173 protein-coding genes, 7 tRNA genes and 1 riboswitch are annotated in these 178,379 nt (G+C 67.7%); of the genes, 72 read left to right on the forward strand and 108 right to left on the reverse strand.

Going from position 1 to position 178,379, the window contains the following annotated elements; all coding sequences use genetic code 11:
- Window positions 1–149 precede the first annotated feature (149 nt).
- Together EKG36_RS11985 and EKG36_RS11990 are read right to left on the reverse strand one after the other, a co-directional pair.
- Complete coding sequence (locus EKG36_RS11985) at window positions 150–1,568, reverse strand: aspartate aminotransferase family protein (protein ID WP_126484377.1); 1,419 nt, start codon at window positions 1,566–1,568, stop codon at window positions 150–152.
- 25 nt (window positions 1,569–1,593) lie between these two features.
- Window positions 1,594–2,361: a gamma-glutamyl-gamma-aminobutyrate hydrolase family protein gene (locus tag EKG36_RS11990; RefSeq protein WP_126484379.1), complete on the reverse strand. Its 768-nt coding sequence runs from the start codon at window positions 2,359–2,361 to the stop codon at window positions 1,594–1,596.
- A 257-nt stretch (window positions 2,362–2,618) separates the two neighbouring features.
- Between EKG36_RS11990 and EKG36_RS11995 the strand changes: the two genes are divergently transcribed.
- Window positions 2,619–3,995 carry a glutamine synthetase family protein gene (locus tag EKG36_RS11995; RefSeq protein WP_126484381.1) on the forward strand — a complete coding sequence of 459 codons (1,377 nt, stop codon included), beginning with the start codon at window positions 2,619–2,621 and terminating at the stop codon, window positions 3,993–3,995.
- Window positions 3,996–4,206: 211 nt separating this feature from the next.
- Window positions 4,207–5,691, forward strand: a complete 1,485-nt coding sequence (locus EKG36_RS12000; protein ID WP_126484383.1) for a Na+/H+ antiporter NhaC family protein — start codon at window positions 4,207–4,209, stop codon at window positions 5,689–5,691.
- A gap of 61 nt (window positions 5,692–5,752) precedes the next feature.
- Here EKG36_RS12000 and EKG36_RS12005 read toward each other — a convergent pair whose 3' ends face one another.
- Window positions 5,753–6,814 carry a substrate-binding domain-containing protein gene (locus EKG36_RS12005; protein WP_126484385.1) on the reverse strand — a complete coding sequence of 354 codons (1,062 nt, stop codon included), beginning with the start codon at window positions 6,812–6,814 and terminating at the stop codon, window positions 5,753–5,755.
- Window positions 6,815–6,943: 129 nt separating this feature from the next.
- Between EKG36_RS12005 and EKG36_RS12010 the strand changes: the two genes are divergently transcribed.
- From EKG36_RS12010 to EKG36_RS12030, 5 genes are read left to right on the forward strand one after another with little or no spacing between them, the layout of a single operon-like run.
- A complete protein-coding gene (locus EKG36_RS12010; protein ID WP_126484387.1) occupies window positions 6,944–7,435 on the forward strand; it encodes a formate dehydrogenase subunit gamma in 492 nt (163 codons plus the stop codon).
- Window positions 7,435–8,991 carry a formate dehydrogenase beta subunit gene (locus EKG36_RS12015; protein ID WP_126484389.1) on the forward strand — a complete coding sequence of 519 codons (1,557 nt, stop codon included), beginning with the start codon at window positions 7,435–7,437 and terminating at the stop codon, window positions 8,989–8,991. The genes EKG36_RS12010 and EKG36_RS12015 overlap by 1 nt, the downstream gene beginning before the upstream one ends.
- Complete coding sequence (fdhF, locus tag EKG36_RS12020; RefSeq protein WP_126484391.1) at window positions 8,988–11,876, forward strand: formate dehydrogenase subunit alpha; 2,889 nt, start codon at window positions 8,988–8,990, stop codon at window positions 11,874–11,876. Before EKG36_RS12015 ends, fdhF begins: the two co-directional genes overlap by 4 nt.
- Window positions 11,873–12,718, forward strand: coding sequence for a formate dehydrogenase accessory sulfurtransferase FdhD (gene fdhD, locus EKG36_RS12025; RefSeq protein WP_126484393.1), 846 nt, complete (start codon window positions 11,873–11,875; stop codon window positions 12,716–12,718). The genes fdhF and fdhD overlap by 4 nt, the downstream gene beginning before the upstream one ends.
- A 10-nt stretch (window positions 12,719–12,728) precedes the next feature.
- The gene (locus tag EKG36_RS12030; protein ID WP_126484395.1) at window positions 12,729–12,971 is read left to right on the forward strand and encodes a formate dehydrogenase subunit delta; all 243 of its coding nucleotides are present in this window, start codon (window positions 12,729–12,731) and stop codon (window positions 12,969–12,971) included.
- A gap of 61 nt (window positions 12,972–13,032) precedes the next feature.
- Here EKG36_RS12030 and EKG36_RS12035 read toward each other — a convergent pair whose 3' ends face one another.
- Entirely contained in the window at window positions 13,033–13,581 is a 549-nt protein-coding gene (locus EKG36_RS12035; protein WP_126484397.1) for a glycine zipper 2TM domain-containing protein, read from the reverse strand.
- Window positions 13,582–13,948: 367 nt separating this feature from the next.
- On the opposite strand from EKG36_RS12035, the gene EKG36_RS12040 reads away from it, so the two are divergent.
- Window positions 13,949–16,516, forward strand: a complete 2,568-nt coding sequence (locus EKG36_RS12040; RefSeq protein ID WP_126484399.1) for a GcvT family protein — start codon at window positions 13,949–13,951, stop codon at window positions 16,514–16,516.
- A 54-nt stretch (window positions 16,517–16,570) separates the two neighbouring features.
- On the opposite strand, the gene EKG36_RS12045 is transcribed toward EKG36_RS12040, so the two are convergent.
- The 9 genes from EKG36_RS12045 to tdh all read right to left on the reverse strand — a co-directional run bounded on the left by EKG36_RS12045 (window position 16,571) and on the right by tdh (window position 27,685).
- On the reverse strand, window positions 16,571–17,863 hold the full coding sequence (locus EKG36_RS12045; protein WP_126484401.1) for an NAD(P)/FAD-dependent oxidoreductase: 1,293 nt from the start codon (window positions 17,861–17,863) through the stop codon (window positions 16,571–16,573).
- A gap of 153 nt (window positions 17,864–18,016) precedes the next feature.
- Window positions 18,017–19,384 (reverse strand): glutamine synthetase family protein, encoded by a 1,368-nt coding sequence (locus tag EKG36_RS12050; RefSeq protein WP_126484403.1) that lies wholly within the window; start codon window positions 19,382–19,384, stop codon window positions 18,017–18,019.
- 55 nt (window positions 19,385–19,439) lie between these two features.
- Window positions 19,440–20,504, reverse strand: a complete 1,065-nt coding sequence (locus EKG36_RS12055) for an ABC transporter substrate-binding protein (RefSeq protein ID WP_126484405.1) — start codon at window positions 20,502–20,504, stop codon at window positions 19,440–19,442.
- A 38-nt stretch (window positions 20,505–20,542) separates the two neighbouring features.
- The gene (locus EKG36_RS12060) at window positions 20,543–21,340 is read right to left on the reverse strand and encodes an ABC transporter permease (protein ID WP_126484407.1); all 798 of its coding nucleotides are present in this window, start codon (window positions 21,338–21,340) and stop codon (window positions 20,543–20,545) included.
- Entirely contained in the window at window positions 21,337–22,260 is a 924-nt protein-coding gene (locus EKG36_RS12065) for an ABC transporter permease (protein WP_126484409.1), read from the reverse strand. The genes EKG36_RS12060 and EKG36_RS12065 overlap by 4 nt, the downstream gene beginning before the upstream one ends.
- A 10-nt stretch (window positions 22,261–22,270) precedes the next feature.
- Window positions 22,271–23,401: an ABC transporter ATP-binding protein gene (locus EKG36_RS12070; protein WP_126484411.1), complete on the reverse strand. Its 1,131-nt coding sequence runs from the start codon at window positions 23,399–23,401 to the stop codon at window positions 22,271–22,273.
- Window positions 23,402–23,436: 35 nt separating this feature from the next.
- On the reverse strand, window positions 23,437–24,726 hold the full coding sequence (locus tag EKG36_RS12075) for an NAD(P)/FAD-dependent oxidoreductase (RefSeq protein ID WP_126484413.1): 1,290 nt from the start codon (window positions 24,724–24,726) through the stop codon (window positions 23,437–23,439).
- A 497-nt stretch (window positions 24,727–25,223) separates the two neighbouring features.
- Complete coding sequence (locus EKG36_RS12080) at window positions 25,224–26,426, reverse strand: glycine C-acetyltransferase (protein ID WP_126484415.1); 1,203 nt, start codon at window positions 26,424–26,426, stop codon at window positions 25,224–25,226.
- 233 nt (window positions 26,427–26,659) lie between these two features.
- Window positions 26,660–27,685, reverse strand: a complete 1,026-nt coding sequence (gene tdh / locus EKG36_RS12085) for an L-threonine 3-dehydrogenase (protein WP_126484417.1) — start codon at window positions 27,683–27,685, stop codon at window positions 26,660–26,662.
- Window positions 27,686–27,836: 151 nt separating this feature from the next.
- On the opposite strand from tdh, the gene EKG36_RS12090 reads away from it, so the two are divergent.
- The gene (locus EKG36_RS12090) at window positions 27,837–28,412 is read left to right on the forward strand and encodes a helix-turn-helix domain-containing protein (protein WP_185827547.1); all 576 of its coding nucleotides are present in this window, start codon (window positions 27,837–27,839) and stop codon (window positions 28,410–28,412) included.
- An 81-nt stretch (window positions 28,413–28,493) separates the two neighbouring features.
- On the opposite strand, the gene EKG36_RS12095 is transcribed toward EKG36_RS12090, so the two are convergent.
- The 5 genes from EKG36_RS12095 to hemA all read right to left on the reverse strand — a co-directional run bounded on the left by EKG36_RS12095 (window position 28,494) and on the right by hemA (window position 33,234).
- A complete protein-coding gene (locus EKG36_RS12095) occupies window positions 28,494–29,240 on the reverse strand; it encodes a HesA/MoeB/ThiF family protein (RefSeq protein ID WP_126484419.1) in 747 nt (248 codons plus the stop codon).
- Window positions 29,241–29,245: 5 nt separating this feature from the next.
- Window positions 29,246–29,746 carry an Lrp/AsnC ligand binding domain-containing protein gene (locus tag EKG36_RS12100; protein WP_126484421.1) on the reverse strand — a complete coding sequence of 167 codons (501 nt, stop codon included), beginning with the start codon at window positions 29,744–29,746 and terminating at the stop codon, window positions 29,246–29,248.
- A 180-nt stretch (window positions 29,747–29,926) separates the two neighbouring features.
- Window positions 29,927–30,760 (reverse strand): peptide chain release factor N(5)-glutamine methyltransferase, encoded by an 834-nt coding sequence (gene prmC / locus EKG36_RS12105; RefSeq protein WP_126484423.1) that lies wholly within the window; start codon window positions 30,758–30,760, stop codon window positions 29,927–29,929.
- Window positions 30,760–31,851: a peptide chain release factor 1 gene (gene prfA / locus EKG36_RS12110; RefSeq protein ID WP_126484425.1), complete on the reverse strand. Its 1,092-nt coding sequence runs from the start codon at window positions 31,849–31,851 to the stop codon at window positions 30,760–30,762. Before prfA ends, prmC begins: the two co-directional genes overlap by 1 nt.
- A 114-nt stretch (window positions 31,852–31,965) precedes the next feature.
- Window positions 31,966–33,234 (reverse strand): glutamyl-tRNA reductase, encoded by a 1,269-nt coding sequence (hemA, locus tag EKG36_RS12115; RefSeq protein WP_126484427.1) that lies wholly within the window; start codon window positions 33,232–33,234, stop codon window positions 31,966–31,968.
- Window positions 33,235–33,459: 225 nt separating this feature from the next.
- Between hemA and EKG36_RS12120 the strand changes: the two genes are divergently transcribed.
- From EKG36_RS12120 to EKG36_RS12160, 9 genes are all read left to right on the forward strand, one after another.
- A complete protein-coding gene (locus EKG36_RS12120) occupies window positions 33,460–35,178 on the forward strand; it encodes a tetratricopeptide repeat protein (RefSeq protein ID WP_246007502.1) in 1,719 nt (572 codons plus the stop codon).
- A 24-nt stretch (window positions 35,179–35,202) separates the two neighbouring features.
- Entirely contained in the window at window positions 35,203–35,823 is a 621-nt protein-coding gene (gene lolB, locus EKG36_RS12125; protein WP_126484431.1) for a lipoprotein insertase outer membrane protein LolB, read from the forward strand.
- The gene (gene ispE, locus EKG36_RS12130) at window positions 35,816–36,670 is read left to right on the forward strand and encodes a 4-(cytidine 5'-diphospho)-2-C-methyl-D-erythritol kinase (protein ID WP_126484433.1); all 855 of its coding nucleotides are present in this window, start codon (window positions 35,816–35,818) and stop codon (window positions 36,668–36,670) included. The genes lolB and ispE overlap by 8 nt, the downstream gene beginning before the upstream one ends.
- A gap of 58 nt (window positions 36,671–36,728) precedes the next feature.
- A tRNA-Gln gene (locus EKG36_RS12135) sits at window positions 36,729–36,803 on the forward strand.
- Window positions 36,804–36,866: 63 nt separating this feature from the next.
- Window positions 36,867–37,808 carry a ribose-phosphate pyrophosphokinase gene (locus tag EKG36_RS12140; protein ID WP_183383978.1) on the forward strand — a complete coding sequence of 314 codons (942 nt, stop codon included), beginning with the start codon at window positions 36,867–36,869 and terminating at the stop codon, window positions 37,806–37,808.
- Between the two features lie 111 nt (window positions 37,809–37,919).
- Entirely contained in the window at window positions 37,920–38,615 is a 696-nt protein-coding gene (locus EKG36_RS12145) for a 50S ribosomal protein L25/general stress protein Ctc (RefSeq protein WP_126484435.1), read from the forward strand.
- 114 nt (window positions 38,616–38,729) lie between these two features.
- Complete coding sequence (pth, locus tag EKG36_RS12150) at window positions 38,730–39,314, forward strand: aminoacyl-tRNA hydrolase (RefSeq protein WP_126484437.1); 585 nt, start codon at window positions 38,730–38,732, stop codon at window positions 39,312–39,314.
- Between the two features lie 207 nt (window positions 39,315–39,521).
- A complete protein-coding gene (gene ychF / locus EKG36_RS12155; protein ID WP_126484439.1) occupies window positions 39,522–40,613 on the forward strand; it encodes a redox-regulated ATPase YchF in 1,092 nt (363 codons plus the stop codon).
- A 54-nt stretch (window positions 40,614–40,667) separates the two neighbouring features.
- Window positions 40,668–40,744: transfer RNA gene (locus tag EKG36_RS12160), tRNA-Met, on the forward strand.
- 165 nt (window positions 40,745–40,909) lie between these two features.
- Here the strand turns inward: EKG36_RS12160 and EKG36_RS12165 are convergent.
- Window positions 40,910–42,208 carry a M18 family aminopeptidase gene (locus EKG36_RS12165; RefSeq protein ID WP_126484441.1) on the reverse strand — a complete coding sequence of 433 codons (1,299 nt, stop codon included), beginning with the start codon at window positions 42,206–42,208 and terminating at the stop codon, window positions 40,910–40,912.
- Between the two features lie 142 nt (window positions 42,209–42,350).
- On the opposite strand from EKG36_RS12165, the gene EKG36_RS12170 reads away from it, so the two are divergent.
- On the forward strand, window positions 42,351–44,456 hold the full coding sequence (locus EKG36_RS12170; protein ID WP_126484443.1) for a carboxy terminal-processing peptidase: 2,106 nt from the start codon (window positions 42,351–42,353) through the stop codon (window positions 44,454–44,456).
- 56 nt (window positions 44,457–44,512) lie between these two features.
- Here EKG36_RS12170 and EKG36_RS12175 read toward each other — a convergent pair whose 3' ends face one another.
- A complete protein-coding gene (locus EKG36_RS12175; RefSeq protein ID WP_126484445.1) occupies window positions 44,513–45,925 on the reverse strand; it encodes an aminotransferase-like domain-containing protein in 1,413 nt (470 codons plus the stop codon).
- Between the two features lie 222 nt (window positions 45,926–46,147).
- On the opposite strand from EKG36_RS12175, the gene ccoG reads away from it, so the two are divergent.
- Window positions 46,148–47,569 carry a cytochrome c oxidase accessory protein CcoG gene (gene ccoG, locus EKG36_RS12180; protein WP_126484447.1) on the forward strand — a complete coding sequence of 474 codons (1,422 nt, stop codon included), beginning with the start codon at window positions 46,148–46,150 and terminating at the stop codon, window positions 47,567–47,569.
- Window positions 47,570–47,835: 266 nt separating this feature from the next.
- Here ccoG and EKG36_RS12185 read toward each other — a convergent pair.
- The 5 genes from EKG36_RS12185 to EKG36_RS12205 form a co-directional block, all read right to left on the reverse strand.
- Window positions 47,836–47,911, reverse strand: a tRNA-Asn gene (locus tag EKG36_RS12185).
- A gap of 46 nt (window positions 47,912–47,957) precedes the next feature.
- A tRNA-Asn gene (locus EKG36_RS12190) sits at window positions 47,958–48,033 on the reverse strand.
- A 41-nt stretch (window positions 48,034–48,074) separates the two neighbouring features.
- Window positions 48,075–48,150 (reverse strand) — tRNA-Asn (locus tag EKG36_RS12195).
- Window positions 48,151–48,284: 134 nt separating this feature from the next.
- A tRNA-Met gene (locus EKG36_RS12200) sits at window positions 48,285–48,361 on the reverse strand.
- A gap of 118 nt (window positions 48,362–48,479) precedes the next feature.
- On the reverse strand, window positions 48,480–49,430 hold the full coding sequence (locus EKG36_RS12205) for a choline ABC transporter substrate-binding protein (protein ID WP_126484449.1): 951 nt from the start codon (window positions 49,428–49,430) through the stop codon (window positions 48,480–48,482).
- A 170-nt stretch (window positions 49,431–49,600) separates the two neighbouring features.
- Here EKG36_RS12205 and betI point away from each other — a divergent pair, with 170 nt between their 5' ends.
- The 4 genes from betI (at window position 49,601) to EKG36_RS12225 (ending at window position 56,089) form a co-directional block, all read left to right on the forward strand.
- The gene (gene betI, locus EKG36_RS12210; RefSeq protein ID WP_185827548.1) at window positions 49,601–50,236 is read left to right on the forward strand and encodes a transcriptional regulator BetI; all 636 of its coding nucleotides are present in this window, start codon (window positions 49,601–49,603) and stop codon (window positions 50,234–50,236) included.
- Between the two features lie 11 nt (window positions 50,237–50,247).
- Complete coding sequence (gene betB / locus EKG36_RS12215; RefSeq protein ID WP_126484451.1) at window positions 50,248–51,717, forward strand: betaine-aldehyde dehydrogenase; 1,470 nt, start codon at window positions 50,248–50,250, stop codon at window positions 51,715–51,717.
- 89 nt (window positions 51,718–51,806) lie between these two features.
- Window positions 51,807–53,498 carry a choline dehydrogenase gene (gene betA, locus EKG36_RS12220; RefSeq protein WP_126484453.1) on the forward strand — a complete coding sequence of 564 codons (1,692 nt, stop codon included), beginning with the start codon at window positions 51,807–51,809 and terminating at the stop codon, window positions 53,496–53,498.
- Window positions 53,499–53,641: 143 nt separating this feature from the next.
- Window positions 53,642–56,089, forward strand: coding sequence for an acyl-CoA dehydrogenase (locus EKG36_RS12225; RefSeq protein WP_126484455.1), 2,448 nt, complete (start codon window positions 53,642–53,644; stop codon window positions 56,087–56,089).
- An 89-nt stretch (window positions 56,090–56,178) separates the two neighbouring features.
- On the opposite strand, the gene EKG36_RS12230 is transcribed toward EKG36_RS12225, so the two are convergent.
- The 4 genes from EKG36_RS12230 to EKG36_RS12245 form a co-directional block, all read right to left on the reverse strand.
- Window positions 56,179–58,023, reverse strand: a complete 1,845-nt coding sequence (locus EKG36_RS12230) for an SLC13 family permease (protein WP_126484457.1) — start codon at window positions 58,021–58,023, stop codon at window positions 56,179–56,181.
- A 135-nt stretch (window positions 58,024–58,158) separates the two neighbouring features.
- Complete coding sequence (locus EKG36_RS12235) at window positions 58,159–58,965, reverse strand: enoyl-CoA hydratase-related protein (protein WP_126484459.1); 807 nt, start codon at window positions 58,963–58,965, stop codon at window positions 58,159–58,161.
- Window positions 58,965–61,154, reverse strand: coding sequence for an acetate--CoA ligase family protein (locus tag EKG36_RS12240; RefSeq protein ID WP_126484461.1), 2,190 nt, complete (start codon window positions 61,152–61,154; stop codon window positions 58,965–58,967). The genes EKG36_RS12235 and EKG36_RS12240 overlap by 1 nt, the downstream gene beginning before the upstream one ends.
- 53 nt (window positions 61,155–61,207) lie before the next feature.
- The gene (locus tag EKG36_RS12245) at window positions 61,208–62,014 is read right to left on the reverse strand and encodes an enoyl-CoA hydratase/isomerase family protein (RefSeq protein WP_126484463.1); all 807 of its coding nucleotides are present in this window, start codon (window positions 62,012–62,014) and stop codon (window positions 61,208–61,210) included.
- A 230-nt stretch (window positions 62,015–62,244) separates the two neighbouring features.
- On the opposite strand from EKG36_RS12245, the gene EKG36_RS12250 reads away from it, so the two are divergent.
- A complete protein-coding gene (locus EKG36_RS12250) occupies window positions 62,245–63,162 on the forward strand; it encodes a MurR/RpiR family transcriptional regulator (protein WP_246007503.1) in 918 nt (305 codons plus the stop codon).
- A gap of 90 nt (window positions 63,163–63,252) precedes the next feature.
- Here EKG36_RS12250 and EKG36_RS12255 read toward each other — a convergent pair whose 3' ends face one another.
- Both EKG36_RS12255 and EKG36_RS12260 read right to left on the reverse strand, forming a co-directional pair.
- The gene (locus EKG36_RS12255; protein WP_126484465.1) at window positions 63,253–64,230 is read right to left on the reverse strand and encodes an NADPH:quinone reductase; all 978 of its coding nucleotides are present in this window, start codon (window positions 64,228–64,230) and stop codon (window positions 63,253–63,255) included.
- A 77-nt stretch (window positions 64,231–64,307) separates the two neighbouring features.
- A complete protein-coding gene (locus EKG36_RS12260) occupies window positions 64,308–64,880 on the reverse strand; it encodes a hypothetical protein (RefSeq protein ID WP_126484467.1) in 573 nt (190 codons plus the stop codon).
- Window positions 64,881–65,053: 173 nt separating this feature from the next.
- Here EKG36_RS12260 and EKG36_RS12265 point away from each other — a divergent pair, with 173 nt between their 5' ends.
- Window positions 65,054–65,794: a glycerophosphoryl diester phosphodiesterase gene (locus EKG36_RS12265; RefSeq protein WP_126484469.1), complete on the forward strand. Its 741-nt coding sequence runs from the start codon at window positions 65,054–65,056 to the stop codon at window positions 65,792–65,794.
- Window position 65,795: 1 nt separating this feature from the next.
- On the opposite strand, the gene EKG36_RS12270 is transcribed toward EKG36_RS12265, so the two are convergent.
- The 17 genes from EKG36_RS12270 to cobT form a co-directional block, all read right to left on the reverse strand.
- Window positions 65,796–66,008, reverse strand: a complete 213-nt coding sequence (locus EKG36_RS12270) for a hypothetical protein (RefSeq protein ID WP_126484471.1) — start codon at window positions 66,006–66,008, stop codon at window positions 65,796–65,798.
- Window positions 65,974–66,243, reverse strand: a complete 270-nt coding sequence (locus tag EKG36_RS12275) for an MFS transporter (protein WP_126484473.1) — start codon at window positions 66,241–66,243, stop codon at window positions 65,974–65,976. The genes EKG36_RS12270 and EKG36_RS12275 overlap by 35 nt, the downstream gene beginning before the upstream one ends.
- 208 nt (window positions 66,244–66,451) lie before the next feature.
- Entirely contained in the window at window positions 66,452–67,906 is a 1,455-nt protein-coding gene (locus tag EKG36_RS12280; RefSeq protein WP_126484475.1) for a cobyric acid synthase, read from the reverse strand.
- Between the two features lie 3 nt (window positions 67,907–67,909).
- The gene (gene cobO / locus EKG36_RS12285) at window positions 67,910–68,521 is read right to left on the reverse strand and encodes a cob(I)yrinic acid a,c-diamide adenosyltransferase (RefSeq protein WP_126484477.1); all 612 of its coding nucleotides are present in this window, start codon (window positions 68,519–68,521) and stop codon (window positions 67,910–67,912) included.
- Entirely contained in the window at window positions 68,518–68,820 is a 303-nt protein-coding gene (locus tag EKG36_RS12290) for a hypothetical protein (RefSeq protein ID WP_126484479.1), read from the reverse strand. Before EKG36_RS12290 ends, cobO begins: the two co-directional genes overlap by 4 nt.
- Window position 68,821: 1 nt before the next feature.
- The gene (locus EKG36_RS12295; RefSeq protein WP_126484481.1) at window positions 68,822–69,589 is read right to left on the reverse strand and encodes an ABC transporter ATP-binding protein; all 768 of its coding nucleotides are present in this window, start codon (window positions 69,587–69,589) and stop codon (window positions 68,822–68,824) included.
- Window positions 69,589–70,584, reverse strand: a complete 996-nt coding sequence (locus tag EKG36_RS12300) for a FecCD family ABC transporter permease (RefSeq protein WP_126484483.1) — start codon at window positions 70,582–70,584, stop codon at window positions 69,589–69,591. Before EKG36_RS12300 ends, EKG36_RS12295 begins: the two co-directional genes overlap by 1 nt.
- On the reverse strand, window positions 70,571–71,470 hold the full coding sequence (locus tag EKG36_RS12305; RefSeq protein WP_126484485.1) for a cobalamin-binding protein: 900 nt from the start codon (window positions 71,468–71,470) through the stop codon (window positions 70,571–70,573). Before EKG36_RS12305 ends, EKG36_RS12300 begins: the two co-directional genes overlap by 14 nt.
- A complete protein-coding gene (locus EKG36_RS12310) occupies window positions 71,470–73,296 on the reverse strand; it encodes a TonB-dependent receptor domain-containing protein (protein WP_126484487.1) in 1,827 nt (608 codons plus the stop codon). Before EKG36_RS12310 ends, EKG36_RS12305 begins: the two co-directional genes overlap by 1 nt.
- A 121-nt stretch (window positions 73,297–73,417) precedes the next feature.
- Window positions 73,418–73,637: riboswitch (cobalamin riboswitch) on the reverse strand.
- Window positions 73,638–73,657: 20 nt separating this feature from the next.
- Window positions 73,658–74,113, reverse strand: a complete 456-nt coding sequence (locus EKG36_RS12315; RefSeq protein WP_126484489.1) for a bifunctional adenosylcobinamide kinase/adenosylcobinamide-phosphate guanylyltransferase — start codon at window positions 74,111–74,113, stop codon at window positions 73,658–73,660.
- Window positions 74,065–74,715, reverse strand: coding sequence for a histidine phosphatase family protein (locus EKG36_RS12320; RefSeq protein ID WP_126484491.1), 651 nt, complete (start codon window positions 74,713–74,715; stop codon window positions 74,065–74,067). Before EKG36_RS12320 ends, EKG36_RS12315 begins: the two co-directional genes overlap by 49 nt.
- 19 nt (window positions 74,716–74,734) lie before the next feature.
- Window positions 74,735–75,493, reverse strand: a complete 759-nt coding sequence (gene cobS / locus EKG36_RS12325; RefSeq protein WP_126484493.1) for an adenosylcobinamide-GDP ribazoletransferase — start codon at window positions 75,491–75,493, stop codon at window positions 74,735–74,737.
- Entirely contained in the window at window positions 75,490–76,026 is a 537-nt protein-coding gene (locus EKG36_RS12330; RefSeq protein ID WP_126484495.1) for a bifunctional adenosylcobinamide kinase/adenosylcobinamide-phosphate guanylyltransferase, read from the reverse strand. The genes cobS and EKG36_RS12330 overlap by 4 nt, the downstream gene beginning before the upstream one ends.
- Complete coding sequence (gene cobD, locus EKG36_RS12335) at window positions 76,023–77,117, reverse strand: threonine-phosphate decarboxylase CobD (protein ID WP_126484497.1); 1,095 nt, start codon at window positions 77,115–77,117, stop codon at window positions 76,023–76,025. Before cobD ends, EKG36_RS12330 begins: the two co-directional genes overlap by 4 nt.
- Window positions 77,114–78,109, reverse strand: coding sequence for an adenosylcobinamide-phosphate synthase CbiB (cbiB, locus tag EKG36_RS12340; protein WP_126484499.1), 996 nt, complete (start codon window positions 78,107–78,109; stop codon window positions 77,114–77,116). The genes cobD and cbiB overlap by 4 nt, the downstream gene beginning before the upstream one ends.
- Window positions 78,106–78,846: an adenosylcobinamide amidohydrolase gene (locus tag EKG36_RS12345; protein ID WP_246007504.1), complete on the reverse strand. Its 741-nt coding sequence runs from the start codon at window positions 78,844–78,846 to the stop codon at window positions 78,106–78,108. The genes cbiB and EKG36_RS12345 overlap by 4 nt, the downstream gene beginning before the upstream one ends.
- A complete protein-coding gene (cobT, locus tag EKG36_RS12350; RefSeq protein WP_126484501.1) occupies window positions 78,815–79,864 on the reverse strand; it encodes a nicotinate-nucleotide--dimethylbenzimidazole phosphoribosyltransferase in 1,050 nt (349 codons plus the stop codon). Before cobT ends, EKG36_RS12345 begins: the two co-directional genes overlap by 32 nt.
- A 172-nt stretch (window positions 79,865–80,036) precedes the next feature.
- Between cobT and EKG36_RS12355 the strand changes: the two genes are divergently transcribed.
- From EKG36_RS12355 to EKG36_RS12365, 3 genes are all read left to right on the forward strand, one after another.
- A complete protein-coding gene (locus EKG36_RS12355; RefSeq protein ID WP_126484503.1) occupies window positions 80,037–81,362 on the forward strand; it encodes a sulfite oxidase in 1,326 nt (441 codons plus the stop codon).
- Window positions 81,363–81,370: 8 nt separating this feature from the next.
- Window positions 81,371–81,748: a hypothetical protein gene (locus EKG36_RS12360; RefSeq protein ID WP_126484505.1), complete on the forward strand. Its 378-nt coding sequence runs from the start codon at window positions 81,371–81,373 to the stop codon at window positions 81,746–81,748.
- Between the two features lie 81 nt (window positions 81,749–81,829).
- Window positions 81,830–82,900 (forward strand): PA0069 family radical SAM protein, encoded by a 1,071-nt coding sequence (locus EKG36_RS12365; RefSeq protein WP_126484507.1) that lies wholly within the window; start codon window positions 81,830–81,832, stop codon window positions 82,898–82,900.
- Between the two features lie 6 nt (window positions 82,901–82,906).
- Here the strand turns inward: EKG36_RS12365 and EKG36_RS12370 are convergent, their stop codons facing one another.
- From EKG36_RS12370 to EKG36_RS12405, 8 genes are all read right to left on the reverse strand, one after another.
- Window positions 82,907–83,902 carry a zinc-dependent alcohol dehydrogenase family protein gene (locus EKG36_RS12370; RefSeq protein ID WP_126484509.1) on the reverse strand — a complete coding sequence of 332 codons (996 nt, stop codon included), beginning with the start codon at window positions 83,900–83,902 and terminating at the stop codon, window positions 82,907–82,909.
- A 138-nt stretch (window positions 83,903–84,040) separates the two neighbouring features.
- Complete coding sequence (locus EKG36_RS12375) at window positions 84,041–84,832, reverse strand: DUF2797 domain-containing protein (protein ID WP_126484701.1); 792 nt, start codon at window positions 84,830–84,832, stop codon at window positions 84,041–84,043.
- A 31-nt stretch (window positions 84,833–84,863) separates the two neighbouring features.
- Entirely contained in the window at window positions 84,864–85,148 is a 285-nt protein-coding gene (locus tag EKG36_RS12380; RefSeq protein WP_126484511.1) for a YeaC family protein, read from the reverse strand.
- A gap of 21 nt (window positions 85,149–85,169) precedes the next feature.
- Window positions 85,170–86,021, reverse strand: coding sequence for a rhomboid family intramembrane serine protease (locus tag EKG36_RS12385; RefSeq protein WP_126484513.1), 852 nt, complete (start codon window positions 86,019–86,021; stop codon window positions 85,170–85,172).
- A gap of 165 nt (window positions 86,022–86,186) precedes the next feature.
- Window positions 86,187–87,188 carry a metallophosphoesterase gene (locus EKG36_RS12390; RefSeq protein ID WP_246007505.1) on the reverse strand — a complete coding sequence of 334 codons (1,002 nt, stop codon included), beginning with the start codon at window positions 87,186–87,188 and terminating at the stop codon, window positions 86,187–86,189.
- Window position 87,189: 1 nt separating this feature from the next.
- Window positions 87,190–88,071, reverse strand: a complete 882-nt coding sequence (locus EKG36_RS12395) for an NAD(+) kinase (RefSeq protein WP_126484516.1) — start codon at window positions 88,069–88,071, stop codon at window positions 87,190–87,192.
- Window positions 88,072–88,135: 64 nt separating this feature from the next.
- The gene (locus tag EKG36_RS12400; protein WP_126484518.1) at window positions 88,136–89,005 is read right to left on the reverse strand and encodes a carboxylate/amino acid/amine transporter; all 870 of its coding nucleotides are present in this window, start codon (window positions 89,003–89,005) and stop codon (window positions 88,136–88,138) included.
- Window positions 89,006–89,070: 65 nt separating this feature from the next.
- Window positions 89,071–89,604, reverse strand: coding sequence for a YqaE/Pmp3 family membrane protein (locus EKG36_RS12405; protein WP_126484521.1), 534 nt, complete (start codon window positions 89,602–89,604; stop codon window positions 89,071–89,073).
- Between the two features lie 253 nt (window positions 89,605–89,857).
- Here EKG36_RS12405 and EKG36_RS12410 point away from each other — a divergent pair, with 253 nt between their 5' ends.
- Together EKG36_RS12410 and EKG36_RS12415 are read left to right on the forward strand one after the other, a co-directional pair.
- Entirely contained in the window at window positions 89,858–90,265 is a 408-nt protein-coding gene (locus EKG36_RS12410; RefSeq protein ID WP_126484523.1) for a CBS domain-containing protein, read from the forward strand.
- 300 nt (window positions 90,266–90,565) lie between these two features.
- Window positions 90,566–90,639 (forward strand) — tRNA-Gly (locus EKG36_RS12415).
- Between the two features lie 204 nt (window positions 90,640–90,843).
- Here EKG36_RS12415 and fnr read toward each other — a convergent pair.
- The gene (gene fnr / locus EKG36_RS12420; protein ID WP_246007506.1) at window positions 90,844–91,587 is read right to left on the reverse strand and encodes a fumarate/nitrate reduction transcriptional regulator Fnr; all 744 of its coding nucleotides are present in this window, start codon (window positions 91,585–91,587) and stop codon (window positions 90,844–90,846) included.
- A gap of 388 nt (window positions 91,588–91,975) precedes the next feature.
- Window positions 91,976–92,737 (reverse strand): Crp/Fnr family transcriptional regulator, encoded by a 762-nt coding sequence (locus tag EKG36_RS12425; protein ID WP_185827549.1) that lies wholly within the window; start codon window positions 92,735–92,737, stop codon window positions 91,976–91,978.
- A gap of 463 nt (window positions 92,738–93,200) precedes the next feature.
- Here EKG36_RS12425 and EKG36_RS12430 point away from each other — a divergent pair, with 463 nt between their 5' ends.
- The 6 genes from EKG36_RS12430 to putP all read left to right on the forward strand — a co-directional run bounded on the left by EKG36_RS12430 (window position 93,201) and on the right by putP (window position 100,787).
- Entirely contained in the window at window positions 93,201–93,755 is a 555-nt protein-coding gene (locus tag EKG36_RS12430) for a hypothetical protein (RefSeq protein WP_126484527.1), read from the forward strand.
- A gap of 65 nt (window positions 93,756–93,820) precedes the next feature.
- Entirely contained in the window at window positions 93,821–94,414 is a 594-nt protein-coding gene (locus tag EKG36_RS12435; RefSeq protein WP_126484529.1) for a GGDEF domain-containing protein, read from the forward strand.
- Between the two features lie 228 nt (window positions 94,415–94,642).
- Window positions 94,643–95,014, forward strand: coding sequence for a hypothetical protein (locus EKG36_RS12440; protein WP_126484531.1), 372 nt, complete (start codon window positions 94,643–94,645; stop codon window positions 95,012–95,014).
- Window positions 95,015–95,081: 67 nt separating this feature from the next.
- Window positions 95,082–95,882, forward strand: a complete 801-nt coding sequence (locus EKG36_RS12445) for an AraC family transcriptional regulator (RefSeq protein WP_126484533.1) — start codon at window positions 95,082–95,084, stop codon at window positions 95,880–95,882.
- A gap of 187 nt (window positions 95,883–96,069) precedes the next feature.
- The gene (putA, locus tag EKG36_RS12450) at window positions 96,070–99,261 is read left to right on the forward strand and encodes a bifunctional proline dehydrogenase/L-glutamate gamma-semialdehyde dehydrogenase PutA (protein WP_126484535.1); all 3,192 of its coding nucleotides are present in this window, start codon (window positions 96,070–96,072) and stop codon (window positions 99,259–99,261) included.
- A gap of 47 nt (window positions 99,262–99,308) precedes the next feature.
- Complete coding sequence (putP, locus tag EKG36_RS12455) at window positions 99,309–100,787, forward strand: sodium/proline symporter PutP (protein ID WP_126484538.1); 1,479 nt, start codon at window positions 99,309–99,311, stop codon at window positions 100,785–100,787.
- A 51-nt stretch (window positions 100,788–100,838) separates the two neighbouring features.
- Here the strand turns inward: putP and EKG36_RS12460 are convergent, their stop codons facing one another.
- Window positions 100,839–101,147 (reverse strand): hypothetical protein, encoded by a 309-nt coding sequence (locus EKG36_RS12460; protein ID WP_126484540.1) that lies wholly within the window; start codon window positions 101,145–101,147, stop codon window positions 100,839–100,841.
- 272 nt (window positions 101,148–101,419) lie between these two features.
- Between EKG36_RS12460 and EKG36_RS12465 the strand changes: the two genes are divergently transcribed.
- Window positions 101,420–102,028: an OmpW/AlkL family protein gene (locus EKG36_RS12465; protein WP_126484542.1), complete on the forward strand. Its 609-nt coding sequence runs from the start codon at window positions 101,420–101,422 to the stop codon at window positions 102,026–102,028.
- A 173-nt stretch (window positions 102,029–102,201) separates the two neighbouring features.
- A complete protein-coding gene (locus EKG36_RS12470) occupies window positions 102,202–102,831 on the forward strand; it encodes an OmpW/AlkL family protein (protein WP_126484544.1) in 630 nt (209 codons plus the stop codon).
- A gap of 68 nt (window positions 102,832–102,899) precedes the next feature.
- Here the strand turns inward: EKG36_RS12470 and EKG36_RS12475 are convergent, their stop codons facing one another.
- The 5 genes from EKG36_RS12475 to EKG36_RS12495 all read right to left on the reverse strand — a co-directional run bounded on the left by EKG36_RS12475 (window position 102,900) and on the right by EKG36_RS12495 (window position 106,014).
- Window positions 102,900–103,400, reverse strand: coding sequence for a gamma-glutamylcyclotransferase family protein (locus tag EKG36_RS12475; RefSeq protein WP_126484546.1), 501 nt, complete (start codon window positions 103,398–103,400; stop codon window positions 102,900–102,902).
- 7 nt (window positions 103,401–103,407) lie between these two features.
- Window positions 103,408–103,740 (reverse strand): YqcC family protein, encoded by a 333-nt coding sequence (locus EKG36_RS12480; protein ID WP_126484548.1) that lies wholly within the window; start codon window positions 103,738–103,740, stop codon window positions 103,408–103,410.
- 67 nt (window positions 103,741–103,807) lie between these two features.
- Entirely contained in the window at window positions 103,808–104,566 is a 759-nt protein-coding gene (locus EKG36_RS12485; protein WP_126484550.1) for an amino acid ABC transporter ATP-binding protein, read from the reverse strand.
- Window positions 104,563–105,237 (reverse strand): amino acid ABC transporter permease, encoded by a 675-nt coding sequence (locus EKG36_RS12490; RefSeq protein WP_126484552.1) that lies wholly within the window; start codon window positions 105,235–105,237, stop codon window positions 104,563–104,565. Before EKG36_RS12490 ends, EKG36_RS12485 begins: the two co-directional genes overlap by 4 nt.
- Before the next feature lie 18 nt (window positions 105,238–105,255).
- Window positions 105,256–106,014 carry an amino acid ABC transporter substrate-binding protein gene (locus EKG36_RS12495; RefSeq protein ID WP_126484554.1) on the reverse strand — a complete coding sequence of 253 codons (759 nt, stop codon included), beginning with the start codon at window positions 106,012–106,014 and terminating at the stop codon, window positions 105,256–105,258.
- A gap of 329 nt (window positions 106,015–106,343) precedes the next feature.
- Here EKG36_RS12495 and EKG36_RS12500 point away from each other — a divergent pair, with 329 nt between their 5' ends.
- The 4 genes from EKG36_RS12500 (at window position 106,344) to EKG36_RS12515 (ending at window position 109,308) form a co-directional block, all read left to right on the forward strand.
- On the forward strand, window positions 106,344–107,369 hold the full coding sequence (locus EKG36_RS12500; protein WP_126484556.1) for a DUF3549 family protein: 1,026 nt from the start codon (window positions 106,344–106,346) through the stop codon (window positions 107,367–107,369).
- Window positions 107,370–107,393: 24 nt separating this feature from the next.
- Window positions 107,394–107,831 (forward strand): ATP-dependent zinc protease family protein, encoded by a 438-nt coding sequence (locus EKG36_RS12505; protein ID WP_126484558.1) that lies wholly within the window; start codon window positions 107,394–107,396, stop codon window positions 107,829–107,831.
- Between the two features lie 43 nt (window positions 107,832–107,874).
- Window positions 107,875–108,783 carry a 30S ribosomal protein S6--L-glutamate ligase gene (gene rimK / locus EKG36_RS12510; RefSeq protein WP_126484560.1) on the forward strand — a complete coding sequence of 303 codons (909 nt, stop codon included), beginning with the start codon at window positions 107,875–107,877 and terminating at the stop codon, window positions 108,781–108,783.
- Window positions 108,784–108,861: 78 nt separating this feature from the next.
- Window positions 108,862–109,308, forward strand: a complete 447-nt coding sequence (locus tag EKG36_RS12515) for a hypothetical protein (RefSeq protein ID WP_126484562.1) — start codon at window positions 108,862–108,864, stop codon at window positions 109,306–109,308.
- Here EKG36_RS12515 and EKG36_RS12520 read toward each other — a convergent pair.
- The 7 genes from EKG36_RS12520 to EKG36_RS12550 all read right to left on the reverse strand — a co-directional run bounded on the left by EKG36_RS12520 (window position 109,229) and on the right by EKG36_RS12550 (window position 116,098).
- Window positions 109,229–109,984 (reverse strand): SanA/YdcF family protein, encoded by a 756-nt coding sequence (locus tag EKG36_RS12520; RefSeq protein WP_126484564.1) that lies wholly within the window; start codon window positions 109,982–109,984, stop codon window positions 109,229–109,231. The two genes, EKG36_RS12515 and EKG36_RS12520, sit on opposite strands and share 80 nt — an antisense overlap.
- A gap of 12 nt (window positions 109,985–109,996) precedes the next feature.
- The gene (sufT, locus tag EKG36_RS12525; protein WP_126484566.1) at window positions 109,997–110,569 is read right to left on the reverse strand and encodes a putative Fe-S cluster assembly protein SufT; all 573 of its coding nucleotides are present in this window, start codon (window positions 110,567–110,569) and stop codon (window positions 109,997–109,999) included.
- 18 nt (window positions 110,570–110,587) lie between these two features.
- Window positions 110,588–111,829 (reverse strand): cysteine desulfurase, encoded by a 1,242-nt coding sequence (locus EKG36_RS12530; RefSeq protein WP_126484568.1) that lies wholly within the window; start codon window positions 111,827–111,829, stop codon window positions 110,588–110,590.
- A gap of 4 nt (window positions 111,830–111,833) precedes the next feature.
- Window positions 111,834–113,183: a Fe-S cluster assembly protein SufD gene (gene sufD / locus EKG36_RS12535; protein ID WP_126484570.1), complete on the reverse strand. Its 1,350-nt coding sequence runs from the start codon at window positions 113,181–113,183 to the stop codon at window positions 111,834–111,836.
- Entirely contained in the window at window positions 113,180–113,932 is a 753-nt protein-coding gene (sufC, locus tag EKG36_RS12540; RefSeq protein WP_126484573.1) for a Fe-S cluster assembly ATPase SufC, read from the reverse strand. Before sufC ends, sufD begins: the two co-directional genes overlap by 4 nt.
- Before the next feature lie 193 nt (window positions 113,933–114,125).
- Entirely contained in the window at window positions 114,126–115,568 is a 1,443-nt protein-coding gene (gene sufB, locus EKG36_RS12545) for a Fe-S cluster assembly protein SufB (RefSeq protein WP_126484574.1), read from the reverse strand.
- A 68-nt stretch (window positions 115,569–115,636) separates the two neighbouring features.
- A complete protein-coding gene (locus EKG36_RS12550) occupies window positions 115,637–116,098 on the reverse strand; it encodes an SUF system Fe-S cluster assembly regulator (RefSeq protein WP_126484576.1) in 462 nt (153 codons plus the stop codon).
- Between the two features lie 380 nt (window positions 116,099–116,478).
- Between EKG36_RS12550 and EKG36_RS12555 the strand changes: the two genes are divergently transcribed.
- The 8 genes from EKG36_RS12555 (at window position 116,479) to EKG36_RS12585 (ending at window position 123,186) form a co-directional block, all read left to right on the forward strand.
- Entirely contained in the window at window positions 116,479–117,144 is a 666-nt protein-coding gene (locus EKG36_RS12555) for an ABC transporter permease (protein ID WP_126484578.1), read from the forward strand.
- A gap of 43 nt (window positions 117,145–117,187) precedes the next feature.
- The gene (locus tag EKG36_RS12560) at window positions 117,188–118,351 is read left to right on the forward strand and encodes an ABC transporter ATP-binding protein (RefSeq protein ID WP_126484580.1); all 1,164 of its coding nucleotides are present in this window, start codon (window positions 117,188–117,190) and stop codon (window positions 118,349–118,351) included.
- A gap of 4 nt (window positions 118,352–118,355) precedes the next feature.
- Entirely contained in the window at window positions 118,356–119,087 is a 732-nt protein-coding gene (locus EKG36_RS12565) for an ABC transporter permease (RefSeq protein WP_126484582.1), read from the forward strand.
- 72 nt (window positions 119,088–119,159) lie between these two features.
- Window positions 119,160–120,041: a glycine betaine ABC transporter substrate-binding protein gene (locus EKG36_RS12570; RefSeq protein ID WP_126484583.1), complete on the forward strand. Its 882-nt coding sequence runs from the start codon at window positions 119,160–119,162 to the stop codon at window positions 120,039–120,041.
- 81 nt (window positions 120,042–120,122) lie between these two features.
- The gene (locus EKG36_RS12575) at window positions 120,123–121,436 is read left to right on the forward strand and encodes an MmgE/PrpD family protein (RefSeq protein ID WP_126484585.1); all 1,314 of its coding nucleotides are present in this window, start codon (window positions 120,123–120,125) and stop codon (window positions 121,434–121,436) included.
- Between the two features lie 107 nt (window positions 121,437–121,543).
- On the forward strand, window positions 121,544–121,672 hold the full coding sequence (locus tag EKG36_RS20950; RefSeq protein WP_281274427.1) for a hypothetical protein: 129 nt from the start codon (window positions 121,544–121,546) through the stop codon (window positions 121,670–121,672).
- A gap of 46 nt (window positions 121,673–121,718) precedes the next feature.
- Window positions 121,719–122,561 carry a nitrilase-related carbon-nitrogen hydrolase gene (locus EKG36_RS12580; protein ID WP_126484587.1) on the forward strand — a complete coding sequence of 281 codons (843 nt, stop codon included), beginning with the start codon at window positions 121,719–121,721 and terminating at the stop codon, window positions 122,559–122,561.
- Between the two features lie 112 nt (window positions 122,562–122,673).
- On the forward strand, window positions 122,674–123,186 hold the full coding sequence (locus EKG36_RS12585; protein WP_126484589.1) for a gluconokinase: 513 nt from the start codon (window positions 122,674–122,676) through the stop codon (window positions 123,184–123,186).
- A gap of 250 nt (window positions 123,187–123,436) precedes the next feature.
- Here EKG36_RS12585 and EKG36_RS12590 read toward each other — a convergent pair whose 3' ends face one another.
- The 6 genes from EKG36_RS12590 to EKG36_RS12615 all read right to left on the reverse strand — a co-directional run bounded on the left by EKG36_RS12590 (window position 123,437) and on the right by EKG36_RS12615 (window position 129,301).
- Window positions 123,437–124,738 (reverse strand): TRAP transporter large permease, encoded by a 1,302-nt coding sequence (locus EKG36_RS12590; RefSeq protein ID WP_126484591.1) that lies wholly within the window; start codon window positions 124,736–124,738, stop codon window positions 123,437–123,439.
- Window positions 124,738–125,334 (reverse strand): TRAP transporter small permease subunit, encoded by a 597-nt coding sequence (locus EKG36_RS12595; RefSeq protein WP_126484593.1) that lies wholly within the window; start codon window positions 125,332–125,334, stop codon window positions 124,738–124,740. The genes EKG36_RS12590 and EKG36_RS12595 overlap by 1 nt, the downstream gene beginning before the upstream one ends.
- Window positions 125,335–125,421: 87 nt before the next feature.
- The gene (locus tag EKG36_RS12600; protein ID WP_126484595.1) at window positions 125,422–126,441 is read right to left on the reverse strand and encodes a TRAP transporter substrate-binding protein; all 1,020 of its coding nucleotides are present in this window, start codon (window positions 126,439–126,441) and stop codon (window positions 125,422–125,424) included.
- A complete protein-coding gene (locus EKG36_RS12605) occupies window positions 126,438–127,223 on the reverse strand; it encodes a FadR/GntR family transcriptional regulator (RefSeq protein WP_126484597.1) in 786 nt (261 codons plus the stop codon). Before EKG36_RS12605 ends, EKG36_RS12600 begins: the two co-directional genes overlap by 4 nt.
- A gap of 188 nt (window positions 127,224–127,411) precedes the next feature.
- Window positions 127,412–128,068, reverse strand: a complete 657-nt coding sequence (locus EKG36_RS12610) for a TetR/AcrR family transcriptional regulator (RefSeq protein WP_126484599.1) — start codon at window positions 128,066–128,068, stop codon at window positions 127,412–127,414.
- A gap of 267 nt (window positions 128,069–128,335) precedes the next feature.
- Window positions 128,336–129,301, reverse strand: coding sequence for a DMT family transporter (locus tag EKG36_RS12615; protein WP_185827550.1), 966 nt, complete (start codon window positions 129,299–129,301; stop codon window positions 128,336–128,338).
- A gap of 141 nt (window positions 129,302–129,442) precedes the next feature.
- On the opposite strand from EKG36_RS12615, the gene EKG36_RS12620 reads away from it, so the two are divergent.
- From EKG36_RS12620 to EKG36_RS12630, 3 genes are all read left to right on the forward strand, one after another.
- Window positions 129,443–129,928, forward strand: coding sequence for an Lrp/AsnC family transcriptional regulator (locus EKG36_RS12620; protein ID WP_126484603.1), 486 nt, complete (start codon window positions 129,443–129,445; stop codon window positions 129,926–129,928).
- A gap of 163 nt (window positions 129,929–130,091) precedes the next feature.
- A complete protein-coding gene (locus EKG36_RS12625) occupies window positions 130,092–131,000 on the forward strand; it encodes a complex I NDUFA9 subunit family protein (RefSeq protein WP_126484605.1) in 909 nt (302 codons plus the stop codon).
- A 32-nt stretch (window positions 131,001–131,032) separates the two neighbouring features.
- Window positions 131,033–132,010, forward strand: a complete 978-nt coding sequence (locus EKG36_RS12630; protein WP_126484607.1) for a ribose-phosphate diphosphokinase — start codon at window positions 131,033–131,035, stop codon at window positions 132,008–132,010.
- A gap of 12 nt (window positions 132,011–132,022) precedes the next feature.
- Here EKG36_RS12630 and EKG36_RS12635 read toward each other — a convergent pair whose 3' ends face one another.
- Window positions 132,023–133,075 carry a hypothetical protein gene (locus EKG36_RS12635; RefSeq protein ID WP_221766075.1) on the reverse strand — a complete coding sequence of 351 codons (1,053 nt, stop codon included), beginning with the start codon at window positions 133,073–133,075 and terminating at the stop codon, window positions 132,023–132,025.
- A 28-nt stretch (window positions 133,076–133,103) separates the two neighbouring features.
- Window positions 133,104–133,442 carry a zinc ribbon domain-containing protein YjdM gene (locus EKG36_RS12640; protein WP_126484609.1) on the reverse strand — a complete coding sequence of 113 codons (339 nt, stop codon included), beginning with the start codon at window positions 133,440–133,442 and terminating at the stop codon, window positions 133,104–133,106.
- Window positions 133,443–133,574: 132 nt separating this feature from the next.
- On the opposite strand from EKG36_RS12640, the gene EKG36_RS12645 reads away from it, so the two are divergent.
- A complete protein-coding gene (locus EKG36_RS12645) occupies window positions 133,575–133,778 on the forward strand; it encodes a putative motility protein (RefSeq protein ID WP_126484611.1) in 204 nt (67 codons plus the stop codon).
- 312 nt (window positions 133,779–134,090) lie between these two features.
- A complete protein-coding gene (locus tag EKG36_RS12650; protein WP_126484613.1) occupies window positions 134,091–135,035 on the forward strand; it encodes a 2-dehydropantoate 2-reductase in 945 nt (314 codons plus the stop codon).
- An 85-nt stretch (window positions 135,036–135,120) separates the two neighbouring features.
- On the opposite strand, the gene EKG36_RS12655 is transcribed toward EKG36_RS12650, so the two are convergent.
- Window positions 135,121–136,251: a CapA family protein gene (locus EKG36_RS12655; protein ID WP_126484615.1), complete on the reverse strand. Its 1,131-nt coding sequence runs from the start codon at window positions 136,249–136,251 to the stop codon at window positions 135,121–135,123.
- A gap of 11 nt (window positions 136,252–136,262) precedes the next feature.
- Window positions 136,263–136,700 carry a nucleoside deaminase gene (locus EKG36_RS12660; protein WP_126484617.1) on the reverse strand — a complete coding sequence of 146 codons (438 nt, stop codon included), beginning with the start codon at window positions 136,698–136,700 and terminating at the stop codon, window positions 136,263–136,265.
- Between the two features lie 223 nt (window positions 136,701–136,923).
- Between EKG36_RS12660 and EKG36_RS12665 the strand changes: the two genes are divergently transcribed.
- Entirely contained in the window at window positions 136,924–138,387 is a 1,464-nt protein-coding gene (locus EKG36_RS12665) for an alanine/glycine:cation symporter family protein (protein ID WP_126484619.1), read from the forward strand.
- Between the two features lie 56 nt (window positions 138,388–138,443).
- Here EKG36_RS12665 and EKG36_RS12670 read toward each other — a convergent pair whose 3' ends face one another.
- The 7 genes from EKG36_RS12670 to dkgB all read right to left on the reverse strand — a co-directional run bounded on the left by EKG36_RS12670 (window position 138,444) and on the right by dkgB (window position 143,870).
- Complete coding sequence (locus EKG36_RS12670) at window positions 138,444–139,202, reverse strand: VIT1/CCC1 transporter family protein (RefSeq protein WP_126484621.1); 759 nt, start codon at window positions 139,200–139,202, stop codon at window positions 138,444–138,446.
- Between the two features lie 85 nt (window positions 139,203–139,287).
- On the reverse strand, window positions 139,288–139,515 hold the full coding sequence (locus EKG36_RS12675) for a hypothetical protein (RefSeq protein WP_126484623.1): 228 nt from the start codon (window positions 139,513–139,515) through the stop codon (window positions 139,288–139,290).
- 110 nt (window positions 139,516–139,625) lie between these two features.
- Entirely contained in the window at window positions 139,626–140,054 is a 429-nt protein-coding gene (locus tag EKG36_RS12680) for an MAPEG family protein (RefSeq protein WP_126484625.1), read from the reverse strand.
- Window positions 140,055–140,143: 89 nt separating this feature from the next.
- The gene (locus EKG36_RS12685; RefSeq protein WP_126484627.1) at window positions 140,144–140,512 is read right to left on the reverse strand and encodes a thiol-disulfide oxidoreductase DCC family protein; all 369 of its coding nucleotides are present in this window, start codon (window positions 140,510–140,512) and stop codon (window positions 140,144–140,146) included.
- 121 nt (window positions 140,513–140,633) lie between these two features.
- Window positions 140,634–141,995, reverse strand: coding sequence for a selenium-binding protein SBP56-related protein (locus tag EKG36_RS12690; protein ID WP_126484629.1), 1,362 nt, complete (start codon window positions 141,993–141,995; stop codon window positions 140,634–140,636).
- A gap of 328 nt (window positions 141,996–142,323) precedes the next feature.
- Entirely contained in the window at window positions 142,324–142,923 is a 600-nt protein-coding gene (locus tag EKG36_RS12695; protein WP_126484631.1) for an O-methyltransferase, read from the reverse strand.
- A gap of 128 nt (window positions 142,924–143,051) precedes the next feature.
- Entirely contained in the window at window positions 143,052–143,870 is an 819-nt protein-coding gene (dkgB, locus tag EKG36_RS12700; RefSeq protein ID WP_221766076.1) for a 2,5-didehydrogluconate reductase DkgB, read from the reverse strand.
- 228 nt (window positions 143,871–144,098) lie between these two features.
- On the opposite strand from dkgB, the gene EKG36_RS12705 reads away from it, so the two are divergent.
- Window positions 144,099–145,826, forward strand: a complete 1,728-nt coding sequence (locus EKG36_RS12705) for a M14 family metallopeptidase (protein WP_126484633.1) — start codon at window positions 144,099–144,101, stop codon at window positions 145,824–145,826.
- A gap of 178 nt (window positions 145,827–146,004) precedes the next feature.
- On the opposite strand, the gene rloA3 is transcribed toward EKG36_RS12705, so the two are convergent.
- Complete coding sequence (gene rloA3 / locus EKG36_RS12710) at window positions 146,005–146,571, reverse strand: retropepsin-like aspartic peptidase RloA3 (RefSeq protein WP_126484635.1); 567 nt, start codon at window positions 146,569–146,571, stop codon at window positions 146,005–146,007.
- 105 nt (window positions 146,572–146,676) lie between these two features.
- Window positions 146,677–148,683, reverse strand: coding sequence for a CocE/NonD family hydrolase (locus EKG36_RS12715; RefSeq protein ID WP_185827551.1), 2,007 nt, complete (start codon window positions 148,681–148,683; stop codon window positions 146,677–146,679).
- 508 nt (window positions 148,684–149,191) lie between these two features.
- Between EKG36_RS12715 and EKG36_RS12720 the strand changes: the two genes are divergently transcribed.
- Both EKG36_RS12720 and EKG36_RS12725 read left to right on the forward strand, forming a co-directional pair.
- Entirely contained in the window at window positions 149,192–149,668 is a 477-nt protein-coding gene (locus tag EKG36_RS12720; RefSeq protein WP_126484637.1) for a hypothetical protein, read from the forward strand.
- Between the two features lie 426 nt (window positions 149,669–150,094).
- A complete protein-coding gene (locus EKG36_RS12725; protein ID WP_126484639.1) occupies window positions 150,095–152,128 on the forward strand; it encodes a CocE/NonD family hydrolase in 2,034 nt (677 codons plus the stop codon).
- A gap of 2 nt (window positions 152,129–152,130) precedes the next feature.
- On the opposite strand, the gene EKG36_RS12730 is transcribed toward EKG36_RS12725, so the two are convergent.
- Window positions 152,131–153,156, reverse strand: a complete 1,026-nt coding sequence (locus EKG36_RS12730) for a D-alanine--D-alanine ligase family protein (protein WP_126484641.1) — start codon at window positions 153,154–153,156, stop codon at window positions 152,131–152,133.
- 199 nt (window positions 153,157–153,355) lie between these two features.
- On the opposite strand from EKG36_RS12730, the gene EKG36_RS12735 reads away from it, so the two are divergent.
- Window positions 153,356–154,324, forward strand: coding sequence for a zinc metalloprotease HtpX (locus EKG36_RS12735; RefSeq protein WP_126484643.1), 969 nt, complete (start codon window positions 153,356–153,358; stop codon window positions 154,322–154,324).
- A gap of 40 nt (window positions 154,325–154,364) precedes the next feature.
- On the opposite strand, the gene EKG36_RS12740 is transcribed toward EKG36_RS12735, so the two are convergent.
- The 5 genes from EKG36_RS12740 to EKG36_RS12760 form a co-directional block, all read right to left on the reverse strand.
- Window positions 154,365–154,790 carry a c-type cytochrome gene (locus EKG36_RS12740; RefSeq protein WP_126484645.1) on the reverse strand — a complete coding sequence of 142 codons (426 nt, stop codon included), beginning with the start codon at window positions 154,788–154,790 and terminating at the stop codon, window positions 154,365–154,367.
- A gap of 271 nt (window positions 154,791–155,061) precedes the next feature.
- The gene (locus EKG36_RS12745; RefSeq protein ID WP_126484647.1) at window positions 155,062–155,346 is read right to left on the reverse strand and encodes a YrhK family protein; all 285 of its coding nucleotides are present in this window, start codon (window positions 155,344–155,346) and stop codon (window positions 155,062–155,064) included.
- Window positions 155,347–155,489: 143 nt separating this feature from the next.
- The gene (locus EKG36_RS12750; RefSeq protein ID WP_126484648.1) at window positions 155,490–155,813 is read right to left on the reverse strand and encodes a hypothetical protein; all 324 of its coding nucleotides are present in this window, start codon (window positions 155,811–155,813) and stop codon (window positions 155,490–155,492) included.
- Window positions 155,814–155,997: 184 nt separating this feature from the next.
- The gene (locus EKG36_RS12755; RefSeq protein WP_126484650.1) at window positions 155,998–156,606 is read right to left on the reverse strand and encodes a DUF1294 domain-containing protein; all 609 of its coding nucleotides are present in this window, start codon (window positions 156,604–156,606) and stop codon (window positions 155,998–156,000) included.
- A 97-nt stretch (window positions 156,607–156,703) separates the two neighbouring features.
- Window positions 156,704–157,045 carry an antibiotic biosynthesis monooxygenase family protein gene (locus EKG36_RS12760; protein ID WP_126484652.1) on the reverse strand — a complete coding sequence of 114 codons (342 nt, stop codon included), beginning with the start codon at window positions 157,043–157,045 and terminating at the stop codon, window positions 156,704–156,706.
- An 812-nt stretch (window positions 157,046–157,857) separates the two neighbouring features.
- Here EKG36_RS12760 and EKG36_RS12765 point away from each other — a divergent pair.
- The 4 genes from EKG36_RS12765 to EKG36_RS20955 are packed head-to-tail and all read left to right on the forward strand — an operon-like array spanning window position 157,858 to window position 159,445.
- Window positions 157,858–158,085, forward strand: coding sequence for an SHOCT domain-containing protein (locus EKG36_RS12765; RefSeq protein WP_126484654.1), 228 nt, complete (start codon window positions 157,858–157,860; stop codon window positions 158,083–158,085).
- The gene (locus EKG36_RS12770) at window positions 158,082–158,684 is read left to right on the forward strand and encodes a class I SAM-dependent methyltransferase (protein ID WP_126484656.1); all 603 of its coding nucleotides are present in this window, start codon (window positions 158,082–158,084) and stop codon (window positions 158,682–158,684) included. The genes EKG36_RS12765 and EKG36_RS12770 overlap by 4 nt, the downstream gene beginning before the upstream one ends.
- Window positions 158,685–158,741: 57 nt before the next feature.
- Complete coding sequence (locus EKG36_RS12775; RefSeq protein ID WP_221766077.1) at window positions 158,742–159,236, forward strand: hypothetical protein; 495 nt, start codon at window positions 158,742–158,744, stop codon at window positions 159,234–159,236.
- 20 nt (window positions 159,237–159,256) lie between these two features.
- Window positions 159,257–159,445: a GDCCVxC domain-containing (seleno)protein gene (locus EKG36_RS20955; protein WP_425459587.1), complete on the forward strand. Its 189-nt coding sequence runs from the start codon at window positions 159,257–159,259 to the stop codon at window positions 159,443–159,445.
- Between the two features lie 291 nt (window positions 159,446–159,736).
- Here the strand turns inward: EKG36_RS20955 and EKG36_RS12785 are convergent, their stop codons facing one another.
- From EKG36_RS12785 to EKG36_RS12805, 5 genes are all read right to left on the reverse strand, one after another.
- Window positions 159,737–160,348 (reverse strand): hypothetical protein, encoded by a 612-nt coding sequence (locus tag EKG36_RS12785; protein ID WP_221766078.1) that lies wholly within the window; start codon window positions 160,346–160,348, stop codon window positions 159,737–159,739.
- A gap of 2 nt (window positions 160,349–160,350) precedes the next feature.
- A complete protein-coding gene (locus EKG36_RS12790; RefSeq protein ID WP_126484660.1) occupies window positions 160,351–160,890 on the reverse strand; it encodes a GrpB family protein in 540 nt (179 codons plus the stop codon).
- Window positions 160,891–160,987: 97 nt separating this feature from the next.
- Complete coding sequence (locus EKG36_RS12795) at window positions 160,988–161,323, reverse strand: hypothetical protein (RefSeq protein WP_126484662.1); 336 nt, start codon at window positions 161,321–161,323, stop codon at window positions 160,988–160,990.
- 142 nt (window positions 161,324–161,465) lie between these two features.
- Window positions 161,466–162,002, reverse strand: coding sequence for a DUF6624 domain-containing protein (locus EKG36_RS12800; protein ID WP_126484664.1), 537 nt, complete (start codon window positions 162,000–162,002; stop codon window positions 161,466–161,468).
- A 297-nt stretch (window positions 162,003–162,299) separates the two neighbouring features.
- Window positions 162,300–162,662, reverse strand: coding sequence for a SpoIIAA family protein (locus tag EKG36_RS12805; RefSeq protein WP_126484666.1), 363 nt, complete (start codon window positions 162,660–162,662; stop codon window positions 162,300–162,302).
- A gap of 749 nt (window positions 162,663–163,411) precedes the next feature.
- Between EKG36_RS12805 and EKG36_RS12810 the strand changes: the two genes are divergently transcribed.
- Window positions 163,412–165,199, forward strand: coding sequence for a PHA/PHB synthase family protein (locus EKG36_RS12810; RefSeq protein WP_221766079.1), 1,788 nt, complete (start codon window positions 163,412–163,414; stop codon window positions 165,197–165,199).
- 417 nt (window positions 165,200–165,616) lie between these two features.
- Here the strand turns inward: EKG36_RS12810 and EKG36_RS12815 are convergent, their stop codons facing one another.
- From EKG36_RS12815 to EKG36_RS12835, 5 genes are all read right to left on the reverse strand, one after another.
- Window positions 165,617–166,150 (reverse strand): hypothetical protein, encoded by a 534-nt coding sequence (locus EKG36_RS12815; RefSeq protein WP_126484670.1) that lies wholly within the window; start codon window positions 166,148–166,150, stop codon window positions 165,617–165,619.
- A 285-nt stretch (window positions 166,151–166,435) separates the two neighbouring features.
- On the reverse strand, window positions 166,436–166,843 hold the full coding sequence (locus EKG36_RS12820; protein WP_126484672.1) for a hypothetical protein: 408 nt from the start codon (window positions 166,841–166,843) through the stop codon (window positions 166,436–166,438).
- A gap of 376 nt (window positions 166,844–167,219) precedes the next feature.
- Window positions 167,220–167,837: a hypothetical protein gene (locus EKG36_RS12825; protein ID WP_126484673.1), complete on the reverse strand. Its 618-nt coding sequence runs from the start codon at window positions 167,835–167,837 to the stop codon at window positions 167,220–167,222.
- Window positions 167,838–168,089: 252 nt separating this feature from the next.
- Complete coding sequence (locus tag EKG36_RS12830; RefSeq protein ID WP_126484675.1) at window positions 168,090–168,995, reverse strand: ribose-phosphate diphosphokinase; 906 nt, start codon at window positions 168,993–168,995, stop codon at window positions 168,090–168,092.
- Window positions 168,995–170,578, reverse strand: a complete 1,584-nt coding sequence (locus EKG36_RS12835; RefSeq protein WP_126484677.1) for a thymidine phosphorylase family protein — start codon at window positions 170,576–170,578, stop codon at window positions 168,995–168,997. Before EKG36_RS12835 ends, EKG36_RS12830 begins: the two co-directional genes overlap by 1 nt.
- A 255-nt stretch (window positions 170,579–170,833) precedes the next feature.
- On the opposite strand from EKG36_RS12835, the gene EKG36_RS12840 reads away from it, so the two are divergent.
- The 5 genes from EKG36_RS12840 (at window position 170,834) to EKG36_RS12860 (ending at window position 175,263) form a co-directional block, all read left to right on the forward strand.
- Window positions 170,834–171,499 carry an ABC transporter permease gene (locus EKG36_RS12840; protein ID WP_126484679.1) on the forward strand — a complete coding sequence of 222 codons (666 nt, stop codon included), beginning with the start codon at window positions 170,834–170,836 and terminating at the stop codon, window positions 171,497–171,499.
- A 37-nt stretch (window positions 171,500–171,536) separates the two neighbouring features.
- Window positions 171,537–172,682, forward strand: a complete 1,146-nt coding sequence (locus tag EKG36_RS12845; protein ID WP_126484681.1) for an ABC transporter ATP-binding protein — start codon at window positions 171,537–171,539, stop codon at window positions 172,680–172,682.
- Window positions 172,683–172,685: 3 nt separating this feature from the next.
- Window positions 172,686–173,417, forward strand: a complete 732-nt coding sequence (locus EKG36_RS12850; protein WP_126484683.1) for an ABC transporter permease — start codon at window positions 172,686–172,688, stop codon at window positions 173,415–173,417.
- 42 nt (window positions 173,418–173,459) lie between these two features.
- Window positions 173,460–174,341 carry a glycine betaine ABC transporter substrate-binding protein gene (locus EKG36_RS12855; protein ID WP_126484685.1) on the forward strand — a complete coding sequence of 294 codons (882 nt, stop codon included), beginning with the start codon at window positions 173,460–173,462 and terminating at the stop codon, window positions 174,339–174,341.
- A gap of 79 nt (window positions 174,342–174,420) precedes the next feature.
- Window positions 174,421–175,263: a nitrilase-related carbon-nitrogen hydrolase gene (locus EKG36_RS12860; protein WP_126484687.1), complete on the forward strand. Its 843-nt coding sequence runs from the start codon at window positions 174,421–174,423 to the stop codon at window positions 175,261–175,263.
- Between the two features lie 62 nt (window positions 175,264–175,325).
- Here EKG36_RS12860 and EKG36_RS12865 read toward each other — a convergent pair whose 3' ends face one another.
- Window positions 175,326–176,201, reverse strand: a complete 876-nt coding sequence (locus tag EKG36_RS12865; protein ID WP_246007507.1) for an amidohydrolase family protein — start codon at window positions 176,199–176,201, stop codon at window positions 175,326–175,328.
- 39 nt (window positions 176,202–176,240) lie between these two features.
- Window positions 176,241–177,161 carry an alpha/beta hydrolase gene (locus tag EKG36_RS12870; protein WP_126484689.1) on the reverse strand — a complete coding sequence of 307 codons (921 nt, stop codon included), beginning with the start codon at window positions 177,159–177,161 and terminating at the stop codon, window positions 176,241–176,243.
- A 23-nt stretch (window positions 177,162–177,184) separates the two neighbouring features.
- On the opposite strand from EKG36_RS12870, the gene EKG36_RS12875 reads away from it, so the two are divergent.
- Complete coding sequence (locus EKG36_RS12875; protein ID WP_246007508.1) at window positions 177,185–178,237, forward strand: GlxA family transcriptional regulator; 1,053 nt, start codon at window positions 177,185–177,187, stop codon at window positions 178,235–178,237.
- The last annotated feature ends 142 nt before the right edge of the window (window positions 178,238–178,379 follow it).

Raw genomic sequence — 178,379 nt, forward strand, 5'->3', positions numbered from 1 at the left:
GACCTCGCCGGTGGCCGGGTTGGTGGTGGTCAGGATCGCGCCGCCCTGGGCCTCGACGAAGGCGCCGTCGATATAGGCGCGGGTCTCGACGGACAGCGAGGCGGCCAGCGCCTGCCAGTCGTCGCGGGTCGTGGGATGGCGTGCGAGGCTCATGCGCGAATCTCCTCTGTTTGGGCGGCGGACGCGGCCTGCGGGCGTTGCTCGGCCAGGCGGCGAGCGGTCTCGTCCAGGGCCTGGCGCGCCAGGCGCACCAGTTCGTCGATCTCGTCGCGGGTGATCACCAGCGGCGGGGCGATGATCATGGTATCGCCCACCGAGCGCATCACCAATCCGGTGGCGAAGCAGAGGTCCCGGCACAGGTTGCCGGCCGACAGGGCCTTGTCGAAGCGCTCACCGGTGGCCTTGTCGGCGACCAGTTCCAGCGCACCCATCAGGCCCAGCGAGCGCGCCTCGCCGACCAGGGGATGGTCGCCCAGCGCCGCCCAGCGCTCGGCCAGGTAGGGGCCCAGGTCGTCGCGGACCCGCTCGACGACACCCTCGGCCTCCAGCAGCTCCAGGTTCTTGAGCGCCACGGCCGCGCAGGCCGGATGCCCCGAGTAGGTGAAGCCGTGGAAGAACTCGCCCCCCTCCTCGATCAGCGTGTCGGCCACGCGGTCGCCCACCAGCACGCCGCCGATGGGCAGGTAGCCCGAGGACAGTCCCTTGGCGATCGGCATCAGGTCCGGCTCGAGGCCGAAGTGCTGGCTGCCGAACCACTCGCCGAGGCGGCCGAAGCCACAGATCACCTCGTCGGCCACCAGCAGGATGTCGTACCGCGCCAGCACCGCCTTCACCGCCGGCCAGTAGCTCGCCGGCGGCATGATGGCGCCGCCGGCCCCCTGCACGGGCTCGGCGATAAAGGCGGCGACGTTCTCCTCGCCCAGTTCCAGGATCTTCTCCTCCAGCGCCGCGGCACAGGCGCGCCCGAAGGCCTCCGGCGACGGGTGGCGTCCCTCGCCGAACCGCCCTTCACCGAACCAGTAAGGCTGGCGGACATGAGCGATGCCCGGCACGCAGGGGCCTCCCTGGTCGTGCATGGGCGCCATACCGCCCAGGCTCATGCCGGCCACGGTGGAGCCGTGATAGCCGTTCTCGCGGCCGATGACCCACTGCTTCTCGGGCTTGCCCTTGAGGGCCCAGTAGCGGCGCACCATGCGCAGCACGGTGTCGTTGGCCTCGGACCCGGATCCGGTGAAGAACACATGGTTGATATGCGCCGGCGCCAGGTCGCAGAGCTTCTCGGCCAGGCGGGCCACGGGCGGGTGGGTCGTCTTGAAGAAGGTGTTGTAGTAGGGCAGCTCGGCGAGCTGAGCGCTGGCGGCCTCGACCAGCTCGTGGCGCCCGTAGCCGAGGTTCACGCACCACAGCCCGGCCATGCCGTCGAGGATGCGGTGGCCGTCGCTGTCATGGATATAGACGCCCTGGGCGTGGGTGACGACACGACTGCCCTCCTCGCCTAGCGCCTTGAAGTCGGTGAAGGGATGCAGGTGATGGGCCCGGTCCAGGGCCTGGCACGCTTGGGTCTGCATGATGAGTCTCCGGGGTCGAGGGCCCTCAGGCCGGCAGGGGGGAGGCACTGGCCTGATGCTGCGCGCAGGCCTGGGCGAAGGCGGTGAACAGGACGTCGTACAGCGGATGCTGGCGGGGGCGCCATTCGGGGTGCCACTGCACCGCCAGGGTGAAGGCCGGCGCGTCGGTGACCGAGATGGCCTCGATCAGGCCATCGGGCGCCACCGCCTCGGCGATAAGCCCCTCGCCGAGCCGCTCGATCCCCTGCTGATGCAGGGAGTTCACCCGAGCCTGGCGCTCGGGATAGAGCGCCGCCAGCCGTCCGCCCGGAAGGATCTCCAGGTCATGGCAGGGCGCGTACTGGGCCTCCCGGTCGCCGGCCGGCTCCCGGTGGTCGAGCTTGCCGGGCTGGTTCTGCACCGCCTGGTAGAGGCTGCCGCCGAAGGCCACGTTGAGCTCCTGGAAGCCCCGGCAAATACCCAGCAGCGGCACCCCCAGGTCCAGGGCCACCGGCACCCAGGCCATGGCCGCGGCATCGCGGTCCCGGTCGCCCCGGGTGTTCTCCGGGGCACGCTCGGCCCCGTAGCGCTGTGGCGCCACATTGGTATAGCTGCCGGTCAGTACCAGGCCGTCCAGGCGGGCCAGCAGGGACTGGATGGACGCCCCCTCGACTGGCTCCCAGACGGGCAGCACCACCGGTTCGAGGCCATACTCCCGCAGGGCGCTCAGGTACTTGTCGGTGACCATGTGGGCGGGATGGCCCTCCACCTCTCGGCGGCAGGCGATCACCCCCACCAGGGGTCGGGTCTGCATGGCAGCCTCCTCGATATCGCGTGACAGGGTGCTTGTTATGGTTTGCTCAACATAGCGCGGTTGATTAATCTTGCCAACCCGAGCACCAACCCCGACGGAGCGATAATTCATAAGGCTTTGTTTTTGTACTTTTTTATTTAACAAAGCCTCACCAGCCCCCCTGACAAGCCTGCCAATAACGTAAAAGATTTGACAACAACACCCGCTTGCGCCAAAGATGATCCCAACGACAACATCCCAAGGAAACAGGTGTCATCATGCCGCCCCTCACCGTCGACGAAGCCCGTGACTTCCTGGAACGTCACCCCGACATTGCCAGCATCGACCTGCTGATCAGCGACCTCAACGGCGTGCAGCGCGGCAAGCGCATCCCCCGCGAGAACCTTGAGAAGGCCTGCCGCGACGGCGTCAACCTGCCGGCCTCGGTGTTCGCCCTGGACATCCTCGGCAACACCATCGAGGAGACCGGCCTGGGGCTGTCGAGCGGCGACGGCGACCGGGTCTGCCGCCCCGTGGCGGGCACGCTGATGCCGAGCCCCTGGCTGCGCAACGGCCGCCAGGCCCAGCTGCTGATGTCCATGGTCGAGGTCGACGAGAGCCCCTACTTCGCCGACCCGCGCCAGGTACTGTCCCGAGTGCTGGAGCGCTTCCAGCGAGCGGGCCTGACACCGGTGGTCGCCGTGGAGATGGAGTTCTACCTGGTCGACCGCCAGCGTGACGCCCTGGGCATGATCCAGCCGCCCTGCTCGCCGGCCAGTGGCGAGCGCGCCACCCAAAGCCAGCTGTACTCGATCAGCGAGCTCGACGAGTACGCCGATTTCCTCGAAGACATCCACGCGGCGGCCCGCACCCAGGGCCTGCCGCTGGACACCGCCCTCAAGGAGTGCGCCCCGGGGCAGTTCGAGATCAATCTGATCCACTGCGATGATGCGCTGGCGGCCTGCGACAGCGCCGTGCTGCTCAAGCGACTGATCAAGGGCGTAGCGCTGCAGCACGGCTTCGAGGCCACTTTCATGGCCAAGCCCTACGGTGACGAGGCCGGCAACGGCACCCATGTGCACATCAGTCTGCTCGACGAGACGGGCCGCAATGTCTTCGCGGCCGAGGACCAGGCCCCCCTCGGCACCCCGCGGCTGCAGCATGCCGTGGCCGGCCTGCTGGACCTGATGCCGGCCTCCATGGCGCTGTTCGCACCCAACCTCAACTCCTTCCGCCGCTTCCAGCCGGGGCTCTACGTGCCCATGGCCCCGACCTGGGGCTACGACAACCGCTCGGTGGCGGTACGCATCCCGTCCGGCCCCAATGCGGCCCGACGCATCGAGCACCGGGTCGCCGGCGCCGATGCCAACCCCTACCTGCTGATGGCGGCACTGCTGGCGGCCATCGACCACGGTCTGCAGCGACGGCTCACGCCGCCTTCGGCGATCAGCGGCAACGCCTATGACCAGGTGCCACCCAGCCTGACCAACAGCTGGCACCAGGCGCTGGCCCTGCTGGAGGGTAGCGACATTCTCGCCGAGGCCCTCGGCCGGGACTTCATGAGCGTCTTCCTGGCCAACCGCCGCGCCGAGCGCGACCAGGCCATGCAGGCGGTCAGCAAGCTGGAATACGACTGGTACCTGCGTCAGGTCTGAGCCGACCACGGCGCCAGACCCGCCGGCCCTTCCCGCCCATATCACCGACGCCCCCCGGCATCCCCGCCGGCGGTCGTGCGGGGCGCCCCGTGCCGGCCCGATCACCCCGTTCATCCATCCGCCACCAAGGGACCTCCTCGATGACAACCACAATCCCCCTTGCCCCGGCTCTTCCCCACCGACCCTCCACCGCGGACAACGGAGGTCGCCCATGAGCCAGCCCAGCCACCCCTTCGCCCCCGCCCTGCCGGCCCGGCGCGGCACGGGCCGCACCCTGCTGCTGGTGCTGGCCGTGCTGGGCTCGGTGATCGGCCTGACGCTGGCCCACCGCCCCGGCACGGACTACGGCTGGATCAGCCTGGCGCCGTCGCTGATCGTGCTGGTGGTGGCCATCGCCACCCACCGCACCCTCGAGGCCCTGGCGGTCGGCGTGCTGTCCGGCCTGATCCTGCTCCAGCCCGAGGACTTCGTCGGTGAACTGGCCGATATCTCGCTGTCGGTGATGATGAACGAGACCATCGCCTGGCTGATCCTGGTCTGCGGCTTGATGGGCGGCTTCATCGCCATGCTCGAGAAGTCCGGCTGCACCCTGAGTTTCAGCCACGTCATGACGCGGCTGGTGAAGACCCGCCGCCAGTCGCTGCTCAGTACCGCCGCCCTGGGCGTGCTGATCTTCATCGACGACTACCTGAATGCCCTGGCCACCTCGGCGGCCATGAAGCGACTCACCGACCGCTTCGGCGTCTCCCGGGAGAAGCTGGCCTACATCGTCGACTCCACCGCGGCGCCGATCTGCATCCTGGTGCCGCTGTCCACCTGGGCGGTGTACTTCGCCGAACTGCTGGAAACCAATGCGGCCACCGACGGGCCCGGCATGTGGCTGTACATCCAGTCGATCCCCTTCATGCTCTATGGCTGGGTGGCCATGGGCCTGGTGCTGCTGGTCGCCGTGGGCAAGCTGCCCGACCTGGGGCCGATGCGGGCCGCCGAGGCCCGCGCCCGCGCCGGCCAGCCGATCCCCGACGGTGCCCCGGACCAGCCCCTCGGCGACGACGCCGCCCCGGCCATGCGCCCCTGGCTCGGCGTGGTCAACTTCCTGGCCCCCATGGCCGTGCTGATCGGCGCCAGCGCCTGGTTCGAGATCGACCTGCTCAAGGGCGTGATCGTCGCCACCCTGTTCACCCTGGTGCTCTACCTGATCCAGCGGCTGGCCACCTTCAACACCCTGATGGACGCCATCATGGACGGCTTTCGCACCATGATGCTGCCGCTGGCCATCGTCGCCGTGGGCTTCGTGCTACGCGAGGTCAACGACCAGCTGGGCATGACGGCCTTCATGATCGACGCCTTCTCGCCCTACCTGACGGTCGCCCTGCTGCCGGCCCTGGTCTTCGTCTCCATGGCCGTGGTGGTCTTCGCCACCGGCTCGTCCTGGGGGGTGTTCGTGATCTCGATTCCCATTGTGGTCCCCATGGCCCAGCACATGGACGCCCCGATGCCGCTGGTGGTGGGGGCCCTGCTCTCCGCCTCGAGCTTCGGCAGCCATGCCTGTTTCTTCTCCGACTCCTCGGTGCTGTCCTCCCAGGGCAGCGGCTGTCTGCCGATGCAGCATGGCCTGACCCAGTTCCCCTATGCGCTGCTCGGCGCCCTGCTGACCGCCAGCGGCTTCATGGTGCTGGGCTATGCGATGACCTGAACCGCCCGCTACCCCTTCTCTCGTCCCCCGCTTCGCGGCGTCCTCGGGCGCCGCGCTTTTTTCAGCCGGGCAGCAGTGCCTCGATGCCCGCCACCTCCCCGCAGTGCTCCGGCGTATAGCCCGGCAGCTCGGCCACCGCCGCCTGGAAGGCTGCACTCTCCAGCACCTCGCGCAGGCGCTGCAGCTTGGGCTCGGCCAGGCTGCGGTGATGGCAGACCAGCAGGTAGTCCTCCAGCGCCAGGGGCACGAAGTCGAGGCCGAAGCGCCGCGCCGCCGCCTCTACCCCGAAGCCCACGTCCGCCATGCCGGCGGCGACATAGGCCGCCACCGCCGAGTGGGTGTATTCCTCGAGCTCGTAGCCGGGAATCCGCCCGGGCGACACGCCGGCCTCGTCGAGCAGCCCGTCCAATAGCGCCCGGGTCCCCGAGGCCGCCTGCCGGTTGATAAAGCGGCCGTCTCCTCGCGCCAGGTCCCGGACTCCCGCAATGCCCTGCGGATTGCCCGGCGCCACCATCAGGCCCTGGCAGCGGCTGATGAAGCGCAGCACGCGATGGCTCCTGGGCTTGAGCAGGTCGCGATAGTCGCGGCTCACCCTGGCACCGAGCGGTCCGCGGGGCAGGTGGAAACCGGCCAGCTCACAGGCGCCACGCTGCAGCGCCGCCAGCGCTTCCCGGGGGCTGCAGTACTGGAGGTCCAGGCGCAGGTCGTGGAGATGCTCCGGCAGCAGCTCGACGGCATAGCCATGGCTGGCATGCAGGCGCAGCACCGGCTTCACCCCCTCGAGGGTCTGCTGAATGGCCAGGTTGAGCTCCGAGCCCAGGCTCTCGAGCTGGGGCCCCAGGCGGGCGATCACCCGCTGCTCGGCCCACAGCAGCTTTTCGCCCAGGGCCGACAGCCGCGCGCCCCGCCCCCGCTCGAGCTCGACCAGGGCGATGCCGAAGAACTCCCCCCACTTGTTGAGCAGGTTCCAGGCATGGCGGTAGGAGACGCCCACCGTCTCGGCGGCCCGGGTCAGCTTGCCATGCCGATGCACCGCCTCGAGCAGCGCGAAGAGCTTGGGATCGAGCTGGTTGCCCGCCTCGTCGCTGAAGTACCAGGCGGGAGTGATCCGGATACGTTTCATGTGAACAAAGTTTCATATTTTGCCTTTAACACACCAATGCTAGCGTTATCGGCACCGTGACGCACGTCCCAGCCAAAATATGAACTGGCGTGCATATTAAGCCAGTACCACAACGACTAGGGGGACTCGATGAGCGATTCCCGTGAGTGGACGCCGCAGTCGATCCAGGCCGAGATCGACGCCCTGAAGCACAAGCCCGGCGCACTGCTGCCGATCCTCCATGCTATCCAGGACCGCTTCGGCTTCGTCCCCGAGGGGGCAGTGCCGATCATCGCCGAGTCCCTGGGCCAGACCCGCGCCGAGGTGCATGGGGTGATCAGCTTCTACCATCACTTCCGCACCACGCCGCCCGGCACTCACGTGGTCCAGATCTGCCGCGCCGAGGCCTGCCAGTCGGTGGGTGCCCGGCGGCTCGAGGCCCACGCCCGGGCCCGCCTGGGCGTCGACTTCCACCAGACCACCGCGGATCGCGAGATCACCCTGGAGGCCGTCTACTGCCTGGGCAACTGCGCCTGCGGCCCCTCGATTCGCGTCGATGACCAGATTTGCGGCCGGGTCACGCCCGAGGCCTTCGACGCCCTGGTCGACGAGTTGCGCACCCAGTTGCTGGAGGTAGTCTGATGTCCGTACGCGTCTATGTCCCCCGTGACACCACCGCCCTCTCCCTGGGCGCCGACGCCGTGGCCGACCGCCTCCAGCGCGAGGCCGAAAGCCGCGACCTCGCGCTGACGGTCGTGCGCAACGGCTCCCGCGGCCTGGCCTGGCTCGAGCCCCTGGTCGAGGTCGAGACCCCGGCCGGCCGGGTCGCCTACGGCCCGGTGGCGCCGGGGGACGTGCCGGCGCTGCTCGATGCCGGCCTGCTCGAGGGCCGCGACGGCCATCCCCTGGCCCTGGGGCCGACCGAGGCGATCCCCTACCTGGCGCGCCAGCAGCGCCTGACCTTCGCGCGCATCGGCGTCACCGAGGCGCTGTCGCTCGACGACTACCGGGCCCACGACGGTTTCCGCGGCCTGGAGGCAGCGCTGGCCCTCGAGCCACAGGACATCGTCGAGGAGGTCAAGGCCTCCGGCCTGCGCGGCCGCGGCGGCGCGGCCTTCCCCACCGGCATCAAGTGGCAGACGGTGCTCGACGCCCCGGCCGACCAGAAGTACATCGTCTGCAACGCCGACGAGGGCGATTCCGGCACCTTCGCCGACCGCCTGGTGATGGAGTGCGACCCCTACGTGCTGATCGAGGGCATGGCCATCGCCGGCCTCGCCGTGAACGCCACCCAGGGCTACATCTACCTGCGCTCCGAGTACCCACTGGCCAGGGAGGTCCTCGACGCCGCCATCGCGCGCGCCGAGGCCGCCGGCTATCTGGGCGACGATATCCAGGGCAGCGGCCGCGCCTTCCACCTGGAGGTGCGCCTGGGCGCCGGCGCCTACATCTGTGGCGAGGAGACCTCGCTGCTCGAGAGCCTCGAGGGCAAACGCGGCCTGGTCCGCTTCAAGCCGCCGCTGCCGGCCATCAAGGGGCTGTTCGGACGCCCCACCGTGGTCAACAACGTGCTGTCGCTGGCCGCCGTGCCCTTCATCCTCGCCGAGGGGGCCGAGGCCTACGCCGATCACGGCATGGGCCGCTCCCGCGGCACCCTGGCGCTGCAGCTGGCCGGCAACGTCAAGCGCGGCGGCCTGGTGGAACTGGCCTTCGGCACCACCCTGCGCACCCTGATGGAAGACTTCGGCGGCGGCACCGCCAGCGGACGTCCGCTGCGCGCGGTGCAGGTCGGCGGCCCGCTGTGCGCCTACCTGCCCGAGAGCCAGTGGGACCTGCCGCTGGACTACGAGACCTTCGCCGAGATCGGCGCGGGCGTCGGCCACGGCGGCGTGGTGATGTTCGACGACAGCGTCGACATGGCCGAGCAGGCGCGCTTCTCGATGGAGTTCTGCAAGGTGGAGTCCTGCGGCAAGTGCACCCCCTGCCGCATCGGCTCGACCCGCGGCGTGGAGGTCATTGATCGCATCCGTGAAGGCCGTGACCGCGACGCCAACCTCGCGCTGCTCGGCGAGCTCTGCGAGACCATGGAAGACGGTTCGCTGTGCGCCATGGGCGGCATGACGCCCTTCCCGGTGCAGAGCGCCCTGAAACACTTCCCCGACGACTTCCGGCGTGCGCCGGAAGGAGACCGCTCATGATTCAGCACTTCGACCCCCGCCAGCACGACAGGGATCTCGGCACGCCGGCACCCGCGGCCGACGCGGCCCCGGTGAGCGTCGAGATCGACGGCGTGGCGATCCGCGTGCCCGAGGGCACCTCGGTGCTGCGCGCCGCGGCCCTGGCCGACATCAACATTCCCAAGCTGTGCGCCACCGACAGCCTGGAGGCCTTCGGCTCCTGCCGGCTGTGTGCCGTCCAGGTCGAGGGCCGGCGCGGCACCCCGGCGGCCTGCACCACCCCGGTCGCCGAGGGCATGAAGGTCACCACCCAGAACGAGCGCCTGGCCCGGCTGCGCCGCAACGTCATGGAGCTCTACATCTCCGACCACCCGCTGGACTGCCTGACCTGCCCGGCCAACGGCGACTGCGAGCTGCAGGACATGGCCGGCGCGGTGGGGCTGCGCGAGGTGCGCTACGGCTTCGAGGGCGAGAATCACCTGGCCGCCGAGACCGACCACTCCAACCCCTACTTCAGCTTCGATCCCAGCAAGTGCATCGTCTGCTCGCGCTGCGTGCGCGCCTGCGAGGAAGTCCAGGGGACCTTCGCGCTGACCATCGACGGCCGCGGCTTCGATTCCAAGGTGGCCGCGGGGCAAGCGGAGGCCTTCATGGACTCCGAGTGCGTGTCCTGCGGCGCCTGCGTCCAGGCCTGCCCGACCTCGACGCTGATGGAGAAGAGCGTCATCGACGCCGGCCAGCCCGAGCACAGCGTGATCACCACCTGCGCCTACTGCGGCGTGGGCTGCTCCTTCGAGGCCCAGATGAAGGGCGACCAGCTGGTGCGCATGGTGCCCTACAAGGGCGGCGACGCGAACCACGGCCATTCCTGCGTCAAGGGGCGCTTCGCCTTCGGCTACGCGACCCACCCGGACCGCATCACCACGCCGATGATCCGCGAGTCCATCGACCAGCCCTGGCGCCAGGTCGGCTGGGAGGAGGCCATCGCCTTCGCCGCCGAGCGCCTCACGGCGATCCAGGCCGAGCACGGCCGCGAGAGCATCGGCGGCATCACCTCCTCGCGCTGCACCAACGAGGAGACCTACCTGGTGCAGAAGCTGATCCGTGCGGCCTTCGGCAACAACAACACCGATACCTGCGCCCGGGTCTGCCACTCGCCCACCGGCTACGGCCTGAAGACCACCCTGGGCGAGTCCGCCGGCACCCAGACCTTCGACTCGGTGATGCAGGCCGACGCCATCATCGTGATCGGCGCCAACCCCACCGATGCGCACCCGGTGTTCGGCTCGCTGATGCGCAAGCGGCTGCGTCAGGGCGCGTCGCTGATCGTCGCCGACCCGCGGCGCATCGACCTGCTCAAGACGCCGCACCTCGAGGACGCCCAGCACCTGCCGCTGCGCCCGGGCACCAACGTGGCGCTGGTCAACGCCCTGGCCCACGTGGTGGTCACCGAGGGCCTCGAGGACCACGACTTCATCGCCAGCCGCTGCGACAATGAGGCCTATCGCGCCTGGCGTGACTTCATCGCGGAAGAGCGTCACGCCCCGGAGGCCACCGAGGCGATCACCGGCGTCTCCGCCGAGGCGGTGCGTCATGCCGCGCGCACCTACGCCACCGCCGGCAACGGGGCCATCTACTACGGCCTGGGCGTCACCGAACACAGCCAGGGATCGACCATGGTGATGGGCATCGCCAACCTGGCGCTGGCCACCGGCAACATCGGCCGCGAAGGCGTCGGCGTCAATCCGCTGCGCGGCCAGAACAACGTCCAGGGCTCCTGCGACATGGGTTCCTTCCCCCACGAGCTGCCGGGCTACCAGCACGTCGCCGACGCCACGGCCCGCGGGCGGTTCGAGGCAGCCTGGGGCGTCGAGCTCGACGACGAGCCGGGGCTGCGCATCCCCAACATGTTCGACGCCGCCATCGAGGGCAGCTTCAAGGCACTCTACGTGCAGGGCGAGGACATCGCCCAGTCCGACCCCGACACGCAGCACGTGGAAGCGGCGCTGTCCTCGCTGGACTGCCTGATCGTCCAGGACATCTTCCTCAACGAGACCGCCAAGTACGCCCACGTGCTGCTGCCGGGCTCGAGCTTCCTGGAGAAGGACGGCACCTTCACCAACGCCGAGCGGCGCATCAACCGCGTGCGCAAGGTAATGCCGCCGCTGGCCGGCAAGGCCGACTGGGAGGTCACCATCGAGCTGGCCCGCGCCCTGGGCTACCCCATGGAGTACACGCATCCGTCCGAGATCATGGACGAGATCGCCCGGCTGACCCCGAGCTTTGCCGGCGTCAGCTACGCCCGGCTCGAGGAACGCGGCAGTCTGCAGTGGCCGTGCAATGCCGAGCATCCGCTGGGCACGCCGACCATGCACGAGGTCGACTTCCCGATCGGCAAGGGCCGCTTCGCGATCACCGAGTACGTGGCCACCGAGGAGCGCGCCAGCCGCCGCTTCCCGCTGCTGCTGACCACCGGACGGATCCTCTCCCAGTACAACGTCGGCGCCCAGACACGGCGCACCGACAACCAAGTATGGCACGACGAGGACGTGCTCGAGCTGCATCCCTCCGATGCCGAGGTGCGCGGCATCCGCGACGGCGACTGGCTGGGCATCACCAGCCGTGCCGGACAGACCGTACTGCGCGCAAGGCTCAGCGAGCGCATGCAGCCGGGGGTGGTCTACACCACCTTCCACCACCCGGGCAGCGGCGCCAACGTGATCACCACCGACAGCTCCGACTGGGCCACCAACTGTCCCGAGTACAAGGTCACGGCGGTGCAGGTGGAGAAGGTCAGCCGGCCCTCCGAGTGGCAGCGCCGCTTCGACGAGGTCGACCGGGTGCAGCGCGAGTACCTGGCCACGGCCCGCGATACCACGGCGCCCCACCTGGAAGCGACGCCATGAGCACGCAGTGCAAGGCCGACGCGACGTCCGGGGTGGCACGTCGCCCCGTGGAGGTCCACCGCGGCCCCACGGGCTGGTACGCCGAGGCGCTCGAGGATGCCCTGGCCCGGGAGGTGCCGGTGGCACTGGTCTACAACGGCATCTCCCACGCGGTGATGATGGCCACGCCCGAGGACCTCGAGGACTTCGCCCTGGGCTTCAGCCTCTCCGAGGGGATTCTCGCGCACCCCCACGAGTGCTACGACCTGGAGGTGCAGGAGGCCTCCGGAGGGCTGTCGATGCAGCTGACGATCGCCAGCCGGCGACTGGCGGAACTCAAGGCCCGCCGACGCAACCTGGCCGGGCGCACCGGCTGCGGCCTGTGCGGCACCGAGGCACTGGAACAGGCGATCCGGCCGATCCCGGCGGTTCAGGCACCGGCACTGGCCGACGCGGCCATCCAGCGCGCCCTGGCCGGACTGGCCGATCACCAGGCGCTGCAGGCGGCCTCCGGAGCCGCTCACGGCGCGGCCTGGTGCGACGAACTGGGGCGCATCCGGCTGGTGCGCGAGGACGTGGGCCGCCACAACGCCCTGGACAAGCTGATCGGCGCCCTGGCGAAGCAGGGCGGCCCCGACGCCGACGGCTTCGCCCTGGTCTCGAGCCGCGCCAGCTACGAGATGGTCCACAAGAGTGCCAGCGCCGGCATCGGGGCCCTGGTGGCCGTCTCGGCGGCCACCGCCCTGGCGGTGGATCAGGCGCGGGAGGCCGGTCTGCTGCTGGTCGGCTTCGCCCGGCCCGGCCGTCACCTGATCTATCATCGCCCCGCCGCCGCGCCACCGGCGGTCAGGGCCCATGGCTGAGGAGTCGAGGATGTCACGAGATCACGTCATCACCCTGGTACAGATGGTCAACCAGATCGCCACCAACCTGGGCGCCGGCCGCGACGCGACACAGGCCGCCCAGGCGGTCTGCACCCACCTGGAGACCTTCTGGGCGCGTCCCATGAAGCAGCGCCTGATCGCCTGCCTGGGCGAAGACGACCACGACCTGTCCCCCCTGGCCCGCGAGGCCGTGGGCCGCCTGGCCGAACGTCAGACCCACCGGGCCAGCTAACGCAACAGGGCCGACCCGCGAGGGTCGGCCCTGTTGCATCAGAGGTGGATATCGCGGGCGCTCAGCCCTGGGTCCGGGGCTCCGCCCACTGGGGATTGCCATCCACCAGCCGGACCCGCTCGCCCTCGGGGCGATGATCCAGCTGGGTGGTGTGTTCCTGGCCGTCATAGCGCCAGCTGACCTCGTAGCCCACCGTTTCCTCTCGGCTGTCGGTCACCGTGTGGCACTGCCGCTGGGTGGTGGCGACCGTCTGGCCGGACTCGATGCGCTTCTGCACCTCGCGACCGGCCAGGCCGCCGCCAACCGCGCCTGCTACGGTGGCAATCTTCTTGCCGCTGCCACCGCCGATCTGGTTGCCCAGCAGGCCACCGACGATGGCACCGGCGGCCGTACCGACCACGCTGTGAGGATCGCGGGTCGGCGCCTGCTGCTGGACCACCACGTCCTCGCAGACCTCCCGCGGCGTCTCCACGGTACGGGTCAGGGTCTGCACCCCGGTGATGTCGGCGAACTGCGGCTGACGGCTTTCCTGGACCTGCCAGGCACCGAAGGCCATGCCCCCCAGCCCCAGCACGGCCAGGGTGCTTCCCACCACGATCGATTTGCTCATCTGTCACCTCCTTCAATGGCTCGACCTCGGCTCCGCGAGAGGCGTGGCTGCTCGACGAGCGATGTGTGAGCGGGACGACGCCTCCCACGCCGCCCGTGGCGGACAGCATACCCCCTCGCCGCGCCGGCGATGGCGCCCGAGGCGACGTTTCATAATTGCTGACCGGGCGTCGCCGGAAAGCGACGCCGCCAGGTGACGGCGACTCAGGCCATCTTGCCCCGGCGATGTCAAGCCTTACGCGACATCGACGCTCGCCCTCTGTCGCCCCGGCGCATGCCGGTGTCGCCGTCGAGCAGCCCATACCGGCAAGGTGCATTACGTTGACAGGGAGTCGACACCCAACGGCAGCACAGCGAAGGAGAGCGGCATGGCGACATTCCCCAAGCAGGCGGATGCGGTGATCATCGGCCAGGGCGGCATCGTCGGGGCATCCGTGGCCCACCATCTGATCGAGCTGGGCTGGGACAACCTGGTGGGGCTCGACAAGTCCGCCATTCCCTCGGATATCGGGTCCACCGCCCATGCCTCGGACTTCTGTTACATGACCGCCCACGACAAGATGTCGTGCTACACGACCACCTACAGCCAACGCTTCTACGAGCACCTGGGCCACTACGCCCGGATCGGCGGTCTGGAAGTGGCGCGGGTCGACGACGACGCGCGCATGGCCGAACTCGCCCGCAAGGTCGACTCGGGCAAGGCCTTCGGCACCCGGGCCCGGCTGATCGGCCCGGACGAGGCCGCCGAGCGCTTCCCCCTGCTGGACAAGACGCTCATCCAGGGCGCCCTCTGGGACCCGGACGCCGGCCTGGTGGTGCCGCGCTCCCAGCAGGTCGCCGGCGAGCTGATCGAGAAGGCGAAGGCCTCCGGGAAGCTCGCCACCTTCGCCGATACCCCGGCGCTGGGTATCGATGTCCGCGACGGCCGGGTCTGCGGGGTCGAGACCCCCAAGGGCTATATCGAAACCTCGGTGGTCATCGTCACCTCCGGCATCTGGGGCCCGATCCCGGCGGCGATGGGCGGTGCCGCCCTGCCGCTGATGCCCGTCGAGCACCCGCTGCTGTTCTTCGGGCCCTTCGACACCTTTGCCGGCACGGGCAAGGAGATCGGCTACCCGCTGCTGCGCGACCAGGGCAACTCGGCCTACCTGCGCGACACCGGCGATCCCGCCACCACCGAGGGCGGGCAGATCGAGTGGGGCTACTACGAGACCACCATCCCCCGGCTGGTGCGTCCCCACGAGATCCTGGAGCGCCATCAGGCGCGGCTCTCGCCCTCCATGCGCGACCTGGAGCTCGAGCAGGTCATGACCGCCTTCGAGCGGGCCATCGAGCTCACGCCGGTGCTCGGCGACCTGGGCTGGGACGAGAAGCATTCCTTCAATGGCCTGCTCTCGGTCACCGTCGACGGCGGCTCGCTGGTCGGCGAGTCCCCGGAGACCCGCGGCCTGTGGCTGTGCGAGGCGGTGTGGGTCAAGGATGGCCCGGGCATGGGCAAGGTGCTGGCCGACTGGCTGACCAACGGGCGGCCGGCGCTCGATCCCCACGGCATCGACATCGCCCGCTTCTACCCGGTGCAGACGACCCCGGACTACGTGTACGGCCGGTGCGAGGAGATCGCCCGCAAGATCTACGACCCCCCGGTCCATCCCCGCGAGCCCTTCGAATCCGGCCGCAACCTGCGCCGTGGCCCCTTCTGGCCCCGCGAGGTGGAGCTCGGCGCCCACTTCATGGAGACGGCGGGCTGGGAGCGCGCCCATGGCTATGCCGCCAACGACCACCTCCTGGAACGCTACGGCGATCGGGTGCCGGAGCGCCCGGTCGAGTGGGACGCACGCCACTTCTGGCGGGTTTCCAATGCCGAACACCTGGCGCTCTCCGAGGACGTGGGCATGATCAACCTGTCCCACTTCGCCATCTACGACCTCATCGGCCCCGATGCCGAGGCCCTGCTGGAGTACCTGTCGGTGGCCCGGGTGGGCGGCGCGACGCCGGCCGGCAAGGGGGTCTATACGCACTTCCTCGACGAGGCCGGCGGCGTGCACTCCGACCTGACCATCGTGCGCCTGGCCGCCGACGCCTTCCGGGTGATCTGCGGCGGCGACACCGGTCCCCGCGACCGGGTGTGGATCACCCGCATGGCCGAGGCTCGTGGCCTGACCCGTTGGCGCCTGGAAGACCGCACCGACGGCCTGGCCACCCTCGGGGTCTGGGGCCCCAACGCCCGTCGCACCCTGCAGCGGGTGGCGGACGATCCCGGCGCGCTCGACGAGGAGCGCTTCCCCTTCGCCACGGCCCGGGAGATCCGCCTGCGCGGCCTGCCGGTGTGGGCCTTCCGCATCTCCTACGTGGGCGAGCAGGGCTGGGAGCTCTACGTGCCCTTCAGCTACGGCCTGGCGCTCTGGGACCTGCTCTTCGAACAGGGCGTCACCCCGGTGGGGATCGAGACCTACGCCAACAGCCGCCGCCTGGAGAAGAGCCTGCGGCTGCAGAACGCCGACCTGCTCACCGAGTACAACCTCTACGAGGCCGGCCTGGCCCGGCCCAAGGTCAAGCCCGAGGACTTCCACGGCAAGGACGCCTACCTGGAGCAGCGCAGCCGCGAGCACCAGCCGGCCTACCTCTGCACCCTGACCCTGGAGGACAACCGGGATCCCCGGGGCCAGCCCCGCTTCCCGGTGGGCCATGCGCCGATCCTCGACCCCGAAAGCGGCGAGGTGCTGGTGGATAGCCTGGGTCGCCGGTCCTACGTGACCAGCTTCGCCTTCGGCCCTTCGCTGGGCAAGAACATCGCCCTGGGCTACCTGCCGGCAGAGGTCGCCCGGGAAGGCGACCGCCTGCTGATGGAGTACTTCGGCGAACGCTATCCGCTGCGCATCGAGGCGGTGGGCTACAAGCCGCTCTTTGATCCCGAGAACCGGCGGCCCAAGAGCTGAGCGCGGCGCCGATGTCGCGGCGCACCGCCTCGCTGCCTGTCGCGAGGCCGCGGCTCAGAGACCGAGGCGGTCACGGGTCTCATAGTACCAGGCGCCCATGGCCGAGAGCGGCACCCGCAGCATCCGTCCGCCCGGGAACGGCAGGTGCGGCAGGTCGGCGAAGGCGTCGAAGCGCGCCTCGCGGCCGGTCATGGCCTCGGCGATCAGGCGCCCGGCCAGGTGGGTGCAGGTCACGCCGTGGCCGGAATAGCCCTGGGCGTAGTAGACGTTGTCGTTGAGCACCCCGAACTGCGGCAGTCGGTTGAGCGTCATCAGGAAGGTGCCGCTCCAGGCGTAGTCGACCCGCACGTCGGCCAGGCCCGGGAAGGTCTTGAGCATCTTGGGCCGGATGACCGCCTCGATGTCGGCGGGGTCCTGGCCGCCGTAGTTGACGCCGCCGCCATAGATCAGCCGGTGGTCGGCGGTCAGCCGGAAGTAGTCCAGCAGGTAGTTGCAGTCCTCGACGGCGAGGTTGTGGGGCAGCAGCGCGCGGGCCCGATCCTCGCCCAGCGGCTCGGTGGTGATGATCTGAGTGCCGCAGGGCATCGACTTGCCCTCCAGCGCCGGCATGATGCCCTGGTGGTAGGCGTTGCCGGCCATCACCACCCGCTCGGCCCGCACCGTGCCATGGGGCGTGGCGAGACGCACCGGCTGGCCGTGCTCGACGGCCGTCACCGGCGTGCGCTCGTAGATCACGCCTCCCAGGGACTCGACCGCCGCGGCCTGGCCCAGGACCAGGTTGAGCGGGTGGAGGTGGCCGCCGGAGTGGTCTACCAGGGCCCCCACGTAGCGCTCGGAGGTCACCTCGCGCTTGACCGCCTCCCCCTCCAGCAGCTCCAGTTCACGGTGGCCGTAGCGCTCCCAGAGCGCCTTGTGCTCGACCAGTCCCTTCATCTGCCGGGCGTTGCAGGCGGCGAAGAGGTTGCCGTCGCGCAGGTCGCACTCGATGCCGTAGCGGGCGATGCGCTCGCGGATGATGCGATTGCCCTCGAAGGCCATGTCGCCCAGCGCCCGGGCCGTGTCGGCGCCGTACTTGGCCTCGATGACGTCCATGTCGCGGCTGTAGCTGTTGACGATCTGGCCGCCGTTGCGTCCGGAGGCCCCGAAGCCCACCCGGGCGGCCTCCAGCACCACCACCCGGTGGCCCTGCTCGGCCAGGTGCAGGGCCGCGGAGATGCCGGTGAAGCCGGCCCCCACCACGCAGACATCGCAGTCCACCTCGCCCTCCAGGGCGGGCCGCTCGGGCGACGCCGTGGCGGTGGCCGCGTACCAGGATGCGACGTGTTGGGTATCGTTCGAGACGCTCATGAGGCCTCCGTAATGGTTATTTTATTTAACAAATGATGTCCAATGATACGGCGAATAGACGGAAAACACCAAGGCCGCTGACATGCTTTTCTTTCCACCATGCAAAAGGCGCCGGCATGGCCGGCGCCCTTGGCGAGCGAAGTCGGCGTCGCCCTAGACGCGGAGCAGCAGGTGCTCGCGCTCCCAGGAGCTGATCACCTGGAAGTACTCCCGGTGCTCGGCGCGCTTGACGGCCAGGTAGCTGTTGGTGAAGCGCTCGCCGAGGATGTCGGCCAGCGGCTTGCAGTCGTGCAGCAGGTCCAGGGCCGGGCCGATGTCGTCGGGCAACCTGTGGCCACTGTCCCAGGCAGAGCCCACCATCGGCGGGCGCGGCTCGAGCTGGCTGAGCATGCCCAGGTAGCCGCAGGCCAGCGAGGCCGCCATGACCAGGTAGGGATTGGCGTCGGCCCCGGCCAGGCGGTTCTCGACCCGGGTGGCCTCGGCGGGCGAGACCGGCACCCGCAGGCCCACGGTGCGGTTGTCGGTACCCCACTCGACGTTGATCGGCGCCGAGCCACTGCTCTCGGTGCGCATCAGGCGCCGATAGGAGTTGACGTTGGGCGCCAGCAGCGGCATGGCGGCCGGCAGGTAGCGTTGCAGGCCGCCGATGAAGTGGTGGAAGAGCTTGCTCGGGGTGTCGTCCTCGCCGGCGAAGACGTTGCGGCCGCTTTCCACATCCACGAGGCTCTGGTGGATATGCATCGAGCTGCCCGGCTCGCCCGCCATCGGCTTGGCCATGAAGGTGGCGTACATGCCGTGGCGCAGCGCCGTCTCGCGCAGGGTGCGCTTGAACATCACCACCTGGTCGGCCAGCTGCAGCGGGTCGCCATGCTGGAAGTTGACCTCCATCTGGCCGGCCCCTTCCTCATGGATCAGGGTATCCAGATCCAGGTTCATCGCCTCGCAGTAGTCGTACATCTCCTCGAACAGCGGGTCGAACTCGTTGACCGCATCGATGGAAAACGACTGCCGGCTACTCTCCTGGCGGCCGGTGCGGCCGATCGGCGGCTCCAGGGGGTAGTCCGAGTCGGTGTTGGTCTTGACCAGGAAGAACTCGACCTCGGGAGCCACCACCGGCTTCCAGCCGCGCGCCTCGTAGAGCGCCAGCACCCGCTTGAGCACGTGGCGCGGGGCCAGTTCGACCGGCTCGCCGGTCAGGTAGTGACAGTCGTGGATGATCTGGGCGGTGGGATCCTCCGCCCAGGGCACCAGGTAGATGGCCCCCGGGTCGGGCACCAGCTCCATGTCACGCTCGGCCGGGTTCCAGAAGTGGATGTCCTCGTCGTCGGGGTAGCCCCCGGTGACAGTCTGGATGAAGATCGAGTCCGGCAGCCGGGGTCGCCCGCCGCCGAGGTACTTGCTCGCGGGCATGATCTTGCCCTTGAGGATACCGGTGAGGTCGGTGACCAGGCACTCGACCTCGGTGATGCCGCGTGTCTGGAACCAGTCGTTGAAGAGCGGCTGCTCCTGGCGGTTACTCATGGGATATTCCTTCGCTCTGGGGATGGGGCCCCGGCCGGCGCCGGGGCCCTTCGTCTCACCGCGCCTGAACCTCGGACCACAGCTGCTGGAAGGTCTGCAGCTGATCGCCTTCCAGGCTGGGAGTGAAGCGCAGCCGTTCCATGTCGGCATCACTGGGCTGTACCGGCGGCTGGGTCAGCACCTCGTCGAGATGGGCCACGGCCGCAGCATTGGGACTGGCGTAGTAGTTGTAGTTGGAGAGCTGGGCACCGACCTCGGCATCCAGGATGAAATCGATGAACTTGTGGGCCAGGTCGGGATTGGGCGCCTCGGCGGGGATCATCATGGCGTCCACCCACTTCTCGGCCCCCTCGTCGGGAATCATGAACTCCAGGTTGGCGAAGGAGTCCGGGTTTTCCTCCTTGTAGTAGAGGAAGTCGCCGTTGTAGGAGAGGCCGGCATGGGTCACGCCGCGGGCCAGCTGCTGCAGCGCCGGGGTGCCGTCGGAGAAGCCGCTGAAGGTGTCACGGTTCTTGGTCTCGATCAGCAGCCGAGCGGCCTCCTTCCAGGCGTCCATCCCGGTGCAGTCGTAGCCGTGGCCGAGGAAGGCGCAGGCGCCGCCCATGGTCACCTGGCCGTCGCCCATCAGCGCGAAGGGATGCTGCGGGTTGACCTCCGGGTCGAACAGCAGCGACCAGCTCTTGGGCGCGTCGGGGAAGGTCTCGGCGTTGTAGATGATGCCCGTGGTGCCCCACTGGTAGGGGGCGCTGTACTGGCTGCCGGGGTCATAGCTCGGGTCCTGGAACTGCTCCATGACATTGCCGAGGTTGTCGAGCCTGGCCTTGTCGAGGGGCTGTACCAGGCCGGTCTCGATCAGCCGCGGGATGTAGTAGTTGGACGGCACGATGATGTCGTACTGGGAGACGCCTCCGGCGTTGAGCTTGGCGAACATCTCGGGCAGCGAGTTGAAGTAGTTCTGCACCACCTCGACATCGTACTTGTCCTCGAAGGCCTCGATGATCGCGGGGTCCATGTACTCGGTCCAGTTGAACAGGTAGAGCTTGCCCTCCTCGGCCTGGGCCTGGCCGGCCAAGGCCAGCCCGCCCAGCGACAGGGCCAGTGCGATCTTGTTGATTTTCATGATGCTCTCCTCGTTTCCCTTGGGGATGATGGTGCCGGTCAGGCCTGCCGGCGACGACTGAACGTGAGACTCAGGATGGCGGCGACGGCCACGGCGCCGATCATCAGCGCGGCGATCGCGTTGATCTCCGGGGAGACCCCTTTCTTGATGGCGCCCCAGATGTAGATCGGCAGGGTCGCGCTCTCCGGTCCCGAGGTGAAGAAGCTGATGACGAAGTCATCCACCGACAGGGTAAAGGAGAGGAAGAACGCCGAAATCAACGCGGGCTTGATGGTCGGCAGCATGAAGTGCACCACCCGCTTCACCGGCGTCGCATAGAGGTCCTTGGCGGCCTCGAACAGCGTCGGGTCCAGGCCCACGAATCGCGAGTAGACGATCAGCGCCACGAAGGGGATCTGGAAGGTCACGTGGGCGATGATCATGGTGCCGAGCCCCGGCTGCAGCAGGCCGGTCAGGTCATGGATCTGCACGAAGAAGGCCATCTCGGAGATGCCGAAGACAATGTCGGGCAGCACGATCGGCAGGTAGATCAGCACGATCAGCCAGCCGAGCTTGCGGTGACGGTGCCGGTACATGCCATAGCCGATCAGGCAGCCGATGGCCAGCGCGATCACCGAAGAGGTGATGGCCAGCACCATGCTGTTGGCGAAGGCCGAGAGGATTTCCTCGTTGCCCATCAGCCGCTGGTACCAGCGCAGGGACAGGCCGGTGAAGTTGGCCGCGCTGTTGGAGGCGTTGAAGGAGAACAGCACCACCACCACCAGCGGCAGGTAGAGGAAGGCGACGGTCAGCCACCAGAAGCCGGTTAGGCCGCGTTGCAGGGTCCGCTTTCTCATATCACCACCTCCTCGCCGCCACCCAGGCGCTTGCCGATGCGACGCATGGCGAACAGCCCCACGAAGGTGGCGATCAGCATCAGGATCGCGCCGGCCGCGCCCAGCGGCCAGTTGGCACCGCCGGAGAACTGCGTGGCCACCAGGTTGCCAAGCATCATGCCCTTGCCGCCGCCGAGCAGCTCCGGGATCACGTACATGCCGAAGGCCGGGATGGCCACCAGCACGATCCCCGCCAGCAGGCCCGGCAGGGTCTGGGGGAAGACCGCGTGCCAGAAGGCCCGCACCGGCGAGGCGTAGAGGTCCTGGGCGGCCTCCACCTGGGCAGTGTCGAGCTTCTCGAAGGCCGCATAGAGCGGCAGCACCATGAACGGCAGGAAGTTGTAGACCAGCCCCAGGGTGACCGCGAAGTTCGAAGGGTAGAGCCCCATGTTGGGGGCGATCAGCCCAAGGCTCTCGGCCAGGCCGGACAGCGGCGTGCCCGGGGCCAGCAGGTTCATCCAGCCGAAGGTGCGGATGACCTGGTTGGTCCAGGAGGGCACCACCACCAGCAGCAGCATGATCGGCCGCCACTTCTCGCGACAGGTGGTGATGTAGTAGGCGATCGGATAGGCCACCAGCACCACCAGCCCGGTGGAGATCAGGGTCTGCCACAGCGAGCGGATCAGGGTGTAGAGGTTGCCCGGGCTCCAGCCCAAAAAGCCGAAGCCGGCCAGCCGCTTGAACGACTCCAGCGACAGCGGCATCTCCGGCAGCCCGTAGGGGCCGTTGCTCATGAAGGCCACGCCCATCAGGTAGGCGCTGGGCAGGACCAGGAAGACCACGATCCATGCCGCCCCGGGGGCCACCGTGAACAGCAGGTGCTGGGCATCGCGGACCATGGCGCGACTGCGCGCGGTAGGCGTTACGCCGGTATAGGACATGTCCGCCTCCTCACTCGCTCAGGGTGATCAGGTCTTCCGGTGCCACCACCACCGTGACCCGGTCGCCCACGTCGGGCAGGTGCCGGCCGCGGTTGTTCACCGTGGCCTGCAGGGTGGTCTCGCCGATCTCCAGGCGGAACTCGGCATGGCTGCCGCGATAGAGGCGCTCGGCCACCGTCGCCTGGAGGTGATTGGCGCCCTCCACCGTCCCCGGCAACAGGTCCAGCGTCTCGGGGCGGATCAGCAGCAGCTCGCCCGCGCCGCCCTCCTCGGCGGTCAGCTCGCCCAGCGCCGTGGTCAGCCGGTCGCCACGGCGGGCGGTGACCGGGTAGAGGTTGTCGTGGCCCATGAAGCGGGCGACGAAGGCGTTGACCGGCCGCTCGTAGACTTCCCGCGGCGCGCCGACCTGCTGGATGTTGCCGCCGTTGAGCACGGCGATGCGGTCGGACATGACCATCGCCTCCTGCTGGTCATGGGTGACGAACACGAAGGTCATGCCGAGGCGCTTCTGTACCCGCAGCAGCTCGACCTGCAGCTGGCTGCGCAGCCCGGCATCCAGCGCCGACAGCGGCTCGTCGAGGAGCAGCACGTCGGGCTCGCAGACCAGGGCCCGGGCCAGGGCGATGCGCTGGCGCTGGCCGCCGGAGAGCTGGTCGACACGCCGTTCGACGAGATCACCGAGCTTGATGAAGCCGGCGATCTCGTCGACCTTGGCGTCGCGCTCGGCGGCCCGCACGCCGCGCATCTTCAGGCCAAAGGCCAGGTTCTCGCGCACCGAAAGGTGCGGGAAGAGGGCATAGGACTGGAAGACGGTATTGACGCTGCGCCGGTGCGGCGGCACCTCGGTGACGTTCTTGCCGCCCACCACCAGCGAGCCGGCATCGGGCTCCTCGAGGCCGGCGAGGATGCGCAGCAGGGTGGTCTTGCCGCAGCCGGACGGCCCCAGCAGGGTGAAGAACTCGCCGGCCTGGATATTCAGGTCGACACCATCGAGCGCCACGGTATCGCGCCCGAATCGCTTGTGCAGTCCCTGCATCTCGATGGATGACGCCTTGCGGGTCGCAGCCTCCTGTTGCCGCTCCGCAGTGGCCGGGGTGGCACCCGGCTGGTCGGCGACATCCGCCGTGATGGTCTCGCTCATGGGGGGCCCTCTTCGGTTGTCGGCGGTATCGGCTCTCAGAGCCGGTCACGCAGTTTGTAGAAATTGGTGGCCAGCACCAGCAGCGGCTTGCGCAGGGCGCTACCCCCGGGAAACTGGCGGTGCGGCATGGCGGCGAAGGCATCGAACCGCTCGCTCTGGCCGGCGATGGCCTCGGCCAACAGCTTGCCGGCCAGCCCCGCCAGGGCCATGCCGTGGCCGGAATAGCCCTGGGCATAGAAGAGATTCGCCCCCAGACGGCCGAAGTCCGGCGCGCGATTCAGGGTGATGGCCACGTCGCCCCCCCAGCGGTAGTCGATGGGCACGCCCTCGAGCACCGGGAAGAGTCGCGCGATCTTGGCGTCCATGCGGGCCTGCAGGCGCGGCGGCTCCCGTCCATCGTAGCTGACCTCCCCCCCGTAGATGAGGCGGCGATCCGCGGACAGACGGTAGTAGTCGAGCACGAAGTTGGCGTCCGACAGGGCGTCGTTCCGGGGCAGTACCCGGGCCGCCTGGTCGGCGCTGAGGGGCGCGGTGGCGATCATGTAGTTGGCGGCGCGCATCACCCGACCCGACAGCTCCGGCACCAGGCCGCCGTGATAGGCGTTGGTCGCCAGCACCAGGAAGTCCGCGGTGACGCGGCCGCCATCGGTGATGACGGTGGCCGGCGTGCCTCGCCGGATGTCCCGGGCGGCGCTTCCGGGATGCAGCCGCACCCCGGCACGCTGGGCGGCACGCGCCAGGCCGAGGGTGTAGTTGAGGGGATGCAGGTGGCCGCCCTCCCGGTCGCGCAGGGCCGCGGGATAGGCATCGGTGACCACATGCCGGCGCAGGGCGTCGCCTTCCAGCCACTCCAGGGCCGGATAGTCGTAGTCCCGGGCCAGGTGCTCGCGGAAGGCCTCGAGCTCCCTGACGTGGCGAGGCTTGACCGCGGCATGCAGGTAGCCCCAGGCCAGCTCGCAGGGAATGGCGTGCCGCTCGATCAGCTCGGCGGTGAGGCGCACGGCTTCACGGCTCATTTCCCAGATCTCCCGGGCTCGGGTCAGGCCCAGGGCCTGCTCGACGGTGCCGATATCGGTGCCGAGTCCGGGCAGGATCTGGCCGCCGCTGCGCCCGGAGGCCCCGTGCCCTACCTCACCGGCTTCCAGCAGGATCACCGAGTAGCCACGTTCGGCCAGGTGCAGGGCGGCCGAACAGCCGGTGACACCGCCGCCGATCACGCAGACATCGGCGCGGGCCTCGCCTTCCAGGGGGACGCTGGGCTCGAGCTCCACGGCGATGGAATCGCGATACCAGGAGGCCGGGCCATCGATGGAAGAGCTGCGCATAAGTCGCTTCCCGTTATTGTTGTTGAATACTTTTACCGCACCGAACGATCACCTCGGTCCAGGCCTGGGGAACGGCGCTCACCCCTAGTCTGACACCAACCGCCAGGATGATGTCAAGTATTCAACACCTTCAAGAAGCAATAATATATATAATCTTTTATTATCATTGAGTTAAAGATTTCACGAAGAGCAGATCGTCAAGAAAAAGCTATCGGGGAGACACCTCAATCCCGATGGGCCGGTGCCCTGTGCACGACATCCGGGGGACCGAACAAGGCGTTGAATATACGACAACCCGAAATACCTTGACGCGTCCCGTGCTCGATCCGGGCACGCAGGCAGTTGATTATATTCTCTGAATCGCGACAAGCCGATTCGCTTGGCAGCCTGGGAGGAGAAGGAATGATCGGGGAGGGAAAAACCGGAAGCCCGCGTCAAGGGCCGGCAGGAGACGGGCGCCGCGCCAGCGGCGCCCCGGGAATCATCACGGACCCACGCTAGGCATCGCCGCCCAATGCCAGGCGCTCCTTGACCCGCCCGAAGGCCGCCAGGGCGGCCTCCAGGTCCTCGCGCGTCAGGGCCGCCGAGACCTGGGTGCGGATGCGCGCCTTGCCCTTGGGCACCACCGGGTAGGAGAAGGCGATCACATAGACGCCCTCGGCCAGCATCTCCTCGGCAAAGCGCGCCGCCAGGGCGGCATCGTGAAGCATCACCGGCACGATGGGGTGCTCGCCGGGCAGCAGCTCGAAACCCAGATCCTCGAGCCCCTGGCGGAAGAAAGCGGTGTTCGCCTTGAGCCGGTCGCGTAGCTCGCTGGACTCGCCGGCGAGCTCCAGGGCCTTGAGCGCCCCGGCCACCACCGGCGGTGCCACGGTGTTGGAGAACAGGTAGGGCCGCGAGCGCTGGCGCAGCAGCTCGACGATTTCCTTGCGGGCGCTGGTGTAGCCGCCGCTGGCACCGCCCAGGGCCTTGCCCAGGGTTCCGGTGAGAATGTCCACCCGATCCAGGCAGCTCCGGTATTCGTGGGTGCCACGGCCGCCCTCCCCCAGGAAGCCGGTGGCGTGGCAGTCGTCGACGTGCACCAGGGCCTGGTAGCGCTCGGCCAGGTCGCAGATCTCGTCCAGCCTGGCGATATAGCCGTCCATGGAGAAGACGCCGTCGGTAGTGATCAGCTTGAAGCGCGCACCCGCGGCGTCGGCGGCCTGCAGCTGGGCTTCCAGGTCGGCCATGTCGCTGTTGCGGTAGCGGTAGCGGCTTGCCTTGCACAGCCGCACCCCGTCGATGATGCTGGCGTGGTTGAGCTCGTCGGAGATCACCGCGTCCTCGGGCCCCAGCAGGGTCTCGAACAGGCCGCCGTTGGCATCGAAGCAGGACGGGTAGAGGATGGTGTCCTGGGTGCCGAGGAACTCGCTCAGCCTGGCCTCGAGGGTCTTGTGCAGGGTCTGGGTGCCGCAGATGAAGCGCACCGAGGCCAGCCCGTAGCCCCACTCCTCCAGGCCGGCCATGGCGGCCGCCTTGACCTCGGGATGCTGGGCGAGCCCCAGGTAGTTGTTGGCGCAGAGGTTGAGCACCTCGCCGTCGTTCGCCACGCCCACATGGGCGCCCTGGGGAGTGGCCAGTTCGCGTTCGCGCTTGGTCAGGCCGGCCTCGTCGATGGCCGCAAGCTCGTCACGCAGGTGCCGTTGAAAGTCGCCGTACATGGTGTCGTGTCCTTTTCTCCCATCGGCCCACCTCGGGGTGAGCATGATCTTGACGCTGCTTGGATATCGCGAAACGACGAAGTGCATTCCCGGCGACAAGCCCCGGCGAGCCGGGCCATCGCGAGGGCGTTGCGGCTCCGTGCATGGGCGCTACCTCCACCCTCCTTGGCCAAGCAACCTCGCTCCATCTTGTCCCCGGCGCTCCTCTCATCCAAGCATTGTGGATGGAACTCTCAGTCCCAGTTCAGTATCACCTTGCTGGCCTCCCCGGCCAGCATGGCCTGGAAGCCCTGCTCGAAGTCGGTATAGGGCAGGCGGTGGGTGATCACCGGCGAGATGTCCATTCCCGACTCCACCAGCACCGACATCTTGTACCAGGTCTCATACATCTCCCGCCCATAGACGCCCTTGATCGTCAGCATGTTGAAGATCACGGTGTTCCAGTCGATGGCCAGTTCCTCGGTGGGAATGCCGAGCATCGCCACCTTGCCGCCATGACACATGTTGGCGAGCATGTCCTTGAAGGCCACGGGGCTGCCGGACATCTCCAGCCCCACATCGAAGCCCTCGGTCATGCCCAGGGAGCGCTGCACTTCGGCCAGGCTCTCCCGGCGGACGTCGACGGTGCGGGTGGCGCCCAGCGTTTCGGCCAGGGCCAGCCGCGACGGGTTCAGGTCGGTGATCACCACATGGCGGGCGCCGGCGTGGCGGCACACCGCCGCGGCCATGGCGCCGATCGGGCCAGCCCCGGTGATCAGCACGTCCTCGCCCAGGACATCGAACTGCAGGGCGGTATGCACGGCGTTGCCGAGCGGGTCGAACAGCGCCGCCACGTCCAGGTCGATTCCCGGGCGGTGCTCCCAGACGTTGGACATGGGCAGGGCCACGTACTCGGCGAAGGCGCCGGGGCGGTTGACCCCGATGCCGCGGGTATGGGCGCACAGGTGGCGGCGACCCGCCAGGCAGTTGCGGCAGCGGCCGCAGACCACGTGCCCCTCCCCCGAGACGATCTGGCCGGGATGGAAGTCGTTGACGTTGGAGCCCACCTCGACGATCACGCCGACGAACTCGTGGCCGACGACCATGGGCACCGGGATGGTCTGCTGGGCCCAGTGATCCCACTTGTAGATATGCAGGTCGGTACCACAGATGGCCGTGCGCTTGACCCGCACCAGCACGTCGTTGATGCCGACCTCCGGTACGGGCACGTCCTCGAGCCATAACCCCGGGGCCGCCTCCCGCTTGACCAGTGCCTTCATTTCACCGCCTCCTCGACTTCATGAATTCGCCTTCGCTGGCAATCCCCGGCGGGATGGTTACCATAAAGGAATATATTCCAGCATAGTGGATTAAATCCACTATGCAAGAAAGTATTCCCCTATAATGGAATTCAGCGAGGCAATCGGACACATGAAAGACCCGGCAACGCATGACGACGGCGGCCAACTGCTTGGCGACCGCGTCAGCGAGCTGCGCAAGAAACGCGGCCTGACCCTGGACCAGCTGGCCTCGGCGTGCGGCGTCAGTCGCTCGATGCTCAGTCAGATCGAGCGTGGCCGTGCCAACCCTACCCTGGCGGTGACCCTGCGCATCGCCCAGGCCTTCGGCCTGAGCATCGGCGATCTGGTCGACCAACCCTGGACCGCCTCCAGTATCGAGGTGGTGCGCGGCGACGATGCCACCCACCTGTTCCGCGACGACCGGGAGTGCCGCATCCGCACCCTGTCGCCCTTGCATCTCGAGAAGCATGTCGAGTTCTACGAGCTGCGCATCGCCCCCCATGCCAGTCTGCGCAGCGCCCCCCACTTCGAGGGCACACGGGAATTATTGACCATTACCCAGGGCCGCGCCCGGGTGATCGCCGGCGACAACGAGTGTCACCTGGCCGCGGGGGATTCGGCGCATTACCACGCGGACCAGGAACATACCATCGACAACGAGAGCGATGGCGAGCTGCTGGCCTTCCTGGTCGTCACCTATGAGTAGGAGGAGCCATCGCCGCGAGAGCCCGTGGCGAGAAAGCGACGCGACCCGAGTGTCGCAGCGGGAAGAACGGGGGCCTCAGCCTCAGCCCCCGCACACCGGGCAGGCCGGATCCCGCGGCACGCGGAAATGCCGCCACTGGCCGGTGAGGCCGTCGAAGGTGGAGAGCCCCTGGTGCAGCCGGCCTGCCCCGCTGACCAGCTTGAGCGCCTCGAGCGCCTGGAAGCAGCCGATCAGCCCGACCAGCGGTGCCACCACGCCGTTCTCGGCACAACGCAGCTCCTCGTCACCGCCCTCTCCCGGGGGATACAGGCAGGCGTAGCAGGGTGACTCGGGATTCCGGGGATCGAAGACCGCCAGCTGGCCGGAGAAGCGGATCGCCGCCCCCGAGACCAGCGGCACCCACGCCTCCCGGCAGGCGGCGTTGATGGCATAGCGGCTCTCGAAGCGGTCGGTGCAGTCGAGGACCACATCGGCCTTAGCAACCGCGGCCGCCAGGACATCATCCTCGAGACGCTCGGTCACGGCCCTGACATCGCAGTCCGGATTGACCGCCAGGGCCGCCTCCCGGGCCGACTCCGCCTTGTGACGGCCGAGGTCGGCCATGCCGTGGGCGATCTGGCGCTGCAGGTTGGAGAGCTCCACCGCATCGTCATCGGCCAAGGTGAGCCGGCCCAGTCCCGCCGCGGCGAGGTACAGCGACACCGGCGAGCCCAGCCCCCCGGCGCCGATCACCAGGGCGTGGCCGGCCAGCAGGCGTTCCTGTCCGTCGATGTCGATCTGCTCGAGCATGATCTGACGGCTATAGCGCAACAGCGCCTCATCGTTCATGGGACTCACTTCTCGTCGAACTCTTCGATGTCCGGGACATGCAGCGTGAAGTCCTCCTTGACTTCCTCCATGACCACGTAGCTCTTGGACTCCTTGACGCCGGGAAGGGTCAGGACCACGTCACCGAGCAGCTGACGATAGGCCGACATCTCGGGGATGCGACACTTGAGGATATAGTCAAACTGCCCCGATACCAGGTGGCACTCCTGGATCTGGGGCAGCTTGGCCACCGCGCGGCGGAACTCGTCGAACACCGAGGGGGACTGGGTCTCCAGGCTGATCTCGACGAACACCAGCAGGTTGGCCTTGAGGGCGCGGGGGTCGAGGAGCGCCTTGTAGCCGCGGATTACCCCGGAGCGCTCCAGGCGCTTGACGCGCTCCAGGCAGGGCGTGGTGGAGAGCCCCACCTGGGAGGCGAGGTCCACGTAGGAAATGCGGGCATTCTCCTGCAGGCAACGCAGGATCTTGAGGTCGATACGGTCGAGCGAGCGGGTCTTGGTTTTCATTGTCGTCCTGGCTGGCGCGCCGGAAAGCAGTGAGTCTCCAGCCGCCGCAAGGGAGTCTTTGCCTGAAAATCACCTCAAAACGGATGATTGATGGTATTCACTCACGGAAAGGCGGCGGCCAATGGCGTTTTTTACTGTTATCAGGTGTAACACAGCCACCGAGCCGGCTCCAGCCCCACCTTAGCGACACCCCAGGCTGACCCGCTCGTGGCCGGCGAGATCGACCCGGCTGGTCACAGCCGCATAGCCGGCAGCGCACAATGCCTCGCGCACCGCCGGCCCCTGGGTCGCGCCATGCTCCAGTAGCAGCCAGCCTCCGGGGACAAGGTGCGCGCGGCCCCCCTCGATCAGGTGATACAGGTCGGCGAGCCCCCCCTCGGCGGCTACCAGGGCGCTGCGCGGCTCGAATCGCACGTCGCCCTGCCCCAGGTGGGGATCGTCGTCGGCCAGGTAGGGCGGATTGGCGACGATCAGGTCGAAATGCTCGCCGCCCAGGGCTGCGAACCAGTCGCTGGACAGGAAATCGGCGTTGTCGATCCCCAGTCGCGTGGCATTGCGTCGGGCCAGGGCCACCGCTTCGAGGCGCAGGTCGACGCCGACCACCGTCCAGGCGGGACGCTCGGAGGCGAAGGCCAGGGCCACCGCGCCGGTACCGGTGCCCAGGTCGAGCAGCCGTCCCGAGGCCTCGGGGGCCAGGGCCAGCGCGGCCTCCACCAGGGTTTCGGTATCCGCCCGGGGGATCAGCGTGCTCGGCGAAGTGGCCAGGGCCAGCCCCCAGAACTCCCGTTCCCCGGTGAGGTGCGCCACCGGCTGTCCGGCTTCCCGTTCCGCGACCAGGGCATCGAAGCGCGTCTCGGCGTCGGCCGCGGCGTCGCGGTCCCCCCAGGTATACAGCCAGGTCCGGTCGACCCCCAGCACGTGACACAGCAGCACCTCGGCATCTAGACGCGCACTGGGCGAGCCGGCGGCCGCCAGTCGCCGGGCGGCGTCACGCAACAGGTCGTCGAGGCGCATCAGGACTCCTGCTGCAGGGCGGCCAGCTGCTCGGCCTGGTACTCGTGGATGAGCGGCTCGATGACTTCGTCGAGTTGCTCCCCGCCGATCACCTCGCCCAGCTTGTAGAGGGTCAGGTTGATGCGGTGGTCGGTGACCCGCCCCTGGGGGAAATTGTAGGTGCGGATGCGCTCGCTGCGATCGCCCGAGCCGACCAGCGAGCGCCGCTCGTCGGCCTGCTGCTGGCGCTGGCTGTCGTGGGCCGCCTGCTTGAGGCGGGCGGCGAGCAGTGACATGGCCTTGGCGCGGTTCTTGTGCTGGCTGCGCTCCTCCTGGCACTCCACCACCACCCCGCTGGGCAGGTGGGTGATGCGGATGGCCGAGTCGGTGGTGTTGACGTGCTGGCCCCCGGCCCCGCTGGACCGGTAGGTGTCGACGCGCAGGTCACCGGGGTTGATGTCGACCTCGCCGACCTCGGCGGCCTCGGGCATCACCGCCACGGTGCAGGCCGAGGTGTGGATGCGGCCCTGGGACTCGGTGGCCGGGACCCGCTGCACCCGGTGGGCGCCGGACTCGAACTTGAGCCGGGCATAAACGCCCTCACCCTTGACCCGCGAAATGATCTCCTTGTAGCCGCCCTGGTCGCCATGGCTGGCACTGATGACCTCGACCTTCCAGCCGTGCTGCTCGGCGTAGCGCGAGTACATGCGGAAGAGGTCGCCGGCGAACAGTGCGGCCTCGTCGCCGCCGGTGCCGGCACGGATCTCCAGGAAAACGTTGCCGGCATCGTCGGGGTCCCGGGGCACCAGTAGCTGCTTGAGCCGCACCTCCAGCGCCTCGAGGCGCTCGCGGCCCTCATCCCGCTCCATCTCCGCCAGCTCGCGCATCTCGGCATCCGCATCGTCGGCCAGTGCCTCGGCGGCCTCGATATCGCCCTCCACGCGCCGGTATTCGCGCCAGGCCTCCACCAGGGCGTCGAGTTCGGCGTATTCTCGGGAATAATCACGGAAGCGAGCCTGGTCGGTGATCACCTCGGGGTCGGCCAGCAGGGCGGCGAGCTCCTCGAAGCGCTCGGCGAAGGCGTCGAGACGCTGACGCAGGGAAGCTTTCATCAACGGAGTCCTATCGGCAAGTGTCGGAATCGAAAGGCACGCCCGGCGGGAGCACGGTAACCGTGGGCACGGGCGTCGCGACGCTGACGCAGGGAAGCAGGCATCAGCGGGGTCCTATCGGGAAGTCTTGGCGGCGTCGTCCAGCAACAGCTCGGCGGCGGCGTCCAGCAGCTCCTGTCGCTCGTCGCTGGCGGCCTCGCGCAGCGCCACGGTGGGCCGATGCAGCAGGCGATTGGTCAACTGGTAGGCCAGGCGCTCCACCACTGCCACGGGGTCCTCGCCCCGGGCCAGGCGTGCCAGCGCCTGATCGCGGGCCTGGTCACGCAGTGCCTCACCCCGGGCACGGACGTCGCGGATCAGCTCGCCGCCACTGCGCAGGCGGCGCTCATAGAGCCAGCGACCGACGCCATGCTCGATCAGCGACTCGGCGTGATCCGCGGCGACCTGGCGGTGGCGACGATTCTCCTCGATGACTTCCTGCAGGTCATCGACGGTGTACAGGAAGACGTCGCCCAGCTCCCCCACCTCGGGCTCGATGTCCCGCGGCACGGCGATATCGACCATGAACACCGGCCGGTGGCGCCGGCGCTTGAGGGCCCGCTCCACCATGCCCTTGCCGAGGATCGGCAGTGGCGCCGCGGTGGAGGCGATCACGATGTCGGCCTGGACCAGCGCCTCGGGAATCTCGTCCAGGGTGATGGCTGCGCCGCCCAGCGGGCCGGCCAGCTGTTCGGCGCGCTCCCGGGTGCGGTTGGCCACCGTCAGCTGTTTCACCCCGGCCTCGTGGAGATGACGCGCGACCAGCTCGATGGTCTCGCCGGCGCCGATCAACAGCGCCCGGGAGCGCGAGAAGTCGTCGAAGATCCGGCTGGCCAGGCTGACCGCGGCGTAGGCCACCGAGACGGGGTTACGCCCGATGCCCGTCTCGGTGCGTACCTGCTTGGCCACGGCGAAGGTCTGCTGGAAGAGGCACTCCAGCTCGCCGCCCATCCCCTGGGTCCGCCGCGCCACCTGGTAGGCGTCCTTGAGCTGGCCAAGGATCTGCGGCTCACCCAGCACCATGGAGTCCAGGCCCACGGCCACCCGCATCAGGTGACGGGCGGCATCGTTGTCCAGGAAATGGTAGGCACACTGCGTCAGCGCCTCGGTCTCGAGGCCGTGGAAGCGACCCAGCCACTCGAGGATCGCCCGCTCGCCGGCCTCACCGGTGACGCAATACAGCTCGGTGCGGTTGCAGGTGGAGAGCACCGCGGCCTCCCGCACCCCGGGGAGGACGCGCAGCTCGGCCAGTGCCGACTCCAGCTGCGTCGGCGTGAAGGCGACCTGTTCGCGCACCTCGACGGTCGCGGTCCGGTGATTGATTCCCAGGGCAAGCAGCGTCATGCGTGTCGGCGTCTTCGCGGTGATGGTGGTCCGGCAGCTTCGAGCAAGCAATACGGGGAGAACGACCAGGCAGTCACCCGACACGTCTCCACGGCGCAGCATTCTACCACAGGCCGACCCGCCAAGGCGCCCCGCCGAGGGCGTTGTCCTTTGCCCAAGGGAACCAAGCCGTTATGCTGACGGCTCGGCCTCCACCTCGAGACTCGCATGCCCCGCCGATCCCCCATGACACTCGCGCGCCGTCCGCTCGCTGCCCTCGGCCTGGCCCTGATGCTCGGCGGCTGCCAGAGCCTGACCTCCCCGCCCGTGACAGCGGACCCCATGGCCGGGGCGCCGCCCATCACCCAGGGCCTGGATGCCCAGGGGCTGTCCTCGCTGCTGGTAGCCGAGCTTGCCGGGCAGCGCGGTGACTATCGCCGCGCCACCCGTGGTTACCTCGAGACCGCCGAACGCTACGGGGACGCTACCCTGGCCGAGCGCGCCGCCCTGGCCGCCCGCTTCGACGAGGACCCTGAGCTGCTCGAGGAGGCAGCGCACCGCTGGCAGGCCCTGGCGCCCGAGAGCGACGCCCCGGCCCGGCTGCTGGCCAGCCTCGCCGTGCAGCGTGGCGACTGGGCCGCGGCGCTGGACCAGTGGCTCAGCGTCGTCGATCGCGGCGGCCAGGCCGAATTGCTGGACTTCGTCGAGGGGACCCTCGAGGCCGGCGCCGACCCGCTCCCGCTGCTGGCCCGCCTGCGACGCCACCTGGCCGAGACCACCACCGCGCCACCGGATGCCGAGCTCGCCACCGCCCTGCTCGAGGCCGCGGCGGGCGAGTATCGCGCGGCGCGCCGGCGACTCGAGCGGCTGGCGGCGCGCGCCCCCGAGCTGCCGGCGCTGTGGCGTATCCGTGCCGTGGTGGCGCTGGACAGCGAGTCTGCGCAGCGCGCCAAGGCGGCGGCCCGTCGCGGACTGGCGCTGGCGCCCGGCGACCCGCGGCTGATGCTGCTGACGGCCCAGGCAGAGATCCGGCTGGGCAACCTCGTCGCCGCCGAAGCCAGCACCGACGCCCTGCTCGAGGACCACGGTGACACCTCGGAGCTGCGCCTGGCCCTGGCCCGCCTCTACCTGGAGGAAGGGCACCCCCGACCGGCGCGGCGCCTGCTGCTGCCGCTGATCGGCGGCGATGCCACACCGCCCCTGGTCTTCCTGCTGCTGGGCAGCATCGCCGAGGAGGAGGGCGAGGTGGACAATGCCCTCCTTTATTACCGCCAGGTCCCGGAGGGCGAACGCTTCCTGATCTCCCGGATCCGGGCCGCCCGCATGCTGGTGGACAACGACCGCCTGCTCGACGCCCGCACCTTCCTGCGCATCGAGCGACTGCGCCATGAGGCTGCCGCCCCCGAGCTGGTGTCCCTGGAGGTGCAGCTGCTCGACGAGGCCGGCGCCCGCGACCAGGCCGATGCCCTGCTCGTGCGCAGCATCGCCCAGTACCCGGACGCCACCCAGCTGCGCTACCAGCGTGCCATGCGCGCCTACGAGGACGGCGACCTGGTCGCCATGGAGACCCACCTGCGCGCCATCATCGAGCGGGATCCCGACAACGCCAACGCCCTCAACGCCCTGGGCTACACCCTGGCCGACGAGAACCTGGCGGACCGCCTGGACGAGGCCCGCTCATTGATCGAGCGCGCCCACCGGCTGGCACCGGACAATCCTGCCATCCTCGACAGCCTCGGCTGGGTGTACTATCGCCAGGGGGATCCCGAGGCCGCCCTGCCCTGGCTGGAGCGGGCGTGGGCCGCCATGCCCGACCAGGAGGTCGCCGCCCACCTGATCGAGGTCCTCTGGCAACTGGGCAAGCGGGAGCGGGCCCGGGACCTGCTGGAAACGGCACAGCAGCGTTTCGCCCCCCGCCCGGCCATCGAAGCACTGCGCGACCGCCTTCCCGCGCTCACCCCCTGATACTACCCGCGAAGGGAATCGACCATGCGATGCCATCGACCGAGACACCTTTTATGGCTGGCCCTGAGCCTGGCCCTGCTGGCCGGCTGCGCCACCCGCCCCCCCTCGGGGGAAATGGCGCGCAGCGCCGGCCAGTGGGAGGCCCAGCGCGACCGGCTGACGGCTCTCGAGGCCTGGGAACTGACCGGCAAGGCCGGGCTGCGCACCCCCGAGGACTCGACCAGCGCCAACCTGGACTGGCGGCAGACCCCTTATCACTACCGCATCCTGCTCAGCGGCCCCTTCGGTAGCGGGCGCAGCGTGCTCGAGGGCCGCGAGGGACGGGTGTCGCTGACCACCGGCGAGGGACGCTTCGAGGCCGACAATCCCGAGGCGCTGATGCAACAGCAGCTGGGCTGGTCGCTGCCGGTCTCGGCGCTGACCGACTGGATCCGCGGCCTCCCCGCCCCGGACCGTCCCCACCGCCTGGAGCGCGACGCCCGTGGCTTCCCCCAGGCGCTCGAGCAGGACGGCTGGCGAATCGCCTACCGGGCCTGGACACGGGCCGCGGACCTGTGGCTGCCGCGCCGGATGACCATGACCTACGACGAGCTCAGGGTCACCCTGGTGGTGACCCGCTGGCAGCCGGAGCCTGGCGATGGCTGAGACACGCCTGGTGCTGCCGGCCCCGGCCAAGCTCAACCGGCTGCTGCACATCACCGGACGCCGCGATGACGGCTACCACGAGCTGCAGACCCTGTTCCAGTTCCTCGACCACGGTGACACCCTGACGCTGTGCCGACGCGACGACGAGTCGCTGCGCCTGACCCCGGCACTGGCCGGCGTCGCCGCCGACGACAACCTGATCCTGCGGGCGGCCCGGCAGCTGCGGGAGGTCACCGGCACCCGCCATGGCGCCGACCTGCACCTGGACAAGCGCCTGCCGCTGGGCGGCGGTCTGGGCGGCGGCAGTAGCGATGCCGCCACCACTCTGCTGGGGCTGAACCGCCTGTGGAGGCTCGGCCTGTCACTCGACAGCCTGGCCGAGCTGGGCCTGGCCCTCGGCGCCGACGTGCCGGTCTTCGTCCACGGTCACGCCGCCTGGGCCGAGGGGGTCGGCGAGCGGCTGACCGCCGTGGATCTCGACACACCCTGGTTCGTGGTCGTCCAGCCCGGCGTCACGGTCTCCACCCCGGCAGTGTTCCAGGCGCCAGAATTGACACGGGATACCCCCCCGATTACCATGGCGCGCGCACTGCAGGGGGGAGCGGCGAGCTGGCGCAACGACTGCGAGCCCACGGTCCGGGCACTGTATCCCGAGGTCGCTCGCATCCTCGACTGGCTCCACGCGCGGGCACCGGCGATGCTGACAGGCACCGGAGCCTGTGTCTTCGCCAGCCTGGATCGCGAGATCGACGCCGATGCGCTGCTGGCCGAGATGCCGGCGGGCTGGCACGCCTTTAAGGCGCGCGGCCTGAACCGTTCTCCTCTTCACGATGCCCTGGATCGATGACCGCCCCCTTCCCCTGGGCACGGCGGCACATGGGTCGATCCGGCAAGGTTAAGGTTGCTGGGGTATAGCCAAGCGGTAAGGCAGCGGTTTTTGGTATCGCCATGCGCAGGTTCGAATCCTGCTACCCCAGCCATTTCCACCCCGGAACGGCACCGATCCGAATCCTGAAGACCCAACACTGCAAAGGTGGCTGCGCGTGTCAAAATTGATGGTTTTCGCCGGGAACGCCAATCCCGAACTCGCCCAGAAAGTGGCCGAGAGCCTGGACAACCGGTTGGGCAACGCCACGGTCGGCCAGTTCAGTGACGGCGAAGTCGCGGTCGAGATCAACGAGAACGTGCGCGGCAAGGATGTGTTCATCCTGCAACCCACCTGTGCACCGACCAACGACAACCTGATGGAAATGATCCTGATGGTGGATGCCCTGCGCCGGGCCTCCGCCAGCCGGGTCACCGCCGTGGTGCCCTACTTCGGCTACGCCCGTCAGGACCGTCGCGTCCGCTCTGCCCGGGTGCCGATCTCCGCCAAGATCGTCGCCGACATGATGGTCAAGGCCGGCGTCGACCGGGTGATGACCATGGATCTGCACGCCGACCAGATCCAGGGCTTCTTCGACGTGCCGGTGGACAACGTCTACGGCTCGCCGATCCTGCTCGACGACATCGAGCGCCAGAACTACGACGACCTGGTCGTGGTCTCGCCGGACGTCGGTGGCGTGGTGCGCGCCCGCGCCATCGCCAAGCAGCTCAACGCCGACCTGGCGATCATCGACAAGCGCCGCCCCCAGGCCAACCAGGCGCAGGTGATGCACATCATCGGCGAGATCCAGGACCGCACCTGCGTGGTGGTGGACGACATGATCGACACCGCCGGCACCCTGTGCAAGGCCGGCGAAGCGCTCAAGGAGCATGGTGCCCGCCGCGTGGTGGCCTATGCCACCCACCCGATCCTGTCCGGCCCCGCCGTGGACAACATCACCGGTTCGGTGCTCGACGAAGTGGTCGTCACCGACACCATTCCGCTGTCCGAGACCGCCCGTCGCAGCGGACGTATCCGTCAGCTCAGCGTGGCCGGCCTGATCGCCGAGGCGATCCGGCGGGTCAGCAACGAGGAATCCGTCAGCGCCATGTTCCACTGAGGCCAACTCAGCGGGACGTGGCGCCGGAACGTGCCCTTCGGGGCGTCCGGAAGCGTCGTGGTCTGGTCGCGGACCCCGGCGTCTTCCTTACTTCAAGCAAGAGGCAATACCATGTCCGATTTCAAACTCAACGCCAGCGTTCGCAACGACCTGGGGAAAGGTGCGAGCCGCCGCCTGCGTCGTGCGAACGAGCAAGTGCCGGCCATCATCTATGGTGGTGAGCAGGCACCCCAGCCCATCGCCGTCGACAAGACCAGCTTCTACAAGGCGATCGAGGACGAGGCCTTCTTCTCGTCCGTGATCAACCTGACCGTGGACGGCAAGGCCCAGCAGGTGGTGGTGCGTGACCTTCAGCGTCACCCCTACAAGCCGCTGGTGTCCCACGCCGACTTCATGCGCGTCGATGCCACCCACGAGCTGACCCTGAACGTGCCGCTGCACGTGATCGGCGAGGATGCCAGCAAGGCCATCAAGGACCAGGACGGCGAGCTGCACGTCCTGACCTCCGAGGTCGAGATCAGCTGCCTGCCGAAGGACCTGCCGGAGTACCTGGAAATCGACATCAGCAACGTCGAGCTGGGCACCACCCTGCACCTGTCCGACCTCACGGTGCCGGCCGGCGTGACCCTGGTCGCGCTGACCCACGGCGAGGACCACGACAACGCCATCGTGAGCGTCACCAAGGCCAAGGTCCGCGCCGAGGCTGAGGAAGAAGGCGAAGAGGCCGCCGGCGAGGAAGCCAAGGGCGAAGAGCCCAAGGGCGAGGAAGCCAAGGGCGAAGGCGAAGGCGAAGGCGACACCGAGTAATCGGCCGTTACCGGCGGGCATGCCGATCCCTCGGCATGCCCGTCCCGTCTTCACGGATCAAGCGCCTCGGCGCTTGATTTTTTTTGCCATCACGCCGCACGCGAGGACACCGGCATGAGCCAGTTGAAAGCGATCATCGGCCTGGGCAATCCCGGCGCAGAGTACGACGCCACCCGTCACAACGCCGGCGCCTGGCTGCTCCACGCCCTGGCCCGGGACGCCGGCGACGAGTTGCGCCCGGAAAAGAAGTTCCTGGGGCGCTATACACGCGTCCGCGTCGCCGGCCAGGACCTCCACCTGCTCGAGCCAACCACCTTCATGAACCGCAGCGGCGGCGCCGTGGCCGCGCTGATGCAGTTCTTCAAGCTCGCCCCCGACGAGCTGCTGGTGGCCCACGACGAGCTGGACATGCCGCCGGGCACGGCCCGCTACAAGCAGGGCGGTGGGCACGGGGGCCACAACGGCCTGCGCGACATCGTCCGCGCGCTGGGCAACGACAAGTCCTTTCACCGCCTGCGCATCGGCATCGGCCACCCGGGCGACGCCCGCCAGGTGACCAACTATGTGCTGGGCCGCCCGGGCAAGGCCGAACGCGCCGCCATCGACGCCGCCATCGACGAGTGCCTGGCCACCCTGCCCCAGGCCGTCGCCGGCGACTGGCCGCGCGCCATGCAGCGGCTGCACAGCTTCAAGGGGTAAGAGGGAAGAGCGCGGCTACGCCGCTTGAAGGGGGAAGAAGAAAGAACGGCGCTGCGTGCCTGGAGGAAACACCCATGCCTGGAAGAGGCCGGCCAGCAGTCTCTTCTCTCTTCCTTCTTACCTCTTCTAGCTCGCCCTGATGGCATCTCTTAGAATGGCGAACGGATCTGCCCTCGCCTTCTGGCACACCAATTTCAGGTACATCTTATGGGTTTCAACTGCGGTATCGTCGGCCTGCCCAACGTCGGCAAGTCCACCCTCTTCAATGCCCTGACCAAGTCGGGCATCGACGCCGAGAACTTCCCCTTCTGCACCATCGAGCCCAATGTCGGCATCGTGCCGATGCCGGACCCGCGCCTCGACCGGCTGGCCCAGATCGTCAAGCCACAGAAGGTGCTGCCCACTACCATGGAGTTCGTCGACATCGCCGGCCTGGTGGCCGGGGCCTCCAAGGGCGAGGGACTCGGCAATCAGTTCCTGGCCAATATCCGCGAGACCCAGGCCATCGCCCATGTGGTGCGCTGCTTCGATAACGACAACGTCATCCACGTGGCCAACGAGATCGATCCGCGCGCCGATATCGAGACCATCAACCTGGAGCTGGCACTGGCCGACCTCGACACCGTCGATCGCGCCATCCAGCGCCTGACCCGGGTGGTCAAGGGTGGCGACAAGGAGGCCATCGCCACCAAGGCGATTCTCGACCGCATCCAGCCCCACCTGGCCGAAGGCCAGCCGTTGAGAAGCTTCGGTCTCGACGACGACGAGAAGCGCCAGCTCAAGAGCTTCGGCTTCTTGACCCTCAAGCCGACCATGTACATCGCCAACGTCAACGAGGACGGCTTCGAGAACAACCCCTACCTCGAGGTGGTCAAGGAGATCGCCGCCGCCGAGGAGGCCGTGGTGGTGCCGGTGTGCAACCAGATCGAGGCCGAGATCGCCGAGCTCGACGACGAGGAGCGCGCGATGTTCCTCGACGAGATGGGCATGGAGGAGCCGGGACTGGACCGGGTGATTCGCGCGGGCTACGCCCTGCTCGGCCTGCAGACCTACTTCACCGCCGGGGTGAAGGAGGTCCGCGCCTGGACCGTTCGGGTCGGCGCTACCGCGCCGGAGGCGGCCGGGGTGATCCACACCGACTTCCAGAAGGGCTTCATCCGCGCGGAGGTCGTGGCCTATGACGACTTCGTGGCGCTGGGCGGCGAGCAGGGCGCCAAGGATGCCGGCAAGTGGCGCCTGGAAGGCAAGGACTACATCGTCCAGGATGGCGACGTCATCCACTTCCGCTTCAATGTCTAGGGACGCGATGCTTGACGCAACGGGGCGACCCAGGTAGTATTCGCCCCCGTTGACGGCTACGTAGCTCAGCTGGTTAGAGCACATCACTCATAATGATGGGGTCCCCTGTTCGAATCAGGGCGTAGCCACCAGATACCGAAAAGCCCGCCTGGTTCGCCAGGCGGGCTTTTTTGGCCTGGTTTGGGTTTGGCTTGGTCTGAGGGTCGAGGGTCGAGGGTCGAGGGTCGAGGGTCGAGGGTCGAGGCAGCCTGATGGCTCACACCTCGCCCCCCGCCCCTCGTTTCTCGCACCTGGCCTCAGGGCAGCTCGGTGCGGTCGAAGAAGGCGGTGAGCACCCGGGTCAGGTGTGCCACGTCCTGGCTCCCCGCCGTCTCGCGGATCGAGTGCATGGCCCACTGGGGCACCCCCACGTCGAGGGTCGGTACGCCGAGTTCGGTGGCGGTGATCGGCCCGATGGTGCTGCCGCAGCCCATGTCGGCTCGGGTGACGAAGGTCTGCACCGGCACCTCGGCCTCGCGACACAGCTCCCGGAACAGCGCCGCGGTGGCACTATTGGTGGCGTAGCGCTGGCTGGCGTTGACCTTGATCACCGGCCCGGCGTTGAGCGCCGGGCCGTGGGCCGCATCGTGCCGGTCCCGGAAGTTGGGGTGCAGGGCATGGGCGTTGTCGCAGGAGATCATCCTGGAGGCCTGGATCAGGCGGACCAGCCCCTCTTCGTCGCCCTCCCCCAGCTGGGCATTCACCCGCCGCAGCACATCCCCCAGGAAGGGCCCCTGGGCGCCGCAGGCGCTGGCGCTGCCGACCTCCTCGTGATCGTTGGCCACCAGCAGCGCGCCTTGCGTCCCATCACTCTCCAGGAGGGCCTCGAGGCCGATAAAGCAGGACAGCAGGTTGTCGAGCCGGGCACTGGCGATCAGTTCGCCCTCCACGCCCAGCCGCGCGGGCGGCTGCATGTCGTGGAGCGCCAGCTCGAAGTCGAGCACCTCGAGCCCCTCGATGCCGTGCTCCTCGGCCAGCCAGTCGTGCAGCAGCCGCTCGAAGTCGGCGTGCCCGCCACCCTGCAGCAGCACGGGCGGCATCTCGGTCTGGGCGTTCATGGCACGGCCGTTGTTGGCCTCGCGGTCGAGGTGGATCGCCAGGCTGGGGATGATCGCCACCGGTCGGTCGACGGTCAGCCGCAGGCCCGCCAGCCGACCATCCGGGTAGCGCACCTGGACCCGGCCGGCGAGCCCCAGGTCACGGTCGAACCAGGGTGCCAGCAGCGCCCCGCCATAGACCTCGACGCCGAGTTGCAGCCAGCCGGCGGCGGTCTGGGCGGCATTGGGCTTGAGCCGCAGGCCGGGGCTGTCGGTGTGGGCGCCGATCATGCGCAGAGCCGTCAGCGGCGAGGCGGGCAGCTGCAGGGCGATGATCGAGGAGTCGTTGCGGGTCACATAGACCCTGTCGCCCGGCATGAGGCGCCAGGCGTCGGTCTCCTCGAGGCGTCGATAGCCGGCCTGCTCGAGACGCTCGGCCATGTTGGCCGTGGCGTGCCAGGGGGTGGGAGAGCGGCGCAGGAAGTCGAGCAGCCGCTCGAGACGGGCATCCTGGGGCATGGGGTTCCTCTGTATCGCGGGACGTTCAGGGGTCTTGGGATGTGGACCGAGCTGCTACAATGGCCGCTCGGTCCATGCAACTCGCGAGCCGAATCGCAGTCTGGACTGATAGAGTGTACATGAATCCGGGAGTGCTTCATCGATGAGCCTGTTTGTCACCCTGGGGCGCGCGGCGGCCCTGGCCCTGCTGCTGGTCGCCGGTCCCGCCCTGGCGGAGCTCGTCCCCAGCGACGCCCAACGCCAGGCGGCCGTGGAAGTGGCCGAATCCCTTCGCTATGGCCACTATGCGGACGTCAATCTGGACGACGAGTGGTCGCGGCGGGCCTTCGACCGCTACCTGGACATCCTCGACGGCCAGCGCGCCTACCTGCTGCGCCGCGATGTCGATGCCTTCGACGACCTGGCCACCACCCTGGACGACGCCGTCCTGGACGGCGACCTGTCGCGGCCCTTCGCCCTGTACCGCCGTTATCACGAGCGTGCCGAGGCCCGCCTGACCTGGCTGCTGGCGCGCCTCGACGAGGGCCTCGACTTCGACTTCGACGGCGACCAGCGCATGGTCCTGGACCGCGAAGACACGCCCTGGCCCGGCAGCGAGGCGGCCCTCGACGAGCTGTGGACCAAGCGCCTCCAGAACGCCGCCCTGACCCTGTCGATCAGCGACCAGTCGCCCGAGCAGGTAGAGGACACCCTGCGCCAGCGTTACGAGGGCCAGCTGACCCGCCTGCGCCAGACCAACGACGAGGACGTCTTCGGGCTCTTCATGGCCGCGATCACCGGCAGCATCGACCCCCACAGCGAGTATCTGTCGCCGCGCCAGAGCGAATCCTTCGACATCCAGATGCGCCTGTCCCTGGAAGGTATCGGCGCCCTGCTCCAGGCCGACGGCGAGTACGTCAAGGTGGCCAGCCTGGTGCCCGGCGGCCCGGCCGAGCGCGCCGGGGTGCTCAAGCCCGCCGACCGCATCGTCGGCGTCGGCCAGGAGGATGAGGAAATCGTCAACGTGGTCGGCATGCGCCTGGACGACGTGGTGGACATGATCCGCGGCCCCAAGGGCTCGGTGGTGCGACTCGACGTGGTCCCCGCCCAGGCCGTGGACATGACCCGCTCCAAGGTGGTCGAGATCACCCGGGACACCGTCAACCTCGAGGATCAGGCCGCCCGGGGCGAGGTCATCGAGATCGAGCGCGACGGCGAACTACACCGGCTGGGCATGATCGAGGTGCCGACCTTCTACGTCGACTTCGATGCCTGGCAGGCCGGCGAGGAGGACTACCGCAGCACTACCCGGGACGTGGCCAAGGAGATCAAACGCCTCAAGGCCGAGGGCGTCGAGGGCATCGTGCTCGACCTTCGCGACAATGGCGGCGGCGCCCTGCAGGAGGCCAACTCGCTGATTGGCCTGTTCATCGACCGCGGCCCCACCGTCCAGGTGCGCGACGCCCGGGGGCGCATCAGCCTGTATGGCGACACCGACAGCGGCACCCTCTATGACGGCCCCCTGGTGGTGCTGGTCAACCGGCTCTCGGCCTCGGCCTCGGAGATCTTCGCTGGCGCCGTCCAGGACTATGGGCGCGGCCTGGTGGTGGGCAGCGACACCTTTGGCAAGGGCACGGTGCAGACCCTCAACGAGCTGAGCCACGGCCAGATCAAGCTGACCCGCGCCAAGTTCTACCGCATCTCCGGCGAGAGCACCCAACACCGGGGCGTGACCCCGGACATCCGCTTCCCGAGCCTGATCGACCCCGAACTCATCGGCGAGAGCAGCCTCGACAACGCCCTGGCCTGGGATACCGTGCGCCAGGTCCAGTACCGCCAGTACGGCGAGCCGCAGCACTATCTCGAGACCCTGCGCGACCGCCACCGTGTACGCGCCGACGACCACCCCAACTTCCACTACCTGGAACGCCAGGCCAAGCTGGCCGAACGCCTGCGCGAACAGCACACCAGCGTCAGCCTCAACCGCGAGCAGCGCCGGCTGGAAGTGGAGGCCCAGGAGGCCGAGCAGCTGGCGCTGGAGAACCAGCGCCGCGAGGCGCTGGGCCTGGAGCCCCTCGAGGAGTGGATCGACGCCCGCGACACGCCCCAGGGCCAGGTCGATGGCGACCCCGGCAGCGAGACCGGCGCCCCGGCCGAGGCCGATACCGAAGTGGAGCCGATCGATCGCGCCCAGGTGGTGGAGGCCGCCGAGATCCTGCTGGACTTCGCCCGCCTCGACAGCGGCCTGCGCCTGGCCGAGTATGACTGACGCCCCTCCCCCTTCGACCGACGCGGGCCTCGCGCCCGGCGTCCTGCCTTCGGGGCCTAGAAGGTGGCGAGCAATTCCCCCAACCGCACCATGGCCCGCTCGCTACGCGCCGTCCAGGGATGGCCGTAGCTCAGCCGAGCGCAGTGCCGATACCCCTGGGTGGCCGAGAAGATCGGCCCCGGCGCCAGGCTGATGCCCTCGGCCAGGGCCAGGCGCAGCAGCTGTAGCGAGTCGACACGCTCGGGGAACTCGAACCACAGGAAATAGCCGCCCTCGGGCCGGGTGACCCGGCTACCCGCCGGGAAGTGGCGATCCGCCGCGGCCAGCATGGCCTGCTGCTGGCTCTCCAGCGCATGGCGCAATCGCCGCAGGTGGCGGTCGTAGCCGCCATGCTGCAGGTAGTCGGCGATGGCCGCCTGGGCGGGCACCGAGGGCGAGATGGTGGTCATCAGCTGCGATCGGGCCACGGCCCGCGCCTGGCGGCCGGCCGCCACCCAGCCCACCCGATACCCCGGCGCCAGACACTTGGAGAAGGAGCCGCAATGCATGACCAGTCCGGCCTCGTCCAGGGCCTTGACCGGCCAGGGCGGTTGCGGCCCGAAGTGGAGCTCCGCATAGGCGTCGTCCTCCAGCAGGGGCACCTCGTGCTCTACCAGCAGGTCGTACAGCGCCCGCTTGCGCGACTCGTCGAGGCTCGCGCCCAGCGGGTTCTGCAGGTGGGACATGAACCAGCAGGCCTTGATCGGCCATCGCCCCAGGCGATCGGCCAGCACGTCCAGGTCGACGCCATGGCGGGGATCCACCGGGATCTCCACGGCCCGCAGCTGCAGCCGCTCCAGCACCTGCAGGCTGGCGTAGAAGGCCGGTGACTCGATGGCCACCAGGTCGCCGGGACGGGTGACGGCCTGGAGACAGAGGTTCAGGGCCTCCATGGCGCCATTGGTGATGACCAGTTCATCGACCGGCAGCCGCACGCCGCCGAGCACATAGCGCCGGGCGATCTGGTGCCGGAGCGCAGGATCGCCGCCGGTCATGCCGGCGACCACCGCCTCGCTGCCCATCTCGCGCAGCCCCTTGGCCATGCTGCGGGCGAGCCGCGGCAGCGGGAAGAGGCCGGGACAGGGGAAAGCCGAACCGAAGGGCACGGTATCGGCGTCCTGCAGGGAATCGAGGACCGAGAACACTAGCTCGCTGACCGCCACCTCGGCCGCCTCGGCGCCGCGCACCGGGGATATTCCCGGCGTTTCCAGGAGGCGGCGGGCCTGATCGCGCACGAAATAGCCGGAGCGGGGCCGCGCCAGGATCAGGCCGCGCGCCTCGAGCCGATAATAGGCCTGGAAGACCGTGGAGGGGCTCACCCCCCGGGAGCGACTGACCTGACGCACGGAGGGCAGCCGCTCCCCCGGGGCCAGCACCCCGCGACGGATCAGGGTGGCGACGTCCTCGGCAAGGCGTTCGTAACGCTTCATGATCACGGGCTCATGGAGAGGAGGCGCCGGCACTATACCCCCTTGGCGGTTGCCTGACGAGCCGCACGGCCTTCGGCCCGGGGCATCTGATACGCTGTTTTTCTGCCCAGCTGATGCTGTGATGGCGACCTTCGGGGCGGCATAGTCGAGCCTGCCGCCGGGGCCCGCCGCGCCCCTCGCCCCACGGGTCCCCGGCCCCTCCATCCGCCGTCGGGAAGCCGCATGACCCAGAGAATCCCCCTTCACGACCAGACGCCCGCCTCCGCGGTCGACCACTATACGCCCGCCGAGACCCGGCAGGACGCCTACGCGCCGCGCCGGCACCTGTACGTCCGCGAGATCCAGGGACGCTTCCAGCGCCTGAGGCGTCATGCCAACTGGGGCCTCATGGCCCTGTACTTCGGCCTGCCCTGGCTGATCCTGGGGGACCGTCCGGCCGTGTGGTTCGACCTGCCATCCCGGGAATTCCATGTCCTCGGGACGACCTTCTATCCCCAGGAATTCATCCTGCTCGCCTGGATCCTGAGCATCTGTGCCTTCGGGCTCTTCCTGATCACCGTCTTTGCCGGCCGGGTCTGGTGCGGGTACACCTGCCCCCAGAGCGTCTGGACCTTCCTGTTCCTGTGGTTCGAGCATCGCCTGGAAGGCCCCCGACATCGCCGCATCCGGCGCGACGGCCGCCCAGCGGACCTCGACACCTTGTGGCGCAAGACGGCCAAGCACGCGGCCTGGCTGATCATCGCTGCCGCCACCGGCGTGACCTTCGTCGGCTACTTCACTCCGATCCGCGATCTGGTCGCCGCACTACCGCTCCTCGAGGCCCACGGCTGGGCCTATTTCTGGATCGGCTTCTTCACTCTGTTCACCTACCTCAACGCCGGCTGGCTGCGCGAGCAGGTATGCCTGCACATGTGCCCCTATGCCCGCTTCCAGGGCGTGATGTTCGACTCCGACACCCTGGTCGTCTCCTACGACGCCGCCCGGGGGGAGCCGCGCGGCAAGTCCCGTGGCAAGGACGCGGCGAGCGGCGATTGCGTGGACTGCGACCTCTGCGTCCAGGTCTGCCCCACCGGCATCGATATCCGCGATGGCCTGCAGTACGAGTGCATCGGCTGTGCTGCCTGCATCGACGCCTGCGACGGCGTCATGGCGCGCCTGAAGCGCCCGAAGGGACTGATCCGCTACACCACGGAGCATGCCCTGGCAGGACGGGCTTCCCGGCTCTGGCGCCCCCGGCTGCTGGGCTATCTCGCCGTCCTGGTCGTCATGGTCGGCATGCTGGTTGTCAGCCTGCAGGGACGCACGCCGCTGGACCTGGACATCGAGCGCGACCGCGACCGCCTCTACGGGCAAGCGACGAGCGGCGAGATCACTAATCGCTATCAGCTGACCATCCGCAACCTCGACGACAAGCCCCACCGCTATCGCCTCGCCGTCTCGGGTCTCCCGGGGCTGCGTGTGGAGGCCCCCAGAGTCATCCGGGTGGCGGCCCGGGACAGCCGGCGACTGCCGATTACCCTGCGCGTCGCGGACACGTCGCTCACCCAGCCGAGCCAGCCGGTGCGCGTGCGGGTCGAGGCCCTGGGCGCGCCGGCGCTCCAACGGGACGGCGAGACCCGCTTCCTGGGCCCCGTGCCCCGCTAATGCCGCAGCTGACAGCGGGCACCAGGCACCCATGCGAGCACGAGCCAGTTCCCGGTAGAACGGGGATGGCCGAGCCGGGATCGAGGGGCGAACGAGACGCTTCGCCCCGGCGCCGGGCGCCATGATCGGCTCCGGCGTCATCGACGCCAGGCGCTCTCCCCGTGCTTGGCCATCACGATGCCGGTGTCACTGGCAGGAAAGCTGCGGACACGCGAAGACACCGCGCCGATGGCGAGGGGAACGAAGACGAAACGGGAATGGCACACTGGCTCCCCGAGCAGGACTCGAACCTGCGACCCAGTGATTAACAGTCACTTGCTCTACCAACTGAGCTATCGGGGAATGGCATGCTGGCCCGGAGCGGGCAAGGTACGTCTGGCAGGAAAGGTGGCTCCCCGAGCAGGACTCGAACCTGCGACCCAATGATTAACAGTCATTTGCTCTACCAACTGAGCTATCGGGGAATGACCTGATTACCTCTGTGCTCGACGCTCTGGGGCGAAGCTGGCTCCCCGAGCAGGACTCGAACCTGCGACCCAATGATTAACAGTCATTTGCTCTACCAACTGAGCTATCGGGGAATGGCCTCGAGCACGGGGCGTAGTATACGGATCGGCTTGTAAACGTCAAGTGTCTCTCCGCCTCCCGCCCTGGCCTGCCCCGCAACGCAAGACGCCCGCTCGACCTGAGGCCAAGCGGGCGTCCTGTGCTGTCCTGGTGGCTACGCCCTGATTCGAACAGGGGACCCCATCATTATGAGTGATGTGCTCTAACCAGCTGAGCTACGTAGCCATTTTCGCTTCACGGGGCATGGCCCAAGCGACGGGTGGGGATTATGCATGGCGGCCCGCCCCTTGGCAAGCCCGACATGGCCCCCACCCAAGACGCTACGGCATGTCGCGAGCGTCCCTCATTCCTCGATGGACAGCGCCTCCTTCACTGCCGGCAGGCCCGGCTCGCCGTCCCGGGTAGTGACACCCTCGAGCCAGCCCTCGAGCACCTGCGGATGGGCCTGGAGATAGTCACGGGCGGCATCGCGAGGATCGGCGCCCTCGTCCATGATCTCGCCCATCAGCTGGTTCTCCATTTCCAGGGTGAAGGAGAGGTTGCCCAGCAGCTCACCGACGTTACTGCACTCCTCGGCGAAGCCGGCGCGGGTATTGGTGTAGACGGTGGCCCCGCCGAGGTTGGGACCGAAGTAGTCATCGGCGCCCTCGAGGTAGGCGATGTCGAAGTTGGTGTTCATGGGATGCGGCTCCCAGCCGAGGAACACCATCCACTTCTCGTCCGGCGTGCGGGCGCGCAGCTCGGCGAGCATGCCCGCCTCGCTGGAATCGACCAGCTGCCAGTCGCCAAGGCCGAAGGCGTCGTCGTCGATCATGTCCTGAATCAGCTGATTGCCGTCGTTGCCGGCCTCGATGCCGTGCAGCTTGCCATCGAAGTTGTCGGCATGCTCGTCCAGGTCGGCCACCGAGGTCACCCCGGCGTCATAGACGTACTGCGGCACCGCCAGGGTGTACTTGGCCCCCTCCAGGTTGGCGCCCAGCCGATCCACCTGGCCCCGCTCCACATAGGGATCGCTGATCGAGGCCATGGACGGCATCCAGTTGCCGAGGAAGACATCGAAGTCGCCGTTCTTCATGCCCGAGTAGGCGATCGGCACCGAGACGGTGTCGATACGGGTCTCGTAGCCCAGCGCCTCGAGCACCTCGGTGGTCAGGGCGGTGGTCGCGGTGATGTCCGTCCAGCCGACCTCGGCGAAGTGCACGCTCTGGCAGCTCTGGTCCTCGGCGGCCATCAGCAGCGGCGAAGCGGTCAGCGAAAGCGCGGCGGTTGCCAGGCCCACGGTCATCTTGTTCATTGACATGTCTCCCTTGGGTTGGACGTTGAGTATAGGCAGGATCGAGGTCCTACCGGTTGCCGATCACTTTTATTGATTGAACGTTCAATAAAAAAATGGCAAGCTGTGGCTATGTTAACCATGCTTCCGGGCATGGAAGCAAGACGCACGCCGAGAGAGGAGTCAGCAAGGTGCCCAAGGTCGGAATGGAACCCATCCGTCGCCAGCAGCTGATCAAGGCTACCATGGCGGCCATCGACGAGGTCGGCCTGGCCGATGCTACCGTGATGCGCATCGCCCGCCATGCCGGCGTCTCCGCCGGCATCATCAGCCATTACTTCGGCGGCAAGGATGGCCTGCTGGAGGCCACCATGCGCCAGATCCTCAGCGATCTGGGCGAGGCCGTCACCGCACGCCGCCGGGCCCTGGCGACGAAGGCCCCCGAGGCACACCTGGCAGCGATCATCGATGGCAACTTCGACCGCAGCCAGGTCACCGGCCCGGTGGCCAAGACCTGGCTGGCCTTCTGGGCCAGCAGCATGCACCAGCCGCAGCTGCAGCGCCTGCAGCAGGTCAACGATCGCCGCCTCTACGCCAACCTCTGCCACCAGCTGCGTCGCCTGCTGCCCCGCGAGGAGGCCCGCGATGCGGCCCGGGCGCTGGCCGCGATGATCGACGGCCTGTGGCTGCGCGGCGCCCTCACCCCCGATGGACTGGACACCGATTATGCCCGGCGCCAGGCCCGGGAATACCTCGACCAGCTGCTCCGCGCCCACGGCGTCGCCACGACACCGACGACTCCCAGCCCCGTTTCCACCGAGTCCTGACTGGAGGTCCCATGACCCACCACGCTACCGAAACCCTCTACATCAACGGCCGCCGAGTGGATGCCACTTCCGGCAAGAGCTTCCCGGTCGTCAATCCCTATGACGGCAGCACCCTGGCCGACGTGCAGCAGGCCAGCGAGGCGGACGTGGACGCCGCCGTCGCCGCGGCGCGCCGTGGCCAGCAGGCCTGGGCGGCCATGACCGGCATGGAGCGCGGGCGCATCCTGCAGCGCGCCGTGGCGCTGCTCCGCGAGCGCAACGATGCCATCGCCGAGCTCGAGAGCCGCAACACCGGCAAGCCGATCAGCGAGACCGCCGCGGTGGACATCGTCACCGGTGCCGACGTGCTCGAGTACTACGCCGGCCTGGCTCCGGCGATCGAGGGTAGCCAGATCCCGCTGCGGGAATCCTCCTTCGTCTATACCCGTCGCGAGCCGCTGGGCGTGATCGGCGCCATCGGCGCCTGGAACTACCCGATCCAGATCGCCTGCTGGAAGTCGGCCCCGGCGCTGGCCGCCGGCAACGCCGTGGTCTTCAAGCCCAGCGAGGTCACGCCGCTGACCGTGATGGCGCTGGCCGAGATCTTCACCGAGGCCGGCCTGCCCGATGGCGTCTTCAACGTGGTGCACGGCGACGGCCGCGTCGGCCAGCTGCTCACCGGCCATGCCGGCATCGACAAGGTGTCCTTCACCGGCGAGGTGGGCACCGGCAAGCAGGTGATGTCCGCCTCCGCGGCGTCCAGCCTCAAGGACGTGACCATGGAGCTGGGTGGCAAGTCGCCGCTGATCGTCTTCGACGATGCCGACCTGGACCGTGCCGCGGACGCCGCCATGATGGCCAACTTCTACTCCAGCGGGCAGATCTGCACCAACGGCACCCGGGTCTTCGTGGCGCGCGGCGTCAAGGAGGCCTTCGAGGGCAAGATCGCCGAGCGCGTGGCGCGCATCAAGGCCGGTGACCCGCTGGACCCGGCGGTCAACTTCGGCCCCCTGGTCAGCTTCGAGCACCAGGAGAAGGTGCTGTCCTACATCGCCGTCGGCAAGCAGGAAGGCGCCCGGGTACTGGCCGGCGGCGAGGCCTGGGATCAGGGCGACTACGCCGACGGGGCCTGGGCCGCGCCCACGGTGTTCACCGACTGCAGCGACGAGATGCGCATCGTGCGCGAGGAGATCTTCGGTCCGGTGATGTCGATCCTCGCCTTCGACGACGAGGAGGAGGTGATCCGCCGCGCCAATGACACTTCCTACGGCCTGGCCGCCGGCGTCTTCACCGAGGGCCTGAACCGCGCCCACCGGGTCATCCAGCGCCTGGAGGCCGGGATCTGCTGGATCAACACCTGGGGCGAGTCCCCCGCCGAGATGCCGGTGGGCGGCTACAAGCAGTCCGGCGTGGGCCGCGAGAACGGCGTCGAGACCCTGGCCCACTACACCCAGACCAAGTCGGTGCAAGTCGAGATGGGGCCCTTCGAGTCCGTGTTCTAGTCCGACGCCCCGCCCACGGTCACGGGGGAGCCCCCGTGACCGGCCGTTTCCGTCCCCGTTCCATCTTGCTGCTTGAGGAGGGCTTGTCGATGTCACAGGCTCGCGAGTTCGATTACGTCATCATCGGCGCCGGTTCCGCCGGCAACGTCCTGGCCACCCGCCTCACCGAGGATCCCGACGTCAGCGTGCTGCTGCTCGAGGCCGGCGGTCCGGACCATCGCTTCGACTTCCGCACCCAGATGCCGGCGGCCCTGGCCTACCCGTTGCAGGGCAAGCGCTACAACTGGGCCTTCGAGACCGACCCGGAGCCGCACATGGACGGCCGGCGCATGGAGTGTGGCCGTGGCAAGGGGCTGGGCGGCTCCTCGCTGATCAACGGCATGTGCTACATCCGCGGCAACGCCCTGGACTACGACGGCTGGGCCAAGCGTGCCGGCCTCGAGGACTGGACCTACGCCGACTGCCTGCCCTACTTCAAGAAGGCCGAGACCCGCGACATCGGCCCCAACGCCTATCACGGCGGTGACGGCCCGGTCAGCGTGACGACGCCGAAGGAGGGCAACAATCCCCTCTACCATGCCTTCATCGAGGCGGGACAGCAGGCCGGCTACCCGGCCACCGAGGACGTCAACGGCTACCAGCAGGAAGGCTTCGGCCCCATGGACCGCTTCGTCACCCCCAACGGGCGCCGCGCCTCCACGGCCCGCGGCTACCTGGACCAGGCCAAGGGGCGGCCGAACCTGACCATCGAGACCCGGGCGACCACCGATGTCATCACCTTCGAGGGCAAGCGGGCCACCGGCGTGCGCTACGAGCGTCGCGGCCAGACCCGGCAGGTCCATGCCCGCCGCGAGGTGCTGTTGTGCGCCGGCGCCATCGCCTCGCCGCAGATCCTGCAGCGCTCCGGGGTCGGCCCCCGCGACGTGCTCGAGGAACTCGGCATCCCCCCGGTGCAGATCAACGACAACGTCGGCGCGCACCTCCAGGATCACCTCGAGATGTATATCCAGTACGAGTGCAAGCAGCCGATCTCGCTGTACCCGGCGCTGAAGTGGTACAACCAGCCGAAGATCGGTGCCGAGTGGATGTTCCTGGGCACCGGCGTGGGTGCCAGCAACCAGTTCGAGGCGGCGGGCTTCATCCGCTCGAGTGACGAGGAGGCATGGCCCAACCTGCAGTACCACTTCCTGCCCATCGCCATCAGCTACAACGGCAAGAGTGCGGTGCAGGCCCACGGCTTCCAGGCCCATGTCGGCTCCATGCGCTCCGAGAGCGAGGGGCGCGTGCGCCTGACTTCCCGGGACCCCAAGGCCGCGCCCTCGATCCTGTTCAACTACATGTCCACCGAGAAGGACTGGCAGGAGTTCCGCGACGCCATCCGCCTGACCCGGGAGATCATCGCCCAGCCGGCCTTCGACGCTTACCGCGGCCGGGAGATCTCGCCGGGGCCGGACGTGCAGACCGACGCCGAGCTGGACGCCTTCGTCCGCGAGCACGCCGAGACCGCCTATCACCCCTGCGGCAGCTGCCGCATGGGCGAGGGGGATGACGCCGTGGTCGACGGCACCGGCCGGGTACATGGCCTGGAGGGCCTGAGGGTGGTCGATGCCTCGCTGTTCCCGGTGATCCCCACCGGCAACCTCAACGCGCCGACGATCATGCTGGCGGAGAAGATGGCCGACAAGATCCGCGGCCGCGAGCCGCTGCCAAGCAGCGACGCCCCCTACTACGTGGCGGGCGACGCCCCCGCCCAGCGCGAGCCGATGCGCCGCCTGGGCTGACCCGCTCGGTCTTCCTCCCTACGCCCCGCCTCGCGCGGGGCGTTTTCGTTGGTGGTCGCGCAGGATTCGGTGGTGGTCAGGCGGCGTTTCTTGCGCTAGGCTGAAGGAATTCAAACAAGTGTTCGAATTCGACGGAGCCCTCCATGCTGACCCTGATCCTGCTCGTGCTGGCCGTCACCGGCCTGCTCATCGTGATGCGCCGGGAGGCGGGCCCCCTGCCCGCGCTGGCCGTGACCGCGGGGCTCGGCCTCGTCGGCCTGGTCGCCGGCGCGGCGATCCTCGGCGCGCTGCTGCTGATCGCCGCCGCGGCCATCGCCGCCTGCGGCCTGCCCGCCCTGCGCCGGCGCTGGCTGAGCCCCCGCCTGTTCGCGCTGTTCAAGCGTGTCGCCCCGAAGGTCTCGGATACCGAACGCACCGCGCTGGAAGCCGGCAGCGTGGCCTGGGACCGCGAACTGTTCTCCGGCCGGCCCGACTGGGATCGCCTGCTGGCGTTCGGCGACAACGGCCTCACCAACGAGGAGCGCGCCTTCGTCGACCACCAGTGCGGTGTGGCCGCCGGCATGTGCAACGCCTGGGACATCGCCCGGGAGCGCGCCGACCTGCCCCAGGAGCTGTGGGACTACCTCAAGCGGGAGCGCTTCTTCGGCATGATCATCCCCCGGGAATACGGCGGCCTGGGCTTCTCGGCCAAGGCCCAGTCCACGGTGCTGCAGAAGCTGTCGATCAGCGAGACGCTGATGGTCACCGTGGGCGTGCCCAACTCGCTGGGGCCGGGGGAGCTGCTGCTCAAGTACGGCACCCAGGCGCAGAAGGACCACTACCTGCCGCGCCTGGCCGACGGCCGCGAGATCCCCTGCTTCGGCCTGACCGGCCCCCGGGCGGGGTCCGATGCCACCGCCCTGCCGGACACCGGCGTGGTGTGCAAGCAGGTCATCGACGGCGAGGAGGTCCTCGGGCTCAGGCTGAACTTCGAGAAGCGCTGGATCACCCTGGCGCCCATCGCCACCGTGGTGGGCCTGGCCTTCCGGCTGTTCGACCCGGACCACCTGCTCGGCGACGAGGCCGACCGTGGCATCACCCTGGCGCTGATTCCCCGGGACACCACGGGCATGGAGATCGGCCGCCGCCACCATCCCATCGGCAGCCCCTTCCTCAACGGCCCGATCAAGGGCCGGGACGTCTTCGTGCCGCTATCCACCATCATCGGCGGCCAGGAAATGATCGGCCAGGGCTGGCGGATGCTGGTGGAATGCCTGTCCATCGGCCGCTGCATCACCCTGCCCTCCGGGGCCACCGGCACCGCCCGCTACGCCTTGGGCTGGACCGGCGGCTTCGCCCGGATCCGCCGCCAGTTCAACGTACCGGTGGCCGAGATGGAGGGCGTCCAGGAGCCGCTGGCCCGGATGAGCGCGCTGTCCTATATCGCCCAGGCCGCCGTCTACCAGACCGCCAACACCATCGACCAGGGCGAGAAGCCGGCGGTGCCCTCGGCGATCCTCAAGAGCCAGCTCACCGAGTTCCAGCGGGTGATCCTGGCCGACGCCATGGACATCCACGGCGGCAAGGCGGTCACCCTGGGGCCGCGCAACTACCTCGGCATCGGCTACAGCGCCAACCCGGTGGCCATCACCGTCGAGGGCGCCAACATCATGACCCGCAACCTGATGATCTTCGGCCAGGGCGCCATCCGCTGCCATCCCTATGTGCTCGAGGAACTGGCCGCCAAGGACGCCGATGACCTGGCGGCCTTCGACCGGGCCTTCTTCGGCCATGCCGGGCTGATCTTCGGCAATGCCGCCCGCGCCCTGACCCGGGGCCTGGGGATCGGCCAGGCCGCGGTGCCCTTCGATCCAGTCGCCGCCCCCTATGCCCGCGAGATTGCCCGACTCTCCGCCGGCTTCGGTCTCGCCGCCGACGCCGCCATGGCGAGCCTGGGCTCGCAGCTCAAGCAGCGCGAGATGCTCTCGGCCCGCCTCGGCGATGTGCTATCCAACCTGTACCTGGCCAGCATGCTGCTCAAGCAGTGGCAGGAAGGCGACCAGGTGGAGGGCGAGGCCGCCGTGCTGGACTATGCCGCCCGCTTCCTGCTCCAGCGCACCGAGCAGGCCTTCGACGAACTCTTCGACAACCTGCCGAACCGCGCCCTGGGCCGGATGCTGCGCCTGCTGGTGATGCCGCGGGGCCGCCGCTGGTCGCGCCCCCACGATGACCTGACCCGCCGCATTGCCCAGGCCGTATCCCGGGACACCGCCCTGCGCCACAAGCTGCTGGCCAACACCTGGGACGTCGACGACGGGCCGCAGGACAACCCCCTGGCCCGCTACAACGCCCTGCTGGCCACCCAGGACCGCGCCGAGGCGCTCTACCGCACGGTCAACAAGGCCTATGCCAGGGGCGAGCTGCCGCCGGAAGCCCTGCACCCCGAGCAGCGCGTGGAGGCGGCCCTGGAGGCGGGCGTGATCGACGAGGACGACGCCACCTTCATGCGCCAGCGGGAGGCCGAGGTGCTGGACCTGCTGACCGTGGACGACTTCGAGTACGACGCCTTCGTCACCGACAAGTCCAAGGTGCTGCGCCACCACCCGGCGTAGGGAGTAAGGGGTGAGACGTTATGGGTGAGGAGGGAAGGCCGGCTGGAATCACGCCGGACGCCTCGCCCCTCACTCCTTGCACCTCACACCTACAACGGCCAGACCAGCAGAATCAACGGGATCGCTACCGCCATCACTAACACCGACAGCGGCAGCCCCAGCTTCCAGTAGTCGCCGAAGCGATAGCCCCCCGGGCCCATCACCAGGGTGTTGGACTGGTGGCCGATGGGGGTGAGGAAGGCACAGGAGGCGCTGATCGCCACCACCATCAGGAAGGGATCCAGGGAGGCCTCGAAGCCCTCGGCAAGACTTGCCGCGATGGGCGCCATCAGCAGCGCCGCCGCGGCGTTGTTGACCACGTTGGAGAGCACCGTACAGATCACGAACAGCCCCGCCAGGGTGGCCACCACCGGCCACTCGCTGCCCAGAGCCAGCAGCGCATCGGCAATCAAGCCGGCACCGCCGCTGGTCTCCAGCGCCTGGCCCACCGGGATCATGGCCCCCAGCAGCACGATCACCGGGCCGTCGATGGCCTGGTAGGCCTCGCGCAGCGACAGCACGCCGACCATCATCGACACCAGCGCGGCCCCGGTGAGGGCCACCGCCGAGGGCAGCAGGTCCAGCACCATGGCGATCACCGCCACGGCAAAGATGGCCACCGAGGCCACCAGCATGCGGGGCTGGCCCAGGGTCAGGTTGCGGCTGGCCAGCGGCAGGCAGCCCAGGGTGGTGAGGCTCTCGCCGATCTCGCCCTCGCCCCCCTGCAGCAGCAGCACGTCGCCGGCCCGGAAACGGATATCGCGCAGCCGCTGGTTCAATCGGCCGCCGTCCCGGGCCACCGCCACCAGATGCAGGCCGAACTGGTTGTGCAGGCGCAGCTGGGTGACGGTGCGATGGATCATCATGGAATCGTTGCGCACCACCGCCTCCACCAGCTGGAGGCCTTCGGTATCCACCGGCGCGGGCCGGCCCTTGTCCGTGGTCCTGCCGTGGCCCGGCTTGGTCTCGCGATCGGCCGCGTCCTCCTCGCTCGACTCCCCGGCGGGGGGCTCGGGGCCGACCACCAGCCCCGCCTTGTCCTCGATCAGCTTCATCTCCTCGGGCCCGGCCTCCACCAGCAGGATATCGTCCTCACGCAGTGTGCCGTGGAAGGCGTGGCCGGCGTGGCGCTTGTCGCCGCGCACCACCGCCAGCACCGGGATGGTCTCCTCCAGGGCCTGATGCAGGTCGCGCAGCGACCAGCCCACCGCCTTGCCGCCCTCGGGGACGTGCAGCTCCACCAGGTAGTGGGCGGTGTCGAACATCGCATCGAGGGAGGCCTTGCCGGCCCGTTGGGGTACCAGTCGCCAGCCCGCCAGCACGATGAACGCCAGGCCGGCCAGGGCCACGCTGGCGCCGACGGGAAAGAAGGCGAACATGCCGAAGGCCTCGCCACCGATGCTGCCGCGATAGCTGGCGATGATGATATTGGGCGGGGTGCCGATCAGCGTGGTCAGCCCGCCGAGCAGGGAACCGAAGGCCAGCGGCATCAGCAGCAGCGACGGCGGGCTGTCGTGCTCCCGGGCCATGCGGATCGCCACCGGCAACATCAGTGCCAGGGCGCCGACGTTGTTCATCACCCCGGAGAGCACCAGCACGGTGCCGGTGAGCACCAGCATCTGCAGGATCAGCCGGTCGCCGACCCTGAGGGCCTGCTCGGCGATCAGGTCGACCAGTCCCGAGCGCTCGAAACCGCGGCTGAGCACCAGCACCGCGGCGACGGTGATCACGGCGGGATGGCCGAAGCCGAGAAAGGCCTCGCCGGTGGGCACCAGGCCCAGCAGCACCGAGGCCAGCAGCGCGGCCAGCGCCACCAGGTCGTAGCGGAAACGCCCCCAGACGAAGGCCACGAGCGTCGCTCCGAGGACCAGGAACACCTGGGTGCTGTCGGCCATCTGGCGCACTCCCTGTACCGGCACGATGCCTCAAGCACACCAGCCAGCGGCCGGAAAATCCAGTCTTTTCCTGCTGTCCGGACAGGCGACACCCGGCCTCGCGCCGGGTGTCGCGGGGCGAGCCCAGCCGCGGGCTTACTTCTTCGCCATCTTCTCCAGCATGGCGTTGACGGCGTCCAGGTGCTCCGGTTCGTTGTGGCACATGCCCTGGAAGGTCGCGCAGAGGTCGAGGAAGTCGGGCAGCTCCATGCGACCGCCCATCTTCATCAGCCGCTTGGTCAGGCGGGTGGCCTTGGGCGGCTGGGCGGCGATATGCCCGGCCAGCTCGCCGACACGCGCCATCAGGGCCTCGGGCTCGGTCACCTCGAGCACGATGCCGTACTCGCGGGCCTGGTCGGCGTCGATCACGCGCCCGGAGAGCGTCAGCTCGAAGGCGCGCTGGTAGCCGATCAGGCGCTGCAGGAACCAGGCGCCGCCGTCCCCAGGGATGATCCCCAGGTTGAGAAAGGTCTCGCCGAACTTCGCCTTGTGCGAGGCGATCCGCAGGTCCGCCATGTTGGCCAGGTCGAAGCCGGCGCCGATGGCCGGCCCGTTGACCGCGGCGATGATCGGCACCTCCACGCCCTGCAGGGCCAGCGGGATACGCTGGATGCCACGGCGATAGCGCTCGGCCACCTCGGCGACGTCCCCGGCGAAGTCGCCGCCGCGCTGGGCCATGTCCTTGACGTTGCCCCCGGCGGAGAAGGCCGAGCCCGCGCCGGTGATCACCAGCACCGAGACCGCGTCACAGGCGTTCACCCAGTCGGCCACGGCGACGATGTCGTCGACCAGGGCGGTCCCGGTCAGGGCGTTTCTAACGTCGTGGCGGTCCAGAGTCAGGGTCGCCACCCGCCCCTCAAGAGAGAGGCGGGCATCGCTAAGTTGCGGTTGGGTCACGCTCATCAGTGGGCTTCCTTGTCAGATACATCGGTCTCACGGTCGACGATGACACGGGCATCGACCACCGCATAGCCGTCGGCGTTGACGATCACCGGGTTGAGGTCGAGCTCCTTGAGGTCGGGATAGGCCTCGACGAGGCTCGACACCTGGAGGAGCAGGTCCACCAGCGCCTCCTTGTCCACGGCGGCTTCGCCGCGCGCGCCCTCGAGAACCCTCCTGGCCTTGAGCTGGTCGACCATGCTGCTGGCATCGTGCCGGGACAGCGGGATGGCGCGGAAGGCCACGTCTTCCAGGATCTCGACGAAGACGCCGCCCAGGCCGAACATCAGCACCGGCCCGAAGATCGGGTCGCGGATCACGCCGATGATCACCTCCACCCCCTTCTGGGCCATGGGCGTCACCAGCACGCCCTCGATCTCGGCATCAGGATCGTAGGCGCGGCAGGACGCCAGGATCGCCTCGCGCGCCTCGTGCAGCGCCGCCTCGCCCACCAGGTTCAGCCTGACCCCTCCGGCGTCGGACTTGTGCAGGATATCCCGGGAGACGATCTTCATGGCCAGCGGCGTGTCGCCAAAGCGCGCCGCGGCCTCGGCCAGCTCGGCCTCGCTGCGTGCCACCAGCTCCAGGGGCACCACCACGCCGTGCTCGCGCAGCAGCTGCTTGGCCTCGTACTCGAGCAGGTCGCGCCCCTCGGCCCTGGCCTGGCGGAACATGGCATCGAGCGCCGGGAGGGGCTCCACTGCCGCCGTCCGGGCGTGGCTGTGGTACTGGGCCAGGTGCTGGCCACGGTCGCCCAGCGCTGCGAGTACCCGCACGGAATGCTCGATGGAGGCATACACCGGCAGGCCCGCCTCGTGAAGTCGACGCAGCGCCGGCGGCTTGATCGGCGTGTAGAGGCTGTAGATCACCAGCGGTTTCTCGGTGGCGTTGGCCAGGTCCACCATCGCCTCGGCGCCGCGCATCTCGTCGCCCAGCAGCGATTCGGCAAAGCGGACACTGTAGCCGCCGAACATGCCCACCAGGAAGATGCTGTCGACGTTGTCGTCGGCGGCGACGATCTCCATGCAGGTGGCAAGCAGCGAGGGGTTGGCATCGGTGGAGCCGGCGACGTCCACCGGATTGACGGTGGAGGCCTGGGGGAACAGCACCTCGCGCAGCTGCGCCCGGGTGCTTTCGGAGAGCTCGGCAAGCTCCAGGCCGGCCTCGGCCAGGCGATCGGAGGCGATGGTCGCCTGGCCGCCGCCGTCGGAGATCACCGCCACCCGCTTGCCCCGGGCCTTCTGCAGCAGCCCCAGGCCCTCGGCCACCGGCAGGATCTCGTCGGAGTACTGCACCATGCTGACGCCCGACTGGCGCAGCAGGTCGACGGTCATCGCATAGCTGCCGGCCAGTGCCCCGGTGTGGGAGCTGGCCGCCTTCTGGCCCTGCTCGGTAGAGCCGGACTTGTAGACCACCACCGGCTTCATGGCGCTGACCTCACGGGCCACCTCGAGGAACTTGCGCCCGTCACGGAAGCCCTCCACGTAGAGGGTGGCGACCCGAGTGTGCTCGTCCTCACCCAGGTAGCGCAGGTAGTCGTTGAAGCCGATGTCACTCTGGTTGCCGGGCCCCACATAGGTGGAAAAGCCCACATGGCCATTGTGCTGGGCCTCCAGGGCCAGCGAGAGCAGCATGTTGCCCGACTGGGAGATGATGCCGACGTCCCCGGGCTTGACATTGTCCAGGGCCAGCAGGTTGATCCGGTGGTGCAGGTTGAACATGCCCGAGGTATTGGGACCGATGATTCGCACCCCGTGGGCCTCAGCCTTGGCCATCATCTCACGCTCGAGCTCGGCCCCCTCGCCCCCGACCTCGGCGAAGCCGCTGGCAAGGATCACCGCGCCCTTGATACCACGACGGCCGCACTCGGCGATCAGCCCCGGCACCGTGGCCGCCGGCGTGCAGATCAGCGCCAGCTGCGGGTTGCCGGGAATCGACGTCACCGAGGGCCAGGCCTTGACCCCGAGGATCATGTCGGCCTTGGGATTCACGGGGTAGATCTCGCCGCGGTAGCCGTCCTTGATCAGGCCCACCATCGCCTTGTAGCCCCGCTTGGTGGAGTCCGAGGAGGCGCCGATCACGGCGATCCCGGTGGGCGCGAGGATGTCATGCAGCGGGCTGCGGCTGGGAAGGTGTCCTTCGATGGGATTCATGGAGCTGACCTTGGCCTCTGGGTGGTCGTGACGGGGACTGTCCGGAACGGGGCTCAGTGGCCCTTGAATTGCGGCGCGCGCTTCTCGGCGAAGGCATCCACGCCTTCCTGCCAGTCGGCGGTGGTGGAGCAGGTAAAGACGGCATCGAGCTCCTGCTGCAGCTGACTTTCCAGGTCGGTGTTCGCTCCCTGGTTGACCAGCCGCTTGAGCATGGCGAGGGAGACCGGGGCCTGTCCGGCCAGGGTCCCGGCGAGGCGCAGGGCCTCCTCGTGCAGGGCATCCTGGGTCCAGCTGGCGGTGGCCAGGCCGATGCGAGCGGCCTCCTCGCCGTCGATGCGCCGGCCGAGGTAGAGCAGCTGGCGGGCCTTCCCGAGCCCCACCAGCTGGGGCAGGATCTTGGAGACGCCGCCGCCCACGCAGGTCCCGATGCTGGTCTCGGGGAAGCCGATCTGGGCCTCATCGGCCATCAGGATGAAATCGCAGGACACCGCCATTTCGGCCCCCGCCCCCAGGGCATAGCCGTTCACCGCCGCGATCACCGGCAGCCGCAGGCGCTGGATCGCCTCGCAGACGTCATTGCCCAGCTGCAGGTACTGGCGACGCTGATAGAGGGAGCGCTCGGCGCCGCCGTGCTCCTTCATGTCGGCGCCGACGCAGAAGGCCCGCCCCTCGCCGGTCAGGATGACGGCCCTCACCGTCTCGTCGCCCTCGGCCTCGGCCAGGGCCTGGAGCAGTTCGGTGTAGAGCGCCTCGACCACGGCATTGAGCCGGTGGGGACGGTTGAAGCGAATCTCCATCACCTGGTCGTGGCGTTCGGTGATCAGGGTCTCGTAGCGGGGGGACTTGGCAGCGTGACTCATGGGGATCGATGGTTCCTGGCGGGAGTGGACGAAGCGTGCAACATACGTGTCGCCCGACGTCAGCCATGACACGTATGTGTTATGGGCGCCATGCTAGGGGACGACCTGGCCGGCGGTCAACACGTTCGTGTCACCTTCTTTCCGAGAAGACACGTTTGTTTCACCCCCGAGGGCCGAGCCTGGGGTACAATGCGCCCGTCGTTAGCGGGGAACCCGATAAGGAGAACAGCGTGCTGGAGCAGGACACCCTGAACCCGGTGGACGCAGCACCAGCGCCCGAGGGCCTGGATGCAGTGAACCAGCAACTGGCGGCGATCTATCCGGAACTGAGCCCCCAGCTGAAGGTGGCCGCCGGCTATGTGCTGGAACACTCGGTGGAGATCGCCCTGCAGTCGATCCGCAAGACCGCCGCCGCCGCCGAGGTGACACCCTCGACGCTGATGCGGCTGGCCAAGCGCCTGGGCTTCGAGAGCTACGAACAGTTCCGCGAGGTGTTCCAGGCCGCCGTCCAGGCCGGCCCGGTGGAGCTCTCCGGGCGGGCCAGCCAGTTGCGTACCCTGGCCAGCCAGACCGACGACCAGGTGTTCCTGGACGTCGGCGACGCCGCCTTCGACAATATCGGCCGGTTGTTCACCGCCGACAACCAGGCCCGGGTGCGGGATGCCGCCCGGCGCATCCTGGCCGCCGACAAGGTGGCGGTGGTGGGCTTCCGCGATACCTTCGCCTGCGCCTACCACTTCGCCTACGTGGGCCGCATCGCCATGCCCAATGTCCACCTGGTGCGCGGACTGGAGGGAGGCCTGCTGACCGAGCTGGCGCCCTTCGGCGAGGGCGACGTGGTGGTGCTGTTCGGCTTCGAGCCCTACTGCGCCGAGACCATGCGGGCCCTGGAAATCACCCGGGCCGCCGGGGTCTCGCCCATCGTCATCACCGACACCATGCGCTCGCCGCTGGTGCCCGGCGCGGACATCACCTTCACCGTGGCCAATGCCACGCCGCACTTCTTCCCCTCGATCCTCTCGGCGATCACCCTGATCGAGGCGATCCTCGCGGAATGCGTGGCCTTCGGTCCGGACGACCTGGTCGACAACGTGGCTAGCTTCGAGTCGCGGATGCGCGACATGGGCGCCTATGTGGAGAACGACTGAGGAAGTGCGAGGGGCGAGGGACGACCAGAGCGTAAGGCGTGAGGGAGCCTCCCTTCGCGCCTTACTCCTTGCTCCTCATCCTTGGCTCGGCTAGGGAATCAGGATGGTCGACCCCGTGGTCTTGCGGCCCGCCAGGGCCTCCTGGGCCTTGCCGGCCTCGGCGAGCGGGTAGCGCTGGGCGATGTCGATGGTGACCTGGCCGCTCTCGAGCATGGCGAAGAGGTCGCTGGCCATCGACTCGAGCCGCTCGCGGGTGTCGGCATAGCCATTGAGGCTCGGCCGGGTGACGTAGAGCGAGCCCTTCTGGTTGAGGATGCCGAGGTTGACCCCCTCCACCGGTCCCGACGCGTTGCCGAAGCTGACCATCAGGCCGCGCTTCTTGAGGCAGTCCAGGGACAGCTCCCAGGTGTCCTTGCCCACCGAGTCGTAGACCACGTCGCACATCTCGCCACCGGTCAGCTCGCGGACCCGCTCGACCACGTCCTCTCGCGTGTAGTCGATGGTCGCCCAGGCGCCATTGCCCTCGGCCAGGGCCGCCTTCTCGGGCGAGCTCACGGTCCCGATCAGCTTGACCCCCAGCGCCCTGGCCCACTGGCAGGCGATGGAGCCGACGCCCCCGGCGGCGGCGTGCCAGAGGATGGTCTCGCCGCCCTGCAGCGGGTAGGTCTGGCGCAGCAGGTACTGGACCGTCAGACCCTTGAGCATCGCGGCCGCCGCGGTCTCGCAGTCGATGGCGTCGGGCAGGGTGACCACCTTCTCCGCGGGCAGGGTATGCAGCTCGGCATAGGCCCCGAGGGGGCCCTGGGCGTAGGCGACACGGTCGCCTACCGCCAGGTCCTCGACGCCCTCGCCCACGGCTTCGACGGTCCCCGCCCCCTCGGTGCCGAGCCCGGAGGGCAGGCCGGGCGCGGGGTAGAGGCCGGTGCGGAAGTAGATGTCGATGAAGTTCAGGCCCACCGCCTGGTTCTTCACCGTCACCTCGCCGGGGCCCGGCTCGACGGGCGCGGCCTCGACGAACTCGAGGACCTCGGGCCCGCCGGTGCGGGCGAACTGGATACGCTTGGCCATGCTTGCCTTCCTTATGCCGCTGACGGAGTGGATGCCCAGTCAAGCGCCGCCAGGCCGGCGGGTCAAGTCATGCCCCCTCACAGGGTGGCGGGGAAGGATTCCAGGCCGCGCACGAAGCGTTGCTTGTAGTCGTCGAACTGGGCTCGGTCCTGCTTGAAGGACTGCACGATGGAGCCCTCGTCCACCGTCAGGGTCCGCGGCAGGTCATCGAGGCCGGTGGCCGGGTGCTTGGCCGAGAGGCCGATGCGCACGCCGCCCTTGCCCTGGAACCAGCGGGTGATGCCCGCCTCGCGGAAGCGGGCCTCCTGGGCCTCGCTGACCGCATCGACCCGCAGCGGCGCGCGCAGGGCGAGCTCGCCGACCAGACGCTGGGCCGGGGCCTCCACGCTGTCGCTGGAGAGCTCGGCCAGCTGCATCACGGTCATGCCGACGCCGGCCTCGTCCAGCACCAGCAGCGCCAGGGCCACCGGCCGGGACTGGCCATCGACCAGCGCCACCACACGCGCCGCCTCCTGCTTGACCAGCACCCCCAGCACGCCGGCAAAGGTCGCCAGCGGGGCGATGCCGGCCTGGTGACCGTAGACCTCGGCGCACAGCCGCGCCAGGCAGGCCTCGCGCTGTGCCTCGTTCTTGATATTCACGACTCGCATCGACGGCTCCTTTCTTGCGCCTGTTCCCGGCCCAGAGGGCCGGGAACGAAATCGCGCAGCCTAGCACATTCGATCGTCGGACTCCCGGGGTTGGCCAGTGTTCGCCGGGGCGTCATGGCGCTAGGCTATGGCGATGGCACTTTGCCTCCCCGGCCATGACGACAAGGACGCCCATGCCTCATCCCGACCTCGCCCTGCCGCGCCTTATCGCCCATCGCGGGCTCTCCGCGCGGGCCCCGGAGAACACCCTGGCCGCGGTGCGCGCGGCCCACGACGCCGGCATCACCTGGGTGGAACTGGACGTGCAGCTGCTGGGCGACGAGACCCCGGTGATCTGGCACGACCGGGACCTCAAGCGCTGCAGCGACGGCCGCGGCCGGCTGGCCGACCTGACCCTCGCCCAGATTCAGCACCTCGATGCCGGTGGCTGGTTCGACCCGGCCTTCGCCGGCGAGCCCATGGCCACCCTGGAGGAGATGCTGGTCCTGCTGGATTCGCTCGGCATGGGCGCCAACCTCGAGCTCAAGGTGAACCGCGGCCATGCCCCCGAGGCCCTGGCCGAGAGGGTGGTCCCGCAGGTCCTGGACGCCCTGCCCCCGGAGCGTCGCCTGCTGTCATCCTTCGACGCCATGGCCCTGGCCCACAGCCGCCGCTTCGCCCCGGCCGAAGCGCTGGCCCTGGGGGTGCTGTTCGACCGGGTGCCCCGGGACTGGGAACCCCACTGCCGGGCCATCGGGGCCTTCAGCGTGCACGCCAAGTGGAAGCGCCTGAGCGAGGCCCGCGCCCGGGCCATCAAGGGCGCGGGCCTCACCCTGGTCTGCTACACGGCCAACGACCCCGCGAGCTTCGCCCCACGCTGGAACTGGGGCGTGGATGCAGTGATCAGCGACGATCCGACGCGCTTCGCCCCCTAGCTCAGGGCTCGGCGGCCCCCGCCCCACCTTCCCCCGCCGAGCGGGCTGGCTTGACGGCTGCCGACATGGCTCGCGAATAGTGGCGCGGGTCGAAGTGCCAGGTGACCCGCAACATGGCGCCCACGCCGAGGGCAAGCAGTGTCCAGGCCGGCAGGAAGCTGCCGGTCAGCTCCCGCAGGCTACCGCTGAGCCAGGGTGACAGGGCGTTGAGCATGAAGCCGACGCCCTGCAAGCAGCGCCGTGCCCAGCAGGGTCGTGCCGGCCCCGTCGAGCTGACACAGCGCGCAGGCCACTGCGATGGTGGCCAGGGCGATGCCCCGTTGCTCCCCCAGCCAGGCATGAAGTCGCTGGCTGACCAGGGCCACGGCGCCCATGCACAGGAAAGGCAAGGTGGTCAGGCCGGCCAGCGCCGGGTAGCCAAGCCCGGTCGACTGGCGGATCTCCTCCATCAGCGGGCTGGCGGCGGCCAGAAGGGGCGCAGGTTCAGCCCCAGGGCCACCAGCAGCGCCAGCCCGGCCAGCCACTGCCCCCCTTTCCTTCCAAGGCGTCACCGCCGCTGACCCGTCTCTTCGCTGCCCTGCCCCGTCATCCTCGCCTCCGCGCTCCTGCTGCACAGGCCTTATTGTATACAAGGCTGAGGAAGACCGGATACAGCAACTACCGGCAGCTGACCAGCGCCTCGATGGCGGCCATGTCGAGGTGTGCCTCCAGGGCATCCGCCAGCCGGTCGAGCTGACGCTCGCGATGGGCGGCCAGGTCCACGGCGGCGCCCTCCCCTTCCAGCCCCAGGCGCGCCAGCAGCGCCGCGGCAGCCAGTGCCTCGTCAAACAGCCCGTGCAGGTAGGTGCCGATCACCTGGCCGTCCTCGCTGACCGCGCCATCCGGCCGGCCGCCGAGGTCGAGCAGCGGCCGGGCCAGGGCCGGGCCTTCGCTGACGCCGTTGTGGATCTCGTAGCCGCTCACCGCCACGTCCTCGCCGGCCAGCCGACCGCGCACGTTGCGCAGCTGCTTGCCGGCCACCATGCGGGTCCGCATGGCCAGCAGCCCCAGCCCCGGCACGCTGCCCGACTCGCCCTCGAGACCGGCCGGGTCCTCGATGGCCTCGCCGAGCATCTGGAAGCCGCCGCAGATGCCGAGAACCCGGCCGCCGTAGCGCAGGTGGCGGCGGATCGCCGCTTCCCAGCCCTCGCGACGCAGCCAGGCCAGGTCGCTGGCCGTGCTCTTGCTGCCGGGCAGCAGGATGACGTCGGCGGGCGGGATGGCACGGCCCGGCCCCACCAGGGTCAGCGCGACCTGCGGGTGCAACCGTAGCGGGTCCAGGTCGGTGTGGTTGCTGATCCGCGGCAGCACCGGCACCACGATACGCAGCGCCGGCTCCTCCACCTCGCGACCGGCGAGCCCCACCCCATCCTCGGCATCCAGCAGCAAGCCATTCAGGTGCGGCAGCACGCCCATTACCGGCTTGCCGGTATGGGCCACCAGCCAGTCGAGACCGGGCTCGAGCAGCGAGATGTCACCACGGAAGCGGTTGATCACAAGCCCCGTGGTGCGCGCGCGCTCGCTGTCGCTCAGCAGCCCGAGGGTACCGACCAGCTGGGCGAAGACCCCGCCGCGATCGATGTCGGCAACCAGCCACACCGGGCAGTCCACCGCCTCGGCGAAGCCCATGTTGGCGATATCGCCGTCGCGCAGATTGACCTCGGCGGGGCTGCCGGCGCCCTCGGCGAGGATCACGTCGAAACGCTGCGACAGTCGCTCCCAGGCCGCCAGCACGCTTTCCCACGCCTGGCGCTTGAAGGCGTGGTAATCGAGGGCGTCCATATGGCCGTAAACCCGGCCGTCCAGGATCACCTGGGCGCCACGGTCGGTCTCGGGCTTGAGCAGCACCGGGTTCATGTCGGCGTGGGGCGCAACGCCTGCCGCCAGCGCCTGCAGCGCCGTGGAGCGGCCGATCTCGCCGCCTTCCGGCGTCACGGCGCTGTTGAGCGCCATGTTCTGGGGCTTGAAGGGCGCCACCGACACGCCGCACCGCGCCAGAAGCCGGCACAGCCCGGCCACCACCGTGCTCTTGCCGGCATCCGAGGTGGTGCCCTGGATCATCAGGGTGCCCATGGGCTAGAGCTCCACCCCTTTCTGCGCCTTGATGCCCTGGTCCTTGAAGGCATGCTTGACCACCTTCATCTCGGTCACGGTGTCGGCCAGCTCGACCAGCGGCTGGGGGGCGTGACGGCCGGTGACCACCACGTGCTGCATGGCCGGCCGGGCCTGGAGGTCGTCGAGCACGGTGTCGAGGTCCAGGTAGCCGTGGCGCAGGGCGATATTGAGCTCGTCGAGCAGCACCAGCGCATAGCGCGGGTCGCCGAGCATGCGGCTGGCCTCCGCCCAGGCGGCCTCGGCCGCGCGCACGTCACGCTCCCGGTCCTGGGTGTCCCAGGTATAGCCCTCGCCCATGACGTGATAGTCCACCCCCGGCAGGTCACGGTAGAACGCCTCTTCCCCGGTGCTGAAGGCGCCCTTGATGAACTGCACCACGCCGACCCGCATGCCGTGGCCCAGGGCGCGTGCGACCATGCCGAAGCCGGAGCTGCTCTTGCCCTTGCCGGGGCCGGTGAGCACCAGCAGCACCCCCTGCTCCTTGTCGGCGGCGGCAATGCGCTCGTTCATGATCTTCTGCTTGGCGGCCATGCGCCGGGCATGGCGCTCGGGGTCGATGGGCTGTCGGCTCATGCGGGAATCTCCTCGTGGGAACGGCTCGGCTGCCAGGCCGGCTCGCCGCGGAACAGCGCCGCCGTGGGCCTGGGTGCCAAAAGGAAGTAGCGGGCCACGCGGTAGACGGGCTCGGCCTCGCTGCCCGACAGGCGCCGGGCATGGCCAAGCGGTGCCGGCTCGGTCGCGTGGCGGGAATGGTGATAGGGGTGGCCACGCAGCGCGCCGAGCGAGGTGGACAGGAACTCGCCGGGGCCGGAGCCCGGGGCGGTGATCAGGGCAACATGTGCGGTGCCGCAGGGGGGCGGGGAAGCGTCCATGTCACGTCCTGGGAACGAAGACAGGCGCCCCGTCCACCATGGCGGTGGTCAGGGGCTGGCCATAGAGGCGCTCGAGCGCCGCGGGAACCAGCATGGCGTCCGCAGCCCCCCAGCAGGCCTCACCGTCGGGATACAGCAGCAGCACGTGATCGCACCAGCGCGCCGCCAGGTTGAGGTCGTGCAGGCACATCATCACGGCGCAGCCGCGGTTTGCCTGTTCGGCAAGCAGGCCCATGACCGCGACCTGGTGATGGAGGTCGAGATGATTGGTGGGCTCGTCGGCCAGCCACACCCGGGGCGCCTGGGTCAGCACCGTGGCCAGGCTGACGCGCTGGCGCTCGCCACCGGAGAGGGTGGCGAGCCCGCGCTCGGCCAGGTGCGTCAGGTCGAGGCGCGCCAGCGCCGCCTCGGCCCGGGCCAGATCCTCCGGGCCCTCCTGCTGCCAGGGCGACAGGAAGGGGTGGCGACCGATCAGCGCGGTCTCGCGGACCGTGGCCGGGAAGTCATCGTGGCGGTCCTGGAACACCAGGCCCAGGCGGCGCGCCAGGGCGCGACGCCGCAGGCGCGACAGGGGATCACCGTCGAGGCGAACCTCCCCCGAGCGCGGCGCACGCAGCCCGGCCAGGGTATGCAGCAGGGTGGTCTTGCCGGCGCCGTTGGGACCCAGCACCCCCCAGCGTTCGCCGGTCCCCACCCGCAGGTCGAGCGGCCGACCCCCGGCGCGTCCGGGGATGTCGATGACCAGCTGGCGCGTCTCCAGGGCCCCCATCAGCGGCTCCGGTAGAGCAGGTAGAGGAAGCTCGGCACCCCGAGCAGCGCGGTGATCACGCCCACCGGCAGCTGCTGGGGGGCGATCAGGGTACGCGCCAGGGTGTCGGCCAGGGTCAGCAGGGTGCCCCCGGCCAGCAGGCAGGCCGGCAGGATCCGCCGCTGGTCGTTGCCCAGCCGCAGACGCAGCATGTGCGGCACCATCAGGCCCACGAAGCCGATGCTGCCGGCGGTGGTGACAGCCACGGCGGTGACCAGGCTGGCCAGCAGGTACAGGGTCCACTCCAGCGGCCGGACCGCCACGCCCAGGGCCGCGGCCTGCAGCCCACCGCGGGCCAGCACGTTGAGGGTGCGCCCCAGCGGCAGCACGACGGCCAGGCCGAGCGCGGCCACCGCCAGCACCGGCCAGGGGCTGCCCGCATAGGCCAGGTCGCCCATCAACCAGTAGAGCATGCCGGGCAGACGCTCCACCGGGCTCACCGCCAGCAGGAAGGTGATCAGCGCGCCCCACCCCGCTGCCATCACCACACCAGTGAGCAGCAGCCGGGTCGGCGTCCAGCTGCCGGTGCCATGAGCCAGGCCGAAGACGATCAGCGTCGAGGCCAGCGCCCCGGCAAAGGCCGCCCCCGAGACCAGCGCCACGCCCCAGCCGGCCAGCATGGCGACCAGCGCCGCCACCGAAGCACCGCCGGACAGCCCCAGCACATAGGGGTCGGCCAGCGGATTGCGCAACAGGATCTGCATCAGCGCCCCGGCCATCGCCAGCAGGGCGCCGGTGCCGAAAGCCGCCAGGGCCCGGGGCAGGCGCAGCTCCAGCAGCAGGGTGCGGTGCAGGGCGTCCCCGTCGCCGGCCAGTGCCGCGGCCAGTTCGGCGGGGCTCAGGGCGACGCTGCCGAGCGCCAGGGCGATCAGTTGCGACAGCAGCGCCGCCAAGACCAGCCAGGCCAGCGGTCCGGGGCGAAGTCGCCGAGACAGACGCGACCTAGCGCCGCTCACGGGCCATCTCCAGGTGGTCGCAGAGCGCCCGGGTCCCCTCCAACAGCCGCGGCGTGGCCCGCTGGACCAGGTCCGGGTCGACGAAGAAGAGGTTGTCGCGCCGCACCGCGGTCAGCTCGGGAAACGCGCGCCAGGCCTCGAGCCAGGTGGAATCCGGCTCGCCCATGCCTCCGGTGACGATGACCTCGGGGTCCCGGGCCAGCACCGCTTCGACGCCGATCCGCGGGACCAGCGACGCCTCCCCGGCGAACAGGTTCTGGCCGCCGCACAGCTCGAGCGAGCGGCTGATCCAGTGCGTGCCGTTGACCGTCATCAGCGGCTGCTCCCAGACCTGGTAGAAGACCGGTACCGGCGCGGCATCGGCATAGCGGGCGCGCAACTCGGCCACCTCCCCGCGCAGTCGCGTCGCCGCGGCGCGGCCCTCGGTCTCGCTGCCGGCCAGGACGCCGAGGCGCTCGAGGCTCGAGGCGATGGCGGCGAAGTCCTCGACGTCGGAGAAGAAGACCGGCAGGCCGAGCGCCGCCAGGCGGTCGACCTGCTCGCGCGGATTGCCGCCGGCCCAGGCCACCACCAGGTCGGGCTCCAGGGCCAGTAGGGCCTCGAGGTCGAGGCGGTCATAGCTGCCCACCCGAGGCAGGTCGGCGGCGGCCGCCGGGTAGTCGCTGAAGCTGACCGCCCCGACCAGGCGCTCGCCGGCGCCGGCGGCAAACAGCAGCTCGGTGACGCCGGGCGAAAGCGCGACGATGCGCCGAGCCGGGGCGTCCAGGCAGACCTCGCGGCCGGCGTCATCGCTGACGCAGACCCCGGCCTGGACCGCATCGGGAAGGCCCGCCCCGAGCCATAGGGCCAGGGCCGCCATCACGGGGTAGCGACAGCGCCGGCGCATCACTCGCCGAAGCGCACGCTGAGGAAGGCCGCGCGGCCGGCATTCAGGTAATCGCGTCCGCTGAAGTCACGGGCCGTGACCACGTCCCGGTCGAGGACGTTCTCCAGGGTCAGGCGCGTCGACCACAGCGGCGCGAACTGCCAGCCGGCCCGCAGATTGACGATCCCGAAACCGGGCAGGCGCTCGTCATTGGCGGTGTCGTTGTAGCGATGGCCCTGGGCGATGAAGGAACCGCCGAGGGTCCAGTCGCCAAGCTCGCGGTCGGCATCCAGCCGCAGGCTGCGGGACGCCCGGCGCACCAGGCGGTTGCCGGTCTCGCGGTCCTCCGGGTCGACATAGGTCAGTGCCGCGCGCAGGGTCCAGTCCAGCACTTCGGCGCCGGTGGCGAGCTCCACGCCGCGGATGCGGGCCTGGTCGACGTTGAAGGGGGCGAAGCGGCCGTCGACCAGAGTGTTGGCGATCAGCTCTTCCACCTCGGTGCGATACACCGCCAGATCCCAGAACCCCTTGCCGAACTGGCCGCGCAGGCCCAGCTCGACGGTCTCGGAGCGCTCGGGGTCAAGGTCGGGATTGCCGAACCCGGGCCAGTAGAGCTCGTTGAAGGTGGGCGCCCGGAAGGCCGTGCCGTAGCTGGCCCGCAGGGTGTGGTGGTCGTCGAGGTCATAGCCCAGCGCCAAGCTGCCGGTAAGCTCCTCGCCGAACGCCTCGTTGTCGTCGTGGCGCAGGCCGGCCTGGACGGAGACCGGCGAGAAGTCCATCAACGCCTGGGCGAAGGCGGCCACGTTGTCGCGCTTTCTCTCGGCGAAGTCGGTGGTGCCGGATACCTCATCCTCGCTGTATTCGGCACCGGCGACCAGTTCGTGGGGGCCGAACGTGAGGGTGTTCTCCCAGCGGGCGGTGTGGGTGCGCGTATCGATCACGGAGTCGCCGAAGGCGTCGGTGTTGTCGCTCTCGTCACGGGCCTCGCTGAGCGTCAGGCGGCTGGTCCAGGCGTCGGTCACCGGCAGTTCGCCGTAGAGGCCGGCCACCTGCTGGACGAAGTCGGTGTCGCCGCCGACGAACTCGGTGTTGCCCCGGGCGCGCAGCGCGAGCACGCCGACCTCGGCACCACTCGCGAAGGTATGCGAGAGCCGCGCGAAGCCGGTGGTGTTGTCATAGCCCTTGTCACCTTCCCCCTCGACGACCTCGCTGCCCTCGGTGGCGAAATGGCTGGCCGAGAAGGCGTAGCGGGTGCCCCCCTCGCTGCCGGCCAGCGAGGCGCTGGCCCGACGGCTATCGAAGCTGCCGCCGCCCAGCGTGATGCTTGGCGAGGGCCCGCCCTCGCCCTCGGGGGTAAACAATTGCACCACCCCGCCCACGGCGTCGGCGCCGTAGAGGCTGCCCCGCGGGCCTCGCACCACCTCGATGCGCTCGAACATCCGCGGCTCCAGGAACTGCCAGGCCGGGCCGCCGGTGGTGGCGGAACGCAACCGGATCCCGTCGATCATCAGCACCGTCGACTCGCTGCCGGTGCCCCTCAGGAAGACGCTGCTGGTCTTGCCGAAGTCGCCGTTGGAGGAAACGTCGACGCCGGGCTGGGCGCGCAGGATGTCGGTGACGTCCTGGGGGTCCTGGCGGCGCAGCGCCGCTTCGTCGATGACGCTGACCGAGGCCAGCGAGTCGCTGGTGGTCCGGGGGGAGAGGGTCGCCGAGACCACCAGCGGGTCGAGGCGCAGTTCGGTCTCGGTGATGCTGTCGTTGGTGTCGGCGGTGGCAGCACTGGCCAGCGGCGCCGTGCCCAGGCACAGGGCGGCAAGGCCCCGACGGCGGAAGAGCGGTATGATCATGATCGTGTTTCCCAGGGCCGCACGCACCCGTGCGGCATGAACCCTTGAAGGCCAGGCGGGAAGGGGACCGGGGCGGGATCGTCGACAGTGCGTCGCCCTGCCCTCGGACCGCCCTCCGCGTCCAGGCATGCGCTCACAGGCCGGTCTCCGGGCTGACGAGGGAGGCACGTACACCTCGGAACCACCGCCTTCCCGTGCCGGGGCACAGTGGCGAATGGCGGTCCTTGACTCGATCACCGTTGCGGGGGCAGCGTCGGACTGGCGTTACCGCGTCACCGACTTCCCGTTTCATCCCGGCCCTTCTTCGCGGGGCCTGGGTCACCTGAGAGTGGGCGTAAGCTAGCAACCGGGTGGGGGGGCGTCAACGCGAATCCCCCGCGGGGTTGATCCGGCTCAGGCAACGCACCAGCCCGTGGCGCACGTACCAGACCGCCTCGGCCTGGGCCGCGGCATCCTGGGCCAGCCAGCCGGCCAGGTCGCGCAGGCGTCGATCCGCCGCGGCCAGGGGCACGATCCCGCGGCCCATCTCCGGCAGGATCAGCACCACCTCGCCACCCGTCTGCCGCTCGGCCTCGCCCATCGCCGCCAGCTCGTCGGCAAGCCTGCCACGCAGCCGGTCGTCGTCCGCCTCCTCGATCAGGGCCACGGCGAGCCAGTCGCCCCAGCCGGTGATCACCAGGGGACGTCCCGTAGCGAGCCGGTCGCGCCAGGCGGAGAGCGCACCGCCCTGGCCCGCCCTGTGCCAGGCGGCCTCGGGAAAACGCGCCGCTACGGTGTCGCGCTTGCCGGCACAGGCACCGCCGATGAACAGCTGCATTGCCAGTCGCCCTCCTGCCGAACGAAGACGAAGCGGCGGCCCTGGGCCTGGCCGACCACCCCGTCCCAGAAATCCACCGCCTCCAGGCGCCGGCGCAGCTCGCGGATGGCGCCCCCATGGCTCACCGCCAGCACGCGGCGATGCCGCGACTCGCTGGCCTCGGTCAGCACGCCCTCCAGCCAGGCCGAGAGCCGAGCCCAGAGATCCTCCGCCGACTCACCGCCCGGCGTGGCCCGCCGGCCTTGGCTGTCCACCCAGGCCCGATAGCCCGGGTCGTTCTTCAGCGCCGCCCAGGTGCGGCCCTCGTAGTCGCCGAAGTCCAGCTCGCGCAGCCGGGCATCGAAACGCGGCGTCGCCCCGCGCCCCTGCCAGCCGTTTCCTTCCAGGATGTGGGCCAGCGTCTGGCGACAGCGGGTGAGGTCGCTGCAGTGGACGGCGTCGAAGGCGACGTCCGCCAGCGCGTCGCGCAGCCGATCCATGTCCGCCAGCGCCTCGGGCAGCAGCAACGGGATGTCGCGCTGGCCCTGGTAGCGGCGTTCGCGGTTCCAGGCCGTGAGGCCATGGCGCACCACGACCAGCTCGAGTCGGGCAATCTCGCTCATGAGCGACCCTCGCCAGCTGTCAGGCCATGACGAACGACCACCAGCCCCAGGCGATCAGCAGCAAGCATAGTTCTCCTCCCTCGATGGCGGCCCCGACGATATCGCCGTTGATGCCGCCGAAGGCCCGGCGCACCGCCAGGCCGTAGATGATGATGAAGCCGACCAGTCCGGCCACCAGCCAGGCCGCGCCGGGCACGAAGACGAGCCCGGCCAGCGGCACCAACGCCGCCAGGGCGAGATCCCGGGCGCCGAGGCTCTGCTGCCAGGCGTGGGCCAGCCCCTCCGCCCGGGCCGCCGGCACCCCCACCAGCAGACCGAGGCCGCCGAGCCGTGCCAGGGCGGCGACCGGCACCAGCCACCAGGGGCTCGCCCCGGCCGCGAGCAGGGCCCACAGCAGGGCGGCCTTCCAGGCCAGATGGAAGACCAGCGCCAGCACGGCGAAGCTGCCCACCTGGGCATCCTTCATGATGGCCCAGCGGCGCTCCAGCGGGGCATTGCTGCCCAGCGCATCGGCCAGGTCCATCAGGCCATCCAGGTGCAGGCCGCCGGACAGCGCCACCCACAGGCTGAGCAGCAGCAGCGCCAGCAGCGGCGTGGGCAGCAGCGGCTGCAGCAGGGTGCCGACGCCGGCCACGAGGGCCCCGAGCAGCGCGCCGACCAGGGGGTAGGCCCGCGCTGCCCAGCGCCGGGTCGCCGGGGTCCAGGGACAGGCCACCGGCACCGGCAGCCGGGTCAGGAACTGGATCGCCAGCAGCGTGCCGAAGGCGGCATCCTTCATGGGCGCTCTCCCTTCCAGTCGATGGGCTGGCCGGCCACCACCTCGATCACCCGATCCGCCTGCCGGGCCAGCTGACGATGCAGCCCCTGCAGGAAGGCCAGGTAGCGCCATACCAGGCGATCCCGGGGTGGCAGGTCCTCGTTGAGGTCGTTGGAGACCACCACCAGGGCGATGTCGCGGCGCCGGGCCGTCTCGACCAGCCGCTGCAGCCTCGCCTCGCCGTCCGCCTCCGCCAGGCCGGCCTCGAAGAGCACCTGACTGGCCCACAGGGTCAGGCAGTCGAGCAGCACGCTGCTGCCCGCCTCGACCCCGGCCAGCGCGCCGGCCAGGTCCAGGGGCGCCTCGAGGGTCACCCAGTCCTCGCCGCGCTCGCGTCGGTGGCGGGCGACCCTTGCTGCCATCTCGTCGTCGGCGACCCGGGCCGTGGCCAGGTAGACGAGGCCGCCGGGGCCCGGCGCTCGCCACGCCCGGGCCAGGGCCTCGGCCACCGCGCTCTTGCCCGAGCGCGCCCCGCCGGAAACGAAGGCGATCATGGGCGCCGCCACTCGGCCAAGGCCGCCAGCAGGCGCGCGTTGTCCGGGCCGTCGCGCAGGGCCAGGCGCAGCCAGCGGCCGTCGAGGCCGGGAAAGGAGTGGGTATGCCGGGCCAGCAGGCCCCGGCGCAGCAGGAAGGCGAACAGCGCCTCCGCCTCCTGCGCCTGCCAATCGCCGCCCAGCAGGAAGTAGTTGGCCTGGGTGGCCGGCACATCGTAGCCCAACTCGCGAATCGCCTCGGGCATGGCCGGACGCTGCCCGACCAGCCAGTCGCGGGTGCGTGCCAGGTAGTCGGTGTCGGCCAGCAGCGGGGCCACCAGCCCCAGCGCCAGGGCATTGACGCTCCAGGGTATCTGCCGGGCGCGGGCACCTCGCACCAGTGCGGGAGGGCCGAGCAGGTAGCCGAGGCGTAGGCCCGGCAGATCGAAGAGCTTGGTCAGCGAGCGCAGCAGCAGCAGGTTCGGCGCCGTCGCCAGCAGCGGTGTGAGGCGCTCGTCGCCGTCGGTGAAGTCGACGAAGGCCTCGTCCACCACCAGGGTCGTGCCGGTCTCGCGCCCCCGGGCGACCAGGCGTTCGATGGCCTCCCGGGGCACCAGGGTGCCGGTCGGGTTGTTGGGGCGACACAGGAAGGCGACGTCCACTCCGGCCAGGGCGCGCTCGGCCGCGGCGACGTCGAGCCGGAAGGCCGCGCCGTGCAGCGGCAGCGATGCCACCGCCAGGCCATAGTGGTCACAGGCCCGACGGTACTCGCTGAAGGTGGGCTCGACCACCAGCGCCCGGCCGCCGGCATGCAGCGCCGCCGCCAGGTAGATCGCCTCGGCGCCGCCGTTGGTCACCAGCACCTGCTCGGGGGGCAGCCGCTCGCGATCCGCGATGGCCCGGCGGGCCTCGTCGTCGTCCGGGTCCGGGTAGCCGGCGAGCCGGCACGCGGCCTCGCCCAGCCAGTCGCCCACCCAGGCCGGGGGGCCAAGCGGGTTGAGGTTGGCACTGAAGTCGATCAGCGGATGGTCCGCCGGCAGGCCGAAGCGGGCCAGCAGGGACCCACGGCGGCCGCCATGGCGGGGCCAGTCGGGCAGCGGGGCACGCGTCATGTCAGCCACTCCCGCACCAGCACCGGGAGCATGGCCAGCAGCAGGAAGGCCAGCCAGCCGCCGTGCATGTGGCGGATGGTCCGCTCGATATGAGCGGCGCTCAGGACCTCCTGGGGCGTGCCCAGGGTGGCACGCCATGAGGGTCGCCCGGCGTAGTGGTTGAGGCCGCCGAGCCGGACGCCCAGCAGGTTGGCCACCATGGCCTCCGGCCAGCCGGCATTGGGGCTGGGATGGCGAGGTGCCTCGCGGCGCGTGGCCGCCAGCGCCCCGGCCCGGCGACTGCCGGGGATGGCCCGGGCCGCCAGCCACAGCGACAGCGCGGTGAGGCGGGCCGGCAGCCAGTTGACGGCGTCGTCGAGCCGCGCCGAGGCCCGACCGAAGTCCGCGAAGCGCGGGCTCCGGTAGCCGACCATGGAGTCCAGGGTGTTGGCGGCCTTGTAGGCCAGCGCCAGGGGCGCGCCGCCGAGCAGCGCCCAGAATAGCGGCGCGGTGATGCCGTCCACGGTGTTCTCGGCCACAGTCTCCACCGCGCCCCGGGCCAGCTCGGCCTCGTCGAGATGGGCGGTGTCGCGGCCGACGACGCGCGCCAGCGCGCGCCGGGCCTCGGCGAGATCGCCATGCGCCAGGGGCACGGCCACTGCCCGGGCGGCCTCGGCGAGGCCCTTGGCGGCCAGGGTCGTGGCCAGCAGGCCGAGTTCCGCGGCCACCGCCAGCCAGGGGTGGAGCCAGGCGAGGATGGCCAGCAGTCCCGCGCCGAGCGCCCAGGTCCCGCTCACCACCAGGATCGCCAGCCAGCGGCCGCGACGCCGGCGAGCGGCCGCCGGCCCGTGGTTCCAGGCCCGCTCCAGCCGGGCGATCACCCGGCCGATGCCCACCACCGGGTGCGGCAGCCACGGCGGGTCGCCCAGCGCCAGGTCGATCAGCAGCGCGGCGGCGACCAGGCCCAGCAGCGCCAGGGACAGGGGCTCGAAGGACAGCGGGGCAAGGCTCATCGTGCCCCCTCCTCGGCCGCGGCCAGGGAGGTCCGGATGGCCCGGAACACGGCACCCCCGATGGCCCGGCCCAGCCGGGTGCCCGAACCCGCATAGGGCGTCGGGGCCCCGCGCTGGGTGGCGGCGATGGCCAGGCAGTCGGTAGAGGTGCCGGTGGCCGGCGTGCCGGCGTGGGGATCGCGGACGCCGCAGGCGTCCAGGGCCCGGACCTTGGCCTCGCTGGCCGACAGGGCAGCATTGACCAGGGCGCCATCGCCGAGGTGGCCGTCGATGAACACCAGCAGGTTGATCGTGCCCGCCACCAGCCGCGGATCGCCCTGTACCGGGGCGGTGATGTCCACGGCGTTGCCGACGCCGGCGGTGACCGCGGCCAGCACCGTCCGCTCGCCGGCATCGGCCTCCTCCAGCGCCAGGTGGGCCAGGGGCACCGCGGTCATCATCGCCACGCAGCCCGCGGCGTCGAGGCGACGCTCGGCCAGCCAGGCGAGCAGGTCGGCCCGGGGCGCGCGGCCGGCATAGCCCTTGTCGACGTGGAAGTTGCAGAAGTCCCGGGACCAGCCGAGCCCCGGCCCGACCAGGGCACTGCTCAGGGTGCGCAGGGGCATCTCATGCCGGAAGTGGACGCAGCCGGCATCGCGGGACAGCCCCAGGCCGGCCCCGAAGGCCAGGCATCGCAGGGGGGAGCGCCGCCGGACCGCCACCGGCTCAGCGCGCCTGGCGGTCGTCGACGCCGGCACCGGCGAAGGTTGCCATCTCCGCGAGCATGGCGGTGGCCGCCTCGAGCAGCGGGAAGGCCAGGGCGGCGCCGCTGCCCTCACCCAGGCGCAGCGCCATGGCCAGCAGCGGCTCGGCATCGAGCGCCGCCAGGGCCCGGCCATGGCCGGGCTCATCGGAGCGATGGCCAAAGATCAGGTAAGGGCGCAGGGCCGGGTCGAAGCGGCAGGCGGTGAGGGCGGCCACGGTGGCGATAAAGCCGTCCACCAGAATCGGCAGGCGTTTCGATGCCGCCCCCAGGTAGGCCCCGACCATGGCGGCGATCTCGAGGCCGCCCAGCCGGGCGAGCACGTCCAGGGGGTCGGCGGGGTCCGGCGCCCGAGCGACCAGGGCCGCCTCGATGACCGCCCGCTTGTGGGCCAGGGCGTCCCCGGCCACGCCGGTGCCCGGCCCCACCAGTTCCGCCACCGGCGCCCCGGTCAGGGCCGCCAGCATGGCGCTGCTGGCGGTGGTGTTGGCGATGCCCATCTCGCCGACGATCAGGCAGCGGCAGCCGGCCACGGCGGCACGCTCGGCGGCACGCCGGCCGACCTCAATGGCCGAGCCAGCCTCCTCACGGGACATGGCGTCATGCCTCGCCAGGTTGGCGGTGCCGGGGCGCACCTTGTCATGCACGATGCCACTCGCCGGCAGTTCGCCGGCCACCCCCACGTCGACCACTTCCAGCCGCGCGTCGAGGCGCCGCGAGAAGACATTGATGGCCGCCCCGCCGGCGACGAAGTTGGCCACCATCTGGGCCGTCACCGACTGGGGAAAGGCCGAGACCCCCTCCTCGGCCACGCCATGATCGGCGGCGAAGACCACCACGCCAGGCGGGGTGACGCGGGGGAAGTCCTCGCCGGTGATAGCGGCCAGGGTCACCGCCAGCGCCTCCAGGCGTCCCAGGCTGCCGGGAGGCTTGGTGAGGCAATCGAGATAGCGGCCGACGCGCTCGGCGCAGGCCGCGTCCGGCGCGGCGATCGGTGTCAGACGGTCGTTCACGGGGCGTCTCCGGGCATCCTTGTCGAGCCGCACATCCTACCAGAGGGGAGCCGGCCGGGCCTGCCTGCGAGTCGTCGATCAGCTGCTAAGCTGATTCTGGCCACTACAACCACAACAAGGCCCGGCGGGAGATGCGCCAGCCGCCCGGCCACGCGCGCCAGGAGTCAGTACCATGACCAAGACACCGCCCCGTACCCGCGGTCTCCATGAACTCTATGCCGAGGATCCCGAGGCCGCCGACAAGCTGCTGTGGGATCGAGAAGTCGACCCGGTGACCCGTCGCGGCTTCCTCAAGCGCTCCAGCCTGCTGGCCATGGCCGCGGCCGTGGGGGGCAGCATCCCCTTCGCCCAGCAGATGCCCGGCGGCCTGATTCCCGCCGCCCTGGCCCAGAGCGACGAGCCCTTCCGGCTGACCGGCAAGGAGGGGCTGACCGTCCTCAACGATCGCCCGATCAACGCCGAGACGCCCCCCCACCTGCTCGACGACGACATCACCCCCGGCCGGTACATGTTCGTGCGCAACAACGGTATCCCGCCCGCGGCGGAGGCCATCGACGTCGATGCCTGGCAGCTCGAGGTCACCGGGGAATCCTGCGTGAATCCCCAGACCTTCTCCATCGCCGAGCTCAAGCAGAAGTTCGAGCACCATACCTACCAGCTGCAGGTGGAATGTGGCGGCAACGGGCGCAGCGAGTACGTGCCCTCGGCAAGCGGCAACCAGTGGACCACCGGCGCCGTGGCCTGCCCCACCTTCACCGGAGCGCGGCTGCGCGATGTGCTGGAGGCCTGCGGCATCGCCGACGACGCCGTCTATATCGGCTACTACGGCGCCGACGACCATGTCAGCGGCGACCCGGAGCGAGAGCCCATCTCCCGCGGGGTGCCAATGTCGAAGGCGCTGGAGGACGAGTCGCTGATCGCCTGGGCGATGAACGGCGAGGATATCCCCTACCTCAACGGCCACCCCCTGCGCCTGGTCTGCGGCGGCTGGCCGGGATCGGTGTCGGGCAAGTGGCTGAACCGCATCGTGATCCGCAACCAGAAGCACGACGGCACCAAGATGGGCGCTCCCTCCTACAGTGTGCCCAAGCATCCGGTCGCGCCCGGCACCGAGGTACCGCTGGAGGACTTCGAGACCATCCAGTCCATGCCCGTGAAGTCGCTCGTGACCTTCCCGAAATCGGGCCTCACGCACGCCTTGGGCGAGGCGCTGACGGTGCGCGGGCACGCCTGGGCCGGGGATCTCGCGGTGGACACCGTCCATGTCTCCATCGATTTCGGCGCCACCTGGCAGCAGGCCGAGCTCCAGCCGGCGCCCAACCGGCTCGCCTGGCAGCGCTGGACCAGTGCGGTGGAATTCCCCGAACCCGGTTACTACGAGGTCTGGGCCAAGGCCACCGACAGTCAGGGCCGCTCCCAGCCGATGGTGGTACCGGGCTGGAATCCCAAGGGCTATCTCAACAACGCCTGCCACCGCATCGCCGTCCAGGTGGCATAGGGGGTCCCATGAAGATCACGATCGCCCTGCGGCCGGCGTTGCTGGCCCTGGCTCTGCTGGTTCCCCTGGGCGCGGCCGCCCAGGAGACCGACCCCGAGACCGGCCTGGTCAAGGCCGAGGGATGGCAGGTGGTCAAGGCCAACTGCACGGTCTGCCATTCCGCCAAGCTGGTCACCCAGAACAGTGGCTCGCGCAACCACTGGCAGTACCTGATCCGCTGGATGCAGGATACCCAGGGACTCTGGCAGTTCCGCCCCGAGATGGAGGCCACCATCCTCGACTACCTGGCCGAGCACTACGGGCCCAAGGCCGGCGCTCGCCGAGCCCCCCTACCCCCCGACCAGCTGCCGCCCAACCCCTACAAGCAGGCCGACTCCAGCGGCTGAACCGGGCCTGGCCGGCGCCTCGCTTGGCGCCATCCGCCGCCGCCCCTATACTGTATTTAAATACAGCATAGGGGCTTCCCCATGGCATTCCCCCCATCGACGTCTACGCCCCGCAAGGGGCGCGGCGCCACCTACGACCCGCCCAATCGCTTCGCCCCGACCCGGCATGAGGCCATCGACGACGGCTGGTGGCAGGAGGCCATCCCCTTGCGACTGGCCACCGAGGTGGCGGAGGAACGCGCCCGCAGCGCCCTGGCGTGGAACACCTCGCCGGACCTGCCCTTCGACCGCTCCCTGAATCCCTACCGGGGCTGCGAGCACGGCTGCATCTATTGTTACGCAAGGCCCAGCCACGCCTACTGGGACCTCTCCCCGGGGCTCGACTTCGAGACCCGGCTGATCGCCCGCAGCGGCCTGGTCGAACGGCTCGAGGAGGAGCTGGCCCGGCCGGGCTACGCCTGCCGGCCCATCAACCTCTCCGGCAACACCGATGCCTACCAGCCCCTGGAGGCCGAGCGTGGCACCACACGCCGGCTGCTGGCCTTCCTGCTGGAGTGTCGCCACCCGGTCACCCTGGTGACCAAGAGCGCGCTGATCCTGCGTGACCTCGACCTGCTGTCGACGCTGGCCGAACGCCGGCTGGTGCGGGTGATGGTCAGCCTGACCAGCCTCGACGTCGACCTGAAGCGGACCCTGGAGCCGCGGGCGGCGGCGCCGGAGGCGCGCCTCAAGGTCATCTCGCGACTGGCCGATGCCGGCGTGCCGGTGGGGACCCTGATCGCCCCGGTGATCCCGGGGCTCACCGACTCTGAACTGGAGCGGCTGATGACGGCCGCCCGGAACGCCGGCGCGGCCAGCGCCGGCTGGATGCTGCTGCGCCTGCCCCGGGAGGTCGCCCCGCTGTTCGAGGCCTGGCTGGCCGAGCACTACCCCGAGCGGGCGGCCAAGGTGATGAGCCTGATCCGCCAGTGCCGGGGCGGCCAGGATTACGACGGGCGCTTCGGGCACCGCATGCGCGGCCAGGGCGTGTTCGCCGAGCTTCTCGAGCAGCGCTTTCGCCAGGCCTACCGCCGACTCGGCTTCCCTGGCGATGCGCCGCTGGATACCACGGCCTTCCGGCCGCCCCGCCGCCAGGCGGACCTCTTCGATTAAGGGCCGTCAGGGGATCAGCACAGCGGCACCGGACAGCCGTCCGGCGCGCAGGTCGTCGAGGGCCCGGTTGGCATCCTCCAGCGGGTAGGCGGTGGTCTCGGTGTGGATGGGCACCTGGGGCGCCAGGGCGAGGAACTCCTCGCCGTCGCGGCGGGTGAGGTTGGCCACCGAGGTCAGGTGGCGCTCCTCCCACAGCAGGCGGTAGGGAAAGGACGGGATGTCGGACATGTGGATACCGCCCGAGACCACCATGCCCCCGGGACGCACCTGGGCCAGGGCGGCGGGCACGAGATCGCCCACGGGTGCGAACAGCAAGGCGGCATCCAACGGCGCCGGGGGCGTCTCGTCGCTGCCGCCGGCCCAGGTCGCGCCGAGTCGCCGGGCGAAGGCCTGGGCCTCGCCGTCGCCGGGGCGGGTGAAGGCATAGACGGCCTGGCCGCGGGCCAGGGCCAGCTGGACGAGAATATGGGCGGCGGCACCGAAGCCATAGATGCCCAAGCGACGCGGCGAGTCACCGCCGGCGAGGCGCCAGGTGCGGTAGCCGATCAGTCCGGCACACAGCAGCGGCGCGGCGGCCTGGGCATCCTCGGCCGGCAGGGGAAAGCAGTAGCGAGCATCGGCCACGCAGTACTCGGCATAGCCGCCATCCCGGGTATAGCCGGTGAAAGCGGCCCGCTCGCAGAGGTTCTCGCGCCCGGCCCGGCAGGGCTCGCACTCGCCGCAGGTCCAGCCCAGCCAGGGCACGCCGACCCGCTGTCCGGCCTCCAGGCCGGCCACGCCTTCTCCCCGGGCATCGACCTCGCCGACGATCTCGTGGCCGGGAATCAGCGGCAGCCGGGGACGCTCGAGCTCGCCGTCCACCACATGCAGGTCGGTACGGCAGACGCCACAGGCCAGTACCCGAACCCGCACCTCGCCGGGGCCGGGCTCGGGAATGGGAATATGCTCGCAGCGTAGCGGCTGGTTCGGGCCGTGCAGGCGCATGGCGCGCATCTCGCTCATGGAACGCTCCTCTCGAGGATCACGTCCCGAGCATAGTCCACCCCCTGGGCAACTGGCGCGTCTTTCCCGACGCGACGAGCGAAGCGCGTTTTCGGCGCCAAGCCGGCACTCGTCTGGCTGGCACTCTTGAAAGCAGCGCTAAGCCTCTACCGCCACCTCGTAGCCGGTAAACTTGCGCAGGTTGATCACGCCGCTGTCGAGGATCAGGTACTGGCCCTTGATGCCCAGCAGGGTACCCGCCACCTCGGGCTGCTTGTCGAAGTTGTGGGAGACCACCTTGCGGGGGGACTCGAGCACCGGGTACTCGAAGGTGCGTGGCGGGGCATCGACTACACGAATGGCATCGTCACCGAAGCGCTCGCGCAGGTTGGCAAGGCCGCCGGCCAGGGCATCGAGCAGGCGGTCGCGTTCGCCGGCCAGGTCCAGCGCCTCGGCCTCGCCCTTGAGCATGGCCCGCCAGTTGGTGCGGTCCGACACCTGCTCCTTGAACAGCACCTCGACGAAGCCGGACTGCTGGCGGGAATCCACCTCGAGGATGGGCAGCGCCTGCACTGCGCCCTGGTCGAGCCAGCGGGTCGGCACGTGGGTGCCACGGGTGATGCCGACCTTCAGCCCCGAGGCGTTGGCCAGGTAGACCACATGGGGCTGGAAGCAGTGCCGCTCTCCCCAGTCGGGCTCGCGACAGGTGCCCTGGAAGAAGTGGCAGAGTTCCGGCTTCATGATGCAGGTATCGCACTGGGCCAGCTTCTTGAAGCAGGGATAGCAGTGCCCCTGGCCGAAGCTCTTGCGGGTCGCCCGGCCGCAGTGGGTACAGGCAATGGCCCCGGTCCAGGTCAGGCGCAGGGGCTGGCCGAGGCGGGCATTGAGGTCCAGGCGGCCCTCACCGGCCCGCAGGGTGTAGCGCGCCGGGCGGCCCGGTTCCACGGCCATCTTGGTCAGGCAGCCCTGCAGCGTGGTCGCCTCAGTCACGGCTGGCATCCCGGGCCAGGCCGGTCAGCGCCGGCGAGACGTTGGCACCGCTGCTGTCCGCGCCGCAGGTGCGACGCTCGAGAAAGCCGACCCGAGCCTCTTCCGGCACGCCATTCTCCACCTCGTAGCGCATCACCGCCTCGAGGCACAGCTCGGTCTGCTCGGCCGTCAGGAAGCGGCCATCCGGCCACTTGCGCAGCGACACCGCCTGCTTGAGGCTCTCGTAGATGGCGGGGGTCATCTGCTGGATCATGCGCTCGAAGGTCATATCGCTCATGGCGGACTCCGGGATACGGGCTCAACGGGGGGAACGGACTCGGCGGGAATGATACCAGCCCAGGACAAGGCCCACGACCAGCCCCCCCACATGGGCCTCGTTGGCCACGTTGCCGAAGCCCACCACGGCGGCCACATCGGTCATGGTGAAGACCATCCAGCCGAGCATGAAGACCACCAGCATCTGGGGCACGAAAAAGCCGTCGGCGGGACGGCGACGCGACATCAGCCAGACATAGCCGAGCAGCGCAAAATCGACGCCCGACATGCCGCCGAACAACACGGTGCCGGTGGCGTACTGGGCCAGGTTGCCGCCGATGCCGGCCGCCAGCAGCAGGGTGAGCATGCGCCCGCGACCATGCAGCGTCTCCACCTGGCGGCCGAAGAACCACAGCCAGAGCATGTTGAAGATCAGGTGCATCCAGCCGAAGTGCAGGAACGCCGGTGACAACAGCCGCCAGACCTGTCCCGAGGCCAGCGTCTCCGCCAGGCTGCCGAAGGCCAGCTGGCCCTTGACCACCCCCACGGGCACGATGGTCAGGGCGGCGATCACCAGGTCGCCGAGCACGCCCATCACGGCGAACACCCCCAGGCACAGCGCCAGGGCCGTCGCGGTCACGGGCGCCTGGCGAAAGGGAACCTGCCAGGCCGGCAGGGAGGCCCGGGGCCGGCGGCGCTCCCGGGGCATCAGCGACTCACCCCGCTGCCAGCGCTCCACCAGGCGCTGCATGGCCGCCTGCTGGGCGGGATCGACCAGCCACAGCACCTGGCCCTCGGCCTCCTCGGTAAACAGGTGGCCGATGCGGTGGGCCCAGAGGGCCTGGCGCAGGTCATGGATATCGACGTCATGGGGCAGCAGGATTACCCGGTACATGGTCTCTCCAGCGATAGACGAAGCGGCTGTGCCGGGCACAAAGAAAAAGTCCGGCGGAGGGGGCCGCCGGACAAGAGCAAGGGATCATTCAAGGGAACACCTACTCTGATACGGGCGACGACGGGAAGTTCTTTCCGAGTCACGATATTTTCGTAAAGAAATGTATCAATCGAAATCGATCTCCCAGGGCTGGGGCCGGGCCTGCTCCTCCCGCGGCACGCGGATCCACACGAAGTGGTTGGCGTCGAGGCGCGATTCGCCGCTCCAGCGGTAGGCCACCAGGCGTCCGAACTTCACCGCACTGTAGTCCAGGCAGGCGATATTGGGTGCCGGCAGGGCCGGGATGCCCTCGCACCAGTAGTGGCCGATGAACAGCGGCGGCTCCTCCGGCCCGTAGAAGCTCAACCGGGCGCGCTCGGCCTCGGCCAAGGCGCGCAGCTCCAGCTCCCCGGGCAGGTTGTCCGGCTGAAACACCACGTCGCCCCAGGTCTTTGGCGAGCGTGCCCAGAAATGGGCCCGGAAGCTGCGCCGCGTGAAGCCGTCGCCGGACTGGATCTGGATGCCCTCGGGCAGCGGAATATGACTGCCCCGCGTCAGGCGATCGAGAATCCGGAACGCCCGGGTGCCCGGCTGCACGGCGGCGGTCAGGAAGTCGATATCGATCCGGGCATCGGGACGCTCGCGGCGCAGCGCCTCGACCAGCGCCTGATCCCAGCAGGCATGCACCACCCGCAGGCCGTCGAGCTCCAGGCACAGCGGGATGTCCATGAACCAGGCCAGGGCGTCCTCCCACTCCTGGGGATGATCGCGGTACTGCTCGAGGGTCTCCCGGACGATGCGATTGTGGCGCGGGGTATGCTCGCGCAGCCATTCGCGGCCAAGCCCCGGCGGGGCCCGATGGCTGTAGGCCAGGGCATTGACCTCGTGGTTGCCCATGACGATCAGCGCCTCGCCCTCTTCCACCATGCGCCGGGCGATGGTGACCGCCAGGCGGATCCGCGGCCCGCGGTCGATCAGGTCGCCGAGGAAGATCACCTTGCGCCGGGGGTGACGGTAGACACCGCCTCGCTGGTGATAGCCCAGGCGCTCGAGCAGCGACGCCAGGGTCGCGCCACAGCCGTGGACGTCGCCGATCAGGTCATAGCCTTCGAGGACGGCTTTGCTCACCTCAGTCTCCCAGGCGGTTGCTCCAGCCCAGCTTGCTGCGCAGGACCTCGTAGAAATTGTGCCCCAGGGGATGCACCAGCTGCACGCGCTGGGGCTTGCGACTGATGACCAGCACATCGTCGGGCTTGGCCACGGCCCGGGTCTGGCCGTCGCAGCTGATGTGGGGGTAGGTCTGGTTGGTCTCGCCGATATGGATGCGGATCTCGCTGGCCGCGTCGATGGCGATAGGCCGGCTCGACAGGGTATGCGGGAACATCGGCACCAGGGTGATCACCTCGAGCTTGGGATGCATGATCGGCCCGCCGCCGGAGAGCGCATAGGCCGTGGAGCCGGTCGGCGTGGCGATGATCAGGCCGTCGCTGCGCTGGCTGTGGACGAACTGGCCATCGATGAACAGCTCGAACTCGATCATGCGCACCGCCTTGCCCGGGTGCAGCACCACCTCGTTCAAGGCATCGCCGTTGCCGACCAGGGCATCGTCCCGGTAGAGCTCGGCATCGAGCAGGAAACGCTCCTCGACTTCGAACTGCCCTTCGAGCACTTCCCCCACCCGTGCCTCTAGCTCGTCGGGAGAGATATCGGTGAGAAAGCCCAGTCGTCCGCGATTCACCCCGAGCACCAGGGTGCCGCTGTGGCAGAGGGTGCGGGCGGCACCCAGCAGGCTGCCATCGCCGCCGACCACGATCACCAGGTCACACAGCTCGCCGAGCAGGCGACGGCTGGCCTCGGGATGACCGTGGCCCAGCAGCACGGTCGCCGTGCGGTCCTCGATGATCACGTGGTAGCCGGCATCATCGAGGAAGCGGCAGAGCCGCTTGAGGGTCTCGACCACCTTGGCACTGCCCAGGCGACCGATCAGGCCGATGTTCTTGAAGGGTTGCATGCGCGGGTCCTTCGCTTCACGACGGCTCATTATGGCGATACGCCGTGAACCGGGCAAACCGCCCTTACGCGGCCAGGGGCGCCCGCCGGCGCTGCCACCACTCGTTGAGCGCCAGCGACCCGAGGATGATCGCCCCGCCCAGGGCCAGGCGTGGCAGGTCGGCATCACGGTTCCAGATCAACAGGTTGACCAGCAGGCCCGCCGGGACCAGGGCATTGTTCATGATGGCCAGCGCGCCGGCATCGACCCGGGTCGCGCCGAGGTTCCACAGGAAATAGCCGAGCCCCGAGGCGACCAGGCCGAGCCAGGCCAGCACCCCCCACTGCACGCCGCTGGCGGGCAGGGCCGAGGCATTGCCCAGCAGCAGGAAGGCCGGAGCAGCCACCGCCAGGGCACCGAGGTAGAACCAGCCGAAGACCGCGAGCCGTGGCAGCGCCTCGGGCAGCCCGGCGGAGAGACGCCGGTAGCCGACCTGGCCGAGGGCGAAGCACAGGTTCGCTCCCTGCACCACCAGAAAGCCCAGCCAGTAGTCGTCGTCGAGCCCGCGGTAGCGGATCACCGCCGCCCCGAGCACCGCCAGCGCGGCAGTGACGAGATGGAAGGGAGTGAAGCGCCGGAACAGGGCGTCGTCGAGCAGGGTGATATAGAGGGGCGTCAGGATGGTGAAGAGCAGCACCTCCGGTACCGACAGCAGCAGGAAGGACTGGTAGAAGAAGATGTACATCAGGCCGAGTTGCACGGCGCCCAGTCCCAGTAGCGCCAGCCGCTGGCGTCCCCGCAGCAGCGACGGCCGCAGAAAGGGCAAAAAGACCAGCGCCGCCAGGGCGATGCGGGTCATCACGGCGAAGTAGCTGTCCACCTGGCCAGCCAGGTAGACGCCGATCAGCGAGAACGAGAAGGCCCAGAGGACGGTGATGCCGACGAGGTAGCTCAAGGTCAACTCCAGCGGAAATAAGAGGTTGACGGCGATTATACCCGTGACACGCGTCCTGCCAAGGATCAGGCCCGGCGCAACCAGTGGATCACGTAGACGACCCCGGGCACCCAGCCGAGCAGGGTCAGGCCCAGGGCAATGGCCAGGCGGCGGGCCCCGCCACCGGCGAGCCCCATGGCCAGCGGTGGCAGCAGGACCGCCAGGGCGAGCAGGGCCGCATAGGGTTCGGGCCGCGCCGGGACCTCGGTGGACGGGATCTCGGTGGACGGGATCTCATCGCTCGGCGTGGTGGGCTCGGCGGCCGTGACCCGGACCTGGTCGCCTGCCCGGGGAGTGAAGTGCTCCACGCCGCCGCCCTCATGCTCCAGGGCACGACGGTGGGCCTCCTGGTCGATCTTCTGCTCCAGGCTCTCGGCGCCCTCGGCAAGGACATCGTGATAGCGCTCCCAGTCTTCCCAGTCATGAGGCGTGCCGGCCCGCGGCCGGTGATCGCTGGCCTCGCGGGCTCGCGACCAGGCCTTCTCCTCCAGAGTATTGGGGCGCTCCCGGTCGCGTTCTCCGTCCAGCCCCTTGCGGGCCAGGTATTCGCGGGCATCCATGAGGCGTCTCCATCGGTCGGGGATGCGGCATTGTGCCACATTGGAGTGGAGCGACCGACTCGGGTTCCTGGCCCGCGCCGCGCCACCGTTGGCTGGCGGGGTGAGGGTCGGCGGGATGGCAACGCTGCGGGTCGGCTATGCTGAACGCGAGACACGTTCCGGCCGAGCTCGCCTCGGCGCCGCCGGACCCAGGCTTCACGAGGCGCGAGCACCGGGCGAGTCAGGTACCAGCGTTGGCACAAGGAGAACCGCCATGCCCAGCAAGGCCCCCACCATCGTGCGCGAGATCATGTCCCGCGACTGCTACCGGGTCACCGGCAAGACCTCGGTGTCCACCCTGGCCGAAGGCCTGGCGCTGCATCGCCTGCCCGGCGCCCCGGTGGTCGACGAGCACGACAAGCTGATCGGGTTCATCTCCGAGCAGGACGTGCTCGGCAAGGTGCTGGAAAGCTCCTATCTCAACGAGGAACCCCCGCTGGTGCGGGAACTGATGCGCAACGAGGTGCTCGCCGTCTCCCCCACCAAGAGCATCACCGACCTCGCCCAGGAGATGCTGGGCGCCAAGCCCAAGGTCTACCCGGTCACCGAGCAGGGCCATCTGGTCGGCATCGTGACCCGCCGGGATGTCCTCAGCGCCATCCTGCGCATGCGCCATTCCTGATCGTCCTCCGCGATTCCGACGCCCCCCGCCCCCGATGTTCCCTCGTCGGGGGCGGGGGCGTCATGCACGTGAGTCACGCAAAGAAAAGCCGCCCCAGCATGACTGAGGCGGCAAAGGATCGAATATGCAAGCCAGAACAACAGTGTTAGCGACTGCCATCGCGCTGTTGCCTGCACCTGTTCTGACAGTGTTAGCGGGAAAAGTTCGTCATGCCGAGGAAATTTTTTCACGTTGCGCGTCCGATGCGCCGGACCGGTCGGGGTTGTAATCATTAACTCACTGGATATACTGGGAAACCTCGCGGGTGTAGCTCAATGGTAGAGCAGAAGCTTCCCAAGCTTAAGACGAGGGTTCGATTCCCTTCACCCGCTCCATCGAATACTCCCTCCCTCCTTCCCAAGTTGCTGGTTCCGAAGTCATTTCTCCTTGGGCGCGCCCAGGCGTCGCGCGGCATGACACCCCATGCCGAAGATTACCCAGCCTCTCAGGCCAGCCGACAGGCCCTCGTCGATCCCCGAGGATCGCCTGGGCACCGGGCCGCAACCCGGCATGGCATCGACGGGACACGCGCATGAGGGTCAGCGACGACCGCTTTCCCCTCCAAGCTCGACCAGGGTATGCATGTCGAGGATGTGGATCTCGCGACCGTGCACGGCGACCAGGTCCTGCTGCTGAAAACGCCCCATGACACGGCTGACGGTCTCCACCGCCATGCCCAGATAGTTGCCGATCTCCGCCCGGGTCATGGAAAGCCGGAAGCGGTAGGGCGAGTAGCCCAGCTGGCGGAAGCGCTCGGACAGACCGATGAAGAAGGTGGCGAGGCGCTGGTCGGCGGTCTTGTGCGCCAGCATGCGGATGACCCGCAAGTCCTTGCGCATCTCCTTGCTCATGATGCGATAGAGATGAGCGCGCAGCACCGGCAGCCGCTCGGAGAGGAACTCGAGCCGGTCGAACGGAATCTCGCAGACGGTGGTGGCCTCCAGGGCGATCACCGAGCTTGGGTAGATGACCTCGTCGATGCCATCGAGCCCCACCAGTTCGCTGGGCAGGTAATAATGGGTCAGCAGTTCATCACTGCCCCCCTCGTTGGCGACCTGCTTGAGACTCCCGGAGCGTACGGCATAGACGCTGGTGAAGGGGCTGCCCTGACGATACAGCCACTCTCCCCGCCTCAGGGTGAGACGCCGGCGAATAATGGTGTCGAACTGCTCCACCTCCTCGAGTTCGAGAGCCAGCGGCAGACACAGCGAGCGATGGCGGCAGGACTGGCAGCGGTTCTCCTGCCCGAGAGAGCGGCGACGATGCACCATGGGAACTGTCATCCCCTCCGCCCTGATGGGGCCGCTCAACGATCGGAACGATCGCGTGAGGGGATCCGAGCCGGATGGGCTCGTCTCTGCCCGCTGTGCGTTGGTGTCGCTATCGTCGCGATACATGGCCTGACTCACCCTGCTCCATTCCACTTACCACCACAAGGCATTAGGCCTCGACGATCTGCGAGCCCATGCCAGGGCGATTCCGGTATCCCCCTTGCGGCACTCGCCAAGACTAGCCCGGGCAAAAAGAGGTATCCATAACCCATGTTAGGAAAGACTCGGGGTTGGACCAAGCGGAGCGTCCGGAGGGCCGGCCCGTGCCTGCATCGGCGCCTCGCGACATGCAGGCGGAGCAAGGCCACTACGCCCCACGGGCTTGAAGCGCCCCGGGGGCCTAGCGCGAGGCCATCCTGAGTTTCGCCAGCCGCTCCTCGAGGCCGTCCAGGCGGTCACTCAGGTAGCCGTCATCGAACTCGGCTTCTTGATAGAGACGCCGCATATCGTGAATGGTGATGTAGCCGCGATGCTTCTTCAGGAGCCCATCGCGATCCAGGGCCATCAGGGTGCGATTGATGTGCACCGTCGACTGGCCCAGTATCTGGGCCAGCAGCTGCTGAGAGAGGGGAAAGGGCATTTGCCCCGGGTCGACGGCCTGGACCTTGTTCAGGCGGAGAAAGGTTTCGATCACGAAATGGCAGACCTGGACCCGAGCAGGGCGATGCAGTGTCACCAGCATCCGCTCGGTGAGCAGTGCCTCCTGACGGGCGATGGCGGCAAACAGGGCGATCGCCAGCGACGGGGAGGCCAACACGAGGTCGGCGATAACCTCGTGGGCAAAGCCGCACAGGCTACCCGGCGTGATCATCCTGGCCTGGCTGGCATGTCGACGGAAGGTGAATTCCCGCAGGCCGATGATATCACCGGGCAGCAGCAGCTCGATGATCTGGCATTCGCCTTCGCAGGTATCGCGGAAGGTGCATGCCCAACCACTCTGGAGGGAAAACAGGTTCGTGACCCGATCCTCGGGCGACCACAGCACCTGGTCCCTGGCGACCTTGACCGGGCGATGCTCGAGCCGGTCCAGCAGGCGACGTTCGAACGCCTCCAGGCCAATGTAGCGGCCCATGGCGGCTTGGAGGCCAGTGACGCTTCCCATATCGCTCCCCTCCTCGATCACCCTCTCCGGTGTTGGCCGATAAGCCCTCTTCCTGAGGCATGACCAAAGAGGCTGGCCCCTCATGCCGAAGGATAGACGGCAGGCACGATCAGCCCACAAGAGCAAAAGCCTGATACCCCAACGTCCTGCCCCATGGCGCCGGGGCCATGGATCCGGGTTACATCGCCGCTCCGCTCCCGGGGCATGCCACCACCAGGGGCCTGGCTTGGCTTCCTCCTGGCACATCTCCCTGAAAGGCAAGGGAAAACATCTCGACAGGAGTTCTCATTGGCCTGCCAAGCAGGGTATGAGATGCCTCATTCTCCGGTATGAAAAACGGCGGTGGCGCGCTCTCACGCGGGCGAACTTGATCGGCGTCATGGTCTCCCGATAGCCCCCCTTCTACCTTTGCCACCCAGGCCCACTGGCCGCATTCACATGCCGCATCCATGGAGACTGCTCGATGTCTCGCCCTGATCATCCGGACATGCCCACCGCCATGCTGCCCCAGGAGCTCCTGGCTCTGGCCATCGACCACGAGCACCAGGAGTTGTGCCGCTATCGCCGGCTGGCTTTCCGCTTTCTGACCTTCGGTTGTGGAATCAGCCCCCTGATGGCCGCCCTGGGCATCGAGTGCGAGGGACGGCTGAACGAACTGCACGGGGTCGCAAACGAGATCGGCCTGTCACCGTCGACGATCGAGCCCCTTGAGGGCAAGCCGCCGAGTTCGGAGCTGATTAGCGATCGGGGGCAGGCGCTGGCCACCTTGAAGCGAGCCGAGGCCCGGGCCAGGCGTGCGGTTCACAGGACGGAGCAGCTGCAACGGCGCAACGTCGACCCCGCCTTGCAGTTGCTGTTGCCGGGCCATGTGGCTCAGAAGCAGGCGGAGTGCCATATCCTCCAGGAACTGCTTACCGCCTATGACGGGGAGTTCGTGGACATCCCCCGACCGGCCTCGCCTCGCACGACGCCTGGCGTGTTCGGGCGTGGCGTGTCGCGAGGCTCGTTACGCCCCTGAATGTCCAGAGGCCGAAAGTCAGAGGCACAACAAGTGCGCTTGCCGCCGACTCTGCACGAGATGGGATGGTGATCATGCTGATACAGATTCCGAAGGCCCGCACATCGCAGCCTTCAGGTGAAATCAGGCGCGATTCCTTGGCCAGGTTCTTCCTTGGCCCATTGGCAGGCGTTGCCAACCGCAGAAAGTTTCTGACTCAGTTCGAAGTCGCCAGGGGCAGGCTTCGGTCACAGCGCCAGGCTTATGCTCTTCTGATCGCCGATGTGGATCATTGCAAGGCCATTAATGACAGCTTTGGACATCAGGCTGGCAATCTCGCGCTCTCGCTGTTGTCGAACCGCCTTGATTCATGCGTTCGCAATGGCGATTCCATTGGCCGAATCGGCGGCGAAAAATTCGCGATCCTGCTCGCCGACTGCGACCCGAAAGCAGCGGCAGAACGCGCCGAATCGATCAAAGACAGGGTGGCGACCGCCCCCCTGGGATTGGGCGACCTCCAGATCCCTGTGACCATCAGCATTGGAGGTGTCGCCATTGCCGACCCCCGCTGCAGCTTCAACGACGCATACTCCCAGGCCACTCGAAGACTATACCGAGCAAAGCAAGCTGGCCGTAACCGAGTGCAGATGGAAGACCCCTCCGTGGCCGATGAAGATTGATGCTTCCGCGTCCGACACTGGACGTTGAGCGTGAGACGTAGCCAGGCCGAGCCGTAGCCCCTACAATCACAGCCTGAGCCTGGCCGAGTGCCCACCGTGGGTCTGCGCTCCGCCCGGCCCCCGGAATCCCCGGTCCCTGGCCGGGCCCATCAACCGTGGAGGAGGCGGCAAGCCCCTTCCCCACTGTCCCCCACGCTTTGTCGAGCCCAGCCGTTTCCGCATCCTCCCATGGCCCTATACCTGACCGTCTTTCTCGTCTGCCTGCTCATCTTCGGCGGCATGGTCGCCATTTTGATGCTCTCGCGCACCCCCCGCTACCGCACCGAGCCGGAGCACCTCCTCGAGGTGTTCGACAAGGCGCTCGACAGCCGGGTCGGCGAGACCGAGTGGAACACCATCGTCGGCTACCCGGTGCGCCACGACGACTACCTCGAGGGCGTGAGGCGCCGTGCTCAGCGGCTCATGGACGAACATGGACGGCATGGCCGGGTCGCCCGCGGCAAGCCGCTGCTGGATGCCGAGGGCCAGGCCGAGCTCGCCGCACTGCGCGATCACCTCGCCGCCCGCACCCAACTTAGGCGCCGGCAAGCCGACCCGTGAGCGTCGACGCCGGTTCCGGTAGAATGGGCCGGCATGACCCGACACTGCATGCCGGAGGCCGACGACGATGACCAGCGCCATCCGCCAGATCCCCCTCGACACCGCCATCCACCACCATGCCCACGATTTCCACCAGATCGTGATCGGCCTGCGTGGTCAGGCCGAGTTCGAGATCGAGGGGCTGGGTGGCTCCATCTCGGCGCTGTCAGGCTGCATCGTGCCGGCCAACCACATGCACTACTATGCCGGCACGGGCGACAATCGCCAGCTGATTCTCGACCTGCCCCATGATGCCCTGTCGCTGACCGGCCACCACCATGAACTGGCCCGGCTGTTCGACGCGCCACGCTTCTTCGACCTGGACGACCCCCTCGAGCGCTACCTGGACTTCCTGCTCCATGAGCTGCGCCTGATGTCTCAGCAAGGGCCCCTGCCCCTCCTCCAGCAGGAACGTCTGGCCTCGACCCTGCTGGGCTCGCTGCATGCCCGGCTGGCCGGCGAGCCCCCCTCTCAGGGACGGCGACTGGACCTGGCGGCGCTGGATCGCTTCATCGACCACCACCTGGGTAGCCACCTGCGGGTTGCCGACCTGGCCGCGGAAGCTTGCCTGAGCGAAGCCCACTTCACCGAGCGCTTCCGCGCCCAGACCGGCCTGTCGCCCTGGCAATACGTGATGCGGCGTCGCCTCGAGGCGTCGCGCCGCCTGCTGAACGAGAGCCATCTGCCGATCTCCGAGATCGCGGCCCTGACCGGCTTCACCAACCAGAGCGCCCTGTCCCGCGCCTTCCGCCGCGCCTTCGGCCAGCCGCCCAGCCAGGTGCGGCGCCGCAACCGTCAGCAGCTGACCTCATCCGCCTCCCGAGCTTAGACCAAAGTCGCAGAAAAGTTCCCTCGCAGCGTCAACATCCGCGAAATCGACAAATCCCCCCGGGAAATCGACAAGCAGAACCTAATGATCGGCCCTAACCTCATAGGATGCCCTCGGTCCGCGGGCGGCCATGCGCCGGCGGCCGAGACCTTACCCTGTGACGACGGGCTTTAAGCGGGAACTCTTCATGCTCAATGCCAACAACATGCTGGATGACGCCACCTGGCGTCAGGATCTCGATACCCTCTTCGCACGGATCAGCGAACACTATGTCATCGACGAGAACGCCTTCGTCGAGGAACTGATCAAGACCCTCGACGCCAATCGGCAGGACTTCACGCGGATCGCCGACAAGACCGCCGAACTGGTACGCGAGATCCGCGAGATGGACACGGCGGTGGACACCATCGACGAACTCCTCCAGCAATACAGCCTGGATACCCATGAAGGCCTGATGCTGATGTGCCTGGCCGAGGCCATGCTGCGCATCCCCGACAAGGCCACTGCCGACGCCTTGATCGAGGACAAGCTCGGCCCGGCCGACTGGAAGGCCCACCTCGGCCAGAGCGAGTCCTGGATGGTCAACGCCTCCACCTGGGGCCTGCTGATGACCGGCCGCGTGGTGACCATGGACAGGCCCCACGAAGGCAAGCCCTCGAGCTTCATCAACAAGATGGTCAATCGCATGGGCGAGCCGGTGATTCGCCGCGCCATGTACGAGGCCATGAAGGTCATGGGCAAGCAGTTCGTGCTGGGCCGTGACATCGACGAGGCACTCAAGCGCTCCAGGCCGCTGTTCGACAAGGGCTACACCTACTCCTACGACATGCTCGGCGAGGCCGCGCGCACCCGGGCCGACGCCAAGCGCTATTTCGACGACTATGCCCGCGCCATCGAGCAGGTCGGCAAGACCAGCCGCTCACTGTCCGACAAGACTCCGGCTCCGTCGATCTCGATCAAGCTCTCGGCGCTGCATCCGCGCTACGAGTTCGGCCGCCGCGAGCAGGTTCTCGAGGAGCTGGTGGGCAGTGTGCGCGAGCTGGCCGGGCTGGCCCGCCGGCTGGGCGTCGCGGTGACCATCGACGCCGAAGAGGTCGATCGCCTGGAGCTGTCGCTGGAGGTGTTTCGCGCCGTCTACGAGAGCAGCACCTGCCGCGGCTGGGGGCAGTTCGGCCTGGTGGTCCAGGCCTACGCCAAGCGTGCCCTGCCGGTCCTGCACTACCTCAACCGGCTGGCCGAGCGCCAGGGCGACGTGATCCCGATGCGCCTGGTCAAGGGGGCCTACTGGGATACCGAGATCAAGGAGTCGCAGCAGCTCGGCGTCGACGGCTATCCGGTCTATACCCGCAAGGCCTCCACCGACGTGGCCTACCTGGTCTGCGCGCGCTTCCTGCTCTCCGATGCCACCCGGGGACGGATCTTCCCGCAGTTCGCCACCCACAACGCCCACACCATCAGCACCATCCTGGAGCAGGCCAACGAAGCCCAGCGACCGTTCGAGTTCCAGCGCCTGCACGGCATGGGCGAGGCCCTCTATGACGCGGCCCTGAAGCGTGCCCCCGAGGGCACCTACTGCCGCATCTATGCCCCGGTGGGCGCCCACAAGGATCTGCTGCCCTACCTGGTCCGCCGGCTGCTCGAGAACGGCGCCAACTCCTCCTTCGTCCACCAGCTGGTGGACCCCAAGGTGCCGGTGGAGTCGCTGTGCGTGCACCCGGTGGAGACGCTGCGCCAGTACGCGACCCCGGCCAACCAGCGGATTCCCCTGCCGCGGGACATCTTCGGGCCGGAGCGCAAGAACTCACGGGGCGTGAACCTGAACATCCGCAGCCAGTACCAGCCGCTGATGGATGCCATGGCCCAGCACATGGACAAGCGCTACGAGGCCCGCCCGCTGCTGGCCTTCGACGTCGCCACCGACCCGGCCATGGTCCACGAGGTCACCAGCCCCTACGACCGGCGCCAGGCGGTCGGTACGGTCCTGTGGACCAGCAAGGCGCAGGCCGAGAAGGCGCTGGACGCCGCCTGGGCGGCCTTCCCGCGCTGGGATGACACCCCCGTGGCCGAGCGAGCCGCCATCCTGCGCCGCTTCGGCGACCTGATGGAGGAGCACATGGCGGAGCTGATGACGCTGTGCTCCCGCGAGGGCGGCAAGCTGCTCACCGACGGCGTCGACGAGATCAAGGAGGCGGTGGACTTCTGCCGCTACTACGCGATGCGGGCCGAGGAGCTGTTCGCCGAGCCGACACGCCTGCCGGGGCCCACCGGCGAGTCCAACGACCTGATGATGGGTGGCAAGGGCGTGTTCGCGGCGATCAGTCCCTGGAACTTCCCGGTGGCGATCTTCTGCGGCCAGGTCGTGGCCACCGCGGTGGCCGGCAACACCGTGCTGGCCAAGCCCGCCGAACAGACCTCGATCGTCGCCCACCGCGTCATCGAGCTGCTCTACGAGGCCGGCATGCCGCGGGATGTGGTCCAGCTGCTGCCCGGCGACGGTCCCACCGTGGGTAGCGTGCTGACCAGCGACCCGCGCATCACCGGCGTGGTGTTCACCGGCGGCACTGACACCGCCCAGATCATCAACCGTGCCCTGGCCGCCCGCGAGAATGCGCCCCTGCCGACCCTGGTGGCCGAGACCGGCGGCATGAACGCCATGATCGTCGACTCCACCGCCCTGCCCGAGCAGGTGGTGGCCGACGTCATCCAATCGGCCTTCCAGAGTGCCGGCCAGCGCTGCTCGGCGCTGCGCGTGCTCTACCTCCAGGACGACGTGGCCGACCGGGTCATCGAGATCCTCGAGGGCGCCATGGCCGAGCTGCATGTCGGCGATCCCCGCGAACTGGGCACCGACGTGGGTCCGGTGATCGACGAGGACGCTCGCCAGGGGCTGCAGGCACACATCGACAAGCTCAAGGGCGAAGGCCGCCTGCTGGCCGAGACCCGGCTCGATGCGGCGCATACCGCCAATGGCACCTTCATCGCGCCCACGGCCTTCCAGATCGAGGGCATCGACGCCCTGGAGCGGGAGCAGTTCGGACCGATCCTGCATATCGTGCGCTACAAGGCCAGCGAGATCGACAAGGTGATCGAGGCGATCAACGGCCGCGGCTACGGGCTGACCTTCGGCGTGCACAGCCGCAATGAATCCTTTGCCGATGAAATAGCGCAGAAAGTCCGCGTTGGTAACGTCTACGTGAACCGCAATATCATCGGGGCAGTCGTCGGGGTCCAGCCTTTCGGTGGGCAGGGCCTCTCCGGCACAGGTCCCAAGGCGGGGGGGCCACACTACCTGCTGCGGTTTGCCACGGAAAAGACAGTGACCGTCAACACCGCCGCCCTGGGCGGCAACGCGTCACTGCTCGCGCTGGGAGACGAGTGAGCTCGCTCACTCGTCAGTTACGACAACAAGACTGAAGGAATCCCCTCATGGTCGAAAATAACGTCACCATAGGCTTCACGTTCGCGCTCTACTTGCTGGTGATGCTCGCCATCGGTGTCATCGCCTACAAGCGCACCACCAACCTCTCCGACTACATCCTCGGCGGCCGCTCGCTGGGCCCCTGGACCTCGGCGATCTCCGCCGGGGCCTCGGACATGTCCGGCTGGCTGTTGCTCGGCCTGCCGGGGGCGGCCTACGTCAGCGGCCTGTCCGCGGGCTGGATCGCCGTCGGCCTACTGGCCGGCACCTACCTGAACTGGCTGCTCGTCGCGCGCCGGCTGCGCGTCTACAGCTTCCAGTCCGGTGACGCCCTGACCCTGCCGGAGTTCTTCGCCAACCGCTTCCGCGACAAGACCCAGCTGCTGCGGGTGATCTCGGCGATCTTCATCCTGCTGTTCTTCATGTTCTACACCAGCTCCGGCCTGGTGGCGGGCGCCAAGCTGTTCGAGACCGTCTTCGGCTTCGACTACACCATGGCGCTGACCATCGGCACCCTGGCGATCATCTCCTACACCTTCTTCGGGGGCTTCCTGGCGGTCTCCTGGACCGACCTGATTCAGGGCCTGATGATGGCCGCGGCGCTGCTGATCGTGCCGGTGATCGCTTTCACCGAACTGGGTGGCGTCGGCGGCAGCAGCAACCAGATCCTGGCCGAGAACCCCGACATGCTGAAGTGGTTCACCGATGCCTCCACCGGCGAGGCCCTCACCGTCATGGGCATCGTCAGCTCCATGGCCTGGGGCCTGGGCTACATCGGCCAGCCGCACATCCTGGCGCGTTTCGCCGCCATCCGCAGCGAGGACGATATCCCCACCGCACGCCGCATCGCCGTGTCCTGGTCGGCACTGTGCCTGGTCTGCGCCATGGCGGTGGGGATCCTCGGCACCGTCTACATGGCCCGCGACCTGGGCGACGGCGAGACCATCTTCATGATCATGGTCAACGCCATCTTCCACCCGGTGATCGCCGGCGTCCTGCTGGCCGCCATCCTCGCCGCGGTGATGTCCACCGCCGACTCCCAGCTGCTGGTATCCTCCTCGGCCCTGACCGATGACTTCTACAAGGCCATCTTCCGCAAGGACGCCAGCCAGTCCGAGCTGGTCTGGGTGGGGCGCTTCGCGGTGATCGGCATCGCCATGCTCGCCTACCTGCTGGCGCTGAACCCCGGTTCCACGGTGCTGGGCCTGGTGTCCTACGCCTGGGCCGGCTTCGGTGCGGCCTTCGGCCCGGCCCTGGTGATGTCGCTGTTCTGGCGGCGCATGAACACCTGGGGCGCCCTGGCCGGGATCGTGGTCGGCGGGGTCACCGTGGTGGCCTGGGCCCAGGTCTCCGGTGGCATCTTCGATCTCTACGAGATCGTGCCCGGGGTGGTCTTCGCCTACATCGCCATCGTGGCGGTGAGCCTGGTGACCGAGCAGCCCAAGGACGAGATCACCGCCGAGTTCGACAACCTCGAACGGGCCTGATCCTTCCCCCCGGAAAAGCCGCCCCTTGGGGCGGCTTTTCTGTGTCCGGTGTCAGCCCCAGACGCCGAGCCCCCCCACCACCAGCGCGAATCCCCACAGGGCCAGGCGACTCCAGCGTGCCCCGGCCTGTCGCCACAGCCAGCCCTCGCCAACCTCCAGCGTCAGCGGGCGCGCGAAGGCACTCCCCAGGGCCCAGGCCCCGATGCCGACCAGCGGCAGGCGCCAGGCCAGCGGCAGGGCCTGGAGGGTCTCGGGCTGCAGCAGCAGCCAGATGGCGGTCCCCGCCGCCAGCAGCAACAGGGTCAGGGGGCGTTCCAGCAGGCCGGGACGCGGCCCGGCGAAGAGAGTCCTGCCACGCATGAGAGGCTCCGCTCGCATCGTTCTCCTTAGTGAAGCCGAAATCCGGCCACCCGGCGAGGCAGCGTGCAGGAAATGTGCAATGATTGTACAAGACCTGTAATCACCCCCCATCCATGGCCTGATCCTGATCGGAATTGCGCATCCACCCCTATCGAGGCCATAGAAAAATTCTACAAGACGTTTAGAAACGCTGTTCGCTATACTTGTGATCACTGCTTCGCGGCGCCGAATTCCTCGGCGTCGCCACCCTGGATGACACCGGGAGGACCCCCATGAAAACGACGCGTCTCATCTCCGCCGCCGCCCTCGCCACTGCCGGCATCATCGCCAGCCAGGCCGCCTTGGCCTACCAGGCCGGCGACGTCTATGTGCGTGGCGGCGTCGCCAAGACCGAGGTCAAGGACGACAACGGCCGCGTGGCCGGCGCGGACCTGGATATCTCCGACGAGCGCGGCTTCTCGTACGGCCTGGGCTACCAGTTCCACGACAAGCTGGGCGTCGAGCTCAACGGCACCGAACCCGTGGAGCATGACCTGGCCCTCGGCGGCGCCGGCATCGGCAGCGTGGAGCGCATGCCGCTCAACCTGATGCTCAACTACTACCCGCTCGGCGGCACCCCGTCCCGGGTCCAGCCCTATGTGGGGGCGGGCCTGAACTACACCCACTTCTCGGAGGAGGAGCTGCCCGGCCTGGAGGTCGAGGAATCCTATGGCGCCGCCGCCCAGGTGGGCCTGGACTTCGCGGTCACGGACTACCTGCTGGTCGGCGCCTTCGCCAACTATGCGAACGTGGATGCCGATGCCGAGCTCAACGGCAACGACGTGGGCGAGGCCGAGGTGGACCCGGTCACGGTCGGCGGCGGCCTGACCTTCCGCTTCTGACCCCTTCCCCGGGATGCCGCCGGGCCCAGTGCCCGGCGGCGTGTTCTTGATCATCATCAAGCCCGGGAGCCACCAGCCTTGCGCTGGATCAAGATCGACACCCGAAGTGGCCGATAGACTCTGCTCATCATCTCCGGCGACATCCGCCGTCCGCATGACAGAGGAGCCACACCATGCCCAAGTCCCCCCTGCCCGTCCTGCTTGCCGCCAGCCTCGGCGCCGTCGCCCTCGCCGCCAGCTCCCAGGTGCTGGCCTATGGGGCCGGTGACTTCTACACCCGCGCGGGTGTGGCCAAGGTCGAGCCCAAGAGCGACAATGGTGACATCCTGGGCGGGGCCGAGGTCGACGTCGACGACGACAGCGCCTTCGCCTTCACGCTGGGCTATCGCTTCACCGACAAGCTGGGCGTGGAGCTGCTGGCCGCCGAGCCGTTCGATCACGACTTCCAGGTCGAAGGGGTCGCCGGCGGGTCCACCGACCACCTGCCGCCGAGCCTGACGCTGCAGTACTATCCGCTGGGCGGCACCCAGGCCCGGGTCCAGCCCTATGCCGGCCTCGGCGTCAACTACACCCTGTTCTCCGACGAGGAGGTGGCCGTGCCCGGCGTGGAGCTCGAGCTGGATGACTCCTGGGGCGTGGCCGCCCAGCTCGGCGTCGACCTGCTGATCAATGATAACTGGGCGCTGAACGCCGCGGCCTGGTACCTGGACATCGATGCCGATGCCAGCCTCAACGGCGACGAGGTGGGCACCGTCGAGATCGACCCGGTGGTGGTCATGGCCGGCCTCAGCTTCCGCTTCTGAGCCAACGCCCGACCCGCCAGACGCAGGCCCGCCGATCGGCGGGCCTTCTGTCGTCATGGTGATGCCGACTAGCGCGGCGTATGGCGGGACAGCCCCAGCGCCGTCAGCGTCTCGTCGTCCAGGCCGTGCACGGCCTCCACCTCGGCCAGGCGGGCATGGTAGGCCGGGCTCAGAAAGGCCTCGCCGGCCAGCAGGTGGGCAAGGTATTCCCGGGCCGGCCGCAGTGACGTCGCGGTGGTACCGGGCGCGGCGATATAGACCCACGCCTCGATGGCCCCATGCTCGGTATGGATCGGCAGGCGATGGCGATCGTAGTCATGGGGGTAGCCTTCGAAGGGGTCCATGCACTCGATCTGCTCGGGGGCGAGCAGCTCGAAGAGCGCGCCCTCCACCCGGCCGCCGGGCGCTGGCCCCACATTGGCATGGCTGATGCCGGCCACCCGGGAGGCCTTGTCGAAGCGCAGGGTATGCTCGGCCAGGACACCGGGCAAGGCGCGACGGGTCGCCCCGATCCGCGCCTCGACCCGAGCCGGGTTCATGTTGCTGCCATAGGCGAAATAGTACGGCATCGGTGCCTCAGTTCTCGGTGACCAGCTGGTCGATCCGCTCGACCACCTTGCACATCAACACCCGCTCGCTGGTGCGAGCCCTTTCCTGGATCAGGTAGGCATCCACGGCGGGAGCCACGTCACAGCTCGCCGGCAGGGGTGCGCGCGCCTCCACCAGGGCCTCCAGCCTCGCGATGAACACGAAACGCAACCACTGGGGCAGCGCCATGGTGTCGATGCAGAACGGCTGAGTGCTGTCGAAGGCCTCGGGGGCCGGACGCTCCATGCGCCACATGTCGGCGGCCTTCATGGTGGACTCGAGTTCGCGCAGCGCCTGCTCGAGTTCCTCGTGTACGCTCATGGAATGTCCCTCCGGTCTGACTGTACCTTCATTATCCCGCCTGGACGCGCCGAGGGCCAACCCCGGTTCAGGATGGCGAGATAGCCGGCTGGGCGGCCAGCACCTTGCGCAGGAAGTCCCGGGTGCGCGGGTCACGAGGGGCATTGAACAGCTGCGACGGCGGCCCCTGCTCGACGATGCGCCCGCCCTCCATGAACACCACCCGATCGGCCACGTCCCGGGCGAAGCCCATTTCGTGGGTCACTACCAGCATGGTCTGCCGCTCGGCGGCGAGCTGCTTCATCAACGCCAGCACCTCCTCGACCCACTCCGGGTCCAGCGAGGATGTCGGCTCGTCGAACAGGATCACTTCGGCCTGGGCGGCCATGGCCCGGCCAATCCCGACCCGCTGCTGCTGGCCGCCGGACAGCGACGCCGGATAGGCGTCGGCCTTGTCGGCCAGGCCGATGCGCGACAGGATCTCCCGGGCCCGGGCATGCGCCTTGGCCTGGGGCCAGCGGTTGACCACGATCAGTCCCTCGGCGATGTTCTCCAGCGCCGTCTTGTTGGCGAACAGCGCATAGTTCTGGAACACGAAGGCCGTGCGCCGCCGGGCCGCGAGGATGTCGGCACGGCTCGCGCGGGTGACATCGACATCCAGGTCACCGATGGTCAGCTGCCCGGCATCCGGTCGCTCGAGGAAGTTCAGACAGCGCAGCAGGGTCGACTTGCCGGTACCCGAGGGCCCGATCACCACGATGATCTCGCCCTGATCGATGGCCAGGTCGATGCCATCGAGCACGGTGGTGTCGCCGAAGCGCTTGACGAGATTGGCTACCTGGATCATCTGCGATACGCCTCGTTGAGCCGGGTCTCCAGCCGGCGTTGGCACCAGGCCAGCAGCTCGACGATGACCCAGTAGAACACCGCCACGGTGATGAAGGCCTCGAAGTACAGGAAGCTGCCCGCCGCCTCCTTCTGGGTCGCCCCCATCAGCTCGGTGACGCCCAGGGTGAAGGCCAGGGAGGTGGCCTTGATCATGTCGATGAAATAGTTCATCAGGGTGGGGACGGCCACCCGGGTGGCCTGGGGCAGCACGATGCGCCGCATCAGCTGGCCGTTGGTCATGCCGATCGACAGTGCCGCCTCGGTCTGGCTGCGGTCCACGCCGACGATGGCGGCGCGGATCGACTCCGCCATGTAGGCGGCAAAGTGCAGGGTCAGCCCCATGATGGTGGCGGTGATGCCGTTGATCTGGGTGAGAAAGGCCAGGACCTGGGGCAGCCCGTAGTAGAACAGGAACAGCTGAACCAGCAGCGGCGTGCCCCGGAAGAAGGAGATGAACAGCAGGGTCACGCCGTTCAGCCCCGGAATCCCCAGCACCCGGATCACCGCCAGGCCGCAGGCCAGCACCAGCGCCAGCGCCATGCCCGCCGCAGCCATGGCCAGCGTCAGCGGCAGATAGCGCAGCAGGATGGGCACCAGCCCCACCATGTAGTCGAAATCGAGAACGCTCATGTCGGCTGGGGCAGCGGATCAGGGACGCGTGATGTCGTTGCCGAACCAGCGCTCGGAGATCTCGGCCAGGGTGCCATCCTCGCGCAGCGCGGTGAGGGCCGCGTCGACCTCGTCGCGCAGGGCGCGATCCGCCTCGGTGTCGCGAAACGGCAGGGCGTTGCGAATCTTGGAGAACGGCTGGCCAGCGAGGGCCAGGGGCAGCGGCTTTTCCTGGATGACCTGGCTGGCACTGACCCGGTCCATGACGAAGGCATCGACCCGCCCCAGGGCGGTGTCCTGCTCGATGTTGCTCTCGTAGGTACGGATATCGATCTCGTCGGCATAGGGCAGCTCGCGCAGCAGCTGCTCATAGTTGGAGCCCAGATTCACTGCCACGGTCTTGCCGCGCAGGTCCTCGACGCCCTGGATGGCCTCGTTGCCTTCCTTGACCACCACCTGGGCGCCGTCGTAGACGTAGGGCCGGGTGAAGACATACTTCGCCTGGCGCTCCTCGGTGATGGTGATCTGGTTGGCAATGGTGTCGATGCGGCCGGACTCGAGCATGCCGAACAGCCCGGAGAAGTTGGCGGTCACGAACTCCACCTCGGCATCCATTTCCTCGGCCACCGCCTCCATCACGTCGACCTCGAAGCCCTTGAGGGTGTCCTGCTCGACGAAGGTGAAGGGGAAGTAGCCGCCGGACATGCCGACCTTGAGGGTGTCGTCCTGGGCCTGGGCGCCACCGGCAATGGCGATGGCGCCGGCAGACAGCATGGTCAGGGCAAGGGAACGCAACATGAGGATGTCTCCACTGAGCTGATGAGATTGCTGGAATAAAGAACGATCTCTTTATTCCATTTTGACACGTAAGCTAGGGAAAATCCCGTCCCACGGCCAATAGGCATCGATTATGCCTGCTATAGCCGGCACCCGCAGGGCGTTCATTCACAGATACACTGAACGTCCCTGTGGATAAGCCTTGGAAAGATACTCCATCCGCCGCCCCCATGGGCGCTGGCGGGGACTGGTCAGGAATTGACCAGCCCCCGCCCGCCATCGCCTGACGGGCGGGCTGACAGGACGCGGGTGCCGCGGTAGAGTGCACGGTCCGAGAGTGGGGAGACAGCATGCAGCCGATCGACAGCCTTCACGACTTCTTTGTTCGCACCGGTGCCGAGGTGAGGCTCTATCACCTGGGACGGCGCGTCGAGCCCTGCCCCCTCGAGGACCTGGCGGCCCTCGAGGCCGGTCAGCGGCCCTGGCCACAACCCTGGCAGGGCAAGGCCCGCCTGGCCATGGTGTTTCGCGTCGGCGAGCTCGAGGATCCACTGATCTGGTTCCTGGCCCTGCCGCTGGATGAACAGGGCCAGCTCGACCCGGCCCCGCGGGACGCCTTCCTCCAGCGGCTGCTCGAGACCCTGGGCCGCAACGTCCAGGGTCTGGGCCGCGGGGACGGCGAACAGATCGACAACCTGATGAAGGACAACCCCCTGGCGTTCACGCCCTCGCTGCCCTTTCAGGCCCTGCTGCACGCCCGGGCCAGCCGCGATCTGGGCCGCCCGGCGAGCCAGCACCTGGAGCCGGTGGAGGCCTACCTGGAGGGGCAGCAGACGCTGGACTGGCGCGCCCTGGGGCTGCAGGGCCTGGCCGACTTCGCGGTGCGCATGGATCCCGACCAGGCCAGCCGCCTGGCGGCGCGGCTCCCGGCCCTGCCCGGCGAGGTCCTCACCTCGCTGTGCTACTGTCTGGAGCATGTGGCGATCGACGAGGGCCTGGCCACGGCGCTGCGCGCCCGGGGGGAGGCGGCCGCCGAGGCCGGCGATGTCGAGATCTTCTGTGCCTGCGTGCGGGCCGTGGCCGGCGCCGAGTCCCGCCTGGCCGGCGCCTGGTTCGATGATCTGCTCGGCGATCCCGAGGCCTGCGGCCCCGATCTGCTGGCTGCCATGGCCGGACGCGGGTGGCGCCACCTGGAGGACGGCGAGCGGCTGCCACGCTTCCTGACCCGGCTGGCCGAGGCCCCCCAGGCGGACTTCACCGCCGTGGCTCGGGATCTGGCGCTGATCCCGCGGCTGCGCCTGCCGGTGCTGATGACGCTACGCGAGGCCGCGCCGGATTCGCCCATCGGCCGCCGCCTGGCCGGTCTGTCCCGTTGAGCCGGTGCCACGAGGAGTGATGCCATGAAGGAACTGCCCTACCAGGCCAAGGCGGTGATCGGCCGCCGCGAGATGGTCACCCTGCCGGAGCTGCGCCTGACGCTATGTGCCAAGGCCGATACCGGTGCCCGCACCTCGTCGCTGCATGCCGAGGACATCGAGTCCTACGAGGAGGACGGTCACCTCTGGGTCAGCTTCACCACCCGAGGCGGCGGCCCCGGCAGCCCGGCCCATGTCCACCACCTGCACCTGCATGACCGCCGCCGGGTGACCAGCTCCAACGGCCAGGCCGAATGGCGCTACGTGATCCGCACGCTCATGCAGCTCGGCGAACTGGAGTTTCCGGTCGAGCTGACGCTGACCGACCGACGCAACATGCGCCACCCCATGCTGCTGGGGCGCCGCGCCCTGCGTCGCCTGCTGGTGGCGCCGGGTGCCGGCTTCCTGCACGGCGAGCCCTGACTCCCCTTCCATCTTCTTCAGCCCACGCCACCGGAGACCCGCCATGCACTTTGCGCTGCTGTCTCGCAACCGCAACCTCTATTCCACGCGTCGGCTGATCGAGGCCGCCGAGGCCAGGGGGCATACCGCCCGGGTGGTCGACACCCTGCGCTGCTACATGAGCATCGCCTCGCATCACCCCTCGATTCATTACAAGGGCCAGGAGCTCGAGCACTTCGACGCGGTGATCCCGCGCATCGGTGCCTCCATCACCTTCTATGGCTGTGCGGTACTGCGCCAGTTCGAGATGATGGGCACCTACGTGCTCAACGACAACGTCTCCATCACCCGCTCGCGGGACAAGCTGCGCTCCCTGCAGCTGCTCTCGCGCAAGGGCATCGGCCTGCCGGTGACCGGCTTCGCCCATTCCCCCGACGACATCCCCGACCTGATCACCATGGTCCGCGGCGCCCCGCTGGTCATCAAGCTGCTGGAGGGCACCCAGGGCATCGGCGTGGTGCTGGCGGAGACCAACCAGGCCGCCGAGTCGGTGATCCAGGCCTTCATGGGCATGAAGGCCAACATCATGGTTCAGGAGTACATCAAGGAGGCCCGGGGTGCCGATATACGCTGCCTGGTGATCGGCGACAAGGTGGTGGCCTCGATGAAGCGCCAGGCCGCCGAGGGCGAGTTCCGCTCCAACCTGCATCGCGGCGGCAGCGCCAGCGTGATCCGCATCACCCCGGAGGAGCGTTCCACGGCGATCCGCGCCGCCAAGGCCATGGGCCTGCGGGTCGCGGGGGTCGACCTGCTGCGCTCGAACCACGGACCGGTGATCATGGAGGTCAACTCCTCGCCGGGCCTGCATGGCATCGAGACGGCCACCGGCAAGGACATCGCCGGGCTGATCATCGAGCATCTGGAGAAGAACGCCGTGCCGCGTCGCAAGACGCCGCCCAAGCCTAAAGGCTAAGCAAATAATTCCCTGGCGGGGGTGGCAAAAGCCCGTCGACACCCCCACAATCTGCGTCACCGGAGGAGGTGACCGCCCATGTTTCTCGACAATCGCCAGGTGGCGATGGACAGCGTCCTCGAGGCGCTGGCCGACAGCATCGACTATTTTCAGGACAACCACGAGCGCCTGAAGCCGACCCTGCGCAAGGCCCTGACCCCCTACTTCGAGGCCAGGGACAAGTCGATGCGCGAGTTACAGGAACTGGCCCGCAAGCACCTCGACCTCCTCCCGCGCGACGCCGATGTGGAACGCGACGACTATATGTGGCTGTGGAGCCGCCTGAAGAGCTTCGTCGGCGACGACAGCCAGGTGCTGATCAACGAGCTGCTGGAGCAGGAGCGGGTGCTGATGCAGGCCCTCTCGACCCTGTTCACGCACCCGCTGCCCGAGCCCATCGAGGCGGTCATCGAGGACTGCTGGAAGAACTGTCGGTCACTGATTCGCGAACTGTATCGGCAGCAGAAGCCGCGCCAGCGGCGCTGACCTCCTCCCCCGGCACGATGTTCAGCGGTTCCCGGGGGCCCAGGAAGTGCGGCTCGCGCCCCCACAGGTAGAGATCCCCCAGGGTCGCCACCCGCGCGACCCATTCCCGTGCCCGCAACTGCAGGGTGCCGTCCGACGGGCGTTCCGGGGCCGCGCAGCCGCGTGCCTCGAGCCCCAGGGCCCGGGCGATGAACAGGGCCCGCGGCAGGTGCCATGACTGGGTGATGAGCAGCGCCTGACGCACACCGAAGACGTCCCGGGCCCGGGACAGGGTATCGAAGGTGCTGAACCCGGCGTAATCCAGGGTCATGGCCGCGTCCGGCACCTCTCGACTACGCAGGTCCCGCCACATGGTCACCGGCTCGTTGTAGTAGCGGGTACTGTTGTCCCCCGAGAGCAGCAGGTGGGTGACCCGGCCATCCTCGACCAGCCGCGAGGCGGCAAGCATGCGCCCCTCGAAGTGCGGGTTGCGGGTGCCGCTGCGCGTCCAGTGGGAGGTGCCGAAGACGATGCCCACCCGCTCGGGGCGACACTGCGCCAGCTGCTGGTCGATGGCGCCACGGGTCTCGGCGAGCATCCACAGGTTGGCGCCCACGAACAGCAATGTCGCCAGGAGCGCGAGGGCCCCCAGCGACATCAGCAATCCCCTGAAGCTTTTCCACAGCGTCGTGGACATCGACCTCCCCGGTCAGAACATGCCGAGTTCCAGCTTGGCCTCGTCGCTCATCATCTCACGACTCCACGGCGGGTCGAAGACGATCTCGGTGTGCACCTGGCGGATCTGGGGCGCGCCGAGAATCTTGTTGCGCGCATCCGCGGCGATGACATCCCCCATGCCGCAGCCAGGAGCGGTGAGCGTCATGCGGATGGTGACGATGCGCTCACCGCTGATCAACCGCTCGATGCGGCAGCCATAGACCAGGCCCAGATCCACGATATTGACCGGGATCTCGGGGTCGAAGCAGGTCCGCAGCTGGTCCCAGACGAACTGCTCGATCTGCGCCTCGGACGCGTCCTCGGCCAGGGTCGGCCGCGGCAGGGCCTCCAGGCCCAGCGCGTCCAGGTTGCTGCCCTCGATGAGGTACAGCCGCCCCTCGTGGCCGACGCTGACGGAGCTGCCCTTGGCCTGCATCACGCTGACCTCGCTGTCCTCGGTCAGGGTCACGGACTTGCCGAAGGGGATGGAGATCGCCTCGACGTCACGCTGCAGCGGCAGTACCTGGCCCTTGTGCAGGCCTGCCAACGGGTCGAAATCGCTCATGTGACTCCTTGGTGTGCCTCAGCGCAGCATGCCCACGACCCGCTCGAGGCCCTCGACAAAGACATCGACCTCTTCGGGCGTGTTGTAGGCGGCGAAAGAGGCCCGGCAGGTGGCGTCCACGCCAAACCAGGACAGCAATGGCTGGGCGCAGTGGTGACCGGTGCGGATGGCCACGCCGAGCTGGTCGATCAACAGGCCGATGTCCTGGGAGTGGGCGCCGTCGACCACGAAGGACAGCACGCCGGCCTTGTCCGGGGCGGTGCCCAGGATGCGCAGGCCCTCGATGCCGGCCAGGCCCTCGGTGGCATGGGCCAGCAGCCGGGCCTCCCAGGCGCTGATCAGCTCGAGGCCGATCTGACCGACCCACTCCAGCGCCCGGCCCAGCGCGATCACCTCGGCGATGGCCGGCGTGCCCGCCTCGAACTTGTGGGGGATGTCGGCGAAGGTGGAGGGCACCTCCAGCGAGACGGTCTTGATCATCTCGCCGCCGCCCTGCCAGGGCGGCATGGCCTCGAGCAGCTCGGCCTTGCCGTAGAGCACGCCGACGCCGGTAGGGCCGTAGACCTTGTGGCCGGAGAAGGCATAGAAGTCGGCATCGATCTCACGGACATCGAGCGCCTGGTGCGGCGCGGCCTGGGCCCCGTCGATCAGGATGCGGGCGCCGTGCTCGTGGGCGACGCGGGCCATCTCGGCCACCGGATTGATGGTGCCGAAGGCGTTGGAGACGTGGTTGACCGCCACCAGCCGGGTGCGCTCGCCGATCAGGTCCCGGTAGGCCGTCTGGTCGAGCACGCCCCGCTCGTCCACCGGGATCACCTTGAGGGTGAACCCCAGCTCCCCGGCCAGCAGCTGCCAGGGCACGATATTGGAGTGGTGCTCGAGCCGCGAGATCAGCACCTCGTCGCCGGGACCCAGGTTGGCGCGTCCCCAGCTGTTGGCCACCAGGTTGATGGCCTCGGTGGTGCCGCGGGTGAAGATGATCTCGCGGCTGTCGGCGGCCCCCAGGAAGGCGCGCACCGTTTCCCGGGTCCCCTCGAAGGCCGCGGTGGCCTCGTCGGCCAGGGTGTGCAGCCCTCGATGGATATTGGCGTTGTAGCGCCGGTAATAGTCATCGAGGGTCTCGATCACCTGGCGCGGCGTCTGGCTGGTGGCGGCGTTGTCGAGATAGACCAGCGGCTTGCCATGGACCTCCCGATCGAGGATCGGGAAGTCCCGGCGGACCCGGGCCACGTCCAACAGCAGATCGCTGAAGTCGGCCATGGACTTATTCCTCGTTCAGGGCCGCGGCGGTTTCCACCAGCCCGGCCAGGTTGAAGCGTTCCGGCAACTTGCCGGCCACCGTCAGTTCCACCCGCTCGGCAACCGCGTCCAGATCGACCTGTTCCATGACCTCACCGGCGAAGGCCAGGGTCAGCAGGCCCCGGGCGGTCTGCGCATCGATGCCGCGAGTACGCAGGGCATAGATGGCCTCCTCGTCGAGTTGGCCGGTGGTGGCGCCATGGGCGCACTTGACGTCGTCGGCATAGATCTCGAGCTCGGGCTTGGTATCGATCTCGGCGCGATCGGAGAGCAGCAGGTTGGCATTGCTCTGCTCGGCCTCGATCTTCTGGCTGTCGCGCTTGACGATCACCTTGCCGTTGAACACCCCGTGGGCCCGGTCATCGAGGATGCCCTTGTAGTTCTCCCGCGAGGTGGTGTGGGGCGCGTTGTGGTTGACCAGGGTATGGTTGTCCACGTGCTGGCGTCCCTGGCCATAGAAGAGGCCCTGGAACGCGGTCTCGGCCCCCTGGCCGTTGAGGTCGCTGACCAGGTCGTTGCGTACCAGGCCGCCGCCGAGGTTCAGGTTGAACGAGGTGTAGCGACTGTCGCGGGCCTGCTCCACCTGGATGCTGGCCACATGGCGGTCCTGGATCGGCGCCTCCTGGAGCTTGTAGTGAGTCAGGATCGCGCCGCGCTCGAGGATGATCTCCTCCACCAGGTTGGTGAAGTTGGCGGCACTCTCCTCGCCCACGTGGTGCTCGACGACGGTCGCCTGGCTGCGGCCGCCCGCCTCGATGAGGATGCGCGGGTGGCTCATCACGGCCTGCTCGCCGGCCCGGGACAGGAACTGCAGCACGATGGGCTTTTCCACCACGGTGCGCGGCGCCAGGCGGACCAGGGCGCCCTCCTCCATGAAGGCGGTGTTGAGGGCGGCGAAGGGCGAGAACTCGACCCCCGTCAACCGGCCCAGCGGTCCGCCGACGGCCTCGTGGTTGTCCTTCAGTGCCTGCGAGAGGGGCATCACCTGGACGCCGTCGGGCAACTCACCCAGGTCCGACAGGGCCGGGGCGAAGACGCCATCGACGAAGGTCAGGCGGTGGCCGTCGAGCGGCAGGGTCAGGGCGGCTGCCGCGGCCGGCGAGAAGTCGGCATCGCCGGCCAGCGCGAAGTCGTGGCGGGCGATATCGCGGACGTCGGTGTACTTCCAGTTCTCGACGCGACGATGCGGAAAGCCCAGGGCCTCGAAGCGGGCCGCGCCGGCCTGGCGACGGGCGGCGATCCAGGTCGGTTCGGGGCCGCGGCTGGCGTTGCGCTCGGTCAGGCGATCGAGGAAGCGCTGCACATCTTCATTCATGCGGCGGAGCCCTCCAGCAGCCAGTCGTAGCCACGGTCCTCGAGTTCGCGGGCCAGGTCGGCGTCACCGCTCTTGACGATGCGCCCGTCGACCAGCACATGCACCTGGTCCGGCACGATGTAGTCGAGCAGGCGCTGGTAGTGGGTTACCAGCAGGATGCCGCGGTCCTCGGCGCGCAGCGAGTTGACGCCCTTGGCCACCACTTTCATGGCATCGATGTCGAGCCCGGAATCGATCTCGTCGAGCATGGCCAGGCGCGGCTCGAGCACCAGCATCTGCAGGATCTCGTTGCGCTTCTTCTCGCCACCGGAGAAGCCCTCGTTGACGGCGCGCTGCAGGAAGCTGGCGTCCATCTGCATGAAGGCGATCTTCTCCTTGATCAGCTTCATGAACTCCGGCGCCGGGATCTCGCCCAGCCCCTCGGCCTCGCGCTTGGCGTTGAGGGCCGCCTTGAGCAGGTAGATGTTCTTCACCCCGGGAATTTCCACCGGATACTGGAAGCCCAGCAGCAGGCCTTTGCGTGCGCGCTCCTCGATCTCCATCTCGAGCACGTCCTGGCCCTCGAAGGTGATCGTGCCCTGGGTGACCTCGTAGCCGTCCTTGCCGGCGATGACCGCCGACAGGGTCGACTTGCCGGCCCCGTTGGGGCCCATGATGGCGTGGACTTCGCCGGCGCCGATGGTCAGGTTGAGGCCCTTGAGGATCTCGGAACCCTCGACCGTGACGTGCAGATCCTTGACTTCGAGCATGTTGACTACCCTTGATTCGTGGTGAGCCGCCGGCGCGACTCATTGAATGTGTTGACCTTTTCGCGAATCCGGAGAAACGCGCGAGCGGCGCCTGAACAAGGCGGAAGCAGGTGAGAGAAGCGGAGTTTACGGCCGTCAATGAGCATTCTCGATCCTGCTTCCAACGCCGTGCAGGCGTCGCGCAGCCGTTTCCTCAACCCACAGCGCCTTCGAGGGTGACGTTCAGCAACGCCTCGGCCTCCACGGCGAACTCCATCGGCAGCTCCTGGAAGACGTCCTTGCAGAAGCCGTTGACGATCATGTTCACCGCATCCTCCTCGGCGATGCCGCGGCTCTGGCAGTAGAAGAGCTGGTCCTCGCCGATCTTGGAGGTGGTCGCCTCGTGCTCCACCGTGGCGGTGCTGTTGCCGATCTCCTGGTAGGGGAAAGTATGCGCCCCGCAGGTGTCGCCGATCAGCAGCGAATCGCACTGGGTATAGTTGCGCGCCCCCTTGGCTCGCGGTCCGACCTTCACCAGGCCGCGGTAGGACTGGTCGGAGCGTCCCGCGGAGATGCCCTTGGAGACGATGGTGGAGCGGGTGCCCTCGCCGATATGGATCATCTTGGTGCCGGTGTCGGCCTGCTGGCGGCCGTTGGTCACCGCCACGGAGTAGAACTCGCCGATGCTGTCGCGGCCGCGCAGCACGCAGGACGGATACTTCCAGGTGATGGCCGAGCCGGTCTCGACCTGGGTCCAGCTGATATGCGAGCGGTCGCCGCGACAGTCGCCGCGCTTGGTAACGAAGTTGTAGATGCCGCCCTTGCCGTCCTCGTCACCGGGGTACCAGTTCTGCACCGTGGAGTACTTGATGGAGGCGTCTTCCAGCGCCACCAGCTCGACCACCGCCGCGTGCAGCTGGTTCTCGTCGCGCTGGGGGGCGGTGCAGCCCTCGAGGTAGGAGACCTGGGCACGGCTCTCGCAGACGATCAGGGTCCGCTCGAACTGCCCGGTGTTGGCGGCGTTGATGCGGAAGTAGGTGGACAGCTCCATGGGGCAGGTCACGCCCTCGGGCACGAACACGAAGGAGCCGTCGGTGAACACCGCCGAGTTGAGCGCCGCGAAGTAGTTGTCGCCCTGGGGCACCACGCTGCCCAGGTACTGCTTGACCAGTTCCGGGTAGTCGCGGATCGCCTCGGAGATGGAACAGAAGATCACCCCGGCCTCGTGGAGCTTCTCCTTGAAGGTGGTGGTCACCGACACCGAGTCGAAGACGGCGTCCACCGCCACCCCGGCCAGCGCCGCCCGCTCGTGTAGCGGGATACCCAGCTTTTCGTAGGTCTCGAGCAGCTTGGGGTCGACCTCGTCGAGGCTCTGGGGCTTGTCCTCGTCACGCTTGGGCGCGCTGTAGTAGGAGATGGCCTGGTAGTCGATCGGCGGGTAGTCGAGGTGCGCCCAGGACGGCGGCGTCATCTTCAGCCACTGGTGATAGGCCTTGAGACGCCACTCCAGCATCCACTCGGGCTCGCCCTTCTTGTTGGAGATGAAGGCGATGGTGTTCTCATCCAGACCCGGCGGTACCGTATCGCTCTCGATGTCGGTCACGAAGCCTTCCTTGTATTCGCGACGGACAAGCTGTTCCATTTCCTGACTTGCCATGATGTGTCCCCTCCCGGGCGGTTGGGTCGGCGAGCGCGGCTCGCCTCGGGTAGTGGTTCCGATAGTGATCAGGCCTCGGCGGCCAGGCTCACGCTCTGTATGGGCAGCTGCACCGGCAGCTTGATGGGGGTGGTGTCGGCCAGGTGGGCCAGGGTCACGCTGTCGAGCAAGGTGCGCACGGCCAGCGAGACGCGCTGCCAGTTGTCGGAGACCCCGCAGGTCGCGACCAGATCACAGTCGCCCTCGGCCTGGCTGCACTCGGTCATCGCCACGGGCCCTTCGATGGCCGAGATAATGTCGCTGGCGGTGATCCTCGAGGCCGGCCGGGCCAGGGAATAGCCCCCCTGAGCGCCGCGACGCGACTCCAGCAAGCCGGCGCGCACCAGCATCTTCAGGGTCTTGCTGACCGTCGGATGCGGCAACTGCACTGCCTCGGCGAGTTCCGCCGCGGCATGCGGCTGCTCGGGATGGCGGGCGATCTGCGCCATCACCACGGCCGCGTAGTCGGTCAGTCTGGACAGCTTGAGCAATGCCTGACTCCCCGGGGAAACCCCCTCAAGATCGATTGCGGACCATTTTAGTCCTGTATGATTTCGATGTGAAGCCTCCCGACCCTTTCCCGCTCGGTCCCCGGGGGTTCGCGACACGTTCAGCACCGTTACCATCAAAAACGCCAATCATTCTCATTCAAGGAACAGTCGTCGCCAGCCCGCGGCCCAGGGCATGCATCAGAGCCCTCAATTCCTGCCATTGCGCATCGTCATGCATGGAAAAACAAATAGATAGAGAGCTTTGTTAAGCTACGCTGACGCTTCACGAGGCCCCGCGCCTTCCCCATGCCGCCCCGTCGGGCAGCCAACGGGCGCAAGCGGCTATGCTTCCCCGGGACAGCCTGCAAGGAGATAGGAAGTTGGAACTCATTCAGTACGCGCTGGATAACCTCGAGCTGCTGACGTCGCGAACGATCGAGCATATCGCCCTGGTCGGGGTCGCCGTGGGCATCGCCACCCTCACCGGGGTGCCCATCGGCATCGCCATCACCAAGAACGAGCGACTCGCCAAGGCCGTGCTCTACGTGGCCTCGATCATCGTCACGGTGCCCTCCATCGCCCTGTTCGGGATCATGATCCCGGTGCTGTCGCTGATCGGCCAGGGCATCGGCTACCTGCCCGCGGTGATCGCGGTGCTGCTCTACTCGCAGCTGCCGATCATCCGCAATACCTACACCGCGATCCACAATGTCGACCCCGCCCTGCGCGAGGCCGCCCGCGGCATCGGCATGAGCCAGAACCAGCGCCTGCGCATGGTCGAGATCCCGCTGGCGGTCCCGGTGATCATGGCCGGGGTGCGCACGGCGGTGGTGCTCAATATCGGCGTGATGGCCATCGCCGCCTATATCGGCGCCGGCGGCCTGGGCACCTTCATCAGCCGCGGCATCTCGCAGTCCGATCCCCGCCAGCTGATCGTCGGCGCCGTCGCCGTCAGCCTGCTGGCCATCATCGTCGACTACTCGCTGCTGGCCATCCAGAAACGCCTGACCCCCAAGGGCATGGAGCGCGCCGCCGAAACGGCGTGAGCGCCCCCGGCTGCGACACGGCTAATCGACAAGGAACCCCTGCATGATTCGACTGGATAACCTGACCAAGGTCTTCGACACCCCCAAGGGCGCCGTCACCGCCGCCGACCACATCACCATGGAGGTGCCCAGCGGCGAGATCTGCATCCTGCTCGGCCCCTCCGGCTGCGGCAAGACCACCACCCTGAAGATGGTCAACCGCATCATCCGCCCCACCTCCGGCAAGGTGTTCATCAACGGCGAGGACACCACCGACCTGGATACCCAGGAGCTGCGCCGCAACATCGGCTACGTGATCCAGCAGATCGGCCTGTTCCCCAATATGACCATCGAGGAGAACATCACGGTGGTGCCCAAACTGCTGGGCTGGGACAAGGCCAAGTACAAGGAGCGCGCCCGGGAGCTGATGCGCATGATCGCGCTGGAGCCGGATGCCTTCCTCAAGCGCTACCCGAGCGAGCTCTCCGGCGGCCAGCAGCAGCGCATCGGCGTGGCCCGGGCGCTGGCCGCCGACCCGCCCGTGATGCTGATGGACGAGCCCTTCGGCGCCATCGACCCGATCAACCGCGCGGTGATCCAGGACGAGTTCCTCAAGATGCAGCAGGAGCTCAACAAGACCATCATGTTCGTCAGCCACGACATTGACGAGGCGATCAAGATGGGCGACCGGGTGGCGGTGTTCCGCGAAGGGCGCCTGGTGCAGTACTCCACGCCCGACGACCTGCTCGCCGCACCCGAGAACGCCTTCGTCGAGTCCTTCCTCGGCGAGGACCGCGCGCTCAAGCGCCTCAACCTGGTCAAGGTGCGCGAGGTGGTGACCGACGAGATCGGCACCGTGCGCCCCGGTGACACTCTGGAGCAGGCGCTCGCCAGGATCGACGACTTCGGCTACCAGAACGCCATCCTGATGGTCAACGACAAGCGCCAGCCGGTGGGCCTGATCACCCGGGCCCTGGCGCGCACCACCAAGGGCTACTGCCGCGACCACTTCCAGAACGTGCCGGCCACGGTGACCCTGGATGACGACCTGCGCAAGGTCGCGTCGCTGATGTTCGCCCAGGACACCACCTGGCTGCCCTGCGTCGACGAGGAGGGTCGCGTCTGCGGGCAGATCACCCAGCGCGCCATGACGCACCACCTGGGCTCGCGCTTCCGGCCGACCCAGGAAGACGACGCTCAGATCCCCGACGCGGCAACCAAGGAGTGAGCCGATGCCCATTCAGAGTCTGAAAGGGGCCCTGCGCATCCTGCTGCTCATCGCCATCTTCTTCGGCGGGGTATGGAGCCAGTCCAGCGGGGTCATCGACGACTTCATCTTCTACCTGCCCGACGTGCAGTACCTGGCCGCCCAGCACCTCTGGCTGACCGCGGTCTCCGGCAGCCTGGCCATCCTGGTGGCCATCCCGCTGGGCATCGTGCTGTCCCGGCCGAGCATGGCGCACCTCGCCGAGTCGGCCATGCAGGTCCTCAACGTCGGCACCACCATCCCGACGCTCGCGGTGTTGGCACTGTCCATGAGTTTCCTCGGCATCGGCACGGTGCCGGCGGTGTTCGGACTGTTCGTGGCCACCCTGCTGCCGATCACCCGCAACACCTATGCCGGTCTCAAGGGCGTGTCGCCGGCACTGATGGAGGCCGCCGCGGGCATCGGCATGTCGCCGGCCCAGCGCCTGCTCAAGGTCGAACTGCCCAACGCCCTCTACGTGATCTTCGCCGGCATCCGCACGGCGCTGACCATCAACGTGGGCACCGTGCCGCTGGCCTTCTTGATCGGTGCTGGCGGCCTCGGTGAGCTGATCTTCACCGGCATCGACCTCTACGACCCGGTGATGATGCTGGCCGGCGCCATCCCCACCGCGCTGCTGGCGATCGTGGTCGACGCCCTGGTCTCGACAACCGCCTTCGTGGTGGTGCCCCGAGGGGTGAACCCGTCGCGCGCCTGAAGCAAACCACACCGGTTCCCAAGGCTGCCCTCCGGCAGCCCCGGTAGCGGCAACAAGAAAGGAGAAGCATCCATGAAACGCTTGATGACAACCCTGTCCGGCCTGGTCCTGGCCGGGTCCATGGCCACCGCCCAGGCCGAGGAGATCGTGGTCGGCGGCAAGAACTTCACCGAGCAGCAGATACTCGCCAGCATGACCACCCAGTACCTCGAGGGCCTGGGCTACGATGTCGAGAGCCGTGCCGGCATGGGCTCCGCCGTGCTGCGCCAGGCCCAGGAGAACGGCCAGATCGACCTCTACTGGGAATACACCGGCACCTCGCTGATCAACTACAACGACGTCACCGAGTCGCTGTCGCCGGAGGAGACCTACCAGCGGGTCAAGGCACTCGATGGCGAGAAGGGCCTGGTGTGGCTGGAGCCGTCCGCGGCCAACAACACCTATGCCCTGGCCATGCGCGAGGAGACCGTCGAGGAGACCGGCATCGACTCCCTGTCGAAGCTCGCCGAGGCGGTCAACGGCGACGAGGAGCTGACCTTCGCCATGAACGCCGAGTTCTATGCCCGCGAGGACGGCTGGCGGCCGCTGCAGCAGGCCTATGACTTCCGCGTCGGGCGTGGCGATATCAAGCGCATGGATTCCGGCCTGGTCTACCAGGCGCTGCGCGACGGCCAGGTCGACGTGGGCCTGGTGTTCGCCACCGATGGCCGCATCCCGGCCTTCGACTTCCAGGTCCTGGAAGACGACCAGGCCTTCTTCCCGGCCTACGCCCTGACCCCAGTGGTCCGCGAGGAGACCCTGGAGGCCAACCCGGAACTGGCCGAGCAGATGAACGCCCTCTCCAGCCTGCTCGACGACCAGACCATGGCCGACCTCAACGCCAGGGTCGACGTGGAGCGCGAGACCATCGAGGATGTGGCCCAGAGCTTCCTCGAAGACAACGACCTGCTGTAACGGCCGGACAACGCCGCCCCTCACGAAGGCCGCCCACGGGCGGCCTTCGTGTATCGCCAAACGACGGACACCGAGTTCTTTATGTCTTCCTCTGCCGCGCCCCTGGCCTGGATCCACGATACCGATCTCGCCGCCCTCGACCCCGCCCTGCTCCACCAGGCCAAGCGCTGCCTGCTGGACCTGGTCGGCGTCGCCGCCGGGGCCACCCGCACCGAGCTTGCTGATCATGCCCGCCGCTTCGCCATCGGCCAGCACGGGGGCGACCGTGCGTTGCTGCTGGCCGACGGCCGGGCCTCGCCCACCGGCGTGGCGCTGCACGGCGCCTGGCTGATCGACGCCCTGGACGCCCACGACGGCCAGGTGTTGACCAAGGGCCACGCCGGGGTCGCCCTGCTGCCGGGGCTGCTTGCCCTGCCCGAGGCGGACGCCCTGTCGGGGCGCGACTTCCTGGGCCTGCTGGTCCTGGGCTACGAGGTGGCCACCCGGGCCGGCATCGCCCTGCACGCCACCAGCCCGGACTACCACACCTCCGGGGCCTGGAACGCCCTGGGCGTGGCCGCCGTGGCCGGCCGAGTGCTGGGCCTCGACGCACCGCGACTGCACCATGCCCTGGGGATCGCCGAGTTCTACGGCCCGCGCAGCCAGATGATGCGCTGCATCGACCATCCCAGCATGCTCAAGGACGGCTCCGGCTGGGGGGCCATGACCGGCGTGTCCGCGGCCCTGCTGGCCCAAGACGACTTCACCGGGGCCCCGGCGCTGACCGTGACCGCCCCCGAGGTCGAGGCGGTCTGGGCCGACCTGGGCGGGCGCTGGTATCTGCATGAACAGTATTTCAAAGCCTACCCGGTGTGTCGCTGGGCCCAGCCCGCCGTGGAGGCGGTGCTGTCACTGGCCGACCAGGTACCGGATGCCGCCGCCGTGACCCGGATCGAGATCGTCACCTTCCACGAGGGCAAGCGACTGCACGTGGTGCACCCCACCAGCACCGAGCAGGCCCAGTACAGCCTGCCCTGGTCGGTAGCCTGCGCCCTGGGGCGCGGCACCCTGGATGCCGAGGCCGTCACCGCCCTCGACGTGCCTGCCCTGCGTGAGTTGGCCGCGCGGGTCGAGATCCACGAGGACGCGACCTTCAATGCCCGCTTTCCCGCCGAGCGCTGGGCCACGGCACGGCTCCACCTCGGCGATGGCCGGGTGCTCGAGAGCGTGCCCTGCGAGGCGCGCGGCAATCCGCACAACCCGCTCTCCGATGACGAGCTGTCGGCCAAGTTCCATGCGCTGGCCGACCCGGTCCTCGGCGAGCGCGCCAATACCCTGCGGGAGGTGATCCTGACCCTGGACGAGCGCCCCGCCGGCGAGCTGCAGGCCCTGCTCCAGATGCCTGCCCGCCCCTGAGGGGACGGCGCGCGAGGCGCGCGTCCCCGTCCGCGAGCTCCCTGGGCCGCATCGACGCCTGGACGTCGCCCGGTTAGCATGTCGAAAACGCTGCGGAGACATCCCGGATGACCACTTCCTTCATGCTGCTGCTCGGGGCCTCGCTGGTCGTGCTGGCGGCGCTACACTGGCTGCTGTTCCGGCTGGTCAAGCGGGCGATGTCGCGCCCGGCGGATGACGACCGCTCCGAGGGCTGACCCGCCCGCGACGCCCCCCTCTCTCCTGTCCCACTGAGAACCTGATATGCACTACCAGGACGCACTCCATGTCGCCGCCGCCCAGAACAACGCCCGCCTCGGCGAGGTCGACGCCAACCTCGAGCGACACCTCGAGGTCATCGCCGAGGCGCGGGAGCAGGCGGTCGAGCTGCTGGTCTTCCCCGAGCTATCGCTGACCGGCTACGGCCTCGGTGGCGAGGTCATGCAGGTCGCGATGCCCGTGGAGGACCCGCGGCTCGCCCGGCTGGCCGAGGCCTGCGGCGCGATGCAGACCGTGGTCGGCTTTGTCGAGGAAGCCAGCCCCGGCGAGTACTACAACGCCCTGGCCATCCTTCAGGATGGCGGGATCGTGGCCGTGCATCGCAAGCTCAACCTGCCCACCTATGGCGGGCTCGAGGAGGGCAAGTGGTTCACCCATGGCAGCGAGCTCACCCAGGCCACGGTGCGCCCCGGCTGGTCCGCCACCCAGCTGATCTGTGCCGACCTGTGGAACCCGGCCCTGGTCCATGCCGCCCTGCTGCCCCGCCCCACGGTGCTCTGCGCGCCGATCAACTCGGCCTCCGGCATCGTCAGCGAGGACTTCTCCAACGAGCAGAACTGGCTGCTCAACGTGCGCTTCTATGCCATGACCTATGGCACCCCGGTGATCATGGCCAACCGCTTCGGCCCCGAGGGTGCCAGCCACTTCTGGGGCGGCTCGCGGATCCTCGGCCCCCGCGGCGAGGTGCTCGCCGAGGCCGAGGATCGGGAAATGCTGATCACCGCCACCCTCTCGCGTACGCATATCGCTCGGGCCCGTTTCGAGCTGCCCACCCACCGCGATGCCGATACCCCCCTGGTACGCGAGCTGATGGCCGGCTACCGTTGACTGGCCATGCCTGCCGCCCGGGCAGGCATGGCCTTTCGCCCCCTCTCCCTTTGCCGGAAAAATGCTAGAATCACGGGCATCCAATGGACGCTAGAACAAAGAAGATTCTCGCATGCATACTGACGCGAAAAGCATTCTCGTCATGGGGGTTTCCGGCTCGGGAAAATCTCATATAGGACGCCAGGTTGCCGCCGCCATCGATGCCACCTTTATCGACGCGGATGACTATCACAGCGCCGCCAATGTCGCCAAGATGGCCCGGGGCGAACCCCTTACCGACGACGACCGCGCCGCCTGGCTGCAGGTCCTGGCCGACCTCTACCGGCGCTACCGCACCGCGGGTCAGTCGCTGGTCATCGGCTGCTCGGCCCTCAAGCGCCGCTACCGTGACCGGCTTCGCCAGGGCGCTCCCGACCTGCAGATCCTCTATCTTCACGGCAGCCGTAACCTGCTGTTGCAGCGGCTCGATAACCGCGACGATCACTTCTTTGCCGGCGCGCACATGCTCGACAGCCAGCTCGCGACCCTCGAGGTTCCCGACGAGACGGAGGCTTTTCGCTGTAACGTCCGTTCGCCCCCCCGTGAGATTGTCGAGGCCTTCACGGCAAGGCTCCGCTCGACCTGATCCGATTTCCCGCTCAGAAAAGACAAGAAAGCGGCGCCCAGGCGCCGCTTTCTTTTTGGGCCATACAGCCATGGTCTATCGGCAGAAAAACACGCCTTTCTCAAGGGCAACTCATCGACAAACGCCGCGCCAAGCGGTCCCTGATTGCCAGGCCGCATGCGGCGGCATCCTCCAACGCTTGGCGCCCTACCCGCCAAGGGAGTGGCCACCGCCCCTGCAGGAAAGCGCGCCGGCCGCAGCCGGCGCGGGATTAGACCAGCCACATGGCCAGGTTGGGCCAGAACAGCAGCGCGAACAGCACGCACAGCTGCAAGGCGATGAACGGCAGCAGCGAGACGAAGATGTCCTTGAGACTCACGCTCGGCGGCGCCACGCCCTTGAGGTAGAAGGCCGCGGGACCGAAGGGCGGCGACAGGAAGGACACCTGCATGTTCACGGCGAACAGGATGCCGAACCAGATCGGGCTGTAGCCCAGCTGCTCGATGATCGGCACGAAGATCGGCAGGGTCAGCATGGCCACGCCGATCCAGTCGAGGAACATGCCGAGCACCAGCAGGATGGCCATCATCACCAGGATGATCACGATGGGCGCCACGTCCAGGCCCATGATCATGCTCGAGATGAAGCGGTTGCCGCCCATCAGGTTGTAGACCCCGACCAGCGCCGCCGCGCCGATGCCGATCCAGATGATCATGCCGCAGGTGATCAGCGTCTGGCCCAGGCTCTCGTGCATGGTCTTGATCGAGAACTCGCCGCGCGCGACCACCGCCAGCAGCACGCCGAACACGCCCATCGCCGCCGCCTCGGTGACCGAGGCCACGCCGCCGTAGATCGAGCCCAGCACCAGCACGGCGATCAGCCCCGGCACGATGATCGCCTTGAGGGCCTGGCCCCGGCTGGCGAAGCCTTCCTCGCGGTCGGCGTCGGTCATCGGCGGCCCCATCGCGGGGTTGCGCAGGCAGCGCACCAGCACATAGCCGATGTAGGAGAGCATCAGGATCACCGCCGGGGTGATGGCCGCGGTGAACAGGTCGGCGATCGACTCGGAGGCGATCAGGCCGTAGATGATCAGCACGATGGACGGCGGCATCATGGTGCCCAGCGCCCCGCCGGCGCAGACCACGCCGATCGACAGGTGCTTGTCGTAGCCCAGCCGCAGCATCTGCGGCAGCGCCAGGATCCCCAGCAACACGATCTCGCCGCCGATGATGCCCGACAGCGCAGCCAGGAAGAAGGCCACCACGATGGTCTGCACCGCCACGCCGCCGGGCAGGCGACCGGCGAAGACGCGCATGGCATTGAACAGGTCCTTGGCGATCCCCGATCGGTCGAGCAACGAGGCCATCAGCACGAACATCGGTACCGCCACCAGCGAGTACTCGGTGACGAAGCCATAGACGCGACTGGTGACCAGCGGCAGGGCGTTGGGGCCGAACCAGCCGAAGGTGAAGGCCAACGCGACCAGACCGGTGATAAAGGCCAGCGGCAGGCCGGTGACCAGCAGGGCGAAGATCAGCCCCACCAGCAGGAGGGTTCCGTTGGCGATATCCATCAGGCGGTGCCCTCCATGTCATCGGGGTCGGGGGCCGGCTTGCCGCGCAGCGACTGCCCCAGGTGCAGCAGCGCCTGCACGCACATGATCGCCAGGGCCACCAGGATCATGCCCTTCACCAGGGCCGGGATGGGCGGGTTCCAGGCGGTGCCGGAACGCTCCAGCTGCCACTCCCCCAGCGGATTGTGGGAGGCATCCCAGAACATCACCGTGGCCGCGTAGGTCATGCCCAGGCAGAACAGGAAGGTCACCAGGTCATTGAAGCGATCGAGCCACAGCTTGGCCGTGGGGCCGACGCTGTCGTAGAGCACCCGCACCCGGATATGCCGATTGCAGGCCAGGGCCGCGGGGCCGCCGAGGGCGAAGCTCACCGCCACCAGCATGACCACGCTTTCATGCACCCAGGAGGTCGGCGAGCCGAAGGCGTAACGCATGATGACCTCGAAGACACTGATGACCATGGCGACGAACACCAGCCAGGCCGCCAGGCGACCACAGGCCATGACGCCGCGATCGAAGGCATTGCGCACCGGGTCGGTGGGGGCAACCTCGTCAGAGGCCGAGCCGCCCGCCGGGCGACGAGACTCTCGAGTCATGGGACTTCCTCAACGAAAGGGGCGGGCCATCCGCGCGGATGGCCCGAGGCGTGACAGCCGGCCGGCGGCATCTGCCGGCCGGACGGCTTACAGCAGGTTGTGGTTTTCCAGGTAGGCCACCACCGACTCGTAGAACTCGGCGGTGATCTCGTTCTTCTCGGCCCAGGTCGCCCACTCTTCCTTGGCAATGTTGCGGAACTTGGTACGCTCCTCCGCCGGCAGGTCGATGATCTCGATGTCCGGGTCCTGGCGCGCCTCGCGCACGGCCTCCAGGTCACGGGTCTTGAGCTCGGCGACCATCTCGTAGGCCAGGTCGTCCACCGAGGTCTCGAGGATCGCCTTGAGGTCCGCCGGCAGGCCGTCCCAGATGTCCTTGTTCAAGGACACCGCGACCATCGGCAGGGAGTGGAAGCCGGGATACAGCGGATAGGGCGCGAACTCGTGCAGGCCCTGGGACTGGTTGGTGGCGAACACCGTGTAGTCGGCGGCGTCGATCACGCCCTTCTCCAGCCCCGTGTAGACCTCGGAGCCCGGCAGATTGACCGGCGTGGCGCCGGCGGCCTCGAAGATGTTGTAGACCATGCCTTCCGGGGCGCGCAGCTTGAGGCCCTGCATGTCCTCGACCGAGCGGATCGGTTTGGTGGACGGCAGCGACTCCAGGCCGGTGGCCGCGGCGCCGATCAGGTGCAGACCGTAGGGCTCGACCAGCTTGTTGTAGAGCGCCTCGCCCCCGGCATGGTTCATGTAGTCGAGGAAGTCATAGGGATCGCTCCAGGCGCCGACCAGGTTGCCGATCATGCCAAAGGCCGGATCGCGGCCGGTGAAGTAGCTGGGATCGGTCAGGTGGCCCTGCAGGATGCCGGACTCGACGGCCTGCAGCGTCTGGTTGGCCTGGACCACGGCGCCCACCGGCAGGATCTCGATGGCGATGCGCCCGTCGGACATCTGCTCGACGTTGTCCGCCCAGGCCTTCTTCATCTCGAACTGCGGCTCCCCCGCGGTCTCGGAGGTCTGGAAGGTCCACTCGTACTCGGCGGCCTGGGCATTGACGGCCATGGCGCCGAGGACGGCGACGGTCAGGGTCTTGAGAGGCATGTTGAACATCATGAAGCTTCCTTATCGCTTGTTGTTGGGACATCGAGGGTGGAAAGGGAGGGCATCAGGCCTTCCAGGCCCAGATCCCGACCGGTGCGTTCCAGCACCGTGAGTGCCGCCGCGGCGGCCTGCTCCGGCTGACGCAGGCGGATCGCCTCCATCACCCGGCGATGACGTTCCATGCTGTCGTGCAGCTCGTCGGCGCTGTGGTTGGAGCGTTCCACCAGCAGCGCGATGGCGGGCTTGAGCACATGGCTGATCTGGGCCCAGACCAGGTTGTGCGACGCCGCGAAGATGGCCTCGTGGAAGGCCACGTCATGCTCGTCGTGGGACAGGCCCTGCCAGCGCAGGTCATCCTGCTCGAGGGCCTGGATCATGCCGTCGTAGGCGGACTCGATGGCCAGCAGGTCCGCTGCGGTGGCGTGCTCGGCCGCCAGGCGGGCGACGAAGGGTTCCACGGCGACCCGGAAGGCGAAGATCTCCCGCTGGATGCGCGGGTTGGGCTGGGCGAAGCGGGCCATCCAGGCACTGACCCGCGGATCGAGCAGGTGCCACTCCTGCAAGGGGCGTACCCGGGTGCCCTGCCCCGAGATCCGGGTCAGCAGCCCCGCCGCCACCAGGGTCTGCAGGGCGCTGCGCACCGTGCTGCGGCTGACGCCGAAGCGCTCGCAGAGATCCAGTTCCTTGGGCACGAAATCCCCCGGTGCATATTCCCCGCTGAAGATCGCCTCGGCGAGGAAGTCGGCAATATCGGGTCGCGTCGAGCGACGGGAGCTGTCGGGAGCTTGGGACATGGGATGCCTTTCAGAGGTCGCGGCCCTTGTCGGACCCTATGTTTTCTATGTCGGACATAGGGTCGAATAAATTCGGACTTGCTGCCTTTAGACTTTGGTCACCCCTTCCGGCCGGCAGGAAGGTTCGTGCCCGACATGTCCCGGAAGGCAACGCCGCTCCCAGGCCGGCCACCAGGCAGCCACGCCGGCTAGAAGCGGCCGGCTGCCCCGCGCCCCGGCGGGGAAGGGGCCTTGCCCAGCCAATGCCCCAGCCGCTCGCCGCGCGCGAGGCACCTGCTCAGGTACTGTCGGGTAGCGTGCTGGCCGGGCGAGTCATCCCGGGCCCAGCGGCGCAGGGTGGCGAGGAACAGCGTGGTCAGGGCGAGCTCCTCGAGCCGCGCGCGGCGACTGCCGTAGGGCGCCGCCAGATGGGCGGCCTGGCGCCACCACTGGACGGTGCGCGACAGGTCGAAGACCATCGGCAGCCAGGTGTGGGGGTGCGGCAGATGGGCCTTGGTGCGCAGCATCTGGACCGTGACGCGTCGGTGCTCGGCCAGGGCGTCAAGCCAGGCCAGCAGGCAATGTTCGAGACGCTCGCGGGGCGGCCAGTCGGTGAAGCCGCTCGGCGCGTCGGCGAGCATCGCCCGCCAGCCCTGCAGGAACCAGGCATTGGCCACGTCATCCAGGTCGCGGTAGTGATCGAGGATGCGGGCGGCGGGAATCCCCAGCCGGGCGGCCACTTCGGTCAGGGTGACGGCCGACCAGCCCACCTCCTCGGCGATCTGCAACGCCATGAACAGCACGCTGTCGGCCAGCTGGCGGTCCGGGGCCTCGTCATGCCGGCGATGCACGGGTGTCATGCTCATGGCCTTCCCTCCCACAGTGATGATCAGGTTTGCCTGATCACTACCTTAGGCGGAAATCGACAGGTGGCTGAAGCCGATCCGCAAATCGCTGCGCGAGGCCGGCCAGGGCGTCGCTGGGCGCCATCACGGACCGCCGGGGGCATGGCCTCGCGGGCCGGGGCGGCATCGGCCGTGGCTGTCATGCCTTGCGAACGGGGCTGCCGGCACTCGGACGAGGTGGACGGGTCGCTGGGCCGGGGCGACGCGCCCCCGAAGGCGCCACCCGGCTCAGCGTCTCGCCGGGTGGAAGGCCACGCGCCTGCGGATGCCCGGCCCGTTCCCCAGCCAGCCGCTGGCGGCGATCACCCCCAGGGTCACCAGCCCCAGCCCCATGAGGGTCGGCAGGGAAATGGCCTCGTCGAGCCACCACAGCGCCAGCAGAGTGGCGCTCACCGGCGTCAATGAACCGAGCACCGAGGCGGCCTCCGCTCCCAGGCGGCGAATCGCCAGGCCGACCATCAGCCCCGAGCCCAGCCCCACCAGCCCCCCCTGCACCAGCAACTGCGGCAGCCAGGTGATCGGCGACAGGTCCGGCAACGTCGACTCGCCAGGCCCGAGCAGCAGATAGAGCCCGGCGGCCAGGCCGTTGGGCACCGTCACCACGGCTGTGGCCTCCAGGGGCGCGAGGCCGCTCTGGCGCACGCTGAGGGTGAAGACCGCCCACATCAGGCTCGCCCACAGGAACATCAGCTGCCCCATGCCCAGGGTGGCGCTGTCCCGCCAGCCGTTCCACAGCAGGCAGATCACCCCGGCCAGCACCGCGACCAGTCCCCCGCAGCGCCAGCGCCCGAGGGGCTGGCGAAACACCAGAACCGCGATAAAGGTGACGAACAGGGGCGCCGCGCCGGGGATCAGGGTGCTGCCGTGGGCCACGGGGGCCCAGCTCATGCCCACGGCACCCAGCAGGAAGAATGGCACGCCGGCCCCCAGCACCATGCCGGCCAGCCACAGCGGGTTGACCGCACGGATCACCGTCCAGCGACGCCACAGCAGCGGCAACAGCACCAGGCCCGGCACGCCGTAGCGGAACAGCGTCAGGTCGAGGCGACCGATGGGGGACAGGGCCCCCTGGCGCAGCGACAGGAAGTAGGTCGACCAGATCAACACGGCAGCGAGCGCCGCACAGACGCCCAGCAGACGCTGGTCGGCATCGATCGGCAAGGGAGAGACATGGGTCAGGGGAAGGCGGGACACGGCAAAGCTCTGCAAGGCGGACAAGGACCTTCATTGTGCGCTACCCGGCCCGGGACAGGCGGGCAACCTCGCCCTGCTTTGCCGTTGCGCGTGGCATCCTGTATCAATATGGGTTGCCAAAGTGACATTTCGAGCCAACACATGCCCCAGCCTCCCCTCGACCGTATCGATCGCCGCCTGCTCGATGCCCTGCAGCGCGACGCCCGGCTGACCTCCGTCCAATTGGCCGAGCGTGTCGGCCTCTCCCCCTCGCCCTGTGCCCGGCGCATTCGACGGCTGGAACAGCAGGGCTGGATCAGCCATTATCGCGCCGTGCTCGACAAGTCCTGCCTGGGACTCGGCATCACCATCTTCGTGCAGGTGCGACTCAGCCAGCACCAGGACGTGCTGGTAGAACGCTTCGAGGCCGCCGTGCGCGACATGGCCGAGGTCATCGACTGCCATACGGTCTCGGGCGCCTTCGACTACCTGCTGCACGTCGTGACCCACGACCTGCCGGCCTATGAGCGCTGGGTGCGGCGGCTGCAGAAGCTGCCCATGATCAATACCGTGGACAGCAGCTTCGCCATCCGCGCCGTCAAGGACGACGGTCCACTGGACCTCGACGCCCTGCGCGGGCCAGGCTGACCGCTTCCCGGATGCCCGCCGTGCCTTCGGCCATGGGCCAGCTCGCGGGCCTTGGCGATCCCCCGGGCCGTCACGGGGAGTCCCGGACACTTGCCCGCGACGACCAATCAGGCACAATTCCTCCACGCCCCTCAGCCACCCGACGCGAACAGGATCAAGCGCCATGCCGGATCGACCGGTCACAGTCTTCGGCGGCACCGGCTTTCTCGGCGCCACCCTGGTACGCGAGCTGGTGGAGCTCGGCCGGCCGGTGCGCCTGGTGGCCCGGCGACCGGCGAGACCGGACTGGGCCGAACCCGGCGACCCCCTGGAGACCATCAGCGCCGATATCCGCGATGACGACGCGGTGGCCGCGGCGGTGGCAGGCGCCGGCGCGGTGGTCAATGCGGTCAGCCTCTACGTCGAGACCCGTCGACTGCACTTCGAGACCATCCATGTGGAGGGCGCGGGGCGTCTGGCGCGGTTGGCCCGGGAGGCCGGCGTGACCCGGCTGGTGCAGCTCTCGGGCATCGGCGCCGACAGCGGCTCGCCCTCGGCCTATGTGCGCGCCCGGGCACGGGGCGAGAGCGCGGTGCTCGATGCCATGCCCAAGGCCATCATCCTGCGACCCAGCGTGCTGTACGGCCCCCATGACGCCTTCCTCGCCACCCTGGCCCGGCTCACGCGGCTGCCGGCGATTCCACTGTTCGGTCGGGGCGAGACGCGCCTGCAACCCGTGCACGTGGTGGACGTGGCGCGGGCCATCGCCCACCTGACCGGCGCCGACGCCCCGCGGCGGCGGCTGTTCGAGCTGGGTGGGGCCGATGTGCTGAGCTACCGGGAGATCCTGGCGCTGGTGATGAGCCATCTGCACCGGGAGCGGCCCCTGGTCCCGGTGCCCTTCCTTGCCTGGCGGGCGCTGGCCATGCTGGCGGCGCCGCTGCCGGGCCCGCCGCTGACCCGCGACCAGGTGCTGCTCATGCAGCGCGACAACGTGGTCGGCGACGGTGTAGGCACCTTTGCCGACCTGGGCCTGGACGCCCGGTCACTGCGCGAGGCCCTGCCGGACAGCCTGCCCGTCGCCAACGCCTGAAAGCGCCGGCGGGAAGGACTAAGCTTCAGAACATGAAACTGTTCACGCTAGAGGCCAGCCGTGCCTTCGGCGAGAAGGTCGCGAGCGCGCTGGGCACCTCGCTGGCGGCCCACGAGGAGCGCGACTTCGAGGATGGTGAGCACAAGGCGCGTCCGCTGGAGAGCGTTCGCGGCGAAGATGTCTACGTGCTGCAGAGCCTCAACGGTGAGCCCCACCAGAGCCCCAACGACCGTCTCTGCCGCCTGCTGTTCTTCCTCGGCGCCGTGCGCGAGGCCGGCGCACGACGGGTCACCGCGGTGATGCCCTACCTCGCCTATGCCCGCAAGGATCGCCGCACCAAGAGCCGTGACCCGGTGACCTCCCGCTATCTCGCCATGCTGCTGGAGTCCATGGGCGTCGATGCGGTCATGACCCTCGAGGTCCACAACCCCGCCGCCTTCCAGAATGCCTTCCGTTGCCGGGCCTACCACCTGGACACCTATCGCCTGTTCGCCGAGCGCATCCTCCCCCACTGCGGGGACGACCCGCTGGTGGTGGCCTCCCCCGACCCCGGCGGCGTGAAGCGTGCCCAGGGCTTCCGGGAGATGCTGGAGGCCCAGTCGGGCCGGGGCATCGGCGCCGCCTACATGGAGAAGCGGCGCAGCGAGGGCCATGTCAGCGGCACCCTGCTGGCCGGTGAGGTCGACGGTGCCACCGTGCTGGTCATGGACGACCTGATCAGCTCGGGAGGCACCCTGCTGCGTGCCGCGCAGGCGTGCCTGGACCGCGGGGCAAAGCGCGTCTTCGGCCTGGCTGCCCACGGCCTGTTCGTGGGAGACGCCGAGCGGGTGATCGCCGACCCGCGGCTATCGAAGGTGCTGGTCACCGACAGCCTGCCGCCGACCCGGCTGCCTCCCCGGGTGGCCGAACGTCACCTGAAGGTGGTCAGCGCCGCGCCACTGTTCGCCGAGGCCATCCGCCGCCTCCATGGTGACGGCTCGCTCACCGACCTGCTCGGCGGCCCGGCCTGAGCCCGGCGCGGTTCAGTCCGGCATCGCCCACCGGACGGCCGACGCCGCCAGGGCCAGGTAGTCCCGGGCCAGGGGCTCCCAGGCCTCGGCATCGCGGGGATGGGGCTCCAGCAGGTGGGAAAGCGACAGCCGCGCCCGAAGGCAGGCGCGATAGGCGCGGTAGAAGGCCAGCACGCGGGGATCGGGGGCGTCCTCCAGTGCCTGGCCGACCCGCCGGAACAGCCGCTCGCCGATCCAGGCGCCTCCCAGCCGCTCGCACTCCAGCGCCAGCAGGCTCAGCTCGTCGAAGGGATCCACCAGACGCAGATTGCGGTTGAACTCCAGGCAATCGATGACCACCGGCGGCTCGACCAGGCAGACATGCTCGGGGCGCAGATCCCCATGCCCTTCCTTGATGCGGCCCTCCCGGACGCGCCGTCCCACCAGGTCCGGGGCCTCGTCCAGCAGACGATCCATACGATCCAGTACCGTCGCCACCCGGTCTCCGGGCATCGCGAAGCGGCGATCGGCCATGATCTCCCGGTTCTTCGCCTGTTCCCGGACGAAGCGGGCGACGTAGTCCTCGGCGGTCAGATCCTCGGCAGCGAGCCCGGCGTAGAAGTGCCCGAGCAGGTCGGCGAGCGCATCGATCCGCTCCGGGGCGACGTCGCCCCTGGCCAGGGCCTCGTCCAGCAGGCGATCTTCGGGCAAGCGACGCATCACCACCAGCCAGTCGACGACCCCCTCGCGACTCGACAGCGCCAGCGCCCCGCCGGCACCGCGGCCGAGGGGTTCGACCCCCAGGTAGACATCCGGCGCCAGGCGGCGGTTGAGGCGGATTTCCTCGCGGCACAGAAACTCCCGGGAGGCCAGTCGATGGCAGTCGCGGTGCCGGTACTCGACGGGCTTCTTGAGCTTGTAGACGCGCTCTCCCACCAGGAAGACGAAGGCCATGTGGGTTTCCTTGACCTCCACTTCCCCCTCGCCATCGGGGTAGGCCTGGGGCCGGGAGAGGTGCGCGACCTTGTCGCGCAGCGGCACCGCCGCCCTGCCGTTATCGGAACTCTCGTGTCTCGGCTTGGCCATCGCGTACCTCCGGCGTGCCGGTGGCGCCTTACACCTTCTTGATGAACGCCGACTTCAGTTTCATTGCCCCGATGCCGTCGATCTTGCAGTCGATATCATGAACACCGTCGACCAGGCGGATGTTCTTGACCTTGGTGCCGACCTTCACCACCGAGGAGGAGCCCTTGATCTTGAGATCCTTGATGACGGTGACGGTGTCACCATCGGCAAGCACATTGCCGTTGGCGTCGCGAATCACTGGGGCATCGTCCTCGCCCGAGGTGGCCTCTTTGGACCATTCATGGCCGCATTCCGGGCAGACGTACTGCAGGCCATCATCGTAGGTGAACTCGGAAGCACAGTCGGGACACGCCGGCATATCATTCATGGTAGGGGACCTCGGATGGGTTGGGGAGCCGGCAAGCCTACATGGTCGGCCTCGCGGGCACCATGTCGGGCTTTCCGGCCACCGGGAGAGCTGCTACGGTGACACCGATACTCCCTTGTTCAGGAGAAGCCGATGGACACCTCCGTCAACAACGTCGTCGCCCAATCCCAGGTCATGCAGCAGGCCCAGACCGCCCAGCAGGCCCAGATGCAGATCTTCAAGGCCGCGCTGGACACCCAGCAGCAGCAGGTGACGGCCCTGGTGGAGTCGGCCTCCGTCGAGCCCCGGCTGGCCCAGGACGGCAGCCTCGGGACCCGGATCGACACCTACGCCTGAGCGCCCCTGGCGTTCTCTGCGCCGTCTTTGCGCTGTACCGCGCCCCCTACCCGATAGCGCGAGCACCAGGCTCCCCCTGCCGCCTTGCCTCGCGTCGTTCCGCCCAGTACGAGACCGTGATGCCCGGCCCCTGGCGGGCCGACCGTCCGCCCCGACAGCCTGGCGGCTCGGCGAGCATGGGGAGCACCCGGTATCGCCCCTGCCCCGATTGAGCGCCAGCGACCACGCCGCGGGCGAGTCGACGGTCGCCCGAGCGGCGATGCCACGCTATGCTCCAAGGCCGGACGCCCAACAGCAGCAGAGAGGATGTCGATGAGATTCGCGATCATGGGAAGCGGCGGCGTAGGCGGTTACTTCGGTGCCCGCCTGGCCGAGGCCGGCGAGGCCGTCACCTTCATCGCCCGCGGCGAGCACCTGGCGGCGATCCGCCGCGACGGCCTGCGGGTCGTCAGCATCAAGGGGGATGTCACCATCGCCCCGGCCCGTGCCACCGATGACCCGGCCGAGGTCGGGGTGGTCGACGTGGTGCTGCTGGCGGTCAAGGCCTGGCAGGTGCCGACCGCCGCCGAGGTCATCCGCCCCCTGGTCGGCCCGGATACCCTGGTGCTGCCCCTGGAGAACGGCGTGGAGGCCGCCGACAGCCTGAGCGAAGTGCTCGGCGAGGCGGCGGTCCTGGACGGCCTGTGCGGCATCCTCGCCTGGCGCGAGGCACCGGGGATGATCCGCCATGCCGGCGTCGACCCCTTCGTGCGCTTCGGGACACGCCTGCCCGCGCAACGGGCCGGCGCCGAACGCCTGCTGGCCGCCTTCGACCGCACCATCGGCGTCAGCGCCGAGATGCCCGAGGACATCGAGGTGGCGGTATGGAGCAAGTTCCTGTTCATCTGTGCCATGAGCGGCATCGGCGCCATCACCCGCGCTCCGCTGGGGGTGACCCGCCAGCTGCCGGAGACCCGCGCGCTGATCGAGCAGATCCTCGCCGAGATCGAGGCGGTGGCGCGGGCCCGCGGCGTGGCCCTGCCGGCAGATGCCGTGGAACGCGCCATGGCCTTCATCGACGCGCTGCCGGCCCAGAGCACCGCCTCCATGCAACGCGACATCATGGAGGGGCGCCCCTCGGAGCTGGAAGCCCAGAACGGCGCCGTGGTGCGCCTGGGTCGGGCCGCCGGGGTGGCGACCCCGGTCAACGCCATGATCCATGCCGCCCTGCTGCCCCAGGAGAACTCCGCCCGCGGCGCCAAGGCCGAGACCTGGTAGGCAGCGCCGACGGCGGGTAGCCGGCGCCCCGGCAACGGTCCGGAGCATTGCGGACCTTCCGCCCCGCGACGCGCCGCGGGGCCGGTCAGCTGCCGCGCTCGCCCTTCCCCTGCCAGTCCAGTACCAGTCGTTGCCGCTTGTCGAGCCGGACCCGGCTCCCCAGGGGGCGGCTTTCCCGGTCGAGCACCCGGCACAGCCAGCGCGTCGCCTCCTCGTCGGCCCGCTCGAGGCGGAAGCGACGCAGCCGCATGGGCACCATGGTCAGCGATAGCAGCCGGCCATCGGCCTGGCACAGCACGGGGAAATACAGCAGCACCAGCTCTCCCCGGTAGCTCTCGAAGCCGCCGATGCCCTCGTAGTCGTTGATCAGGTCGCCGCAGCCGTAGAGGATCAGCTTGCCCTGGTGGACCTCGATGCCCAGGGGATGGTGGGAGGAATGCCCCCAGACCAGGTCCACGCCGGCGTCGTCGATCAGCCGCTGGGCGAAGGCCCGGTGCTGGGACGGCAGCGCATAGCCCCAGTTGCCGCCCCAGTGCAGGGAAACGATGGCCAGCTCTCCCGGGGGACGTCGCCGGATGCGGCGGGCGACCTCGCGAACGCCGGCATCGCCCGGACGGCGCAGCAGGTGGACCCCGGGGCGCGAGGAGGTGGCCTCCCAGCGCTGCGGCACGCCGCTACTCGGCAGGCCCAGGGCCAGCAGGCGCACCCGCCCGCCTGGCGTCGACAGGCCCAGCGGCGCCGTGGCCTCGTCGCGCTCCCGCCCGGCCCCGACATGCGCCAGGCCCGCCGCCTCCAGGGCCTCGAGGGTCTCCAGCAGGCCGGCCGCTCCCCAGTCCAGCACATGGTTGTTGGCCAGTGTACAGGCATCCACGCCCGCCGCCGTCAGTACGGGCAGGTTATCGGGGTGCATGCGGTAGTGGATGCCCTTGGGCTCGGCGGCCTCGCTGGTAGTGACCGCGGTCTCCAGGTTGATCAAGCGCAGGTCCGGGGCCTGCTCGGCCACTTCCGCCAGGGCATCGCCCCACACATAGGCGAAGTCGACCGGATAGGGGATAGGCCCATTGGCCGCCTCGGCCAGGCGGACATAGCCCCGGGCCGAGTCCATGCCGCCCTCGTACAGTCGCGGATCCCCGGGGTGGGGCAGGATCTGGTCGATGCCGCGCCCGGTCATCACATCACCGGTCAGCCACAGGCAGAGGTCGGACGAGGTGGCCATCCCTGCGTCTCCTACTCGCCGATATCCTCGTGCCACAGCTCGGGAGCGTCGGCGATGAAGCGCTCCATCAGGGCGATGCACTCCGGATCCTGCAGCACCTCGACCTCGACGCCGCGCTCCCGCAGCAGGGCCTCCTCGCCCAGGAAGGTGCGATTCTCGCCGATCACCACCCGCGGGATGCCGTAGAGCAGGATGGCGCCGGTGCACATGGCACAGGGGGAGAGGGTGGTGTAGAGGGTCGCGTCGCGATAGATCGCCCCCGGCTGCCGGCCGGCGTTATCCAGGGCATCCATCTCGCCGTGCAGTACCGCACTGCCCAGTTGCACGCGGCGATTGTGGCCACTGCCGAGGATCACCCCCTGGTGCACCAGGACCGCACCGATGGGGATGCCCCCCTCCGCAAGGCTGTCGCGCGCCTCCTTCAGGGCGGCCTTCATGAAGTGTTCCATGTCACGCCTCTCCGTTGCGTTGGCCTGGGCTCAGCCTACGCCGGCCGCCCCCGGGTCGACCAGCCCCAAGCGACGCCCGCCACGCGCCTGGCCTCCAGCCAAAGCCCAATAGACAGAAATAAAATCAAGTGAAACGCAAACTTTCCAGCATTCCTTGCCATTTATTCTCATTCATGAAGAATGACGCCCCGAATTCATCGAGAAAACGGGCAAAATCAAGATCATGGACGTCTCCCTCCCCACCCTCTTCACGGACCTCGTGGCCGCCGGCAACGGCCTGGTCTGGGGCAGCCTGCTGGTCTACCTGCTGATCGGCGCCGGCCTCTACTTCACCGTGATGACCCGCGGCATCCAGTTCCGCTACTTCGGCCACATGTTCACGCTGCTGCGCCACTCCCGCGAGGCCGACGGCGGCATCTCCTCCTTCCAGGCCCTGTCCACCAGCCTTGCGGCCCGGGTCGGCACCGGCAACCTGGCCGGGGTGGCGGTAGCGATCTTCTTCGGCGGCCCCGGCGCCATCTTCTGGATGTGGATGACCGCCCTGGTCGGCATGGCCACCAGCTTCGTCGAGTCCACCCTCGCCCAGGCCTTCAAGGTCGACCATGGCGACAAGACCTTCCGGGGCGGCCCGGCCCGCTACATCGAACGGGGCCTCGGCCTGCGCTGGCTGGCCGTGGCCTTCTCGGTGTGCCTGATCATCGCCTTCGGGCTGGCCTTCAACAGCGTGCAGGCCAACTCCATCGCCCAGGCCATGCAGGAGGCCTTTGCCCTGCCCACCTGGAGCGTCGGCCTGGGGCTGGTGGTCGTGGTGACTCCGATCATCTTCGGCGGCCTGAAGTCGATCGCCCGGGTCGCCGAGCTGGTCGTGCCGCTGATGGCCATCCTCTACCTGCTGCTGGCCATCGTGGTGGTCGCCCTCAATGCCGCGGAGCTGCCGGCGGCGCTGATGACCATCATCAAGAGCGCCTTCGGCCTCGAGCAGGCCGCCGGCGGAGCGGTGGGCTATGCCGTGTCCCAGGCCATCATGAACGGCATCAAGCGTGGGCTGTTCTCCAACGAGGCCGGCATGGGCTCGGCCCCCAACGCGGCGGCGACCGCCTCCACCCATCCCAATCACCCGGCCGCCCAGGGCTTTATCCAGATGCTCGGGGTCTTCCTCGACACCCTGGTGATCTGTACCGCCACCGCGGCCATCATCATCATGGCGGGCCCGGAGTTGCTGGCCAGCGACGAGGCCAACGGCATCCAGCTCACCCAGATCGCCCTGTCCCAGCAGGTCGGCGACTGGGGCGGCAAGTTCATCGCCGTGGCGATCCTGCTGTTCGCCTTCACCTCGGTGATCGCCAACTACTCCTACGGTGAGTCGAACATCGAGTACCTGGCCGGCCCCCGGCGTGCCGCCACCGCCATCCTGATCTACCGCCTGGCGGTGCTGGCCATGGTGATGATCGGCGCAGTGGCCAGCCTCAAGCCGATCTGGAGCTTCGCCGACCTGTCGATGGGTATGATGGCGCTGATCAACCTGGTGGCCATCCTGCTGCTCTCGCCGGTGGCCTTCGCGCTGTTCCGCGACTATGAGCGCCAGCTCAGGGCCGGTCAGGAACCCAGCTTCGACCCCGACCGCTTCCCGAGGCTGGCCGGCCGGGTGGACCCCAAGGCCTGGCCGCGGGGCGGCGACCGCCGCTGAGGCGGGCTCGCACAACGCCACGGCGCCGGCCGTGGCGTTGGCGCCCCGGGCGCGGCTCAGAGCGCCACGCCGAACCAGGCCTGGGCCAGGTAGCCGGTCAAGAATGCCAGGCCGGCCGCCGCGCCCCCCATCAGCAGCGTGCGCAGCCCCGACTGCCACACCGGCCGCTGGTAGACCAGGCTCTTGAGCATGCCGATCAGCAGGAACATCAAGGCGGCGATCGCCAGGCTGGCCAGGAAGCGATGCCAGGGCGCGATGCCGGGTAGCGCATAGGGCACCAGCGGCATCGCGCCCACCACCAGGAAGGCCAGGAAGGTCACCAGCGCCGAGCGCCACGGGCTCAGCGCGATGCGTTGCAGGCCATGCTCCTCGGTGAGCATGGTCTCCACCCACACCTCCCGGTCGCGGCTGATGGTCTCCACCACCCGCTGCAGCACCTCCCCCTCGAAGCCCTTGCGGGCATAGATCTGGCGGATCTCCTCCCGCTCGCCCTCGGGCACCAGGTCGATATGCTCGTGCTCGCGCTCCCGGGCGCGCTCCACGCCCTCGCGCTGTGCCTGGACCGCCTCGTAGTTGCTGATCGCCATGCTGAAGCCGTCAGCCAGCAAGTTGGCGAAGCCCAGCACCAGCGCCACCCGGGCCGAGAACCCCGCGCCAAAGGCCCCCGAGACTACCGCGAAGGTGGTCACGCAGCCATCGATGGCCCCGAGGATGGCATCCGGCGTGCTCTGGGCACGGGACGGCGCTTCGAGACGACGGCGGATCGCCTCGGGATCGTGGTGTTCCCTCAGCGCCTGCTGCTTGCTGCGCTTCATGCTGCCTCCTCGGCGACACGGGCTCCGGCCCCTTGTTGAAGGGTCGTCAGGGGCGGGCCGCCTGTCCAGGCGGCCGACAGCGGCGTCATTCCTCCTGCGACGCCCACCACTCGGCATAGGAGGAGTGCCGCGGGTGCTTGCCGCTCTCGTCCGGGGGGCCGTCGCCCAGGGCCGTCCTGACCGCCCGGCGAGCACGCATCAGCTCGCGGCCCCGAGCGCGACGCTCGTCCTCGTCGAGGCGCGGATCGGTCTTGCGCCACAGCCGGTCCCGGGCGACGAAATAGCGGCCGTCCGGCGTCTCGGGATGACGCATGGTGAGGTCTGCTGGCAACGCCTTGCTTACCCAAGCATACGCCCTTCCTCAGCGACTCGATGGACCAGCAGGGCTCGACCATGAAGAGTGCGACGCTATCTACCGAGCGATCACACCTGGCCCAGGGAGGCGAGCGCGCCGTTCCCGCCCTGGCTCGCCGCCCGCCAGACGATGTAGAGACAGGCGGCCATGCCCGTCGCATAGACGCCGGAGCGCCACCAGGCGAGATTGGCCGCATAGAGCAACGGATGCAGCAGGCGGCAGGCCAGGAACAGCCAGGCCGCCCCGTCGAGGCCGGCAAGGTCCAGCCCGCTGCCGATGGCGATGACGCACACGGCGGCAAACACGGCCAGCGACTCCCAGGCGTTGGCCTGGGCGGCATTCACCCGGGCACCCACGCCCGTAAGGCGCGCCTGCTGGCCCCGCGGATGGTGGTTGTCGAGACGCCCGAACTGGCGCACCCGATACAGCGCCCCGACCCAGGCCAGCAGGATCGGCAGCAGCGAGACGACGAAGAGGACATAGAGGATGAGGGGCATGCTTCCTTCCCTAGATGAGGTCATACGCGAGCGGGGCGAGGCACCGGCACTCTCCCGGCGGCACGGGCCTGGCCGGAGCCGGTCTTGCCTCAGTCGAGCCGGCCTTGCCGGGCCAGGCGACGCCGCACCCAGTGGCGATAACCCCAGGCCAGCAGGGGCTTGAGGCCCGGCAGGCCGATCACCCAGGCCAGGGGCCTGAGCACGGGCACGCGGCGCATCAGCAGGATATAGGCATCCAGGCCATTACACAGCCGACCGCGCTCGTCCTCGACATACAGGGAGCGCAGGGCATCGCGCGGGTCGATGCCTCGCTCACGCAGCCGAGCCGCGTGGCGCGTGACATCGATCCATGCCACTCCCGGGGCCCCGCCGGCCAGCCGCTCGTAGCGGCGCCGCTCGCGCCGGCAGATAGGACAGGCGGCGTCGTAGTAGACCTTCACGGTGGCTTGGTCGGTCATGCGCTCCTCGCGAGACGGGGTTGGGAGGGGTCCTGGGGGCAGATGGCCTGGCGATCTCGCGCCCCTTTCCGCTCGGCCGCGGGGGGGGGACACCCAGGGCGTCTCCCCCGGACCGGATGGCCTAGTGGTGGCCGGCCTCGATGGGCACGCCGGGATCGAACAGCACCATGTGTGGCCCCGCAGGCCCGCTGACGCCCTCCCGGGACACCTGGGTGAAGTCTGCCCAGGCGCTGCCGTCTCCCGTGACATGCGACAGCCCGCCAGGGTCATCCACCTCGAGCAGGTAGATGCCGTAGGCATCGTTCCGCGGGCCGAACTCGGGGTCGGCGTCCAGGGTGGTGAGCACCGAGTTGGTCACGTAGAGCCGCTGGTCATCCGGACTCAGGCGCATCATGCAGGGATGCGGGACCGCAGCCTCGCCCACCAGGGCGGGCGCGTAGGGATCGCGGATATCGTACTGCTGGACGTTGTCGCTGAACCAGTTGGCGATGAACAGGTAGCGATCATCGGAGGAGATCGTCATGTCGCAGGGCACCCCCAGATCGCTCAGCACCCGATGAAAATCCAGGCGCCCGTTGGCATCCTCGTCCTCCCACAGCCAGGCGCCGCCATCGGTGCCGATGGTATAGCCGTAGCGGGACTCCGGCGCGTGGAGCCAGTCGGCCTCGGTCGCCCCCGCTCCCTCGCCCAGGCTCACCACCTGGATGACGGTCTCCTGTTCCAGATCCCAGACGGCGACGCTGTCGCCGTTCGGGGCATAGGGAGGCTTCAGGACGTCGTCGGGATAGCCCCAGGTGGTGGTCACCAGGCGATTGAGCCCCGGCTTCATGGCAATATCGTACATGTATTCCGGCCCCCCCTCGTCGGGCGCCCGCTCGGGGCCCGGCCCGAAGTGGCGCTGGAAGGCCGCGGTCTCGTCATCGATCAGCACCAGGCCGCCGGGACCGCTGCTGGGGGTGTCGGCGCCGAGCATCGACACCAGGGCAACCCCGCCCTCGAGGGGCGTGACCGTATGCGGGGCGATGTAACCGCTCTCCCCACGCAGTCCGTCCTCCTGGCGAACCAGGGTCGGCTCCCGAGGATCCTCGGCGACGTCGAACACGTAGAAGCGATCGGAGAACAGGCCCGGGATCAGCAGCCGTTCTTGATCCAGCGAGTAGCCCCAATGGTGGACGTTGTCGCCCGCTTCGGGCAGCGAGCGGACGGCGATGATCTCCCCGTAGGTCGACGGCTGCTCCGGATCGGCGCCCACCAGGGTGAGCATGTCCGGATGCGCTTCCTCGCTGGCGTCGATGGCCACCACATAGAGGAAGGATTCTCGCGGGTCGTCTGTCTCCCCCTCGTCGGCCAGCGCCGCGCCGCTGATCAGGGCGCTCAAGGCCAGCGTGGCGGCACAGCCGGTGACGGCTGGGGGGACCAGCCCCTGGCGCCCCCACTGCGCCGGCTTCCCACGGTACGGGCCTTTGACGATGTCGGGTTCCATGTGAACCTCACTTGCTACCGGGGGCCATGCGTCCAGGCTCGGGTCGCGTGCTGGCGGCCGACAAAGCAACGTGAGGCGCAAAGGCACCCAGTCTGCACGTCGATGAGATGGTTCCGTGCTCGCCCTGGCCAGCGGGGCATCACGCCCCGGGGCCCACAGGACAAGCCCCGGGCGCTCCCCCTGGGGGGGAGGTCCTCATCTATACCCTAGGCACTGGCCAGCCGGCTGACCAATACACGCGGGCGATGAGCGAATGATGGCCCGATAGCCAGCCGGGCGAGCGGGTCATGCCCCGTCGGACACGGCCAGGACCTGCGGCGTGCGCTCGTCAGGACTGAGCGGTTCGGGTGGCCAGGAATTCCCCCTTGCCCACCGAGACCAGGCTGGTGGCAAAGGCCGGATCGGCCTGCACCAGTTCGACGAAGGGCGCCACCTCCTCGGCATGGGAGGTGGCATTGTCCATCACCAGCAGGCCGCCCGGGCACAGCACGCGCCGCAGCATCGGCCACCAGTCCGGGTAGCGGGCCCGGTCGGCGTCGAGGAAGATCAGCTCGAGTGAGGCCTCGTCCTGGCGCTCGAGCACCTTCTCGGCATCGGCATGCAGCGACTCGACCACCCCGTCGACGCCCGCGGCGGCGAAGTTCTCGCCGGCCTTCACCCACTTGTCGGTGGCCCACTCCACGGTGGTCACCCGCCCCCCCGTGTCCAGGGCCGCCTCGGCGAGCCACAGGGTCGAGTAGCCATTGGAGGTGCCGACCTCGAGGATCTGCCGGGCACCGGTGGCCCGCACCAGCACGCCGAGGAATTCCCCGGTGTCCGGCGTGATGTTGAGCATGCGCTCGCGGCCATCGCTGGCGGCCGGGTCGTTGACGGCGCCGAAGGCCTCCAGCTCGGCCTTCACGGCCGACAGTGTGCCGGGTTCATGCATCGCCTGCTCCCTTGGCAATCCGGATGGTGGAAAACATGGTCTGCTATTCTATCGAGACAACCGAGCCCCGCCCCGTGTTCCCGGGAAGGCCGCCGGGGACCCGACGAGCGCGCGCCGCGGCCCATCCCTCAGGCGGGGTCCCAGCGCGGGGCGAAGTCCGGGTCGGCGATTCGCTCGTCGCGGTCCAGGGCATCGATGCGCCGGCACTCCGCGTCGCTCAGCGTCAGCGTCATGGCCTCGAGGTTGGCCCGCTGGTGATGGGGCCTGGTGGAGGAGGGAATCACCACGATGCCGCGTGACGCGACCCAGGCCAGGGCGACCTGGGCCGGCGTCACGCCATGAGTCGCGGCGATGTCCTGGAGGGTCGCGTCCGCCATCACCCGGCCCACCGCCAGCGGCATGTAGCCGGTCACCTGCACCCCCCGGGCCTGGCAATGCTCGACCACCCGGCGGTTGGCGAGAAAGGGATGCACCTCGATCTGGTTGGTGACCAGCTGCTCGCCGCCGGGCAAGTCCAGCGCGGCGTCGATCTGGCCGATGGTGAAGTTGGAGACGCCGATATGCCGCGTCAGCCCCAGCGCCCGGGCCTCGGCGAGGGCGGCCAGGTACTCGGCCATCGGCACCTCGTCCCCGGGAGACGGCCAGTGGATCAGCGCCAGGTCGACACGCTCGACGCCAAGCCGCTCGAGACTCTCGCGCAGGCTGGCGATCAGGTCGTCGCGACGCAGGCGGTCCGTCCACACCTTGGTGGTGAGAAAGACCTCCTCGCGGGCCACGCCGCTCTCGCGGAGGGCCTGGCCGACCTCGGCCTCGTTGCCGTACATCTGGGCGGTGTCGATATGGCGATAGCCCAGGGCCAGGGCGCTCTTCACGGCCTCGATCGCCTCGCGGCCCTCGAGACGAAAGGTGCCGAAGCCGATGGCGGGCAGCAGGGGGGTAGCGATCATCTCGACTCCTGGTGAGCTATGGCGGCATCCAGAATCCGCCTGTCCATGCGTGGGCTTCCCCCCATGCTAAGCCAGCCCCGACACGAGAAAAAGCATAGCGGTCTAAGCGATTCTTCACGGACGGGCCCGCCCCGGCGCCCTCACGTGGCTGCGGACGCAGACGAGTCCTCACTACCGGCGCCGGCATGGCGCATACTCAGGTAAGCACTCACTCACCGAGGTACCGGCATGCCCCAGCCCCACCAGGATGGCCGTTATCGCCATGAGTACCTGAGCCACAAGGCGCTCACCCGCCAGCTCGAGGCCTGGGCCGAGGCCCACCCCGAGCTGGCCCACCTGCACAGCATCGGCACGACGCCCCAGGGCCGCGAGATCTGGGTGCTGACCATCGGCCCGGAACCCGACCGCCGGCGCCCCGGCGTCTGGGTGGATGGCAACATGCACGGCAGCGAGCTGGCCGGTTCCAGCGTGGCCCTGGCCATCGCCGAGGTCGCCCTGGCCCTGCACCTCGACCCCGAGGCGCGGGCCGACGACTGGCCCGAGCCGCTGCGCGAGGCCCTGCGCGAGGTGCTGTTCTATATCTGCCCGCGGATCTCTCCCGACGGGGCCGAGCAGGTGCTGGCCCAGGGCGGCTTCGTGCGCTCGGCGCCGCGACGCCACCCCGACAGCCCCGAGCGGCCCCGCTGGTATGCCCAGGATCTCGACGGCGACGGCCGCTGCCGCTACCTGCGCCGGGTCGACCCGGCCGGCGACTTCGTCGCCTCGGCCCGCTACCCCGGGCTGATGCTGCCACGCCGGGTGGACGACCCGCCGCCCTACTGGCGGCTCTATCCCGAGGGTGCCATCGAGCACTGGGACGGCCAGACGATCCCCGAGCCGGACTGGCTGGCCGACACGCCCGACTTCAACCGCCAGTTTCCCTGGAGCTGGCAGCCGGAGCCTGAACAGCTCGGCGCCGGCCAGCGGCCCGGCGCCGAGCCGGAGACCCGCGCCGTCATCGACTTCGCGCTGCAGCACCCCAACCTCTATGCCTGGCTGAACCTGCACACCTTCGGCGGGGTCTTTATCCGCCCCCTTTCCCACGCCCCGGACAGCCGCATGGCCCCCGCCGACCTGGCGCTCTACCGCCAGCTCGCCGAATGGGGCGAGGCACGGGTCGGCTACCCGACAGTGAGCAGCTTCGAGGAGTTCTGCTATGAGCCCGACACCCCGCTGCACGGCGACCTGATCGATTTCGCCTACCACCAGCGGGGCTGCGTGGCGATCGTCTGCGAGCTCTGGGACCTGTTCCATCGGCTCGGGCGGCCCGCACCCGCGCGCTTCATCGACCACTACACGAGCTTCGACCGCGAGGCCCTGGAGGGATTGGCGCGCTGGGACCTCAGCGAGAACCAGCGGCGGCTGTTCGGCGACTGGCAATCCCTGGTACATCCCCAGCTGGGGCAGGTGGAGGTCGGCGGCCTGGACCCCGTCTGCGGGCTCTGGAACCCGCCACCCGAGGCCTTGCCCGGGCTCTGCGACGCCCTGGTCGATTACTGGCTGCGGGTCGCCGTGATGATGCCGCGACTGGTGATCGAGGACCTGACGCTGACCCGGCTGGGGCCCCGTCAGCACCTGCTGGAGCTGACGGCCGCCAATCACGGCTACCTGCCGACGCAGGGCGTACAGGCGGCGCGCGAGCGCCCCTGGAACGGCGGCGTGGTGGCCTGGGCAAGCCCGCTGGGCTGCCGCCTGCATGACGTCTGCCGCGCCCGCCAGGCGCTGGGTCATCTCGACGGCTGGGGGCGCGGCCTGGGCGATGCCGCCCATATGCCCTGGTTCCAGCGCTCCCGGGGCAATAGCCATCAGGCCCGGGCGCGCTGGTTGATCGAGGGGCAGGGAGAGGTGACGGTGCGGGTCGAGAGCCCGCGGCTCGGCGGCATCACGCGCCGGCTCCCGATCGAGGACACCCGCTAGCCGGTCAGGCCGCCGCGCCAGCGGGCTGTGGCGAAGCTTCGTTGGCGAGATGGCGAGCGCATCGAGCCATCAGGCACCGGGCCGCGACGGGCACAGCACCCCGATGGCGAGAAGTGGCCACGCATCCTGGCGGCCTGGGGGCCGCCAGGATGCTACGGCCCTCCTGCGATACGGCACACTAGATGCCGATGTCCTCGTCGTACTCCTTGTCGGCATGCTCCCGGAGCGGCGAGTCCTCGTCGCACTCCGGCGAGTGCGTGAAGGTCTGGGTAACGTCGAGCAGCCCCAGGTCCTGGATGGCGCGCCGTCCCAGCAGGACCGGGTAGTTCATGTCGCCGCGGTCCTCGAGGCTGAACTGTTCCTGGTAGCGGGTATCCCCCATGCAGATCGTCATCAGCACCGCCGGGCGGCGGTCCTTGCCGCCGGCCCCGGTGAGGATCAGCCGGCGATAGACCTTGCGCTCGTATTCCCTGGCGACGACCTCGCCGGTGGCCTCGTCCTCGACCTCGACCTCGAAGCGCACCCAGTCCTCGCCGTCGCGCTTGAACTCCTCGATATGCTCGGCCTGCATGGAGGAGGTCAGCGCCCCGCTGTCGAGCTTGGCCTTCACCTCCACCCCCCAGGGCTCGATGGTGGTCTTCTCGACCCAGCCATACACCTCGCGTTCCTCAGCGGCAGCGGCGGTGCCGCTCAGCAGGCAGACACCCAGGAAAGGGATCAGTGCGTGTCGCAGGGCGGTTTTCATTCTGACTCCTCGGTTAACGCTGATGAATGGACTCGTGGTGGACAGGCCCCACCTGGACGCACCGCCTGCATGGACAGCCGGCGGGCAGGCGGGTTCCCCGTGACGTCAGATGGTGTCACGCGGGGTGGATTCGTTCCAGGTGCGCGAGAAGACCCGCTCGTTCCCCTGGTAGGCATCCAGGGTGGCATTGACGTGGAAGTGCGTGGCCGTGCTGGTCATCACCGTGCGGGTGGCGATATCCACCCGCCAGTCGCCGCGCTCGAACCACCGCCGATTGATCACCTCGCCGCTCACCGTGGCGTAGTCGTCGTTGGCCTGGGAGTACCGCTCGGCCACCTCGTAGCCCAGCGTCAGGTCCAGGTCATCGAGGCGCCAGCTGCCATCGTTGTCGATGATTCCCAGCGTGGCCTCGTTGGTGGCCAGGTTGAACAGCACCGTCCACTCGCGGTGGGGCGGCACCAGCAGGGTGGTGGCCGGCCCCGGCGCCATGCGAGGCTCGCCGAGGTCGTGCAGTGACTTGTCCGCAGCCCGTTGGGGTCGCTGCGGCAGGATCAGCCGACAGCCCCGCGGATGGAGCGTCAGGGTCGCCGGGAAGGGCGACGGCCAGGCCAGCGGCCAGTACGAGGAAGAGATCGCCACGCGGAGGCGATTGCCCGCGGGGAAGCACTGCGCGACGTGGTTCAGCCGGACCCTGACCCGGCCGGGCTCGCCGGGCGTCAGCGGCTCGGGATGCTCATGACCGTGGCGATGGCTGAGGTTGAGCAGCCCGTAGGTCACCAGGGTAACGGTACCGTCGGGGCCGATGTCGGAGAGCCGCACGGCGACCATCGCCTGGGGCGTGTCGGCAGAGAGCTCGAGCTCGACGACCGGCTGGCCCAGGATCTCCAGGGCCTCCGTCAGCGGCGGGGTGTCGAAGGACAGCGAGCCACCATCCTCCAGGCGCTGATCGGTGGGCAGGTCGGTACTCTCCGCATAGCTGCACCACTTGCCGGCGAAGAGCCCCACGTTCAGCGGGCTGCGGATCGACAGGGCATCGCCCTCGGTCGGCTCTCCGGCGACCAGACCTTCCCGGGACAGGGCGAAGACCCGCGGGCAGAGACGCCGGCTCGGCCACTGCGTCTCGGCGACCCAGCGACCGGGGCGGTCGTCGCTGATCGGCGAGACGCTGTCCTGCATCCAGGCCCGCAGCAGCGGCTCCCGGTCCACGCCATTGTCGCGCTCCTTGAGCCAGCGATCCCACCAGCGCAGGCACTCGCCGAGGAAGTCGATGGAGGGCCCCGGCCCGCCCAGGTGGGGGTACTTGTGACCCCAGGATCCCACCAGCCCCTTGCGCGGCACGTTCAAGTGGTCGATCAAGCGGAACACCGTGTTGCAGTAGCCATCGGCCCAGCCGCTGACCGCGAACACCGGACAGCGGATCGCCGCGAAGTCCTCGCAGACCGAGGCGTGACGCCAGTAGTCGTCCCGGCGCTGGTGGTCCAGCCAGATCTTCAGCCAGAGTCCGCTGTGCTCGAGCCGACGGAGCCAGAGCTCGCGCCAGCGCTCGCCGACAATGTCCGGGTCGGGAGGACAGGCATTGTAGGAGAGCATCACCGAGGCCCAGGACAGGTTGTCGGTCAGCAGGCAGCCCCCCATGTAATGGACATCGTCGGTGTAGCGATCATCGGAGGAACACACGGTGATCACCGCCTTCAGCTCGGGGGGCTGCAGGGCAGCGATCTGCAGGCCATTGAACCCGCCCCAGGAGATGCCGATCATCCCCACCCGGCCGTTGCACCAGGGCTGGGCGGCGATCCAGCGGATCACCTCGACGCCGTCCTCCAGCTCCTGGGACAGGTACTCGTCGTGAAGAATGCCATCGGAATCGCCGCTGCCCCGCAGGTCGACGCGCACGCTGGCATAGCCGTGCCGGGCGAAGTAGCCGTGGATCTGGCTGTCGCGGATGGCTCGCGCGTCCCGCTTGCGGTAGGGAATGTATTCGAGCAGGCCAGGCACCGGTGCCTGCTCGGCCCCCTCGGGCAACCACAGCTTGGCGGCCAGGCGCGCGCCATCCGGCATGGGGATCCAGGCATTCTCGATGACCATCACACCGGCCTGCTGCGCATCCGCCATTCCCTCTCCTCCCGAGACGTCCGGCACGGCAATCGTGGATGGGCCCGGCCCGCTCCGATACCCCTCAGCATATACCGTCGCCGCCGCCCCTTGCCTCGACGCTAGATGCATAGCGAAGCGGAGAGTGGCCATGAACGGTTCCCCGGCCCTCCAGGACCGCCCTGCCCGGCCATTCGCGAACCTCCAGGGCTCGACCGCCCTGGCCATCCAGAACATTGATAATGGTCAAAGCGGCGCTGCCCTCACCTCCCTAGACTGACTCTCGCGAGGAATGCGCCACCATGACTGTAATGATGACGCATCAAGGTTGAGCTCGACGGGCGAAAAGGCGTCAGTCATCGATAACAACGACGCATCCGCAGCGCCTCTTCTCTCCCCGGGTGCTTGCCCCGCCGGCATTGACCCCGCCGCGAAGCGTTCGCACTACAGGTGACGCAGCGGCGGCACCCTCGAGATGCCGCCCATGACGCAGGGAATGTCCCGGAACATTTCTCATGAGGCTGGAAGCATGATCGACATCAAGACCCTCACTCTGCTGCCGCAGAATGAACTCCTGCAGGCCAGTACCCTCGAGCTCAAGACATGGCGGCGGTACCGCCAGCTAGCCCTGAGATTTCTGCCCTATGACGCCGAACTGAGCAACCGCATGACGGAGTTGGGCGTCGCCTGCGAGCGGCGCCTCGAAGCCTTGCGGTGGGCCGCCGACAACCTGGGGCTCGGAGCCTGCGTGGACCTGCCCGCGTTGCAGGACGAGCCGGCGAGGGCCCATCCAGAGCGGTTCTTCGTCGTCGACGGGGCCACGGCCGACCAACTGCTGCAGGAGGCGATGGCCGCGGCCATGGAAGCCCACCGCATCGCCCGGCAACTGCAGGCGGTCAATGGCACCCCGGAGTTGGAGCGGCCGTTGCTGGAATACGCCCGCCAGAAACAGCTCGAGTGCCACATCTTGATGGAGAGTCAGACAGACCAACAGAAACGGGCATGATCACCCGGCACGGCGGATCGCCAGGAGGCCAGCCGGGCGCAACGCCGGCGCGATGATCTCATCGTCGCGCCAGGTGGCCGGTGCGGCTCCTTGTTGTCACGCCGTTCCCGGCTCGGTTGTCGTGGCGGGCTGAGTGGCGGAAGGAGAGGCCTCCTTGAACGTCTTGTTGGCCATGGTAAGGCACCTTACAAGACAGATGAGAATCACGGCAGAGGAGTTTCCCGCCTCCGTCGAGATATGGGCGATCCACCAATCCGATCGCATAAAAAAGCCTAGGTGAGCAGGATGGGACGACCATGATGCCGATCAATGTTCGCAATGGTTGTCTCCGTGGCTGGCCCCGTTCTGCCACGCCGTCGCGTGCCTCCCTCGTATATGCTTCAGGATACACCGCCGCCCGCGGTGCTTGCCCTAGAGGTGAGTGCCATGAAGATCGTCGAGGAGTTTCCCCGGGAAGTCCGGGTCACCGAGAACGTCTGGATCCCCATGAGCGACGGGGCCCGCCTGGCGGCCCGCATCTGGCGGCCGACCGACGCGGAGCAGGATCCCGTGCCGGCCATCCTGGAGTACATGCCCTACCGCAAGCGCGACTTCACCCGCCTGCGCGACGAGCCGTTGCACCGCTACTTCGCCGGCCACGGCTATGCCTGTATCCGTCTCGACCTGCGCGGCAGCGGCGACTCCGATGGCGTGCTCTACGACGAATACCTGCCCCAGGAACTCGATGATGCCGTCGAGGCCATCGCCTGGCTGGTCGCCCAGCCCTGGTGCAATGGCGAGGTCGGCATGATGGGCATCTCCTGGGGCGGCTTCAACGCCCTCCAGGTGGCGGCCCTGCGCCCCGCGCCGCTCAAGGCGATCATCACCATGTGCTCCACCGACGACCGCTACCGGGACGACGTGCACTACCAGGGCGGCTGCCTGCTCAACGAGAACCTCGGCTGGGGCTCGGTCCTGCTGTCCTGTGCCACGACGCCCCCGGACCCGGACATCGCGGGGGGCGACTGGCGGGCGAAGTGGCGACAGCGCATCGAGCAGGCGCCCTTCTATCCCCTGGAGTGGATGCGCCACCCCCATCGCGACGCCTACTGGCGGCATGGCTCGGTGTGCGAGGACTTCACGGCCGTGGCCTGTCCGGTCTATGCCGTCGGCGGCTGGGCCGACGGCTACGTGAACGCCATCCCGCGGCTGCTGGCCGGGCTGACGGTGCCGCGCAAGGGCCTGATCGGCCCCTGGTCCCATGCCTTTCCCCACGCCGCCCTGCCCGGCCCGGCGATCGGCTTCTTCCAGGAGGCCCTGCGCTGGTGGGATCACTGGTTGAAGGGGGTGGGTACCGGCATCATGGACGAGCCCATGCTGCGGGTGTGGATGGAGGAATACGTGCCTCCCGCGCCGATGTATGCCGAGCGCCCCGGGCGCTGGGTGGCGGAGACGGCCTGGCCCTCGCCGCGGCTCGGGGAGAAGACCCTCTACCTGAACGTGCTGTCGCTGGGCGAGCGCCCCGACAGCGAGGACCGCATGCACCTGGCTTCGCCACAGACCACCGGGCTGACCGCCGGCGACTGGTACGGCTTCGGCTCGGAGGGCGAGGCCCCCATCGACCAGCGGGAGGACGACGGCAAGTCACTGGTGTTCGACACCGATCCCCTCGAGGAGCGCCTGGAGATTCTCGGCCCCCCCAGCGTCTCGCTGGCCCTGGCGGTCGACCGCCCCGTCGCCTTCGTCATCGTGCGCCTCAACGACGTGGCTCCCGATGGCGCCTCCGCCCGGGTCAGCTACGGCATCCTCAATCTGTCCCAGCGCGACAGCCGCCAGACCCCGGTCCCCATGACACCGGGCCGACGCTATCAGGTCACGATACAGCTCAACGACATCGCCTATGCCTTCGCCCCCGGCCACACCCTTCGGCTGGCGATCTCGACGAGCTACTGGCCGGTGATCTGGCCGGCCCCGGAGCCCGTCAACCTGACCCTCTACACCGGCGCCAGCCAGCTGTCGCTGCCGGTGCGGCCGCCGCGGGCCGAGGATGACCAGCTGCGGCCCTTCGACCCGCCGGAACGCGCCCCCATGCCCGAGATGACCACCCTGACGGTGGCGCCCTTCCGCCGGCAGGTGGAGCGCGACCTGACGACCGGCATGTCGACCTACCGGATCTCGACGACCGGCGGGGACTTCGGCGACGCCGCCGTGGCCCGCATCGAGGACATCGACCTGACGGTCGGCTACACCATCACCAAGACCTATCGGATCCATGACTATGACCCGGGATCGGCCGAGGCGACGGTCGAGCAGATCACCACCCATCGCCGCGGTCCCTGGTCCACCCGCCTGGAGTGCCGTACCCAGTTGACCGCGACGCCCCACAGCTTTCGCATTCGCGGCCTGCTGAAGGCCTACGAGGGTAGCGACCTGCTAGCCCGCCGGGACTGGGACGAGGAGATCCGCCGTGACCTGCTGTGAGGTCAGATGCCGATGTCGAGCCCCTGGCGCGAGATCGCGGCCTCGAGGATCAGCCGCAGCAGCTCCTGGTAGGGGTGGCCCGCCCACTCGGCCATCAGGGCCAGCTTGCCGTCCCGGTACCAGGTGGGGTTGGTATTGACGTCGAGCAGCCGCGGCTGGCCATCCTCGCCCTCGCGGAAGTCGAAGCGCGCGTAGTCGCGCAGGCCCAGGCGCCGGAACAGGGTCACCGAATAGTCCACCAGCTGGCTCCGCTTGACGTCATCGATCCGGGCCCGGCGGAATTGGAGCCTTGCCCAGTAGGGCGAGTCCGGGTCCGCCTTGGAGCCGTGGGTGAGGATCGGCGGCAGCTGCGGGTCCAGTGCCGAGTAGTCGATCTCCAGGGGAGGCAGGACCGTGAAGCCGGTGGCGGGATTGCCCACCAGGCCGACCGTGTACTCCGGGCCGGTGAGGAAGTCCTGGATCAGGGCATCGGCGACGCCGGGCTGCGCGGCGAGCCAGCGCAGGTAGCGCTCCGCCTCCCCGGCGTCCTGTACCACGCAGTCCCGGGTGATGCCGAAGCTGCCCCCGCTGCTGTTGGGCTTGATCAGGCAGGGATAGATGCTGGGCAGCACCAGCGGGTCGGCGGCCAGCGCCACGTAGGTCTCGTTGGGCACGGGGATGCCCTGCCCCGCCGCCAGCACCCGGACCAGGGCCTTGTCGGTGGTCAGGCTGATGCTCATGGGGTCGGCCCCGGTATAGGGAATGCCCAGGATCTCCAGCAAGGCCGGGATATCCCGCTCCAGCTCCCAGTGGTTGCGGAAGCCGGTATCGCAGAGGTTCAGGGCCAGGTCGTAGGGGGTGGCCCGCAGGTCGTCGATCAGCGTGGCATGGTGGTCGAGGTAGGTGAAGCGATACCCCTCGAGCTGCGAGAGCGCCGTGTGCAGGTGCTCGACCGCTGCGCGTTCCTCGTCACCGAAACGCCCGCCCACGGCATAGGCATACGGCAGCCGAGGATCCCCCAGCACCACGGCCACTATCAGGTCTCCCATGGTTTCCTCCGTCGCGGCGTATCGGCGGCAGGGCAATTGGTCTTGCGATAGCCGAAGTATAGCTCGTCGAGGCGGCCTTCCCGGGGATCATGCGAGGCGACGACACGCCATAACGTTGGGGACAGGGAGCGAACGCGCGACTATCCGGTCAACGTCTCAGGAAGCTAGGGTAAGGGAGCGGGTCCCGACGAGGCATGCCATGACACTGCGACGCGACCGACTGTGGCGCAACAGGATGACCAACGCCCTGCAGACCCTGCTGATCATGGGCGGCCTGGCGTTGTCGCTCTCCGTGCCCGGCTTCCTGCTCGCCGGCCCGGGGGGGGTGCTGATCTCGATGACCGCGGTGGTGTTCGCCACGCTGCTCAGCAGCTGGATGCCCGTGCGGGTGATCCTGACCAACGCCGGGGCCGGCATGCTGCGCCGCCACCAGGCACCCGAGCTCTACGAGGTGCTCGCCCACCTCTATGCGCGCGCCGACCTGCCCATCACGCCCCAGCTCTTCTATGTGCCCTCCCCCGACCTCAATGCCTTCGCGGTCGGCACCTGGCGGGATGGCGGCATCGCCGTCACCGAGGGCCTGCTGCGCTCGCTGTCGATGCGCGAGCTGGCTGGCGTGCTGGCCCACGAGACGAGCCATCTGCGCCACGGCGACACCCGGGTAATGTCCATGGCCGCGGCCATGACCCGTCTTACCTTGTGGATGACCATGGTCGTGCAGGTTGCGCTGCTCGCGAGCCTGCCGCTGGTGGCCGCCGGCGAGCTGGCCTTTCCCTGGCTCCCCTTGCTGCTGGTGGCGGTGGCACCCACCTTGAGCACCCTGCTGTCGCTGGCGCTCTCCCGCAACCGCGAGTACAAGGCCGACCTGGAGGCGGTGGCCCTCACCGGCGACCCGGAGGGCCTGGCCTCGGCGCTGGCCGAGCTTGAGCGCTACCACAGCCGCTGGTTGTCGACGATCTTCGGCCGGCAGCAGCCCACCGGGCTCGACTGGTTGCGCACCCATCCGCCCACCGAGGAGCGCATCCAGCGGCTGTTCGAGATCGACGGGGAACTCCATGGGCTCGACCCTCACCCCGGGCTGCAACGCCACCATGGCCGGCGGCCGATGATCCACCAGCGGCCCGGCCCGTTGGGCGGCCATCACTGGTTCCTGCGCCGGCGGCGCTGAGCCGGGCCCGCCGCAGCAAGCGGCAGGCCGGCGGGGCAGGTCACTCCTGCAGGGTGGAGAGATAGGCGATCAGCGCGAGAATGCGCGAGCGGGTGTAGGCCTCGCGGCCCATCATCATGTCACCCACCATCCCCATGTTGAGGGCCTCGTCGTTGTAGCGATCGCCCCAGATGGGCATGTCTCGCGGGCCATGGGCCTTGACCTCCTGGCGGCCATCGATCACCCGATAGGCGTGCTCGAAGGGGAAGACCCCGTCATTGTTGGCCTGCAGCCGGGTCAGGTCGGGCACGCTGACCGTGAGCAGCTCCGCGTAGGGACCACGCCCCTTGGCATCGACGCCGTGGCAGCTGGCACAACTGGACTCGAACTCTGCCTGGCCGACGGAAACCTGCTCCTGGGCGAGCGCCGGCATCACGGCGAGCGACAGGATCGCCCCGCAAAGCAATGATCTGACATGCGTGTTCATGACACCCCCTGGTTGTCATTGTCGTTGGCGCGAATGGTCGCCCTGACGGTGCCCAGGACGATCTCGTCACAGCAGGCGGGATGTCTGGCGAGATCGCGGCCGCGAGGCCGTGCCCGTTGCCATGGGGTGAGCATGACGTCATGTCGTGGCTGGCCCACGCAGCCATCCCCGCATCGCCTGCACCATTAACAAATAGACACACCTGGGCACCGCGACAAGACAGCCGGGATGGGGCTTCCGGGGCGGGGACGATCCCGTGGCGAGGAGGCGCTCAGCGGCGCCGCTCCTCCCTCTCGAGATCTTCCACATCGCCCATCGAGGCCAGCTTGATGTCGCGCCAGGTACGGATGGTGGGCTTGAAGGCGAACAGGGCCGAGCCGACGATGAAGCACCAGGTCGCGCTGGTGTGCAGGCTCTCGTAGAGGAACAGCACCGAGCCGACCAGAAAGGCCGCGGCCGCCCCGAAGTCGACGAGGGTGTAGACGAGTTCCCAGACGGCATAGAGCCTCCGGGTGCGGGGGTTTTCCTCGCGCCGGTCCCTGTCGAATAGCGCCATGCTCTGCTCCCCCTGGCGGTGATGGTGTCCGGGACGTCGCTCATCGGCTTGTGGCGTTGCCACCCGATGGCCGTGGCCCTGTGGCGGGCAGGGTCATGTCTACCATTTCGCCCGCGGGCACACCAAGCCGCGCTCCGTGAGGGTCAGAGCCGCTGGATGTCGATCAGATAGCCGATGATGGGGTACCCGGCCTGGCGGGCCGCCTTCTCGGCCTCCATCTGGGCCTCGAGACGGGAGATGCTGGAGGAGTGATGCTCGAAGACGGTGTCCATCTCCAGCTGCTTGGTGCGCACGGCGAGCTTGACGACATGGCCCGTCTTCATCGCCTTGGCCGGCTGGCCGGGGTCTTGGGGCCGGGATGGGCCTCTCCTGGCCTGGGAGGGCTTGGTGCCGGGTGGGTCGGCATCCAGGAAGGCGTTGATCTCCCGGGACATCTTCTCTTCAAAATCAGCGAGTTCTTCGCTCATATCGCTCCTGCTGATGGGCTCGTTCGATCTGGGGAGTGTGCCATAGGCCGTGGCGGGCGGCTATCGCGCCCCCATGGACGATCATGAAGTTTCAGGTAATGCGGCGTTAACCCTCGAGGACCGCACGGACTGGTTGAGGGAAAAGCCTGTTGCGCAAGCGCCATGCATGGTTAGGCAGCCCGGTTCAGGGAAGTTCAATGACGTTCTGGAGTAATGCCGCGCCAGTGGGTGAGCCTAACAGTCCAAGCGCACCGGCATTGATCGCTACCATGAACCAGAAGGTGATCTGGAACGATCGCTTGGTTGTCTTGTGCCGGAACACCTGTTGCGCCAGCAAGGCGCCGGGCCAGCCACCCAACAACGCACAGAACTGCAGCGTGCTTTCCGCCGTTCGCTGTGCCTGGCGTCTTGCCGCCCACTTGTCTTGGCCGTACAAGACGAATGCCAGAGAGCTCATTCCCGCGAAAGCCCAGAACAGCCAAGCCGGAAACACTCCCACCGTCACGCACCACCACAGGGCCGGCAGGATGAGCAGCGCGACGAGAGAAAGGATGACGCGCCTGGACGTCAACGCGCCGGAGACGGCCGTCAGGCCAGCGGGTCCCACATTCACGGCACGCACCCTGCCATCTGACGTTGTCACCACCTCATAGGAGACGATGTCACCGACGGCAGGCCGAGACGCACCACGGGCCATGCCGCTGATATGAAAGAACACCCGTTTGCCACCGACCTCGGGCTCGATAAAGCCAAAGCCTCGAGCCTCTTTCCAATCTGCCACTTGTCCTCGCATCGGCGCATTTCTCCGTCACACCGCCCGATACTGACCCTTGGCCGCTGGCCCCCTTGGCGGTTGCAAAAGGCCGCGGCGTCAAGCGGATGTGCCAATGTTAGCCGGTGGCATTGGCGTGACATGGCTCCAGGAGGTCAACCTTCGGCTCCAGCAGTATCGGGCGACGGCGCTGCTCAACGGCATCAGCCATCATCGCTTGAGCTTCCGGGTCCGGGGATGTCGGCAGTTCCTGAGCCGCTTGCCATGTGGCTCGGTCCGGCCACTGCGCATACGCCAGCCACCAGCCATCCGACGACAGGTGCAGACGTGACCCCAAGCCTCCTCGCTGCTCCCGGATGGCATCGGTCATGCGCTTCCAGCCCTGCTTGAACCGCTCCTCCTGGCCGCTGCGTACCTTGAACTGGTAGATCACGCAGAATGTCGTTGCCCGTTCCGACATGCGGTTCACTCCCGTCAGCAAGCAAACAGTGACTATACGGAACGCGATGATATCGAACAAACGCGCCGACGACTGTTCTCGTCACGTCCCCTTCCCCACCCTGGAGACGGGATTCATCCGGCTCGAGAGGCGTGATGGATACGGAAACGGGTGCAGGCGGCTGCAAAACCTGTCACCGACTGAACCTTCTAAACCCTAAAAAGGGTCGTTCCACGCCGCGGAATGCCTGCACTCGGCCAAGAACGGACTTATCAGCCGGACCTGGGCATGGCAGAGGCCTTGGTTACTATCCAACCGCACCGATAAAAAACCTTCGTTTTCTTTTCATAGTGAAACAGAACTATGCTTCAGTATGACACATTTCACATCGATCTAACTCGGCCTAGGATATGACTGTGAATTTATATGCGTGCCTTTTGATATGAATTTCCGTGAACCCGACCTGTCACGGGTCATTTCGGTACTCAAGGTGCTCGGGGAAGCAAACCGCCTGCGTATCCTATGTGAACTGGGCCTTGAATGCTGCCCGGTGACAGACGTAATCAACTTGACGGGCTTGAGACAAACCAACGTGTCGTTCCACTTGCACGTGCTACGCTAAGCGGGATTCGTCCGCGCCGAACGTCGCCGGCCGTTCATTTACTGTTGCCTTGCCGATGTTGCCTTGCCGACCCCGAGTTGCTTCGCATCCTGCACGACCTCAAGAGATGGCTGTACGCCTGCCAGGTACCGTGCGCGGGAGCCCCCAATCCGCCCAGCCAACCGACCAAGTGCCATTCGGCGGGGGCAAGAATCCGAGAGGTGCTGTAATCATGTGGCCGCATAGACCGTTGGAATGGTTTCCGCTGATGTGGATATTTCCGCTGCTCTTCCTTGTCGTGATGCTGCTCATCCTCTTTCGCGGCCCGGGCCGCCCGATATGCGGCAGGCGCAGGATGCGCGACAGAGAGGAAAACGCAAAAGAAATTCTCGACCGGCGTTACGCCCGCGGCGAGATCGGCCGGGAGGAGTACCAGCGAATGAAGAAGGACCTCGAATGACGCCCCAAGACCGCTTATTCCCCGCTACGCTCATGCCGGACAGGGACTGGTGGCACGCCCTGTGGCCCGATCCCGATGGCGTCGTCAGGGCCTTGCGCATCGGGCAAGGGATGACGGTCGTCGATCTGGGCTGTGGAGATGGTTATTTCACCGCCGCCATCGCTCGGCAGCTGTCTTCAGGGCGCGTCATCGGTTTCGACCTCGATCCGGTGATGCTGGAGCAAGCGCAAGCGGCGTGTGAGGAGATGCCGAATTGCGACTGGCTGCTCGGAGACGCCATGGCGCTGAGCCGTCTGCTGAGTGCGCCGGCAGACTATGTACTGATCGCCAACACCTTCCACGGTGCGCCGAACAAGACGGCACTGGCCCGAGAGGTCGCTGCGGCTTTAAAGCCAAGCGGCCGCCTCTCCATCGTCAATTGGTATCCCCTATCCCGTGAAGAAACGACCGTTTTTGGCCAGCCACGAGGCCCCAAGACAGAAATGCGTATGTCGCCGGAACAAACCCGAACGGTGGTCGAGCCGGCGGGCTTCAAGCTGGAAATGCTGGTCGAACTGCCGCCCTACCATTACGGGGCAGTTTTCATCCGTACCCACTGATTCAGAAGTGAGCCATCACCGACCAATCCCCACAAATCATTCACCAGGAGATTCAACATGGAACCCAAAGATCAAGACACCAATGCAAGCAACGACTCGCAGCCCGAACATAGCGCTTCCAACCCAGTGATGATGGGCATGATGAAAAAGATGATGGATCAGATGGGCTCGGGCGACGAAGATCCCATGGCCATGATGCAGAAGATGATGGGGCAGATGGGAAGTCAGCCCAGCTGCGAGGCTAGTAACCCCATGCAGCAGATGATGGGAATGTGCATGGGCATGTGCTCAGAAATGCTGACGGCCATCCACAGGACCACTTCGATGGCCGCCTTTTCTACGCCCGAACTTCACACCCTGTTCGGCGAGTGGATGGAAAGCCTGGAACGTCAGGCGCTCGCGGCACTGGACGAACAAGTTGAAACAGATGCAGCTGCTTTGGCGACCAAGCTCAACATCAGCGAGGCAAGCGCAATCCATCTTATGGCGCACCTTGCCGGCAAGGGAAAGGTAAGTCTGAGCGTTCGCGCCACCGGGAAGGGTGAGCCGTGAGCCCCGTTATCCTGGAGTCCGTGTTGACGTGCCCACACTGTGGATATGCACAGCAGGAAACTATGCCTACTGATGCCTGCCAGTTCTTATACGAGTGCTGCAACTGCAAGGCCCTGCTGCGCCCCAACCCCGACGACTGCTGCGTGTTCTGTTCCTTCGGCTCGGTGAAATGCCCGCCAGTTCAGACGCAGCACGGGTGTTGCGAGTAGCGTCCAGCTTTCTGCGGCATCATCAACAACACGCCTTCGCGCGGGCTTTTTGCAATGCTGGACTAGCGATCAGCTTGCGTCCCTTTTCATCACATAGAAAAATTTACGAAATTACTTTACAAAAAACCGCCCCTCCAGGACCTTCTATAGGGACGGTCAGTGTGCGTAAAGAAAACGACCGTATTTCTTCTTTCGGCCAGAAACGTACATTTAGGGAATACTGATGTAAAGTTAGGCGTGAGCCGCGCAGCTTTGCCGCGTTGGCTCCATGCCCTAGTTGGGTCTGTCATTTCACTCTGCTCTGGCATCGGCACCATGCTCCGAGAGCTGCGCGCCAAACCATCGATGTATCGCAGTCAGGTGCCGCAAATCGTGCGTTTCAAAACGCAGCTGGGCGCCCGCTGGGAGCTTGGAATAGGACACTTCGACGGCCGAGGGACTGGCTTGTAACTCCGCAAGCCCTGGCATGTCCGCGCCATGCAGTTGCGTGGGATCAGAGTAGTCGCCGCGTCTGAATCTTTCCGCTTCGTGCTTCAGATGCTGACGAATGAGAGCGATCTGGTCGGTGTCGCTCGGATTGCGCACTAGGACGCTCTGAACGCCCCCGAACTCTGTCATCTTGAACACGTGAACCGTCTTCGACATATCAAAAGGCATCACTTGATGCGACATCCTATTGACGCGCTCCTGCTGCGTTTCCGCGAGCACCTCCACCTGGGCAAAGAGCAACAAGGCCAGGGCAGCGAGCCTCACAAGAAAAGAAGATAAACGAGTAGATGAAGTCACTAGCGTTCCTTCATAAGTTGGTTGATCAATTCGCCCGTTGCGGTCCAACGCCGCCAACACGCGCAGTTTTGGAGCGGAGGCGAAGCCGTAACGGAAAAACAGTCCCGTGCTTGGCATGGTTATGTTGCACTTCTGAGAGCCTCCCGTATGAAATCGCCCTTCGCCGCAGTATAGGCCTCTCTATCCGACCTGAACTCAGCCGCCCATACCCGCTTATTTTTCTCATAATGCACTGCTATCTCAGTATTGGTACGGAGTCTGTCACGGAAAGCCAACCGTTGTTGCCATTCTTGGCTTCCGTAAACTACAAGGTGCAAGTGGTGTGTTCGACGCCCCTCAGCCCATCGCATAAGCCAGCGTCGTCCAGTTAATGAGGCGTTGAACTCCATTGATGTCGTATATTTTGCCTGGCACAACGGTTCCATAAGGGCATCAGCGCGTGGCATCGCATCTACCCCCGCCAGGATATCGATGATGGGCTTGGCTGAAAGGCCTGGTACAGCTGTGCTTCCAATATGCTCGATCGCCAAAAAGTTACCAGGAAACAAATGAAGGAGGCGGTCGCGCTCTTCTTCAAACAAAAGCGGCCAGCTCTTGTCATACGGGAAGATAGCTACTTCCTCATAAATTGCTCTGTTGAGTGATTCTTCTTCGTCCACGACTCACCATTTTTCTGCAACATAACGCAAAGCACAGCGGCGCGACGTCAGGAGCGTCCGGCGGCCATCGGCCGCGTACTGTTGCGAATTGTTATGGTCAGAATGTTGTATCCGCAACGGCGTACATCTTCCATCCATCGACTGTTTTTGTAAAAGCATAAAATCCATGAACACTCTCAATTCTAGAACCATCTATTCTGCATCTGACAGCAGAGGCAACTGCATGGGCTTCACTATCGTTGACAGCTGTAACCTCAAATTTCCACTCGACAGAATGATCCCAACCCTTTTCCTCTTTAAGGCTTTTGGGGTCTATAGGATAGGAATCACACATCGTCACCGTGCCGTTTTTAATGTATGCGATTGGATACTTGACCATCTTATCGATTAGCGTAACGTCGTTATTCTTAAACCCAGCAACATAGTTTTCCATGTAAGTCTCGTGCACTTCAGACCTTAACTCTTCGAACGACATACCACCTCCTCAATATGGGCCATAACGCAGAGCGCACCGGCGACCTTGGCGCAGCGAAGCGGAGACAAGGGCGTCCGAGTGCCGCGTTTGGTTAACTGGTTTACTTGATATTTGCACGGTGCTTCCGTACCTGCTCAGCTATTTGTTCTTGGCGCTCCTCAAGGGAGTTCAGCCCAAGACGCGCGCGGCGTTCATTAACGGTAGCAGAATTTTCAATGGGAAACGGTATTGGCCAACCATCCTCATCAGCATCAAACTGGGTGCCGTAGTATTGAGGCTTTCCAGATAAAGTGCGCACTCGATCCTGAAGGAACGCCAACTGCCAACCCGCCACATCCTCTCTGGCAACAGCCTCTTCAAGCAGATCAACACATTCCGTCATAAACTCGTGGTCTGAAACAGAATGCTGAACGACTAACCAGGCAGCTTTGGCACCCTCTTCCCCAACTAGCGAAATGCCGGGCCAGCCGTGAGCACCAATAATCTCCTTCAACCGGGAAGCATTGTGCTCATGCAGGGCTTTCATCCGGGGATGATAAGACTCAGATGGCAGCTCCCCGGAATCGAAGAGCTGCTGCAACAACCGCTGGTCCTCCGTCATCATCGCGACCAGCTCGTCCGCAAGATTCTGATTCATGGGCTCCCTCCCAGTTAACAGGTATTAGACCGCACGGTCTGATATCGGATGAACGCGCATGCACGTTCAACAAAGTTATACTGCATGCCACTTTCTTCTAACCCATTGAAATTCAGAAATATTAAGAATAGCTCGGCCACATAACACCAGTCACCGCGCATGCCGCATAACAAGGATGAACGAGCATGCTGCCTTTGCCGGCATGGCCGTGCTTTGGGTCGTCAGTTGCCATCCCCTGGTATCAAGCCAACCTGAACTTCAGCATCCGGTCAGCGGCAGTCACCCGGTGCTTCGCGGCTACTGCACGATCCACTCACGTGCCTGCGTTGCCTCATCCGTCGAGAATATGCGTACTTCACCGGGCATCAGGAAGCTGAAGAGCCGAATAGTGTGACGGATCCACTCGACATCGGTGACGACGGCGAAGTTTTCCCAACGCGCGAGATGGCCTAGACCCACTTTGGTGTCTTCCCAGATGGCACTGGGATCGATGCCGGCGAAATCAGGGGCGGTTTCATAGTAGAGGCGTACCTTGTCATGGTTCTGGAGTACCCTCTCAACAGCGGGCGTCAGGACCGACTCGTAATCTTGCTTCGTGACCTGCCCATGGCAAACGAACGCCAGTACGTTATCGGGAAAGTCGGCCAATGTTTCAATCATGGCAGTGCTCCTGTCCTCATACGGATTTCCGCGGCGTGGTTATCCCATTCAGCGAGGTACCGGACGGTGAATCCAGCAAAACCATGTGCGAGCGCCCAACGTCAGCCGAGCCGGAACCTAGCCGTTGTGAGTCGCCGGATGTGGGTTAGTGCTCTCAATATAGCGTCCAGTCGGCATGGCGACTTATATGGCCTTCAATGCCTCGCGTCGGGCATCGCATCCCTGGTGATGACGTGGGACGATATCGTATCGGTAGAGACGGGGAGCGGTTGGGGAGGGGGAAGAGCGAGTACACGGTGCGATGGCGCTGGGGGGAACCTCGGTGGTGACCGGGACACCATTCAGCGTCAGGTGGACGGACACCGCGGCCTCGGGAGAATGCTCGTTCGGTTCCAGCATGCCGGCTCCTCGTCGGGTATCGGCACGTTGCGCCCGGATGCCTCGGGAGAGCCGTGCCGTGGCACAAGGCGAATGACTCTCAAGCTAGGTGAGCCCGCCGGAAGCGACAAGCCGGCCGGGCGCCGCCACGCTAGGCAGTTGCGTCTCACCCGGTCTCGACGATACTGAAACAGTAGGTTGCGGCAGAGGGGCAGCACATCGGCCCTGATTCGTCGGCCTATCTCCGGCACGAGGCAGTCGATGCCGCCATCGAGCAGTGTTCACCAAGGGGCCAGGCCATGAGTGACCGGAAACCGTCGTCAGCGACACCTGGCGATCCGGCGACACCACCCCAAGAGACGCCATCCGACGTGTTGGCACAGCGCTATGCCGAAGCCCTCGCGCGATTGTCGACCGGGTCGTCCCGGGCCTGGCAGGGCTGGTTCGAGCGCCAGGCGCGCGGGGACTTCTTCACCCTGCCCGACCCGGCGGTCGCGGCCAAGGCGCTTACCCGCCTGAGCCAGCAGTTTATGCTCCATCCGCAACGTGCCCTGGAGGTCCAGCAGCAGCTGTGGCAAGGCTATACGACACTCTGGCAGAACACCGCGCGACGCCTGTCTGGCGAGGCGCCATCACCGGTCGCCGCGCCCGACCCGCGGGACCGGCGCTTCAAGGGCAAGGGATGGGAGGAGAACCTTTTCTTCGACGCGCTCCGCCAGGCCTACCAGCTGACCGCCGAGCAGTGGTTGAAGGGAGTGCATGAGGTCACCGAGGAACTGGACCACGACGAGCGGGTGAGGGTCGAGTTCTATGCCCATCAGCTGATGGATGCCCTCGCTCCCAGCAATTATGCCATCACCAACCCGGAGGTGATCGAGGCCACGGTGCGCACCGGCGGCGCCAACCTGCTGCAGGGCCTGGCCAACCTGATGGAGGACCTGGCCCGGGGTGAGGGCTTGTTGCGCATCAAGCAGAGCGATTCGGCCGAGCTGGAACTGGGCAAGAGCCTCGCGGTGACCCCGGGCAAGGTCATCTACCAGAACGAGCTGATGCAGCTCATCCAGTACGCTCCGACCACCGAGAAGGTCGATCGTCGGCCGCTGCTGATCGTTCCGCCCTGGATCAACAAGTTTTACATCCTGGACCTGACCCAGCAGCGCTCCTTCATCCACTGGGCCGTGGCGCAGGGAATCACCGTCTTCGTGATTTCCTGGGTCAACCCGGACGAACGCTATGCCGAGGTGGCCTTCGACGACTACCTCACCCAAGGCACCCTCAAGGCCATGGACGTGGTGGCGGAGGTCACCGGCGAGGAGACGCTCAACACCATTGGCTACTGCATCGGTGGCACCCTGCTGGCCTGCACCCTGGCGCATCAGGCCGCTCGAGGGGATGAGCGGGTGCACAGTGCCACCTTCTTCACCACCCTGCTCGACTTCGGCGACGTGGGGCCGCTGGAGGTGTTCATCGACGAGGAACAGATCCGCTACATGGAGCAGCACATGGCACAGCGCGGCTACCTGGAAGGCACGCACCTGGCCAATGCCTTCAACTTGCTGCAGTCCGCCGACCTGATCTGGGGGTTCGTGATCAACAACTACCTGCTCGGTCGCGACCCCGCGGCCTTCGACCTGCTCTACTGGAATTCTGACTCCACCCGCATGCCGCGGCGCATGCAGAGCTTCTACCTGCGCAACATGTACCTGGAGAACCGCCTCGCCGAACCCGGCGGCATTTCCCTGGCAGGGGAAGCCATCGATCTCGGCAAGGTGCGCATCCCGACGTTCTTCGTGGCGACCGAGAAGGATCACATCGCCCCCTGGCATTCCAGCTACCGCGGGGCACACCTGCTGGGCAAGCAACCCCGCTTCCTGCTCGGCGGGTCCGGGCATATTGCCGGCGTCATCAACCCGGCCGGCTCCCCGAAGTACGGCTACTGGACCTATGGGCGCCTGCCGAAAGATCCCGAGCGCTGGCTGGCCTCGGCCACCCACCACCCGGGCTCCTGGTGGCCAGAATGGCGCCACTGGCTGCAACGCCACGCCGACGGCCAGGTGCCGGCCCGCGACCCCGGCAGCCGCCGCTTCCCGCCCCTCGAGGAGGCGCCGGGGTCCTATGTCCGGGTGCGGGTCGACGACGCGAGTACGTCCGGCGGGTGAGGGCCCAGTGGCACGAGGGTGGCGCAAAGCACTACCCGCACACCGCGGCTTCCTTCTCCCGCAAAGAGCACCGTTGAGGGCAAGCTGGTGGTCAGGGCCGAGGCCGATGGCGACGTCGGTGGTATCGCCCCCTCGACAGTCGCAGGGCGCCATTGCGAAGGCTACGCCACGCACCTCCAAACAGCCTGGCAAACAGAGCGGCTCGCAATCGGGCATTGCGCTGCTCCACGGCCCGAATTTTCGGATTCGGATTGTGAAAGGCCATCGTCTCCTCCGCTATCGCTTGCACACTGGATGCATAGCATAATAGGCACAGCGCATGCTTTTCATGGTTGCCTGAAAGTCAGGAGCCGGCCAGAAGCAGACAGTTAGGATATATCAATATTACGCACAAAGGTTCTTCAAAAAATTTTGCCACTATGCTTGTCTTATGAAAGAATCCCAAACAATGCTCCCAAAACCCGTAGCTGCCAGTAAAAAAGGGAAGAAATAGTCCGTGAAATAGCTTCTAGTCAGGCATGCTAAAAGAGCCGCTTTGATGCTTTCCGGCATTACTTGCCGAAGATGGATTATGAGCTCGCCAGTTTCAAAGCCGCCGGTATTATCTTGGGCAGAAGGGACCATAATCAACCAAGACAAAAAACCTTTACTGCGTACGCCCAATCGTTCCTCAAGCTGGAGTCCTTTCCCTTCCGGGTACTGAGAGTCGCGAAGAGAGCGGATTTTTGGTTCAGAATATTCATTTAAACGTCGAAAAAACTCGCCCTTGAGTCCCGGACCTGGCTCCTGAATTAGATAGAGAAGGTACCTATACGCGAAATAAAAGGTGACAGCAACTAAGCCCAAGACCACGGCCTCGGGCCTACCAAAGGTCACATGCAGGCCAAGTGCCTGTACGGATTGCAGCTCTGCTTGAGAGAAGCCTAAAAAAATCAAAACAGTACTGGCCATCATCAGATTCCGCCGCTGCCGTAAAAGGCCCGGTGACAAATCATGTGCGCGCTCTACCTCCATCAACCCCCCATATATAAAACAGTCAATCTAGCGTTCTTTTTCAGACAGTCAGCATTCTGGTATCATTTATACAGCATTTCCTGAATCGCTACAATCGGCCAAGATCGGAGATTCAGGCGGTTATAATGTAAATATTAAGTCAGTCTGCCGAAAAAACGAGTAGCGGTTTATAGGTCGGATGGATTTACTTGTTTGAGGTAACTACCATTACTTTACACACCGTCAGTCCCCCATCAGCCGTTCCAAATCCTTCATATCCTCTTCATAATCCTTATCAGCTATGGCCATCTCGCACTCCATACGGATTTCCATATACATCATTTCGGGGTCATAAGCGTATTTTGTACTTTTGTACCAAGCATAAGCATCGTAAACCATCATTCTTCTAATTTCGTTATAAAACTCTTCACTTTGCTCTGCATCACGCTTTTCCATCAGTTCATCAAGGTCTTCTCTAGATAAATCCCTTGGCGCCTCTGTTGATACAAACTCTTCAACACCATCTGTAACATAAGTTGCGTATTGTACGCAGTCTGTCGTGCTGGATGGTGAGCCAGGATGGCTGTAATCCATCGCAATAGCTGTAGAGGACACCATTAAGAGCCCTCCCAACAGTAATCCTCTATGCATACCGCCCCCCTCCTATTGCCCTAAGACAACATTTCTCAAATGAATAATCCCTGAGAACCGAATTTGCCACCCTCCTCCCTGTCAATATTTTATACATCTCCCATAACCCAATGTTGAGCCACCTATCACTCTCACATTAGCAGGTTCATGAATGGAATAGAACGCCACAGCTCCATGTCTGGCTCACAAACGGGGACACAGAGGAATGCACGCCTCAAGCGGTGAAAGGATCTCAGCGGGCTTGTATCGGCCTCAGGACCCGAAATCGGCCAGAAGCGATCATTGATAGCTTGCTTATATATAACGCCTGTAGCACGCGCGCCCTTGCAACGGAGCCGAAGGCGCAATGGAAAGGCCGTCGCCGTGCCTGCACAGATTATGCATGTTCTTCCTCTATCCAGACGCAGAAGTCGGTGATCTCTTTCAAATCTGGAAACTCCTCGTCTTTTGCTCCCCACCACCCAAGTGAGTCTCGGTACAGGTAGTAAAGGTATTTATGGTACCTATCATAGAACTGCGTGAGGCTTAGCTTAGACGAGCGCTCATAGGCGACATGCCCACATACTTTGTTTCGGTATTCTCGAAAGTCTTTTGCAAATTCCTCAGGCACCTTTACGTCATAGAAGCTAATATCATTAACCCAGTCCGGCGCCCGACCATCTTTGATGGCATCACGATATTGATCCATGACACGTTGTGCGTGATGCATGATGTAGCCATCTATTATAAGTGTACGGTCCTCACCTCTTTTGTTGGTAATTTTTGTGTTTCCCGAATCCCTAGCGTTGCAACCTAGGATAAATTCGTAGAGATGGTGAACGAAGCTTGAGTACGCGTTGTAGGCTCTATAAGACACTTCACGGGTACGCCCCTTCATAATCATGATCGTGGCGTAGTACGTGAACCGCTGAAACTCGTCATGACACCTGAACATTTCATGTGTCAATGCAGTGCAGTGATCGGAGTCTACACTGCCACCTGCTTCAAACTTCATCGCTACTCCTTAATGCATAACACCGATCATCGCGCATCCTGCATATCCCCCATGAACGTGCTCGCACCCATATTCCGGAATGTCGCCTTTGGGTCGTAAGCAGACAGACTTCGCAGGCAACATGCCTGTTCGAAGCGGATTTACCTGCATGGAAAAAGGCTTGAAGGCGCGACAATACGTCGTTGTCATGAGTTATTGTTCCCTTCCCTGGTCGCGGTTTTTCCCTGCGTTCGTTCCACCCTAGCACGACCTTCAGGATAGTTCGGTCATTACTTGGTCGAGGGCCCTGGCCAGCACCGGCGCCATGGCAATGGCGTTGCTGGCATGGGCGATGCAGTCGGTGCTCCACACCTCCCCTACCCCGGCGGCCTCGATCACGTCCATGGCATTGCCGGCGAAGAGCGCATGGGTCAGCGCCACATCCACCGAGGTCGCCCCGGCGCCGAGCAGGGCCTCGGCGGCGCGGGCCACGGTGTGGCCGGTGCTCGCCACGTCGTCCATCAGCACCACCTGGCGGCCCGCCACGTCCAGCTCGGGCAGCGTGATCTCCACGTCGTGGTCGCCGTTGCGGGTCTTGTGGCACACGCCGAAGGAAAAGCCGGTGACCGCGGCCGCGCTTTGCACCCACTGGCGTGACTCGGCGTCGGGACCGACCAGCAGCGGGTTGTCGCGCTTCTCGGCGATCAGCTCAGCGAGTCGCGGGGCACCGGAGAGCGCGATGGCATGCTTGAGGGGAATGGCCTGGTCGAGGCGGTCGATACGGTGCAGGTGGGGGTCCACGGTGATCACCGCGTCGAACAGCTCGGCGAGGAAGTGGCCGATCAGCGGCTGGCTGACCACCTCGCCGGGATGAAAGGCGATGTCCTGGCGCATATAGGCGAGATAGGGCGCCACCAGCACCAGGTGGCGCACCCCCTGCTGCCGCGCATAGCGGGCGATCAGCAGCAGCTCTACGAGCTTGTCGTTGGGCCGGTCGAGGCTGCGGTAGACCACCAGGGTCTCGGGGAAGGAATGTGCCTCGTGGAAGGGCAGCGTCAGGCGCAGCTCCTCGTCGGGGAAGTGGTGGCGCGCCACCCCCCTGGCCTCGAGTCCGGCGGCCTCGGCCAGGCCAGTGGCGGCGGCCGTCTCGTCGTCGCAATGCAGCAGCACGGTAGTCATCAGCATTCCACGTTGAGTCGGGTGATCTGGTCGAGCTGGCCGATGGCGAAGCCGCTGTCGCGCTCGGTGGCCTGGCGGGAAAAGGTCAGCTCGTTGGGGAAGGCGGCGTAGACCCGGTACAGCGGCTGGCCAATCTCCACCGTATCGCCGATCCGCGCCAGCACGTCGACGCCGGCACCGACGGCCCGGGGCGCGCCGGCCAGCCGGGCGATACGCGCCAGCTGCAGATTGTCGATGGCGGTCACCACGCCGCTGGAGCGAGCGGTCACTTCCACGCAGTGCGGTGCCAACGGAGGATGCTCGGGATCGAAGGGCTTGGCGCCCTGGGCCGTGATGATGGCCTGCATCTTCTCCAGGGCACGACCGGCATCGAGGATGTCCCGGGCCAGGCCGAAGCCGTCGCCGCCGCGCACGTCCGGGTCGAACTCCAGCATCCGCCCGGCCAGGCGCAGGGCCTTCTGGCGCAGGTCCATGGGGGCGTCCGGGTGGTTGGTAAGCACTCGCATCACGTCCCGGGCCTCCAGCACGGGGCCGATGCCCCGCCCCACCGGCTGGCTGCCGTCGGTGATCACCACGTCCAGGGTCAGGCCCATGCGGCCGGCCACGAACTCGAAGAGCTTGCGCAGGCGGCGTGCCTCGGGCATGGAGCGCACCTTGGCGTGGGGACCGATGGGGATGTCGAGCAGCAGGTGGGTGGAGCCGGCGGCGACCTTCTTGGAGAGGATCGAGGCCACCATCTGTCCCGGCGAGTCCACCGAGAGGGGCCGCTCCACCGAGATCAGCACGTCGTCGGCGGGCGAGAGCTGGCTGGTGCCGCCCCAGGCCAGGCAGCCGCGGTGAGTACGCACCAACTTACCCAGCTCCTCGAAGGGCAGGTCGACCTTGGCCAGCACTTCCATGGTGTCGGCGGTGCCCGAGGGCGAGGTGATAGCCCGGGAGGAGGTCTTGGGGCACAGCAGGCCGTGGGCGGCGACGATGGGCACCACCAGCATCGAGGTGCGGTTGCCGGGGATGCCGCCGATGCAGTGCTTGTCGACCACCGGGTGCTCGTGCCAGTCGAGCCGGCGCCCTACCCGGCTCATGGCGTCGCTGAGGTAGAACACCTCCTCGCGGTCGAGCTCGTTGCGGTCGCAGGCCACCACGAAGGCGGTCAGCTCGATCTTGGAATAGCGGCGCTCGGCGATGTCCTGGATGATCTGGCGGAAGTCGTCCCGGGTCAGCCGCTCGCCGGCGATCTTGCGATGCAGAGCGGGAATGGAGGGCGGCGGCTCGGCCTGCAGGATGCTGACCGGATGGCCCTCGCTCACCCCCAGGGTGGCGAAGGCATCCTCGGAGAGCCCCAGTTCCCCGCAGGAGACGATCGAGGTGTCGTCCACCACGTTGAGCGTGGCCAGGATGCGCTGGCCGTTGGCGCGCACCTCCACCTTGGCCAGCGCCTGGAAGCCCTCGGCCCGGTAGCGGTCACACTCGCGGTGCATGTAGGCCACGTTCTCGCGGTAGGTATCGATGCCGACGCTTTTCAGCTTGAGCGGCGACAGGCGGTCCTCCGTGGACGCGGCCCCGGCGGCGGGGGATCGTGTCATCTTGCTTTCCTTGCGAGGCGCCCCGGTGACACGGGCGTGTCACCCGGATGACGGATGGCTTCATCCTAGCAGCGCCCCGGAAGAGCGTCATTTGACGGGGGACATGCGCAGGAGGACTGCCCGGTGTCGCGCATGCTCCCATGGCAGTTTCCTGCTGTTATATGTCGTCTATCTGTCGGTAAGCGACGAGCAGCGTCTCTAGCCTATGGCCTCACGCGATTCATCAATAATCACAACATTGAGCGAGGCTCTTGCATGGATTGGATCCATTACATGGTCGACAATCTCGACCTGCTGACGTCGCGAACGATCGAGCATATCGCCCTGGTCGGGGTCGCCGTGGGCATCGCCACCCTCACCGGGGTGCCCATCGGCATCGCCATCACCAAGAACGAGCGACTCGCCAAGGCCGTGCTCTACGTGGCCTCGATCATCGTCACGGTGCCCTCCATCGCCCTGTTCGGGATCATGATCCCGGTGCTGTCGCTGATCGGCCAGGGCATCGGCTACCTGCCCGCGGTGATCGCGGTGCTGCTCTACTCGCAGCTGCCGATCATCCGCAACACCTACACCGCGATCCACAACGTCGACCCTGCCCTGCGCGAGGCCGCCCGCGGCATCGGCATGAGCCAGAACCAGCGCCTGCAGAAGGTCGAGATCCCGCTGGCCGTGCCGGTGATCATGGCCGGGGTGCGCACGGCGGTGGTGCTCAACATCGGCGTGATGGCCATCGCCGCCTATATCGGCGCCGGCGGCCTGGGCACCTTCATCAGCCGCGGCATCTCGCAGTCCGACCCTCGCCAGCTGATCCTCGGCGCCGTCGCTGTCAGCCTGCTGGCCATCATCGTCGACTATTCGCTGCTGGCACTGCAAAAGCGCCTGACCCCCAAGGGCATGGAACGCGCCGCCTTCGCGGAATGACTCGCTTGCTCCCCCGATTACAAAAATGGATGTCCACATGATTCGACTGGATAACCTGACCAAGGTCTTCGACACCCCAAAGGGCGCCGTCACCGCCGCCGACCACATCACCATGGAGGTGCCGAGCGGCGAGATCTGCATCCTGCTCGGCCCCTCCGGCTGCGGCAAGACCACCACCCTGAAGATGGTCAACCGCATCATCCGCCCCACCTCCGGCAAGGTGTTCATCAACGGCGAGGACACCACCGACCTGGATACCCAGGAACTGCGCCGCAACATCGGCTACGTGATCCAGCAGATCGGCCTGTTCCCCAATATGACCATCGAGGAGAACATCACGGTGGTGCCCAAGCTGCTGGGCTGGGACAAGGCCAAGTACAAGGAGCGCGCCCGGGAGCTGATGCGCATGATCGCGCTGGAGCCGGATGCCTTCCTCAAGCGCTACCCGAGCGAGCTCTCCGGCGGCCAGCAGCAGCGCATCGGCGTGGCCCGGGCGCTGGCCGCCGACCCGCCCGTGATGCTGATGGACGAGCCCTTCGGCGCCATCGACCCGATCAACCGCGCGGTGATCCAGGACGAGTTCCTCAAGATGCAGCAGGAGCTCAACAAGACCATCATGTTCGTCAGCCACGACATCGACGAGGCGATCAAGATGGGCGACCGCATCGCCATCTTTCGCGCCGGCAACCTGGAGCAGTACTCCCGTCCCGATGACCTGCTGGCCAACCCCAAGGATGACTTCGTCGAGTCCTTCCTCGGCGAGGACCGCGCCCTCAAGCGCCTCAACCTGGTCAAGGTGCGCGACATGGCCAGCGAGGACATCGGCACCGTGGCGCCAGACGAGGACCTCCAGACGGCCCTCTCACGCATGGACGACCACGGCTACCCGGGCTCCATCATGATGGTCAACGACCGGCATCAGCCGGTGGGCGTCATTCCGCGCTCGGTCGCCCGCACCACCAGGGGCTACTGCCGTGACCATTTCGACACCCTGCCCGCCATAGCGCAGCTGGACGACGACCTGCGCAAGGTGGCCTCGCTGATGTTCGCCCATGACATGACCTGGCTGCCCTGCGTCGACGAGGAAGGCCGGCTGTGCGGCCAGATCACCCAGCGCGCCATCACTCACCACCTGGGCTCGCGCTACCGCGTTCAGCAGGTCGAGACCGTCGCGGAGGTGTGAGGCATGCCAGTGCAGAACATGAAAGGCGCCCTGCGCCTGTTGCTGATCGTCTTCGTCTTCGTTGCCGGCGTCTGGGTCCAGGCCAGCGGCACCCTGGATGAGCTGCTCTTCTACCTGCCCGACGTGCAGTACCTGGTCGTCCAGCACCTGTGGCTGACCGCCATCTCCGGCGGTCTGGCCATCCTGGTAGCCATCCCGCTGGGCATCATGCTGTCCCGGCCGAGCATGGTCCGCTTCGCCGAGTCGGCCATGCAGGTTCTCAACGTCGGCACCACCATTCCCACCCTGGCGGTGCTGGCGCTGTCCATGAGCTTCCTCGGCATCGGCACGGTGCCGGCGGTGTTCGGCCTGTTCGTGGCCACCCTGCTGCCGATCACCCGCAACACCTACGCCGGCCTCAAGGGGGTCTCCCCTGCCCTGCGGGAAGCCGCCTCGGGCATCGGCATGGCGCCCATCCAGCGCCTGTTCAAGGTGGAGTTGCCCAACGCCCTCTACGTGATCTTCGCCGGCATCCGCACGGCGCTGACCATCAACGTGGGCACCGTGCCGCTGGCCTTCTTGATCGGTGCCGGCGGCCTCGGCGAGCTGATCTTCACCGGCATCGATCTCTACGATCCGCTGATGATGCTGGCCGGCGCCATACCCACGGCGCTGCTGGCGATCGCGGTCGACGCCCTGGTGGCCACCACCGCCTTCGTGGCGGTGCCGCGCGGGGTCAATCCGTCTCGGGCCTGACATCATCCAAAGAGCACCACAATCACAACGAGGAGCAACACCATGAAGACACTGACGACGCTACTGTCCGGCCTGACGCTCGCGAGCACCCTGGCCACTGCCCAGGCCGACGAGATCGTGGTTGGCGGCAAGAACTTCACCGAGCAGCAGATACTCGCCAGCATGACCGCCCAGTACCTGGACGCCCTCGAGTATGACGTCGAGAAACGCGCCGGCATGGGCTCCGCCGTGCTGCGCCAGGCCCAGGAGAACGGCCAGCTCGACCTCTACTGGGAATACACCGGTACCTCGCTGATCAACTACAACGACGTCACCGAGTCGCTGTCGCCGGAAGAGACCTACCAGCGGGTCAAGGCACTCGACGCCGAGAAGGGCCTGGTGTGGCTGGAGCCGTCCGAGGCCAACAACACCTATGCCCTGGCCATGCGCGAGGAGACCGTCGAGGAGACCGGCATCGACTCCCTGTCGAAGCTGGCCGAGGCGGTCAACGGCGACGAGGAGCTAACCTTCGCCATGAACGCCGAGTTCTATGCCCGCGAGGACGGCTGGCGGCCGCTGCAGCAGGCCTATGACTTCCGAGTCAGCCGCGGCGACATCAAGCGCATGGATTCCGGTCTGGTCTACCAGGCGCTGCGCGACGGCCAGGTCGACGTGGGCCTGGTGTTCGCCACCGATGGCCGCATCCCGGCCTTCGACTTCCAGGTCCTGGAAGACGACCAGGCCTTCTTCCCGGCCTACGCCCTGACCCCAGTGGTCCGCGAGGAGACCCTGGAGGCCAACCCGGAACTGGCCGAGCAGATGAACGCCCTCTCCAGCCTGCTCGACGACCAGACCATGGCCGACCTCAACGCCAGGGTCGACGTGGAGCGCGAGACCATCGAGGACGTGGCCGAGGAATTCCTGAGCCGCAACGACCTGATCTGAAGCCTCTCGTTCCTCCGATCCGAAAAGGCCGCGTCATGCGGCCTTTTCGCCGTCTTGCCCCTTGCCAGGGAGTCCCTGCATGCACTATCAGGATTCGCTTCACGTCGCCGCCGCCCAGGTCAACGCCCGCCTCGGCGAGGTCGACGCCAACCTCGACCGCCATCTCGAGGTCATCAAGGAGGCCGCCGGGCGCGGCATCGAACTGCTGATCTTCCCCGAGCTCTCGCTGACCGGCTATGGCCTGGCCGGCAACGTCATGCAGGCCGCCATGCCGCGGGAGGACCCGCGCCTCGCCCGGCTGGCCGAGGCCTGCGGCGCGATGCAGACCGTGGTCGGCTTTGTCGAGGAAGCCAGCCCCGGCGAGTACTACAACGCCCTGGCCATCCTTCAGGATGGCGGGATCGTGGCCGTGCATCGCAAGCTCAACCTGCCCACCTATGGCGGGCTCGAGGAGGGCAAGTGGTTCAGTCATGGCAGCGAGCTCACCCAGGCCACGGTGCGTCCCGGCTGGTCCGCCACCCAGCTGATCTGTGCCGACCTGTGGAACCCGGCGCTGGTCCACGCCGCCCTGCTGCCCCGCCCCACGGTACTCTGCGCGCCGATCAACTCGGCCTCGGGCATCGTCAGCGAGGACTTCTCCAACGAGCAGAACTGGCTGCTCAATGTGCGTTTCTACGCCATGACCTATGGCACCCCGGTGATCATGGCCAACCGCTATGGCCCCGAGGGACAGAGCCATTTCTGGGGCGGTTCGCGCATCCTCGGTCCCCGCGGCGAGGTGCTCGCCGAGGCCGAGGACCGCGAACAGCTGATCACGGCCACCCTCTCGCGTACGCATATCGCCCGAGCCCGCTTCGAGCTGCCCACCCACCGCGATGCCGATACCCCCCTGGTACGCGAGCTGATGGCCGGCTACCGTTGAGGCTGCATGCGAAAGGCCGCTCGCCGGAGGCGAACGGCCTTTCTCTTGCCGAGGGGGCAGCATCAGTCACGGAAATACAGACGATCCGGATTGTCGACCAGGATTCGGTTACGCAGCTCCGGCTCGGGCGCCCAGTCCGCGAGAGCATCGAGCAGGGGCCCGTCGTTGGGCATGGGTACCGGGACATGCGGATGGGGCCAGTCGGACCCCCAGACGCACTGTTCCGGGTTGGCCTCGATCAGCCGCCGGGCGAAGGGCACGACATCCTCATAGGGCGTCTGCCGTTGGCCGGTGATGCGATAAGCCCCGGAGAGCTTCACCCACGCATCACCGCGCGCCATCAAGCGGCACAGCGCCTGGAAGCCGGGCTGGTCGATCCCCTTGTCACAGGCCATGTGGCCCATATGATCCACGACCACCGGCACGGGCAGCCGCCTCACCCTGGCCTCGAGATCCTCGAAGGCAGAGACATCGACCAGGAACTGCAAGTGCCAGTTGCGGTCGGCGAGGCGTTCGGCCAGGGCCGCCACGTCGGGCCAGGCAATGCCGCCCTTGAACAGCAGGTTGAGGCGCACACCCCGGAAGCCATCGGCGGCCAGGGCATCCAATTCAGCGTCGGTGACCTCGCTATCGACCACCGCGATGCCGCGATAATCGTGCCCTTCGTCACGCAGGGCACGGACCGCGTCGCGGGTGGCCGAGTTGTCGAGACCATAGACACTGGGCTGTACCAGCACGCCGCGTTCGATGCCCAGGGTACGATGCAGGTGACGATACTGCTCGAGGCTGGCATCCGGCGGCGTGTAGGTTCGCGAGGCCTGGTAAGGATAGCGGGACGCCGGCCCGAAGACGTGGGCATGGCAATCCACCGCCCCCACAGGGGCGGTGAAGCCGGGAGCCCGCGGCGTCGGGTCCATGGGGTCACAGAAGGGGATCATGGTGTCACCTGAGTCGTCTGCGTCGGGACGGGGACGCTATCAGGCCACGGCCTGACGGCTGGCCGGCGCCCAGACCATTTCCTTCAGCCAGTCGGAGACCTTGCCGGCAAAGGTCTGGAACTTGGGATCGTCATCCAGCATCCACTCGGTGTGACCGCCATCGGGCAGCAGGTAGAGAGCCTTGGGCCCCGGGTAGGAGGCATACAGCGACTGGGCCTCGGTGACCGGGTGCAGGTCGTTCTCGCCACCATGGGCGATCATCAGCGGCGTCCGGGCGAAACGCTGGTCGATGTGCGACTCCGGACGGAAGGCGATCAGCGAGTCGGCGAAATCCAGGTCGGAGGTCAGGCCATAGCCCGGGGTCTTCCACAGCACGCTATCCACATAGCCCTTGGAGATCGGGTCCAGCGGGTAGATGCGGAAGGGATCGATCTCCTGGGCTTCGCCGCCCTGGGCCAGGCGCAGTCGCTCCTGGTTGAGGAACTGGCGGAATTCCTTCCAGCCGAGTTCGCCGCGCAGGGCCTTCTGCACGCGCACCGCATCGAAGAAGCCGTTCATGCTGATCAGGGCATCGACCAGGTCCTCGACCTGCCGGAAGGCATCCAGCACCAGGCCACCGGCCATGCCCCAACCGGCCAGCACCAGCTTGCGGCCTTCCTGGTCGGCTCGAGCCCGTACATAGGACACGACATTGGCGATATCGCGGACCTGCTCTTCCAGGAGAACCTTGCCACGAGTGCCTTCACTTTCACCGAAACCGCGGTAGTCGAAACCGAAGCAGAGGAACCCCTGCTTGCTCAGGAATCGGGCAAAACGCTCGGGATGAATATGCTTCAAACCGGTGAAACCCGAGCAGACGATGACGATGGGTGCATCGTCGTTTACGACACCCTCTTCCCAGTAGTAGGAACCATCGAGCTTGATGCCATCGCTGATGATTGAAACGCTCTCTGACTGCATGATCTTCTCCAGGGGACTGACTGTTGACGCTGCCCGTATCGGCATTGACATATTGCGATAAGCCTCGCATCGTTAAGAACATCTATGCGACACAAAAGACAAAGATCATGACACCCCACGACCATGCGTCGTCTCCCTTTACCGTTGGCTTCCTGCTCTTTCCCAACTTCGCCATGCTCTCCTTCAGCTCGGTCATCGAGCCCTTGCGGATTGCCAATCGCTTGAGCAGTCGAGAGCTCTATCGTTGGGAGCTGGTCAGCCTCGACGACCAGGTGGTGCAGGCCAGCAACGGCATTCCCTTCACGCCGACCCGGAGCCTCGTCGACTGGCGGGCGCTGGATGCCGTCATCCTGGTCGCCGGTACCGGCACCAACCTGATCGCCAGTGACAGGCTCTTCAAGTGGCTACGCGAGGTCGGGCGCAGCCGGCTGCTGCTGGGCTCGACCTCCACCGGCAGCATCCTGCTGGCCCGAGCCGGCGTCCTGCGCCACAAGCGTTGCACGATTCACTGGGAGGATCAGGCCAACCTTCAGGAGGAATACCCAGATCTTCTGGTGACCAACGAACTGTTCGAGATCGAAGAAAACATCCTGACCTGTTCGGGAGGAACCGCGGGGCTCGACATGATGCTATCGCTCATCGATCGCCAGCAGGGAAGCGACCTTGCAAAACACATTGCCGACCAGTGCATTCACCCGGATATCCGCCCTGCCCACAACAAGCAGCGCATGTCGCTCGAAGAGCGTCTCGGGGTTCACAACCCTGCGCTCGCCTCTGCCATCCACGTGATGCAGTCCCATATCGAGGACACCATCAACTGTGAGCATATCGCCGGAATAATCGGTATCTCACACCGCCAGCTTCAGCGTCTCTTCAAGGAGCATTTTGGCGTTACCCCGGCGAGCTACTACCTCAGCATGCGCCTCGATCACGGCGACAACCTGCTGCGCAAGACCTCGCTCGATATCATCAATATCGCCAACGCCACTGGCTTTTCTTCCACATCCCATTTCAGCAAGTGCTACCGCAAGCAATACGGTCTCTCGCCTCGGGAGCGTCGCAAGGCCCGTTCCTGACTCAGCCGGCCCGCCGGAGCGCCTCCAGCAGGCCCTGCAGCGGGTGCGGCAGGGCGCTATCCGAGAGCCGCTTGGCCTGGCTGCGGCAGGAGTAGCCGCTGGCCAGCAGGCGGCCGGCGTTGGCCGGGTCCTCCACCCGCGG

Origin of the sequence: Halomonas nitroreducens (assembly GCF_003966155.1) — a bacterium.
GTDB classification, from domain to species: Bacteria; Pseudomonadota; Gammaproteobacteria; order Pseudomonadales; family Halomonadaceae; genus Halomonas; species Halomonas nitroreducens.

What these genes read in the sequence shown, in the direction of transcription:
- EKG36_RS11985 (WP_126484377.1), bottom strand. Translation starts at nt 1,568, where the DNA reads ATGCAGACCCAAGCGTGCCAGGCCCTGGACCGGGCCCATCACCTGCAT.
- EKG36_RS11990 (WP_126484379.1), bottom strand. Translation starts at nt 2,361, where the DNA reads ATGCAGACCCGACCCCTGGTGGGGGTGATCGCCTGCCGCCGAGAGGTG.
- EKG36_RS11995 (WP_126484381.1), top strand. Translation starts at nt 2,619, where the DNA reads ATGCCGCCCCTCACCGTCGACGAAGCCCGTGACTTCCTGGAACGTCAC.
- EKG36_RS12000 (WP_126484383.1), top strand. Translation starts at nt 4,207, where the DNA reads ATGAGCCAGCCCAGCCACCCCTTCGCCCCCGCCCTGCCGGCCCGGCGC.
- EKG36_RS12005 (WP_126484385.1), bottom strand. Translation starts at nt 6,814, where the DNA reads ATGAAACGTATCCGGATCACTCCCGCCTGGTACTTCAGCGACGAGGCG.
- EKG36_RS12010 (WP_126484387.1), top strand. Translation starts at nt 6,944, where the DNA reads ATGAGCGATTCCCGTGAGTGGACGCCGCAGTCGATCCAGGCCGAGATC.
- EKG36_RS12015 (WP_126484389.1), top strand. Translation starts at nt 7,435, where the DNA reads ATGTCCGTACGCGTCTATGTCCCCCGTGACACCACCGCCCTCTCCCTG.
- fdhF (WP_126484391.1), top strand. Translation starts at nt 8,988, where the DNA reads ATGATTCAGCACTTCGACCCCCGCCAGCACGACAGGGATCTCGGCACG.
- fdhD (WP_126484393.1), top strand. Translation starts at nt 11,873, where the DNA reads ATGAGCACGCAGTGCAAGGCCGACGCGACGTCCGGGGTGGCACGTCGC.
- EKG36_RS12030 (WP_126484395.1), top strand. Translation starts at nt 12,729, where the DNA reads ATGTCACGAGATCACGTCATCACCCTGGTACAGATGGTCAACCAGATC.
- EKG36_RS12035 (WP_126484397.1), bottom strand. Translation starts at nt 13,581, where the DNA reads ATGAGCAAATCGATCGTGGTGGGAAGCACCCTGGCCGTGCTGGGGCTG.
- EKG36_RS12040 (WP_126484399.1), top strand. Translation starts at nt 13,949, where the DNA reads ATGGCGACATTCCCCAAGCAGGCGGATGCGGTGATCATCGGCCAGGGC.
- EKG36_RS12045 (WP_126484401.1), bottom strand. Translation starts at nt 17,863, where the DNA reads ATGAGCGTCTCGAACGATACCCAACACGTCGCATCCTGGTACGCGGCC.
- EKG36_RS12050 (WP_126484403.1), bottom strand. Translation starts at nt 19,384, where the DNA reads ATGAGTAACCGCCAGGAGCAGCCGCTCTTCAACGACTGGTTCCAGACA.
- EKG36_RS12055 (WP_126484405.1), bottom strand. Translation starts at nt 20,504, where the DNA reads ATGAAAATCAACAAGATCGCACTGGCCCTGTCGCTGGGCGGGCTGGCC.
- EKG36_RS12060 (WP_126484407.1), bottom strand. Translation starts at nt 21,340, where the DNA reads ATGAGAAAGCGGACCCTGCAACGCGGCCTAACCGGCTTCTGGTGGCTG.
- EKG36_RS12065 (WP_126484409.1), bottom strand. Translation starts at nt 22,260, where the DNA reads ATGTCCTATACCGGCGTAACGCCTACCGCGCGCAGTCGCGCCATGGTC.
- EKG36_RS12070 (WP_126484411.1), bottom strand. Translation starts at nt 23,401, where the DNA reads ATGAGCGAGACCATCACGGCGGATGTCGCCGACCAGCCGGGTGCCACC.
- EKG36_RS12075 (WP_126484413.1), bottom strand. Translation starts at nt 24,726, where the DNA reads ATGCGCAGCTCTTCCATCGATGGCCCGGCCTCCTGGTATCGCGATTCC.
- EKG36_RS12080 (WP_126484415.1), bottom strand. Translation starts at nt 26,426, where the DNA reads ATGTACGGCGACTTTCAACGGCACCTGCGTGACGAGCTTGCGGCCATC.
- tdh (WP_126484417.1), bottom strand. Translation starts at nt 27,685, where the DNA reads ATGAAGGCACTGGTCAAGCGGGAGGCGGCCCCGGGGTTATGGCTCGAG.
- EKG36_RS12090 (WP_185827547.1), top strand. Translation starts at nt 27,837, where the DNA reads ATGAAAGACCCGGCAACGCATGACGACGGCGGCCAACTGCTTGGCGAC.
- EKG36_RS12095 (WP_126484419.1), bottom strand. Translation starts at nt 29,240, where the DNA reads ATGAACGATGAGGCGCTGTTGCGCTATAGCCGTCAGATCATGCTCGAG.
- EKG36_RS12100 (WP_126484421.1), bottom strand. Translation starts at nt 29,746, where the DNA reads ATGAAAACCAAGACCCGCTCGCTCGACCGTATCGACCTCAAGATCCTG.
- prmC (WP_126484423.1), bottom strand. Translation starts at nt 30,760, where the DNA reads ATGCGCCTCGACGACCTGTTGCGTGACGCCGCCCGGCGACTGGCGGCC.
- prfA (WP_126484425.1), bottom strand. Translation starts at nt 31,851, where the DNA reads ATGAAAGCTTCCCTGCGTCAGCGTCTCGACGCCTTCGCCGAGCGCTTC.
- hemA (WP_126484427.1), bottom strand. Translation starts at nt 33,234, where the DNA reads ATGACGCTGCTTGCCCTGGGAATCAATCACCGGACCGCGACCGTCGAG.
- EKG36_RS12120 (WP_246007502.1), top strand. Translation starts at nt 33,460, where the DNA reads ATGACACTCGCGCGCCGTCCGCTCGCTGCCCTCGGCCTGGCCCTGATG.
- lolB (WP_126484431.1), top strand. Translation starts at nt 35,203, where the DNA reads ATGCGATGCCATCGACCGAGACACCTTTTATGGCTGGCCCTGAGCCTG.
- ispE (WP_126484433.1), top strand. Translation starts at nt 35,816, where the DNA reads ATGGCTGAGACACGCCTGGTGCTGCCGGCCCCGGCCAAGCTCAACCGG.
- EKG36_RS12145 (WP_126484435.1), top strand. Translation starts at nt 37,920, where the DNA reads ATGTCCGATTTCAAACTCAACGCCAGCGTTCGCAACGACCTGGGGAAA.
- pth (WP_126484437.1), top strand. Translation starts at nt 38,730, where the DNA reads ATGAGCCAGTTGAAAGCGATCATCGGCCTGGGCAATCCCGGCGCAGAG.
- ychF (WP_126484439.1), top strand. Translation starts at nt 39,522, where the DNA reads ATGGGTTTCAACTGCGGTATCGTCGGCCTGCCCAACGTCGGCAAGTCC.
- EKG36_RS12165 (WP_126484441.1), bottom strand. Translation starts at nt 42,208, where the DNA reads ATGCCCCAGGATGCCCGTCTCGAGCGGCTGCTCGACTTCCTGCGCCGC.
- EKG36_RS12170 (WP_126484443.1), top strand. Translation starts at nt 42,351, where the DNA reads ATGAGCCTGTTTGTCACCCTGGGGCGCGCGGCGGCCCTGGCCCTGCTG.
- EKG36_RS12175 (WP_126484445.1), bottom strand. Translation starts at nt 45,925, where the DNA reads ATGAAGCGTTACGAACGCCTTGCCGAGGACGTCGCCACCCTGATCCGT.
- ccoG (WP_126484447.1), top strand. Translation starts at nt 46,148, where the DNA reads ATGACCCAGAGAATCCCCCTTCACGACCAGACGCCCGCCTCCGCGGTC.
- EKG36_RS12205 (WP_126484449.1), bottom strand. Translation starts at nt 49,430, where the DNA reads ATGAACAAGATGACCGTGGGCCTGGCAACCGCCGCGCTTTCGCTGACC.
- betB (WP_126484451.1), top strand. Translation starts at nt 50,248, where the DNA reads ATGACCCACCACGCTACCGAAACCCTCTACATCAACGGCCGCCGAGTG.
- betA (WP_126484453.1), top strand. Translation starts at nt 51,807, where the DNA reads ATGTCACAGGCTCGCGAGTTCGATTACGTCATCATCGGCGCCGGTTCC.
- EKG36_RS12225 (WP_126484455.1), top strand. Translation starts at nt 53,642, where the DNA reads ATGCTGACCCTGATCCTGCTCGTGCTGGCCGTCACCGGCCTGCTCATC.
- EKG36_RS12230 (WP_126484457.1), bottom strand. Translation starts at nt 58,023, where the DNA reads ATGGCCGACAGCACCCAGGTGTTCCTGGTCCTCGGAGCGACGCTCGTG.
- EKG36_RS12235 (WP_126484459.1), bottom strand. Translation starts at nt 58,965, where the DNA reads ATGAGCGTGACCCAACCGCAACTTAGCGATGCCCGCCTCTCTCTTGAG.
- EKG36_RS12240 (WP_126484461.1), bottom strand. Translation starts at nt 61,154, where the DNA reads ATGAATCCCATCGAAGGACACCTTCCCAGCCGCAGCCCGCTGCATGAC.
- EKG36_RS12245 (WP_126484463.1), bottom strand. Translation starts at nt 62,014, where the DNA reads ATGAGTCACGCTGCCAAGTCCCCCCGCTACGAGACCCTGATCACCGAA.
- EKG36_RS12255 (WP_126484465.1), bottom strand. Translation starts at nt 64,230, where the DNA reads ATGGCCAAGCGTATCCAGTTCGCCCGCACCGGCGGGCCCGAGGTCCTC.
- EKG36_RS12260 (WP_126484467.1), bottom strand. Translation starts at nt 64,880, where the DNA reads ATGCGAGTCGTGAATATCAAGAACGAGGCACAGCGCGAGGCCTGCCTG.
- EKG36_RS12265 (WP_126484469.1), top strand. Translation starts at nt 65,054, where the DNA reads ATGCCTCATCCCGACCTCGCCCTGCCGCGCCTTATCGCCCATCGCGGG.
- EKG36_RS12270 (WP_126484471.1), bottom strand. Translation starts at nt 66,008, where the DNA reads ATGCTCAACGCCCTGTCACCCTGGCTCAGCGGTAGCCTGCGGGAGCTG.
- EKG36_RS12275 (WP_126484473.1), bottom strand. Translation starts at nt 66,243, where the DNA reads ATGGAGGAGATCCGCCAGTCGACCGGGCTTGGCTACCCGGCGCTGGCC.
- EKG36_RS12280 (WP_126484475.1), bottom strand. Translation starts at nt 67,906, where the DNA reads ATGGGCACCCTGATGATCCAGGGCACCACCTCGGATGCCGGCAAGAGC.
- cobO (WP_126484477.1), bottom strand. Translation starts at nt 68,521, where the DNA reads ATGAGCCGACAGCCCATCGACCCCGAGCGCCATGCCCGGCGCATGGCC.
- EKG36_RS12290 (WP_126484479.1), bottom strand. Translation starts at nt 68,820, where the DNA reads ATGGACGCTTCCCCGCCCCCCTGCGGCACCGCACATGTTGCCCTGATC.
- EKG36_RS12295 (WP_126484481.1), bottom strand. Translation starts at nt 69,589, where the DNA reads ATGGGGGCCCTGGAGACGCGCCAGCTGGTCATCGACATCCCCGGACGC.
- EKG36_RS12305 (WP_126484485.1), bottom strand. Translation starts at nt 71,470, where the DNA reads ATGCGCCGGCGCTGTCGCTACCCCGTGATGGCGGCCCTGGCCCTATGG.
- EKG36_RS12310 (WP_126484487.1), bottom strand. Translation starts at nt 73,296, where the DNA reads ATGATCATACCGCTCTTCCGCCGTCGGGGCCTTGCCGCCCTGTGCCTG.
- EKG36_RS12315 (WP_126484489.1), bottom strand. Translation starts at nt 74,113, where the DNA reads ATGCAGCTGTTCATCGGCGGTGCCTGTGCCGGCAAGCGCGACACCGTA.
- EKG36_RS12320 (WP_126484491.1), bottom strand. Translation starts at nt 74,715, where the DNA reads ATGAGCGAGATTGCCCGACTCGAGCTGGTCGTGGTGCGCCATGGCCTC.
- cobS (WP_126484493.1), bottom strand. Translation starts at nt 75,493, where the DNA reads ATGAAGGATGCCGCCTTCGGCACGCTGCTGGCGATCCAGTTCCTGACC.
- EKG36_RS12330 (WP_126484495.1), bottom strand. Translation starts at nt 76,026, where the DNA reads ATGATCGCCTTCGTTTCCGGCGGGGCGCGCTCGGGCAAGAGCGCGGTG.
- cobD (WP_126484497.1), bottom strand. Translation starts at nt 77,117, where the DNA reads ATGACGCGTGCCCCGCTGCCCGACTGGCCCCGCCATGGCGGCCGCCGT.
- cbiB (WP_126484499.1), bottom strand. Translation starts at nt 78,109, where the DNA reads ATGAGCCTTGCCCCGCTGTCCTTCGAGCCCCTGTCCCTGGCGCTGCTG.
- EKG36_RS12355 (WP_126484503.1), top strand. Translation starts at nt 80,037, where the DNA reads ATGACCAAGACACCGCCCCGTACCCGCGGTCTCCATGAACTCTATGCC.
- EKG36_RS12360 (WP_126484505.1), top strand. Translation starts at nt 81,371, where the DNA reads ATGAAGATCACGATCGCCCTGCGGCCGGCGTTGCTGGCCCTGGCTCTG.
- EKG36_RS12365 (WP_126484507.1), top strand. Translation starts at nt 81,830, where the DNA reads ATGGCATTCCCCCCATCGACGTCTACGCCCCGCAAGGGGCGCGGCGCC.
- EKG36_RS12370 (WP_126484509.1), bottom strand. Translation starts at nt 83,902, where the DNA reads ATGAGCGAGATGCGCGCCATGCGCCTGCACGGCCCGAACCAGCCGCTA.
- EKG36_RS12375 (WP_126484701.1), bottom strand. Translation starts at nt 84,832, where the DNA reads ATGGCCGTGGAACCGGGCCGCCCGGCGCGCTACACCCTGCGGGCCGGT.
- EKG36_RS12380 (WP_126484511.1), bottom strand. Translation starts at nt 85,148, where the DNA reads ATGAGCGATATGACCTTCGAGCGCATGATCCAGCAGATGACCCCCGCC.
- EKG36_RS12385 (WP_126484513.1), bottom strand. Translation starts at nt 86,021, where the DNA reads ATGTACCGGGTAATCCTGCTGCCCCATGACGTCGATATCCATGACCTG.
- EKG36_RS12395 (WP_126484516.1), bottom strand. Translation starts at nt 88,071, where the DNA reads ATGCAACCCTTCAAGAACATCGGCCTGATCGGTCGCCTGGGCAGTGCC.
- EKG36_RS12405 (WP_126484521.1), bottom strand. Translation starts at nt 89,604, where the DNA reads ATGGATGCCCGCGAATACCTGGCCCGCAAGGGGCTGGACGGAGAACGC.
- EKG36_RS12410 (WP_126484523.1), top strand. Translation starts at nt 89,858, where the DNA reads ATGCCCAGCAAGGCCCCCACCATCGTGCGCGAGATCATGTCCCGCGAC.
- fnr (WP_246007506.1), bottom strand. Translation starts at nt 91,587, where the DNA reads ATGACAGTTCCCATGGTGCATCGTCGCCGCTCTCTCGGGCAGGAGAAC.
- EKG36_RS12425 (WP_185827549.1), bottom strand. Translation starts at nt 92,737, where the DNA reads ATGGGAAGCGTCACTGGCCTCCAAGCCGCCATGGGCCGCTACATTGGC.
- EKG36_RS12430 (WP_126484527.1), top strand. Translation starts at nt 93,201, where the DNA reads ATGTCTCGCCCTGATCATCCGGACATGCCCACCGCCATGCTGCCCCAG.
- EKG36_RS12435 (WP_126484529.1), top strand. Translation starts at nt 93,821, where the DNA reads ATGGTGATCATGCTGATACAGATTCCGAAGGCCCGCACATCGCAGCCT.
- EKG36_RS12440 (WP_126484531.1), top strand. Translation starts at nt 94,643, where the DNA reads ATGGCCCTATACCTGACCGTCTTTCTCGTCTGCCTGCTCATCTTCGGC.
- EKG36_RS12445 (WP_126484533.1), top strand. Translation starts at nt 95,082, where the DNA reads ATGACCAGCGCCATCCGCCAGATCCCCCTCGACACCGCCATCCACCAC.
- putA (WP_126484535.1), top strand. Translation starts at nt 96,070, where the DNA reads ATGCTCAATGCCAACAACATGCTGGATGACGCCACCTGGCGTCAGGAT.
- putP (WP_126484538.1), top strand. Translation starts at nt 99,309, where the DNA reads ATGGTCGAAAATAACGTCACCATAGGCTTCACGTTCGCGCTCTACTTG.
- EKG36_RS12460 (WP_126484540.1), bottom strand. Translation starts at nt 101,147, where the DNA reads ATGCGTGGCAGGACTCTCTTCGCCGGGCCGCGTCCCGGCCTGCTGGAA.
- EKG36_RS12465 (WP_126484542.1), top strand. Translation starts at nt 101,420, where the DNA reads ATGAAAACGACGCGTCTCATCTCCGCCGCCGCCCTCGCCACTGCCGGC.
- EKG36_RS12470 (WP_126484544.1), top strand. Translation starts at nt 102,202, where the DNA reads ATGCCCAAGTCCCCCCTGCCCGTCCTGCTTGCCGCCAGCCTCGGCGCC.
- EKG36_RS12475 (WP_126484546.1), bottom strand. Translation starts at nt 103,400, where the DNA reads ATGCCGTACTATTTCGCCTATGGCAGCAACATGAACCCGGCTCGGGTC.
- EKG36_RS12480 (WP_126484548.1), bottom strand. Translation starts at nt 103,740, where the DNA reads ATGAGCGTACACGAGGAACTCGAGCAGGCGCTGCGCGAACTCGAGTCC.
- EKG36_RS12485 (WP_126484550.1), bottom strand. Translation starts at nt 104,566, where the DNA reads ATGATCCAGGTAGCCAATCTCGTCAAGCGCTTCGGCGACACCACCGTG.
- EKG36_RS12490 (WP_126484552.1), bottom strand. Translation starts at nt 105,237, where the DNA reads ATGAGCGTTCTCGATTTCGACTACATGGTGGGGCTGGTGCCCATCCTG.
- EKG36_RS12495 (WP_126484554.1), bottom strand. Translation starts at nt 106,014, where the DNA reads ATGTTGCGTTCCCTTGCCCTGACCATGCTGTCTGCCGGCGCCATCGCC.
- EKG36_RS12500 (WP_126484556.1), top strand. Translation starts at nt 106,344, where the DNA reads ATGCAGCCGATCGACAGCCTTCACGACTTCTTTGTTCGCACCGGTGCC.
- EKG36_RS12505 (WP_126484558.1), top strand. Translation starts at nt 107,394, where the DNA reads ATGAAGGAACTGCCCTACCAGGCCAAGGCGGTGATCGGCCGCCGCGAG.
- rimK (WP_126484560.1), top strand. Translation starts at nt 107,875, where the DNA reads ATGCACTTTGCGCTGCTGTCTCGCAACCGCAACCTCTATTCCACGCGT.
- EKG36_RS12515 (WP_126484562.1), top strand. Translation starts at nt 108,862, where the DNA reads ATGTTTCTCGACAATCGCCAGGTGGCGATGGACAGCGTCCTCGAGGCG.
- EKG36_RS12520 (WP_126484564.1), bottom strand. Translation starts at nt 109,984, where the DNA reads ATGTCCACGACGCTGTGGAAAAGCTTCAGGGGATTGCTGATGTCGCTG.
- sufT (WP_126484566.1), bottom strand. Translation starts at nt 110,569, where the DNA reads ATGAGCGATTTCGACCCGTTGGCAGGCCTGCACAAGGGCCAGGTACTG.
- EKG36_RS12530 (WP_126484568.1), bottom strand. Translation starts at nt 111,829, where the DNA reads ATGGCCGACTTCAGCGATCTGCTGTTGGACGTGGCCCGGGTCCGCCGG.
- sufD (WP_126484570.1), bottom strand. Translation starts at nt 113,183, where the DNA reads ATGAATGAAGATGTGCAGCGCTTCCTCGATCGCCTGACCGAGCGCAAC.
- sufC (WP_126484573.1), bottom strand. Translation starts at nt 113,932, where the DNA reads ATGCTCGAAGTCAAGGATCTGCACGTCACGGTCGAGGGTTCCGAGATC.
- sufB (WP_126484574.1), bottom strand. Translation starts at nt 115,568, where the DNA reads ATGGCAAGTCAGGAAATGGAACAGCTTGTCCGTCGCGAATACAAGGAA.
- EKG36_RS12560 (WP_126484580.1), top strand. Translation starts at nt 117,188, where the DNA reads ATGATTCGACTGGATAACCTGACCAAGGTCTTCGACACCCCCAAGGGC.
- EKG36_RS12565 (WP_126484582.1), top strand. Translation starts at nt 118,356, where the DNA reads ATGCCCATTCAGAGTCTGAAAGGGGCCCTGCGCATCCTGCTGCTCATC.
- EKG36_RS12570 (WP_126484583.1), top strand. Translation starts at nt 119,160, where the DNA reads ATGAAACGCTTGATGACAACCCTGTCCGGCCTGGTCCTGGCCGGGTCC.
- EKG36_RS12575 (WP_126484585.1), top strand. Translation starts at nt 120,123, where the DNA reads ATGTCTTCCTCTGCCGCGCCCCTGGCCTGGATCCACGATACCGATCTC.
- EKG36_RS20950 (WP_281274427.1), top strand. Translation starts at nt 121,544, where the DNA reads ATGACCACTTCCTTCATGCTGCTGCTCGGGGCCTCGCTGGTCGTGCTG.
- EKG36_RS12580 (WP_126484587.1), top strand. Translation starts at nt 121,719, where the DNA reads ATGCACTACCAGGACGCACTCCATGTCGCCGCCGCCCAGAACAACGCC.
- EKG36_RS12585 (WP_126484589.1), top strand. Translation starts at nt 122,674, where the DNA reads ATGCATACTGACGCGAAAAGCATTCTCGTCATGGGGGTTTCCGGCTCG.
- EKG36_RS12590 (WP_126484591.1), bottom strand. Translation starts at nt 124,738, where the DNA reads ATGGATATCGCCAACGGAACCCTCCTGCTGGTGGGGCTGATCTTCGCC.
- EKG36_RS12595 (WP_126484593.1), bottom strand. Translation starts at nt 125,334, where the DNA reads ATGACTCGAGAGTCTCGTCGCCCGGCGGGCGGCTCGGCCTCTGACGAG.
- EKG36_RS12600 (WP_126484595.1), bottom strand. Translation starts at nt 126,441, where the DNA reads ATGATGTTCAACATGCCTCTCAAGACCCTGACCGTCGCCGTCCTCGGC.
- EKG36_RS12605 (WP_126484597.1), bottom strand. Translation starts at nt 127,223, where the DNA reads ATGTCCCAAGCTCCCGACAGCTCCCGTCGCTCGACGCGACCCGATATT.
- EKG36_RS12610 (WP_126484599.1), bottom strand. Translation starts at nt 128,068, where the DNA reads ATGAGCATGACACCCGTGCATCGCCGGCATGACGAGGCCCCGGACCGC.
- EKG36_RS12620 (WP_126484603.1), top strand. Translation starts at nt 129,443, where the DNA reads ATGCCCCAGCCTCCCCTCGACCGTATCGATCGCCGCCTGCTCGATGCC.
- EKG36_RS12625 (WP_126484605.1), top strand. Translation starts at nt 130,092, where the DNA reads ATGCCGGATCGACCGGTCACAGTCTTCGGCGGCACCGGCTTTCTCGGC.
- EKG36_RS12630 (WP_126484607.1), top strand. Translation starts at nt 131,033, where the DNA reads ATGAAACTGTTCACGCTAGAGGCCAGCCGTGCCTTCGGCGAGAAGGTC.
- EKG36_RS12635 (WP_221766075.1), bottom strand. Translation starts at nt 133,075, where the DNA reads ATGGCCAAGCCGAGACACGAGAGTTCCGATAACGGCAGGGCGGCGGTG.
- EKG36_RS12640 (WP_126484609.1), bottom strand. Translation starts at nt 133,442, where the DNA reads ATGAATGATATGCCGGCGTGTCCCGACTGTGCTTCCGAGTTCACCTAC.
- EKG36_RS12645 (WP_126484611.1), top strand. Translation starts at nt 133,575, where the DNA reads ATGGACACCTCCGTCAACAACGTCGTCGCCCAATCCCAGGTCATGCAG.
- EKG36_RS12650 (WP_126484613.1), top strand. Translation starts at nt 134,091, where the DNA reads ATGAGATTCGCGATCATGGGAAGCGGCGGCGTAGGCGGTTACTTCGGT.
- EKG36_RS12655 (WP_126484615.1), bottom strand. Translation starts at nt 136,251, where the DNA reads ATGGCCACCTCGTCCGACCTCTGCCTGTGGCTGACCGGTGATGTGATG.
- EKG36_RS12660 (WP_126484617.1), bottom strand. Translation starts at nt 136,700, where the DNA reads ATGGAACACTTCATGAAGGCCGCCCTGAAGGAGGCGCGCGACAGCCTT.
- EKG36_RS12665 (WP_126484619.1), top strand. Translation starts at nt 136,924, where the DNA reads ATGGACGTCTCCCTCCCCACCCTCTTCACGGACCTCGTGGCCGCCGGC.
- EKG36_RS12670 (WP_126484621.1), bottom strand. Translation starts at nt 139,202, where the DNA reads ATGAAGCGCAGCAAGCAGCAGGCGCTGAGGGAACACCACGATCCCGAG.
- EKG36_RS12675 (WP_126484623.1), bottom strand. Translation starts at nt 139,515, where the DNA reads ATGCGTCATCCCGAGACGCCGGACGGCCGCTATTTCGTCGCCCGGGAC.
- EKG36_RS12680 (WP_126484625.1), bottom strand. Translation starts at nt 140,054, where the DNA reads ATGCCCCTCATCCTCTATGTCCTCTTCGTCGTCTCGCTGCTGCCGATC.
- EKG36_RS12685 (WP_126484627.1), bottom strand. Translation starts at nt 140,512, where the DNA reads ATGACCGACCAAGCCACCGTGAAGGTCTACTACGACGCCGCCTGTCCT.
- EKG36_RS12690 (WP_126484629.1), bottom strand. Translation starts at nt 141,995, where the DNA reads ATGGAACCCGACATCGTCAAAGGCCCGTACCGTGGGAAGCCGGCGCAG.
- EKG36_RS12695 (WP_126484631.1), bottom strand. Translation starts at nt 142,923, where the DNA reads ATGCATGAACCCGGCACACTGTCGGCCGTGAAGGCCGAGCTGGAGGCC.
- dkgB (WP_221766076.1), bottom strand. Translation starts at nt 143,870, where the DNA reads ATGATCGCTACCCCCCTGCTGCCCGCCATCGGCTTCGGCACCTTTCGT.
- EKG36_RS12705 (WP_126484633.1), top strand. Translation starts at nt 144,099, where the DNA reads ATGCCCCAGCCCCACCAGGATGGCCGTTATCGCCATGAGTACCTGAGC.
- rloA3 (WP_126484635.1), bottom strand. Translation starts at nt 146,571, where the DNA reads ATGAAAACCGCCCTGCGACACGCACTGATCCCTTTCCTGGGTGTCTGC.
- EKG36_RS12715 (WP_185827551.1), bottom strand. Translation starts at nt 148,683, where the DNA reads ATGGCGGATGCGCAGCAGGCCGGTGTGATGGTCATCGAGAATGCCTGG.
- EKG36_RS12720 (WP_126484637.1), top strand. Translation starts at nt 149,192, where the DNA reads ATGATCGACATCAAGACCCTCACTCTGCTGCCGCAGAATGAACTCCTG.
- EKG36_RS12725 (WP_126484639.1), top strand. Translation starts at nt 150,095, where the DNA reads ATGAAGATCGTCGAGGAGTTTCCCCGGGAAGTCCGGGTCACCGAGAAC.
- EKG36_RS12730 (WP_126484641.1), bottom strand. Translation starts at nt 153,156, where the DNA reads ATGGGAGACCTGATAGTGGCCGTGGTGCTGGGGGATCCTCGGCTGCCG.
- EKG36_RS12735 (WP_126484643.1), top strand. Translation starts at nt 153,356, where the DNA reads ATGACACTGCGACGCGACCGACTGTGGCGCAACAGGATGACCAACGCC.
- EKG36_RS12740 (WP_126484645.1), bottom strand. Translation starts at nt 154,790, where the DNA reads ATGAACACGCATGTCAGATCATTGCTTTGCGGGGCGATCCTGTCGCTC.
- EKG36_RS12745 (WP_126484647.1), bottom strand. Translation starts at nt 155,346, where the DNA reads ATGGCGCTATTCGACAGGGACCGGCGCGAGGAAAACCCCCGCACCCGG.
- EKG36_RS12750 (WP_126484648.1), bottom strand. Translation starts at nt 155,813, where the DNA reads ATGAGCGAAGAACTCGCTGATTTTGAAGAGAAGATGTCCCGGGAGATC.
- EKG36_RS12755 (WP_126484650.1), bottom strand. Translation starts at nt 156,606, where the DNA reads ATGCGAGGACAAGTGGCAGATTGGAAAGAGGCTCGAGGCTTTGGCTTT.
- EKG36_RS12760 (WP_126484652.1), bottom strand. Translation starts at nt 157,045, where the DNA reads ATGTCGGAACGGGCAACGACATTCTGCGTGATCTACCAGTTCAAGGTA.
- EKG36_RS12765 (WP_126484654.1), top strand. Translation starts at nt 157,858, where the DNA reads ATGTGGCCGCATAGACCGTTGGAATGGTTTCCGCTGATGTGGATATTT.
- EKG36_RS12770 (WP_126484656.1), top strand. Translation starts at nt 158,082, where the DNA reads ATGACGCCCCAAGACCGCTTATTCCCCGCTACGCTCATGCCGGACAGG.
- EKG36_RS12775 (WP_221766077.1), top strand. Translation starts at nt 158,742, where the DNA reads ATGGAACCCAAAGATCAAGACACCAATGCAAGCAACGACTCGCAGCCC.
- EKG36_RS12785 (WP_221766078.1), bottom strand. Translation starts at nt 160,348, where the DNA reads ATGCCAAGCACGGGACTGTTTTTCCGTTACGGCTTCGCCTCCGCTCCA.
- EKG36_RS12795 (WP_126484662.1), bottom strand. Translation starts at nt 161,323, where the DNA reads ATGGAAAACTATGTTGCTGGGTTTAAGAATAACGACGTTACGCTAATC.
- EKG36_RS12800 (WP_126484664.1), bottom strand. Translation starts at nt 162,002, where the DNA reads ATGAATCAGAATCTTGCGGACGAGCTGGTCGCGATGATGACGGAGGAC.
- EKG36_RS12805 (WP_126484666.1), bottom strand. Translation starts at nt 162,662, where the DNA reads ATGATTGAAACATTGGCCGACTTTCCCGATAACGTACTGGCGTTCGTT.
- EKG36_RS12815 (WP_126484670.1), bottom strand. Translation starts at nt 166,150, where the DNA reads ATGGCCAGTACTGTTTTGATTTTTTTAGGCTTCTCTCAAGCAGAGCTG.
- EKG36_RS12820 (WP_126484672.1), bottom strand. Translation starts at nt 166,843, where the DNA reads ATGCATAGAGGATTACTGTTGGGAGGGCTCTTAATGGTGTCCTCTACA.
- EKG36_RS12825 (WP_126484673.1), bottom strand. Translation starts at nt 167,837, where the DNA reads ATGAAGTTTGAAGCAGGTGGCAGTGTAGACTCCGATCACTGCACTGCA.
- EKG36_RS12830 (WP_126484675.1), bottom strand. Translation starts at nt 168,995, where the DNA reads ATGACTACCGTGCTGCTGCATTGCGACGACGAGACGGCCGCCGCCACT.
- EKG36_RS12835 (WP_126484677.1), bottom strand. Translation starts at nt 170,578, where the DNA reads ATGACACGATCCCCCGCCGCCGGGGCCGCGTCCACGGAGGACCGCCTG.
- EKG36_RS12840 (WP_126484679.1), top strand. Translation starts at nt 170,834, where the DNA reads ATGGATTGGATCCATTACATGGTCGACAATCTCGACCTGCTGACGTCG.
- EKG36_RS12845 (WP_126484681.1), top strand. Translation starts at nt 171,537, where the DNA reads ATGATTCGACTGGATAACCTGACCAAGGTCTTCGACACCCCAAAGGGC.
- EKG36_RS12850 (WP_126484683.1), top strand. Translation starts at nt 172,686, where the DNA reads ATGCCAGTGCAGAACATGAAAGGCGCCCTGCGCCTGTTGCTGATCGTC.
- EKG36_RS12855 (WP_126484685.1), top strand. Translation starts at nt 173,460, where the DNA reads ATGAAGACACTGACGACGCTACTGTCCGGCCTGACGCTCGCGAGCACC.
- EKG36_RS12860 (WP_126484687.1), top strand. Translation starts at nt 174,421, where the DNA reads ATGCACTATCAGGATTCGCTTCACGTCGCCGCCGCCCAGGTCAACGCC.
- EKG36_RS12865 (WP_246007507.1), bottom strand. Translation starts at nt 176,201, where the DNA reads ATGATCCCCTTCTGTGACCCCATGGACCCGACGCCGCGGGCTCCCGGC.
- EKG36_RS12870 (WP_126484689.1), bottom strand. Translation starts at nt 177,161, where the DNA reads ATGCAGTCAGAGAGCGTTTCAATCATCAGCGATGGCATCAAGCTCGAT.